Consider the following 166,215-nt stretch of genomic DNA (forward strand, 5'->3'; position numbering starts at 1 on the left):
CTCGGACAACGACGAAATCTGTGCGATTGCCGGGATCGAGGCGGCAGGACTGAAGGCCGATCCCGGCGGCAGCAAGAAATAGCCTTCCCTTCACCCCCCGGAAAGGGGGGAGGTCGACGCGCGCAGCGCGTCGGGTGGTCCACTCCCACCACGACATGACTCCCCGGACCGCTGCGCGGTCCGACCCTTCCCTTGCAGGGAAGGTGACAGCAGCGGAGACGGTCAATATGCAATTCTTCTCCTGGTGGCGTTCGCTCGCATCGTTTCGCGTTCGCATTGCGCTGAACATCAAGGGGCTCTCGCCGGAGGTCGTCAACGTCGACCTGATGAAGGGCGAGCAGCGCAACGACGCCTATCGCAAGGTCAACCCGCAGATGCTGCTGCCGGCGCTGGTCACCGACGACGGCGCGGTGCTGTTCCAGTCGATGGCGATCATGGAATATCTGGACGACGTGCATCCGCACCCGAGTCTGCTTCCGTCGGAAGCGCTCGCGCGCGCGCGGGTGCGCGCCCTGTCGGGAATCGTGGCCTCGGATGCGCATCCGCTGATCGTTCCGCGGGTGCGCGACTATCTGGAACACGAGCTGAAGCTCGATGAGCCGGCGCGGATGAAATGGATTCATCATTGGCTCGGCGAGGGCATGAAGGCATTCGAGACCAATCTCGCGACCGGCAAGGACACCGGAATCTATTGCCAGGGCGACAGCGTGACGATGGCCGACATCTGCCTCGTCAGCCACGCCACCGGCTGCAATTTCTTCAAATACGATCTCGCGCCCTATCCCACGGTGCGGCGCATCGTCGAGACCTGCCTGAAGCAGGAGGCGTTCGCGAAGGCGCATCCGCTGAAGCAGCCCGGCGCGCCGGCCGCGACGTGACGCTTCCGCCGGATCAGAGCGCGCCCTGGATGCGGGTGCGGACGGCCTCGATATCGGGCAGCAGCTTGAGAAGATAGCGGCGATCGGTAATCGTGCTCGGCGCCGCCGCGCTGATCGAGGCGATGATCGTGCCCTGCCGGTTGCGAAGCGGAATCGCGATGCTGCGAACGCCGCGTTCGACCTCCTGATCGTTGATGGCGTAGCCCTGGGCGCGCACGACCCGAAGCTCGCGCAGGATTTCGGTCACCGTCACGCGGGTATGCGGCGTCCTTCTGCGCAGGTCCGAGCGCTGCAGGATGTCGCGCACCGCCGCTTCCGGCAATTCCGAAAGCAGGACGTGTCCATTCGCGGAGCAATAGGCCGGCAAGCGCGTGCCGAGCGCCATGCCGCCGAGGAGAACCCGCTGAACCAGCGTCCTGGCGATCACCACGGCTTCCGTGCCGTCGAGCACGGTAACAGTCATGGAATGGCGCCCGCGCTGGCTGATTGTCTCGATGATCGGCTGAACCAGACGTGGCAGCGGATTGGACGCGACATAGGCCTGTCCGAGCCGCAGCGCGCGCGCTGTCAGATGATAGTGATCGTCCTCGAACTGCACGAATCCGCATTTCTGCAATGTTCTCAGGCAGCGTCTTGCCGCGGCACGCGACAAGCCCGCAATTTCGGCGGCGCGGCTGATCGAAAGCGGTGCACGCTGGTGCTCGAACGCCTCGATTATCGCCAGCCCCTTCGCCAGACCTGCGATCTGTTCACCGTCGGATTTTCGATCGCGGGACAAGTCGGTTCGCATACCGAACAATTTGGTCATTTTTGTTGACCCACGCAAGTGGCGCCACCTAGCCTGATCTCCAGGTTGGTGCCAGTGGATGAGTGACATGAGTTTCGGTTCGCTTCCGTCGAACACGGCCGTGCTGATCGCGGGCGGTGGTCCCGTCGGCCTCGCCCTTGCCTGCGAACTGGGCCGGCGCGGAATTGAGGTCCTGCTGGTCGAGAAGCGCGGCGAAAAGCTCGGCTCGGCGCGCATGATCGAAGTCGGCGTCCGCACCATGGAGATCTGCAGGCAGATCGGAATAACCGACGAGATCTGGCGCTGGGGCTTCCCACACGATCATTCGCTCGACAGTGTATTCGTCACGCATCTCGACGGTCACGAGCTTGGCCGCGTCAAGGTCCCCACGCTGCGACAGCACCGGTCGTCGGAATTCAGCCCCGAACGCCCCGTTCCATGTCCGCAGACCTGGTTCGATCCGATTCTCAAGCGCCGCGCCCAGGGCTTCGAAAAGGTCCGGCTGGCTTACGAGACGAGGATCGAAAGCTTCGAGCAGGATTCCGAAGGCGCCACCGCCTGCCTCGTCGACTCGGTCACCGGTGCCGCGCGCTATGTTCGCGCGCAATACCTTGTCGGGTGCGACGGGTCGGACAGCCTCGTGCGCGACCGTCTCGGAATCCAGGTGCGCGGCCAGCGGCATCTGGACTGGTCGCTGAATATCTACCTGACCATTCCGAACTTCCGTTACTCGCATCGGACCCCGCCGGCCTTCCGCTACGTGTTCGTCGGACCCGAAGGCACCTGGTCGTTCCTGACCATGATCGACGGCAAGGATTTGTTCCGGCTGCAATTGCTCGGCGTGGACAGGGAAGCGCTCGAGCGTACGGATGTCGCGGCGATCATGCGCCGCTGCTTCGGTCGCGACGTGCCGTTCACCGTCGAGGACAAGATTCTCTGGGTGCGCAAGATGACGACCGCCGACCGGTTCATGGACGGGCGGGTGTTCCTTGCGGGAGACTCCGCGCACGCGCATCCGCCGAATGGCGGGCTTGGCATGAATATCGGCATCCAGGATGCGTTCGATCTCGGCTGGAAGCTTGCGGCGACGCTGCAGGGCTGGGGTGGGAGCGTTCTGCTGGACAGCTACGATTTCGAGCGGAGACCGGCGGCAAGTCGCGCCAATGAAGTCTCGCTGATGAACTACCGCCGGCTGACGGACGGCTCCGATGACGCAAACATCGCGGCCGAGACCGACGAAGGCAGGGCGGCGCGCGAGCGCATCGGCGCGCGGCTGGTCGAACAGAACACCAGGTCCTGGCTTCCGCCCGGCGTTCATCTCGGACACATCTATCACGCGTCCCCGATCGTGGTCCCGGACGGGACGCCGCCGCCGGCCGACGATACCTTCGGATATGCGCCGACCAGTTATCCGGGCGGGCGGGCGCCGCATGCATGGCTTGGTCCGCAGACATCGACGATCGATCTGTTCGGCGCGGGCTTCACGCTTCTCAGCTTCGCGGAGGGGTCGCCGGAGCCGCTGAAGCGCGCCGCGGAATCGCGCAACGTCCCGCTCGCGGTGCATCGGATCCGCAATCCGCAGGCGGCGGCGCTCTATCGGACCGCTCACGTGCTGGTGCGTCCCGACGGCCACGTCGCGTGGCGGGGCGACACCCTGCCCGAGGATTGCGCCGCGCTGATCGACATCGTCAGAGGCGCGGGATTGCGGGTCGGCGCGTGCCGCGCCGGAGACAGATGGATGACCGCCGAGCATATGCGGCAATACGAACGGCGTTCACCGAATGTGGTTGCCTATCCAGGCTCTGCGCGCGCGGCTGGCTGAGCTGCGCGGGCTGCCGTCAACGAAGAAGAGCGGTCTTATGAACATCGTCGCAATCTGCGGAAGCCTTCGGTCCGGATCGTACAATGCGATGCTGGTGCGCACGCTTCCGCTGCTCGCTCCCGAGGGAATGACGATCAGCGCCGCTCCCTCGCTTGCGGACATCCCGCCCTATGACGCGGACGTTCAGGCGGAAGGCTTTCCCCCGAGCGTCGTCGCGCTGGGCGATCTCATCGCGCGGGCAGACGGCGTGATCATCGTCACGCCCGAATACAATTACTCGATGCCCGGCGTCCTGAAGAACGCCATCGACTGGCTGTCGCGGCTTCCGGAGCAGCCGTTCAGGAACAAGCCTGTCGCGCTGCAATCGGCCTCGCAAGGCGCGCTCGGCGGCGCCCGCGCGCAATATCACCTGCGGCAGGTGCTCGTCTTCGTCGAAGCGCTCGTCTTCAACCGTCCGGAAGTGATCATTGCGGGCGTTCAGGGAAAGGTCGCGCCGAACCATGGCGAGATCGCCGACGAGGCCACGCGCGCGATGATCACGCAGCAACTGGCAGCGTTCAACACTTTCGTTCGCGCCGCGAAGCGCAACGCGATCGCATGACGGAAATTCCGGCATGCGTGTGCAGCGCATGCCGGCCACCCGGCCGGGTATGTCGTTGATGACGAGCACAGGAGAGTCGGCATGCTTTGGTTGAGAACCCGTACGAACCCGTTGGCCGGAATGTTCCGGCGGTGGATGGCTCCGGCGTTGCTGGTCGGAACGGTCATCCTTGCGACCGGACTGACTGCGCCGGCTGTGGCGGAAGGCCTGCCATCGCCAATCCGGCTTCTTATTCCGTTCGCGCCCGGCGGCGTCGTGGACCTTGCCGCGCGGCTTCTGGCCGAAGAAATCCAGAAGAAGGAAGGCATCTCGATCATCATCGAGAACAAGCCCGGCGCCAATGGCGCGCTTGCGGCGCGGGCGGTCAAGGCGGCCGAACCGGACGGCAAGACCCTGCTGTTCACCAGTTCGAGCGTCATCACCATCAACCCCGTTCTCTCCAAGGATGCGGGCTACGACCCTGTGACAGATTTCACGCCGGTCGCGATCGCCGCCTATAGCGACATGATCCTGGTCGCCGGCCCGAAGATGAAGGCGACGACGCTCAAGGAATTCATCGCCGAGGCGAAGGCGAGCAACAGCCCGCTGACCATCGGCTCGGCCGGACAGGGCAACACCACGCACGGCTATCTTGAATTGTTCCGCAAGGCCGCAGGCGTCGATATCACTCATGTCCCCTACAAGGGCGGTGCGCCGGCGATCACCGATGTGCTCGGCGGCAATATCGCCGGCGCGGTGGTCGCGCTCAATGTGGCGGTGTCCCATATCAAGGCCGGGACGATGCGAGGGCTTGCAGTGGTCGGCGACAAGCGAAGCGCTGCCGTCCCCGATGTGCCGACCTTCAAGGAATCCGGCTTTGAAGGGCTCACGATCCTCACCTGGCTCGGGTTGATGGCACCGAAGGGCACACCCGATGCGATCGTGCAGAGCCTGTCGAAGGCGGTGGCACACGCGCTGACGACGGAAAGCGTGAAGAGCAAGTTCGCCGCAAACGGTATCGTGCCCTATTCACTTGGCGGAGCGGATTTTGCCAAGGCGATCGGCGAGGAAGGCAGCGCCTGGAAGAAGGCGTTCTGATCACGACCGAACGCCCTGTACGGGTTTGCGCCGGGACCGCGATGACGGTCCCGGCGGCAAGCCGGTGCCCGCCGGCCGATGCAGCACGGCGTCGAGCGATGTGACGATCTTGCGGATGTCCGTCTCGAACCGCTCCAGGAAAAGCCGCGCCGGAGTCGACAGCGTGCGCCGTGCCGGCGTGATGACGATGAATTCCGAATCGAGCGGCGGGTCGACAATCGGATTGATCGTGAACTGGTTTCCTCCGATGTCGTTGACGCAGATCAGACCGGGCAGGATGGTGACGAAATCGCTGCGCGCGACGAAATCGAATGTCGCCATCATCGCATCCATTTCGATCATGCGCTCGATCGCGACATTGTTGCTTTCGAAATAGACCTCGAGGTTGCGCCGCCGGATATTGTCCGGTCCCGGCACCACGATCTTGAGCGGCGCGCAATCGGCAAGCCGCACCGGCTGCAAGGGCTTCCGTCCGGTGGCCCGCCCGCAGATCAGCACCTCGCGGTCGCGCAGGATCAGCCGCGATTTCAGTCCGATGCGACCCTCGAAGGCCGGTACGATCGCGAAGTCCAGTTGATCGCCCAGCACCTGTTCGGTGAGCGTCCCGCTATAGGCCTCCACGATATGCAGCCGCACGTCCGGATGCGCCGGAACGAAGTGCTGCAGGGTCGAAGCGAGAGCGGCGCGGGTGAAGGTCGGCATCAGCCCGATTCGCAGGACGCCGGTGACGGCACCGGTCAGCGCCTTCATCTCCTCGGCGCCCTGGTCGAGGAGGCCGACCGCGTCGACGCAGCGCCGGTAATAGCGAAGGCCCGCCGGCGTCGGTGTCACGCCGGTCGGGGTGCGCTCGAACAGCCGCACGCCGAGCGCCTTTTCCACCGCGGCGACATGCTGTGAAATGCCCGATTGCGTGGCATGCTCGCGCGCGGCCGCACGTGTGAAGGAGCCTTCTTCGCACACCGCGATGATGGCCTGGATCTGTCGGAACGTCGCGGGGCTCGGCATCCGGCTCGGGTTGACCAGCTATCAGGAAAGCTAATGATCTAGGTCAGTTCATATTATTTCATTCGAAGGGGTTGCGCAGCTAGATTCCGCGCGGTGGAGGGACGACCGATGAAGCTTGGCTTTTTCACGATGCCGATCCATGCGCTCGGCAAGGACTGGCGAACATCGCTGAGGGAGGACCGGGAAGCCTTCATTCTGGCCGACGAACTGGGCTTCTGTGAGGGTTACGTCGGCGAACATGCCACCGACCAGGCCGAGAACATCACCTCCTGCACGATCTTCATCGCCTCGCTCATTCATGCGACGAAGCAGATGAAGCTCGGCACCGGCACCGTCAACATGCCGAACAGCCATCCCGCCGCGATCGCTGCGGAAATCGCGATGCTCGACCACATGCTGGACGGCCGCTTCATCTTCGGCATATCGCCGGGCGGTCTTCTCTCCGACGCCGAGGTGTTCGGCAATCTCGACGCCAACCGCAACGAGATGTTTCTCGAATGCATCAATCAGGTGCTGGCGATCTGGGCCGGCGAGCCGCCCTATGATCTGCGCGGCAAATACTGGAATGTGGTGAGCGAGCGCCACTATCTTCCGAAGATCGGTCAGGGCTTCATCCCCAAGCCGCTGCAGCGCCCCCACCCTCCGATCGTGGTGACTGCGGTCGCGCCGTTCTCCAAAGGTGTGACCGAAGCCGCGGCGCGGGGCTGGGAGCCGATCTCGGCGAACTTCCTGATGCCGCAATGGGTCAAGAGCCACTGGCCGAAATATGCCGAGGGCTGCGCACGCGCCGGCCGCCCTGCCGACCCCGCCAACTGGCGCGTGGCCAAGAGCATCCTCGTTGCCGATGACGACAAGACCGCGCGCGACTACGCGACCGCGCCAAACTCGCCCTATCGCTTTTACTACCAGCAGCTCTTCACCAAACTGAAGGCGAATGGCCGCATCGAATTGTTCAAGACGTATCGCGATCAGCCCGACGACGAGGTGACGCTCGATTCGATCTGCGACGAGCTTGTGATCCATGGCTCGCCCGACAAGGTCGCCGACGAAATTCTCGCCTTCCGAGACAAGGTCGGCGATTTCGGAACCCTGCTTTATGCCGGCAAGGACTGGGCGGATCCCGCGCTCGGCAAGCGCTCGATGGTGCTGCTCGCCGAAAAGGTCATGCCGAAGGTGAATGCGGCAATCGGTCCCGATGCGCGTGATGCGGCAGAGTGACCGCATCGTTCGGTGGCCACGCCGATAGGCGTTGCTGTACCGCGATGCGGTCCGGCTTGACCTGATATCCGGATCGGCTTTCTATGGCGCGACAGGTTTGCGCGACGGCATCGCTGCCGTCACAAGACAAGCCGCTCAAAATAGGGAGGAAGGAATGCGATTCGCAAAATGGATTCTTGCTGCGCTGTTCGCGGGCGCTGTAACGACCCAGGCTTTGGCGCAGCAGCCGGTGAAAATCAGGGTATCCTGGACCGCGCCGGTGTCGAACTGGGCCTCGATCCTGATGGAGAAGAAGGATCTCGCGAAGCATCTCGGCAAGTCCTACACCCTCGATCCGGTTCGCTATGCCGGCACGCCGCTGATGATCACCGCGCTCGCCAATGGTGAACTTGACGTTGCAAATCTTGCCTATTCCACGCTCGGCATCGCCATCAAGAATGCCGGCCTCGAAGACTTGCGGGTGATCGGCGACGAGTTTCGCGACGGCGTCGACGGGCGCTACACCAACGAATTTTACGTGCTCAAGGACAGCCCGATCAAGACCGTCGCCGATCTGAAGGGCAAGGTGGTCGCGACCAACGTGTCCGGCAGCGCCGTGGATGTCGCGATGCGGGCAATGCTCCGCAAGGGCGGGCTCGAGAACAAGCGCGACTACACCGTGCTCGAGACGCCGTTCCCGACCATGCGCGCAATGCTCGCGGAAAAGAAGGTCGATCTGATCCCGGCGGTGCTGCCATTTTCGCTCGATCCGGAGCTTAAAAAGATCGCGCGACCACTGTTCAGCCAGCGCGACGCAATCGGCGTGACCGACATGATCATCTGGACGGCGCGCAAGCCGTTCCTCGACAAGAATCGCGCGGCGATGGTCGACTTCATGGAAGACACGATCCGGATCGTGCGCTGGTATCTCGATCCGAAGAACCAGAAGGAAGCGGCCGAAATCGCGGCGCGCATCACCAAGCGCCCGGCCGCCCAGTTCGGATGGCTGTTCACCGAAGCGGACTATTATCGCAATCCGGACATGCTTCCCGATCTGAAAGCGCTGCAGAGCAATGTCAACATCACGAAGGAACTGGGCTTCGTGAAGGACCAGATCGATGTCGAAAAATATTCCGATCTGAGCATCGCCCAGGAAGCGCTGAAGCGGCTGAAGTAAGATTGGGCATTCCGGGGCCGGCCGTAAGGCCGGAACCCGGAATCCAGCAGCAGGGACAGGGCATGTGCGTGGATTCCGGGTTCGCGACTTCGTCGCGCCCCGGAATGACTACACCGTGCTCGGCGCCATCGCCTCCTGATGCCAGATCAGGAGGCGGCGGCGGATCCACGCCATCCCTTTCACCAGCACATAGCCGATGACGGCGATCTCGAGGATGCCGGCGAATACCCCACGCGAGTCCGCGAAACGCGATGCGCCCATCATGGCGCCGCCCAGCCCGTAGCCGCCCATCACCATCTCGGTGAAGACCGCCAGGATCAGCGCGATCGGCAACGCCACCTGCAACCCCGTCAGGATTTGCGGCAGCGCGGCCGGCAGCATGATCTGCCAGAGCAGGGCGCGGTTGCTGGCGCCCATATTGCGGGCGGACCAGAGCAGATATTTGTCGACGCTGCGGATGCCGACGATGGTTGCGGTGATCACGGGGAAGGCCGCGTCCACCACGATCATGGTGATCTTGGAGGCGTCGTAGACGCCGAGCCACAGGATGATGACCGGCAGGAACGCAACCTTCGGCATCGGGAAGCCCACCGACACGATCGGATCGAAGAACCAGCGCACGATCGCGATCCGCGACATCGCCATGCCAAGCGCGACTCCGATGACGGAGGCGATGGCAAAGCCGGCGAGCGCGCGGTAGAGCGTGACGCTGCTGTTGAGCCAGAGGCTGCCGTTCAACGCATCGTCCCATATTCGAACCAGCACCGAGCTCAGCGTCGGGAGCTGGAACGGCGTCACAGCGCCCGAGCGCGCGAACAATTCCCAGGCGATGCCGAGCGCGATGATGGAGCCGGTATGCGCCAGCACCCAGCCGATACGGCCAAGGAGCGTCGGGCGCGCGCCTTCCTGCGGCTGCGATACGGTCACTGTTGCCATCGCAGCATCCGGTTCTGGAACACCTGGTAGGCGCGATCGGCGGCGAAGCCGATGAATGCGACGGTCAGCACCACGGCATACATCGCGCTGTAGGAGCCGTCGGCGCCGAGTGCGCCGATCAGATAGCCAAGCCCCGAGCGCGCAACGATGAGTTCCGAACTCACCAGCAGGATGAACGAAAGCGCCAGCGCCGTCCGAATCCCGTTGAGCAATTCCGGTGTGGCGCTCGGCACCACCACGTCCCAGAGCATGCGCAAGCGGCTCGCGCCCATGCTGCGCGCCGTCCAGACGAGCGCCTGATCGCTGCCGCGCGCGCCGTTATAGGCGCCGATCGCGATCGGCAGCATGCAGCCCAGCAGGATCAGCAGGATCTTGGAGCCGTCGCCGAAGCCGAGCCAGATCACGGTGACGGGAATCAGCGCCGATTTGGGCAGCGGATAGAGCGCCTCGACCAGCGGTCCGAGAACGATCTGCGCCGGCCGCCACCAGGCCATGGCGATCCCCAGCGCCGAACCGATGATGACCGACAGGAACAGTCCGGCGCCGGCACGCCAGAGCGAAGACGCGCCGTTGGTGATCAGTTCGCCGCTTTTCAGCAAATCCCACCAGGACAAGGCGACATCGGACAAAGGCGGCAGCGCCAGCGTGGAAACCAGCTGCAGGCGAGACGCGGTCTCCCACGCGATCGCGATCAGGACCAGCGGCAGATAGCGAAGCGCTGCATTCATGCGGTGCGGGCGCCCTGCATTTTCATGGCCTCTTCACGCACCAGGTTCCAGATGTCGTCCACCTTCTCCGCGAAGGCCTGCGACTTGAACAGGTTCGGGTCCTTGCGGTCGAGCCTGTTATCCACGATGGTCTTGATGCGGCCCGGCCGCGCCGACATCACGGCGATGCGGTCGGCGAGATAGACCGCTTCCTGCACGTCATGCGTAACGAAGATCACGGTCTTCGGCCGGCTTTGCCAGATGTTGAGAAGCTCCATCTGCATGAGATGGCGGGTCTGCGCATCGAGCGCGCCGAACGGTTCGTCCATCAGCAGAATGTCGGGATCGATGGCGAGCGTGCGCGCCAGCGCGGTACGCTGTTTCATCCCGCCGGAGAGCTGCGAGGGGTAGCTGTCCTCGAATCCAGTGAGCCCGACGAGATCGATGAAGTATTTCGCCTTCGTCTCGCGCTCGGCGCGCGGCAGCCTTGCCTTTTCGAGCCCGTAGAGAACGTTGTCGCGCACGGTCTTCCAGGGAAACAGCGCGAAGTGCTGGAACACGATGCCGCGGTCGGGTCCCGGCCGGGATACCGGCTTTCCGTCGACCGACACGGTGCCGGTCTCGATCGGGATGAAGCCGCCGATCAGATACAGAAGCGTCGACTTGCCGCAGCCGGATGGACCGAGCAGAGCCAGAAACTCCTGCGGCCGCACCTCAAGCGAAATCTCCTCCAGTGCGAGCACCGGACGGCCACTTGGCGGCCGGTAGAGATGGCTGACCTTGTCGACGATGATTTGCGGGCGGTCGTTCATGTGCCTTCCATGTTCCTTCCCCGCCGGGCGCTGGAGAATGGGATCAAGCCGCCACCGGTGTCCTCAGCGGGCGCTTTTCGAGGCCGGCCGCAAGATTGTCGATCATCAGCTGACCCATCTCGAGGCGCGTCTCGATCGCCGCAGTGCCGTGATGCGGCTGCAGGATGACGTTCGGGAGATCGAGCAGGCGCTTGTCGAAGTTCGGCGAATTCTCGAACACGTCGAGCGCCGCCCAGCCGAGCCGCTTGCTGGCGAGCGCCTCGATTAGCGCTTCCTCGTCGACGACAGAGCCGCGCGCCACATTGATCAGCGTGCCTTTCGGTCCGAGCGCGTCGATCACGGCGCGCGAAACAAGATGCCGCGTCTCCGGTCCGCCCTTGCACGCGACCATCAGGTAATCGCTCTGGCGCGCCAGCTCCACGACATCGCTGACGTAGGCGTATGGCACGTCCTTCTTCTCGCGCGTCCCGGTGTACAGGACGCGCATGCGGAAGGCCACGGCACGGTCGGCGATGGCGCGGCCGATGCCGCCGAGCCCGATCACGCCGCAGGTCTTGTTGGCGACGCTGCGCCCCAGAGGGATCGGGCCCTTGCTTGCCCATTGCCCGGTCCGCGCATAATGATCGGCAAAAATGATCTGCCGCGCCGAGGCGAGCATCATGCCAATGGCGAGATCCGCCACTTCCGGCCCGATGATGTCCGGCGTGTTGCCGAGCGCGATGCCGCGTTCCTGGATCGCCTTCACGTCCACAAGATCGAGCCCGACGCCGAATACCGACACCGCCTCGAGCTTCGGCAGCCGGTCGAGCATCGCAAGACTGATGCCGCGATTGGCCTCGGTCGCGACGCCGCGTATGCGTGCTGCAATGTCGGCCGGGATATCGTCAGGCTGCGGCATCTTGAAATAATGATGGACATTGTAGCGCCGGTTCAGTTCGGCGACGGTCGCGTCCGGGAAATGCCCGAAGTACAGTATGTCCGGTTTCATCCCGCGTTCCGCTCCCTCTTGCCGCAGTTCATTCTGCGGTCGACCTTGTCTTGCGATGACGGCTAAAGCTCGAACACCTGCTTCGGTGTCTCGTGCAGGCATTCGCCGGGGCCGTCCGGGCCTACGAGATAATTGTCGCAGATCACCGCAAACAGCGACGGCGACTCGTAGCCCGGATGCACGGCCAGGTTCATGCCGGCTTGTATCGTCATGGTTTCGTCGGCACGGATCAGCGGCCGCTCGACCAGGTCGTAACCTTGGCCGTGCGCATACAGCCGCTTCTCGGCATCAAAGCCGCGCGCAGCCATGAACGCGTCATGCGCGGCGGCGATGTCGCGCGCCGGGACGCCGGGCCTGATCTTGGACAGGGTGTGGATCTGCGCCTCTTTCACGGTCTCGAAACCGTCCATTACTTCGTTCGAGGCCTTGCCGAACACCATGGTGCGCGCGATCTCGGTATACATGCCGCCGGGTCCGGCATTCTCGATCAGGAGCGAGAAATGTTCGCCCTCCTTGAGCACGCGGCCCTGCATGTAGCGGTCGACGAAGTTCGAGGCCTCGCCAAGCGGCGCCGATGAACCAAGAAACAGCCCCTGTTCGGAGCCGAGCATCCGCCCCTCATATTGCGCAAGCGCGGTGACATCATTGTCCCGCATGCCGGGTTTGATCTTCCTGCAGACGCGCGCGAAGATCTCGTCCTGCATCTGCGCGCAGCGCCGCACCAGGACCATCTCCTCCTCGCTCTTGATCGCCTTGATCGCGTCGATCTCCTCGGTCGCATCCACGATCTCGGTCTTGCCGGCGAGACCCTGCTCGATCTGCGTGACGAAGCGATAAGGCATGGCGCCCTGCCCCAGCAGGCCGATCCGCTTGTAGCCGCGGCGCTTCAACTCCCCGAGCGCAAGCTCGCCCTGATAGCCGTCGGTATAGGCAATCGAGGTGAAGGCCGGCGTCGTGAGCAGGTCGCCGACACCCCGGTGAATGCCGTGCTGTCCGCCGAAGGAGCGGATGCCGCCGGACGGCCCCATATCGACGACCGTCATCGCATCGCCGGCGTGGAAGATCACGGTGCGCGGATAGCCGTTATAGGCAGGGTAGTCGGTGAACCATTTCACATAGCCGCCGAGCCAGTCGTTGTTGTTCTGCATGACCAGCGCGTCGATCCCGCGCTCGGACATCATGGTGCGCGCAGCCGTCCAGCGGCGATGGAGTTCGTCGGTGGAAATCGGGTTCAGCCTGCGGTCGCTCATGATCGTTTCCTCGGTCGCTCGCATGGGCTGCGGCTGTTTCTACCGCATTGTTGTACAATGCAGTAATGATAACGGACGTAGCCGTCCAGCGGTTCAGATGAACCACGATGCGGTACACGCAATGCGGTGCACGGCATACGGTGCAATGCGATGCACCGAAAATGCGGTGCGCATGCAAGCCGCAGCAAGCGGCGATGCCGAAGGCGCCTTGCGATAATAAGGGCGCGGCAAGCGAGAGAAAAACGGTTTGCCGCTTTGGGCAAAAACCACGCAGACGCTTGGTATCGACGCCCAATAACCGGGCTGCGCAGCAATCCGTCGGTGGTGCCGGCGGCTCGGGCGCGGCGGGGGGCCATCCCGGCCGCCGGCCCATGCTGTTTTTTGCATAATTGACTTCCGGTTCAGCGCCGTGTTGCGATGGCCTCAAAGCCGGGTTGTCGGCTCTGTTTTCCAAATCGGAGGGTTCTATGAAGTTGAAGCTCGTTTTGGCTGCGGCCGGCCTTGCCATGCTGGCCGCGCCTGCATCCGCCCAGACCAAGGTCAATATCGGCATTTCCGGCTGGACCGGCTTCGCGCCGCTGACGCTGGCCAAGGAGGCCGGCATTTTCGCGAAGAACGGCCTTGACGTGACCATCAAGAAAATCCCGCAGGCGAGCCGCCATCTGGCGATCGCCTCGGGCGACATCCAGTGCGCGGCGACGACGGTCGAGACCTGGATTGTCTGGAACGCGAATGGTGTGCCGACAACGCAGCTGTTCCAGCTCGACAAGTCCTACGGTGCCGACGGCATGGTCGTGCGCAACGACGTCAAGGAGATCAAGGACATCAAGGGCAAGACGGTGGCGGCCTCGGCGCCCGGCACCGCGCCCTATTTCACGCTGGCCTGGTTCCTCAAGAAGAACGGTCTCTCGGTGAAGGACGTCAAGGTCGTCAACATGGAACCGGGACCGGCCGCGCAGGCGTTCATCGCCGGCCAGAATGACGTGGCGATGACCTACGAGCCCTATCTATCGGCGGTGCGCGACAAGCCCGAAGCCGGCAAGATCATCAAGACCACGCTCGACTATCCGATGGTGATGGACACCTTCGGCTGCACCCCGGACTTCATCGCCAAGAACGAAGCTGCGGTGAAGGCGCTGGTGAAGAGCTATTTCGAGGCGCTTGAGATGATCAAGAAGGATGAGCAGAAGGCCTACGAGATCATGGGCGCCGACGTGAAGCAGGATGCCAAGAAGTTCGGCGAATCGGCCAAGTATCTGCGCTGGCAGGACCAGGCCGCCAACAAGGCCTTCTTCGCCGGCGAGTTCAACACCTTCTCGAAGGAAGCCGCCGAATTGCTGCTCGAGATCGGCGTGATCAAGAAAATCCCGGATCTGACCAAGCTCGCCGATCCGCGTTTCGTGCAGTGATTTTCTTCCCTCTCCTCGCGGTTGCGGGGAGAGGGTGACTGCCTGCGAGCCGGGTGAGGGGGATTGAAAATCATGCATCCGCTCGTCCCCGCGAAGGCGGGGACCCAGCCCTTGTCTCTGGATTCCCGCATTCGCGGGAATGAGCGGAGATACGTTCCGATCCGTCTGCGGAAACGTTGACCCCATGCGTCCCCTCGCACCCGTATCCAATGCCGCACGCGCTCTGCTGGGCATCGCGTTCTTCGTTCTGTTCGTCGCGGCCTGGGCGATCGCGACGCACGGCGGATATGTGTCGCCGACCTTCCTTGCGAGCCCCCTCACCATGCTGCAGGAGGGCTACGACCTCCTGACCAAGTATGATTTCCATTTCGACATCGGCATCACCATCTGGCGGGTGGTCGGCGGCTTCACGCTGGCTGCACTGGTCGCGGTGCCGCTCGGCATCCTGATGGGTGCCTACAAGCCGATCGAAGCGTTTCTCGAGCCGTTCGTCTCGTTCGCGCGCTACCTGCCGGCATCCGCCTTTATTCCGCTGCTGATCCTGTGGGCCGGCATCGGCGAGTTGCAGAAGCTGCTGGTCATCTTCATCGGCTCGGTGTTCCAGATCATTCTGATGGTGGCGGTCACGGTAGCCAGCACGCGCCGCGATCTGGTCGAGGCGGCGCTGACGCTCGGCGCGCGCGACCGCGGTATTCTCGGCCGTGTGCTGATCCCGTCATCGGCGCCCGACATCGCGGAAATCCTGCGTCTCGTTTTGGGCTGGGCCTGGACCTATGTGATCGTGGCCGAGCTGATCGGGTCGTCGTCGGGTATCGGCCACATGATCATCGACAGCCAGGCGCTGCTGGCGACCGGGCAGATGATCTTCGGCATCATCGTGATCGGCATCATCGGGCTGATTTCGGACTATCTGTTCAAGGCGGCGAACCGCAGGCTCTTCCCGTGGAGCCAGATTTGACCAAGCTCCGCATCGAGAATGTCTCGCGCACCTTTCCGGGCCTGCATGGCGGGCCGCCGACCCGGGCGCTGGAGCCGACCAATCTCGACATCGCCGACAACGATTTCGTCACCATCCTCGGGCCATCCGGCTGCGGCAAATCCACGCTGCTGCGCCTGGTCGCCGGACTCGATACGCCGACGACCGGAAAGATATTGCTTGACGGCAAGCCGGTCACCCGGCCGGGACCAGATCGCGGCATGGTGTTCCAGTCCTACACGCTGTTTCCATGGCTAACGATCTCCGAGAATGTCGCGTTCGGTCTGCGCGAAAAGGGCGTCCCGGTCGGCGAGCGCAACGCCATCGTCGGCCAGTGGCTGGAGCGCGTCGGCCTGCAGAGCTTCGCCCGGCATTATCCGAAACAGCTCTCCGGCGGCATGCAGCAGCGCACCGCGATCGCGCGTGCGCTCGCCAACGGGCCGGAAATCCTGCTGCTCGACGAACCATTCGGCGCGCTCGACAACCAGACTCGTGCGCTGATGCAGGAATTGCTGCTCGGCATCTGGGAGCGCGAGCGCAAGACCGTGCTGTTCGTCACCCATGACATCGAGGAATCGATCTTCCTTGCATCGCGCGTGCTGGTGATGAGCGCGCGCCCCGGCCGCATCAAGGCTGACCTCTCGGTGACGCTGCCGCATCCGCGGCATTACACGATCAAGACCTCGCCGGAATTTTCCGAACTGAAGGCGCGGCTGACCGAGGAAATCCGCGCCGAGGCCGTGCTGGCCGCGGAAGCGCATTGATTCCGCTTGTCGCCCCCGCGAAGGCGGGGGCCCATATTCCAGAGTAGTGGCTATGGGTCCCCGCGTTCGCGGGGACGACCGTCAAAGCTGACCGTTCTGCGGGGATCGCGACGGCGCGCCACTACCGCATCCACTTGCGCACCACGTGCTGTCCGATCAGCACCGCCACGATCAGCAGCATTCCCAGCACGATCACCAGCGCCATGTATTCCTGCGCGACCGCGACCACGATGGCTGTCGCCAGCAGCAGGATGCCGACCAGCGCGAAGCTCCATTCCAGGTGAATGCCGGCCAGCAGGCAGCCCAGCGCGAGCAGCAGCATCGAAGACAGGCTCGTCGTGATCGACGTCTGTTCGCCGCTCCTGCGGAAGAAGCTGAAATCGATTGCGATCGTGACACCGACGGCGAGCCAGTGCAGGACCTGCCGGATCACCGTGCGGTCGAGCGTGCCGGTGCGCATCCACGCGGCCGCCGTGCAGATCAGGCCGAACACCGGCACCAGCCACAGCCAGTATTTCTCCGCCCATGACACGTTGGCCAGAGTCGCGCCGGCGCCGATCAGGGCGAGCACGATCATTGCGACGGCGAACATGGCGGCGATGGTGACCGGTACGCCGGCGATGGTGGCGATGCGCTCGGGCGGGATGTCCGGAGAGCGGGAGGGGAGGTCGTCGGTCACTTGTCGCCTCTCTGCTGCACGCTTCTATCGACTCGCGCTTTCTGTCCCTGGTCGTCCCCGCGAAGGCGGGGACCCATATCCCAGAGCGGTGGCTATGGGCCCCCGCTTTCGCGGGGGCGACCGCTCAGAGGCTTGGCAAATTCAGCCCCTGCTGCTTCGCCCAGTCGATCGCCTCGTCATAGCCGGCATCGGCGTGGCGCATAACGCCGGTCCCCGGATCGTTCCAGAGCACGCGCTCCACGCGCTTGCCGGCTTCCGGCGTGCCGTCGCACACGATCACCATGCCGGCATGCTGCGAATAACCGATACCGACGCCGCCGCCGTGATGGATCGACACCCAGGTCGCGCCGCTCGCGCAATTCAGAAGCGCGTTGAGCAGCGGCCAGTCCGACACCGCGTCCGAGCCGTCCTTCATCGCCTCGGTCTCGCGGTTGGGCGAGGCGACCGAGCCGGAATCGAGATGATCGCGGCCGATCACGACCGGGGCCTTCAGTTCGCCCTTGGCCACCATCTCGTTGAACGCCATGCCGATGCGGTGGCGGTCACCGAGACCGACCCAGCAGATGCGTGCCGGCAGCCCCTGGAAGTGAATGCGCTGCCGGGCCATGTCGAGCCAGTGATGCAGATGCCTGTCGTGCGGCATCAGCTCCTTCACCTTGGCGTCGGTCCTGTAGATGTCCTCCGGATCGCCCGACAGCGCCGCCCAGCGGAACGGGCCGACGCCGCGGCAGAATAGCGGGCGGATGTAAGCCGGCACGAAGCCCGGAAAATCGAACGCATCCGTCACGCCCATGTCGAGTGCGCGCTGGCGGATGTTGTTGCCGTAATCGAGCGTCGGGATGCCCTGCTTGTGGAAATCCAGCATCGCGCGCACATGCACGGCCATGCTTTCCTTCGCGGCCTTTTCCACGGCCTTCGGATCGCGCTCACGCTTCTCCTGCCATTCGGCGAGCGTCCATCCGGCCGGCAGATAGCCGTTGATCGGATCGTGCGCCGAGGTCTGGTCGGTGACCACGTCGGGCTTGACGCCGCGCCGAACCAGTTCGGGATACATCTCTGCCGCATTGCCGAGCAGCGCGACCGACACTGCCTTCTTGTCCTTGCCGGCGCGCTCGAGAATGGTCAGCGCCTCGTCGAGGTCCTTCGCCTGCATGTCGACATAGCCGGTGCGCAGTCGCATCTCGATCCGCGACGGCTGGCATTCGATCGCCAGCATCGACGCGCCGGCCATGGTCGCGGCCAGCGGCTGCGCGCCGCCCATGCCTCCGAGGCCGGCGGTCAGTATCCATTTGCCGGCGAGGTTGCCGCCGAAATGCTGGCGGCCGACCTCGACGAAGGTCTCGTAGGTGCCCTGCACGATGCCCTGCGAGCCGATATAGATCCACGAGCCCGCGGTCATCTGGCCGTACATCATCAGGCCCTTGCGATCGAGCTCGTTGAAATAATCGAGCGTCGCCCAGTGCGGCACGATGTTGGAATTGGCGATCAGCACGCGCGGCGCATCGGCATGGGTCCGGAACACGCCGACCGGCTTGCCGGATTGCACCAGCAGCGTCTCGTCACCCTCGAGCGCCTTCAGCGAGGAGACGATGCGATCGTAACTCTCCCAGTCGCGCGCGGCACGGCCGATGCCGCCATAGACCACAAGTTCGTGCGGTTTCTCGGCGACATCCGGATCGAGATTGTTCATCAGCATGCGAAGCGGCGCCTCGGTCTGCCAGCTTTTGCAGGACATCACCGGACCGCGCGGGGCGCGAATGATGCGGTCGTTGTCGAGGCGCTTGGACATGGATGGGAGCTCTTCAGTTCTATTGATCGAGCAGGCAATTCCGCAGTCGTCCCCGCGAAAGCGGGGACCCATAACCACTGCTCTGGAATATGGGTCCCCGCTTTCGCGGGGACGACCAGTATAACTTAGCTGTCCAGCGCCGGAAGCAAGTCATTTCCGACTACATCGATCAATGCGCCGGTTGTCACGAGTTCGGTGGCAGTCTCGATGTCGGGCGCCATCTTGCGGTCGGCTTCGAGTTTCGGGACATGACGCCGCAGCAGCGTACGCGCGCGCTCCAGCGCCGGGCTCGAGACCAGCGGCACGTGGAAGTCGCAGCCCTGCGCCGCCGCCAGCAATTCGATCCCCGCGACATGCGCGGCATTTCGCGCCATGCCAATCAGACGACGGGCGCCATGCGCGGCCATCGACACATGGTCCTCCTGATTGGCGGAGGTCGGGATCGAGTCCACGCTGGCCGGCATCGCCTTCTGCTTGTTTTCAGAGACGAGCGCCGCCGCCGTCACTTGCGCGATCATGAATCCGGAATTCAGCCCCGGCTGCGGTGTCAGGAACGCCGGCAGGCCGGACAGCGCCGGATCGGTCAGCATCGCGACGCGGCGCTCGGCCAGCGAACCGATCTCGCAAATGGCAAGCGCCAGCATGTCGGCGGCGAAGGCGACCGGCTCGGCGTGGAAATTGCCGCCGGAAATCACCTCGCCATTATCCGTCATCACCAGCGGATTGTCCGAAACGCCGTTCGCTTCAATGGCCAGAGTTTCGGCAGCCTGCCGCATGACGTCGAGGGCCGCGCCCATCACCTGCGGCTGGCAGCGCAGGCAGTACGGGTCCTGGATGCGATCGTCGATATTGCGGTGCGAGGCGCGGATGCCGCTGCCATCCATCAGTTCGCGCAAGGCGGCGGCCACGTCGATCTGCCCGCGATGGCCGCGCAAGGATTGTATGCGCGCATCGAAGGGCGTGTCCGAGCCGCGCGCCGCATCGGTCGCCAATGCGCCGGTGATCAGCGCCGACTGGAACACGCGCTCGATCTCGAACAAGGCGGTGAGAGCCTGGGCGGTGGAGAATTGCGTGCCGTTGAGCAGCGCGAGCCCTTCCTTCGGCCCGAGCACGACAGGTTCGAGCCCGGCGCGGCCGAGCGCATAGACCGCGGGCATGCGCTCGCCGCCATAGAACGCGTCGCCTTCCCCGATCATGGCCGCGGCAAGATGAGCCAGCGGCGCCAGATCGCCCGACGCCCCGACCGAGCCTTGCGCCGGGATCGCCGGGATCACGTTTCCGGCGAGCATGCCGCTCAAAAGCTGCAGGGTCTGGTGCCGCACGCCCGACGCGCCTCTTCCGAGGCTGACGATTTTCAGCGCCATCATCAGCCGCGCGACGCGGGCGGGGACCAGATCGCCGACGCCTGCCGCATGCGACAGTACCAGATTGCGCTGCAGCGTTTCCAGATCGCGGTCGGCGATCCGCACATTGGCGAGCTTGCCGAAACCGGTATTGATGCCGTAGACCGCCTCGCCCTTTTTCACGATGGCCGCGACAACTGCCGCGCCTTCGTCGACGCGCGTCAATACAGCGGGCGACAGCGAAAGCCCTGCGCCACGTGCCAGTGCGCGCCAGGCGGACAACGGCAGCGCGTCGCCTGCAAAAGTGATGTCTGTCATTTACTTTCCGTTCCGCACCCGCGCATGCAGGGGATTGAGCCCGAGCCGGTAGACCAGTTCGGCCGGTCGTTCGACATCCCAGATCGCAAGATCGCAGGCCTTGCCAGCTTCAAGCGTGCCGATCTCGTCGAGCTTGCCGAGCGCACGCGCGGCTTCGCGCGTTACACCGGCGATGGCTTCTTCCACGGTGAGACGGAACAGGGTCGATGCCATGTTCATGGTCAGAAGCAGCGACGTGATCGGCGAGGTGCCGGGATTGCAGTCGCTCGCAATGGCAATGGGAACCTTGTGACGGCGCAGCGCATCGACCGGGGGCAATTGCTTCTCGCGCAGCACGTAGAACGCGCCCGGCAGCAGTACCGCGACGGTGCCGGCTTGCGCCATCGCCGCAATCCCGGTCTCGTCCGTGTATTCCAGATGGTCGGCGGACAGCGCGTCGTAGCGGGCGGCCAATGCCGCGCCGTGCAGGTTCGACAATTGGTCGGCATGCAGCTTGACCGGCAGGCCGCTCGCCTTTGCCGCGTCGAACACGCGGGCGGTCTGTTCGGGCGAGAACGCGATGCCCTCGCAGAAGGCATCGACCGCATCGGCCAGTCCCGCCTGCTTGATCTGCGGGATCATGGCGCAGACCTTGGCGATGAACGCATCCTTGTCGTGTGCCTCCGGCGGCATGGCATGCGCGCCGAGAAATGTTGTGGCCACGCCGATGTCGCGCTCGCGGCCGAGCCTTCGCGCCGCGCGCAGCATCTTGGTCTCGGTCACGAGATCGAGGCCATAGCCGGACTTGATCTCGACGGTGGTGACGCCTTCCGCCAGCAAGGCATCCAGTCGCTTCAGCGACTGCGCAACCAGCGCGTCCTCGCTCGCCGCGCGCGTGGCCTTCACGGTCGAGACGATGCCGCCGCCGGCGCGGGCGATCTCCTCGTAGCTCGCGCCTTTCAAGCGCAGCTCGAATTCGTGTGCGCGGTCGCCGCCATAGACGATATGCGTGTGACAATCGATCAGTCCGGGTGTGATCCAGCGGCCATCGAGCTTGACGGTCGTTGCCGCGTCCCAGCCGGTCGGCAGGCCGGATTCCGGACCGACAAAGGCGATCCTGCCGTCCTTCGCTGCAACCGCACCGGTCACTTCACCGAGCGCGGCGGCTTGCGGGGCAAGGGTGGCAATCCGGGCATCGCGCCAGATGGTGTCGAAACGCATAGGTTATGCCTCTGCCGTCATTCCGGGGCGCTTGCGGAACCGGACTTCGTCCGCGCCCCGGAATGACTGCTATAGAGATATAAGGGTGGCAGCAGCCGCATGTCGAGCGAGGCTGAATTGCGCGCATATCTGCTTGAAAAGGCGCTGCTTCCGTCAGGTTGGGCGGAGCATGCGCTGGTCGAGGTCGGCGATGACGGCCTGATCGCGCGGGTGACGACGGGTGACGCGCCGGCCGACGCCGAGCGGGTGGCCGGCATTGCCCTTCCGGGCATGCCGAACCTGCATTGCCACGCGTTCCAGAAAGGCATGGCGGGCCTCGGCGAGCGGCGCGGACCCTCTGGCGACAGCTTCTGGACCTGGCGCGAAGTGATGTACCGGTTTCTGGGGCAACTGACGCCGGACGATGTCGAGGCGATCGCGGCCTATGCCTATATGGAGATGCTGGAGGCCGGATTCACAACCGTCGGTGAATTCCACTATCTGCATCACGACCCGGCCGGGCGGCCTTATGCCGATATCGGCGAAATGGCCGCACGCATCGCTGCGGCGAGCGTCGCATCCGGGATCGGTCTGACCCTGCTGCCGTCACTCTATACCTACGGCGGCTTCGGCGGCGCCGCGCCCAATCCCGGACAGATTCGATTCATCAATCCGACCGATCGCTTTGTCCGCCTGATGGAGCGCTCACGCGCTATCGTGGCGGCGCTGCCCGGTGCGGCGATCGGGATCGCGCCACATTCGCTGCGCGCGGTATCGACCGGCCAGTTGCGGGAAGTCGCGGCGATCTTCGCCGACGGGCCGGTGCATATCCATGCGGCCGAGCAGACGAAAGAGGTGGACGATTGCGAGGCCAGCCTCGGCGCGCGGCCGGTGCAATGGCTGCTGGACGAGATGGGGATCGACCAGCGCTGGTGTCTGATCCACGCGACCCACATGACCGACGACGAGACCAGGCGTCTTGCCCGGTCCGGCGCGGTCGCGGGCCTGTGTCCGCTGACCGAAGGCAGTCTGGGCGACGGGATCTTCAATGGCGAGACATTTCTCGCAGCGCAAGGCCGCTTCGGGATCGGCACCGATTCCAACATCCAGATCGATGCGCCGGCAGAATTGCGCCAGCTCGAATATTCGCAGCGCCTGAAGGCGCGCGCCCGCAACGTGATGACCACCACAGAGGGCGAGTCGACCGGGCGCTCGCTCTATACGCGGGCGCTTGCGGGCGGCGCGCAGGCGCTGGCGCGGCCGATCGGCGCGCTGGCGGCCGGATATCGCGCGGACATCGTGGTGCTGGATGCGGATCATCCCGATCTCGCCGGCGCATCGAGCAACGATATGGTGCTGGATATCCTGATTTTTTCCGCGGGCCGCGGCCTGATCCGGACGGTGCTGGCAGGCGGCAAGATCGCGGTCCGGGAGGGTCGCCACCATGCGCGGGACGCGATTGCCCAAGAATACCGCAGCATAGTGTCGCGTCTGGCGAAAGGCTGACGCAGGCCGGTGGATCGCGTCACATGACTGTCATGCCGCGACCCTAGCTCAGTGGTCGAATCTCATCTTTCGCCCGTCGGAGGGGCTTCGTCCATGCGCTCCACGTTCCTCGCCACCATCACCGTCGCCGCGGGCCTTGCGGCGTTCGCAGCTTTTCCCGCGCAGGCGCTCGATCAGCGTTTCACCGACGCCGACGGCGATCTGGTCGCCGACGCGCCGAAGGATCCCAAGCAATTCATCGATCCGCCGGTGCTGGTCTTCTCCTACACGCCGGTGGAGGACCCCGCGGTCTACGCCAAGGTCTGGGACGGCTTCGTCAGGCATCTGGAAAAGGTCACCGGCAAGAAGGTGCAGTTTTTCCCGGTCCAGTCCAACGCCGCGCAGCTCGAGGCAATGCGGGCCGGACGCCTGCACGTGTCCGGCTTCAATACCGGTTCCAATCCGCTGGCGGTCAATTGCGCGGGCTTCGTGCCGTTCGCGATGATGGCGTCGCGTGAAAACGCCTACGGTTACGAGATGGAGATCATCACCTTTCCGGGCAGCGGCGTCGGCAAAGTCGAGGACATCAAGGGCAGGAAGATGGCCTTCACCTCGCAGACCTCGAATTCCGGCTTCAAGGCGCCGTCCGCGCTGCTGAAGCAGAAATTCGGGCTCGAAGCGGGCAAGGATTTCGAGCCGGTGTTTTCCGGCAAGCACGACAATTCGATCGTCGGCGTTGCCAACAAGGATTACCCCGCCGCGGCGGTCGCGAACTCCGTCATGCAGCGCATGATGGCGCGCGGCGTGGTCAGGAAGGAGCAGATCGACACCATCTACAAGTCGCAGACCTTCCCGACCACGGGTTATGGCTATGTGTACAATCTCAAGCCGGAACTGGCGGCCAAGGTGAAAGAGGCGTTCTTCAGCTTCGACTGGGACGGTTCGGACCTGCTGAAGGAATTCGGAACTTCGCAGCCGCCGCAGCAGAAATTCCTGCCGATCACCTACAAGGAACACTGGCAGGTGGTGCGCGACATCGATGGTGCGATGGGCGTCAAATACGATTGCAAGGGCTGACAGAGACGACGCGGCTGACACGGACGGGTGTGCGGTTCAAGCCGGTTCGAGGCCCTTGCGGCGGGTCGTAAATCTGTAATGATTGGTTCCAGCCTGAGCACGTTCATCATGGCCGGCGAGGATCGCTTTTCGCGCAACCTCGGTTCCGCCGAGCGGCTCGGCGATGGGAGGTCACACATGCGTTTCCGTCTTCTGCGCGGCATCCTCGCCGCCTTGATGCTGGCGGCGATGCCGGCATCGGTTTCCGCACTGGACCAGCGCTTCACCGACGCCGACGGCGACATGGTCGCCGATGCGCCGAAGGACCCGAAGCTTTTCGTCGATCCGCCCGTGCTGATCTTCTCCTATACCCCGGTTGAAGACCCGGCGGTCTATGCCAAGGTCTGGGACGGCTTCATCAGGCATATGGAGAAGGTCACCGGAAAGCGGGTGCAGTTCTTCCCGGTGCAATCGAATGCCGCGCAGCTTGAGGCGATGCGCGCCGGACGCCTGCATGTCGCCGGCTTCAATACCGGCTCGAATCCCCTGGCCGTGAATTGCGCCGGTTTCGTGCCGTTCGCGCTGATGTCGTCGAAGGACGGGCAGTTCGGCTACGAGATGGAGATCATCACCTATCCGGGCAGCGGCGTCAGCAAGATCGAGGACATCAAGGGCAAGAAGATGGCCTTCACCTCGCAAACGTCGAATTCCGGATTCCGGGCGCCATCGGCACTGCTGAAGCAGAATTACGGGCTTGAGGCCGGCAAGAATTTCGAGCCGGTGTTTTCCGGCAAGCATGACAATTCGGTGCTGGGCGTCGCCAACAAGGACTATCCGGCCGCGGCGATCGCCAACGAAGTGATGCATCGCATGTTCGAGCGCGGCGTGGTGAAGAAGGATCAGATCGTCACGATCTTCAAGTCCAAGACCTTCCCGACCACCGGCTACGGCTATGTCTACAACCTGAAGCCGGAACTCGCCGCCAAGGTGAAGGAAGCCTTCTTCACCTTCCCCTGGGAGGGTTCCGAACTGGCGAAGGAGTTCGGCAAGACCACGCCGCCGATGCAGAAATTCCTGCCGATCAATTACAAGGATCACTGGCAGGCGGTGCGCGAAATCGATCAGGCCATGGGCGTGAAATACGACTGCAAGGGCTGACTTCACGCATGCTTCGCATCGAGGGGCTGGTCAAGCGCTACAAGACCGGCGACATGGCGCTGAAGGGCGTCGATCTGGTCGTGCCGGCCGGTCAGGTGATCGGCCTGATCGGTCCGTCCGGCGCCGGCAAGTCGACGCTCATTCGCTGCATCAACCGGCTGGTCGAACCGACGGCGGGCCGGATCTTTCTCGGCGAACGGCAGATCACCGGTCTGGGCCGTGCCGAACTGCGCAGAATGCGCCGGCGCATGGGCATGATCTTCCAGGAATTCGCGCTGGTTGAACGCCTCACCGTGATGGAAAACGTCCTCTCCGGCCGGCTCGGCTATGTGCCGTTCTGGCGGAGCTTCCTGCGCCGCTATCCGCCGCAGGATGTGCGCAACGCGTTTGCGACGCTGGATCGCGTCGGTCTGCTCGACCATGTCGACAAGCGTGCGGACGCGCTGTCCGGGGGCCAGCGCCAGCGCGTCGGGATCGCGCGCGCGCTCCAGCAGGAACCGGAGCTGCTGCTGATCGACGAGCCGACCGCGAGTCTCGATCCGAAGACCTCGCGCCAGATCATGCGGCTGATCGGCGAAATCTGCGCCGAGCGCAATCTCGCCGCGGTGGTGAACATCCATGACGTGGCGCTGGCGCAGATGTTCCTGCCCCGGATCGTCGGTCTTCGCGCCGGTTCGATCGTCTATGATGGACCCGCTGACGGACTCACGCCGGAAGTTCTCACCACGATTTACGGCGAAGAGGACTGGACCGCGGCTGCGGCGCAAGATGACGAAGACGCCGCGGATGCGACCATCGTCAAGCTGCCGGTTGCGGTCTGACATCCGATGACGGACGCCGCAAGCCCGACGCCCTATCCATCGGTCTGGCGCAAGCCGCCTTTCATCAGGAGTGGCGCGCTGCGCCTTGCCATCTATGGCGGCGCAATCCTGTACGTGATCGTCGCCGTCGGCGCCATCGACGTGAACTGGGCCCGCCTCTCCGAGGGCATCGCCCGCGGCGCCCGCCTGCTCGGTGGCTTCCTGCAGCCGAATTTCGTGAGCCGCTGGGGCGATATCGCGCAGGGCATGCAGGAAAGCCTGACCATGACGGTGACTTCCACCGTGGTCGGCATCCTGATTTCGATTCCGATCGGGATCGGCGCCGCGCGCAACCTGTCGCCATTGCCGGTCTATCTGTTTTGCCGCGCCATCATCGCGGTCTCGCGCACCTTCCAGGAAGTGATCATCGCGATCCTGTTCGTTGCGATGGTGGGATTCGGCCCGTTCGCCGGATTTCTGACGCTGTCGTTTGCGACCGTCGGCTTTCTGGCGAAGCTTCTCGCCGAGGACATCGAGGATATCGATCCCTCCCAGGCTGAAGCCGTTCGCGCTACCGGCGCGTCCTGGGCGCAACTGGTCAATTATGCGGTGCAGCCGCAAGTCATGCCGCGGCTGATCGGACTGTCGCTGTACCGCATCGACATCAATTTTCGCGAATCCGCCGTGGTCGGCATCGTCGGTGCCGGTGGTATCGGCGCGACGCTCGAGACCTCGCTCAGCCGCTACGAATACGACACCGCCGCCGCCATCCTGATCATCATCATCGCGATCGTGATGGTATGCGAATATTCCTCCGGCTTCATCCGGAAGTGGATTCAGTGATGCCGGTCACCCGCGACAGCGCAGGCCTTCCCGAATGGCGACGGACCACGCCGCGGCAGGACATCGTGCGCTGGTTTCTCTGGCTGCTGCTCGTGGCGTTGTTCGTGTTCTGCTGGCAGGTCATGACCAGGGATACGATCTGGGCCTTCGTCTGGGACGCACCGAAGCAGGCAGCCGATATCGGTTCGCGCATGGTGCCGCCGCGCTGGTCCTACATGAACGAACTGTGGCGTCCGCTCTGGGATACGCTCGCGATCGCGACCCTCGGCACGCTGCTGGCGATCATTCTCGCGATTCCCGTTGCGTTTCTCGCCGCGCGCAACACCACGCCGAGCGTGCTGCTGGTGCGGCCGGTCGCGCTCTTGATCATCGTGTCGTCGCGGTCGATCAATTCGCTGATCTGGGCGCTGCTTCTCGTCACCATCCTCGGCCCCGGGGTGCTGGCCGGGATCGTCGCGATCGGGCTGCGCTCGATCGGCTTCATCGGCAAGCTGCTGTACGAGGCGATCGAGGAGATCGACGTGACGCAGGTCGAGGCGATCGAGGCGACCGGCGCCTCGCCCGCGCAGGTGATGGATTACGGCATCGTGCCGCAGATCATGCCGGCCTTCGCCGGGATCAGCGTGTTTCGCTGGGACATCAACATCCGCGAGTCGTCGGTGGTCGGTCTGGTCGGGGCCGGCGGCATCGGGCTCAACCTCGAGGCGTCACTGTCGACGCTGGCCTGGACGCAGGTCAGCCTGCTACTGCTGGTGATCCTTGCCACCGTACTGGTCAGCGAATGGGTGTCGGCGAAGGTCCGGCACGCGATCATTTGATTTTCACCGCCTGGTCAGGAAATCACGCGTCAATGTAACGTCTGCCTGCGACAGGCCATGACCTGCGGGCAAGGTCCGGTGCTGCACGTCGGCTCCCGCATTGTGCAATTGAGCGGCGAGCCGCGCCGCATTGTCCGCGGACACCATCGGATCCATCGCGCCCGACAGGATCAGCACCGGCTTGCCGGCGAGATCGGCCGCAGGCGGTTGTGACAGCGGCACCATGGCGCGGATCAGCACGGCGCCGGCGAGCGCTTCCGGATGCAGCAGCAACGTCGCGGCCGCGATGTTGGCGCCGTTGGAAAAGCCAAGTGCAATCGGTGCGGGAAGACCATAGGCGTCGCGCGCTTCCGCGACGAAGTCGGCAAGCTCGCTGGCGCGCCTGCGCACATCCTCCTCGTCGAACAAGCCCTCGGCGAGCCTGCGGAAGAAGCGCGGCATGCCGCCCTCCAGCACCTTGCCACGAGGCGAAAGCAGCGCGGCGTCCGGTGCAACCATCCGGCCGAGATCGATCAGGTCGTTCTCGTCGCCGCCGGTGCCGTGCAGCAGCAGAAGCGGCGGCTTGTCGCGATCCGCGCCGGGTTCGAAGCGGTGGATGAAGGAAAGCCTGGTGGTGGTGGTCATCGCAGACCTCATACATTGCGGGTTCTCCTCCCGCCCGAGCGGCGGGAGGAGCAACGCGTTGGTCAGACCAGTTCGGGCAGCACCTGCTCGATCTCGCTTCGCCTCTTCTCGTAGACGCCCGGCAGTTTCAACGCCTGCCCGAGCGCTGCGACCGGCTCGTCGATCGCAAAGCCCGGCACGTCGGTCGCGATTTCGAACAGCACGTGCCCGGGTTCGCGGAAATAGACAGACCGGAAATAGTTGCGGTCCTTCTGCTCCGTCGTCTGGATGCCGTGGTTCTCGGCGAGCTTCTTCGCCATCGCGAGTTCTTCGGTGTCGTCGGCGGCGCGGAACGCGATGTGATGCACCGAACCACCGCCCATGCGGCCCGGCAGGAACGCGCCGGCCTCATGGATGTCGACGATGCCGCCGATCGCAGTGTCGCTGGCCTTGTAGCGCACGAGCTGGCCTTCGCGTCCGATTTCGCTGAAGCCGAGCACGTCGGTCAGGATTGCGCCCGTCGGCGCCGCTTCCTTGAGCAGCAGGTTGACGCTGTGGAAGCCGCGGATCGCGACCTCCGCCGGAACGTCGCTGCCGGACCAGGCCGGCTCGTTCTCGATGCCCGGCACCCCGATCAGAGCCAGCCGCATGCCGTCCGGGTCGCGGAACGACAGAACGGTCTCGCCGAAGCGGCGCACGATGGCGTCATGCGGAACGCCCTTCTCCACGAAGCGGTGCGTCCAGTAGCCGATCGCACCCTCCGGTACCCGGAACACCGTCTCCTGCGTCTCGCCGACACCCAGCCGGCCGGATGCCGCATGCTCCCACGGGAAGAACGTGAGGATGGTGCCGGGCGATCCGGTCTCGTCCCCGAAATAGAAGTGATAGGTGCCGGGGTCGTCGAAATTGACGGTCTTCTTCACGAAGCGAAGGCCGAGCGTGCGCGTATAGAAGTCGTGATTGCGCTGCGCAGGTCCGGCGATTGCGGTGACGTGATGGATTCCGTGTGCGCTGGTGGCGGTCATGGCCAGCCCTCCTGGTACTGGAAGCGCCGGGATGGCGCGTTATCCACGCCTCAAGATATTGGAGAGCTTGGGGAAACAAACAGATGATCTGGAAACGGATTGTTTCCAATACAGAGCAATCAAAAGCAGCATCCTGAAAGTCTTATACCAATGATTGTAGTTAACCGCTTTCTAAAGGTTTTGATGCATTTTCCACATCGAAATCAGCGGTTTTCGTCCTTCTGAGCCTGTTCGGTTGTTCCGTCTCTCCCTCGTCTTCCCGTCGGACGTCGTCGATTTGGCCTCAGAACGAGGACCATGAGCAGCGGAATTCGTGCGATGACTCCGAGTGCGACCCGGCCGGAAACCGTGACCGAGGCTCCGAATATTCCCGTCTGGCAGGATCCGGCAGCCATGCGCGCCGGGCCGGCGCCCAGCCAGATCATCAGCTTCGCGATCGACGACGACCAGTACGGCGTCGACATCATGGCGGTGCGCGAAATCAAGGGATGGTCCGAGATCACCCACCTTCCGCGCCAGCCCCGATCGGTGCGCGGCGTTCTCAACCTGCGCGGCGCCATCGTGCCGATCATCGATCTGCGCTGCCGGTTCGGTCAGGGCCTCACCGAGGCCACGCCACTTCACGTCGTCATCATCGTGCAGGTCGGTAGCCGACAGGTCGGGCTTCTTGCCGATCGTGTGCTCGATATCGTGTCCTTCGAGGCCGCCGAGATCCAGCCGGTGCCGCGCATCGCGCAGGCCTCCCGGATCGACTTTCTGTCGGGACTGGTCACGGTCGAAGACGCAATGATCGCGCTCATCGATCTCCGCAATCTCCTGACGATGCCGGTCGGCGACGCCGAGTTGGTATCGGCCAACTAGGCTGTGCCGTCCATGATCAAGCCGCCGGGACTATCGACCGAGGCTGTACGGCGCGTGTGCAGCATCGGGCCCGGTCGCCACGGCGATGCCGCGCTGGCGCAGAACGCCGGAAACAATCGGGAAGAATTCTAGAGTGTCAATGACCCGACATGCCCAGCGCGCGGCCGCGGTCGCAACCGCAGTTCCGGCGGTTTCCGACGTGCCGCGGGAATTCGCATTCTCGGACGCGGATTTTCGCAGTCTGGTGCATCTCGCGCGCGAACATGCGGGCATCGCGCTGTCCGACAGCAAGCGCAACCTCGTCTATACGCGGGTGGCGCGCCGGCTGCGGGCGCTCGGCTTTACCAGCTTCAAGCAATACCGCAGCTATCTCGCGGAGAATTCGGACGAACTCGAAAGCTTCATCAACGCGATCTCCACCAACCTCACCAAGTTTTTCCGCGAGGCGCATCATTTCGAACACTTTCGCAGTCACGTGGTCGCGCCGGTTCTGCACGCGATACCGCGCGGCGGCGGACGTTTCCGGGTCTGGTCCGCAGGCTGTTCCACCGGTGAGGAGCCGTACACCATCGCCGCGGTTCTGAGACGGGAAATCCCGGGCGGATGCCGTCATGATATCCGTATCCTCGCGACCGACATCGATACTGACGTGCTCGGCAAGGCGGCGCGCGGCATTTATCCGGCCAGCGCCTTCGACTCGGTCCCGACAATCTACCGGGAATATTTCACGCCGGCCGGAGACGGACTCAACGACAGCAATCTGATGGCGGACGAAAGGCTCCGCTCGCTGATCGCGTTCCGGCGTCTCAACCTGATCGAGCCCTGGCCCTTTCGTGGAAAGTTTGACGCGATCTTTTGCCGGAACGTGATGATCTATTTCGACAATGCCACAAAGGCCGAGCTGATCGAGCGTTTCATCCAGAGCATCAAGCCGGGCGGGGTTCTCTATATCGGGCATTCCGAATCGTTTCATGGCTCGCATCCCGGACTGAAGCTGGTTGGCCGCACGACCTACCGGAGAGGCGCATGAGCGCCGCTGCGGTTCGAGCGATCGAGGCGGTCAGGTCAGACTCCGGCGCGGGGAACCGCCGGTTCTACGATACGTTGGCTGGAACCTGGATGGTGAAGGTCTTCCCGGGCGAGTTCTACGTCACCGACAAGGCGGACGAGACGCTGGTCACCGTGCTCGGCTCCTGCGTCGCCGCCTGCATCCGCGATCCCCGGCTCGGGATCGGCGGGATGAATCATTTCATGCTGCCGCAGGGCCGGTCCGGCGGGTGGGGACGGGATACGGAATCGACGCGCTTCGGAAATTTCGCGATGGAGAAGCTCATCAACGAATTGATGAAGATGGGCTGCGCGCGCGACGCGCTTGAAGTCAAGGTGTTCGGCGGCGGCAATGTCACCGAGAGCAATATCGCGGTCGGGACCGACAACGCGCGTTTCGCACTTCGCTATCTGGAAGCCGAAAGACTGCGCTGCGTCGCGCAGGATCTCGGCGGGCGCTTTCCCCGCCGCATTCAATATTCGCCCGCGACCGGGCGGGTCGTGCGCCGCCTTCTCGGGCGCGATGCATCGGGTGCGGTGGCGCGCGATGAGAACGAGCACGCCACACGCATGTCGACACGCTCGACCGCCGGCGAAATCGAGTTGTTTGACAACAGGGGTTGATCATGGGGAAACCGGTACGGGTTTTGATCGTCGACGACTCGGCGCTGATCCGTCAGCTGCTGACGATGCTGCTTTCAGCCGACCCCGAGATCGAGGTCGTCGGAACCGCCGGCGATCCGTATGCCGCGCGCGACCGCATCAAGGCGCTCAATCCGGATGTCGTCACGCTCGATGTCGAGATGCCGCATATGGACGGCATCACCTTTCTTCGCAAGATCATGACGCTGCGGCCGATGCCGGTGATCATGGTCTCCACGCTGACGCAGGCCGGCACGGATACCACGCTTGAAGCACTGGAGGTCGGCGCCGTCGACTTCATCGCCAAGCCCTCGAAGGATGTGGCCCATGGCCTGCCGGCGCTCGCGAGCGAGCTGCAGGCGAAGGTCAAGGCCGCAGCCCGGAGCCGCATCGCCACGCGCGCCGCCATGGCGCCCGCCGTCAGGAAGATCGCGCGGTCGGTCCGTGCGGACGGCAAGGTCGTGGCGATCGGCGCTTCCACGGGCGGGGTCGAGGCCCTGAAGACCGTACTAATGAATCTGCCGGCGGATTGTCCGCCGATTGTCATCACCCAGCACATGCCGCCGCGATTCACCGCGGCTTTCGCACAGCGGCTGAACCGCGAATGCCCGATGGCCGTGTCGGAGGCCGTGGACGGTGAACCGGTGGAACAGGGTCATGTCTATATCGCGCCGGGTTCGCATCACTTGCAACTCGCGAAGCACGGCGCGGGATATCGCTGCACGCTCGATGACGGTCCGGCCGTTACCGGCCACCGGCCTTCGGTCGACGTGCTGTTCCGGTCGGTTGCGCGTACCGCCGGCAAGTCGGCGATCGGCGTCATCCTGACCGGCATGGGCAAGGATGGAGCGGACGGCCTGCTCGAACTGCGCAAGGCAGGCGGGCAGACCATCGGTCAGGACGAGGCGTCATCGCTGATCTACGGCATGCCGCATGTCGCGTTCGATCGCGGTGCGGTGATGCGCCAGTGCTCGCTGAACCAGGTGGCCGACGCGATTCTGGACGCATGTGAAGGCAAGACGGCGATCCAGCAGATGCACCGCCTGGCGCAGGCGGTGTGAGGCCGAAGGCGGGGAGATTTCCGATGAATCATTTCAGAATGCAATTGCGAGGCCGATCATGAAACTGCCCCGGGTTCTCGATCTTGCCGCCGCGGTCAACCTGCACGAAGCGGTGTTGCGGGAGGTGCAGGCGGCGGGCGGCGTGCGGATGAACGCCTCCGAGGTCGAGGTGCTGACGCTTCCGTGTCTTCAGATTCTGCTTGCTGCGAAGCGTGATGCCCAAATCTGGATCGACCAGCCTTCGGACGCCCTGATCGGAGCCTTCGCGGATATCGGCCTCGACTGGGCCGAAGGGATGAGCGAGCCGAACGAGGTCGGCGCCGCAGCCAGCGTTCCGTCCGGGCCGGAACCTGCAATTCCGCACCTCATCGGGCAATCCGCGCCGGCAACGGCGAATCTTCGCATTCTCACCATCGACGATTCCAAGACCATGCGCGACATGCTGATGCTCACGCTCGCGGATGCGGGCTTCGACGTGATCCAGGCGGCCGACGGCAAGGAGGGCGTCGATCTGCTTGAGCGCGAAAATGTCGACGTCGTGATCACCGACATCAACATGCCGCGCATGGATGGCTACGAGGTGGTGCGTCAACTCCGCGCCCGCCCCGAACACAGGACGACGCCGATCCTCGTCCTCACCACGGAAAGCGAAGCCGCCAAGAAGAATATCGCACGCGAGGCCGGCGCCACCGGATGGCTGGTAAAGCCGTTCGATCCGGAACGTCTCGTGGAGACCGTCCGCAAGGTGGTCTGCTAGGAAAAAGGACGATGTCGATGGCGAGCCTGGAGCAACTCAAGCAAACCTTCTTCGATGAATGCGCCGAGGGCCTGCAGCAGATCGAGCAGGGCCTCGGCGAAATGCGCGAAGGCCTCGGATCCGACGATATCATCAACGCGGTGTTCCGCGCGGTGCATTCGGTCAAGGGCGGGGCCGGCATTTTCGGCTTCGAGGCGCTGGTCGGTTTCGCGCATGTATTCGAGACCACGCTGGATGCGATGCGGCGCGGCGCTCTCGCGGCGACGACCGACGTGATCGACGTGCTGCTCGCGTCGAGCGACGTATTGTCCGATCTCGTGCAGATTTCACGGGCGGGCGAGCCGATTCCCGGCGGCTTCGGCGACGATTGCCGCAACGCGCTCGAGCGCCTGCTGGGCACGGAACCTGCGGACGAAGAAGCGGCTCCGGCCGATTTCGAGGGTCTGGACTTCGTTCCGGTTCGGGCGGACACAGCCGAACCGGATGAGATGACGGATTTCGAGGGTATCGATTTCACGCCAGTGAAGGCGGACGCCTATACCGACGGCGCCGGACCCCGCTGGTTCGAGATTGCGTTCCGGCCCACCGCCGACATGCTTCGCAACGGCAGCGATCCCCTGCTGCTGCTGCGGCAGTTGCGGCAGCTGGGCACGCTCGAACTCACCGTGGCCTCGGATCGGCTCCCCGATCTCACGACGATGCGGCCGGAAATCCCGTATCTGAGCTGGGCCGCGACCTTGCGCACCGAGGCAACGCGCGAGCAGCTTCAGGACCTGTTCGATTTCGTCGGCGATTGCGAAATCACGATCACCGAGCGCGGCGCCGATGCCATCGCATCGGCGCCCTGCGAGAGCGTCACCGTCCCGCTCCCGACTGCCGAGGCACCGCCGATCGCGCCGGCCGGCGCTGTCGCCGCGACCCCCCGCCCTGGCGAGAGCACGGCGCCGCCGGCCAGAGCGGTGCCGGCGCAGCGCGACGGGACTTCGCCAGAAGGGCCGGGCGAAAAGCCTGCCGTTTCCCGGCCGGGCAAGCCGGCCGCCACCACCACGCGCATCGAACTCGAAAAGATCGACCGTGTGGTCAACATGGTCGGAGAACTGGTCATCGCCCAGGCGATGCTTGGCCAGATCGTCCACGAACTGCCGGAAGGCGTCAGCGACCGGCTTTCGCAAATTCTCGACGAAGTGGTTCATCACACCCGCGAGCTGAAGGACGGGCTGATGTCCATGCGCGCGCAGGCGGTAGGCACCGTGTTCCAGCGCATGCCGCGGCTGGTGCGCGAAACCGCCACGAAGGTCGGCAAGAAGATACGGCTTGAACTGTCGGGCGAGACCACCGAGGTCGACCGTTCGATCATCGAGCGGCTGACCGATCCGCTGACCCACATCATCCGCAACTCCATCGATCATGGCATCGAGCCGCCGGCCGCGCGGCTTGCGGCCGGCAAGAACGAGGAGGGGGTCATCCGCCTGTCCTCCGAGCATCGCGGCGGCCGCATCATGATCGAGGTGAGCGACGACGGCGGCGGCGTCAACACCGAGAAGGTGCTGCACAAGGCGCGCGAGAAGGGCCTCGTCGGTGCGGACGCCGTTCTCACCGAGGACGAGATCAACAACCTGATCATGCTGCCCGGCTTCTCGACCGCCGACGTCATCTCCGACATTTCCGGCCGCGGCGTCGGCATGGATGTGGTGAAGACCAACATCCAGGAAATCGGCGGACGGCTGTCGCTGCATTCGGTGCGCGGCCGCGGGACCACGATCCAGTTCTCGCTGCCGCTTACGCTTGCGGTGATGGATGGCATGGTCATCAGGGTCGGCCGCGAGACCTATGTGATGCCGATGTCCATGATCGTGGAATGCCTGCGGCCGCCACCCTCCAGCATCAACAATCTCGTCGGCACGCGGGGGGTCATGCAGCTGCGGGGCGACCTCGTGCCGCTGGTCTATCTCGGCGATCTTCTGGATGTCGGCTCGTCGGCCGATCTGTCGGGCGAGTGCGTTGTGATCATCACCGATGCAGGCGACGGAACGCGGCTGGGGCTGGTCGCCGACGAATTGTGCGGACACCAGCAGGTGGTGGTGAAGAGCATCGAGGAGAGCTACGGCCCGGTGCCGGGGGTCGCGGCCGCGACCATTCTCGGCAATGGAAGTGTCGCGCTGATCCTTGACGTGGAGAAGCTGTCCGATCTTGCGGGCGAATCTCCCGCGCCGGTGACGGTGCGCAAGGCGGATGCGATGGCGAAGGTGGCCTGACTCAAGGCCTTCGGACGGGCCGACCCTCGTGTCGTCCGGTGATGAGGAGAAACGACAATGCCGAATGCGGTGGCGCTCAAGGTCCTGGTGGTCGACGACCAGGAAAGCGTACGGAAAATGACGGCGATGACGCTGGAGCAGATGGGCATCCGTCACATTCATGAGGCGGAGAACGGCGTAAGGGCGATGGAGATCGCGTCATTGCAGCCGATCGACCTGATCATTTCCGACTATTACATGGATCAGATGGACGGTCTCGATCTGCTGCGCGCGGTGCGTGGGCATCCGGTGGTGCGGCGGGTACCGTTCATTCTGCTGACCGGCCGCGGCGATCGCGAACTCGTGGTGAAGGCGGCCCAGGCCGGCGTCAACAACTACCTGATCAAGCCATTCACGGTTCAGGTGTTGCGCCAGAAGATCGAGCAGGTGATGGGAAAGCTGTCGTAGATGCGCCCCGTCGCCGCAAACAGTGCCGAACCGGAATCCGTGGCGGCGCTTCCCGCGCCGGATGGCGCGGTGTCGGAAGTCGCAGCGCTGCTCGGCGTGCTGGCGACGCTGTTTCTCGACAATGTCCGCCATCTGGAAAGCACCGTCGCGCGCGTGACCGATCTCGTGACGCGGGACGGCCGGCCGGACCGCGAACTGATCATGACCTTGCAGAGTTTCGACCGGCTCAAGCAGGAATTCGAAGCCCTGAGCGGCGCGCTGGCGCGCTACGCCGATTCAACCAATATCCCGCTGCCGGCGGGTGCAGGACCGGGGCGGCCATTCGGTCGTGACGTGATCGACGACATCGCGATTGCCGACCTGAAGGAGCGGTTTCTCGGCCGGCTGGAAAACGGACTCGGCACGGTGTTTCAGCCCGCGCCGGAGCCGTCGGAAGACGAACTGGACGTGGACGTGGTGTTCTGAGGGGCGCGACCCCGGTCGTCGCTATCGGTAGCCCGGATGAGCGAAGCGCAATCCGGGCTGATCCCGCAGGCCGCCGCGCTCATGCGAGCAGCGCGTTTCCTCGAAGCGTTGAGTGCGCGAAACGCTTCGCTCGTCCCCGCGAAGGCGGGGACCCAGCGCCGGTGCGGCCAGGATATTCGCCTTTGCGTGAGGCCACGACTGCACGGCCCTCAAAGCGCCGTGTCTCGAAGGCGCGCTTTTCCATAACAACCGCGATCGTCCGCGGCGACAGCGTTGCTGGGTCCCCGCCTTCGCGGGGACGAGCGGAGCGGGTGAGATTCGGGCGCAAAACCGGCTCTTGACATTTCTCGCAATATAGGAATATAGTCATTCCATCCCGTCCCGTCCAAGGGACGTTTCATGAGCGTCGTGAGACGCGGGGCGGGATGCGGTGGCCGTTGTCGTGCTTGAGACGCAAGCGCGGCAGCGGAGGCCCAAGCTGCGATGATCCGGCTCACCGGCCGTGGGTCACCAGCGGAGGATAGCAAGACGAGCCGCCCGGCGATGCCGGTCAACGGTGTATGTCCTCCGGGGTTGTCGCAGAGCAAGCCTCACACACCGCGCGCGGAACGCCGACGTTTTCGGCGGTCCGTGGTGACTGCTATCTCATGCGCTTCTCACACACAGCGCATGGGGCCATGGGCTTGGCTGAAAGCCCGGCGTTCCGCGCGCCCTTGGGATTTTCCCGGGCTGGAATGCGAGATGGAATACGGGCGCGCCCGCGCCGGCTAAAAAATCAGGGACGGCGGAGCCTTGCCGTTTCGCCGTCGCGCAGCGACCGCTCAGCCCGCGCTGCCGGCCGGCAGGCTGCGGTTCACACGCTCCAGCATGCGGTGAAGTCCGCTGGTCATCTCCGGCACCTGCTCGGGCCGGATGTTGCGGTAGGCGTCCTGCCTGGCAAGCAGCAGCGCGTCGATGTGGCAGTTGATCACTTCCGCATCGTAGGGCGCGCCGCTCCTGACGGCTTCGAGCACCTTGCAGAGGTTTTCCGAGATGAAGGTGATCAGGAAAAGGCCCATCGTGGTCCCGGTGTCGCGCAACTGGCAGCAACGCCGCTCGATCCCGGCCATCTGCGATTCGCCGGCCCGATCGCCCTGAATGCGGCGGAAAGCCTGCACCAGTTCCTGCAATTCGCGATCGACCCAGTCCACGAACTCGGCCCGAAATCCGTCGATCTGGGTTTCGGCTTGCCGGATCGCGACGTCCCGCGGCACGCCGCCCGGGCGCTGCGCCAGTTCCTGGAATCGGGTCCTGACGGAGAAGATGCGCACATTCGGCGGGGTCTTGTCGGTCATTCGCTTTGCCCCGCGCGCGCCGCCTGGAACAGGCTGTCGATGTCGTCCTGCTCGAGATTGGGTTCGATCGCGTCCGAAATCTGGATCACCTTGTCGCTGGCCCGCCGACCAACGCCGGTCGGATAACCTTCGATCTTGAACCGGCGGTCGGGCCCGAAATAGGTCGGGCAGTCGATGAATTGCCGGCGGTCGAACGCGATCCAGGCCAGGCGGTCATACAGCGTCGTCGGCGACATCGGCTTTGCCACCACCATGCTCGCGCCGGCGTCGCGGGCCTCCCTGACCGTCGATTGCTGCGCGTCGCTCGTCATGATCAGGATCGGGAGCGTGCGGTTTTCGTTGTCGGGATTGCGGCGGATCGCCTGCGTGACCGCGAGTCCGTCCTGCGGCGGCAGCCTGGCATCGAGAATCAGGATATCGACCTTCTGTTGCATCAGGGCAGACAGGATGCCTCCGGCATCGGCCGCCTCGACAATGCGGTTGGCGCCAAAGCCGCGCAGGATTCCGTAGACCACCCGGCGCATATAGGTCCCGGGATCGGCGATCAGGATTGTCAGGTCGCGCAGATTGACGGTGGCGGATTTGAGCGATCGCGATTTCTGTTCGGCAGCTTGCACGAGTATCACCCGAGGCGGCCGGCGCGACGCACTCTGATCGGCGCCGGGACGCGACATCCGCGATGGTCCAGACATCTTCATGACTGATTGAGGATAATGCCCGGTTAACGGCGTGGTGAGGGCGCCTAAAGTCCCGATTTTGCGATGTTTTTCCGGTCCGGCCCGGTATCGTCCTGCGATGGGCCGAAGGGCTCAGTTTTTTCGCCGGCACAGTTTGAGGGCGGCGGTGGTGAACTGCTAAGAAGTCATGGGCTCGGCTTCATGAATCGTGAAATAATCGGCTCCAGGACAATGAAAGCCTGAAACCTGCCGGCTTGATGCGTCATTTGCCGGGTCCTTGAGGTGCCCGCGCGCGGGCCAACCCGGAAGCGAGAATCGGTCCGAATGGTCGCAATCTATCGCCCGAACGATCCGCTGCTCAGCAGCCAATGGCATCTCGCCATGATCGGGCGGCCTGGCTTCGGTTCGACGAACAGCACCGCAGGCCTCGAACGGGTCTGGGCGCAATATTCCGGCGATGGTGTGCATGTCGGCATCTGGGACGACGGCGTCCAGTCGACACATTGGGACCTCGCCGGCAATTACGATTCCAGCCGCCATGTCACGGTCGGTGGATCCCTGAACAACGGCCAGCCGCTGAGCAATGACGACGGGCACGGAACCGCGGTTGCGGGTCTGATCGCCGCGCAGAATAACGGACAGGGTGGAACAGGCGTCGCGTTCGACACGAGCATCACAGCCATCCGGATTTTCGGCGGCGCGGACGACATCAACAACGCATGGTCGCGCTACCTGACCACGCTCGACAGCCTGCGCAATTTCGACGTCACCAACCACAGCTATGGCGGAACGCCCGACTTCCAGGTTTACGGCGACGTAGCGAAGTTCCAGGCGGCCTCGGCACTGGGCCGCGGCGGGCTCGGCACCGTCAACGTGAAATCGGCGGGCAATTCCAACATCGACGGCAATGGAGAATCGACCGACGGTTCGCGCTTCACCGTCACGGTGGCGGCGCTCGGCAGCAATGGAAACGTCGCGTCCTATTCCACCTATGGATCGCACGTGCTGGTGTCGGCCCCCGCCGGCTCCGTAACCTCGGACCGGCTGGGTCTTTCCGCGGGCTATAACGGGCTCCTCAACGGCGACTATACCAACGTGTTTGGTGGAACATCGGCGGCAGGGCCGATCACAGCGGGCGTCATAGCGCTGATGATCGATGCCAATCCGGAACTCGGGTGGCGCGATGTGCAGAATATCCTCGCCTATTCCGCGATCGGCGTCGGCAGTCTGTATGGCGGGTTGACGTTGAATGAGGACTTCGCGTGGAAGTGGAACGGCGCCGGCAACTGGAACGGTGGCGGGCTGCATTACAGCGAGGACTACGGTTATGGCATGGTCAATGCCTTCAATGCGGTGCGGATGGCCGAAGTGTGGAGCGTCCTGCATCCGGTGGCTGCGACCTCGGCGAATGAGATGTCGGTCACAAGCGGTGTGCTTGCCGTCAACCGGTCGATCGCCGATCTGACGACGCTGAGCTACACGTTCAACATCGACCAGCTGATCAGTCTGGAACATGTTTCAATGACGGTGACGCTGTCGCACAGCTATTTCACCGATTTGCGCATTCGTCTGATCTCGCCGGATCAGACCGTGATGTCGCTCTACAATGGTTCGAGCGGCACCGGTTCCACCTCGGACAACGGCTTCAGCTATTCCTTCGGTGTGGACGGGCTGCGGGGTGAGCTGAGCGCGGGCAACTGGACCCTGCAGGTTCAGGATGCCGCGCAGGCTGACACCGGAATTCTCCAGTCCCTGCGCTTCACCGGCTATGGTTCGGCACCCACCGGCGATGATGTCTATCATTACACCGAAGAGGTGCTGACCGTCCTGTCGCAGAGCGGCCAGTCCGCCCGTGCCACGATCGCGGATGCCGACGGCGGTTTCGACTGGATCGATGCGGCGTCGATGGTGCGCGATCTCGTGCTCGATCTTGGCGAAGGGATGAGCTCGACGCTCGCCGGTCTGAGCTTTCTGACGATCGCGGCCGGTTCGCTGATCGAGAATGCGATCGCGGGCGATGGCAACGATCAGATCTACGGGAATGCGCTCGACAATGTCCTCTATGGCATGCGCGGCAACGACATCCTGGATGGCGGAGGCGGCATCGATACGGCGGCTTTCTTCGGCCTCTACACCGACTACACCGTGACCAGCACCGGCGGCGTAACGACCGTGGCAAGCGCCATCTACGGTACCGACACGCTGACCAACTTCGAGTATCTGCAATTTTCCGATCGGAGGCTCGAATTGTCATCCGGAGACGGCAGCCTGGCCGATACGGCTGCGCCGTCGCTGCTGATGCTGTCACCCGCCGACAACAGAGCGGATGTCGCGGTCGATGCCAATATCGTGCTGACCTTCAATGAAGTCGTCCGGGCCGGGTCTGGAAATATTGCCGTCTACAACGAGAATGGCAGTCTGTGGGGCGCCTTCAGCATCACCGGTCCTCGGGTCACGTTTGCCGGTACGTCGGTCACACTCGATCCGGTGGCGGCCCTTGTTGCCGGCGGCAGCTATTATGTGACGGTCGCTGCCGGCGCGATTGTCGATCTGGTCGGAAATGCATTTGCTGGAATCTCGGGGAATTCGGCGTTCAATTTTTCGACCGAGCTCGATGTCAACGGAATCACGGGTACGGCCGGAAATGACAAGCTGGCGGGAACCGACGGTGCCGATCGCATTTTCGGAATGGCGGGAAAGGACAAGCTGGCCGGCGGCGGCGACGACGACTGGATCGACGGCGGTGCAGGCGTGGACTCGATGCAGGGCGGCCTCGGCGACGACACCTATGTCGTGGACAACAAGAGCGACAAGGTTACCGAGAAATCCGGTGCGGGGATCGACACCGTGATCACGTCGCTTGCATCCTATTCGCTGCGCGGCGCCGTGGAGAACCTGACTTTCCAGGGAAGTTCCGCGTTTACCGGCGTTGGCAACGCACTGAACAATGCCATCTCGGGCGGTGACGGGAACGACATCCTGAATGGCGGAGCAGGCAGCGATATTCTCGCCGGCGGTGCAGGTGCCGACCGGTTTGTCTTCGCGTCCGCCGCGGAGACAGGCCTGGGGGCGATGCGCGACGTGATCGTGGATTTCGTTTCGGGCATCGACACGATCGACCTCGCTGCCATCGACGCCAACACGACGATGAAGGGCAATCAGGCCTTCAGCAGCATTCTCGTCGACAACTTCAGCGGCGCCGCCGGACAATTGCGGCTCGCGGATTCCGGCAGCGATATCGTGGTTTCCGGCGACATCAACGGTGACGCGATCGCAGACTTCGACATTCTGCTGAAAGACATTGCAAGTGTGACGCACAACGATTTCGTGTTGTGACAGCCCGCGTCGTTCTGAAGTAAGGCGCGGTTCTGGAGCATCCAATGGCCAACCGCGACTTCTCCCCTGCAACCCGTGTCGTGCGCCGTGGTGCCGCAAGCGGCCGGCAAGCCGTCTCGGCTGACATCTGCGTTCTTGGCGCCGGGATTGCGGGGGTGTCGGCGGCGCTGGAAGCCGCTCAGCTCGGCCACAGAGTGGTGCTGGCCGACAGCCTCCCGGCGCTCGGCGGGCAGGCCGTCAACTCCATCATCGGTACGTTCTGCGGTCTGTTCGCCAACGGCTACGACGGCAGGCAGATCACTCATGGCATTGCCGACGGCATTCTGCGCGACCTCGGCGCGCAGGGCGCGCTCCACATGCTGCGCGGCGGTCCCTCGAACACCAAGGTGGTGATGTATGACGAGATCGCTCTCTCGCGCTGGATTGAGGAGGCGGTCCGCACGGCGAATGTTACGGTTCTGCTCGGTGCGGTGATGCGTGGCGTCACGCGCGATGGGGGTCGTGTCCGTGCGATCGAGTTCGCGACGCGCTATGGCGACGTATCGGTATCGGCGGCGGGATTCGTCGATGCGAGCGGGGATGCGGCGCTCACATGGGAGGCGGGATTCGAGTGCCGCGAGAATGCCGAAGGCCCGCTTTTCGGGACACAGATGGTGGTTCTGGAAGGCGTCGACGAGGCCAGCCACCCGGCTCGTCCGGAAATGCTTGCGCGGCTCAAGGTGAAGGGCGGCGATTACGGCTTGGTCCGGCGCGACGGGTTCTCGTTCGTGTTTCCCGGGCGCGGCATTTCGCTGATCAACATGACGCATGTCGAGACGCCGCTGGAGCCGATTGCAGCCTCGCGTCATGCGCTCATCGGCAAGGCGATGGCGGACGACGTGATCCGTTTTCTCAAGGCCGAGTATCCCCATGCCTTCGCGAATGCCAGGGTCCGCGCCTACGGCTTTCCGGGGATCCGGCAGACCCGCTGGATCAAGGGCCGTCAACAGCTCACCGTTGAAGACGTGCGGGCCGGCACCAGATTTCCGGACGCGATCGCGCGCACCGGCTGGCCGATCGAGCTGCATGATCGCCCCGACGGCACGGTCTGGGAGCCGTTCGACGACAATCACCTCCATTATGTGCCGTTCGGATCGCTGGTGCCGGACGAAGCCGATAATGTGATCGCTGTTGGCCGCTGCATCGACGGTGATAGTGCGGCGCTGTCGAGCGTGCGGGTCATGGGCCCCTGCATCGCGATGGGCGCCGCCGCCGCGCATGCGCTCGATCTGGCCGGCAGCGGCAGCGTGCGGCAGATAGATGTAACCGCTCTGCGGTTGCGTCTCTACGATAATGTCGATCGGGTAGACTGAACCAGACGCGCCAAGGCGTCCCGGGATGGCCGGGACACCTCGCGTGCAACAATCCGAACGGGCCGCTTTATGCCGCAATTTGATTCAGCGAGCTCTCCGCGAGCCGGGTGAGGGCTGCGTCGGTCTTCTTCTCCTCATCAAGGTTTTGCTTGAGGAGCTTCGCCGCGTCGGTCATGCCGAGTTGTTCTGCCCAGGCGATCAGCGTGCCATAGCGCGAAATCTCGTAATGCTCGACCGCCTGAGCGCCGGAGAGCAGACCGGCATCGTGCGCATCCGAAGCCTTGAAGTCCTTCATCACTTCCTGGCCTTCTTCGACCAGACCGAGAATCGCCGGACAGGTCTTGCCGCGCGCAGGCTTGTCGATCAGCTCGAATACCTGTTCGAGCCGTTCGACCTGGCCTTCGGTCTCGGCATGATGCTTTTCGAACGCCGCCTTCAGCTGGTCCGAGTGCGCCGCTTTTGCCATTTTCGGCAACGCCGTGAGGATCTTCTTCTCGGCGAAATAAATATCCTTCAGGGTATCATGGAAGAGGTCTTCCAGCGTCTTTTCCTTTGCAGCCATGCGCGCCTCCAGGGGAACGGGAACGCCGCCCCAACTTGGCGCACCCCGCAAAGGTTCCAGCTCTCCAGGCCAAATGAAGAAGTCGGCGCCCCCAGCGACAGCGTGTGGAGTCGCTCTGCCCGCGGCTTGAACCCACGGCCCCAATTGCTCGACCAATGCAGAACGGGAACCGCAACGCAAATTCCGGGTTGAAGGGCTATGTCAAACATCATCTCCCTCGCAGAAAAGCGGGCCGACCGGCTGAAGCGGGCGCTTTGCGTCCATGCCCGCAACGGCGAGCCGGCGCTCATCGAAACCCGGACGGGAGTGATTGCGGCCCGCAGGATCGTGTGCCGCGAGAGTTTCGCGGAAGTTCTTGACAGCGCAGGTGACTATTTCATCCTGGACTATGCCGACATCCGTGCGCTGCGGTGCGCGACCGTCACACAGACCAGCTTCGTGAATGCCAGCGGTGATTTTCCGGCAGTTCAGTGCGTACCGTCTGCGCCGCCGTCGGTTGCGATCCTCCCCTTCGCGCGGATCGCCCGCCGGCGATAGTCCGGACCGGCAGCGATCATGGGTGCCGAAACAGCGGCTGTCCAACCCGGATGGTCGTGCCCTCGCGAATGCCATGCTGAAGTTCAAAACAGCCTGGTGCGAAGACGATGATGGTGGAGCCATGCTCGAACCATCCCATTTCCTGACCCTTGTCTAGCCGTACGGCGCAGGGCATCGTTCGCGCTCCGCGATAATGCATGCCCAGCGTCAGATCGAGGAAATGCAACCGGATGCTGGCGACCAGAATCGCGGCAACCGGCACCAGCGTAATGAGATCGCCGGATGGAAGTCGGGTGCGAATCACTGCGCGCTCATTCCGGCAGAACAGCCGCTCGACCCGCTTCAGCGCGATCGGATTGACATTCCAGGTGTCGCCGGAAATCGCGGTCACCTGCTCGACCGTGCAGTCATAGGGCGCATGAAACCGGTGATACATGCTGGCGGTAAGCCGCAGCGTGACATAGCGGCCGTTGCGATAGGTTCGTTCGAACTGCGGATCGGAGACAAGGTCTGCCAGCCGGTATGGCAAACCCTTGACCTGCAAGACCTGGTCGCCGTCGACTCGCCCGCAGGCTCCGACAATGGCGTCGCAGGGGCTGACCAGGATGGAGGGATCGCGATCGATCGGACGCGCGCCCTCTTTCAACTCGCGCGTGAAACAATCGTGCATGCTGCTGAATCTGGCTTTCTTCGCTTCGCCAAGGTTCAGATCGGAAAACAACCGCCAGATCCCGATCGACATGTCGCGCACGATCGGCTGTTCGACCTTGCTCAGCCAGCCGATGAACTGCGTCGCCCACCTCCGGGGAATCCGGTTGGTCAGGAGAAAATTGATATCCTCTCCGATCGGATCGAGCAGCCTGCGCAGTGTCATCATCCTGTATTCTTCCTTCCTTAACCGATGCGGTCATGGATTCGTCACACGCCGCCATCGCCCTGTACGCCGCCGGTGCGACGGCGCTGGTCGCATTGCTTCCAAGAGTCAGGGCGCGCCTCAACCTGTCCCGTGCCAAGCACAGGTCGCTCGAGGGTCATGCCCGCATCTCGCGCCGGCTGGCCTCGTTCATTCCCTTCTATGAATACAACGAGCGGGACTTCTTTCAGGCCGACGAGGCGCCGGAAGACGTGGTGACGCGCCGCCGCGCGGGGTTCGGCCGGCTGGCGGATTATTATCGCTCGCATTTCGGCAAGACCGCGCAGTTGACCGCGGAAGCCTCGGCGGGGCTTTCCGATCTGCAATTCACGGCGCGTTATCGGGTGCCGTTCCAGTTCAGCCGGATCGTGCGCGACAATCTGAAGGCAGGTTCGTTCCTGCAGTCTTCGAACGGGGTGACGGTGACCGACCTCGACGGCAACGTTTTCTACGACCTCACCGGATCGTACGGCGTCAATGTCTTCGGATATGATTTCTATAAGGACTGTATCGACAGGGGCGCCGACAGGGTGCGCGATCTCGGGCCTGTGCTCGGCGGATACCATCCCGTCGTCGTCGACAATGTGAGACGCCTGAAGGAGATTTCCGGTCTCGACGAAATATCGTTCCACATGTCCGGTACCGAGGCGGTCATGCAGGCGGTGCGGCTTGCACGTTATCACACCAGACGCAGCCATCTTGTTCGCCTGTGCGGCGCCTATCACGGATGGTGGGGCGACGTGCAGCCGGGAATCGGCAATCCGGTCCCCGCCGAAACCACCTATACGCTGAGCGACATGTCCGAGAAGACGCTGCAGGTGCTGCGTTCGCGAAAAAACATCGCCTGCGTGCTCGTCAATCCGGTCCAGTCGCTGCATCCGAACGCGAATGCCCCGGGGGACTCTTCCCTGATCGACGGATCGCGGCGCTCGCATTTCGATCGCGCTGCATATGGGGAGTGGCTGAAGGAGCTTCGCAAAGTTTGCAGCGAGCGCGGTATCGTGTTGATTTTCGACGAGGTATTTGTCGGCTTTCGGATCGCCCGCGGCGGCGCGCAGGAATATTTCGGCGTGAAGGCGGATATGGTCACCTATGGCAAGACGCTGGGGGGCGGGCTCCCGGTCGGAGTCGTGTGCGGGCGCGCCGAATTGATGAAGCGGTTCCGTGAGGAGCGCCCGGCCGATATCTGCTTTGCGCGCGGCACATTCAACTCGCATCCCTATGTGATGGCCGCGATGAACGAGTTCCTGACGCGTCTCGACGGAGCGGACCTGAGGGCACTCTATGACGGACTCGACGATACCTGGAACCGGCGCGCCGAAGCGCTGAACGCAAGGCTCATCGAAGCGCATCTGCCGGTGCGTGCCGCAAATCTGTCGTCGATCTGGACGGTGCTGTATACGCACCCGTCGCGCTACAACTGGATGCTGCAATTCTATCTGCGTAGGCACGGACTGGCGCTGAGCTGGATCGGAAGCGGCCGGCTGATCTTCAGCCTGAACTATTCCGAAGCCGATTTCGTCGCGGTGGCCGACCGTTTCGTCGCGGCTGCCACCGAGATGGAGAGGGATGGATGGTGGTGGACGCCGCCGGCCGCCACCAACAAGTCGGTCAAGCGGGCGCTGCTGAGGGAAATGATTGCGCACCGGTTCGGCGGGCATTAGCCGGGCGCATCCAGCCAAGGAAAGCGTCATGCCCGCGCTGGTCGCGGGCACCCACGTCCTCATGATCCATGCAGACGCAAAGCGTGGATGGCCGGGACAAGCCCGGCCATGACCGCAAGCAATCACAGCGGCCGCAAAGCGACTTCTTCCTCGTCCCCTTCGTCGCCCTCATCCGGCCGATGCTTGCCGTGATTCGGATCGATCAGTTCGCCGCGCAGAAGATAGAGCGGCGCCTTGTAATACAATTTGATGTCGTGGAACGGGTCGGTCAGGATCTTGGTCGCCCATACCAGGCCGGTCTGCACGTCGCGAATGAAGAAGAGCTGGATAGTGCGGGCGAGCAGGCCGCCGAGACCAAGTGCGAGCCAGATTTTCGCAGTCTGGCGGATGAAGTCGGCTACGCCGTGAGCCGGCTCGAACAGGCCGAACAGGGTCGGATCGAGCAGCAGGACCAGCGGCGACAGCGCCCAGATCGTCAGCAGCACCACCTTGCGCTGCAGGTTGTATCCGACCTTGATGTCTTCCTTGTGCTCATGGGTGGCCTGATTGATGTGGTCATATCCCTTCGGTTCGAAAAAGAAGTGCCCGGCCTGCCGGGATGTCATCGCTACCAGCCAGCCGATCAGCGCTGCCATGGCCGGGTCGAAGAACACCAGTACATAGGCGGTCAGGAAGCTCAGCGCGCTGACAAGATGCAGCGACTGATTGATGCGGCTGTGATGGTAGTAACGATGATCGTCCCAGCGCTGTTCGCGCAGCGCCTCGATGAATCCCATGACAATCCCCTGTGTGACACGTTCGGTTGAGATTTCGGCCGGGCAGGCTGTGGCCGTTTCAGCTACACGACTTGGGCTGCTGCGATCAGGCTTGAGCGGCGTTGTGGATGCGTTGGCCGTCCATTGCGATCTCCGCGGCGAGCGGCAATGCCCGCTTGCGAAAGCGGATCAGCGCGAAATGGCCGAGCGGCGGCATCTTGCGGCGCTCCACCAGTTCGATGCTGGGAGTCCGCGCCTCCCATGCGAGATATCGGTCCCAGCCGAATTCGGTGCGCCATCCGAGCTTGCGCGCGGCGGGCGCAACGAAGTGCTCGATCGAACGTCGGAGCCCGGTTTCCTCACTGAGCCGGCTCGCCAGAATGACCTCACCGCCGGGCTTCAGCACGCGCGCGAATTCGTCGAGCGTGGCCTCCGGGCGCGGCACCGTGGAGACCACGTATTGTGCCATCACCACGTCGAACGAATTGTCCGGAAAGTCGAGATTGCTCGCGTCCATAACGGAGAGTTGCTCGACATGGGTCAGGCCCATTTCGCTGACGCGCATGCGCGCCCTTTCCAGCATCTGTGCGGAGATGTCGATGCCGACGATCTTGTTTCTTGGCGAATAGTCGCGCAGCGCGATACCGGTGCCGATCCCGACTTCGAGAATGCGGCCGCCGATCCGCTCAGCGGCTTCGATTGCGGCCTGGCGGCCGCGCTGGAAGATGGGGCCGAACACGATATCATACACGGGCGCCCATCGGTCGTAAGCGCCGATTATCGCCTCGTTGTTGGCTTTGTGGACTTTCTGTTGAGCATTCATGTGTCGCGCCAATCGAAAAACCTGGTTGGGAGTTAAGGAGGATTACGCCTTTCGCACAGAAGTTCGCGTCCTGGGATTGTCGCGTGGCTTTCGTTGAGCGGCGCAAGAGCCCATGCAGTCGGCAAGCGCACGCCGCCGTCCGGACACCGGCTCTCGGGTTGTTCGTAGAATCAATCCTGTGAAACTATTGCGAAATCAGATGTCAGCAATATTACAGCGCGCCGGTGTGACTGGGCGTCATCGCACGGCCGTTTGGCTGCGTCGCGATGCCGAGATGACGGTCCGAGCCGGCCTCCTGCGCATTGCAATCGGTCGTTGCGATGACAGCCTTTGGTCCGAATGGAGGGAGCGAGGGCTTGGGGCCGGGAATTCCGCTTATCGGGACACCGGGTGCAACAGGAGCGTGCCCGTCACAGGGAAGGTTCATTGCCGCGAGGGTATGCCGCCACTTGCGATGATTTGGAAAGCGGAAAGGCATCGGGCGACTTCGCAGCCTTCGCGATCGAAATCGGGAGCCCGGCGACCGATTTATCCGGCCACGCGACCGGAACCATTCGCGAAGCCGGGGTGGCGGCTCAATCCTTCATTGTCGCAGGTGAGGGGCCGGAGCGATCAAAAACCCATCAAAAGTATGCTATCGGCCCTCAGGGTCTCCTTATTTTCCCCGCCTTCAGGTAGAATCATGCATGCACGAAGCCGGGGCGGCATTCGGGTACGCGGCGATAGATGAACATCATACTCGTCAAGGTTCTGGCTACGGCGCTCGCTTTCAGCCAGGCCACGACCCGGCCGGACGCCATCAAGGCTGAATTCGATCCCGGCAAGGACACCGCCGAGGTGGAGCAACTGCTGCGTGCGGGCTGTCTGCACATGCGGAAGTCCTTCGACATCGAGCAGATCAACCTCGACGATCTGATCGCGACTGCGATGGACGACAAGGACGCGCTCGGCGACGAGATCAAGGCTCTCAAGGGGCTTTCGTTTTCCGATCTTCACATGGTCTATCGGCAATTCTGCAAGGGCGAAGCGGTTGAAGGCTCACCCGTCGACTTGTCGCAGGTCATCGCTTTCTACAACGACGCGCTCAGGGACCTGCCCGATGTCGGACGCCTGAAGGGCATGCAACTGCCCGGCATGAGCCTTATTCTCGATGGCAAGGGCGAGCGCTTTGCTGAAGTCTTCACGGCGGAAAACCGCCGGGTCTGGGTATCGTTTTCCGAGATTCCCGAAACGGTCCGCAATGCCTTCATTGCCGCAGAGGACAAGCGGTTCATGCAGCATCAGGGCGTCGACGAGCGTGGTCTGGTCCGTGCGTTTGTCGGCAATCTCGCGCAACCCGGCCGGCCGCAGGGCGGCTCGACCATCACCCAGCAACTGGCCAAGACGGTGCTGGTCGGCAATGACGTCACCTATGAGCGAAAGCTGCGCGAGATCATCGTCGCTTCGCAGATCGAACGCACGCTCAGCAAGACGGAGATTCTAGAACTCTATCTGAATTCGATCTATCTCGGCCGCGGTGCCTGGGGCGTGGAGATGGCGGCGCGCGGCTATTTCGATAAATCGGTCGGCGCGCTGACGCCTGTTGAGGCCGCGTTCATTGCCGGACTAGCCAAGGGGCCGAGCTATTTCAGCCCCGACCGCAATGCCGGTCGCGCACGCGACCGTCTCGCTTATGTGCTCGGGAGGATGCAGGACGACGGGATGATCAATGCGTCCGAAGCGAAGGCTCAATTGCCGCATATCGTGCCCTATCAACGACTGCGGCCGGACACCGGGTACCACTTCATCGATCACGTTGCGCGAGAGGCGCGATCCATTCCGGGCGTTGGCGCGCTCAACACGTCATCCTATGTGGTGCGTTCTACGATCAACCCGGAGCTCCAGCGGGCGACCGAGGCGGTCTTGCAGGAGGGGCTGGCGCGCTACGAGCTCAATACCGGCCGCTACAAGTTCCAGGGCGCCGAGGCGAATATTTCCGATGCGCTCAAGACCATGACTGACGAGCGCAGGGGTGACGCGCCAGCCTGGCTCGCGGCGCTCAAGGCGGTCCGCCTGCCTCTGTACGACGTGCATTGGGAGGCCGCGGTCGTTCTGGAGAACGGACGCGGAAAGCGTGGTGACGTCCTGAATGTCGGCCTCTCCGACGGCCGGATCGTGCCGCTCAACCCATGGAATGCGTCGATCCGCAGAAGCCTGCAGGTCAATGATGTGGTCCATGTCCACGTCCGCGAAGCCGCGGGCAAGCGTGCCGCGCGCGCGGAGTTGCGCATACGCCCGTCCGTACAGGGGGCTGCGCTGGTGCTCGAAAACAGGACGGGCCGCATTTTGGCGATGACCGGCGGCTTTTCCTATCCGGAAAGCCAGCTCAATCGTGCCGTCCAGAGTGTGCGCCAGCCCGGTTCGACCCTCAAGCCCGTGACTTACCTCGCGGCGCTCCGCAACGGCCTGCAGCCCAACACCCTCGTCATGGATTCGCCGATTGTGCTCCCGCCGATCGGACAGACGGGCCGAGCCCGCGCCAAGGATTATTGGGCGCCCAGGAATGCCGGTGGCGGCTCCGGCGGCGCGGTTACACTGCGCCGCGCGCTCGAAGACTCCCGCAATCTGGCGACCGCCCAGTTGATGGCGAACGGCATTGAGAACACCGCCGAGCAGGGACTCGATCGAGTCTGCGAACTTGCGGTCGAGGCGCAGCTCTACAAGGAATGCAACCGCTTCTACCCGTTCATACTCGGCGCGCAGCCGTTGCGGCTGATCGATCTCGCCGCCTTCTACGCGGCGATCGCGAACGAGGGTGCGCGACCGGTTCCCCATGTCATCGATACGATCGAACAGGGCGGACGTCAGATATTCAAGGCCGACAATAATGCGGCGAACTGGATCGGCTCGGTCGACCGCGCCGCCTTTTTCCAGCTCAAATCGATCCTTCAGGGCGTGCTGGCGCGCGGCACGGCGCGTTCGGCGAAACACCTTGCAACCTATGCCGCGGGCAAGACCGGCACGACCGACAACGAGCTCGATGCATGGTTTGTCGGCTTCACCAACGATGTCACGGTCGCCATATGGGTCGGCTACGACAATGCGGAAGGGCGTCGCACGCTTGGCCGCGGCCAGACCGGCGGGCGGGTTGCGCTGCCGATGTTCGAACCCATTCTGCAAGCCGCATGGCGTGTTCATGCGCCGAAGGTCGCGCTGAGCGGTCCGTCTCAGGATGCGCTGCGCCAGCTCGTGGCCGTGCAGATCGATCCCTATACGGGTGGAATGGATCAGTATTCGGGCCAGAGGAGCGGCGGCAGCGTCGAGTATTTGCGGCGTGACCCGGTTGGCGGAATCACCGATACGCGATACCGGATCGTCTCGCGCGACGGTGGCTACCAGTATGATCGCGGCGATGGCTACAATGAGGATGGGAGGCGCGTGCAGTCCTGGCCCTATGACAGCCGCTACGGGATGCGTGATTACTATCCGCCTCAATCGGGTTATTCCGGTTATTACTACAATCCGCGCGTCTATCCGCGGTCGCCCGAATTCCCCGACGAAGACAGCTATTACCGGCGCGCACCGCGCCGCATCGATCCGGACTATTTCTTTGGGCGCAGACCATTCTGAGCGGCATTTCATGAGAATCCCGATTGCCGTCCTGCTGGCGGCGTTCGCTCTCGGAACGGGCTCGGCGTTCGCCGCCGATGAGTTCAAGCTCGAACCGGTGACTTCGCTCGCCACCGTTCCGGTCGACAAGCTGAAGCCGCGAATCATCGTCTTCGCTGAGCAGCGATCGGACAATCCGACAGATGCGGCGAACGAACTGATCGCGTTCGACGACTGGGCAAGCAAGCAGCCGCTGCAGAAGCGATTTCTGTCGCTGTCTCCGGAATTCAAGGAACCTGCCGGCGTCAAGCTGTCCATGTATGTGGCGGAAGCACGGTTCGTCATGTCGAAGCCGGCGCAGGCCATCGATCTGTCCCGCTACGCGAGCATCGGGTTTCTCGAAAAGCTCGATCCGGCGATCAAGCACCAGGCGCTCGCCGGAGCCGACGCGGTTCCGAACAAGCAGTCGTCGCTTGCCCATCGCAAGCCGCCGGGGCGCGACTGGTGCGAGGATGCGGCCGGCTGCTTCCAGTCCCGCTACAAGTTCGAAGGGAGAATCCCGGCCGGCATTCTCCTGGTCAACAAGCTGCGCGACGAAGCCAAAAGGCCGATTCCCGACTTCATCGAGTTCCAGAGCGAGGTCCGGTTGCGTTCGCGGGACGACCCGCAATTCTCAGACGTCACGACCCTGACCGGGATCGACACGCCGGTCGCCGGTGCGTTCGAGCAGAGCATTTTCTGGGTCAATCAGGTGATCCATTCCGGCAAGATACTGGCAGTGATCCAGCCCCATCCCGCGGACCCGAATGCATCGGTGGCGACCCTCTATCTCGCGCTCGCGATCCGCAGCGATATTCTGACCAAGCAGCGCGATTTTCTTAAGGCGCCGATCCTGCGCAACCTCGTGCCGTCGCAGCTCCTGATGGGGCGAAGCTCCTTCAACAACGGCCAGTCCATCAGCGCCGGGCTGCCGCAATTCGCTCGCGGCCGCATCAAGGCGATTGCTGCCATCATCGAGCAGGAAAAATGAGCTGCGCCAGCGCCGTCACGGCATTCGCAATCCATTTCCGGATGTGCTGGGAGGCTTGATATCGCCTCGCTGGTTCAAGGCTGCGGAAAAATCCGCGCCTCGACGGGACTCCGTCAGGGCACCTGATCCTCCGCTCCGAGACCTTTGAGGGCCGCGCGGGCGACCTCGACATCCTGCGCGCCAGTGCCGGATCCGACCCCGACCGCGCCGATGCAGACGCCGTCAATAACGATCGGCAAGCCGCCTTCGAGATTGGTCAGCCGCCCGCCCGCCGCGACGGCCAGTTTCACCTCCAGCGCAGGATCGAGCCGCGAAGTCGGCTGCCGGTGCGAGGCCGCCGTGATCGCCTTGCTCTTGGAGGTCTCGGCCGAAAGCAGCTTGGCGCCGTCCATGCGGATATACGCGAGCATGTTGCCGCCGTCGTCCACGATCGTGATGTTCTGCGGCACGCCCAGCTCCTCGGCCTTCGCAACGGCCGCCTGCAGCGCGATCATCGCGCCGTGGTGGGTGAGCTTGAGGAAAGGTCGCGTTGTATTCTTTTCTTGTTGTGTCATCTGATCCATTCCTCCGCTGGCCGGCCGAGCTGGGCCGCCAGCCGCTGCATCATCCGGTCGGTTCTGGCGAGTTCGTCGATGCCGATCCATTCGTCGGCCTTGTGCGCGCGGACGATATCGCCGGGCCCGCAGACCACGGTCGGGATCCCGGCCGCTGAATAGATGCCCGCCTCGGTGCCGAAGCTGACGGTCCTTGCCGGCTCTGTGCCGCCGGCGAGGCGTTGCGCAGTGGCAATTGCGGGATCGGTCGATGCCGTCACCAACGCGGGGTAGGACGCCAGATCCTCGACCAAGATGCCGGCTTCCGGGGCCTGTGCCTTCAGCCGCTCGCGCGCACCGGCGATGCAGGCGCCGATCTCGCCGAGGAGCGCTTCGACATCCGTGCCCGGTGTATGGCGAATCTCGAATTCCAGCGTGGCGCGATCCGGCACGAAATTGAGCGCAGTTCCGCCATGCAGGGAGCCGACATGGATCGTGGTGTAGGGTGGGTCGAACGCCGCATCGCGCGCGCTGTCACGCGCCATGCGCTGCGCAAGATCTTCCAGTCCCGCGGCGATCCGCGCCGCCGCAAGCACCGCGTTGGCGGCCCGATGCGGCAATGCCGAATGGCCGCCGCGGCCGGTGACGATCACCCTGCGCGCGACCTTGCCTTTGTGTGCGTAGCCGACCGCATGTCCGGTCGGCTCGCCGACAATGCAGAGCGCCGGCTTGACGTCTGCCTTCGCAACTTCCGCCACCAGATCAGGCGCGCCGAGACAACCCACCTCCTCGTCATAGGACAGTGCGATATGGATCGGCGCCGCAGCGGCGGAGGCCACGAAAAGCGGGACATGCGCCAGCACCGAGGCGATGAATCCCTTCATGTCGGTGGTGCCGCGCCCGATAACGCGGTCGCCGTTCTGGGTGGCGGTGAATGGCGGACTCGACCAGTCCTGACCTGCCACCGGCACCACATCGGTATGTGCGGACAGCACCACGCCCGCGCGGCCGGCGGGTCCGATGGTCGCGAGGATCGAAGCCTTGCGCCCGGTCCGGTCTGGGATGCGGCGCGAGGTCACGCCATGCTGCGACAGATAGTCCTCGATCCACTGTACGATATCGAGATTGGATTCGCTGCTCACGCTCGCAAAGCCGATCAGCGAGTGCAGAATCGACAGCGTGGTTTGAGGCGTGGTCATCGCGTGCTATCACTGACCCTGTTGGGAAGGTGACACATCATGACCTATTCGATCGCGGCTCGCTGCGACAGGACCGGAGCCTTCGGCATAGCCATCACCTCCTCTTCGATCTGCGTCGCAAGCCGCTGCGCCTGGGTGGGGCCGCTCGGCTGCGTGTCGACGCAGAACATCACCGATCCGGCGCTCGGTCCGGCCGGCCTGAATCTCCTGCGGCAGGGTCTCGGCGCGGGAGCCATCATGCGTCTTCTGCTTGAGGGGACGCCACAGGCAGAATACCGGCAAGTCGGCGTCATCGATCGTTACGGACAGATCGCGATCCATTCGGGCTCTGGCGCGCTGCCGATTGCCGCGGTCGCGGAAGGACCATCCTGCATTGCGCTCGGCAATCTGCTGGCGTCGCCCGCCGTCCCTGCTCGCATGGTCGCCGGCTATGCCGCCGCTGCGGGCGAACCACTGGCCGAACGCCTGATGCGCGCGCTGGAAGCCGGCCTCGACGCCGGCGGCGAGACCGGGGACGAGCGCGCCGCCGGACTCCACGTTGCCGATACCCATGACTGGCCGGTGGTCGATCTGCGGGTCGATTGGCACGATGACCCAATAGGTGAATTGCGCAATATCTGGGATATCTATTCGCCGCAGCGCGCGGCCTATGAATCGCGGGCACGGGCGCCCGGCACCGCGCCGGGTTTCTAGCGCGACCATCCTACGCCTCAGCCGGAAATGCGACCGCATCGTCGCTGCTGATCCCAATTGCGACCGCCAATCCGACGTCCGGAATGCGGCTCGCATCGCGTGCTGCAAGCCGCATCATCAGGCGCCCGCTGGCGGCGTCCGGAGCATCGACATAAAGATCGACATGGTCGCCCTGATAGATGGTCGCAGCGACCTTGCCCACGAAAGCCGTATCCGCTCCAGCCGCGAGGTGTAGATGCTGCGGCCTTACGAACAGGTCAACCGACGATCCGGCTGCCGTACCCGCCAGTGGCCCGGCCGGCACGCCGATTTTCGTGGGTCCGATGGAGACGATGGCACCATCTGCGTGCGTCTGGTCGAGCGTGGCGCGCAACAGCGATCCGTCACCGATGAACGAAGCCACGAAGCGATCGGCCGGACGGCGGTAGAGCGCCTCCGGCGTGTCGATCTGGCAGATCCGACCGGACGACATCACCGCGATGCGGTCTGACAGCGACAGCGCCTCGCTCTGGTCGTGGGTGACGAAAATCGTGGTTACGCCGAGCCGGCGCTGAATTTCCTTCACCTCGACCTGCATGGACCCACGCAGATTCTTGTCCAGCGCGGAGAACGGCTCGTCGAGCAGCAGCACCTTGGGCTCGATCACAAGCGCACGCGCCAACGCGACGCGCTGCTGCTGTCCGCCGGACAATTGCCGGGGCTTCCGATCCTCGAATCCGGTCAGCTTCATCATCGCCAGGATTTCGGCGACGCGCCTCCTGATCTCATCCTTGCCAACCCCGCGCGCCTTCAGGCCATAGGCCACATTATTGGTGACCGACATGTGCGGGAACAGCGCGTAATTCTGGAACACGATGCCGGTCTGCCGCGCGAAGGCGGGAACGTCAGTTACCACCGCGCCGTCGATGAAAATCTCGCCTTCGTCCGGCGCAAGAAATCCGGCCACGAGATTGAGCAGCGTGGTCTTGCCGCAGCCCGAGGGGCCGAGCAATGTCATGAATTCGCCGCGCGCGATTTTCAGCCAGGCGCGGTCGAGCGCAATGGCCGGACCGAAACGCTTGGTCACGCCGTCGAGGCGGACCGCGATCTCCGCCCCTGGCGCTGCAGCCGGTGTCCCCTGCGTATCACCGGGCCTGCTCGACATTCAGCACCTTTCCGAGACCGAGAAACGCATTGGCGAGAGCGAGCAGTGTCGCCGTCACAACGATGAAAATGACCGACAGCGCCGCCATGGTGGGATCGGCATATTCGCGGACGTAGTTATACATCGCCACCGGCAGGGTTTGCGTGCGCTGCGCCGTCACGAACAGCGCGGCGGTGAATTCGTTGAAGGACAGGATCGCCGCAAACAGCCAGCCGCTGACCAGGCCCGGCGTCAGCAGCGGCAGCGTCACCGTCAGCAGCACGCGCCATGGCTTCGCGCCGAGGCTCGCCGCGGCGAGTTCAAGCCGCGGATCGAGATTGCGCAGCGAGATATACACGCTGCGAAGCACGAACGGCAGGACCAGAATCACTTGGCAGACAATGACCACGGTGAACGTACGCGTCATGCCGATCTGGGCGGCAAATATCAGCATTCCGAGTCCAACCGTGAAATGCGGCACGACCAGCGGTGCCAGCAGCAGTCCCTCGATCACGCCCCTGCCACGAAACCGGTAGCGGTCGATAACGAACGCGAATGCGGAACCGACCACAAGGGCAATGACCGATGTGGCGAGCATCACGATCATGCCGTTCTCGAATCCCAGCCGAAAGTCGCGATAGCTGATCGCGTTGTGAAACCAGCGCAGCGAGAGTTCCTGCGGCGGAAACGACAGAATCGCCTTTTCGTTGAACGACGCGACCGTGACCACGAAGGCCGGCAGGATGATGAAGCCCAGGACCGCCACTACAAGCACCTTGCCGGCAAAGCCGAGCATGCGGTGTGACACCGGCCGCGCCATCAATGGACCCCCACTTTCTCGAGCGGGCGCAAGGTGAGGCGCATCACGGCGATCGCGACATAGGTGAGCGCGAGCCCCGCAACGCAGAGGGCCGCCGCAAACGGGAAATTGAAATTGGCGAAACCGAGCGTATAGACGAGGTTCGACACCATGTTCACCTTGCCGCCGCCAACCAGTTGCGGTGTGGCGAAGGCGCTGAAGGTCCAGGCGAAGGCGGTGGTCAGACCGGCGACGATTCCGGGACCGGAAAGCGGCAGCGTCACGGTCAGAAACACCCGCACCGGACCGGCGCCGAGGCTTTCCGCCGCCTTCTCGTAATCGGGATCGATATGCGCGATGGCCGCCGCGAGCATCACCACCACGACCGGCAGCGAGACATGGACAAGCGCGATGGTCACGCCTGTAACCGTGAAAAGGAGCTGGATCGGCTGTTCGATGATGCCGGTCTGCCGCAGCACCGAGTTGATGAACCCGTTATTGCCGAGCACCACGATCCAGGAATAGGTGCGCACCACCTCGCCGAGGAACAGCGGAGTGACGGTGACGATCAGGATGAAGGATTTGACGAACAGGCTCTTCGAGCGGACCAGCGCATAGGCGAGCGGATAGCCGAAAATCAGGCTCAGGACCGCAGTGAGCAGGCATAGCCACACCGTGTCGATGAACACCCACGCATACAGGGGGCGCAGCATCCCGGCGAAATTCGCAAGGGTCAAACCGCCGACATCGAGCGAGCCCGGAATATGCGCGCGGACGCTGTATTGCAGGATAGCGAACATCGACACGGCGAAGATCGCCGCCGTGATCACGGCCGGAGCCGTGAACAGCTTCAGAAAGGGCCGGGGCTGAGCCGCCCCTGCCGCTGGTCCTGTCTGATTCAAGGGAGTTCGCCCGGCCCCGCACCAGAGCCGGGCCCGCCGTGTCAGCGAGCCCGGCTGCTGCCATCAATTGATGACGTTCTCGGTGAACCACTTGCGCCATTCGCCGGTCTTCTCGGCGCGGAGCTTGTGGTCGATGATGAGCGCTTCCTTGTTCCACTGTTCCGGTGTCGTGAATACACCGGGCAGCTTCGCGACGTCGTCGGCAAGCTTTGCGTTGGTGACGACGGGGCTACCCTTTTTCAGGGTCGCGACTTCGGTCTGAACGGCCGGGTCCAGCATGATGTTCACGAACTTGTAGGCTAGGTCCGCGTTTTTCGTGCCCTTCATGATGCCGATGGTATCGATGCCGAGAACGGCGCCTTCCTTCGGCATCGCCACCTTCACCGGCACCCCCTGACTCGCGATGTGATAGGCGTTCATCGACAGCATGACCTGGACCGGCGCTTCGCCGTTCTGCAGGAGTTGCTGCGAGGCCGCGTCGTTGGCGTAATAGGCCTTGAAGTTCGGCTTCAGCGCCTTCAGCTTGTCGCTGCCCTTTTCCCAGCTTGCGGCGTCGCCGCCCATGAGCTTCGCCGACACGACGACGAGGTGGCTCGCGTCGAAGTCAGGCGCCGAAATCTTGCCTTTCAGCGCCGGATTCCAGAGATCGTTCCAGGATGTGAACGTCATGCCGGCCGGCACCATGTCGGGGCGATAGCCGATGGTGTAGACATACGCCCATGAGCCGATGTGGTAGGGGCTGATCTTGGCCTGATCGACCAGAGATTTTGCGTTCGGAATTTTGCTCATGTCGAGCTGTTCGTACAGCCCGTCATTGGCATAAAGCCAGCCGACATGCGACGTTGTGAAGGTGATGTCGCTCTCGGGGTTGCCCTTGGCGAGCTTCGCCTTGTTCAGCCGGTCGATGGTGCCGCCCGTGATGAACTCGACATCAGCGCCGGTCTGCTCCTTGAATTTCTTGGCGACCGTCTTTTCCAGCAGATCCTTCCAGCTTCCGCCCCACGTCGAGACGACAAGCTTTTCGGCGGCATGGACCGGCAGCGCCCAGAGCGCGACCGCGATTGCGGCAGATGCGAAAAATATTCGTTTCATGCTCATACTCCCTCTGTTGATCGACCCGAGAGCAAGCAAGTTGCGCGCCATCGGGAGACGCAAGTCGAGGACGGCAGTCACCTGCCATCCCTTGCCCGTCCAAGTTTCCTCACCCGTGTCGCCCTGATCTCAATCATAGGGCACGGACGTTGTCGTTTCGAGTTCCGCCGTCGACGCGCCCGACACGCGCGCGGCGGTTTGATAGACCTCAGACCTAAGCAGGTTCCGCAGGAATTTCAGCGATAACGTCGATCTCCATCAGATATTCGGGTTTGGCGAGGCCTTCGACGATGAGTCCGGTCGAGACCGGGTAGACACCCTTCAGCCATTTTCCGATCACCTGATAGACCGGCTCCCTGTAAGCGCGGTCGGTAATGTAGATCGTGACCTTGACGATGTCTTCGAGCTTCGCACCCGCTTCTTCGAGCAGGATCTTCACGCATTTCATGGCGTTCTCGGTCTGCGCGGCAGCATCGCCGATGCCGACGACCTGGCCTTCCAGGCTCATCGCGGTCTGGCCGCGAAGATAGACCGTATTGCCGGCGCGCACTGCCATGCACAGGTCATTGTCGAGCTTTTGTTCGGGATAGGCGTCGCGGGTGTTGAACTTGCGGACACGGGTATGGGACGTCATTTCGTCATTTCTTTCCATCGACGCGATCGGAGAGGTCGGCAGCGCGCTTCACGAAGTCGAGCGGGCCGTCAAAGTCGAACGAGTTGTACACCGCCGCGAGATGATTGAAGTGCGGCGCCTGCGCGAACTGGATGAAAGTGAGCCGGTGGCCGGCATAGTCCGAGTTCAGCAGGTCCCGGGCGAAGGCCAAGAGCTTGCGGCGATCCTCGGCCTGCCAGTTGTCGTTCAGCGAGTAGAATTTTTCCAGCCAGCTTCCGGAGCCCTGCGCCCTGAAAGCAGCCTCGTTGGGCGTGACGCAGATCTGTCCGCCGCACAATTCGCGCGCGATATGCATCATCTGCGGCAGGTTTGAGCACGCAAAAACCCGGCCAGCATAGAGCATAGGCTGGTTCGGCATCAGGAGGTCGCCCGGGCTTGTCTGCGCCGCCGCGATCGAAGCGGTGAGATGCGCGTTGATGCCCTCGCGATAGCAGACGAGGTCGGCCAGCTTCTCGCGCACCGCCTGCATCTTGTCGAGACCGGTCTGCCTCGCGTTCCACATCGCGGCCCCGATCATCATGTCGGCGAAATAGAGAACGCGCAGGGTGTAGGGGAAGGCGGAATATCGGTGCAGCGTTCCGCGGATATATTGCGCCGCCTTGGTGTGTCGATAGAAGAACACGTCCTCCCAGGGAATCAGGACATCGTCCAGAACCATCAGAAAGTCGACCTCGTCGAACTTGTTGGCGAGCGGATAATCCGCGGCGCTGGCGCGCCCGGCAAAACCCGAACGCGCGATGTGCTTCACACCCTTCGCGCCCATCCGCACGATGCCGCCGACCGCGTAGTCGGAGAGCTGCTCGTTGGTCCAGGCGCCCACCGTCGGCTTCAGAAAGGCCTGGTCGGCATACCCCGACGCGGTTTCGTATTTTGCGCCGCGGACAACGATGCCGGCGTCAGTCTCTTTCACGACATGCACCATCATGTCGGGATCCTGCTCCTGCGGGGGCTTGGATCGGTCGCCCTTGGGATCGGTGTTGGCGGAGACATGGAACGGGTCGTTCTCGATCACCGCCTGGATGTGATTGGCGATGTTGTCGCCGAAGCGGGGGTCGATCTCGTTGAGCACGTCGCGTCCGTCATAGAGCGACCACATCTCGCCGACAGTTTCGTCGCCGACCCGGGTAACCACGCCCTTGATGTCGTTCATCACCGTGTCGCAGGCGGCCCACTTGTCGTGCCAGTCCTTCTGCTCGCGCGGAAGCCGGTTGAAGACCGAATGGCGGTTGTTGTCTTCGACATAGGTCAGCGCCCCGGCATGTTCGTCCTCATGCTGCATGTCGTACATGCGGGCGCGGATATCGATGATCGGCATCAACGCGGCGTGCTTGGTCGGGTCCTTGACCCGTTCGCCGTCGATCCAGATTTCACGGCCGTCCCGAAGGCCTTCCCGGTATTGCTCGCCTGTCCGGATCATTGCTTCGTCTCCGCGCCTTGATCTGAAGCAAAGATTGCGCGTTGCAGCTAAATCGGTAAAATACTTTATTCTAACGATCTTGATCGGATTTTCGGATGCAGGCAATAGTCTATTGAAACTGTCCCTGCGCCAGTTGCGTTATGTGGTGGCTGCCGCCGATACCGGCCATGTCACGCTTGCGGCGAAGCGCCTCAATGTGTCGCAGCCCTCGATTTCCAGCGCGATTGCCGAATTGGAGGCGGAAATTGGGGTGCCGCTGTTCATCCGGCTTCATGCCCGCGGGGTGACGCTGACCCCGGTCGGCGAGCGGGTGGTCAATGAGGCGCGCCTTCTCCTGAAGCACGCGCAGGATTTTGCGCAGAACGCGGTCGAACTGGGTGATGCCCTGAAAGGCGAAATTACGGTCGGCTGCTTCCTCACGCTGGCGATCCGGTTCATGCCGGGCCTGCTGGCTGGCTTCACGCAGAAGTTTCCCGGTATCACCGTCGCGCTGCGCGAAGGCGATCAGGAGGAGATGATTTCGGCAATGCTGGCCGGGCGGACCGAGCTAGCGCTTGCCTACAGCCTCGCTGTGCCGGACGAGATCGAGGCCGAGCCGCTGATCGACCTGCCGCCCTACGCAATCGTTGCCGCCAACCATCCGCTCGCGAGCCGCAAGGCGGTGAGCCTGCACGCCCTTGCCGACGAGCCCTTCATCCTGCTCGACCTGCCGCATTCACGCGACTATTTCTTCGGACTCTTCCGGTCCGCCGGTATCGAGCCACGCATCGTATTCAAGTCGCGCTCGCAAGAACTGATCCGCGGGCTCGTCGCGCATGGGCACGGCTTCGCGATCCAGAATGCCATTCCCGCGACGACCATCGCCTATGACGGCAACAGTATCGCAGTGCTCGCATTGGATGAGACGCTGCTGCCGACCCGGATTATGACGCTGCGGCTGAAGCATTACCCGCCGCGCCCGGCGGTGCAGGCGTTCCAGACCTATATGCGCGAGGCCTTTTCGCCGCGCGGGATCTTTGCGCCGGGGTCAATAACCCCGCCGGGGGTCGATTCCGTGAAGCGGCGGAAGGCCTGACCGCACACGCCGGATGCTTTCGGCGACCTCCCGTGCAGCCGCTTCCGGCACGGTTATGCTGGCAAGGTGCGGCGTGATCAGCACGTTCTTCATGCTCCAAAAAGCGTGATTCCTCGGCAGCGGCTCGACCGTGAACACGTCGAGCGTTGCTTCCTCGATGGTTCCGGATTGCAGTGCATCAATCAGGGCCGGCTCGTCGACGACGGCGCCGCGCGAGGCGTTGATGAGCTTGGCGCCGGCCGGCAGCAGCGCCAGGCGCCGCGCGTCCAGCAGGCCGCGGGTCTCCGGCGTCAGAGGCAGAAGGATCACAAGGATTTCGATGTCGCGCAGGAAGTCGTCGAGCGTGTCGCTTCCAGCCGAGCAGCGAACGCCCGGGATGTCCTTCAGGCTGCGACTCCAGCCGCGAACGTCGAAACCCGTTCGCACCAGCGCCTGCGCTGCAGGTCCTCCGAGTTCGCCAAGTCCCAGCACGCCGACGCGGATGTCGGACAGTGCGCGCGGATGAATATATTTCCACTCGCCGCGACGCTGGGCGCGCTCGAAGATGTGGATGTCGCGCGCGTATCGGATGACCGAGAACAGGACGTAGGAGGACATCAGCGACACCATCCCGGTGTCGGACAGCCGCGAGATCGGAACGTCCGGCAAATCGTCGCGGCCGACCAGCGAGTCGACTCCGGCGCCAAGATTGGTGACCAGCTTCAGATTGGGAAAGCGCCCAAAGAAGCCGGCAGGCGGCTTCCAGGTCAAAGCGTAATGCACAATCGCAGGGTCGACGGCGTCAGGATCGGTGTGGAAGTCGATATCCGGAAGTTCGGCGGTCAGCGTCTTCTTCCAGGCCTCCGGATCATCGAATTCACTATAGAAGATCAGCGCATCGCGGCTCATGCTTTCGCCGCCTTTTCGATCAGCTTCACCATTGCGCTGATCGCCATCTCGTAGCCGAGCGGCCCGAGCCCGGCGACAATGCCGGTCGCCGCTTTCGAGATGAAGGAATGGTGCCGGAACGGCTCGCGTTTGTAGATATTGCTCATATGCACCTCGATGATCGGCTTCTCATAGGCCAGCAGCGCGTCGAGGATGGCGATTGAGGTGTAGGTCAATCCGGCACCGTTGATGATCAGCCCGTCGGTCTCCTGCCGCGCGGCCTGAATCCAGTCGATCAGTTCTCCCTCATGGTTGGACTGGCGGAAATCGAGCGAGGCGCCGAGGTTGTTCGCATGCATGCGGCAGCGCGCCTCGATCTGCGGAAAGCTTTCAGTGCCGTAGGTGCCTTTGGCATCCAGCCCGTAAAGGTTGGCATTGGGGCCGTTGAGAAAGAGAATGCGTGGCTGTGTCACACCATGGGCTCTGCTGCGATCGCGGGGAGAACGGCGATCACGATACTCAGACCAGGGGCCGCGTCAAAGCTCAAAATCAATACTGTCCTTTCGGTTCGAGGCCGAATACGTGCTGACCATACATGGCACCCACCGCATCCCAGTTCAGGCTGATATGCGAACTCGCGGCGTGGATGTCGCGCCAGAACCGCTGCACCGGATGCTGCATGCCGAGCGCGGACCCGCCCATTGCTACGAACACCGCGTCCACAGCCTGCACGCAGAGCCTGGTCGCGAAGGTGTGGGTCAGCCGGTTGCGCAGGCGCATGTCGAGGTCCACGGCCCTACCGGCATGGACCGCATCGCTGGTTTCTCGCAGATCGCGGTGGATCATCAGTTGAGCGGCATCGATGGAAGCGGTCGCCTCAGCGACGCGAAGCTGCACCGTGGCGAATTCGGACATGCGATTGTTGCCGCCGGCGACCGCGCCGCGCGTGGTGCGGTTGCCAACCTGCTCGATGAAGGCTTTCAGCGCCCCGCGCGCCATGCCGAGTGCGGGCGATACCAGGCAATGCGGCACGACGGCGAGCATCGGCTGTCGATAGATCGGGTTCAGATTAACCGCGATGCCGGGCCCCTGGCCGGTCAGCATTTCCGCGAAGGTGACCAGCCGATGTGCCGGAACGAATGCGTTGTCGACCACGATGGTCTTGCTGCCGGTGGCGGCGAGACCCATCGTGTTCCAGTCGTCGTGGATGGTGTAGTCCGACTTCGGAACCAGGAAAAAGCCCGGCTTCGGTCCGTCCGCCAGCGGTATAATTCCGCCGACGATCCCCCAAGTCGCGTTGTCGACTCCGCTCGCGAAGCTCCAGCGCCCGCTGAGCCTGTATCCGCCGCGCTCGGCCGTCGCCTTGCCGGCGGGCGCATAGGAGACGGCCGCGACCGCATCGAGACTGTCGCGCCAGAAATCGTGCTGCGCCTCGTCGGGATAGCAGCCGATCATCCAGGGGTGCACGGCGCCGAGGCTGTAGACCCAGCCGGTCGATCCATCGCCGCTCGCCACCGCGCAGACCGCTTCCACGAAGACGTCGTAGCCGAGTTCAAAGCCACCGAACCGCTTCGGCTGCATGATGCGGAAAAGCTGCTGCTCGCGCATCTGCTCCACGAGATCGGCCGAAACTTGTCGTGCCTTCTCGAACTCGGTCGCGCGCTCGCGCGCGATTGCGCCGATCCGGCCCGCGCGCGCGAGCAGATCGGGAACGTCCGGGGTGGTCTCAGTCGGGGCCGTTGCTGCAGCGAGCGCCACGTCTACCTCCCATTGCACATTGCTTTTTTTGGATATTACGCCCGACATGTGCCAACGGCAAGCCGAAACTTGCATTTGCAAGTATTGTATTGCGGGGGGTGGGGCGTATGTCGCGTAAAAAACCTTGAATACGCGGACTTTCGCGCCTATCGAGGGTACAAATCGCCGCAGCCGTTCCGGAAGAAATGCCACGAAAGCTGATCCTGCAGGAGTTCCTGCCCTATCTCCTGAACCGCGCCGGTTTGCGCGTCGGATTGATGTTCTCGCGCGATATCGAGCCGTTCGACGTCACGCTGCCGATGTGGCGCGTCCTGGTTGAGCTCTGGCACAACGGCGAACACCGACTGGGTGAGTTGTCGGAGCGGACCTCCATCGACATGTCCACGCTGTCGCGGCTGGTCGTTACGATGCAGCGCAGGAACCTGGTCATGCGCCAGCGGTCCGGACTCGACGGCCGCGCTCTCAGCCTGACACTGACCGCGCGCGGTGTCGCCCTGACCGAGAAGATCGTCCCGCACGCGCTGCATTACGAGGACGTCGCGATGGAGGGCATGAGCGCGCGCCAGGTCGCGATGCTCAAGGATCTGCTGAAGCGCGTCTACAGCAATCTCGAAACCATCGACAATGCGGCTGCGCGGCGGCCGGCCGCGAAAACGCGGCCGGCAAAGGCAGCAAGAACGGCCCGCAGGACGCGGGCCAAGCGCCGGGTCAGATCTTCAGTTTGAAAAGGTCGACGCAGTTGGTCCGACCGATTTTGATCCGGTCGTTCTCGCTGATCGATGCCGCGTCGAACCAGATCGCGGCGTGATCGATATTCTCGAACGGCCAGTCGGTCGAGAAGAGAATGTGGTCCGCGCCGATCTCAAGGATCGCGTCGATCAGCGTCTGGGTGCGGAAGTTGCCGGAGGTGGTCAGCCAGAAATTGGTACGGAAATAGTCTCCGAGCTTTTTCTTGGCCGGATATTTGTGCGGCAAATGCAGAGTCCAGCCGTTGCGGTTGTCGACGCGCCACATCGAATAGGGCAGTCCCTCGCCCATATGGCCGAGCACGATCTTCAGGTTCGGATGGGTGTCGAACAGGCCGGACGCCATCAGCCGCAGCGCATGCACCGCGGTCTCCTGACCGAACGCCCAGGTCGGGCCGAGCAGCCACGGGTGGCCGTCATAAATGCGCGAATCCTGCGGCAGCGGGTTGCGCGGATGCAGGTAGAACGGCACGCCGAGCTTCTCGTTCTCCGCCCAGAACGGCCAGTATTGCTTGAGGTCGTAATAGATCGGCACGGTCGGGTCGCCGGCCTGCGAGAAGCCGTTCACCAAAGAGCCGACGAAGCCCAGTTCCTTCACGCAGCGCTGCAATTCGCGCGCGGCCAGATCCGGGTCCTGCATCGGGAGCGCGGCGAGGCCCTGGAATCGGTCGGGGCGCTTGGCAACCTGTTCGGCGAGGAAGTCGTTCGCCTTTTTCGCGAGTTCGTTGGCTTTCTTGACATCCGGGATCGCCTGGATCGCCGGCGCGTTGAGCGACAGCAGCATCATCTCGATGCCAAACTCGTCCATCTGCTGCAGCCGCTTGCCGTGGATGTCGAGCAGGCGCGCACTCAACTCCGTCCATATCGCGTCCGGCAGGAAGCCGTTCGAGTCCTGCAGCGTGTCGTCTATTGCAAAATGCTCTTCGAGCGCGATCTTGCCCTTCATCCCGTCCTCCCGGCCGTTCGGTTTCAATGCTTGAAGGATGTCCTATGGCAATTTATTTTCAGGTGCAAATAATTTGTCCGGCTGCGCTTCAGTACTGCACCACCGGCAGGAGGATATGCGAGGGATGCTCGGCGCTGTGATGAATGGTGTCGCGGCCGACCTTGTCGGGCGTATAGTCGTGCTGGAACACGAATTCGGTGAGCTGTGAATCGCCGTTCGCTATTTCGAGCCGGATCCGGCTGCCTTTCTTGAAGCGGTACGCGGTCGGCATGACCGCAATTTCAAAGACATAGACCTTGCCCGGCTCGATCGGCTCGGGCGCGACATGGTGGTACCACGGCGCGCAGGGCAGCGATTTGTCCGTGTCTATCGCCCGGTGAGAAGCCCGCAGCCAGCCCTTGGTCACCACACGCGATCGCGGCTGGGCGCCATCCGACGCGGCGCCGTCCGGCGGAAATTGCTCGGACAGCTTGACGATGAAATCGGTATCGCGATTGCTCGACGACGCATGGAGATTGAGCTGGATCGGACCGGCGATCTCGACATCTTTCTCGATTGGTGCGGAGGTGAAAGTCAGTACGTTGCGCACCGGATCCGGACGTCCGTTCTTGTCGAACCCGACCACGCCGGCGCGCCATTGCGGGTTGGGATAGTCGTAGCCCGTTGACCCATCGGTCTCGTCCGCGCCGAGACTGCCGTCGTTCAGCGACAGCACCGAACCGGTCGGGCCCGCGCCGAGATAATAGGTGCGATACGAAATGTTCTGCGGCGGCCATGTTTGCGCCGAGCGGAACTCTTCGGCGCCCGGCACGAAATAGCGGACATCCGGCTCGTCCGGATAGGACGTCTTCTCGCCCTTGAGATAGCAATCGTAAAACGGACGCAGATAGGTCTCGTGAAAGGCGATGCTCGAAAAGTCGGCGACCGCAGCGAACAGCGAAGACGAACCGAAGACCAGCAGCTTTTTCGGCGATTGCGTCCGCTGGAAACCAACGATGTTGCCGTTGAGATGCAGGTCGACTTTGGTCCAGACTCCGATCGAGAACACCGGCACCTTGATCTTGTCGATTTTTTCCGCTGCGGCGCGCTGCTTCCAGAACTCATCATAGGTGTTGTGGCGCTTGACCGCGCCGACATAGTCCCACTCGATGAACCGCGAAGGGCCGCTGGCCGGATACTGATTCACGTTCCGTGTCGTCGAATTGTACCAGATCGACGGAAACGCACCCGGTATGCCGCCGGTATAGGCCGAGGAGCGATAGGTATCGATATTGCCGTCATAGGGCGCGATGCAGGCGAGACCGGGCGGGTTCTGGATGCCCATGAACCACTGCATGCGGGCGTAGTAGGACTGACCGATGCCGCCGACCTTGCCGTTCGACCAGCTCTGTTGCGTGATCCAGACGATGACATCATGAAGATCGCGCTGCTCGGCCTCGCACATGTAGCGGTATTCTCCGCCGGAGCGGCCGGTGCCGCGCACGTCCAGATGGACGAAGGCGTAACCATGCTTCAGGTAATAGTCGATCGGCCCGGTCTCCCGCCACAGGAAGATCGGGGTCGCAGGTGCGATGTTGTTGTCGAACCTGTATGGCGAGGCTGCAAACAGTGTCGGAAATTGCCCGGTGCCTTCCGGCAGATACACCGCAGCGGCGAGCGCAACGCCGTCATTGGCACGAATTGTGGCGACAAAGCTCGGCTGCAGGGATTCCATAAGAGCTGCACTTGGCGATCTGGGCGACCTGTTGCAGGCGGCGTGCATGATCTCACGCCGCCTGCCCTGTCGATCGGCTGGTAAAGGATGCGGTTAGTCCTTGGCGTAGGGATAGATCATCTTTCCGTTCTTGTACTTGTCCGGCCAGAGAACCGGCTGCTTCGATCCATCACGGAATTGTGCGACGTCATTGGGCTGCACATCCTGAAACTGCGAAAACACGGTCCGCGGCTCCGCCCATTCGCCGTCCTTTCCGAATTTCAGCTGGCCTGCGACGGTGTCGAAGGTGTTGGCGTGGATGTATTTCGCAATCTTGTCGTGGTCGAGGCTTTTGGTTTCCGTCACGGCCTTCGCCAGAATCTGGCCGGCCGCATATCCGAACGGAACGAAGCCGTATCCGAACGGATCAATCTTCTGGCCTTTTGCCTTCTCGCGGTATTTCGCCAGCACGTCCTGCAGCCCTGGAAACTTGAAGATCGGAGTGAAACTTTCCATGATCACCAGGTTGTTGGTGAGCGGTCCGAGCTGAACTTTCAGCGGCGTCGCCAGCAGGCCGATCATGGTGCCGCCGAACATCTTGGGCTTCAGGCCGATTTCATGGGCGGACCGGATGATACCGACCGTATCGGGGGGATAGGCGGCAACGAACACGATGTCGGGATTGGCGGCCTGGACTGCGCGCATGATCGGCGCGAAATCCGTGTTGCCGGGCGGATAGCTACGGTCATACACAATCTTGAATCCGAGCTTCTTGGCGTTTTCCTTCGCGCCGTCAGCGGCGGTGCGGGCGAATTCAGCATCGGCGGCGACCATGGCAACAGTGACGGGCTTCGGATTTTGCTCCGACGCCAGTTCGAAGAATCCCTTCGAGAAGGCGGCGACACCCTCGCTTGAAACCGGGACCATCGAAAAGTAGCGATCGTAGTTGAAATGCCGGTTCACGCCGATCGCCAGCATCGTGATGGTTGTCTTGCCAGCCTGCATGATGACAGGAATGGCGGGCGCTGCCATGTTGGTGCTGTAGGGTCCGAGAAGCAGGTCGACCTTGTCCACCGAGAGGAGCTTCTGGTAGATGCCCGGCACATTTGCCGGGCTGCTCTGGTCGTCGTAATGCACGAGTTCGACGGGGCGACCGAGCAGACCGCCGGCAGTGTTCACGTCATCGCGCCAGATTTCCAGCGCCCGCAGCAATTGCTGACCGTTCGGCGCCACTGCGCCGGTCAGCGACATGCTGAATCCGACCTTGATCGGGTCGCCCTTCGGCGCCTGTGCTGAAGCGCCGGAGACGGAAAGGACGACAATCGCCAGTAACGCGGTGACACGCCCCCATAGCGTCCGCAATGTCACGCTCATAAAAACCTCCCTGTTTGCGTATCGATGAGTTCAGCCCGGCTTCTGCGTCCGGTTCGTTTGAAGTGTGGTTATTCCATCATCTCGTCGGGCGGCATCGGTCCCCAAAGGTTGGCCGCCTCCGGAGTCTTCGGCCAGGTCTTCGGACGCTGCGGATTGTCCCGGTGCCATGGGCGCGGCTCGAAATAGCCGAGCGCCTCGTCCTTCATCAGATCGAGTTCGGCGAACAATTCGGTGATCAGACCGTTCGGGCTCCGGTGATAGGAAAACAGGTTGTGACCGATGCCGTGACGGCCCGGGCCCCACAGCGTCTTGTATCCATGCCGGCTGATGTAATCGAGCGCGGTCTGCATGTGCGCCCAGTCGCGCAGCTCGAACGCGGTGTGGAAGTGCTTGTTCTTCCCGGTCTCCACCAGATTGATGGTGTGGTGGTCGGGACCGCAGCGCAGGAACGAGAAGAAGTCGCCCATCCAGTCCGAAACGCGAAAACCCAGCACGTCGCAATAGAAGCGCGTCGCTCGTTGTGCGTCAGTGACGTGGAAGGCGATGTGACCAAGCTTGTGCGGGACCACGCCGCCCTTGCTCGTGAAAGGCTGCTTCTGCAACTCCGGCTGCCTGAAGACCTCCATCACCGTGCCCTTGATGTCTTCGAACGACACCATGTCGGAGATCGTGGGCTCGGAATCCTTCTTGCGCTCGGTACGGATGCCGTGCGCTGCGGTCTGCTTTTCGAAGGCGTCGAGATCGTCATCCGGTCCGATCTGGAAACCGATGCGGGTGCAGCGCGGATGCGATCCGCTGCGCAGGATGACAGAGTGATGCTCGTTCGTGCTGGCCAGATAGGCGGCGTCCCGCTCCCGCCCGATCAGGGTGAGGCCGAGAATGTCGGTGTAGTATTCAAGCTGGTGCTCAAGATCGGGAGTTTCGTAGCACGCATGAGAGATTTTCCGCACGCCGATCATGGAGATCGCTCCTTCAGTTTTGTCGGGTTGTTGTTTCGAAATGTTCGAGAATCGCGGCCACGTCGCGGTCGCCAATCTTCGGGACGGCGCGCGCGTAGATGTCGATCAGGCTGTCGAGCAGTTCGGTTTCAAGTCCTGCTTCAACGGCCATTTCCTTCGCGTTGTCGAGATAGCGCGCGAGACCGGCGGCCGAGCCATGGGGCGGCATGAACCGTCGCTCCGCCATCCACGGCGCGCGGATCGCGAATGCGGACGAGCCGCCGCTGCCGGACGCGACCGCCTTGATCAGCAGGTCGATGTCGACGCCGGTCCTCATGGCGAGCGCCATCGCCTGCGCGGTGCCGGCGATATGCAGCGCGACCAGGAAATTGCTGACCAGCTTGACCTTGGTGGCGGCGCCGAAATCGCCGAGATGGACGCAAAGGTCGGCGAAGTCCGCGATAATCGGTTCGATTCCTTTTACTGCATCAGCAGGCCCGCCGAGATAGATCACGCCCTTGCGGGCCGCGATCATGCCCGGCGTGCCCGCGACCTCGCCGTCGAGGAACACTGCGCCCTTGTCGGCGAGCGGCTTTACATACTGCTCCTTGAACCGGACCGGATGTGAGCCGAACTCCACGATGATCTGGCCCGGACGCGCGGATTTCATCAACCCGTCGACGCCGTTGATCACCTCCTCCAGCGCTGCGTCGGTCGGCAGGCAGGTGAACACGATATCGCTCTGTGCGCCGACATCGGCGGGCGATTTGGCCCTGATGCCGCCGAGCTTCTCGAACTCGGCGAGCGACGAGCGCCGGTAGCCGATGACGGTGTGGCCCTTCTTGAGAAGGTGCTCGCAAATCGGCAGGCCGATCAATCCAACCCCGACGAACCCGATCGTCTGCATGCGCGCACTTCCCATTCAGGCGCTCTTCCGTGTCTGTGCGGTATTACGAAATCTTGGTGGTCTGGTCGGAGAAGTTGACCGTGACGCTGAGCGAACCTTCCATCACGGTCCAGGGCAAGATCTTGAATGTGCGGATACCGTGAATGACAAACGGATCCTTCAACGCGATCCGGCGCGCCTCTTCTTCATCTGCGGCCCGCACGATCGTCATGCCATCGGCCTTGGATGGATCGCCGAGGGGGCCCGACGCGAACAGCTTTCCCTCACGTTCAAGCTCGATCATGTATTGCAGGTGATCGGCGAGATAGGGCGTCACATCCAGACCCTTGCCCTGCGAGAAGATGACGAACAGTTTGAGCCGCAGCATCCCCTTGAGGAGTTCTGCGATTTTCAGTTGGACGGCGGACGGCATCACGCACTCCTACAAACGCACGAGACTTCTGAACGCTCGGCTTACGCGGTATCGGCGACCATCCGGTTGGTCAGGGTGCCGAGTTCGGCGATCTCGATCTTCACCTCGTCGCCGGCCTTCAGGAACTCGCCTTTCGGAAGACCGACGCCGGCCGGCGTTCCGGTCGCAATGACATCGCCCGGCTGCAGTGTGATGTGACGGCTGAGATAGGCGATCTGCTCGGCGGTGTTGTGCACCATCTTGGATGTGTTGGAATCCTGCTTGAGGACGCCGTTGACCCAGAGCTTGATGGAGAGATTGTTCGGGTCGGACACATAGGCCGCAGGGGTCAGCCATGGTCCCATGGGGGCTGCGTCCTCGAAGCACTTCTGTCCGATCCAGTCATAGACGAAGATCGAACCTTCGCGCTTCATCAGATCGCGGGCGGAAAGGTCGTTGACAATGGTGTAGCCCGCGACCGCGCTGAGCGCGTCGTCCTCGGAGATGTTGCGGGTTGGCTTCCCGATCACCGCTGCGATCTCGGCCTCCCAGTCGACCTGTTTGGAGAAGCCCGGCAGCCGTGCCGGCGCGCCGTCCCCGATGATCGAGCCTGCTGCGGTCTTCAGGAAGAACCAGGGCTCCGCCGGCTTGGCAAGGTGCACGTCGCGCCCGGTGGTCTTCTTCGCGATCGCAGCCATCTCATTGAGATGGTCCCAGTAATTCGCGCCTGCGCAGTACAGAGCGCCCGGATAGAGCACCGGTGCAAGCAGTTTGACCGAGGCGAGCTTTGTGCCGCTCTCGGCCAGCGGCTTGTCGTCCGCAGCCTTGGCGAGGCGCGGATGGGTCTCGTCCCATGCGCGAAGGATATCGAGCACGGTTGCGAACCTGTCGCCGAGAATGCGTGTCGCCGGCACCACGCGGTCCGCGATCAGCACGCCCGCAACCGGCGCTCCGCCATCCCCGACATAGCTGATCAGCCGATATCCGGCTTGCATGCACGTCCTCCCGCAGCGAATTTTTCTTGCTTCTTGCCTAGTACTGTACCGTACGTTACAGTCAAGTGCACTGGACGTGCAACAGAAAACTTCTTGCGTTGGATGACTGAAGCTCCATTGTTGGTAAACCGCATGTCAGTTCAGGATGCCAAGGTGCCCGGCCCGAAACAGCACGCGGGCCGGAAAGCGGTGCGGCCGCAATCGTCCGATGCGGGTGCCAGTGCTTCCGACGCGCGCCGCGACCGCATCGCGCATCTTGCCGCGCCGCTTTTTCTAAAAAAGGGTTACGACAACGTCTCCATTGACGATGTAATAGCGGTTGCCGGCGGCTCGAAGGCCACGATCTATGTATGGTTCGGCGGCAAGCAGGGTCTGTTCGAAGCGGTGGTCCGTCAGAAATGCGACGACGTGACGCTCGCCATCGACATCGACGCGGGCGGCACGCTCGAAGAGCAACTGACCAAGATCGGACATTCCTTCGTTGCAATGGTGCTGACGCCTCCGATCCTGGAATTCCATCGCCTGATGGTGTCGATCGGACGCACCTTTCCGGAAGCTGGGCGCCTGTTTTTCCGGAGCGGTCCGGTTTCCGCCTATGCGATCGTTGCGCAATGGATCGAGCGGCATCAGAAGGACGGACGCCTGATCGAAGAGGATCCGTATCGCCTCGCGGTACTGTTTCTCGACATGCTGATCGGCGAGCATCAGCTCGGCTGGCTGACCAGCATGCCGCGTGCCGCGCAGCGGGCAAAGGTCGACGAGACCGTGCGCGTCGCGGTTCGCGTTTTTCTCGGTGGCTGCGTGAAGCCTTGAGATACCGCAGGTGACGCAAGCCTCGCTTGCAGTTTTCTGCTGGCATCAATGGCCATTCATGTCATAGCTTGGAGCATGGACTCGCTCCGAAAATCTGCGGCGCAGGCAGCCACGGAGAGCAATGGCCCCGCCTCCGGTATCCGCAAGAGTACCGCAAAGAAGCGCGAGGCGATCGTGCGTTCGGCCGCGAAGCTGTTCCTGGAGCGCGGCTACGATTCGGTGTCGATCAACGAAATCATCGCGGTCGTGGGCGGCTCGAAGGAGACGATCTATTCCAATTTCGGAAGCAAGGCGAAGCTGTTCGAGGCGGTGGTCCAGCAATTATGCTCGGACGTGACGATCCGCATTGACACCCGGCCGGTCGGCACCCTGGAGGAACAGGCCACGCGCATGGCGCGTTCCTTCGTTTCGATGGTGCTGTCGCCGCAGATCATGTCCTTCCATCGTCTGGTAACGTCGATCGGCCGCGAATTTCCGGAGGCCGGACGTCTGTTCTACCGGACCGGCCCGGAGACGGTGTACCGGATTTTCTCGGAATGGATCGCGCTGCAGCAGAAGAATGGCCATGTCCGGGCGGACAAGGACCCGCGCCAGCTCGGCATATTGCTGCACGATATGCTGATCGGCGAGCAGATCCTGAGCTGGCTGACGTCGGCGGCGGGTGAGAAGGATCGGGCGCGGCGCATCAATCAGACGGTTGAACTCGCCGTCTCGGTGTTCCTGAACGGCTGTGCGGTCAATGCAGATTCGATGCGCGCGGCGAGCAGTATCACGCATGCCCGGCCGCCGCGCCGGGTCAGATCGCGCCGTCCGAAGACGTCGAAAAAATAAAAATTTCGCTGCGACGTTGTGTCGAGCCTTCCGCCGACGCGCGCGCTTTCCCTTTGAAATACATCGCTCGATGCCGATCCGTTGCGTCTGCAACGAATGAACGCGCGCGCTCTTCGCAATGCAGCGAGTGAATTGTCATTGCCAAAGATCAAAAGCTGTGCAGTATTCCGTACCGTAACGAACGTTACGCTTTCAGGGAGGAAGCGGATATGCAGCAGGAAGCGAAACGCTCCGCCGCGGTTCACACGCTGGCAGCGCGGCCCGAATTCAACGACATCATTACGAGAATCCGCAAACTGGCGCCGGACATCAGCGCGCGGGCGCTCAGCGCGGAAAAGGCCAAGCGCGTGCCGCAGGAGACCATGGATGCGCTGCGCGATGCGAACGTCTTTCGCATGATGCAGCCGAAGCGATTTGGCGGCTATGAATACGGCCCGGCGGAGCTAGCGCAGGTCGGATTCGAGCTTGGCCGGGCCTGCGGCTCGACCGGCTGGTGCGGGACGCTCGCTGTCTGCTTCGGCTGGATGACCACGTTCTTTCCACTCGAGGCGCAGCAGGAGGTGTGGGACGACACCGACAATCTGCTTGCCGTTTCCTATATCCCGACACCGAAGGTCGAAGTCGTCGACGGCGGAAGCCGGATCACCGGAAGCTGGCCCTGGGCCAGCGGCGTCGACAGCGCCACCTGGCTCATCCTGTCGGCCGCGATCCCGAACAAGGAAGGTCCGCCCACGGTGGCGTGGTGCCTGGTCCCGGTGAAGGATGTCGTGGTCGATCACAACAGCTGGAACGTCGCCGGATTGCAGGGAACCGGCTCGAAGACCGTTCACATCACCGAGCCGGTTTTCGTTCCCAAGCATCGCATTCTGCCGCTCGGCGCCATTTTCACCGGCAAGATGCCCGGACTGGATGTGCCCGATAACGGTCAGGCGCGCTTCGGATATCCGACCTTCGGTCCGACCGCACTGGTCGCGCCAATCGTCGGCATGGCGCAGGGCGCACTCGATGCCTTCACCGAGACCGCGCGCGACGCCAAGCGCATGGCGCGTCCGGGGGTGTTCGAGAAGGTGGCCGAGCAGCCGCTGATCCAGAGCCTGATCGGTCGCTCGGCCGCGCATATCGATGCGGCCCGCACGCTGATGGTGACCAGCCTGCGCGAGGGGCAGGACATCGTGCTCGCCGGCGGAACGCCCGACATCGAGTTGCGGGTGCGCATCCGGCGCAACCATGGCTTTGCCGGACGGACCTCGGCCGACGTGGTGAACGAGATTTTCAACAAGTCCGGCGCCGCGGCGGCCGACGAGAAGAACAGAGTTCAGCGGTTCTGGCGCGATGCCAACACCGCCGCCACGCATGCCAGCATCGATTGGGACACGCTGTCGGCGCTGTACGGAACGCAGCAACTCGGCTTGCAGCCCCAGGGCATTTTCTAGCCGCTGACCGGACTGCGGACTTTTCGGTCGCACTGCCACGGCGGTGCGACAACGCGAGGTCGCAACCGCATCACCTGATGGGAGGAGAAAACGAAGATGTTCACCAAACACCCGTTTGATCTCGGAAAAAATCTTGTGAGAAGCGCGGCTTTAGGCGCCGCTATGATGTCGGGCGGGTGGCTGTTGTCTGCCACCGCCGCCGCCGAAGAGCTTTCAGTCGCCAGCTTTCTCCCACCGCAACATCACACCAATGCCGTCGTGTTCAAGTGGTTCGGCGAAGAACTGGCAAAGCGCTCCAACGGAACGCTCACCCTGAAACTGTATCCCGGCGGGCAGCTCGGCGCCGGTCCCGTCCAGCAATACAAGCGCGCGGTCGAGGGCGTGGCCGACATTGTCATCGGTGTCGCCAGCTACACGCCGGAGCTCTTCCCCAACACCATGCTCACCATTCCGCCCGGGAAGGCGGCCAATTCCAAAGAACTGGCGCAACGCTTTCTCGCGAATTACGACAAGTATTTCGCGTCCGAGTTCGCCAAGGTGAAATTCCTCGGCATCGGCTTTCCCGCCGGCACGAGCATCTCGGCGACGAAGGATCTGTCGACACTCGCAAGCCTGAAGGGCGCGAAGCTCGTGCCTTATGCCACCACCATGGCGCCGCTGCTCGAAACCATGGGCGCGGTCCCCGTGCAGATGCCGGTGACCGATGTCTATACCGGGCTTTCAACCGGCACGATCGACGGAGCCATTGCGGCCCACAACAACATGCTCGCGCCCTGGAACTGGAAGGACGTCACCAAATACTACATCGATAACTTCCCGCCGCAGTTCCAGACCGTCTATTTCATCATGAACCGCGACCGGTATCGCTCGCTGAAGCCTGAGCACCGGGCGATCATCGACGCGCTCGCGGGGGCGGAATTCACCAAGGTCGCTTCTGCCAGCTTCCACGAAGCCGACGCCAAGGCGCTTGCCGAAATGAAAAAGGCGGCCAGCTCCTCCTACCGGCTGGTGGTCGTCTCCGACGAGGAGCGCGCCAAGATGGACGCCGCAATCGCGCAGGGCATGAAGACGATCTTCGCCGGCTATGCGGCGCGCGGACGGACCAATGCCCAGGAGGTCTACGAAGCGATCAACAAGTAGGCGGGGAGCGCGGCCGAGGCATTCCCTCTGCCGCGCCATTCGCGTTCTTGAGCCGGTCATACAAATGCACCCGACACCGAACACATCCAACCACGAGGGCGCGCGCACTCCGGCGCCCTCCCGGCTTCTCGATCGTGTGGACCGGGTGCTCACGCTGGTCGCGTTATATGGCGGCGGTCTCACACTGATTTGTCTCACGCTTCTCAGCGTCTTCAACGTGCTGATCATGCGCAAGGCGCTGAACGCGCCGATCAAGGGCGCCGAAGACATTCTGGTGCTGGCGCTGGTGGTACTGGTCGCTCTTGCGATTCCGTTCGGAGCCCGGACCGGCGCTCATATCGAAATCGAGGTGCTGCAATCGGCGATGTCGAAGGGATTTGCGCGCATATCGCTGATGGCGATGAAGGCGCTCGGCATTGTGATTCTCGCCATCATGAGCTGGCGACTGATGGATGCCGGCGCCAATGCCGCTCAATTCGGCGAGTCGTCCCAGACATTGCTGATCTCGTTTGCTCCGTTCTACTACGTGCTGTCGGTGGCGACCGGAATTTACTGCCTCGTCCTGATGCTGGAAATCTGGCAGATCGCCCGCACCGGCGCGGTCCAAAGCCTGAGCATTCCGGGAGACGTGGAGTGATGCCGGGCCTCACATTCATCGGGGTCGCCGGCCTCGTTCTCATGCTCCTGCTGATGATGCTGCGCTTGCCGGTTGCGCTTGCCATGCTGCTGATCGGATTCTTCGGCACGGCGATGGCCAATGCCAGCAAGTTCCTGCATCTCGGCATGGCGTCCGACCAGGCATGGAGCAAGGCCTGGACGATTGCGTTCTCGAATATCTCGGGCGAGGCGTTCGAGGCCGCCTCGAACTACAATCTCCTCGTCATTCCGATGTTCGTGCTGATGGGCAGCATCGCCGGCGTGTCGGGCATGTCGAACGATCTGTTCAAGGCCGCCTATCGGTGGATGGGACATTTCAGGGGCGGACTGGCTTCGGCAACCATCGCGGCCTGCGCCGGATTTGCAGCGCTATCCGGCTCCTCGCTTGCGTCCGCCGTCACGATGGGGCGGGTCGCGCTGCCGGCGATGAAGACCTACAAATACGACGACGCGCTCGCGACCGGCACGGTTGCAGCGGGAGGAACGCTCGGATTTCTGATCCCGCCGTCCGGCGGCATGATCATCTACGCGATCCTGACCGATCAGAGCATCGGCAGGCTGTTCATGGCCGGGATCATCCCGGGCATCATGCTGACCTTGCTGTTCATCGCGACCATCGCGATCGTGGTTGTCAGAAACCCCGTCGCCGGACCGCGTGGCGAGCGCTCGTCCACCCGCGCAAAATTCGAATCGCTGGTTGATGCGCTTCCCATCCTGACGGTCATCGCGATCACGATCGGCGGGATGTATACGGGCTATTTCACGCCGGTCGAAGCCTCGTCCGCAGGCGCCTTCTTCACCTTCGTGGTCGCCGCGCTGAAACGCAAGCTTACGCTGGAAAAGCTGAGGATCGTCGTCCTCCAGTCGATGAGCGCGACCGCTACAATCTTCATGATCCTGATCGGCGCGTTCGTTTTTATCCCCTTCATGTCGCTCACCGAATTGCCGACACGGCTGATCACCCTGCTCACCAGCCTGCCAATTGGCGAACTCGGCGTCCTTGCCGCAATCGTCGCCGCCTATCTGGTGCTCGGGATGTTTCTCGAAAGCATGGCGATGCTGGTGCTGACGCTTCCGGTCGTGATTCCGATCGCGATTGCGCTCAACTGGGATCTGGTCTGGTTCGGCATCATCGTGGTGATCCTGCTGGAGATGGGCATGATATCGCCGCCGGTAGGGATCAACGTCTTCGTCGTGAAGTCGATCGTGCCGGATGTGCCGATGCGCCGGATTTTCAGCGGCATCTGGCCGTTCTGGTTCGCCATGCTTGCAATGGTCTGTCTCCTCGTCCTGTTTCCGCAAATCGCGCTCTATTTGCCACGAACGCTCGTCGGGATCTGAGCCTTGAGCATGAACGAGATACGAGTCGACATCTATTCTCCGGCGCCGGTCACGACGCCGCTGCACCGCGCCAATGCGCAAATGGCGGATGCTCTCTGCGCGAATGGCAGTCCGCTCCGCGCCGGGATCGTCGCGATGCCTCTCCCGGACTCGATCAATGCAATCAATGCACTCGCCCCGGAGGCAAAGCCGCTTCATCTGCCGATCGTGACCACCGTGGATTTCCTGCCCGCGATCCACCAGAGCGGACCCGACTGGCATGCTTACGATCGCGCCAATGCCGACCTGAAAATGGCGGCCGCACTCTACGATGTCGCTTTCGGCGTGCTCGTGATTTCCGGACAGATACGGTCTCCGGAACACCTGCGCGGCAAGCGAATTGGTGTGCCCGCGCGTCCGAGTTCGGTTCGCCTGCTGACTGAAGCGCTGCTGCGCGACGGCTGGGGCATCCTCGACGCGGTGGAATTGGTCGACATCGCGCCGCCGGCCGTTGCGGACGCCCTGGCTTCCGGCCGGATCGATGCGACCACCTGGAATCTTCTGACCTTCGGTCCCGGCACGATCGCTCCCGCGGTCCCGGGACTGCTCGAGATGGCAGGCGCACACTGGATCGAGATCGGCGATCAGACCATTGCCCGGATCAATGCAGCGAACCCTTTCAGGGTATCCGCTTCGCGCGTTCAGGCCAGCCGGGTCGCGGAACCGGGATCGAAGCGTGCGCCGGACGTGACCTTGCTGTCATTCAAGCAGGGACTGGCAGTGTGGAGCGCTACTCCGCATGAGGTCGTAACCAAAATCCTCGAACGCCTCTCCATGCGAGGCATCCGATACCCCTCGCTCGGCGACATGGCTGACTGGCCGTCCGCCACGGCGGAGCTTTTTCATCCCGCCGCATGCGCATTCTTTCGCCGCAACGGAATCGCGATCGACCCGGAGATATCGAATTCGGCGTGAAGAAAAGCGCACAGACGCGAACACGCCGGCCTGAAAGTGGCCGTGACCCGCTTTCCCAACTGGAGCAACCGACAGGAGTCAACATGATCTATGTTTCGAAAGAGGTGGCCGCGAACGATGTTGCCGGGCAGCCAAAGTTGAGCCGGAGCGAAATCTGGCGCGGTCTGGTGATGAAGGCCGAGAACGCGCTCCCATTCGTCCCCGGCATGGCGAAATGCGATGTGGTCTCGCGCTCGGAGAACGGACTGGTGCGCGACATCGTGTTCCGGGGCGAGGATGCGCGCGAGCGCATCACGCTCTATCCCGAGGACAAGGTCGTCTTCGTGCGCGAATCCGGCAATGTCGACGGTTTCATCGTCAACGAGATCCTCGGCGACGACAGCGACTTGCGTTTGCGCTTTTCTTTCGCGCTGCAGCTTGTCGATGCGCCGTCCGACAGCGCGGAAGAGCGCGAGTTCCGCGCCATCATGGAGCGCGATTACGTCAAGGCCGTCGACGCCACCCTCGGCGCCATCCGGAAAATGGTGGCCGACCCGGCCTATGCAGCCTGAGGAGGGGCGAATGCAGCAGCACTGGTTCTCCAATCTCTACACGCATATCGACGCAATGCGTCTGGACGACTTCGTGGCGGGCCTGACGCCGGATGTCGAGGTCGTCGTCGGCAACAACCCGGCGATGAAGGGCCGCGAGCAGGTGAAGCAGGGCATTGGCCAGCTTTTCTCCGCGATCGACGGCATCAAGCACAACGTCATCAACGTCGCCGACACGGCGGATCGCACCTTCCTGGAGACCAATGTCGACTATCTTCGCAAGGATGGCCGGCAGGTGACGATCCCCGTCGTCACCGTGCTTGAGCGAAATGGCGATCTCGTGAAGTCGCTGCGCATCTATTTCGATATCGCGCCGGTGTTCGCATGATCCAGGCATGCAGAATCGCCACCATCGTCACGATCGCGTGGATGGCGATTCCTCTCCCGGCGGCGCAGGCTCAGAGCGACGCCGCCCCAGACATCACCGTCACCTTGCTCGGCACCGGCTCGCCCATCGTTGAGCCGGGGAGTTTCGGCGGGAAAATGCCTCAAGGCCGCGCCGGCGCGATGACGCTGGTGCGCGCCGGGGAGGAAACGCTGCTGTTCGACGCCGGACGTGGCGTAGTCGAGCGGCTCTACCAGGCCAACACCAAGGCGAGCGATCTCACCGCGGTTTTCCTCACCCATTTTCACTCCGATCACATCGTAGGCCTGCCCGATCTCTGGCTGACCGGCCGGCTTCGCCTCGCCTGGGGGAGCCGCACCAAGGTGCTGGACGTCTACGGCCCCGCCGGCAACGCGCAGTTCATTTTCGAACTGGCGAAGGCCTATGACGCCGACGTGAAGGCGCGTTCCACCGAGCCGCACGCCGGAATTGCAGGACATGAGTTCAAACAGGACGGCGTTGTATATGATCGCAACGGTGTCAGGGTGACCGCCTTCACCGTCGATCACGGGCCGACCAAGCCCTCGGTGGGATATCGCGTCGACTACAACGGGCGGTCGGTCCTGATCTCGGGCGATACCCGCTATGACGAAAACGTCATCAAGCACGGCACGGGTGTCGATCTGCTGCTGCACGAGGTTCTGGTGGCAAGCCCGAAGCTTCTGCAGGCACGACCGGCGCTTAAATCGATCTTCGACCTGCATACCTCACCAGAGCAATGCGGCGAGGTCTTCGCCAGGACCAGGCCAAAGCTCGCGGCCTACACGCATCTGGTGTTCTTCGGCGGCCCTGCCTTCGGCGCGCCGGTGCCTGCGCCCACGGTCGACGACATGATGGCCGAGACGAGGAAGACCTATCAGGGTCCACTTGTTTCCGGGGAGGATCTGATGGTCTTCGAGATCGGTGACACCGTCAAAGTCATCCCGCCGAAGCACGCGTCGAACTGAGTGTGGCACTGATGATCCATACCCGCATCTCGAATTTCGTCGATGGCGCGTATCTCCCGGGCGGCGCCCGTCAAATCATGGACGACGTGAACCCTGCGACCGGCGCGGTGCATGCGCTGGTCGAGGAGGCGACCCCGGCCGATGTCGACCACGCGGTGGCGGCGGCGCGGCGCGCGCTGAAGGGACCATGGGGCAAGCTCTCGCCTGCCGAACGTGCGGCCGCGCTGCATCGCATCGCCGATGGCATCGAGGCGCGTTTTGCAGATTTCCTTGCTGCCGAGATCGCCGATACCGGTAAGCCCGTGACGATGGCAAGCCATCTCGACATCCCGCGCGGCGCGGCGAATTTCCGCGCCTTCGCCAATGTGATGCAAAGCCACGGTACCGAGTTCTTCACGATGAAGACGCCGGATGGCGGCGACGCGATCAACTACACCCTGCGCGAGCCGAAGGGCGTCATCGCGGTGGTCTGTCCGTGGAATCTTCCACTGCTGCTGATGACCTGGAAGGTCGCGCCGGCGCTCGCCTGCGGCAACACCGTGGTGGTGAAGCCCTCGGAGGAGACGCCCGCAACCGCGGCGCTGCTCGGCGAGGTCATGGCCAAAGCGGGCATTCCGGACGGCGTCTATAACGTCGTGCATGGCCGCGGACCGGGATCGGCCGGCGAAGCGCTGACGCGCCATCCCGGCGTTGACGCCATCACGTTCACCGGCGAGACCCGCACGGGTGCTGCGATCATGAAGGCGGCGGCCGACGGCGTCCGACCGGTATCGTTCGAGCTTGGCGGCAAGAATGCCGGCATCGTTTTCGCCGACAGCAATCTCGATGTCGCCGCCGAACAGACCGCGCGGGCAGTGTTCCTGAACGCGGGACAAATCTGCCTCCAGACCGAGCGGCTCTATGTCGAGCGGCCGGTGTTCGAGCGTTTCGTCGCCGCACTGAAGGCGAAGGCCGAGGCGCTCCGCCCCGGCGATCCGAACGACAAGACGACGAGTTTCGGTCCGCTCATCAGTCTGGAGCACCGCCAGAAGGTCGCGGGCTATTACGAGGCCGCCAGGCGTGCCGGCGCGCAGGTGCAGACAGGTGGCGGTGTTCTGGAGATGCCGACAGCATTCTCCGGCGGCGCATGGATCGAGCCCACGATCTGGACCGGCTTGCCGGAAGACTCAAGCGTGGTCCGCGAGGAGATTTTTGGGCCCTGCGTCCATATCCGTCCATTCGACAGTGAGGACGAGGCTCTCGCATTTGCGAACGATACCGCCTATGGGCTGTGCGCGATGGTGTGGACCACGAATCTCGCTCGTGCCCACCGCGTTTCGCGGCTGCTGGAAGCCGGCACCGTGTGGGTGAATAGCTGGTTCCTGCGCGACCTCCGGGTGGCTTTCGGCGGCTCCAAGCAGTCCGGCATCGGGCGGGAAGGAGGGCTGCACAGCCTTGAATTCTACACCGAGTTGAAGAATGTATGCGTCCGCGTGGATTGAGGGCGTCCGATGCTTGAGCAATTGCGCTATGTGAGGCTACCGGTGGACGACCTGGCTGTCGCGGCGCGTTATGCGATGGACGTGCTCGGCCTCGAACCGATCGACCGAACCGAAACGATCGCAACCTTCCGCTCGGACTTCCGAGACCACACTCTGGTCCTTGTCAAGGAGGCCCGGGCCGAGCAGGCGATCGGTCTTGAAGTGCGCTACCCGACCGATCTCGACGCCGCGCGCTTCAGCCTGCGCAAACTCGGCGTGGTTGCAGAGAGCGGAACGCCGGAGGAATGCGCGCAGCGCAAATGCCGCACCATGCTGTGGTTCCGCGATTTCAGCGGCAACCGGATCGAGCTGGTGGTGCGTCCGCTGAATTCCGGCTGGCGCTATTTCCCGAGCCGCGACGCGGGCGTGACCGGACTACAGGATGTGATGCTCCGCTCGACCGACGTGGAGCGCGACCTGTCGATCTGGCGCGGCGCGCTGGGAACGACCGTCACGGATTATGCCGGCGACGCCGCGTATCTCGCTTTCGATGGCGCGCATCATCGCGTGGCGTTGTTTCCGGCGACGCGCGCAGGCATACTCGCGGTCGAATACGGCGTCGAGAATGTGAACCTTCTGATGCGCAATCACTATGTCGCGCAAAATCTTCAGATCGGAATTCTGCATGGTCCCGGACGCCGTCCCGCATCCGACCAGCTTTTCCTGACGCTCGCCGGCCCGACCGACGTGATGTTCGGATTCGTCGCCGAGGGTGCGTCCCGCGATCCCGAGCGCAGGCCGCGGCAATATCCGGCCGGAGCCGAGGGCCTGTGTTCCTGGGGCAGCGAATGCCGTATCCCTGAATTCGGCGGGTCCGCGGACGGCCGCGATGCGCGCCGCGCTGCATCCGCCTGAGGAGACTGCGATGATCAATCTGCAGGACATTTCCTACGTGCGTCTTGGCACCGCCGATCTCGACGGAGCCACGACATTTGCCCGCGACATTCTCGGTCTGGAAATCACCTATCAGTCGAAGGACAGTGTCTATCTCAAATCCGACCAGCGTGAGCACACCCTGTGCTATGTTGCGGGCTCACCGGCCGATCAGACGGTCGCGTTCGAGGTGGCGGAAAGTGCGGATCTGGAACTGGCAGCCGCCGAACTCGACAAGCTCGGTCACCCGGTTCATGTCGGCACGGACAAGGAAGCGGACCTGCGGCGAGTGCGGCGCTTCATTGCCTTCAACGATCCGACCGGCAACCGGATCGAGCTGGTCTGGCGCCCGGCCTTCAGCAACCGCCGCTATCACGGCGAGCGCGACGCCGGCATCACCGGCTTCAGCCATGTCGGGCTGTGCACCACCGACGCGGCGCGCGACGAAGCGTTCTGGACCAGCGTCTGCAACGCCCGCGTCTCCGACCGGATCGGTGACGCCGCGCTGCTGCGCATCGACGAAATCCACCACACCATCGCGCTGTTTCCGACCAACCGCGCCGGCATCCAGCATATCAACCATCAGGTCGAAAGCGGCGACGACGTGATGCGCTCGTACAACTTCCTGTCTGATCGTCAGGTCCCGATGGTGTTCGGTCCCGGACGGCATCCGACCTCCTCGGCGCGCTTCCTGTATTTCGAAGGCCCGGATGGCATGGTGTTCGAATATTCGTCCGGCGTGCGCGAGATCGCCGACGAATTGCTGTATCGCGAGCGCCAGTTCCCGTTCGATCCGAAAGGGTTTTGCGAATGGGGCGCGAAGCCGCAGATCAAAGAGTTTCGCAACTGAGCCCCGCCGGCCCCGACCTCGTCCGGCTGGTACGTGTCGCCGCCCGTGCGGTGGCGCGCGGCGGCCTTGCGCATGCCTATGGCCATTGCAGCGCGCGCATCGATGCCGAGCGTTTCCTCGTCTGTCCGCCTGTCCCGATGGGGCTGGTGAAGCCGGGCGATGCCTGTGCCGTCGTGCCGCTCGACGGGGCTCTGCCGGATGGCGTGCTCGGCGAGGTCCGTATCCACCGTGAGATTTACCGGCGGCGTCCCGATGTCGGTGGCATCGTCCGCTCGATGCCGCCGAAGGCGATGAGCCTTGCGGCGATGGGCCGCGTGCCGCAGCCGCGTCACGGCTTCGGCAGCTATTTCCATCCCGCGCCCGCGCTCTGGAACGATCCGCAGCTGCTGCGCACCGACCAGCAGGCGGAAGCGCTCGCCGCGATGCTCGGAGAGGGGCGAGGCATCCTGATGCGCGGCAACGGCGTGGTGACCGCCGGCTCTTCCCTCGAAGAAGCGGTGGTGCTGACCTGGTATCTGGAAGACGCGGCCCGTATCGAACTTGACGCGCTCGCATCCGGATGCGCAGAGTCCGCCCCCGTTTTCACGGAAGCCGAGGCGAGAGCCCGCGCGACCTGGGACGGCCGCATCCGCGAGCGGATGTGGGACTATCTGACGGCCGGCGACATCGAACTGCAGCCCGCGCCATAACCGCAATCCGAATCTCCGCAATCCAGCGTACGGACTTCAATCATGCTTTCAGATCAGGACCGCGCCAAGGCGGTCGACATCCTGCTCGCCGCCGAGGCGACCAAGAAACAGGCAACGCAGCTCTCGGTCACCTGGCCAAATATCACCATCGAGGATGCCTACGCGATTTCCAGCGGCGTCACCCAGCGAAAGATCGAGAAGGGCGCCAAGCTGATCGGCCACAAGATCGGCCTGACCTCCAAGGCGATGCAGCAATCCTCGCAGATCGATGAGCCGGATTACGGTCATCTGCTGGATTCCATGCTGGTCGCCGACGGTGCCAAGGTGAAGCATTCAGACTATTGCGTGCCGCGCGTCGAGCCGGAGTTGACCTTCATTCTGAAGGAGCCGCTGAAGGGCCCCGGTGTCGGGCTTGTCGACGTGCTTCGTGCGACCGAATATGTCGTTCCCTCGATCGAGATCATCGACGCACGGGTGCAGAATCCGCGCAAGATTTTCGACACCGTGTCCGACAACGGCGCCGCCGCCGGCATTGTGCTTGGCGGCCGTCCGGTACGTCCGAATGACGTCGACCTGCGCTGGGTCGGCGCTGTGTTCTATCGCAACTCGGAGATCGAAGAGACCGGCATTGCCGCAGGCGTGCTCGGCCACCCGGCAATGGCGATCGCCTGGCTTGCCAACAAGGTCGGCGTTTTCGGTACCGTGCTGGAACCCGGTCACCTGATGCTGTCCGGCTCGTTCACGCGACCGGTCTGGGCCAATCCCGGCGACACGCTGCATGCCGATTTCGGCCCGCTCGGCAGCGTGGCCGTGCAGTTCGTCTGACCCCCCGATGGATTTTCCGGTCAACCGTTTCAAGCAGGGTCTTCTGCGTCGTGATGTGCAGATCGGCCTGTGGTGCACGTTGGCGAACCACGTCGCCGCCGAGATCGTGTCGGACAGCGGCTTCGACTGGCTGCTGCTCGACACCGAGCATTCGCCGAACGAGGTGCCTGATATCCTGCGGCACCTTCAGGCCGTCCAGGGCGGTTCGGCGTCGCCGGTCGTGCGCGTCGCCTGGAACGATTCGGTGCTGATCAAGCGCGTGCTCGATGTCGGCGCGCAGACGATTCTCGTGCCCTATGTGCAGAATGCCGAGGAAGCCAGGAAGGCGGTCGCTGCCGCGCGCTATGCGCCCGCTGGTATCCGCGGCGTCACCGGATCGGGGCGCGCAAGCCGCTACGGCCGGGTGAAGGATTACCTGAAGAAGGCCGATGCCGAGGTCGCGGTGCTGGTGCAGGTCGAGACCCGCGAGGCGCTGGCGGAGATCGATGCAATCGCGGCGGTGGACGGCGTGGATGGCGTATTCATCGGTCCCTCCGACCTGTCTGCCTCGTTCGGCCTGATTGGCCAGCCGCTGTCGCCGGTGATCCAGGCCGAAATCGAGAAGGCCGGCAACAAGCTGCGCAAGGCCGGCAAGGCCGCCGGAATTCTTGCCGGCAGCGTCGAGGACTCGAAGCGCTATATCGACTGGGGCTACACCTTCGTCGCAGCCGGAGTCGATACCGTACTGCTGGCCCGCGCCGCGGATGAACTTGCGGCACGGATGAAGCAGAAGGGCTGATTTAGGCCCCGCCAAGCTTCGTTAATCCACGCAGTGGAGATCCAGTGCTTGGCTCAGGAATCCGCTTTTCGCGGTGCGAGCGAATGTTGAAACGCCTTCAAGGCGGTTGCACCCAGCGCTATTTCCGTTGAAATCGACGCATGGAGCTTCCGTCTTTTTGTGCAGCGATCGTCGATGCTCACGACGACATATCGCTTGAGTTACAGGCCGCGTCCGAAATGCCCGATTCAAACGATACCGGGAATGTATACTCGCTTCATCGGAAGCAATGATTGATAGCGGGGATCGAAATTCTCGTAGTGATTAAATATCAGTTCGACGAGTTCTTCCCCTGTAACGAGCCTTAGATTGTGTTTGCTCCGCTCAAATTGGCGCGCCTGAGGCGTATAGCCCCCCAGACTAACGAATAATCCATGTTCGCGACTTTCAACATGGCCGTAGAGTTGCGCTACTTCGGGCTGACCAATATTGCTGAGAACTTGCTTGCACTGAACTTTGATGATGGGCGGCTCAAATCCAAGTTCGTCCTTGTGAGCGATGATGTCGACTCCGCCATCTCCCGACGCAGGAGTGACGCGAGCATGATATCCCATACATTCAATCAAATGGGCAACGAATTGCTCAAATTGATAGCTGTTAATCTTCGTCTTTAGTTGCTTGAGAACAAAATCGACAGTTGAGTCTTCAATATTCTCAGAGGCAGAAGTTTTCTGCTCCTCGTCAACATCAGCCGCGGCGATAGGTGTTCCTTCCAATGCAGCTGTGAATTCCTCAGGGTGGTTTTTGATCTGAAAAAGGGTGACTGCCGATCCGATCTCGTGTAACGCGTCTTGAGAAAATGTGGTTCTTGGCATACTTTTTAGCCAAGTTACGCGACGCTGATTTGGCCCACCGCCACCGTCGTCATTATAGAAGTAATCACTTTCAATTCGCCCTATGTTGACCATCCGATCCGGCTTGGATGGATAGACAACCAGGTCGCCCACCTTCATCTCGACGGCAAATTTAAATAGCATTCCCGCATTCACTGGGACTGCGCCAGCTTTGGTGTCAGGATAAGCAGAAACGAGGGCCGTTTTGAACGCATCTCTCGTTTTCGGAAGCCGAGCCAGGTCGCCAACAGCTTTCCATCCGATAGCTATATAGCCCTCCTTTATAGGACGGTCTTCATGTAGGAGACCCATGTGAATGCCCCAAATGGATCGATCGTCGGCCATTAAGTATCTCCCGGTCGAGCAGCGCGCGATCCATGCGAGTTAGAAAATGCGGCTTTAGCCGCAATGTTGAGGACTGGATTGTTCCAAGAATGCAACTGCCAGCCGCATTGCACAAGGCCGTGGACGATGCCGTCGACGGCATCCCGCTTGCCGATCTGCAGGCCGCTTCCGAGCGCCTCTCCCGGCGCTATCGCAGCGAAACCCGCGACGGCCGCGCGCATTTGTCCGACGACCTGTCCGCGCGCGCCTATCTCGCCGTGCGCATGCCGGCGACCTATGCGGCGATCCACGCCAGTCTGGACGCGGTCGCGCAATTGCGGCCGGATTTCTCACCAACGAGCGTGCTGGATGTCGGCGCCGGCCCGGGCACGGCGACATTCGCCGCCTGCGATCTCTGGCCGGATCTGTCGAGCGCGACGCTGATCGAACAAAGTCCCGCAATCCGGCGATGGGGTGAGACGTTGCTGCCGCGCCTCGCTCTCGAACGCACGGACTGGCTGGCGCAGGACATTGCGACCGCAGCATTGCCGCAGGCTCGCCACGATCTCGTCATTCTGGCCTATGTGCTGGATGAATTGGCGCCGCTGGTGCAGGCGGCGCTGGTGGACCGGCTGTGGGCCGGCACGGGCGACATGCTGGTGGTGGTCGAACCCGGCACGCCGGCGGGATGGACACGCATCCTGTCGGTCCGTGACCGGCTGATCGCGAGCGGCGCGCATCTCGTGGCGCCCTGTCCGCATGCCTTTGCCTGCCCGCTTGGCGCGCCCGACTGGTGCCACTTCTCACGCCGGGTGGCGCGCTCGCGGATGCACCGGCGGATCAAGGCCGCCGATGTGCCCTGGGAGGACGAAAAGTTTATCTATCTGGCGGCCTCGCGCCGCGAACCGCTTCCGGTCGCAGCGCGGGTGATCGCGCCCGTGCAGGTCCGGGGCGGCACGGTAGCCCTCACATTGTGCGAGCAATCCGGGACGGCGCGCCAGCATCTGCTGTCGAAACGCGACGGCGACCGCTTCCGGCAGGCCCGGCGGCTTGCATGGGGGGATTGCGTGGGCGAGCATGCCACAATGCCCTCCGATTCCGCTGTTTGAACCTGTCCCCATGCCTATTCGCTGTCTGACGCGCGGCTTTTTCGCTGCATCGCTCATCCTTGCCGTGGCGGCGGGCGTCCCGTCTCCGGCTGGTGCGCAAGGTCCCGAGCCCAAAGCCGAGCCGTCGAAGGATGCCGCGCCGGCAGCAAAGTCCGCCGCTCCCGCCAAACCGACTGCTCCCGCATCGACACAAGAAACTCCGTCCGCTCCGTCCGCAACCCCGGCGGCGCAGCCGGCCGCATCGGCCGATGCACCGAAGCGGCCGAGGCTCGCCCGCACCATGGCTGCGATCGAGCCGCTGCGGGAGGCAATCGAGCAGATCGAGACATCGCTGCGCAGCCCCGACATCGGCGACTCGACGCTGGTTCAGCACCGTGGCCGGCTGGAGCCGCTGCGCGATGAATTGCGCGAGATCGTGACGTCGCTGGAAAGCCGAATCGCCGATGTCGAAACCCGGCTGAAGCAGCTCGGCGAAGCTCCGGACGATGGCGAGCCGCAAGAAGATCCAAAGCTTGCGGCGGAGCGCACGCGGCTCGAGGAGCGACGCGCGGCGCTCGATGGTGCGCTCAAGCAGGCGCGTCTGCTGGCATTGCGGGCTGACAATCTGTCGGCGCGGATCACGGATCGGCGCCGGGCATTGTTCACGCAGCAATTGCTCGGCCGGTCTTCGAGTGCGCTCGACCCCGCCCTCTGGGCGCGGGCGGCGAAGGCTGCTCCCGACGCCTGGCACGGCGTCGTATTGGTGGCACAGGGCTGGATGGATCATCTGCGCGCCACCGCGACCGGCTGGAAGATCGCGGCGGCGGGTGCTGCCCTGCTGGTATTCTTCGCCTGCGCGGCTGTTTTCCTGCGCTGGTTCGTGCGCCGCGATTTCCGCCCCAAAGAGCTCGGCACGCGGTTCGCGAAGTCCTTCTTTGCGCTGCTGTCGCTGCTCCGCGTCACCATCACGGCGCCCGCTGTCGTGCTGGGCGCCCTTTTGATCCTGAGCGCGTTCGACCTCCTGACCGAGCGGGTCGGCAATATCGGCCTGTCACTTGCAATCGCGGTCACGATTGCGGCGTTTGGCCGTGGCGTTGCCGTGGGCCTGTTCGCACCCGGCGATCCGGATCGCCGGCTGCTCTCCGTGCAGGAAGAGACATCACGTCTGATCTCGTCGAAGCTGGTCTGGGGCGCGCGCATTCTCGCCGCCGTGCTTCTGATCAACGCGGTGCTGCAAACCATCGTCGCGCCTCTCGCGCTCACGATTGCGGCCAATGCGATCTTCGCAACGTCCATCGTCACGCTTCTTGGGCGCTTCCTGTTCCTGATGGGCCACCGCGCATCGCTCGAGGATGACGTTGCCGGCGCCGGCTGGCTGCGCAGTGCCGGCTGGCTGCTTGCGATCGGCATCGTCGCCGCGCTGGTGACCGGCTATATCGGGCTCGCTGCCTTCCTCGCCGGGCGCTTTCTGTCCGCACTCGGGCTGATCGGCGCGCTCTACATCCTGTTGACGTTTATCGACGCGCTTTTCACCGAAGTGCTGGCGGCTTCCTCGCCGCGCGGTCGCTCGGTCGCTCATTTCTTCGGGATGAAGCCCCGATCGATCGAGCTTCTCGGCACGCTCTTGTCTGCGGTCATCCGCGTGCTGCTGGTGCTGGTCGTGCTGATGCCACTGCTTGGTCCCTGGGGCATCTTCGCCGCCGATTTCGTCGGTGTGGTGAAGGACGCGACCTTCGGTTTCCGTATCGGCGAGATATCGATCTCGCTCACCACGATCCTGATCGCTTTCGCGATCCTATCGATCGGCGTTCTCGCGACCCGCGCAGTTCAGTCCTGGCTCAATACCCGCTTCCTGCCGCGCACCACGCTCGACCCCAGCCTGCAGAATTCCGTCTCCACGATCTTCGGCTATCTCGGGGTGATCGTCGCCGTCGCGTTTGCGCTTGCGCAGCTCGGCGTCGATTTTCAGAGGATCACGCTGGTCGCCGGCGCGCTTTCCATCGGCATCGGTTTCGGCCTGCAATCGGTGGTGTCGAACTTTGTCTCCGGACTGATCCTGCTCGCCGAGCGGCCGATCCGGGTCGGCGACATCATCAATGTGAAGGGTGAGGAGGGCAAGGTGCGCCGCATTCATGTGCGCGCGACCGAGATCGAGACCGGCGACCGCGCCAGCGTGATCATCCCGAATTCCGAGCTGATTACCCAGGTGGTGAAGAACCGCACCCATTCCGACACCTTCGCACGAGTCGCGGTGACGCTTGGCGTCGGCTATGACAGCGATGTCGGCAAGGTAAGAGACATCCTGCTTGAGATCGCGAAAGCGCATCCGCATGTCATGGACCATCCGCCGCCCACCGTGTTCCTGACCGGATTCGGCGACAGCGCGATTAATTTCGAGCTTGGCTGGGTGGTCCGCAACCTGGTGGACGGGGCCGGAATCAAGAGCGATATCTGCTTCTCGATCCTGGAACGGTTCCGGGCCGAAGGCATCGTGATGCCCTATCCGCACCGGTATATTCAGATCGAGGGCATGGCCGATGCCGTTGCGGAGCCGGAATCCGAGGCTCCGAAGCCGCCGGCCCCAAAAAAGCCGAAAGCCCGGTGATTTTGGGATCTCCGGCCGATATTTACGGTCCGGTTACCATTTTGCGGCCAAGTCGGTGGATCGGGGAATTTCAGAGACATGGCGGGCGGCTGGCCGATGAGTATTGCATTTCTCTGCGCGCTCGGGCTCGCATTGAGCGGCTGCGCGACCGAGCCCTTGCCGTCGCAGCCCACCTTCTACCAGAGCATGGCCCGGGACGGCGCCAGGCTCGATCCGCAGGCGGCGGCGTCGATGATCTCCGGCTACCGGCGCAACAACATGCTGGGTGAGGTCACGCTCGATCCGCAGCTGATGCGGATGGCCGAAGAGCAGGCCCGCGCGATGGCGACCAAGGACAAGCTCGACCATAACGTCGCCGGCAATTTCCAGCAGCGCCTGCGCAAATCCGGCTATCGCGCGCAGACCGGCGCGGAGAATATCGGCGCCGGCTATCACACGCTGGCCGAGGCTTTCTCGGGCTGGCGCGACTCGCCGTCACATAAGGCGAATATGCTGCTGAAGGGCGCGACCCAGATGGGCATCGCTGCGGTGTATGTGCCGAATACGAAATACAAGGTATTCTGGGCGCTGGTATTGGCGGCGCCCGATCAGCGCGTTTCTCAACTGGCGCAATAGTCTTTCTGGGGCCATTCGCGGCGCCTTTCGGCGGGTTCCGACTGGCAGTGACGTCACCAGACCTCACGATCCATCTGCACCGCGTGCCTGCCATATTTTTCGCGGGCCGCAGCCTGCAGCATCTGGTCCGCCGTTCTGCGAAATCCCATTCGTGTCCAGAATGGCTCACTGCCGCTCACTGCGACCAGCATCATCCGGTCGACCGGAATGCTGCGCGCAATTTCGATCAGCCGCGTAACCAGAAGCGAGGCGAGGTTCCTGCGGCGCAGCGAGGCTTCGATCGTCAGGTCGTGAATGAAATATGCGCTTGGTTGCTGCGGAAGCGCCCCGAGCCGGGTGTCGAGGGCGGGTGGCGGACCGAAGGTCCAGCAATGCGAGAAGCAATAGCCCTGAATCCGCGCCTCTGCTTCGCCGATCACGAAACAGCCGCCCGGAAACAGGCTGAATTTTTCTGCCAGAATCTCGGGCCGTTCCGGAAAATCAGGGTGGATGCGCGCCGACAAATCGTCGATTTCGGGCAGATCGGCCATCATCATCGGGCGCCATTGCAGAGTCGCGGGGCTGCTTTCGCTCATTGCATGCACCAATCGCTGGACGCGGCAGCCTTGCCCGACTAGCTTCCTGCCCGCAAGGCCGCCGGGATGCTTCCTCCGATCCACGACTACGACAGGCTCTACCGCGAATTCCGCTGGACGATTCCTGATCGATACAATATCGGCGTCGATGTCTGCGATCGCTGGGCGATGCGCGAGCCCGATCGTGCTGCCGTCATCCATGTGTACGACGATGGCCGCACTGAGACCGTGACTTTCGGCGCGCTGATGCAGATGTCGAACCGGCTTGCCAACGCGCTGCGCGCTCACGGGATCGACCGTGGCGACCGGGTGGCGATCCTGTTGCCGCAAGGGCCGGAGGCCGTGATCGCTCATGTCGCGATCTACAAGCTCGCCGCGGTGGCGCTGCCGCTGGCACTCCTCTTTGGTACCGAGGCGTTAAGCTACCGGTTGCGGAATTCCGGCGCGAAGGCGCTGATTACCAACGGCTTCGGCGTGCTCAAGGTCAAGACGCTGCCCGAGGCGCTGCCCGATTTGGCGCTCGTCGTATCGACCGAAGGCGAGGCTGATGGCGCATACGGTTTCGGTTCTCTGATCGAGGCGGCATCGGACGCATTCGCGCCGGTGGACACCTCCGCCGACGATCCGGCGATGATGATCTATACGTCCGGCACCACCGGCCCTCCGAAGGGTGCGCTGCACGCCCATCGCGTGCTGCCGGGACACATGCCGGGCATCGAGTTGCCGCACGATTTCTTCCCCCAGCCGGGTGACCGGTTCTGGACGCCCGCCGACTGGGCCTGGGCGGGCGGGCTGCTCGATGCGCTGTTGCCTTCCCTGCATCATGGGGTTGCAGTGGTGGCGCATCGCTTCGACAAGTTCGATCCGGAAGAGGCCTATGCGCTGATGGTGCGTACCGGCGTTCGCAACGCGTTCATTCCGCCGACGGCGCTGCGCATGCTGCGTGCCGCGCCGAATCCGCGGGGCCGATACGACCTGCGTCTGCGCACCATCGGTTCCGGCGGCGAGGCGCTTGGATCGGAAACACTCGCATGGGGCCGCGAAGCATTCGGTCTGACCATCAACGAATTCTACGGTCAGACCGAATGCAATCTGGTTCTGTCGTCCTGTGCCATGCTCGGCGTGTCGCGGCCGGGTGCGATCGGCAAGCCGGTGCCGGGGCATGAGGTGGCGGTCGTCGATATCGAAGGCATCCCCGTCAGACATGGTGAGATTGGGCAGATTGCCGTGCGCCGGCCGGACCCGGTGATGTTTCTCGAATATTGGGGCCGGGCCGACGCGACGCGCGACAAATTCATCGGTGACTGGATGACCACGGGCGATCAGGGGGTTGTGGACGACGATGGATATTTTCATTTCGTCGGCCGCGACGATGATGTCATCACGTCGTCCGGCTATCGCATTGGACCGGGCGAGATCGAGGATTGCCTGATCCGGCATCCGGCGGTGGCGCTCGCGGCCGCCATCGGCAAGCCCGATCCGCTGCGTACCGAGATCGTCAAGGCTTTCGTGGTGTTGAAGGCGGGCGTGAATACGCCGCACGAGACGCTGGTCTCCGAACTCCAGGATTTTGTGCGCACGCGGCTGTCGGCGCACGAATATCCCCGCGAGATCGATTTCATCGAAGACATGCCGATGACCACGACCGGCAAGATCATCCGCCGTCTGCTGCGTGAGCGGCGATGAATGCGAAGCAGACCCTGGGCGCGCGGCGCAGTGTGCAACGGCGCGCCGCAAAACCGGGACCCGTGTGACGCGAACACGAGAGGATTTGCTCTGGACTATCCGGCGAATCCGCCGCTTTCGAGAAACGCCTGTTCCTCCGGCGTGGTGTCGCGGTTCAGCACCGGATTGCGATGCGGGAAGCGACCGAAGCGCCGGATGATGTCGGCATGCAGTTCGGCATATTTCAGATTGTTCTCGTCGCCGAGCGCCCGGCACAGTTCGACGCACCGCTCCTGATCCTCGATGTCTTCCGAATGCATCAGCGGGAGATAGAAGAATGCCCGCAGCTCCTTGCCGACGGACTCGTCGAAACCTTGCGAGATCGCGGCGCCGGCAACGTTTCTAGCGCGCTCATCGGCCGCGAAGGCGCGTGGGCTGCCACGGAACATGTTGCGCGGAAACTGGTCGAGCACGATGACAAGGGCGAGTGCGCTGTCGGGGGCGCTTTCCCACGAGCTCAGGCGGCCCGCGGCGGCCGCTTCATAGGTTGCGAGAAAATCGTCGCGGATCGCGCGGTCGAAGGTTTCATCCTTCTTGTACCATTTGTCCGGTCCGGCATCTTTCCAGAACGCGAGCACGTCGCTTGCGGATTTGATTTCGGTCATGGGTTTCCGATTTCGATGGGTAGCTGTCGGACCAGTCTATACGCGCGTCTGGCCGGACTGGATGCTCGCATGCAGTGCAGGGTCCAGCGGCACAAAAGCCCGGATCGACGCATCGTTGAAATAGATCGGGTCGGCGATCGCGTGAGGGTCGAAGCCCTGCTTCACCAGATCGATCTTCTTCTGCTTGAAGGTGGCGGTCACGTCGATGTCCCTGCGGATGCGCAGGAAGACCGGGCGGGCATAGTCGGGCAGCGATTTTTCAAGATGCTGGTAGAACGCGGCGAGGTCGCAGTCGTCGCACACGACCGCGGCCATGCCGGCGCGGCCCTCGCGTCCCGGAATGCCGACGCCATAGACATTGGTGTCCCTGATGCCGGGAAACCGGTTGATCGCCTCGGCGACCTCGGAGGTCGAGACATTCTCGCCCTTCCAGCGGAAGGTGTCACCGATGCGGTCGACGAAATAGAAATATCCGTTCTCGTCCTTGCGCATCAGATCGCCGGTGCGGAACCAGATGTCGTTCGGTATGAACACATGCCGCAGGATTTTCTTTTCGGTCTCTTCCCGCCGCGCATATCCCTCGAACCGGTTTCCGGGCTTGTTGGCGTCATTCACGATCTTGCCGATCGCTTCGCCGACCTCGTTTGCGCGGCAGGGCACGCAGAAGCCCAGCGCGTTGCGCACCGGCTGTTCGGTTTCGACATCGAATTTGACCAGCGCGGTCGGGAATCGATGTTCGAGAAACCAGGGCAGGCGGCCGACCGCGCCGGTCTTGCCCTCGAAATTGAACATCATCACATTGCCTTCGGTCGCGGCATAGAACTCGAGGATCAGCGGAATACGGAACCGTGTCTTGAATTCCTCCCAGATATCCGGACGCAGGCCGTTGCCGCAGGCGAGTCTGAGCCTGTGCTTCGTCTCGTTCGGATTTGGCGGAGCGTTCACGAGATAGCGGCAGAGTTCGCCAATATACTGCATCATGGTGCAGTCATGCTTGACGATGTCGTCCCAGAACTCGCGCACCGAGAAGCGCTCGCGGATATAGACCGAGCCGCCGTTCACCAGCAGCGAGCCGATGGCACAGAGCCCGCCCGCGGTGTGATACATCGGCAGGCACACATAGTTGCGGTCGGACTTTTTGGTCCCCATCACTCCGGCAAAGCCGAAGCAGGCGAGCATCACCCGGTAATGATTGATGTTGGCCGCCTTGGGCATGCCGGTCGTGCCGGATGTGTAGATGTAGAGCGCGGGATCCTCGATGGTGAGTGCCGGCCGCTCGGATGCTTCGAGCGGCTCGCCGGACAGGCCGTCGGCGGCGCTGTCGATGCGGTTCTTGCCGGCCGTGCCATGCACCCAGACCGTCGGGGCGGTTTTCAGCTGCGTCCGGATTTCATCGAATTGAGCAGCCAGTTCGGCCGCAACGATCACATGCTTCGGCGAGACGATGTCGATGCAATGTGCCAGTGACTGCCCGATCAGGTTGGTGTTGACCAGCGCGGTGACGCCGCCGATGCGGGTGATTCCGAGCCAGATCGCCATGAATTCCGGCCGGTTTGGCATCAGCAGGCAGACGGTGTCACCCTTTTCGATGTTCTCGCCCAGCGCCCAACGCGAATAGCGGTTGGAGCGCTCGAACAGCTGCCGGAAACTGAAGGTCTCGCGCGCCGACAACAGTGCCGGTGCGTCGGCGTGCCGCGCGGCGAGTTCCTCGATCACATTGGGGAAAATGCGCGCCGGGTTCTTTGCAATATGGGTGGTCATGCGCAGCGCGCGCAGCACGCCCCGCAGAAAGACCATATCGCCCATTAGCTGGCTGAAGAACCCCATTCCCGGCTCCGAAGGGCGATGACCCTACCATCGAAGAGTCGCCAGCCGGTTTCAAGAGGTGGTTAACGATTGCGCCGGCAAGGGCGATGGGCCGGCCCTCTGATCTAGCGGTCGAGGCCCCCGAACGGGACCAGCGGATTGTCGACCAGGGCCGTCGCGTCCGGCCTGTCCGGCGTGGTGTAGCCGAGGAAGGCATCGAACAATTCGCGGATAACCCGCGGCTCAATATCGCGGACGATGAACACCATGCGGGTTCGCCGGTCGGCGTCCGGCCAGGCATCGAGTTGCGATGTGGGATGGAGGACGTGCTGGACGGCGTGCAGCACCATCGGCCGGTCCGGTGTTTCCTCGATTTTCACGATGGCTTTCATGCGCAGAAGGTTTGGCCCATGCTGGGAGCGCAGCAGTTCCAGGAACAGGTCGAGCATCGCCGCGGGGATCGCGCGCTCAGTCGACAGCGTGAAGGCCTGAACCCGCTCGTCATGCCGGTTCACGTCGTGGTGATGGTGATCGTGTGTGTGCGCTGCGGCAATTGCTTCGTCGGCAAGCCAGCGCGACACATCCGGAATCTTGCGAGCCGGATCGTAGAGCCCGCAACCGGTGAGAGCGGCAGCGGTCGCTTCGCCAGCGGCCGCGTCGAGGATCGGAGCCGCGGGGTTGAGCCTGCGCAGCCGGGCGAGCAATGCGTCGCGTTTCGCGGTGCCGTCCGACGAATCCAGCAGGTCGGCCTTGGTGAGCACGATTCGGTCCGCCACTGCAGCCTGTTTCACGGCTTCCGGATGATGGTCGAGGGTATCGGAACCGCTGACGGCGTCGACCAGCGTCACAACGCCGTCGAGCCGGAAGCGCATTACCAGATAGGGGTGCTGCATCAGCGTCTGCAGCAATGGCGCAGGATCGGCGAGCCCGGTGGTCTCCACGATCACCCGCGCAAAGGAAGCCCGGCCGTTATCGAGATTGCGCAGCAGCTTTTCCAGCGCGGTGATGAGGTCGCCGCGCAGATTGCAGCACAGACAGCCGCTCGACAGCACCATCATGTCGCCGTCGATCTTCTCGACCAGCAGGTGGTCGAGCGCGATCTCGCCGAATTCGTTGATGAGGACGGCGGTGTCCCGCAGATCGGGATCCCGCAAGAGCCGGTTCAGCAGCGTCGTCTTGCCGGCACCGAGAAAGCCGGTGAGCAGCGTCAGCGGGATCGGCGGCGGCGGGCGACGGGACTGGTCGGACGCGGTCACCGGGTGGCGGGCTGAGCCGGTCTTCGCGCCCTCGGCTGCGCGGTCGCCTCTGCCGTCGGATCGGGCCTCTTCCGCGTTGTCTTCTTCGCCGGCTGCTTGGGCGCGATTGGCGTCGGGAAGGCATGGGGCGCAGGCGCGGCGGTCCTTTGGGCGGGTCTCACCGCCGGCGCGGAAGCAGCCGGCGCTGCGGACCGTTGCACAGGCTGCGCCGGCGTCCCGCCGACAGCCGGCGCGGGTGTTGCCGCGACGGACTTCTTCTTCGACTTTCTGGTGGCGATTGCCGGCTCCGGTACCGAGCCCTTGCTGGCTCCCAGGAAAACTTCGACCGTCGGCCCCGGGGGCGTGTAGTCGCCGAGCAGCGCCGACGGCTTGTTGTTGGCGGTGCGCAGGCTCGACAGCATGATCGCCTGCGGCGAATTCGGATCCATACCCGGCGGCAACGAAGCCTCCGCCTCGTCCTCCAGGTCTTCCGATTCCCGCGCTGGCCGCTTGCGCTTCTTGCCGCAGATTTCGTCGCGCAGATTCGGCGGAGCGGCGTCGACCGGCCTCATATTCTCGACCGTACCCATCGACGGAGTGAGCCAGGTAAAGCCCCCGGTCGAAAAGCCGCGCTCCAGCATCTGCGCCACCTTGACAGCGCGAACGCCGCCCGACGGAGCGCCCAGCATCACCGCGATCAGACGTCGCCCGTTGCGTTTTGCCGATACCACGACGTTGAAGCCGGAGGCGCAGATAAAGCCGGTCTTCAGCCCATCGGTGCCGGGATAGCGGCCGAGCAGCGAATTGTAGTTACGCATGATGCGCTTGCCAAACTTGATCGCCGGAATGCGCCAGTACATCTCGTATTCAGGCAATTCGTTGTAGACCGCGCGCGCGAGAATGGCCTGATCCCGAGCGGACGTGATCTGCGCGTCCGCTGGCAGTCCGTTCGGATTGACATAGGTCGTCTGGGTCATGCCCAGTCGCGCAGCGGCCTGGTTCATTTCCTCCGCGAATGCGGCAATCGACCCGGCGACACCTTCGGCCAGAGTGACCGACATGTCGTTTGCCGACTTCACCATGATCGTCTTCAGCGCGTTGTCGACGGTGATCTTCGAACCGCTTCGGAAACCCATCTTGGTTGGAGCCTGTGCCGCCGCGTTTGGCGAGACCGTCAGCAGCGTATCGAGGGACAGTCGACCAGACTTCACAGCCTTTAGCGTCACGTAAGCCGTCATCACCTTCGTTACCGAGGCCGGGTACCAGGGGTGAGTGGCATTTTCTGCATGCAGCACGCGTCCGGTATCGGCCTCGATCAGCAGCATGGCCTGGGCGGCCGCGCGGTCGGGTGCGACCGCGGCGAGAGTGCCAAACGTGAAGGCCAGAGCGAGCGAAGCGGCGCGAAATGCGGCCGAATTTCCAAAATTCACGAGCTACGGTCCGGTTGCTGGTATCGGCCCGTCGTAACGAACCAGTTTCGGTGATTGGCTGCGCAACTTATCCCGAACGCACCCCGGAACGCAAAACGGAACACCCGGAACAGCTCGGTTTTTTTGTTACCGTCCCCTTGCTAATCCGACAAGAAAGCGACCAAAGTTCGACCGATCCACGCAGAGGCCGGATATGACCGCCTGTATCGTAGGTTTCGCTCACAGCCCGTTCGGAAAGCTCGACGCGGAGACGGTCGAAAGCCTGATCGTGCGCGTTGCGGCCGGCGCGCTGGTCGATGCCGGAGTCGAGCCGAAAGAGGTCGACGAGATCGTGCTCGGGCACTTCAATGCGGGATTTTCGGCGCAGGATTTTACCGCTTCGCTTGTCCTGCAGGCCTCTCCAGACCTCCGCTTCAAGCGCGCCACGCGCGTGGAAAATGCCTGCGCGACGGGCTCGGCGGCCGTGCATCAGGGGTTGAAAAGCATCGCAGCGCGCTCGGCCCGGATCGTGCTGGTGGTCGGCGTCGAGCAGATGACGAAAACGCCCGGACCCGAGATTGGGAAAAATCTCCTAAAGGCGTCCTATGTGCGCGACGAAGCCGATATCGAGGGCGGCTTTGCCGGCATTTTCGGCAAGATCGCGGGACTCTATTTCCAGAAATATGGCGATCAGTCCGACGCGCTTGCGATGATCGCGGCCAAGAATCACAAGAACGGCGTCGGCAACCGCTACGCGCAATTGCGCAAGGATCTCGGCTTCGAATTCTGCCGGACGGAGAGCGAGAAAAATCCGTTTGTCGCAGGTCCGCTCAAACGCACCGATTGCTCGCTCGTCTCCGACGGCGCGGCAGCGCTCGTGCTGGCGGATGTCGAGACCGCGCTGCGTCTCGACAAGGCGATCGCATTTCGCGCCGCCCAGCATGTGCAGGATTTCCTGCCGATGGCGAAGCGTGACATCCTGAGGTTCGAGGGCTGTTCGCTCGCCTGGAAGCGGGCGCTGGCGCAGGCCGGCATCGCGCTCACCGACCTTTCGTTCGTCGAGACGCATGACTGCTTCACCATCGCGGAGCTGATCGAATACGAGGCAATGGGCCTGGTGCCGGAGGGGCAGGGCGCACGTGCGATCGCGGAAGGGATGACGCAGAAGGATGGCAAGCTGCCGGTTAATCCATCGGGCGGGCTGAAGGCAAAGGGCCATCCGATCGGCGCCACCGGCGTGTCGATGCATGCTCTCACCGCGATGCAACTGATGGGCAGTGCAGGCGATATTCAGGTGAAAGATGCCGAGATCGGCGGCATCTTCAACATGGGCGGCGCCGCGGTCGCGAATTACGTGAGCATTCTGGAGCGGATCAGGTAGCGGGTCGGCCAGCGTATTTGCCTGGGTCACTCCGCGGCGTCTTCAGCAGCCTTCTCTTTGATCTCTGCGATGAGGAATTGCGAGCGCGCCAGTTCTGCAAACGCACCGTCCTGCGTGACCAGCTGACCGAAGCTGCCGGACTCGATCACGCGGCCGTCACGGAAGACCAGGATCCGCGTGGCATTGCGGATGGTGGCCAGACGATGCGCGATGACGAAGGTGGTGCGGTCCTTCATCACCTCGTCGAGTGCAGCCTGCACCTTGAGTTCGGTAGTGGCATCGAGCGCCGAGGTGGCTTCGTCGAGGATCAGGATCGGCGGATTCTTCAGAAGCGCCCGCGCGATCGACAGCCGCTGGCGTTCGCCGCCCGAGAGGAAGCGGCCGCGCTCGCCGACGACCGCGTTCAGCCCGTCGGGGTTGCGTTCGACAAAGTCGAACGCCTGTGCGCGCTTCAGTGCATCGATCATCTCGTCGTCGGTGGCGTCCGGCTTGCCCGCGGTGAGATTCTCGCGGATCGAGCGGTTGAACAGCAGCACTTCCTGGAACACAACTCCGATATTGCGGCGGAGAGCGGAGAGCTTCATCTCGCGCAGATCGACTCCATCGATGGTGATACGGCCCGACTGCGGATCGAAAACGCGGTGCAGCAGCGCAAGCGCAGTCGTCTTGCCCGCGCCGGTCGGACCGACGAGTGCGATCACCTCGCCGGGCTCCGCCGCAAAGGTGAGATCGGCGATGGCGGCGCGCTTGCCGTCATACGAAAACGATACGTCCTCGAACGTGACCCGTCCCGTCAGACGACCGGGATCGATCGCATGCGGAGCGTCGTGCACCGCGGGCACGGTGTCGAGCACGTCGAAGAATTCCTGCAGCCGCGGCGCTACCATGAACACGCTGTTGATGAATCCGGCGACCTGCTCGAGCCGGCCGACAAGCATGGTCGCGAAGCTCATGAACATCACGATCTCGCCGATCGTGCTGAGCCCCTGAAAGAACAGCCATGTTCCGACCAGGAAGATTGCAAGCAGCGTGATCGTGGTCGCTGCGCGCGTCAGCACTGTCATCACCGCCCACCAGGAGAGGACGGGCATCTGTGCTCGCAACAGTCGCTCGACCACCATGCGAAGGCCCATGACCTCGGCCTCGACCCGCGCAAAGCTCTGCACCAGTGCGACATTGCCGAGCGCATCGGATGCCCGCTCGGCCAGGTCGGAGTAATACCGCTCCACCGACGTTTGCATCTCGCCGGTCTTGCGCAACACATACGTGGTCAGCAGCGCGAACAGACCGCACAGCACGATCAGCAGGATCGCGAGCCGCCAGTTGAGATACAGCGACAACGGCACGAGTATGATCAACGAAGCGATGGCGGCGAAGTTTTCGCGAAAGAACGAGAGCCACAAGCCCCAGAGCGCATCGGTGCCGGTGAGCATGACTTTCATCAGTCGGCCCGAGTGTGCGCCGCCATGATAGGCGAGTGGCAATTGCAGGACATGTTCGAAATATTCCGCGAGCACCGCCTGGCGGCGCCGGTGCGACAGTCGGTCGGCATGCAATGCGATGAACACGCCGCAGACGATCGTGAACAGTCCAAAGCCAGCCCATGCAGCGAGCAGCGGCAGCAGCGTGCCAAAGGTGAGCGTTCCTGCGTCGGGTTTCTGCGAGCCGACCAGCGTGTCAATGATCCGGCCGAACAGCACAGGCTCGGCGAACATCGCAGCCGACAGTGCGATGTTGGAAAAGGCCAGGAGCCAGCCGAGTTTTGCCTCCGGTCCGAGCAAGCCGAGGACACGGCCATAAAGATGCAGCAGGTTCATCTTGCGTCGCGTTTAGCTGAAGCGGGATTCGATAACGCGACCGTGTGTGGGCTCGTCATTACCGACATACCTTTTCGTCCAGCAAGCTCCCCGTTCGCCCATTGCGGGACAAGTTTAGACAGGCAATAAACTACAAATGATGTCGGTACTACCGGGGCGCAGGCACACAAAAATAGCGCCTGAGACCTCACTCTTACAAGACGATCAACAATAACAATCTCACGACTGGACGAATGATCAATATCCCGACTGAATTGCTGCGAACGCTGGTCGCAGTGGTGGACCTGCGTTCATTTACAAAGGCGGCCCACTCGCTCGGCGTGACGCAGCCTGCCGTCAGCGCCCAGATCAAGCGGCTGCAAGCGCTGCTCGACTGCGAGCTGTTCGACAAGAGCGCTCCGGGCGTCAGCCTCACCACCTCCGGCGATCTCGTCGTCAATTACGCGCGGCGCATGCTCAGCATCAACGATCAGATCGTCGATTTGTCGGTGCCGCGGCTCGGCCCTCAATCATTGCGGCTCGGTTTGCCGGGCGATTATGCGACCCCGCACCTGCCAAGGATATTCACCGAATTGCGGACCCACTATCCTGACCTCCGGCTGTCGATGCGCATGGATCATTTCGACACCCTGGCGCGCGATCTGCGGCAGGGCGACCTCAACCTGATGGTGGGCCTGTCCGAAAGCGGCATCACCCTTGACGCGCGGCATCAGTGGCTGGAGCCTACGGTCTGGGTACGAAGCCCTAACTTCAACCTCGACCCTGACGCGCCTGTGCCACTGGTCACGCTGGGCGAGGGCTGGGCGATCCATCGGGCCGCGGTCTCCGCGCTGAACCGGGCGCAGCGCAGCTTCGAGGTGGTCTTCATCGGCCTCAGCAAGACCAGCGTTGTCGAAGCCGTCCGGCATGGCCTCGGCGTCTTTGCGGTCGCGCGCCGCCGATCGGATATCGCCGGAATTGCGGTATGGGAAGATGCCCCCCTGCCGCCTGTGGCGCCGATCCATTGCGGCATCTTTCTCGGAGAGAGTGGTCCGCGCCCTCAGCTCGAGAGACTCGCGGATACGCTTTTTGACATTCTCGGACCCGAACGGGATTGCCCGGAAAGTATCCCGCTCGGACCGGAGGTCGTGGTCGGCCAGGATTAGGCGATCTCAGTTCTGCGCGAAGCCCGAGCGCTGCGCCCAGCCGGTCATGCGCTGCTCCAGCACCGCCATCACCCAGTACATCACGATGCCCAGCACCGCGAGCGCGAGCAGCCCGGCGAAGATCAGCGGCACGTTGAACTGCGCCTGCGCCTGCAGCATCAGGTTGCCGATGCCGTTATTCGACGCGACGCTTTCCGACACTACAGTGCCGACAAAGGCGAGCGTGATCGCGACTTTCAGCGAGCCGAAGAAATAGGGCAGCGAGCGCGGAATGCCGACCTTGCGCATGATGTCAAGCTTGGAGGCGCCGAGCGCTTTGAGCACGTCTTCAAGTTCCGGCTCGATGGTGGCAAGGCCGGTCGCGACATTGACTACAATCGGGAAGAACGAGATCAGGAAGGCGGTCAGAACGGCGGGGATGAAGCCGATGCCGAACCACAGAACGAGGATCGGTACCACCGCGACTTTCGGAATCGCGTTGAAGCCGATCATGAGCGGATAGATGCCGGCATAAATGGTGCGCGACCAGCCGATCACCAGCCCAAGCAACAGGCCGAATCCGACCGCCATCAGGAAGCCGACCATGGTGGCCTCCAGCGTGATCCACGAATTGCGCAGGATCGCCGGCCAGTAATCGTAGGTGGCCTTGAAGACCGCGGTCGGGGGCGGCAGGAAGAATTCCGGAATCTGGAATGCGAGGCATATGACTTCCCAGAACACGAACAGCCCGATGGTGAAAACCCAGGGCGCCAGCCGGACAAAGGTCTTGGAGCTGTTCATTGGCGCGCCTGATGGATGTGACCGCGCAAGTCGTGCACGATGTCGGCGAATTCCTTGGTATAGGTGATGTCCAGATCGCGGGGGCGCGGGAACTCGACCTTGCGCTCGACCAGGATGCGGCCCGGCCGTTGCGACATCACGAAGATACGGTCGGCGAGGAACACCGCCTCCCGCAGGTCGTGGGTGACCAGCACCACGGTGATCCCGCGCGCCGCATGCAGGTCGCGGATCACGCACCAGAGCTCCTCGCGGGTGAAGGCGTCGAGCGCGCCGAACGGCTCGTCCAGCATCAGCAGGTCCGGCTCGTGAATGAGTGCGCGGCAGAGCGAGGTGCGCTGCTGCATGCCGCCTGACAATTGCCAGGGAAACTTGCTGCCGAAGCCGCCGAGGCCGACCGAGGCCAGGAGCTTCTCGGCGCGTTCGACATATTGCGCCTTGTTGCGGCGGATTTCGCGGCGATGCGGCTGCACGATTTCCAGCGGCAGCAGCAGGTTGTCGAGCGTTGTGCGCCAGGGCAGCAGCGTCGGCGCCTGAAATGCCATTCCGGCGATCTTGAGCGGCTTGGTGACCTGTTCGCCGGCGACCCGCACATGGCCCGCGAAAGGGAATTGCAGCCCGGTCGCAAGCTTCATCAGGGTGGATTTGCCGCAACCGGACGGACCGACGACCGCGGCGAATTCGCCGCGGTTGATGTTGATGGTGAGATCCTGGACCGCGAGAACGCCTTCAGGCCCGGCCTGAATCCCGCCATAGCGGTGACTCACGCCATCGAGAGATACAAAGCCGGGCTCCATTCGCTCTCCTCTGGGCTCCCCCAAGCCGAAAGGGAAGCTTTACAGCTTGCGGTCCGCCGCCGGCGGCAGGAAGGACGGATCGAAGATCGCGTCGCCCTTCGGCTTCGGATTCTTGAAGTCGTAGGTGATCGCGATCTGGTCGATCGACTTGTCGAGACGGCCCATATCGACGCCACCGACACCATTCGCCTTCACTTCCGGGGTCACGATATTGTCCTTCAGCGCCATCTGAAGACGCTCGAGCTCGACCGGCTTCTTGGCCACGTCATTGCGTTTGATGACGGAATCGACCGCCGTTTCCGGCGACTTCACCGTGTCCTTCAGACCCTTCAGGAACGCGTTCAGGAATTTCTTGACGACCTCCGGCTTCTCGGCGGCGAATTTCGGATTCACGATGATCGCGTTGCCGTAGAGGTTGACGCCATGGTCGGCCATTAGGATGACGGAAATATCGTCGGCCGGAACGCCGCGGTCCTTCAGGTTGATGTAGGACGAGAACGAGAAGCCGGTAATGGCATCGACCTGTCCGGCTGCCAGCATCGGCTCGCGAACCGGAAAGCCGACATTCTCGATCGTCACCTTTTTCGGATCGATGTCATTGGCCTGGGTGAATATCTTCCACTGCGCATAGGCTCCGTCCGGAGCCGGTGCGCCGAGCTTCTTGCCCTCGAGATCCTTCGGCTTCACGACGCCGCGGCTCTTGCGCCCGACGATCGAGAAGGGCGGCTTGTTGTAGACCATGAAGATGGCCTTGATCGGCACGTTCGGATTGGCGTCGCGGAACTTGATCAGCGAGTTGATGTCGCCAAAGCCGATATCGTAGGTGCCCGAGGCGATACGATTCAGCGGTTCGAGCGATCCGCCGGCGGTGTCGATGGTCACGTCGAGGCCTTCGGCCTTGTAATAACCCTTGTCGGCAGCGACCAGGAATGGCGCTGCGGGGCCCTCGAATTTCCAGTCCAGCGTAAATTTCACTGGCGTTTGGGCGGACGCCGAACCGCAGGCCAACATTGTCGCGACCGCCGCGGCCATGCCGCACGCCCGGATCTTGAACTCAACCTTACTCATCTCTTTGTTCCTTTCCCGTCTTCGCCCTGCCCGGCTTTCCGCTGGGCGGACGTTGTCTCACCTCTGGGGGACGCCCTCGGCCCTATCCACAGCAAAGAATATGCCGCCGGAAAGAGCAAGGTAGGAAGGTGCGGCACACTCTCCCTGCACAGGGGTTCTGCACATCGTGCCGAATTGGCAGGCAGCTCGCAAATGCTGATGCTGTTGAATGCTTAAATCTCCTACATGAAGGCTGGCAGAGGACCAAGACGATGGCGGGCCTTGACGATAACGCGGCACCCGTGACGCCAGCGCTGCCCGCCTTCCGGGCGCCCTATGCGCCCCCGGACGAGGATTTCGCGCGCCGTTTCCTGTCGCACCAGGCCTCGCCCGAGGCCGAGCGCCGTATCGACGCGCTGGCGACCCGGCTGATCGAGGCGATCCGGTCGCATGACGGCGGGCTCGGCGGGATCGAGGACTTTCTGCATGCTTATTCATTGTCGACCCAGGAGGGGCTCGCACTGATGGTGCTGGCCGAGGCGCTGTTGCGGGTGCCGGATGCCGAGACCACCGACCAACTGATCGAGGACAAGCTCGCCGGCCGCGACTGGTCGCATCCGGACCAGAAGGGCGACACCCTGCTGGTGGCGGCCTCGGCCTGGACCCTCGGCATTTCCGCCCGGCTGATCACCCCCGGCCAGACCCCCGAAAACATCATCGAAAGCCTCACCCGCCGCCTCGGCCTGCCGGCGCTGCGGCTCGCGACCCGGCAGGCGATGCGGCTCCTGGGCTCGCATTTCGTGCATGGCCAAACCATCGGGGAGGCGCTGCATCGCGCCGTCTCCGAGCCGGAGCACCGCTATTCCTTCGACATGCTGGGCGAGGGCGCGCGTTCCGCCAAGGATGCCGAGCGCTATTTCCAGTCCTACGCCCATGCGATCGAAGCCATCGGCAAATCCTCAAACGCGACAAGCCTTTACGAGCGGCCCGGAATTTCGGTGAAGCTGTCGGCGCTGCATCCGCGCTACGAGGCGGTGTCGCAGGCTCGCGTGATCCGCGAGCTTGGACCGCGGCTGCTGCAGCTGGCGCGCAAGGCGAAGCACTACGATCTGCCGTTCACCGTGGACGCAGAAGAGGCGGATCGTCTGGAATTGTCGCTGCAGATGATCGGCGAGGTTCTGCGATCTTCCGACCTGAAGGGCTGGGACGGTTTCGGCCTCGCGGTGCAGGCCTATCAGAAGCGGGCGCCGGCGGTGATCACCTGGCTGAGCGACACCGCCGAAGCGCTATCGCGCCGGCTGATGGTGCGGCTGGTCAAGGGCGCCTATTGGGACACCGAGGTCAAGCGCGCGCAGGAGCGCGGCCTTGCCGACTACCCAGTCTTCACCCGCAAGGCGATGACCGACCTCTGCTACATGGATTGCGTGTCGCTGCTCCTGCAGGCGCGGCCACGGCTCTATCCGCAATTCGCCACCCATAACGCGCTGACGGTCGCCAGCGTGATCGAGATGGCCGGCGGCGTTGCGGACTACGAATTCCAGCGCCTGCACGGCATGGGGGTCGAACTCTACGACGCGCTGCGCGCCGATTACCCGGATGTCGAATGCCGGGTCTATGCACCGGTCGGCGGCCATCGCGATCTGCTCGCCTATCTGGTGCGGCGGCTGCTGGAGAACGGCGCCAACACCTCGTTCGTGTCAGTCTCGGCCGATCCCGATATCCCGATCGAAACCATCCTGATGCGGCCGCGGCAATGGATCGCATCCGTTGCGCATGCGCGGCATCCGAAAATCCCGCTGCCGCGCGATCTCTACGCACCAGAGCGGAAGAATTCACCGGGGGTGGAATTCGGCGACAGCGCGGCGGTGCGCGACCTGCTTGCCGGGATCGCGGACGCGAAGCCGGTCCGCGTCGCACGGTCGATCGTCGGCGGCAGGGAGCAGGACGGTGCAAAGCGTCCCGTGCTCTCGCCTGCGACCGGGGAGCTTGTCGGCGAGGTGTCGGAGGCGGACGATACCATTGCGCGCGCAGCGATGGCGGCGGCGCAGCAGGGGTTCGCGCATTGGTCCGCAAAAGCCGTCGAAGAACGCGCCCGCATTCTCGACCATGCCGGCGATCTGCTCGAACAGCGCCGTGGGCAATTCATCGCGCTGCTGCAGGCCGAGGGCGGCAAGACGCTGGACGATTGCGTCGCCGAATGGCGCGAAGCCATCGACTATTGCCGCTATTACGCCGCGCAGGCACGCCAGACGCTGATGCCGCAGATGATGCCGGGTCCGACCGGCGAAACCAACGAGTTGCGCTATCGCGGCCGCGGGGTGTTCGTGTGCATTGCCCCGTGGAATTTTCCGCTCGCGATCTTTCTCGGACAGGTGTCGGCGGCGCTCGCCGCCGGCAACGCGGTGGTGGCGAAACCTGCCGAGCAGACGCCGCTGGTCGCATACCAGGCGGTGCGGCTGCTCCATGAGGCCGGCATTCCGCAGGCGGCGCTGCAACTCGTGATGGGCGACGGGAAAGTCGGTGCGGCGCTGGTGGGTGATGAACGGGTCGCGGGCGTTGCCTTCACCGGCAGCACGGAGGTTGGCCGCATCATCAACCGCGCGCTGGCGGCGAAGGATGGTCCGATCGTGCCGTTCATCGCCGAGACCGGCGGCATCAATGCGATGATCGTGGATGCAACGGCGCTGCCGGAACAGGTCACCGACGATGTGGTGGCGTCGGTCTTCCGCTCGGCGGGACAGCGCTGCTCGGCGCTGCGTCTGCTCTGCGTGCAGGAGCATGTCGCCGACCACGTCTTCGACATGGTCGCGGGTGCGGCGGCGACGCTGACACTCGGTGACCCCTGCGATCCCGCAACCCATGTCGGCCCGGTGATCGATGCCGAATCGAAAGAGCGGCTGGACGGCTGGATCGCAAACCATGAGACCCGCATCCGCTATCGATGGGACAGCGATCATGCGCTGCCGGTGCGCGGCCTGTTCGTGCCGCCAGCCATCATCGAACTCCCGCGTGCTTCTGATCTGCGGGAGGAGGTGTTCGGCCCGATTCTGCATGTCGTGCGTTTCCGCGCGCACGAACTGCACAAGCTGCTGGACGAGATCGAGAGCAACGGCACCGGCCTGACGCTCGGCATTCATTCGCGGATCGACGCGCGGGTGAGCGAGATCGCGAACCGGCTCGCCAACGGCAATGTCTATGTGAACCGCAACATTATCGGCGCGGTGGTCGGCACCCAGCCGTTCGGCGGGACGCGGCTCTCCGGTACGGGACCGAAAGCGGGCGGGCCGAACTACCTGCTGCGGTTCGCGACCGAGCAGGTGATCGCGATCAACACCGCTGCGTCGGGCGGCAATGCGAGCCTGCTGGCCGTGGAAGAATGAAGTCGATACCCCTGTAGCTGATCCTGCTGTCCGCATGAGCGCAGCAACATGCGGTCAGACCGCAAGCGCCCATGCGGCGCTGTTTTTCGAGGTTGCGCGACGATTTGGTGAAAATATGTTTCTGCGGAATGCGTGCGCGCTTCTCCTCAGAACCAAGGGTACGTCGTCCGGCGCATCTCGCATTTTTCTCCGGATGCGGCGCGAGCAGACATTACGGAAGCATGACGGCTCCGTTACGAAAACATAATCCGCCGTTCCCTCCCATCGCCGCATCGCCAGTGCCAGATCTCGTTTCGACATCGTTTGGATGATCGCGTTCAGGCGAAGAGGCCATATCGGAAAGCAGGCGCGCGCAACCCGCGCCGCCGCCGGGACGCCAACCGCATCATCCCCGAAACATCGCTGCATGGTCCGGTTTCGGCCGGCCGCGGTGCGACTGGTAAACCGGCGGGACAAAGCCGGAGGTCTGGACTGCACGGCCCGGTGGGTAACGCTACCGGGCCTTTTTTTGCTTTCCGCCCAAATCGTTAACGATTATTGAATGCGATTGAAGGTATTGTTGCGTCATGAGTGATTCGATCGAGCGGCTTCACAAATCGGTGGTTGCCTTGCAAAAGGGCGACCCGCAGGTGTCGCGCACCGCGCGACTGATCCGCTCGGGCCGTGCCAAGATCGCCAAGAAGATGGCCGAAGAGGCGGTCGAGGTGGTGGTCGATGTGATGCGCGGCAACCGGGAAGCCGCCGTGCGCGAGAGTGCAGACCTTCTCTATCACCTCGTGGTGCTCTGGGCCGAAGCCGGCATTCGTCCGCAGGACGTCTGGGCTGAAATGGACCGGCGCGAACGGCTGCTTGGGCTTGCCGAGAAGCCGCCGAAGGACCTGCCGCTGGAGCCTGTCCCCACGGCCGTACCGGTGCGGCGAAAAGTCGTGGCGCTGGAAGCCCGCCGCATTCCCAAGCGGCGCCGTTCCGGCTATTGATCCGGCCCGTTTGCCCCGCCCAACCCGGGTCCTTCCCGCGTTGCGTCGCGATGATGGCCGAGACCGGAAACATCCGGCTTCGGCGGCCGTTTCACCGACAGGACGCGCATGCTCCGCCGGATGTATGATTGGTGCGTCGCGGCGGCCTACCGCCCGGCTGCGAAATGGATCCTCGGAACGGTTTCGTTCGCCGAGAGCTCGTTTTTCCCGATCCCTCCCGACGCCATGCTGATTCCGATGTCGCTGGCGCGACCGGATCGGGCCTATTCGTATGCATTCCTGTGCACCTGGACGTCGGTCGCCGGCGGCGTACTGGGCTACGCCATCGGCGCGCTGCTGTACGATTCGGTCGGGCAATGGCTGATCTCGGCCTATGGCCTTGGCGCCGAGGCCGATGCCTTCAAGGAATATTACGCGAAATGGGGCGCGCTGATTATCTTGCTGAAGGGCCTGACCCCGATCCCCTACAAGCTCGTGACGATCACATCGGGCTTCGCCGGATATAATCTGCTGCTTTTCGTCCTGTTCTCCGTGATCACGCGCGGGGCGCGCTTCTACGTCCTGGCGTTCCTGCTGCACCGCTACGGCGACCGCGCCCGGTCGATCATTGAAGAGCGGCTCGGCATGTGGGCCACAATTGCGGCGGTGCTGCTCGTGGTCGGCATCGTCGGTGCATTGTACCTGCTCTGATCGTCATGATCGGAATTCGGTGGTCTGCAAGAACCTCAATTCCGCCATTCCGGACGCGCAAGAGACGATACGGCGGCGGTGCGGTGTGGTAGAATTTTTCAGATTACCGGGATCGCGCGATGGCCAGACCGGCAGCCAGGGACTTGCGTATTTCCGCATCGCGGTGGGCGGCAATCTGCGCGGCAGGTTGGCTGGCTGCCGATGCGGCGCTGGCGCAGTCCCCGCAGCCGCAACCCGCGCCCGCCCCGTTTGCAAAGCCACAAGAGCCACCTCAAGGTCCGCCTTTTGCGGTGCCTCCGGGCCAGCCTCAGATGCAGCCGCCGCCTCAGATGCAGCCGCCTCAGGCCGAAGCGCCGCGCAAGCGGGAAGGCGTGCTGGAAGCGCTCGGGCGCTGGTGGGAGGAGTCGACCCGCGACTTCAAGGCGAGCATCGAGCAGAGCAACGCGAAGTGGCGGCGGAGCGTCGAGGATACCAACGCGAAGCTGAAGGCCGGCATCGATGAGTCGAATGCCAAATGGCGAGAGCTCGGCCGCAAGACCGAACAGGCGGCGCGGGATGCCGCCGCCGCCCGGAAAGAGGCCGCCGACGACTTCCAGAAGGCACAGAAGGACGCTGCAGACGCGTTCAAGAATTTGGCCAACACGCGAATGGTCGAGGGCCGTCAGGTCTGCGAGCCTGCTCCCAACGGCTCACCGGATTGCCAGGCGGCGGCCGAGATCATCTGCAAGGCCAAAGGTTTCGAGATCGGCAAGAGTGCCGACATCACGACAACGCAAAAGTGCTCGGCCCGCGCCCTGCTGAGGCGCGACGAGAGCGAGTGCCGGACCGAAACGGTGGTGATCAAGGCGGCGTGCCAGTAAGGTTCTGCCGCGTTGCCCGGGTGTTGCATCCGGGCTTGTCCGGACAGCCACGTCTTGCATCGCAACGGAAACGACGTAGTTGCCGCGGCTGCGCAGGCATGACAATGGGCGCGTGCATGACAAAAGAGGCAACGCCGTGAATCTGTTCGCCAGGCTTACCGAACGTGAGAGCGCCGGACGCCCGATCCGCATCGGCCTGATCGGAGCCGGCAAGTTCGGCACCATGTTTCTCACCCAGGTGCGGCGCACCACCGGGATGCAACTGGTTGGGCTCGCGGATCTCGATGTCGCGCGCGCAAGGAGCAAGCTCATGTCCGCGGGCTGGGATGCGGCGCAATTTTCTGCCGGATCGCTCGGCGATGCCCTGAAAGCGCGCACGACCTTTGTCACCGACGATGCGGACGCACTGGTTGGGTGTCCGGATATCGACGTGATCGTGGAGGCGACCGGCGATCCGAAGACTGGCATCCACTTCGCACTCAAGGCCATCGAGTGCGGCAAGCATATCGTCATGGTCAATGTCGAGGCCGACGCGCTGGCGGGGCCGCTGCTGGCGCGCAAGGCGCGCGCGGCCGGCGTCATCTACAGTCTGGCGTGGGGCGATCAGCCGGCACTGATCTGCGAGCAGGTGGACTGGGCACGGGCCTGCGGCTTCAAGGTGATTTCGGCCGGCAAGGGCACGCGCTATCACCCGACCTATCACCGCTCCAATCCGGATACGGTCTGGGACATTCTCGACAAATATCTCAAGATCGACGACCGCCAGTCGATCAATCCGAAAATGTTCAATTCCTTCATCGACGGCACCAAATCCGGCATCGAGATGACGGCGGTGTGCAACGCCACCGGCCTTGTGCCGCAGACGAATGGCCTGGGCTTCCCGCCGGCAAGCCGGTTCGAGCTTGCCGATGTGTGCAAGCCTGCGGCGGAGGGTGGCGCGCTGGAAATGGCGGGCGTCACCGAAGTCGTATCCTCGGTCGACCGCGAAGAGCGCGACGTTGCGCATCATCTGGCGATGGGCACTTTCGTCGTGTTCGAGGGCGAGAGTGACTATGCGCGGCGATGCTTCCGGGAATATCACCTGATGCCGGACCGCAGCGGGCGCTACGCGGCGCTATACCGGCCAACCCACATGATCGGGCTCGAGCTTGGCATTTCGGTGGCCTCGGTGGCGCTGCGCGGCGAGCCGACCGGAGCGCCGACGGGATTTCATTCCGACGTGGTGGCGACCGCCAAGCGCGATCTGAAAGCCGGCGAAATGCTGGACGGAGAGGGCGGATTCTGCGTGTGGGGCAAGCAGGCTCCGGCGCAATCGTCGCTGGATGCGGGCCATTTGCCGCTGGGTCTCGCCCATCAGGTGCGCCTCAGGTCCGACGTCGCGGAAGGCGCGATGCTGCGATGGAGCGATGTCGATTATGATCCCAACGACCTTGCAGTGAGAGTGCGGCGCGAGATGGAGGCCGCGTTCGGCCGCCGCAATGCGGCGGCCGAAGCGTCATGATAGGAGAGGGCTAGGCGCAGCGCCGCACGGTCCGCACCACCACGCGACCGTTGGGGCGGACGATGCGCTGCTTGAACATGCGGCAGCGCGGTCCGATCGACGGGCGGCAGACGCGACGGGTGCGGAACACGACCCGGCCACCCGGCCGAACCACTCTGGTGCGCACCACGCGGCAGGCCACGGCCTCGACCTGGTTCGGTACGGCTATGGTCTTGTCGAAGCGCGCATGCGCCGGTGGCGTCGCAACGGCTGCAGCCGCGATTGCGGCGGCAGCGCCAAGGGCGGCCAGAAAGAGTCGCATTCCGGAATTCTCCATTTCACATTTGTCCGCCCGACAATGCCGGGACACGACAAACCGTTCCTGTGGAACCCGATTTGCGGCTACTCGATCTTGAGCGCGCCATCGATCTCGTGCGTCAGGCCGAGCGGCTCGACGGTAAGGACCATGCGTGCGGCGAGCGGCGTGTTGCCCTTGAGCTTTCCGCTGGCTACCGCGTCCCGCACCGCCTTCTCGATCTCGCGCTGGGACGTCACGCCGACTTCCTTGAGGAATTTGCGAATCGAGGTATTGAGGACATCTTCGTCCATGGCGTGCTCCATCTGTGATTTTCGGCAAGCTTAGACTTGCGCGGTGCAATCCGCTATGGAGCGATGCGCCGCGCCGGCTGGAAGGGCGAGTTTCCGCATGACGACCGTAGACGAGGCAACGATCACCGGCGCAAGGCGTTCCTGGCGGCGGACCATTGCCGCCAAGCTTCTGGTGGCCTTCATCGTGATCGCGGCGCTCACGGCGATCGCAGCGCTCGTCGCGGTGCTGCAATTCGGCCGCATCGAAGCCGCGATGGGACGGCTCACGGAAGAAAGCCTGCCGGAGGTCAAGTTCGCGCTGGCGGTGGAAACCAATTCGCGGGCCATCGCGGCGGACGGCGCGCGGCTCGCGGGCGCGACCTCGGAGGAGCAGCGCTTCTCGCGCATGAACGATGCGACGGAGCGGATCGGTCAGCTCTGGTCGGCATTGTCGCGCCTGCGCGACGCAACGAACGATACCGCCGCGATCGAGAAGCTGCAGTCGCTGATCGCGCAGATCGACGGTCAGATCGGCCAGCTCGAGCGCAATGTGCGGGAGCGGATTTCCGTCGCCTCCGCGCTCGACAACGCCATCGAGCGGCTGTCCCGGGACAGCGCCGAACTTGCCGAACGCCTGTTGCTGCTGACGCGGCAGCCCGACAATATGCAACTGGTGATCAACGGGCTGCGGGGCGACACATACCGGTCGGTCGGCGTTCTGTATCGGGCGGCGACCGCCAGCAATGCCAATGCGGTGGCAACGGGCCAGAAGCAGTTCGACGAGATCGCCGAACGCTTCGACGGCGGCCTCAACTACATGATGGACGAAAAGTCCTTCGACCGGACCGAAGCCGAAGCGATCAACAAGGTCGCACGCTCGGTGCTGGCGCTGGGGTCTGGCGCCGGCGGCGTTTTTGCGCTGCGAAAATCGGATCTCGAAGAGCAGGCCGCTGCCGAAACCTTGCAGGCAGGTCTGGAAAAATCGGCGGCGGACATGCAGTCCCAGGTCTCGGCCTTGGTGTCGCATGTCGAAGCCGTGGCCGCGGAAACCACCGCGGCCACCAAGCGCGCGCTCGACAATACCCGGTTCTGGCTGATCGGAATTTCGCTGCTGAGTCTCGTGGTCGCAGTATTCGTGGCATGGCTGTTCGTGCAACGTTACGTGGTCGCGCGGCTGCGGCAGGTCACAAACGCCATGCTCGCGGTGGCGAGCGGACGGCTCGATGCCCCGCTGCCGCCAACCGGCAAGGATGAACTCGGCGACATGAGCCGCGCGCTGATCGTGTTCCGGGACAATGCACGCGAAATCCGCGATGCGCGCGAGGAGGCCGAAACCGCGCGCCATCAGGCGGAGGCCGCGTCGCGCACCAAGTCGGCTTTTCTCGCGAACATGAGCCACGAGCTGCGTACGCCGCTCAACGCCATCATCGGCTACAGCGAGATCCTGCGGGAGGATGCGCAGGATCGCGGCGACAGTTCGAGCGAGGGCGATCTGATCAAGATCGAGACGGCCGGAAAGCACCTGCTCGGCCTCATCAACGACATCCTCGATCTGTCGAAGATCGAAGCCGGACGCATGGACCTTCATCTGGAAGACGTGGATATCAGCCGGTTGCTGGCGGAAGTGCGGGTGCTGGTGACGCCGGCCATCGACAAGAACGGCAATCGTCTTGAAATCGACGCACCGTCCGATATCGGCGTCATGCATGTCGACCTGGTGAAGCTGAAGCAGAGCCTGATCAATCTTCTCAGTAATGCCGCGAAATTCACCAAGGGCGGGCTGGTCAAGCTGACGGTGAAAAAGCAGGTGCCGGACCGCGGGCGCCCGGTCTTCACTTTCGCGGTCTCCGATTCCGGCATCGGCATGAATGATGAGCAGGTCGGCCGCCTGTTCCAGGCCTTCACCCAGGCCGACGCCTCCACCACCCGCAATTATGGCGGCACCGGGCTCGGGCTCACCATCACCAAGCATTTCTGCACCATGCTGGGCGGAGACATCGCCGTTACCAGCACCCCCGGCCAGGGTTCGACCTTCACCATCACGCTGCCCGACGGTGGCATGGAAGCGGCGAAGCCGCGGGCCGAGGCTCGCGCCGCGATGCCGGGCGATCTGACCGGCAAGAGCGTGCTGGTCGTTGACGACGATCCGACCGTGCACGATGTGCTGCGGGCAACCATCGCAAAGGAGGGCTACCGTCTGCTGCATGCCTATGACGGTGCGCAGGCGCTCGAACTCGCACACAGCGAGCGGCCCGACGTGATCACCCTCGACGTGATGATGCCGAAGCTCGACGGCTGGAGCGTGCTCGGAAAGCTGAAATCGGACCCGGCGCTGGCGCAGATACCGGTGATCATGCTGACCATCGTCGACGAGCGGACCATGGGCTATTCGCTTGGTGCCGCCGAATACATGACGAAGCCTGTGGACCGCAACCGGCTCATCGAGCTGTTGCGGCGCTTTGCGGCGACCTCGCAGGAGGCGGTAGTGCTCGTAGTGGACGATTCCGAAGACGTGCGCGCGGTGGTCCGCGCGACGGTCGAAAAAGCGGGGCTCAAAACCGTGGAAGCGGAAAACGGCAGGGCGGCGCTCGACTGGCTCGCGACAAATCCGGCGCCGGCCCTGGTTCTGCTCGATCTGATGATGCCGGTGATGGACGGGTTTACGTTTCTGGAGGAGGTCAAGCGGGTGCCGGCGCTTTCGCGCGTGCCGATCGTGGTTCTGACCGCCAAGGACCTGACCGAGGCCGAGCGCCGCATGGTCAACGAGCGTACCCTGCTGGTACTCACCAAGGGTGCCCAGCCGCTATCCTCGCTCGGTTCGGCGCTGGCCGCAATCGCGCGGCAACCGGCGGAAAAGGTGGCGGGATGACCGGCGCGATATCTTGCGACGGGACATCTTTTCTTCCCCTCCCCGTGAAAAGGGGAGGGTGCCTGCCAATGCGCAACCAGGACACGCGGGGTGGAGGTCATCGCACCGACACTCCGATTTGACCCTCCCAAATCCTCCCTTTGGGGGGCAGACCGACCACCGCCCACGCGGCTGATGACCGAAGAGCGCCAGAAATGCCCAAAATCCTGCTTGTCGAAGACAATGAAATGAACCGGGACATGCTGTCACGGCGGTTGCTGCGCAACAATTTCGAGGTGGTGATGGCCGTGAATGGGCAGGAAGGGGTGGACCTGGCCAGGAGCGAACGGCCCGACATCATCCTCATGGACATGAGTCTGCCGGTGATGGATGGCTGGGAGGCGACGCGCACGATCAAGTCCGATGACGCGACAAAGTCAATTCCGGTGATCGCACTCACCGCACATGCGATGGAATCCGACCGAGAGCAGGCATTGCAGGCGGGATGCGACGATTTCGACACCAAGCCGATCGAATTGCCGCGACTGCTCGGAAAGATCAACGCACTCCTTCCCAAATGAGCGAGCGCAGCGACAGCGAGACCGCCCGCCTGCATCACGCGCTGCGCGCGCATCTTCGTCAGGAATTCGTCGCGCCGGCGGCGGCGATCGTCGGCTTCGCCGACATCGTGATCGAGGATGCCGAGCAGGCCGGACTGACCGATTATCGCGCCGATCTCGACCGCATCCGGAGCGCCGGGCTGAGCCTGCAGGCGCTGCTCGACGAGGTGCTGAAGCAGAACGGCGAGGTCGAGGATATCCACGTCTATCGAACCAAGTTGCGTCACGATCTGCGAACGCCAATCAACGCCGTCAAGGGCTATGGCGAGATGATGGTGGAGGATGCGCGCGACGGCGGTCACGATTCGCTGCTCCCCGACCTCGAGAAGCTGCTGGCCGCGGCCGACGGCATGCTGGAGCGCATCGACGCGCTGGTGGCGTTCTCGGGCGACGCCTCGCTCGATCGCGCCCAGCCGTCTTTCGCCGATGCTTCCCGCGTACTCGACGCGCTGCGCCTCTCGCAGCCTGCCGCCTCTCATCAGTCCATCGCCGGCCAGATTCTCGTGATCGACGATAACGACTCGAATCGAGACCTGCTGGCACGGCAGCTTGCCCGCGACGGGCATGCGGTGGAAACGGTTGCTTCCGGCAAGGAAGGGCTCGCGCTTGTCGGCGAACGTGCCTTTGATCTGATCCTGCTCGACGTCATGATGCCGGAGATGAGCGGCTACGAGGTCCTGAGCAAGCTGAAGCACGATCAGCACACCGCCGAAATCCCGGTGATCATGATCTCGGCGCTGGACGAGATCGATTCCATCGTGCGCTGCATCGAGGCAGGTGCGGTCGATTATCTTCCCAAGCCGTTCGCGCCCGCGCTGCTGCGCGCGCGCATCCGCGCATCGCTCGAAAACAAGCTGCTGCGCGACCGCGAGCGCACGATGATGCAGGAGATCCGGCTTGCCAAGGAGCGCAACGAAGCACTGCTGCTGTCGATTCTGCCGCGTGCGGTGGTCGAACGCATCAATGACGGCGCCGGCATGGTGGCGGACCACATCCCGGAGGCGACCATCGTGTTCGCGGATATCGTGAACTTTACGCCGTTTTCCGGGACGCTATCGCCATCCGACGTGGTCGGCGTGCTGAACCGCATTTTTTCCACGTTCGATCGTCTGGTGGATCAGTATGGCGCGGAGAAGATCAAGACCATCGGCGACGGCTACATGGTGGCGGTGGGCATTCCCGAGCCGCGCGACGACCATGCCGAGGTCGCTGCCCGCCTGTCGCTGGCCATGCTCGACGCGTTCCGCGGCATTCGCAGCGAGATGGATGCGCCGATCCAGCTTCGCGTCGGGATGCATACCGGGCCCGCGGTTGCGGGCGTCATCGGCGAACGCAAGTTCGCCTATGACATCTGGGGCACGACGGTGAATATCGCGAGCCGCATGGAGTCGCACGGGCAGCCGGATCGCGTGCATGTATCGAAGACCGTGGCGGACCGCCTGATCGGCCAGTTTACTTTTACCCCGCGCGGTGCGGTCGATGTGAAGGGCGCGGGTCTTATGGAAACATTCTGGCTGGAGACGTAGCGGCAATCCGAAAGACCACGTGCGGCGTCGCTATTTTTTCTGCCGCATCAGCCGCGCGCAGGTTGTCCGCGCCGACCTGCCGGCTTCCGAATAACAATAGTCGAGCGTGTCGGTGTTCACGAGCGTGAACCAGTAGAAGCCCTCCTCGTCCGAGCCGACCATCAGATGACCGTTCGGCGTGAAGGCGCCCCACAGGTCTTCCCTGACGTCGCCATCCTTGTTGGATCGGCTCAGATAGCCCTTGAACGCGCGACCGGTCTGTTCGGTGATGACCATGGTCGCGGGACCGTCACGGTAGCCCTCGACCTTGGCCATTCGTTCGCGCTGCCCGGTCCAGGTGCCGACCAGCGACAGTTGCTGAGCGAGGGCGGGTGTCGTCAGCACGATGAGAAGGGCGGCAGCACAGATGCGCATGGTCATGCCGGTTTCCTGCGTTCGGGGCAGCAACGGACCAGGCGCAGTCGAACGCAGTGGCGCGCGTCTGTCCAGCAGCTTCGCGCGCCACGGTATAGAAAGCGTCAAACCGACGGTGGAGAACTTTTCGCTCCGTGCTTCAGAACATCCCGTTCTTGTTCATTGCCTTTTCCGGGTCCGGAATGGGCTGCACCGCATCCCAGTGCTCGACCACCTTGCCGTTATCGTCGAGCCGGAACAGATCGAAGATCGCGTTGCCGCGCTGGCCGGGTTCGCGCACCGCATGGACATGCACGATCACGTAATTTCCGTCGGCGAACACCCGCTTGATCTCGCTCTTGTTGTTCGGGAATTTGCCTTTCAGGAAATTGATGAAGCCCTTGATGCCTTCCAGACCGTCGGCGCCGATCGGGTTGTGCTGGATGTAGGTTGCGCCGACATAGGTTGCGGCCTTGTCGAAATTCTTCTCGTTCAGCACGGCGTTGTAGAATTCGACCACGTTCTTCTTGTTGCGCTCCATCTTCTGGGCGTCGGTCATCTGCGCCTGCGCCGGCACCGCAAGACTTGCGAAGGCTGCAAAGAGCGCGAATGCAATAATCCTCATGAACATGTTTTCCTCCCCTTGCAGGCGCGTTGCTGCGCCAATCGTTGTGGGGCAAAGGCTAGCGTTGCGCAATTGACGCGTCAATTTGCGGTCGCTGTGCGACCCGCTTGTTGCGGCATCAGGCGCGGCCCGGATGGGCCAGGACCCACCGCGATGCAAGCATCGCACTGATGGCCGCGGCCATCACGATCGAGGCCGGGACTTGCGCGCCGTCAGGGCTGGATGGTCCCGCGCGCCCACGACTCCGCCAGCGCGGCCTTCTCGCGGTCGTCGAGGCCGCGCTGCTGCAGGTCATGCCAGGTCGGAAAAATGATCGCATGACCGATTGTCGTCTCCAGCCGGCGGCGTGCCGGCCTGTCGCTCGACTTGAACGCGCCGGCCAGGTCCGCTGCCGCCATGCCGACGAAGCGCTGGAATTCGGACATCGGACCTTGCAGGGCCGGAACGTCGGCGACGTCCCGGAATGAGGCGACCCACATGCGCTGCGTTGAAGAATAGTAACGGTAGAAGGCGGGCAGAGCGGTCCGCAGTCGCTCCCACGGCTCGCCGACCGATTGCCACAATGCGGGATCCGGCGGCGGATTGCGGCTCAGCCAGTGCGAAGTGCACGCCTGGAAGACGGCGGTTTCGTCGGGAAAATGCCGGTACACGGTCAGCCGTTGCACGCCGGCCCGTTCTGCAATGGCGCTGATCGTGGTGGCCCGGGGCCCGATCTCCTCGTGCAGGTGCATGGTCGCCTCGACGATCCGCTGCCGCGTCTCGTCCTGAGACTTTGCACGCTCCGACATCCGGTACGGGCGCTTCTTTTTCATTCGCAATACATAGATGTTCACTGAAGTCTTGACAAGCCGGGACCGGGCGCGAGCCCGTGCGCGCGCTGCTCAGCGACCTCGTCTCAGAAAATGCGCTGCCGGCTGCGGGACAAAAAGAAGCCGCGGCCCGCGCGGTTGCTGCATTCCAGCCCCTGTTCCGACGACGTGCAGTTCATCGAACCGATCTGCAGCGAAGAGCCGTAACGCAGGACGGGGCTCGAATCGCTTCCCACCCAGTCGGAATAGCAGCCCATGTCGGCGCCGCCCCGCGCGTCCAGCACGAAACGCTGTCCCCAGTCGAACTCGCAATCGGCCGGTTTCGGCCGGAGCGGCCGCGACGCGATCTTGCTGATGTCGCAGACCAGGTCGTCGGGCTGCGTCTTGCCCTGATCGATGATCGCCATGCAGTGGATATTGTTCGATGGCGTGCGGAAGGTCACCGTCTGCTGCGCATGCGCCGGCGTGAAAGCGGCAATCACGGTTGCGAGCGAGACGAGGGCCAAGACTTGTCGTGTCATGGAGCGTTGAGGCTCTTGTCCGGAGAAGAGCAAACACAACATCGCGAAACGCAAAGGTCAAGCATCCTGTCGGGGCCGCGGTCGCAATCCCGTCGCAGAAGAGAGAGCGGCACGGAACAGCGCGATATTCAGAAAGCCGGCTCCGCGGAAGCGGGCGGCGGCATGCGAACCCGGTCTTGCCGTTTCACAGGTAGATGGCATAGACCTCGCCGATGCGGGATGTCTCTTACATGTGCAACGCACTGATCGAGGGCCGCGGTGGTCCCCGCGCGCTGCGCCCCGTGACCAATCTGGTTGGAAACTGGATTCGCGGGACCGTCGCTCTCCGCAGCGATCACGTTCACTTCTCCACGAACCGGCTGAACGCGATCCTGCAGGACGGTACACCCTTGGTGCTCCCCTACAGCGATATCACCTCGTGCAAACTCGGCCGTCTCGCGGTCTTTCTGAAAACAGTCGATATCGGAACATCCCGCTTCGGCATGGTCCGCTTTCGCTGCCTCATCGCGTGGAATGAAACGCTGCTCCGCGAATTGCAGAAGCGCGTGCCGAGCGCCGTTTGATCGGGGCAACACCGCAACCGAACGCATCGGCGGTGGTCTGCCGTTCCGCATTAGCCTGCGGGTTCCGGGTGCCGGTCAGGCATGGACCATGGCGGCCGGAAAAGGGGGCTCAACGGCGGAAGTCGAGAAACCCCTGATTTTATTGGTGCCCCTGGCCGGAATCGAACCAGCACGACCTTGCGGCCACCTGATTTTGAGGAAGATCAAGGCCCGAATATTAACGTGCAACGCCGTGCATCTCGGGAACGTTAACCATGCAATATCAACACGTTAAGGGGGTTTGCATTACCTTGCCCCGATTTGCATAATACCGGCCCTCACATTGCAGACAGCATTGCAGACGGAAAGAGGGCATGGCGAGGGTACAGAAGCGCGAACGCGACCCGACATTCGAGAAGAACGGGAGCAAGTTCACCGACCCTTGGGTCAAGGCGACGAAGCCGTATGAGAAGGAGGTCCAGTACCTAGAGCGGCTTGAACATGAACAAGCTCGCTCACTGATCCTGTACGTCAGCCCGGCCCCATTTGGCACCAAGACGTGGAGGGCTCTGTTCTATGACCCCGTCACGAAGCGTCCCAAGACGCAGAAGCTCGGTCGCTACCCCAAGATGGGTGTCAAGGAGGCGAGGAACAAAGCGAAGGCGATCGATCCTCGGCGGGCGATTGCGGCGGATAAGGCGGGCACGTTTGCCGCGGTTGCAGAGAAATGGTTCAAGCAGCGCGTCGTCGCTCGGCAGTTGACCTCGTTCAAGGAGATCCAGCGTCACCTCGACTCTTACATCCTCCCGGCGCTGGGAGCCAAGAAGCTCTTCGAGATCACGCCATCCGATATCATCGATCTGCGTGACGATATCAAAGAGCGGAAGGGCACGCGCAAGCGCGCCGTGAAGAAGCCGCGAAAGACGAAGGTCGCCAAGGCTGCGCCAGATGTCGAGCGCAAACCGTGGGATGGCGCGCCTCAGGCTGACGCCGTCCTCGCGACGCTGCGCTCGATCTTCAAATGGGCTGCGGTGCCCTACGGTTTTCCGTCGCCGATGGCAGGCGGCGACTTCCGGCTCGATACGAGGGAGGGCGACGAGAAGGCGCGATCCCGGTGGCTGAAGCCGCACGAAGTGCGGGCGCTGTGGCAGGCGTCCGATGACTTCGGCGTGTTCGGTGACATGGTGAAAGTGCTCTTGCTGACGGGTCAGCGGCTTCGTGCCGTCACGACGATGCGCCGCGACGCGATTATTGAGCGTCTCGAATACGAACAGCGGCGGGACGGCAAGTCCGTCCAGTTCGCATTCAACAACGTCTGGGTGTTGCCCGAGAAGAAGCGCAAGGCCGACAAGGGCACGATAGGTGCGGTCGCGCTTCCAGACATGGTCGTTGAGATTATCAATCGGCAGCCTGTGATCGAGGACAATCCCTACGTCTTCCCCGCGATGCGTGGTACCGGCCCCATCGGCTCGTTCTCGAAAAGCAAACGCGACCTTGAAGCGCGAGTGAAAGAGCTTCTGCCGGATATCGAGCCGTGGGTATTGCACGACTTGCGCCGGACGGCGCGGACGATCCTCGCTGAAGAGGGCGTCGCCGATCACATTGCCGAACGCACGCTCGGTCACAAGATCAAGGGCGTTGAAGGCGTCTACAACCGGTACCCCTATCTGCCGGAAAAGAGCGAGGCCTTGCGCATCCTTGCTGGCGCGGTAGCTGCGACCCTGTCACCTGCGAACGTCGCCAACCTCGCCGATCATGCGAAGAAGCGGGCGCGCTGATCACCCGATTGATCGCCTCCTGCGCCCGCCCGTATGCGCGGAGACTCGCTGAACGGCGACGACGGCCCCGAATGATCGGCGCGTGACGTGCCACCCTGTACGGCGTCGAGGGAGCTCCTGAGGCCGTTACCCCTAAATATGTGACATTTTTGCAACATACTCCCAGTGCATCTGCGCCGCGGGTACCCGAGTTTCGGGCCGTTTCGGCGTCAATGACACGCCGCGACGCCGTTTAAGTGGCCACCGACCGGGTCAGAGGCGAACTCGACATGCCGTTTCGCCGTCGCCACCCCTGATCCGACGCCGCACGTCGCCGACCCCTCGTATCGGCGTCGTCAGAACCTGCAGGAATTAACACCCTGCATACGGTCGGGCCGTTCGCTACACGGCACCCGTCGAGGTGCCCTTTACTTTTTGATCTCGCTCATGATGCATGCGACTTTCTTCACCGCCTTCGTGTCGTCGTGATCCGGGCAGCTTCTCTGTGGTCTGCGGCCCCTCTGTGGGAGGACACCTAGTCCCTGAAGTTGACACTCTTGTAAAGAGTACCCCATTCGAGTTCACGCGGATCGGCAACCGTCTCCGTGAGTTCAGGCACCGCCCAACAATTACCGAACCCTTCGGTCGGCTTGATTATCTTGTCATCTGAATAAGAGTGATAGCGAACAAGGTTCGAACTACGGTCGGGTCGATTTGCCTTGAGAGTGAACGATACGCTTTCAATCGTTCGGCCGGAATTGTTCACGATCCCGACAAAGATCGGATGCTTGTCGTCTTTGCAGATCGACGACTTACTCGCAAATATCGAAAATGCGACCTTAGCTTCGTGTCGGTCGTGACTGTACCACTGGTAGCAGTAGGTCAGCCCGATGATGGCGAAGAAGATCGCAACAATTGCTGCTACGACGTAAAATAGCCACTTTGAGATCAGCCAAGCGATGCGGCGGAACGTGTCAACGGCGTCTACCATCCTTCCCCTCGCTGCAAAGCCCAAGGAAGACTATCGCCCGACAGCGCGTGCGGCCTGATCGATCCAACTTCCAAGGTCATTCTTGGGATCGTAATAATACTCCACTGTCCCCTGCGAGAGCGGGACGACCTCGTTCGTTGCCATTTCCGGAAGATAGCGGGGGCGAGTAATCGGCGCCGTGTACTCACCGTACTGCTGCCACTGCCACTCCGCTTGGCCTGTCAGGTAATTGACGACGACGTTTCGCTTCTCGGCGATATAGTGTGAGCCGTTCGGAGCCTTGTAAACGCCCATCAGATGCAACGGATTAAAGCCGAACGGGTCGGGAGCTTTACGGTGATGATGGTTCAGGCCGTTAATATGCACAGCGAACAGCCCCTTACTCTCAACGAGTGAGCGAGCAATCTCGTATTTGACAAACGGCCGATCCCACGTCTCCGAACCGATCAAGACGCATACCGTGGACGAGCCCTTCATTCCGTTCCGGATAAGCGACTTCAACGCTTCGCGTCCCTTCGTCTCCGCACTTTCCCAGAGGCTCTTGTCATAAAAGTTGCGTTTAATGTCGCGATCTGGGTGATCGATATTCCAGGCCATCCTAATATTGTTGACTCTAATGATATCTTTGTAATGGAAGCTGAAAAATACCTTGCGCTTGACCGGCACGACGGGTAGCGCCGGCTTCGGCGTTGTGGGCACAAGGTTCGTCAATCCGAACAGACCCTGCGGCTTCGGCTGCGGGTCGAGAAGGCTAGCCAGCGTGCTTCGCGGCTTCGGCAGTTCGGCCTGCGACCCAAAAATGGATCCGAGCCCCGTTGTGGGAAGTGCGGGTGGCGGCGTAAAGTCGAGTGCTCCACCGATTATCGTGTTCTTCGCCTGAGGTATCGTGGTCGCCTTCTGCAATGCGCGAACGGCCATCGCACGTTTAAATGCGTCGTCGTCGAAAATGCCTGCCATCAAAGTTTCCCCGCAATGTAAACCACGGCGCATGCAATGAGCGCGAGTGGCACGTAAAACAAAACAATCGACCAGTTGGTCAACGCGCAAAGGTAGGGCTTCCAAAACGGACCCTTCCCATTGATCGCGAAGTCCGGCCTGGTCCCCCAGTCCTGCTTCCGCACGGTATCGAACTCTTCTCGGAAGCGACGTTCGAGACGCAAATATTGCGCGTCGAGCAACCCAAAGATGGTGACGGCGAAAAGCGCAATCAAGGCCGCCTTCGGTTGCTTCCATGTCACGGCAATACCGCAGACCGCCGTTGTCAGGGTGATGCAGTAGTTCTTCAGCGTTGCACTGTGGTTCGACATCCTGCCGATGACGGTCTGCAGCATGTCGAGGTGCTTGACCCTGAGGTCAGCAAATTTTGTCGACTCTTCCATAGTTCCAATGTAGAACAAATCGCGAACTCGGGCAACCCTGCCACTCCCGGTTATCCCCGCAATGCGCAAGTCTATGCGCGCCCGCGACCCGGCGAGTAATGGGGCGAGGGCAGCGCGTCGCCGTCGAGATGGTCGGTCAGCCTCTCGACGGACAGGACGGTCATGCGGGTCATCAGTTGCGACACCTGCATGATCTGGGCTTCCTTGAACTGCACGACGATGCTCTTGGTCTGACCCGGGTCGAACGAGATGAAGTGCTTCCGCCGAACATGGTAGACGGCGCGCGGGACGTTGCCGTCGTTGCGGACCTCTACTCGCGCATGTGGTACGTCGTCTGCGGTCTTCGGCTTCAACCGCGCCATCGCGTCGTCATAACCGCGGCTCATTACCGCCTCCCGTCCCCTTCCCTCAGTTTGTCGTGAGCGATCTCGTAGTCTAGGTATGCGAGCAGCACGCGCTTCTCTTCCCTTGAAAGGCTATGGCAGTCGCGCTTCAGCTCCGCCAGCAACTCCGGGTCATTGACCTTGTCGCGATATCGGTACCGATCTCTGGTCATTGCACCACATCAAAGTAGAATGCTGCCGCGAACGCCGTACCGATGATGATTGCGAGCAGCAGTGTTCAGTGTTTCAGTCATGCGCGTTCACCGATAAAAATGACCGGCGAGAGCATGCGCTACCCTCGCCGGTCGTTCGTCGCCGGTGACAACCCGGCTCCATCTCGTCGCGAGGCGGAAGCACCCCCACGAGCATTCCGGGTTGTTTCATGTGCACCGACACTCCGGACTTGTCGGCGCCCAATGGCAGGTGTTGACCATCGGGGACGCCCCCGGCCCGCGGATCGCGAAATACGCACGGCCGGAGATCGCTGAATGAGGTGATCGGCGGAGGGCATGTCACCATCCGCGTGGGGCGACGCGCGCCTCCGCCGACCTTCTTCCTGACGCACGCGGAAGATCGTCACGCCGCTGCCCTCATCTTCCGCCCGATATCCAAGCCGAGCACGGCCTCGGGCGATGCATCGGGGCGGCGTAGGATGTGGATGCCGTCTTCGGCGTAGCGACTGATGGCCGCTTCCTCGTCCCGTTCGAGTTGCAAGATGCGGGCACGGCTTTCGACGATCTGCGCTTCGCGCTCGTCACGCGAGAGCGTGTCGCCCTTCGGCTCGGGCAGCATGTCGGTCAACCGCTGCACCAGTTCATCGCGATCAACGCCCGCCATCCACATGCCGATGGCAATCAGCCTGACATGGGACATCTGATCGAGGTTGACCGTGCCGTCATAGGTCAACCTGGCTTCGCCGTTTGTGACGGCGACGCGCGGCTGCCCCTTCGTAAGCATCTGATCGACCCACGCGGCAATGATCGCTTCCTGCTCGTCACGCGGCGACGCGGCCCGCTCGATTGCGAACAGTTGAGTTCGCGTGTTGATGATATCGAGCCGGATGGCTTCAACCGCAGCCTGCGGTGGTTTCGCGTCGTCCGTCAGCCGAACGCGGGACGATCTCACATACGCCGCGATCTCCGTGTTGTATGGCAGCTTGCCGATGAAGGAGCGCAGGTTGTGGAGCAACTGCGTCGTTGCTTCATACCGTTCGCGGTGACGCGCCTGCGCCCCTTCGAGTTCGGCGAGTTCGTCACGGTCGATCTTGTGCCCCTGTGCCATCTGCCCATGAACCTTCGCCAACCGATCTTTCGTCGAGTTGGCGAGGGTCCGCGAGTCCTCGGCGATGATCTCAAGCGCCCGGAGCTTCTTGCCGACATGGTCGGGCAGCTTCGCGGGTTTCGGCGCGCCGACGGGCCGCATGGTTTCGATTGAGGTTGTACTGACCTGCTGGTTCATTAGTTGCCCTCCTGCCATGCGGTTTCGAGACGCTGGTGGTAACGCTGCCGTGCCTGATCGAGCGTCGGCGGATCGCCGGCTGCGGTCGCGGCCTTAAATGCGCTTTCGGTTGTCATCGCGCCGAGTACGTTCATGGTCGCCGTCAGCTTCGATGCATCGGCGACGACGGCGGGCGGCTCCTGCTTCCATGCATCGGACAGACGCTTGTCATACGCGGCCTGCCGTTCTGCGGCAGCCTGCTTCTGCGCGTCCGTGAGGACGGCGGAGCGAGGACACTGGAACGCCGCATCGATCACAGGTGTGCCGTCGCGAACGGCCTTGGCCGCGGCGATGACTTCGGCGTCGGTCGGCTTCGGCTTACTGTCCATCATCATCATGGGCACGCGGATGGTGGCGCCGTCAGGAATGACATTGCCGTGCTCGTCCTTCCATCTGCGGCGGCGGATGACGTTGCCGTGCGGGTCGATTGTGACGGCTTCGCCGTCGTTTAAGTGAAGAGACATGGTTTCAACCTCCTAGGGGGGTAAGACGGGATCGACTGAATTGCTGGAGCGCCCGCCATTCCGACATGATCGCGTCGGCGCGTGCGGGTTCGAGAGCGGGGTCGGACAGATAACCGTTGTTGCGCGGCCCACCGAGGCAGGCGACGGCGACTCCCGCGCATGCGTTGGCCAAGTCATCGTGGCCTCCGGGTGCATGGTCGATCGAGTCGCGGCCACCCCGTGCCGTGCGGCGTTCAAGACCGACCAGCTGGTTCAGCAGACGGTCGTTGTCGATCAGATCGAGAAGCTTCGAATTGATGGCGGGCAGCAGATCGCGGTACAGATCGGACTTCGGTTTGGCTGACGGTTCGTAGATAATCCCGAACTTGCGGAACGGCTCGCGCGCCCATTCCCCCGCATATCGGTCGCCAATGATGCGGTTGACGCCATAACTCTTGAGCAGGGTCGCGAATTCCTCAACCACCGCCTCGGGACTGAACGGCGGCTTCCGTTCGCGGAGCGCGTCGATAATCACGCCTTCGCCCTCGCGGTGGCCGATTGCGAGGGTCATCGAGTCGGCTGAGCCACCCGAGGGATCGACGAAAGCGTGGTAGCGTTGACCGGCGACACGCGGTCGCTCCCGCACACCGTGCGCAATGCAGGCTTCGACCGCTTCCCGCGTCAGAAGCTGCTCAACGTCGGTTCTGAACTGTGCGCCGTATTCGGCGGCAGCGGAGGCGGGGTCGCGTTCGGTGGCTTCCTCAATGACACGGCGAGGAACGGTCGGGTTCATCGTCAGCGTGGGAGCCTGCCAGACGAGGATCGGACCGGGCTTACTGTAGTAGCGCCGGTGCGCGTCCCACAATGCACCGCGGCGTGCATATGGAGACGAGGCGCACAGGAGCATGGCGTTCGGGATGGTCGCCATGCCCGGTCGCAACGCGGCGATGATCTCACGGTCGGGGTCGGCCGCATCGTCATCAACCGACCAAAACGCGATCTCGTCGCACAATGCGGCGACGAGCGTATAACCGCGGGTGCTCCTGAATGACGCCGTACCAACTTCGATTGAAATTCGATTCTTAAGGTCGAAGGCATCTGCCGTTTCGCGTTCAACCATGCGAGACAGCAACGGCACTTCGGTCAACAGCGCGCGCAAATACCGAAATATCGTCCTGGCCTGCTTACGGTCGGCAGCGAGGATCAGGATCGTGCCGCGTTCACCCGGTGCAAGGAAGCGGCGATAGTCAAAGAAGCATGCGAGGTAAATGGCGATCAGTGCAAGAATGAAGCTCTTGCCACCACGGCGACCGATAACCAACCAAACCTCGGCGGCAACCGATTGCGGGGGTTCATCACGTCCCGTGCATTGCCGGTACAACTTCAACTGTTGCGGCGTCATGGGCAGCGTAAACAGTGCAGCGAGGAAGGCCAGCCATGCGTCCCAACTATCGCTGCGATTGAACCAACGCGCGAACAGGGCATGGTCGGCAATGGCGTCTAGGATTGAGATCGCTGGCCTGACTGACTTGTCGATCAACCTGACGCGCTTCATTCCGCAGCCTCCATGTCGAGGATGCGGACTCTGCCATTGCGTTTTGACCGCAGGTATTCGTTCAGGTCGGTCGCCTCGTTGACCAACTTGGCCTTGCGGCCCTTCGTCGTACCAAGCGTCTCAAGGAGCCTGCGCAGCGTATTGCTGCCGCGTTGGTACAGTTCGAAGTCGCGATCCTTCACGCCATCCTCAATCGCGAACTCGCTGTCCATCTGTTCGAGGACAACGGTCAGGGTGGCGACGCGGCGGATGAGTGTGAGCTGAGCCTCTGACAGATGATCGGCGCCACCCAGGTCGCTGACATGCGCGGCGATGATGTCTTTGTACCGTCGCGCAATCGCTGACCGACCGTCGATATCCATCAGCACGGATCGACCGTTGGTCAATGCTGACCGTAGTTTCGACCGTTCGACCCTGACCCTTGGCTGACTGCGCATGTATCGCAACCCACGAAACAACCTCTAGTTGTTGTCATAGGAATGCAGACAGGAATGCAGATGGCCAGCGATTTCAGCTATGTACGAGTATTTTTGTCTTTCGACATCTGATATTTTGTTAGATGCGTCGTTATTTCCGAAGGTTCTGCAACTATTTAGTGTGAATGTGACGTGTTTGTGGTAGCGCCCCTATCGGGGGTATTTCGGGCCTGTCAGACCACCCCTTGCGTGTTGTCGAGGGGTTCGATCCCGCTCCTTTTGTTCGTTTCGATGTCCCGGTGATTTGTACTTATTGCCGATCTCGTACCCCCTGTTCCGACACCCAATGATCGCGCGAGGTGATCGCGAACGCATGACGTGTCACCTTGCCTATCCCGTGTCCCTGCACCCCTTGTTCTAGCTTCTCTATGTTCGGGTTCGCGTATCGATGCGACGGCATCTTGGTGTCCCGGGCTCTTGTCTTACTCCGGCTCGCGCTCCGAACGGTTATGCCTCTTGCTGGGCTTTAACCGCACGCGCGGGGTCTTGTTCAGCCTGACGCGCGGCACTTTCGGTTCGGTATTGTCGACCACGACTTTCAGGTGGCGGCCCGGAGCCTGTTTTGACTTTAGCCCGCCATGCGCATCCAGCCATGCGGCGAACTCAGCGCCTGTGCGACCCGCCTTCGCACCGATGAAAGCGCGGTAGGCTGCGTACAGCGTCGGATAATGGTTCAGGTGCGAGAGCATACCGCGCCGTTCGTCTTCGACCGTGGCGTTGATCTCGGCGATCATGGCGCTGGCTTCGTCGATCCTGTCCAGGTATTCGCAGACCTTGCGCGCGGCATAGCTCCATCGCTCATCCCGATCCGGGATCGGCGGCAGCATATCGGCCGAGGGCTTCTTTGTCTGATAGACGAGGATATCGTCGTCGGTCAGGTTGCTAGGCCGCATATCATCCTTTCTCATAACTCAGCCTCCAATCACCTCGTTACCAACAGCGAAGCGAAATCTCGCGGCAGCGATATTCTTCATATCTTCTGTTTGGTAAGAGATATCTGTAGTAACTATTGTAATAGGGGATGCAGAAACGCCGATGAAATCGGCACAACCGCCGCTTTTTCTTGACACCTGCGCGCATATTGCTTGACACCTGCGCGCATTCTTTCGCCGGATCTTGACACCTGCGCGCACGGTTATCGTCATTTCTTGACACCTGCGCGCATTTTCAGTTGAAGCGATTGCGTGCATTTGCCTGATCCTGCTGCCTTTCCTCGCGTTCACGGCGAGCGTTGCCTTTCATCATGTAAACAAGCCGCTTGATAGCCTCATCCGGCGCGTTCATGAGCAACGAAACTTTCGCCGGGTCCGCGTCGAGCAGTTTCTCGAACAATTTGATCTGCTTCCGCGATAGTCCGGCCTTACTAAGTGCCGTCAGCCGGTCGGCGGTGGCATAGTCGCCGTCGTGTTCGGCGACAGTGACGCGGTGTTCAACCGGGTCTTCCTTTTCCTTTGATACGAACCGGACCATTCGGTCGCGCACTCCGACCGTCATGTCATATCGCTCGGCCGCGTCGATTTTGCGGTGCCAGAGCGCGCCGGTATCGATCTTGTCGAGCGCAGCGTTGACCGCGTCGAGCGCACGAATGACGGCCCGGTACTTGACCGAATAGGACTGGCGCGGGTCAACACCGACGCGCTCGCATAACTTGTCGAAAGGCATGGCCTTGCGGTTGCGCTCTTTCGTATCGATGCAACGCAAGAGCATCCACAGCCTGACCGCGGCAATAGAGCGAATAGGAAGGGGAAGCAGGATCGGCACGAACGGCGGTTCCAGCCATGCGCCGGAAACAGCGACCTCGAAATTCTTACGATCTAGCTGACGGACATGCAGGATGCAGGGAGGCAGGCCGAGCCCAGCGGGCTCCTGCTGCAAGCGATCGAGAATCGATTTGACCGCGCGCCTGTTCTTGTCGCATCGCGACAGCCCGGCAAGTTCAAGCACCTTATTGGTGGTCAGAACAAGCCGGATGGATTCTGGCGGAGGCTCTTTGCGCAGCCGCTTCTTCGCCTGGCTGTATCCGTGCGCACCGGCCTTCTTAAGTCTGGTTCGCGTCGTCAGGGTATCGGAGTGCCCGACCTTCGTGTCGTAGACGTGATATCGCTCCGGTGGCTCAAGGTGCTCACCCCTTCGCCGCGCCTTTTTGACTTCGGTCCATTGATCGCGAAAGAGCCTGTCCTCGCCTCTCTGCGAGTCGATAGAGTTGGCGCCGGCGGCCAGAGCCCTTTCGTGGATGTCGTCACCGTGACGCCTCCGCGCCTCCGCGAGAAGGCCGAGGGCGACGGCGAAGTCCATCGCTTGCCAACCGAGTGTCGCGCAATTTGCCGCTACCGTCTGCGGCAGAAATGCAAAGGGTGTCTCGACAACTACCGGGGCAGGCCGGTTCAGCCGAACGCGCTCCATCTTATCGGCCTCCCGCGACTCGCCGGAGAGGGTTGTATGTGACCACGATATCGCGTCCGACAAACCCCCAGTGCAGCTCGAATCCACGCTGCACAAAATGCTGCTTAGCCTTGTCGAGGCATCCGCAGAGCGTTGCCGAATGCCGCGCGTCACGGACGAGACCAATACGGCGCTCCAATTCGGCTGTTCCGATCAGCAGTTCGCCGCGCGCAAGCACGATCTCTCCGCAGAGCCTTCGCACGATTAGGTCGGAGCGCGGCATCATCGGCCCCCTTTCTTTGCGGGGCGACGACGTTCGACCTTTGCTTCGCGTTCGGCTTTGGCCGCAGCGAACAACTTTGCCTTGAGCGCCGTGACTTCCTCGGCGTCGTGGTAGACGTCTGCCTTCGGGCTCTTGAAGAGCCGAATAGGGGTCAGGAGGCCTTCGCGTTCGAGCCGCTTGATCGAGTCCACACTGGTGTCGAACTCGTGCGCCGTCGTCTGACGCTTCTGAAGCAGTCTGCGCTTTTTGGGATCAGTTTCGGCGATTGCTGCCTGTGGCATCCAACGCACTCCAGTCAGGGGAGCGGGGCTCCCGGTGACTGGCGTTGGCTATCCGTGATCGAGGACAACCCCGTATTGGCGACACAGCGGTAGGCCAGTGTTGAAACATCTGTGCGGCACGTCGGGACAGCGGCATGTCAGAGCGCCGCGTCGAAACGCATGACCCGTTTCGATGATTTGAGAACGCCCGTCAATCCCCTGCATTGCGTGGCGTCGCATCGTAACCCTGTGGGGAAGCGCACCCCACGGTATGACAATGCAGAAACAATGCAGACGGAGAATGGCACCTCGACGGAGAATGTCAAGAAGTGCCTGATTTTATTGGTGCCCCTGGCCGGAATCGAACCAGCACGACCTTGCGGCCACCTGATTTTGAGTCAGGCGCGTCTACCAGTTCCGCCACAGGGGCTACGCCGCGACAAGACGCTTTCGGGCGCGGGGAGGGCAAGAGCCCGCCCGGCGGCAGACATAAGGGGATCGATCCGGCCGATCAAGCGGATTTGCGGCCGGGTCCGGCGCAGCGTCTGAGTCTGCGCGACTTGATCGCGGCCCTGTGTCTTGACGGACGGACCGCTTTCCCGTGAATGCGGGACCGATCCGAGGTGTCGCCGGGACCCTTCATGAACGACATTGCCGCTACCTTCGACCACATGAAGCGCAACGAGCCGGTCCAGCTCGCCGCGGGCGCGGTGGCGATCCTGGGCCTGGCCACCATTCTCGGTGCCTGGTTCTTCCAGGTGGTGATCGGCCTGCCGCCCTGCCCGCTCTGCCTCGAACAGCGCTACGCCTATTATTTCGCGATCCCGCTTGCGGTGATGGTGCTGCTCGGCGTGTCGGTCGGCGCCTCGCGCAAGGTTCTGTTCGCGGCGCTCGCGGTGATCGCGCTCGGCATGCTGTGGAATGCCGGGCTCGGCGCCTATCACGCCGGCGTGGAATGGAAATTCTGGGAAGGACCGAAGGACTGCTCGGGTACGCTGTCCGATCTCGGCACCGCCGGCGGCCTGCTGGACAAGCTCAAGGACATCCGCGTGGTGCGCTGCGACGAAATCCCATGGAGCTTCCTCGGCATCTCGCTTGCGGGTTACAACGCCGTGATCTCGCTGGTGCTGGCGCTGATCGCGGGCTGGGGCGCATGGCGTGCGTGGCTGACGCTGCCGCCGCGCGAGAAGCTGAGCTGACGTACACGAGCCTCACGGTTCCAGTTCGGTGTCCCAGTAAAGATAGTCCATCCAGCTGTCGTGCAGATAGTTCGGCGGAAACATCCGCCCGTTGCGGTGCAGGTGCTGCACGCTCGGCTGGAACGGCATCTGCGACGGAAACATGTGCGCTTCGGCCATCGTCAGGCTGCCCTTGCGCAGATTGCAGGGCGAGCAGGCGGCGACCACGTTGTTCCAGGTGGTCATGCCGCCGCGCGAACGCGGCACCAGATGGTCGAAGGTCAGGTCGTCGGCGGCGCCGCAATACTGGCAGACGAAGCGGTCGCGAAGGAATACGTTGAAGCGCGTGAAGGCCGGATGGGTCGAGGGTCTGACGAAGGTCTTGAGCGAGACCACGCTGGGGAGCTTCATCTCGAAGCTCGGCGACCGCACCGCGCGGTCGTAATTGGCGACGATGTTCACACGCTCCAGAAACACCGCCTTGATCGCGTCCTGCCAGGACCACAGCGACAGCGGATAATAGCTCAACGGTCGGAAATCGGCGTTCAGGACCAGAGCCGGAAAACCAGCGGGCGAGACGTGGACGTTCAAGCGATGGCGCTCCTTTCAAGCACCGCGACCAGTCCCTTATGTATAGGGGAGCGTGACGGGAATGTGAAGGCGCCACCAAGGGCTTACCGCGAGTGCGTTATGGCTTCTCCCGCGCGCGGCACTTTCCCCCTAAAGGCCGAATCGGCGCGCCAGGAACTCGCCGCCGTGTCGCAGCCCCTCCTGGTCGATGCCGTGGCCGATCCCGTGCGAAATGTGCCACTCCACCGGCACATCCAGCTCGGACAGCGACGAGGACGCGTGGAACAGCGCCTGGACCGGGATCAGTTCGTCGCGATCTCCGTGGACCAGCAGGATCGGCGGGCGCGACACGATCTCGCCCGCAACCGCCTCGGGTGGCCCGTCATTGGGCATGACGAACATGCCGGAATAGCCGACGATGGCAGCCGGCGCGACCGGCCGGCGCAGCCCGGCATGCAGTGACATCATGGTGCCCTGGCTGAAGCCCACCAGCGCCAGTGCCGACGGCGGCAATTGCCGGCGCCGCAATTCCTGATCGAGAAACGCCTGCAAAGCCGGGGCCGCCTGATTTACCCCGACCCAGCGCTCGTTTGGATCGCGGAAGGTCAGGCCGAACCATTGCCGGCCGACCGGTGCCTGACCACACGGCTCGGGCGCATGCGGGGATACGAAGGCCGTGTCCGGCAGGATCGGTTGCCAGGCGCGCCCGATATCGATCAGATCGTTGCCGTCGGCGCCGTAGCCATGCAGGAACACGACGAGACGTTTGGCTGCGCCGGATTTCGGCTCAAGGCTTGGTCCGGACAGCACCGGGACGTTGGGTCCGGCCATTGCGTTTTGCTTTCTCGGTTGCTTTTCGTGCGGCCGATTGCGCGGTCGCGGATTTCGGTCTGGCTTCGACGGCGATACCTTCGCGTCGTTTGATCACATGATAATAGCCCCAGAGCAGATGCGCCGCCACGCCGCGCCAGGGCCGCCATGCGTCGCCGATGGCGGCCAGCTCCTTGGTCGTGGGACGCGCTTTCAGACCGAGCGCGATGCGTGCCGATTCCTGCAAGGCGAGGTCGCCGGCCGGCCAGGCATCGGCGTGGCCGAGACAGAACAGGAGATAGATGTCGGCGGTCCATGGGCCGATGCCGTGCATTTCAATCAGGGCGGCATGCGCGGCATCAGCGTCACTTTGTCCAATGTGGTCGAGGTCCAGTTCGTCCCTGGCGATCGCGGCCGCGATCGCCTTGATCGATTTGATCTTGGCGGCGGACAGGCCGAGCCGCCCGAGCCGGTCGGCGCGGGCACGACGCAGTGTGTCGGGATGGAACGGGTCGAAGGCCGCCTGCAGCCGGCCCCAGATGGCGCTGGCGCTTGCGGTCGAGAGCTGCTGTCCGCAGATGATGCGCGCGAGGCCGGGAAATCCGGGTTCGCCGCGGCGAAGCGCGGGTTCCCCCGCTTTCTCCAGAACCGGGATGAGACGCGAATCAGCCTGCACCAGTTGCGCGAGAGCCGCGGCGAGGTCGGACTGGGTGTGGAGGAATTGGGTCATGACGTTGCGGCATACTCTGTTTCCCGCTCCCCTTGCGGGAGAGGGTGGTTCCGAGCAGAGCGAGGAACCGGGTGAGGGGTTCTGAGCCCGTGTTTGTCGAACGATACCCCTCACCCGGCTCGCATCTTCGATGCTCGCCATCCTCTCCCGCAAGGGGAGAGGGTAGACCGAATTCGCCGCTAGGCCTTACCGATAGATGACGCCACCCGTTTTCCGCTTTGCGCCGTCGCCCAACGGCTATCTGCATCTCGGCCACGCGCTGTCGGCGCTTTTCAACGCCGATCTCGCGGCCGAGGCGGGCGGACGTCTGCTGCTGCGGATCGAGGATATCGACCGCACGCGCTGCAGGCCGGAATACGAGCAAGGGATCACCGACGACCTCGCCTGGCTGGGGATCGGGTGGGAACAGCCGGTGCGGCGGCAGTCGGAGCATTTCGACGCCTATCGCGATGCGCTGGCGCAGTTGCAGGCGCAGGGCCTCGTCTATGCGAGTTTCGAAAGCCGGGGCGACATCGCGGCCCTGGTCACGGCGCGCGGTGACGGATGGCCTCGGGATCCGGACGGCGCGCCGCTTTATCCCGGCAGCCGCGACGCCATGAGCGAGGCGGAACGGACGGCGCGGATGCGGTCCGGCGAACCCCATGCGTTGCGGCTCGATATGACAGCGGCGCTCGCGCGTGCCGGTCCCCTGCGATGGCGCGAGCAGGGAACCGGCCCGGGCGGTGAGAGCGGGATCGTCGATTCACGGCCGCATGTTTGGGGCGACGTGATTCTCGCGCGCAAGGAGATGCCGACCAGCTATCACCTGTCGGTGGTGGTCGACGACGCGCTGCAGGGCGTGACGCATGTCGTGCGCGGACAGGATCTGTTCTGGTCGACCAGCGTGCACCGTTTGCTGCAAAACCTGCTGGGTCTCCCGCAGCCGGTTTACCGGCACCATCGGCTGATCCGCGATTCTGCCGGCCGCAAGCTTTCGAAATCGACGCAGGCGACCGCGCTTCGTTCCTTGCGGGCGGGCGGTGCGACGCCGGCGGATATCCGGCGCATCGTGGACGTGCCAGAACCGTGAGTGGATGGCCCCAGGCGGCCATGCCATGCTTTTTTTCGGCCGAATCATGGGGCGGGGCACACCAAAACACAAAGCCACGACGCAGGCGCGCAAAGCCGCGCGCAAGCGCAAACCTGCCTCGCCGTCACACCGCCGGGCTGTGGAAACTGCGCTCGCATCTCTTGCGCACGATATCCGCACGCCGCTGACGGGCATCCTCGCGCTCTCGGAACTGCTCGCCACCTCCGACCTGTCGGAGCGCGAACGTGGCTGGGCGCAGGCGATTCACGATGCCGCAGATCATCTTGCCCAGCAGACTTCGATTGTACTCGATGCGGTGAAGGCCGGTCGCGCGGGGCTGATCGTCCGCAAGGATGTGTTCGCGCCGCGCAAACTCGCCGAGGCGATTGCAGCCTCGCTCTCGGCGCGTGCCGGCACGAACGGCCTGGCGGCGGAGGTTGCCATTGCCGCCGATTTTCCCGCGCAAGCGGTCGGCGATCCGGTGCGGTTGCGCGCGGCACTGGAAAATCTGATCGACAATGCGGTGAAGTTTACCGCACGCGGCCGCGTCGGCTTCACGGTCGGGGCGGAGACCCGTGCCCGCGGCCGCACCATGCTCCGATTTTCCGTCAGCGACAGCGGCATCGGTCTGACGAAAGCGGAAATCGCAAGACTGTTTCGTCCGTTTGCGCAGGCAAGCAGAGATGTGTCTTTGCATTTTGGAGGCACCGGCCTCGGGCTTGTCCTGGTCAAGCGGCTGGCACAGGCGATGGGCGGCGATCTCACGGTTGCAAGCAGGAAAGGCGAGGGCTCGACCTTTACGCTGACGGTGATGGTGCATGCCGCACCCGGCCCGCGAAGCCCGACGTCGGCGGACGAAGCCGCGGCCGCACATCCCGCGCGGTCGCTTCGCATCCTCTGCGCCGAGGACAATCCGTATGGCCGTGCGGTCCTGAATGCGATTCTGACCAGGCTTGGGCATTCCGTGGATTATGCAGGCACCGGTGAGGCGGCCGTGAGTGCAATCGCACGGGGTGGCTACGATCTCGTCCTGATGGATGTGACGCTGCCCGGCGTGGACGGGCTGGAGGCCACGCGTCGGATTCGCGCGCTTCCGGGACGCGCGGCGCAGGTCCCGATCATCGGCTTGTCCGGCCGAACCTCGGACGATGATGCAAGCAATGCCCGCGTGGCCGGGATGACGGATTATCTGCCGAAGCCGGTGAGTCCGGCGGCGTTGGTCGAGGCGCTGGGGCGCGTAGCCACCCAGCAGCAAGAAACGGCCGCGTGAGGGCGCGCAGGTTGCGCTTCAGACGGTGGCCTTCGCGCTCGCCTGTTCCACGATCCGCACTACATCGGACATGATCTGGTTGATCTGGAAATTCTTCGGCGTATAGACCGCCGCGATCCCGGACTTTTTCAGCGTCACCTCGTCCTCCGGCGGTACGATGCCGCCGACCACGACCGGGACATGATTCAGTCCTTCGGCGCGCATGCGCTCGACGACGTCGCGCACCAGCGGCACGTGGCTGCCCGACAGGATCGACAGCCCGATCACATCGACGCCTTCGTCCTTCGCGGTCTTGACCAGTTCCGCCGGTGTGAAGCGGATGCCGCCATAGATCACATCCATGCCCACATCGCGCGCGCGCACCGCAATCTGCTCGGCGCCGTTGGAATGGCCGTCGAGGCCCGGCTTGCCGACCAGGAATTTCATCCGACGCCCGATCTTCTGCGACACTCGCTCGACTTCGGCGCGCACCGGCTCGAGCTCCTCGCCGCCGACCTGACGCGCGGCCTTCGGCACGCCGGTCGGTGCGCGATATTCGCCGAACACCTCGCGGAACACCGCGCCCCATTCGCCGGTGGTGACACCCGCTTTGGCGCAGGCGATCGAGGCCGGCATGACGTTGACGCCGTCTTTCGCCGCGCGGCGCAGTTCAGTCAGCGCCGTGTCGACCGCCTTCGCGTCGCGCGAACTGCGCCATGCATTGAGCCGCGCGATCTGCTCGGCCTCCACCTCGTGCGAGACCGTCATGATGGCGTCGATGCCGCCGGTCAGCGGCGAAGGCTCGCTTTCGGTGAACTTGTTCACCCCGACCACGACAGAGTTGCCGCTCTCGATCGACTCCAGCCGCTTCGTATTGCTCTCGACCAGCTGCTGCTTCATGTAGCCCATCTCGACTGCGGCGACCGCGCCGCCGAGCCGCTCGATGGTGGCGAGTTCTTCCTTCGCCGCGCGGATCAGCGCATCGACCTTGTTCTGGATCTCGGTCGAGCCGTCAAAAATGTCGCCGTATTCGAGCAGGTCCGATTCGTAGGCGAGAATCTGCTGCGCGCGCAGCGACCATTGCTGGTCGAACGGCCGCGGCAGGCCGAGCGCCTCGTTCCAGGCGGGAAGCTGCACCGCGCGGGCCCGCGCCTTCTTCGACAGCGTGACCGCCAGCATCTCAAGGAAGATGCGGTAGACGTTGTTTTCCGGCTGCGGTTCGGTCAGCCCGAGCGAATTGACCTGCACGCCATAGCGGAACAGCCGCTGTTTCGGATCGGTGACGCCGTAGCGCTGAGCGGTGATCTCGTCCCACATCTCGACGAAGGCGCGCATCTTGCAGATTTCGGTGATGAAGCGCATGCCGGCATTGACGAAGAACGAGATGCGGCCGACCACCTCGCCCATCTGTCCGTCGGCGACTTCGCCGGACGCCTTCACCATGTCGAGCACCGAGATCGCGGTGGCGAGCGCATAAGCCAGTTCCTGAACGGGCGTCGCGCCTGCTTCCTGCAGATGATACGAGCAGACATTCATCGGATTCCATTTCGGCATTTCCTTCGTCGTGAACAGGATCGTGTCCTTGATCAGACGCATGGAGGGGCCGGGCGGAAACACATAGGTGCCGCGCGACAGATATTCCTTGATGATGTCGTTCTGGGTCGTGCCGGTGAGCTTGTCTCGCGGTGCGCCGGTCTCGTCGGCGACGGCGACATAGAGCGACAGCAGCCACGCCGCCGGCGCGTTGATCGTCATCGAGGTATTCATCTCGGCGAGCGGAATGCCGTTCAGCAGCGTCCGCATGTCGCCGAGATGGGAAACCGGCACGCCGACCTTGCCGACCTCACCTGCGGCGAGGACGTGATCGGAATCGTATCCGGTCTGGGTCGGGAGATCGAAGGCGATGGACAGACCCGTCTGGCCCTTGCCGAGATTCTGCCGGTAGAGCGTATTCGACTTTTCGGCGGTCGAATGCCCGGCATAGGTCCGGAAAATCCAGGGTCTGTCCCGTTTCGGTTTGTCGTCCGCGCTTTCGCCCATTCAATCTCCGCGCCGCATTGCTCCTAGCGTCTGAAGAAGCCGATGATCACGAGCAGGATCACCGCGCCGATCATCGCGTTGATAATGGCCGCGATGATGCCGCCGCCGATCACAATGCCGAGCCGCGGAAGCAGCCAGCCGGCGATGAAGGCGCCGACGATGCCGACAACGATGTTGCCGATCAGTCCGAATCCGTAGCCCTTCACGATCAGACCGGCGAGCCAGCCTGCGACGCCACCGACGATCAGCCAAACGATAAGGCTTTCGATACCCATATCTGTCTCCCCGACATGCGCAGGGACCGCTGCTCAGCCTCGCCCCCGCGGCTTCGAATTGCAGCGGGAACATCGTAGTCCGGCCGTACCGCCAAGTCAGCGGGTATGGCCGAGTAATCCCGGGCTATCAGGCGTTGACGCGCGCCTGTTGCATCGCAGCATATCCGGTTGTGCGATGCGCGCAACCGTCCATTTGGACCGGGGTAGCGATCAACCGATGGACGCGACGCGGCCGTCGTCGATCAGTACCTCGACCGGTCGCGGATGGCTGAGAAATCCGGCCGGACTGGCCGACAATCCATAGGCGCCGGATTGCATCACGGCAATCAGGTCGCCGGCCTGAAGCGGCGGCAGTTCCGCGGCGCGTGCCAGCGTGTCCAGCGGCGTGCAAAGTGGCCCGGTCACGGTGCAGCGTTGCAACCGTGCTTCATCCATGCGTGCCGGCGCGAGCACCGGATAATCGCGCTTGATGACCTGACCGAGATTTCCGGATGCAGCGAGATGATGATGCATGCCGCCATCGGTCACGATGAACCGGGTCCCGCGCGAGACCTTGTTCGCAACCACGCGCGCAACATACAGCCCACCCGGGCCGGCAAGATAGCGGCCGGGCTCGACGATGACGCGCGCGCCGCGAAGCAGCGGCTCGGCATCCTTCGCCGCGGCCAGCGAATCGATGCCGCGCCGCACGGCGGCGAGATCGAGAGAACCGTCTCCGGAATAGTAGGGGATTCCGAGGCCTCCGCCGAGATCGATGCTGCGCAAGGGCGCACCAACGGCACGCGCGACGCGGGCGGCAACATCGAGCCCGTGCCGCCATTGCGCCAGGAGCACGCCGGCGTCCAGAATCTGCGTGCCGGCGAACAGATGCACACCGCACAGGTCGAGTTGCCCGGCTTCGGCGATTGCGTCCAGCGCATCGCCGATCTGCTCCTCGTCGAAGCCGAATGGAGACGCCTTGCCGCCCATCCGCATTGCGCCGCCCTGCGCCTGGGCAACCGGATTGATGCGCACCGACACAGCGACCCGTTTGCCGGCACGTGCAGCGATGCGGTTGGCGCGGGCGATTTCCTCGAAGCATTCGACATGCAGTTCGCCGATGCCGTCGCGGATGACCCGGTCGAGTTCGTCGTCCCGCTTTGCCGGACCTGCAAACAGGATGTCCCTCGCAGGGGCGCCCGCCTCCCGTGCGCGCTCATATTCCCCGCCGGAGGCGATTTCGATTCCGGCGCCGAGCGCCACGAAGATGTTGGCGATGGCCGGGTTGGGATTGGCCTTGATCGAGAAAAAGATATCGGCAAAGCCGCCCAGTGCTTCCTTCAGCCCGGCAAAGCAATGCCGAAACACCGCGGCATCGTAGACATAAAGCGGAGTGCCGAACCGCTCGGCGAGCGACTCGACGGAAATGCCGCCGGCCAGCAGATCGTGACCGCGAACCGTGTAATGCCGACCGACCAGCAGGTCCGCGAGCGTCCCGGCGCTCTCAGTGGCCAGCATGACCGGACCGCTGCGCCACCAGCGCCTTGTAGTCGACCTTTCCGTTGGGTGTCGTCGGCAATTCGGGAACCAGTTCGATGTCGCGCGGCAGCATGAATGATGCGAGCTTCTCCGACGCCGCCGTCAGCGCAGCACCCACGTCGATCGCGTTGCCGCGCCCGATCGCGACCGCATGCACGCGTTCCCCGATCAGCGCGTCCGGAATTCCGATCACGGCGATCTGCCGGAACTGCCCGGTCGCCATCAGCACTTCCTCGACCTCGGTCGGGCTGATGCGATAGCCGGACGACTTGATCATGGCGTCGTCGCGGCCCACGAAAAAGAAGTACCCTTCCTCGTCCTGAACGACGAGATCGCCGGAATAGCAGACGATATCGGCGCCGCAGGACGCGTCGACCAAAGGGTTCGTTCGCAGCACGCGCGCGGTTTCGTCCGGACGTTTCCAGTAGCCCTGCGACACGGTCGGGCCGCGATGCACCAGAATGCCGGGCTCGCCGGGCTGCGCCCGGCGGCCGTCCGCGGTCACGGCAAACACCTCGCATTCGGGAATCGCCCGGCCGATCGACGTGGGGCGGCGGTCGACCTCGTCGGGTGGCAGAAAGGTGGAACGAAAGGCCTCGGTCAGCCCGTACATGAGGTAGATGCTGGTGTTGGGCAGGAGTTCGCGCAGACGCGCGGTCGTCGCCGAAGGCACCGCGCCGCCGGAATTGGTGATGTAGCGGAGCCGGGGCAGCGGCGTCTTCGGCAGCAGCGGCGCGGCACGCGTCAGGATCGACCATACCGTCGGCACGCCGGCCAGACCGGTGCAATCGTGGTCGCGCAATGCGCGCACCACCTCGTCACCGAAGCGGAATGTCAGCAGGACCATGGAAGCGCGCTGCTCGACCGCGGTCAGAAGCTGATTCAGGCCGTAATCGAAACTGAGCGGCAGGATCGACAGAATGCGATCGTTCGCATCAATGCCGAGATAGCTGCGCACGATACGGGTGCCGGCAATCAGGTTGCGGTGACTGAGCATCACGCCCTTCGGCCGGCCGGTCGATCCCGAGGTGTAGAGAATTGCGGCAAGGTCCTCCCCGATCGCAGCCGACGGCGGCAGGTCGTGTGCGGCCGTGGGCGACATCGCCCCGATATCGAGGACGGTCAGCCCGTTCAGCCCCGCCATGGCTTCGCCATGCGTCTTGCGGTGGCCGGCATCGGTGATCAGGATGCGGGCTTCGCAATCCTCGACGATGTGGCGTGCCTGTGCCGGCCGCAACAGCGGGTTGACCGGAACGCAGACGCCTCCGGCGCGGCTTACCGCGAAGATTGCGGCGCATTCCTCGACCGTTTTCGGCAGCAGGATCGCAACCCGGTCGCCACGCCGCAGTCCGGCCGCCTGCAAGGCGCAGGCATAGCGGCGTGCCATGGCGCGCAACGCGGCATAGGTCAGGCTTTGGCGGCCATGGATGAGGGCGACACGGTCGCCGCTGCCGCGGTCGTCTTCGCCGAGCAGATCATGGACCAGGAGCGGCGTGCGCATCACGATCGCTTGCGCTCCACAAAGGCGACCAGGTTGCCGAATGTCTCGAAGTTGCCTGGCTCAAAATCCGAATCCGATATTTCCAGTCCCAGCCGCTCGCCCAGAAACGTCGCGAGATCGAGTATCCCGAGCGAGTCAATGATGCCGCCGGCAAGCAGCGGGGTCGCATCCTCCAGCGGCCGTCCAGCCAAAGCCGGAAAGCGCTGGCAAAGATAATCGGCAACCACGGTCCGGTTGTGGATCTTTTCCGGTGACAGCACGTTCGCTCCCATCTTTGCCTGGTCAAACCTGAAGAAAGACAAATTCCGAATAGGTGAAGTCGCAGGGCGCCGGCGGCGTCGGGCCCTTGTAGAAGGTCGGTGCGGCGCGTTTCGTGAAGATGCTTCCGGCGATCCGCTCGCGGCGATTGCCGTTGATGGCAAGCAGCGCAAACCTCTCGCGCAATAGGAAACGTGAGATCGCCGGAATATGCGCGAACACGGCGGCGCGGTCGTCGGCAAAGATCAGGCGCGCAACCGGAACGCCGCGGTGGACCTTGCGCGAGAAGATCAGGGGGCGCAGAGCCGCGCCGTCCCACAGGCCTCCGACGACGCAGTCCAGCGCGGCGTGGTCGTCCATGATCCGGCGGACCGGATCTGCAAACGCATCCGGAGACAGCGCATGAAGCGGTACCACGCGCGACGCCCCGGCGGTCCGGATCGCGAATGCAGGAAGCGGGAAGATCAACGTCCCTTCGGTCCAGTTCTGAAAGCCGAGGCGGCTGATCATGGTGCGGACCGACGGGCTCGGGGTCAAATCGGTGTAGAGTGTTGCCGCGCAGGCGGCGATCGATTGCAGCATGCGCGGGGCGCGCCATCGCTGCTCGGGGTCGACGTACCAGCTCGACAGGTTCACGATCCGCGGCGCGGCGTCGCCGTCGGATCGCGGGCTTGGAATGGCCAGCATGACGCCAACATGCCGGCCTTTCTCCTCGAGCAGATAGGCGGCGCAGGCAGCGGTGCTGCTCGCCGCGGACCGGCGCAACCGGGCAAGCGCCGCGGTCCACTGCGCCGCGCGCATGGCGGGAAACCCGCGCGAGAGGATCGGCAGGGTCTCGTCGAGGCCTTCGAAACTGATCGGACGCAACATGCTCCTCGCCCCGGGAAAACCGGACAGAGCCGCGTTTTTCGCCCGTAAAAATTGAGAAACCGCCTATGACGGCGGGTGCGCGACAGTCTGCCGCAACACTGATGGCCGTGGTTCAGGCAGTACCGTAGTTTTGCGGATGCAACTTTTTGGTGTTTCGAACTCTGTTGCGGCGCAATATGGACTGCGTCACAATTCGCTAAGCATAGAGCCGGAGCCCCATCGCCATGACAGCCGCGCCGAAGCTTCAGATGGTCAAGGATTTGTATGCGGTCGGAGAAATCCCTCCGCTGGGCCAGGTCCCCGAGAAGATGAATGCCTGGGCCATCCGGCAGGAGCGGCATGGCCCGCCCGAACAGTCGATGCAGATCGAAGTGGTGCCGACCTGGCCGATCGGCGAGAACGACGTGCTGGTGCTCGTGATGGCGGCAGGCGTCAATTACAACGGCATCTGGGCCGGCCTCGGTCAGCCGATCTCGCCCTTCAACGTCCACAAGCATCCCTATCATATCGCAGGTTCGGATGCGTCCGGGGTGATCTGGGCGGTCGGCTCCAAGGTGAAGCGCTGGAAGGTGGGCGACGAAGTCATCGTCCACTGCAATCAGGACGATGGCGACGACGAGGAATGCAACGGCGGCGACCCGATGTTCTCGACCTCGCAGCGGATCTGGGGTTACGAGACGCCCGACGGTTCGTTCGCGCAGTTCTGCCGGGTGCAGTCGCGCCAGTTGATGGCGAAGCCCTCGCATCTCACCTGGGAAGAGGCGGCCTGCTACACGCTCACGCTTGCGACCGCCTATCGCATGCTGTTCGGTCATCCGCCGCATACGCTGAAGCCGGGCGACAACGTCCTGGTCTGGGGGGGCTCCGGCGGTCTCGGCGTGTTCGGCGTGCAGCTTTGCGCGGCGTCGGGCGCCAACGCAATCGGCGTGATTTCCGACGAGACCAAACGCGATTATGTACTGGGCCTCGGCGCCAAGGGCGTGATCAACCGCAAGGATTTCAATTGCTGGGGGCAGATGCCGACCGTCAACACGCCCGAATACAACGAGTGGGTGAAGGAGGCGCGCAAGTTCGGCAAGGCGATCTGGGACATCACCGGAAAGCGCGACGTCGACATCGTGTTCGAGCATCCCGGCGAGGCGACCTTCCCGGTATCCTGCCTCGTCGTGAAGCGCGGCGGCATGGTGGTGTTCTGCGCCGGCACTTCGGGGTTCAACATCACCTTCGACGCGCGTTACGTGTGGATGCGGCAGAAGCGCATTCAGGGCTCTCACTTCGCTCATTTGAAGCAGGCCAGTTCGGCCAACCAATTCGTGATCGACCGCCGGATCGATCCCTGCATGGGCGAAGTGTTTCCCTGGGACAAGATCCCGGCCGCGCACCAGCTCATGTGGAAGAACCAGCACAAGCCCGGCAACATGGCGGTGCTGGTCTCGGCGCCGCGCACCGGCTTGCGCAATCTCGAGGATACGATCGAGGCCGTGGGGGCGTAGACGCGCTACGCCGCCGCGCTGGCTGACAGGTCTCCTTCGGCTCGCATTTTCGAAATCATCGCGTTCAGTTCGCCGCCATAGATGAAGATCGAGGCGGTGAAATAGAGAAACACCAGCGCGATCATCGGCGAGGCGAGGCCGGCATAATAGACCGAATAGGTGAATGCAAAATCCGCGAGATAGCGGCCGAAGACGACCCCGGTGATCAGCCAGAGAAGCAGCGTTGCGACGATTCCGGGCATGATCTCGCGCCAGCGCCGCTGGCCCGCCGGCAGCCATTTGTGGACCACGAATAGCGGGACGATCAGAAGCACCGTCGCGGTAGCCAGCCGCACAAAGGTCACCATGTCGGCGAACGGTTCGAGCGGCGGGAAACGCCGGATCAGCGCGGTCCAGATCAGCGGCGCCAGCAGCACGAGGAAAGACAGCGCAAGCAGTCCGATCGCAGCCAGGATGACGTATCCGATCGATTCCAGCCGCAGCAGCCACACCGAGCGGGTCTCCACCACCGTGTAGGCGCGGTTCAGCCCGATCCGCAGGCTCTCGATCCCGCTCGACGCGAAATAGAGCGCGAGCACGGCACCCACCGTCAGCACCTGCCCGTGCGCGCCGACCAGCACATTGTGGATTTCGCGCGAGATCGGACCGGCCACTTCCTCGGGCCAGGCTTCGAGGACGAGACTGGCCGCCTCGTCCGCGAGATATTGCGATCCGAACACGCCGGCAAGCGCGGTCAGCACGAGAAAGAACGGGAACATCGCCATCAGGGTCGACAGTGCAATATGGCTGGCGATCGCCCAGCCATCGTCGGCATTGAACTGCCAGAAGGCATCCATGGTGACGCGGTATGATCGCTTCAGGAAGATCAACGGTGACCCCGGTGCAGTCGCTCCCTGCGACATAGGCAAAGGTTGCGGCCGGCTCAAGGGCGGCGCGCTCAGGCGGCCTGAACCGTGATCAGGAATTGCCGAACCTGCGAATCGAGCCCTTCCGCCTCGAGCGCCAGCGTATCTGCGAGCGCCTTGACGTCGGCCGCGGTCGCGCGCGCCGCGATGGTGGCGGTGGAAACGCGGCTCATTGCGGCGGCGCCGTTCCGCGCCTCGCCGGAGGCGTTGCTCACCCCCTCGGCGATGATCGCGACCGCGGAATTCTGCTGCTCCACCGTGGCCGCGACATTGGCCGCGATCGCCGACATGTCCTCGATGATGCGATTGACCTGGGTGATCGCCTGTGCCGCATCGGCCGCCGCCGACTGAATGGAACCGATCTGACCTGCGATTTCCTCGGTCGCGCGCGCCGTCTGACCGGCGAGCGATTTCACTTCGGATGCCACCACCGCGAAGCCGCGGCCGGCCTCGCCCGCGCGCGCCGCCTCGATGGTGGCGTTCAGAGCGAGCAGGTTGGTCTGCGCGGCGATCGACGAAATCACGCTGATCACCTCGCCGATGCGCGTGGCCGCGCTGGCAAGCTCCGTCATGGTTGCGCTGGTACGTCTTGCTTCCGAAACCGCGCGCCCGGCAACCTGGGTGGATTGTTGCGCCTGTCCCGCGATCGCGCCGATCGAGGCGGCGAGTTCCTCGATCGAGCCGGCGGCCGCAGTCACGTTTCCGGATGCGGCCAGGACACGCTCTTCCGCCGTGCCCGCTTCAGCGGACATGTCGTCGGCCGACGCGTTCAGCCGGCTTGACGCCGATTCGAGCCGATGCGCGGCACCGCGAACGCGGCCAAGAGCGTCGTCCACCGAACGCTCAAAGCCTGCGATCGTTGCCGCGATGGTCTGGCCGCGTATCTCGCGCGTCTTGGCGGTCTCGCTTTGGGCCGCCGCCAGGCGTTCGCGTTCCAGCGTGGTGTCGCGAAATACGATCACGGTCCGCGCCATGTTGCCGATCTCATCGCGTGCGCCGGTACCGGGAATGACGGCCGCGGTGTCTCCGTTGGCCAGTCTGGCCATCGCATCGCGGAGGCCCTGCAGGGGCCGCGTGATGCTCCAGCCGATCAGCAGGCTGAGCGCAAGGCCAAGCCCGACGGCCGCGCATCCGACCGACAGGATGATCGTCCAGGTACGACTCTGCGAGGCAGCGAGTTGCTCCGCCGCGCGGGCCGCACCCTCGCTGGCAGCCGCTATGATTTCGTCCGCCGCCGGGGCCAGCTGCTGGGTATCCAGGTCGATCACCTTCAGATTGGGCCGCACCTTGTCGGCAGTCGCCGACCAGGCCGAGAAGGTATCGGCGAAGGCCTTGACGCGGCTCTCGATATCGGCGCGCTGCTCGGCGGTTGCCTGCACGCTTTCCATCGTCTTCTTGAAATGCTCGTACTCGAAAAAGAACAGGGAATGCGACATGCTGTTCGACTGCAGCCGCTGTTCGGCCTCGAATCGCCGCATCAGGAGCAGCGAAACCAGAAGCTTCTTGGCATCCGCGTCACCCAGCCAGTCAATTCCCTGATTGATGACGCGCTCGACTGACGTTCCGGTATCATGAAGTTGCCGCCGCAGGCCGTCGGCTTCCGAAAATCCGAGCTGCCGCTGGTCCCTGACGACGTCGGCGAAACGAGAGGCGGTTTCCTTCAGGCGATCGGCGATCGGCGCGATTCTGGCGCGCTGGCTTTTGTCGATCTCGCGCTCGATGGAGGCAAATTTTTCAAGGGCGACGGCATTCGCGCTTTCGAAGGCGGCGATCAATTCGTCGTTCGGGCCGACGGCAAAATCGCGCGCCGCGATCCGCATCTGCCCGATCGCTTCCTTGAGCCGGTGACTGGCGTCGGCCATGGCATCAGCGTGCCGGTAGCGGTCGAAGGCATCGGCGACCTGACGTTCGCCCGACATGAAAGCGATGCCGTTGGCCAAGAATCCCAGAACGGGGATCAGCGCAATCAGCAGGATCCGGGTGCGCACCGACATGCGACGGATCAACCGCGAGGGGGCAACGCTCGGCAGAGCGCTCCGTCGGGGGGAACTTGGATTCGGCGCGGCCTGAATCATCGCTTGCCTGCGAATTGGGCAAACGCAAGGAAAGCCGTAAATGGTTAATTATCCAGTAACCAAATCCGGTGCAGGGCACGGTTGCTTTTGTGCGCTGCACCATTACTCTGGCGTGAACGTCAATCCCTAACAGGGGCTTACCGATGGTAGCCGCGCCGCAACGGTCCGAAACGTCCGACCCTTTCATCCCGCGGGCACAGGAAGCGGTCGGGGTTGCCGAAGCGCTGCTGCAGGATGCGCAGATTGCGGTGCGCAAGCGGGTGGCGATCGAGGGCGGCGACACCATGGGCCGGGTGTTCGACCGCGAGCAGCGCGCAACCCATGGACTGGCCTGGCTTGCAACCTATGTCGAGGCGTTGCGCCAGCTCGTGGCCTATGCCGAACGCATGCGGGCCGAAGGCAAGTATGGCGAGATCGAGGACCTGCAGGTCCGGATCGGAGTCGGTGAATATCTGGCGCAGATCCTGGGCGGCATCCCGATGAGCCAGGGCGAGATGGTGCGGCTGTCCGATCTTGGGCTGGCGCATGCCGATGTCGCAGCGCGCCTGACGCCGGCGATCCAGCACCTGATCGAAACCGGCAATACCGCGGCAAGACGGGCGCGTCTGGTGGAGATCATCAACCATCACACCGAGCCCACCTATGGCAATGCCGGTCTGGACGAAACGCTGGAAGCGATCCGCGAGGAGATGCGCAAGTTCTCGACCAGCGAGGTCGTTCCCTACGCGCAGTCATGGCATCTCAAGAACGAATATATCCCGCTCGATGTGATCGGGCAGATGTCGGAACTCGGGGTATTCGGACTGACCCTGCCCGAGGATTATGGTGGAATGGGTCTCGGCAAGGAATCCATGTGCGTCGTGTCCGAGGAATTGTCGCGCGGCTATATCGGCGTCGGCTCGCTCGGCACGCGTTCGGAAATCGCCGCCGAACTCATACTTGGCAGCGGCACCGAGGAGCAGAAGCGCAAATGGCTGCCGCTCATCGCGTCCGGCGAGATCCTTCCCACTGCGGTTTTTACCGAGCCCAATACCGGCTCCGACCTTGCCTCGCTGAAGACGCGCGCGGTTCGCGAGGGCAACGTCTACAAGGTCTACGGCAACAAGACCTGGATCACGCATCCGGTTCGCGCCGACCTGATGACGCTGCTGGTCCGGACCGATCCGAAGCAGAGCGGCTATCGCGGCCTGTCCATGCTGCTTGCGGAAAAGCCGCGCGGCGACGACGGCAACCCGTTTCCCGCGCCCGGCATGTCAGGCACCGAGATCGAGGTGCTCGGCTATCGCGGCATGAAGGAATACGAGATCGCGTTTGACGGGTTCGAGGTGAAGACGGAAAATCTGCTGGGCGGGATCGAGGGCGCGGGCTTCAAGCAGTTGATGCAGACCTTCGAGGCCGCGCGCATCCAGACTGCGGCGCGCGCCATCGGGGTCGCGCAGGCGGCGATGGATCAGGGGCTGGTCTATGCCCAGCAGCGCACCCAGTTCGCGCGGCCGATCATCGAGTTTCCCCGGGTTGCCGACAAGCTTGCGATGATGGCGGTGGAAATCCTGATCGCGCGCCAGCTTACCTATTTTGCCGCGCGGCAGAAGGATTCCGGACGCCGCTGCGACCTCGAGGCCGGCATGGCCAAGCTGCTCGCCGCCCGCGTCGCCTGGGCCGCCGCCGACAATGCCGTGCAGATCCACGGCGGAAACGGATTCGCGCTGGAATTCCCGGCCTCGCGCATTCTGTGCGATGCCCGCATTCTCAATATTTTCGAGGGCGCGGCCGAAATCCAGGCGCAGGTGATCGCCAAGCGGCTGCTGGACGGGAGCAACTAAGTCGCTTGTTGCCGCGCAAGTCCGTCGCGGCAACCGAAAACGTCCTCCGGCGTTGATCCGCCGCAAGGCGGGGCCATATCTCATGTACCATGGTGGTGGCCCACAAGGAGGACGTTGATGTCAGCGAAGCCAGTCAAGATCGAGCAAGATGAATGGGTCATCGTCTGCGACGGCGCCAAGGCGCTGTTTCTTCAGAATGCGGGCGACTCGAAATTTCCGAACCTGCAAACCCGCGAAGTGATGGAGCAGGAGGTGCCGCCGACCAGCGAACTTGGCACCGACAAGCCCGGCCGCTCGCACTCGTCGGTGGGGCCTGGCCGGTCTTCCGTGCAGCAGACCGATTTCCATACCCAGCAGGAAGAAGAATTCCTGCGCTCGATCATGGCGAAGCTCGATGCCGCCGCGCAGGCTGGACAGATGAAGGCGATCATTCTGGTGGCGCCGCCCCGCGCCCTCGGGGTGCTGCGCCAGCATTACACGCATGCGCTCAAGCAGGCGATTCGCGAGGAAATCCAGAAGGACTACGTGAAGATGCCGGTCTATGAGATCGAGAAGCATCTCGCGGCATAGGCCGCGGGCGATGAGCCGGCCGGTGGTTTTGCCGGCGGGCCGGTGGTAGAAGCGGAAGATGTCCAATCCGTTCTACAGTCTCGTTCCATTTGCCATTGGCGCGGTCGCCATCGTTCTCGTGCTCGGTCTCGTCAACATGCTGCGCGGCGGCTCGCCGCATGTCTCGCAGAAGCTGATGCGGCTGCGCGTGCTGTTGCAGGCGATCGCGCTGGTGATCATCATGCTGGCCATATGGATGATGGGGCGCTGACAACATGGTCGTGCTCAACCGCATCTATACCCGCACCGGCGACGACGGAACGACCTCGCTCGGCTCCGGCGAGCGGCGCAAGAAATACGACCTGCGCGTCGACGCCTATGGCACGCTGGACGAGGTCAATGCCGTGGTCGGAATCGTGCGACTGCATACCAAGGAAGACGCGCAGCTCGATGGCATGCTCGCGCGAATCCAGAACGACATCTTCGATGTCGAAGCAGACCTGTGCATCCTGGACGGCAGCAAGGGCAAGGGACCGGGCGGCGCCAAGCTCAATGTGACGGGCAAGCAGGTCCAGTGGATCGAGCGGCAGATCGACATCCTGAACGATGACCTGCCGCCGCTGCGGTCCTTCATCCTGCCGGGCGGGACGCCTGCCGCCGCCTATCTGCACCTCGCCCGCACCATGTGCCGCCGCGCCGAACGGCTCATGGTCGAATTGCGCGACCAGCCGGGCGAAGAGGTGACGCCGGAGGCCATTCAGTACGTGAACCGGCTCTCGGATTTCCTGTTCGTCGCCGGCCGGCACGCCAATGATCGTGGTGAAAAGGACGTGCTGTGGCAGCCAGGACAGCACCGCTGAGCGGATTTCTCATGCATTCACTTGGTTTTGTCGTCGGTTGCCGTGCCTGCCCCGGGATTGCCGATGGCGGTGAATCCGGCCTGCCATCCATGCCGTTGACACCCGCGCCCTACCACTCTTAGTTAGCCGCTCGATTTCGCATCTGCGAAGGCTTTACGTCATGAAAATTCTCGTGCCCGTCAAACGGGTTATCGACTACAACGTGAAAGTGCGGGTCAAGTCGGACGGTTCCGGCGTCGAACTTGCCAATGTCAAAATGTCGATGAACCCGTTCGACGAGATCGCGGTGGAAGAGGCGATCCGCCTGAAGGAAGCCGGCAAGGCGACCGAGATTGTCGCGGTTTCGATCGGTCCGGCGCAGGCTTCGGAAACCATCCGTACCGCTCTCGCGATGGGCGCCGACCGCGGTATTCTGGTGAAGGTGGACGCGATGCCTGAGCCGCTCGCGATCGCCAAAATCCTCAAGGGCATCGTGGAAGCCGAGCAGCCGGGTCTGGTGATCATGGGCAAGCAGGCGATCGACGACGATTCAAACCAGACCGGCCAGATGCTTGCAGCGCTGCTCGGCTGGCCGCAGGGCACTTTCGCCTCCAAGGTGGTGATTGATGGCGACGGTGCGTCGGTCACGCGCGAAGTGGATGGCGGGCTGCAGACGGTGAAATTGAAGGGCCCTGCGATCGTGACCACCGACCTGCGGCTGAATGAGCCGCGCTATGCGAGCCTGCCCAACATCATGAAGGCCAAGAAGAAGCCGATCGACGAGAAGTCGCCGGCCGATTACAGCGTCGATGTGAAGCCGCGGCTCGAAGTGTTGAAGACGGTTGAGCCTGGTGGCCGCAAGTCCGGTGTAAAGGTGGGTTCGGTGGCCGAACTGGTTGAGAAGCTCAAGAACGAAGCGGGCGTGCTCGGATGACGACACTTCTCATTGCGGAGCACGACAACGCGCATCTGAAGGATGCCACCGCCAAGGCGATGACGGCTGCCAGGGCGATCGGCGGCGACGTTCATGTTCTGGTGGCCGGCAAGGGTGCGAAGGCTGCGGCGGATGCCGCCGCAAAGCTCGACGGCGCGAAGAAGGTGCTGCTTGCGGACGGCGATGCCTATGAGCATCAGCTTGCCGAGCCTCTGGCTGCGCTGGTCGTTTCGCTCGCCGGGGACTACGACGCCATCGTCGCGCCGGCGACCACCACCGGCAAGAATTTCATGCCGCGGGTCGCGGCACTGCTCGACGTGATGCAGATTTCCGACATCGTGAAGGTGGAATCGCCCGACACATTCGTGCGGCCGATCTATGCCGGCAACGCCATGCAGACGGTGAAGTCGACCGATCCGAAGAAGGTCATCACGGTGCGGACCTCGACCTTCCCGGCCACCGGCGAGGGCGGCGCGGCGCCGGTCGAGACCGTGGCGGCCGTGGCCGACCCGGGCGTATCGAGCTTCGTGGGCGAGGAACTCTCGAAATCCGACCGGCCCGAACTGACCTCCGCCAAGATCATCATCTCGGGCGGGCGGGCGATGCAGAACCGCGAGAACTTTGCCAAATATATCGAGCCGGTCGCCGACAAGCTCGGCGCCGCGATGGGCGCCTCGCGCGCCGCGGTCGATGCCGGCTACGCGCCGAATGACTGGCAGGTCGGACAGACCGGCAAGGTGGTGGCGCCGGAGCTTTATATCGCGGTCGGAATTTCGGGAGCGATCCAGCATCTCGCCGGGATGAAGGATTCCAAGGTGATCGTCGCGATCAACAAGGACGAAGAGGCTCCGATCTTCCAGGTCGCCGATTATGGACTCGTGGCCGATCTCTATCAGGCGCTGCCGGAACTCGACGCAGAACTGGACAAGATCAAGCGCTGACAACAGCTCCCCTGCCGGGGAGGAGTGAAGGACAAAATGGCGCAGGACATTCGCAAGGTCGGCGTGATCGGTGCAGGACAGATGGGCTCGGGCATAGCCCATGTCTGCGCGCTCGCGGGCTTCGACGTGAAGCTGCACGACATCTCTGCCGATCGCATCAAGCAGGCGCTCGCCACCATCAATGGCAACATGGCGCGTCAGGTGGCCAAGAAGATCATCACCGAAGACCAGCGGCAGACAGCGATCACGAAAATCGAATCCGCACCGTCAATGGACGATTTCGCCGATTCCGACCTTGTGATCGAATCGGCAGTCGAGCAGGAGGACATCAAGAAGAAAATCTATGGCGCACTGTGCCCATCACTGAAGCCGGAAGCGATTCTGGCCACCAACACCTCTTCGCTGTCGATCACGCGCCTCGCATCGGCAACCGACCGCCCGGAGAAATTCATCGGCATCCATTTCATGAATCCGGTGCCGTTGATGGAACTCGTGGAGATCATCCGCGGGATTGCGACCGGCGACCAGACCTTCGAGGCTTCGAAGGAATTCGTCACCAGGTTGCACAAGACCATCGCGGTGGCGGAGGATTTCCCGGCCTTCATCGTCAATCGTATCCTGCTGCCGATGATCAACGAGGCGATCTACACGCTCTATGAAGGCGTCGGCACGGTGGATGCGATCGACACCGCGATGAAGCTCGGCGCGCATCATCCGATGGGGCCGCTTGAACTTGCCGATTTTATCGGGCTCGATACCTGCCTCTCGGTGATGCAGGTGCTGCATGACGGGCTTGCGGATACAAAATACCGGCCGTGCCCGCTGCTGGTGAAATATGTCGAGGCTGGATGGCTTGGCCGCAAGACCAAGCGCGGCTTCTATGATTATCGCGGCGAGAAGCCGGTCCCGACGCGGTAGCCGCTGTCTCACGCGGTTGGCCGGTGCGATCTGCGAGCCCGCGGTCAAGTCCTGTTGATCGAGACCCCGCCGTCGCTCAGCATCGCGCTGCCGGTCACGAAGCTCGCGGCGTCGGATGCCAGGAACAACGCGGCGCGCGCCTGTTCTTCCGGCATCGAAATGCGTTTGAGCGCATGCATGCCACGCACGAACGCCCTCATGTCTTCCGTCTTTGTCATCTCGTCGGCCATCTGCGTCTGGGTGCCGCCGGGCAGGAGCGCGTTGACGCGGATGCCGAGCGGGCCGTACTCGACCGCGAGCGATTTCATCAGGCCAATCACGCCCGCTTTGCCGGCGGAATAGGCCGCGACGCCCGGCATCGCGGCGGTATAGCCGACGAAGGAACTCACGAAGATCATCGAGCCTGCGCCGCGATCGAGCATCGCCGGTATCTGATATTTCGCGGCGAAGAAGGCGCCGGTCAGATTGACTGCCAGCGTCGCGGCCCAGTCAGCAGACGCTATCTCGTGCGTCGCGCCCACCGGCCCGAGCGTGCCCGCATTGTTGACGGCGATATCGAGGCTGCCGAATTGCAGGCGCGCGGTTTCGACCAGTTGCCGGGCGTGACGCTCGTCGGAGATGTCACCGGCCACGGCGAAAGCGCTGCCGCCACCTCGAGCGATATCGTTGACCAGGACGTCCAGCAGATCGCGACGTCGCGCGCCGACAACGACACACGCCCCGTTTGCCGCAAACAGCGACGCGATTGCCCGCCCGATACCGGAACTCGCGCCCGTGACAATGGCGACCTTGCCGCTGAGGGCGGTTTGCGCGACGTCCATTCCAATCCTCCATCTTGTAACGACGAGATGCGAGAATTGGCGGGCGGCGGCCACCCGAAAGCTGACAGCGGTCCGAGACTAAGCCGCGTCATCCTTCGGAAACATGTCGAGATACGGCTTCGCCTCTTTCAGCACGCGCAGGAAAGACGCGCGCCGCATCAGACGCCCCAGATAGGCGGCGACATGCGGGTGGCCGTCGTTGAGCGGCATGACCTTGTCCGCGTAGAACAGCGCCGGCGCGGCGGCGCAGTCCGCCATGGTGAAATTCTCGCCCATGATCCAGGCCACCGAAGGCCGGCCGGCAATGTCGCGTTCGATCATGTCGAGCGTTGTGCGAAGATGAGCCTTCGCGTGCTCCACGCCGTAGGGATCGCGCTTGTCCGCCGGCCGCCGGCGATCGAACACCACGCGCTGCATGTTCTGGTTCACGTAATTGTCGAACACGCGATCGTAGACATGCATCTGCGAGGCGATGTCGGCATCGTCCGGGACAAGCCGCGTGCGTCCGGGATAATGCCGGTCGAGATGAACGATGATCACGCTGGTTTCCGGGATGATCCGGTCCCGCGCGGCGTCGCGAAGGACCGGAAATTTCCCGACCGGCCAGATGGCTTTGAATTCGTCGCCCTGCGCTTCGTCGAACAGGTCGACGATCTGCGGCGTGAACGGCGTGTCGTTCTCGTAAAGCGCTGTCAGCACCTTCATGCAGAACGACGACAGCGGATGGAAATAGAGCGTGAGCGACATGCAGAACTCTCCGGCTGTTTGCGCGGGCGGCTAATCTAGCATTTCGACAACACCACGTGCATGGCGTTCGGTATCGTGGCGTACTCGCTGCGCTTGTAGCCGAGCTTCAGCAGGTCGATCCCGGCGAGAAGAGGCTCGCCGGATCCAAGCAGGACCGGCGAGACGACAAGATGCATCTCGTCGACGAGTCCTTCCTGCAGATATTGCCGGATCGTGGCGGCGCCGCCGCCGACGCGGATATCCTTGCCGCTCGCGGCTTCGACTGCGCGTTCCAGCGCCGCGTGAATGCCGTCGGTTACGAAGTGGAACGTTGTGCCGCCGTCCATGGTGATGGAAGCGCGCGGGTGGTGCGTGAGCACGAAGACCGGGCAATGGTACGGGGGATTTTCACCCCACCATCCTTTCCAGCCATCGTCCGGCCAGTCTCCGCGAGATGGCGCGAACATGTTGCGGCCCATGATCCAGGCTCCGATATTCTCAAAGCCGCGCCCGGCAAATTTGTCATCGACGCCCGTCGAGCCGCCCTCCTGCCCGAACATCGCCCGGAAGGTGCGAGTGGCCAAGACCCATTCGTGCAGTCCCATCCCGCCAATGCCGAGGGGGTTTTCCAGGCTCTGATCAGGACCGGCGCCATAGCCGTCGAGGGAAATGGCAAAGCCGTGCACCCGCAGCTTCGACATTCCACGACTCCTTACTGATATCATTATACAACCAGTTGCAGAATAAGATTACAGTGACAGAATGCAAGCGGCTTTTTGAGGGGCCTGAATGGACGACCTCCACCGGTCCGGCTGTCCGATCAATCTCACGCTGGAGGTGGTGGGCGACAAATGGAGCCTGCTGATCATCCGCGACATCATCTTCGGCAACCGGCGGCATTTCCGCGAGCTGCTGACGCAGTCGGAGGAAGGCATCTCGTCGAACATTCTCGCAGATCGCCTCAAGACGCTGGTCGGGCAGGGCATCCTGACGCGCAGCGATGACCCGACCCACAAGCAGAAAGGCATCTACAGCCTGACCGAGATGGGCATCGCGCTTTTGCCTGTGCTCGGGCAGATGGCCGTTTTCGGACGCAACTATCTGCCGGTGACGCCGGAGCTGTCGATCCGCGCGCAAATACTGGAGGAGGGTGGCCCGAAATTGTGGGCCGACTTCGCGCAGGAACTGCGCGAGATGCATCTCGGCGTGCCGGCAGCAAAGCGCAGGCCGGGCGAGTCAGTACGCGAGCGGCTGCAGCGGGCCTACGAAGAGGTTGTTGCGCGCAACCGATGATGATGCGCTAGGCTGCCGTCGTGCACGGAGAAACAGGCATGGCGGCGGAGAATGCAAAGGTTGTCCTGGTGACGGGTGCCGCGCGCGGCATCGGACTTGCGACCGCGCAGAAGTTTCTGGCCGAGGGCTGGAACGTCGCGCTGCTCGACATCGACGACGAGAATCTGCATCGCACAATGGTCGCGCTGGCTCTGCCGGAGCGGACGCTTGCGCTGAGCTGCGACGTCGCCGAGGCGGACGGCGTCAGCCAGGCGGTGACGCGATCAGCCGCGCATTTCGGCCGGCTGGATGCGCTGGTCAACAATGCCGGCATTGCGATCTTCAAACCGCTGCTCGAAACCACGCCGGAAGACTGGGCGCGGACGCTCGCGGTCAATCTGACCGGTCCGTTTCTCTGCACGCAGGCCGCGGCACCGCTGATCCGCGACAGCGGCGGCGGCTCTATCGTCAACATCACCTCGATCTCGTCACTGCGCGCCTCCACCCTGCGGGTCGCCTACGGCACCAGCAAGGCCGGTCTTGCGCATCTGACCAGGCAGCAGGCGGTCGAACTCGCCGCGCTCGGCATCCGGGTCAATGCGGTTGCCCCGGGCCCGGTCGAGACGGCGATGGCGAAAGCGGTGCATACGCCGGAAATTCGGGCCGATTATCACGACACCATCCCGCTCAACCGCTACGGGCTCGAGGAGGAACTGGCGGAGACGATCTTCTTTCTGTGCAGCGACCGCGCCAGCTACATCACCGGCCAGATGATCTCGGTCGACGGCGGTTTCGAAGCCACCGGCATCGGCCTGCCGACGATGCGCGGTGCGCGCAGGAACGGTTAAGGTTCTTGGTGTTGAACGGATGTCATCCGGCCAGTCTCATTCTGGATATCCGGCATTCTTCATCAGACCGCTGACCAAGGATCGGTCGACACCATGACATCGCCATCACATCCGCGGCTCTGCGAATTGCAGTTGATGCTTGACCCCGGGCGCAGCGAACTGGTGCGCGCTTTTGTGCGCGAGGCGGCGCTCTCGGAAGGCGTGCCGACAGCCTGTGTGAGCCGGATCGCGGATGACAGCGCCGCGGCCTGGCTGGCACTTGCCACCGCAACGCCCGGGGATGAACGCGTCCATGTCGCGGTGTCGGTCTCTCGCGGCGAGGTCATGGCGAAGATTCTGCTGCCCGGTCACTCACGCTTTGCAAACGCGGTGGCGTCGCTCGGCGGCCGCTTGCGGCCAGACGCCGGCATCTCCTGCCGCGAATGCGGAATTGACAGCTGGGAGGTGAGCCTTCACCGCAGCTTGACCGACCTCACGGAGGCGCACCACGCGCTTTCCGAGCCCCCTGCCGAACCGGCCGCGCCGCCGATCACCGGCGACATTCGTATCGACCTGCCCGAGAAAGGCGACGCGCCGGCAATCGCCCGATGCTTCCTCGCGGTCTACGGCCACCACTATGTCCATGCGGAGGTTTTTGCGCCCCACCGGTACTGGGCACGCGTTGAGAATGGTGAATTGATCCCGGTAGTGGCGCGCGGCGGCAACGGCGAAGTCATCGGCCATCTCGCGCTGGAACGAGAATCCGGCGCGGTGGTCGCCGAACGGGGCGAGGCCGTGGTCCTGCCGGCGTACCGGGGCCAGCACTTGCTGGAGCGCATGACAGAGCGCCTCTCTGCGGAAGCGCCGAAGCGAGGCCTTCAGGGCATTTATGCCGAGCCGCTGACGATCCACACCTTCTCGCAACGCAACGACGAGCGTGCCGGCATGCCGGTCTGTGCGGTCTTGCTCGGCGCGAATCCGGAGGACTTCCGCCCCAAGGATATCGCCTGCCCCACCGCCGGACAGCGCCAAAGCTATCTTCGGACTTTTCGGTTCGTGCAGCCGCCGGCGGCGCGCGCCATTCAGGCCCCTGCGCCCTACCGGGAGATGCTGCTCAAGATCTACGAAAGCCTCGGTGTGACCGTGACGGTTGCCGCAGCATCAGGGGCGGCTGTCCCGGAATCGCGCACCGGGATTAGGGTCAATGATCGCGGCTATGGCGTCATTCAATTCGAGCGGATCGGTCCGAATGCCGCCATCGAGCTCGACCAGGCGTTGCGCGACGTGTGCGCGCTGCGGGCTCAGTCGGTACAGCTTTCGGCCCCGATCGCCGATCCGGGTCTCGTGGCCCTGACGGAGGCGGCCCGCGGCCTCGGCTTCTTCTTTTGCGGCGTCGGGCCCGCATTCGCGGACGGCGCGGACCTGTTCCTGCTCCAGCGGCTCAGCGAGCCGCTGGACACCGGCAAGCTTCAGCTCTTCACCGAAAAGACGAAGGAACTGGTTGCCTTTATCGATCGCGATCGAAGCGCATCGATGCAGGCCTCGAATTCGCGTTCGGGCGCAGCGTCATAGTCGCATCCGATCGCGCCGTGATCGAGGAAAGGTCGGCTCACTTCAAGATCGGCACAGGCGCCGGCCTCGGGCCGGCGCCGGATGGCTCCGTCACTTGCGCCGGTAATGAGCGGTCATGAATTTCATCCAATGGCCGTCCGGTCCCTGCATCTGCGACGACAGGATCCAGTGGTCGTCGTTCTCGACCGTAACGATGTCCTGATATTTTGACATCGTTCCGTCGCCCGCCATGCTCGGCCCTTCGGCGTCGAGCGTCAGCACCTTGCCCGATGCATCGAGCGTGCCCTCGTAGAGCCACAGATGCGTCATCATCGACGCGATGAAGGTGCCGACGAACTTGCGCTTGGCCGGGTCGTAGCCGAGCGTGATGATGCTTTTCATCTCGCCGCCGCCGGGCATCTCGCCCGAGCCCTCATTGAGAAGCCACAGCCCGCCAAGCGAACGGATGGCGCTTTGCCCTCCCGATTTCATCGGCGGCTGGTCCGGCCCCATCATGCATTCGCCCTCGAAGCTCCATTCGCCTACGAGCCGCGTCAGCCAGCGATGCTCCCTGGTCGGCTCCGCCATCATTGCGCAGTCCTGCGTGGCGGTTTCGGTCTTCTCTGCGACGGACATTCTGTCTCCTCCTTCTCTCTGGCTTGAACGAGCAGTCGTCAGCGCTCGGCGAGCGCCTTCAAATCCTTGAGGCCACGCTCCATGTCGCCGCCGACCATCTTGTCGAGGCTCATAAATGTGCACATGACTTTCGACATGATGTTCATCGGCCCGTGCAGCGCCCAGGTCATATCGGTGGCGTTACCTTTCGGCGCGAGCGTATATTCGACGACGTTGCTCGCCGTCATCGGGCGGGTCATGTCGAGCTTGAGCGTGACCTTGGATGGCGTGACATCGGCGACCGTGAGAGCGCCGGCGCCGACATCGCCGTTGCCGTCCCATTCAAGTTTCGCCCCAGGGCCGGTCGCGGGACCGCTGAAAGTCTTCTTCATGGCGGGATCCTTCTTCTCGTAGGGCGACCATTCGGCGCCGCGGCGCAGGTCGGAAAGAATTCCGACCAGCTTCTCGGGCGGGGCCTCGATCGTCATCGCCCGCTGCACGCGGAAGGTGTCGGGCTGGGTCACGGCGGCATAGGCAACAAGTCCGGCAACGCCCACGGCAAGCACCGCCACGATGATGAGGATCGTCTTCAGCATGGAAATCTCCGTTATCGGCAAAGCAGCGCGTCGAGCTTGTCGAAAATGCTGGTGAAGCTGACGTGTATCGAATCGAACATGCCGACGAACGCACTGATCTCGGCAGGCGAGGCGTTGATCGGCGTTGATCGGGCGGTCACGATGGTTGTGCCATCCTTCTCCGCAAAGGTCACCACGTTGTGGAATTCGAGCGGAAAGGAATCGCGCAATTGCGGGAACGGTGCGCGGGTGAGGCCACCATTTTCGTCGGAAAATGCGTTGACATATTCCAGCCGCTCCGGCGCACGGATCAAACCATACACAAAGCGGCCATAGATCGGGTGGCCGGGCTGGAACTCCATCGCGTAGTGGAACATGCCGCCGGGCCGGAAATCGAGTGATAGCACGCGGATAGCCGCGCCCTTCGGTCCCCACCATCGGGTGAGCTGGTCTGCTTCGCTGTAGGCGCGCCAGACGCGCGCACGGGGCGCCTGAACGATGCGGCTGATGACGAAATCCCGCTCGATATCGGTCATCGTCATGCGAGCGATCCTTTGCGGGAGTTGGAGCCTCAGTTCTTCTTGAGCGGATGCGCGAAGCTCCAGGCGTGGCCATATGGGTCCAGCACCTGGCCATAGCGATCGCCCCAGAAGGCGTCCCACGGCTCCATCATCACCGTGCAGCCGGCGTCGGTTGCGCGTTTCACCGCCGCGTCGCAATCGGGCACGAAGAGATGCAGCACGAAGGTGGTCGCGCCGTTTGTCTTCGGGCCCAGCAGCTTGTTGCCGCCGTGCTGCTCGCGAAACTCGGGAAAATCATCCATCAGATATATATGACAGCCATTGACGATCATCGCGGCATGCATCAGGCGTTTGCCGTCCTCGGCCGGCATGCGCATCAGTTCGGTCGCGCCGAACGCGGTCTTGTAGAAATCCAGCGCATCGGCGGCGCCTTCGACGACGAGATGCGGGACGACGCCTTGCGGTTGTTGGTCCATGTTCGATTTCCTTGATGTCATTTGTGGACGAGTCGGCTCATCCGGCCGCAATGGCCGTGTGAATGTTCGGCCCCACCGTGCCCGTCAGAGATCGACGAAGCTCTTGAAGCCGCCCCAGAACATGCGCTTGGTGTCGAACGGCATTTTTTTCGGGTCGCTCATCATCTCGGCAAGCCGCTTGTCCTTCATGACTTTCTTCATGATGGAGTCGCGCTGCTTGCGCGATTTGTAGGTGATCCAGGAGAACACAACGACCTCGCCCTTCTTGAGCTTCACGGCTTGCGGAAATGACGTCCACTTGCCGGGCTTCACATCATCGGCCACGCATTCGTGGTAATCGATTGCGCCGTATTCCTTCCAGACCTTGCCGGCAAGGGTCGCAAGACGCGCATAGTCCTTCAGTTTCCTCCTCGGCACCGGCAAGATGAATCCGTCGACGTAAGCCATCTCAATCTCCTCGAAACCTTGGCTGTTATCTTTTCGCTCAGTTTGAGCGGCAGCAATCGGCACCTTGGGCAGCAACCCATCGTCCGGTTGCGGCCACGTGGCCGTCACTGCCGTAGCGGTCGCGGTGACGCACCCAGTCGGTCAGGTTGAAATGCGGGCCGTTCTCGTTGCGTCCCTTCGGGGTGAGGTCGAGCAGCATGTAGGAACCCAGCACCTCTTCGGCGCCACGGCCGAAGGTAGAATAGGTGTGGAAAATCTCGCCGTCATCGTTCTTGTAAAAGACGCTGAATCCCGAAAGGTCCTCCAGCGGAACCCCGGTCTCCTGATAATTGTAACAGGCTTTGCCTTCCTTCACTTGCTCGGGCGTGAAGGAGACATTGAAGTCGTAATTGAAGTCCGATCCGAACGACGAGACC

At 63.2% G+C, this 166,215-nt stretch carries 165 protein-coding genes and 1 tRNA gene (1 of these 166 only partly in view); 80 read left to right on the forward strand and 86 right to left on the reverse strand.

Annotated elements, in window-relative coordinates:
* Together AB7F49_RS01475 and maiA are read left to right on the forward strand one after the other, a co-directional pair.
* On the forward strand, positions 1-82 hold the end of the coding sequence (locus AB7F49_RS01475; RefSeq protein WP_428519573.1) for a GlcG/HbpS family heme-binding protein. The gene continues 362 nt to the left of window position 1, outside the view; 82 of the gene's 444 nt are visible here — the last part of the coding sequence; its start codon lies beyond the left edge, outside the window; its stop codon occupies positions 80-82.
* Positions 83-227: 145 nt separating this feature from the next.
* Positions 228-878, forward strand: coding sequence for a maleylacetoacetate isomerase (gene maiA / locus AB7F49_RS01480; RefSeq protein WP_428519575.1), 651 nt, complete (start codon positions 228-230; stop codon positions 876-878).
* A gap of 13 nt (positions 879-891) precedes the next feature.
* Here the strand turns inward: maiA and AB7F49_RS01485 are convergent, their stop codons facing one another.
* On the reverse strand, positions 892-1,686 hold the full coding sequence (locus AB7F49_RS01485) for an IclR family transcriptional regulator domain-containing protein (protein WP_428519577.1): 795 nt from the start codon (positions 1,684-1,686) through the stop codon (positions 892-894).
* Between the two features lie 67 nt (positions 1,687-1,753).
* On the opposite strand from AB7F49_RS01485, the gene AB7F49_RS01490 reads away from it, so the two are divergent.
* The 3 genes from AB7F49_RS01490 to AB7F49_RS01500 all read left to right on the forward strand — a co-directional run bounded on the left by AB7F49_RS01490 (position 1,754) and on the right by AB7F49_RS01500 (position 5,165).
* Complete coding sequence (locus AB7F49_RS01490) at positions 1,754-3,487, forward strand: FAD-dependent monooxygenase (RefSeq protein WP_428519579.1); 1,734 nt, start codon at positions 1,754-1,756, stop codon at positions 3,485-3,487.
* A 37-nt stretch (positions 3,488-3,524) separates the two neighbouring features.
* Positions 3,525-4,088, forward strand: coding sequence for an NADPH-dependent FMN reductase (locus AB7F49_RS01495; protein ID WP_428519581.1), 564 nt, complete (start codon positions 3,525-3,527; stop codon positions 4,086-4,088).
* An 81-nt stretch (positions 4,089-4,169) separates the two neighbouring features.
* Positions 4,170-5,165, forward strand: a complete 996-nt coding sequence (locus tag AB7F49_RS01500; protein ID WP_428519583.1) for a Bug family tripartite tricarboxylate transporter substrate binding protein — start codon at positions 4,170-4,172, stop codon at positions 5,163-5,165.
* Here the strand turns inward: AB7F49_RS01500 and AB7F49_RS01505 are convergent, their stop codons facing one another.
* Positions 5,166-6,170, reverse strand: a complete 1,005-nt coding sequence (locus tag AB7F49_RS01505) for a LysR family transcriptional regulator (RefSeq protein WP_428519585.1) — start codon at positions 6,168-6,170, stop codon at positions 5,166-5,168.
* A 108-nt stretch (positions 6,171-6,278) separates the two neighbouring features.
* Between AB7F49_RS01505 and AB7F49_RS01510 the strand changes: the two genes are divergently transcribed.
* Both AB7F49_RS01510 and AB7F49_RS01515 read left to right on the forward strand, forming a co-directional pair.
* Complete coding sequence (locus AB7F49_RS01510) at positions 6,279-7,388, forward strand: LLM class flavin-dependent oxidoreductase (protein ID WP_428519587.1); 1,110 nt, start codon at positions 6,279-6,281, stop codon at positions 7,386-7,388.
* Positions 7,389-7,542: 154 nt separating this feature from the next.
* The gene (locus AB7F49_RS01515) at positions 7,543-8,544 is read left to right on the forward strand and encodes an ABC transporter substrate-binding protein (RefSeq protein ID WP_428519589.1); all 1,002 of its coding nucleotides are present in this window, start codon (positions 7,543-7,545) and stop codon (positions 8,542-8,544) included.
* A gap of 108 nt (positions 8,545-8,652) precedes the next feature.
* On the opposite strand, the gene AB7F49_RS01520 is transcribed toward AB7F49_RS01515, so the two are convergent.
* The 5 genes from AB7F49_RS01520 to AB7F49_RS01540 form a co-directional block, all read right to left on the reverse strand.
* A complete protein-coding gene (locus AB7F49_RS01520; protein WP_428519591.1) occupies positions 8,653-9,480 on the reverse strand; it encodes an ABC transporter permease in 828 nt (275 codons plus the stop codon).
* Positions 9,468-10,208 (reverse strand): ABC transporter permease, encoded by a 741-nt coding sequence (locus AB7F49_RS01525; protein WP_428519593.1) that lies wholly within the window; start codon positions 10,206-10,208, stop codon positions 9,468-9,470. Before AB7F49_RS01525 ends, AB7F49_RS01520 begins: the two co-directional genes overlap by 13 nt.
* A complete protein-coding gene (locus AB7F49_RS01530; RefSeq protein ID WP_428519595.1) occupies positions 10,205-10,999 on the reverse strand; it encodes an ABC transporter ATP-binding protein in 795 nt (264 codons plus the stop codon). The genes AB7F49_RS01525 and AB7F49_RS01530 overlap by 4 nt, the downstream gene beginning before the upstream one ends.
* Positions 11,000-11,042: 43 nt before the next feature.
* Positions 11,043-11,987 (reverse strand): 2-hydroxyacid dehydrogenase, encoded by a 945-nt coding sequence (locus AB7F49_RS01535; RefSeq protein ID WP_428519596.1) that lies wholly within the window; start codon positions 11,985-11,987, stop codon positions 11,043-11,045.
* Between the two features lie 62 nt (positions 11,988-12,049).
* Positions 12,050-13,237, reverse strand: coding sequence for a M24 family metallopeptidase (locus tag AB7F49_RS01540; RefSeq protein WP_428519598.1), 1,188 nt, complete (start codon positions 13,235-13,237; stop codon positions 12,050-12,052).
* A 467-nt stretch (positions 13,238-13,704) separates the two neighbouring features.
* On the opposite strand from AB7F49_RS01540, the gene AB7F49_RS01545 reads away from it, so the two are divergent.
* The 3 genes from AB7F49_RS01545 (at position 13,705) to AB7F49_RS01555 (ending at position 16,386) form a co-directional block, all read left to right on the forward strand.
* A complete protein-coding gene (locus tag AB7F49_RS01545) occupies positions 13,705-14,646 on the forward strand; it encodes an ABC transporter substrate-binding protein (protein WP_428519600.1) in 942 nt (313 codons plus the stop codon).
* Positions 14,647-14,830: 184 nt separating this feature from the next.
* Complete coding sequence (locus tag AB7F49_RS01550; RefSeq protein ID WP_428519602.1) at positions 14,831-15,604, forward strand: ABC transporter permease; 774 nt, start codon at positions 14,831-14,833, stop codon at positions 15,602-15,604.
* Positions 15,601-16,386 (forward strand): ABC transporter ATP-binding protein, encoded by a 786-nt coding sequence (locus tag AB7F49_RS01555; RefSeq protein WP_428519604.1) that lies wholly within the window; start codon positions 15,601-15,603, stop codon positions 16,384-16,386. Before AB7F49_RS01550 ends, AB7F49_RS01555 begins: the two co-directional genes overlap by 4 nt.
* 121 nt (positions 16,387-16,507) lie before the next feature.
* On the opposite strand, the gene AB7F49_RS01560 is transcribed toward AB7F49_RS01555, so the two are convergent.
* The 4 genes from AB7F49_RS01560 to hutI all read right to left on the reverse strand — a co-directional run bounded on the left by AB7F49_RS01560 (position 16,508) and on the right by hutI (position 21,715).
* Positions 16,508-17,065, reverse strand: a complete 558-nt coding sequence (locus AB7F49_RS01560; RefSeq protein ID WP_428519606.1) for a hypothetical protein — start codon at positions 17,063-17,065, stop codon at positions 16,508-16,510.
* Positions 17,066-17,189: 124 nt separating this feature from the next.
* Complete coding sequence (gene hutU, locus AB7F49_RS01565; protein ID WP_428519608.1) at positions 17,190-18,854, reverse strand: urocanate hydratase; 1,665 nt, start codon at positions 18,852-18,854, stop codon at positions 17,190-17,192.
* 125 nt (positions 18,855-18,979) lie between these two features.
* The gene (gene hutH / locus AB7F49_RS01570; protein ID WP_428519610.1) at positions 18,980-20,515 is read right to left on the reverse strand and encodes a histidine ammonia-lyase; all 1,536 of its coding nucleotides are present in this window, start codon (positions 20,513-20,515) and stop codon (positions 18,980-18,982) included.
* Positions 20,516-21,715, reverse strand: coding sequence for an imidazolonepropionase (hutI, locus tag AB7F49_RS01575; protein WP_428519612.1), 1,200 nt, complete (start codon positions 21,713-21,715; stop codon positions 20,516-20,518).
* Between the two features lie 99 nt (positions 21,716-21,814).
* Here hutI and AB7F49_RS01580 point away from each other — a divergent pair, with 99 nt between their 5' ends.
* The 6 genes from AB7F49_RS01580 to phnE (AB7F49_RS01605) all read left to right on the forward strand — a co-directional run bounded on the left by AB7F49_RS01580 (position 21,815) and on the right by phnE (AB7F49_RS01605) (position 27,854).
* Entirely contained in the window at positions 21,815-23,200 is a 1,386-nt protein-coding gene (locus tag AB7F49_RS01580) for a formimidoylglutamate deiminase (RefSeq protein ID WP_428519614.1), read from the forward strand.
* A 93-nt stretch (positions 23,201-23,293) separates the two neighbouring features.
* Positions 23,294-24,256, forward strand: coding sequence for a phosphate/phosphite/phosphonate ABC transporter substrate-binding protein (phnD, locus tag AB7F49_RS01585; protein WP_428519616.1), 963 nt, complete (start codon positions 23,294-23,296; stop codon positions 24,254-24,256).
* 216 nt (positions 24,257-24,472) lie between these two features.
* Entirely contained in the window at positions 24,473-25,393 is a 921-nt protein-coding gene (gene phnD / locus AB7F49_RS01590) for a phosphate/phosphite/phosphonate ABC transporter substrate-binding protein (RefSeq protein ID WP_428519887.1), read from the forward strand.
* Between the two features lie 8 nt (positions 25,394-25,401).
* The gene (gene phnC / locus AB7F49_RS01595) at positions 25,402-26,214 is read left to right on the forward strand and encodes a phosphonate ABC transporter ATP-binding protein (protein ID WP_428519618.1); all 813 of its coding nucleotides are present in this window, start codon (positions 25,402-25,404) and stop codon (positions 26,212-26,214) included.
* Positions 26,215-26,220: 6 nt separating this feature from the next.
* Entirely contained in the window at positions 26,221-27,036 is an 816-nt protein-coding gene (gene phnE / locus AB7F49_RS01600) for a phosphonate ABC transporter, permease protein PhnE (RefSeq protein ID WP_428519620.1), read from the forward strand.
* Positions 27,036-27,854 (forward strand): phosphonate ABC transporter, permease protein PhnE, encoded by an 819-nt coding sequence (gene phnE / locus AB7F49_RS01605; protein WP_428519622.1) that lies wholly within the window; start codon positions 27,036-27,038, stop codon positions 27,852-27,854. Before phnE (AB7F49_RS01600) ends, phnE (AB7F49_RS01605) begins: the two co-directional genes overlap by 1 nt.
* A gap of 3 nt (positions 27,855-27,857) precedes the next feature.
* Here the strand turns inward: phnE (AB7F49_RS01605) and AB7F49_RS01610 are convergent, their stop codons facing one another.
* Complete coding sequence (locus AB7F49_RS01610; RefSeq protein WP_428519624.1) at positions 27,858-28,478, reverse strand: alpha/beta hydrolase; 621 nt, start codon at positions 28,476-28,478, stop codon at positions 27,858-27,860.
* Positions 28,479-28,540: 62 nt separating this feature from the next.
* Entirely contained in the window at positions 28,541-29,482 is a 942-nt protein-coding gene (locus AB7F49_RS01615; protein ID WP_428519626.1) for a ring-cleaving dioxygenase, read from the reverse strand.
* Positions 29,483-29,779: 297 nt separating this feature from the next.
* On the opposite strand from AB7F49_RS01615, the gene AB7F49_RS01620 reads away from it, so the two are divergent.
* From AB7F49_RS01620 to AB7F49_RS01655, 8 genes are all read left to right on the forward strand, one after another.
* Positions 29,780-30,343: a chemotaxis protein CheW gene (locus AB7F49_RS01620; protein WP_428519628.1), complete on the forward strand. Its 564-nt coding sequence runs from the start codon at positions 29,780-29,782 to the stop codon at positions 30,341-30,343.
* 139 nt (positions 30,344-30,482) lie between these two features.
* Entirely contained in the window at positions 30,483-31,373 is an 891-nt protein-coding gene (locus AB7F49_RS01625) for a CheR family methyltransferase (RefSeq protein WP_428519630.1), read from the forward strand.
* A complete protein-coding gene (locus AB7F49_RS01630; protein WP_428519632.1) occupies positions 31,370-32,014 on the forward strand; it encodes a chemoreceptor glutamine deamidase CheD in 645 nt (214 codons plus the stop codon). Before AB7F49_RS01625 ends, AB7F49_RS01630 begins: the two co-directional genes overlap by 4 nt.
* A 2-nt stretch (positions 32,015-32,016) precedes the next feature.
* Complete coding sequence (locus tag AB7F49_RS01635; protein ID WP_428519634.1) at positions 32,017-33,093, forward strand: protein-glutamate methylesterase/protein-glutamine glutaminase; 1,077 nt, start codon at positions 32,017-32,019, stop codon at positions 33,091-33,093.
* A gap of 367 nt (positions 33,094-33,460) precedes the next feature.
* Complete coding sequence (locus AB7F49_RS01640; RefSeq protein WP_428519889.1) at positions 33,461-33,850, forward strand: response regulator; 390 nt, start codon at positions 33,461-33,463, stop codon at positions 33,848-33,850.
* Positions 33,851-33,861: 11 nt separating this feature from the next.
* Positions 33,862-36,105: a chemotaxis protein CheA gene (locus AB7F49_RS01645; protein WP_428519636.1), complete on the forward strand. Its 2,244-nt coding sequence runs from the start codon at positions 33,862-33,864 to the stop codon at positions 36,103-36,105.
* A 57-nt stretch (positions 36,106-36,162) separates the two neighbouring features.
* A complete protein-coding gene (locus AB7F49_RS01650) occupies positions 36,163-36,552 on the forward strand; it encodes a response regulator (RefSeq protein ID WP_428519638.1) in 390 nt (129 codons plus the stop codon).
* On the forward strand, positions 36,553-37,017 hold the full coding sequence (locus tag AB7F49_RS01655; RefSeq protein WP_428519640.1) for a hypothetical protein: 465 nt from the start codon (positions 36,553-36,555) through the stop codon (positions 37,015-37,017).
* A gap of 821 nt (positions 37,018-37,838) precedes the next feature.
* Here AB7F49_RS01655 and AB7F49_RS01660 read toward each other — a convergent pair.
* Complete coding sequence (locus AB7F49_RS01660; RefSeq protein ID WP_428519642.1) at positions 37,839-38,351, reverse strand: hypothetical protein; 513 nt, start codon at positions 38,349-38,351, stop codon at positions 37,839-37,841.
* Positions 38,348-39,025: a response regulator gene (locus AB7F49_RS01665; protein ID WP_428519644.1), complete on the reverse strand. Its 678-nt coding sequence runs from the start codon at positions 39,023-39,025 to the stop codon at positions 38,348-38,350. The genes AB7F49_RS01660 and AB7F49_RS01665 overlap by 4 nt, the downstream gene beginning before the upstream one ends.
* Positions 39,026-39,352: 327 nt before the next feature.
* Between AB7F49_RS01665 and AB7F49_RS01670 the strand changes: the two genes are divergently transcribed.
* Together AB7F49_RS01670 and AB7F49_RS01675 are read left to right on the forward strand one after the other, a co-directional pair.
* On the forward strand, positions 39,353-42,364 hold the full coding sequence (locus AB7F49_RS01670) for a S8 family serine peptidase (RefSeq protein WP_428519646.1): 3,012 nt from the start codon (positions 39,353-39,355) through the stop codon (positions 42,362-42,364).
* A 44-nt stretch (positions 42,365-42,408) separates the two neighbouring features.
* Complete coding sequence (locus AB7F49_RS01675; RefSeq protein ID WP_428519648.1) at positions 42,409-43,716, forward strand: FAD-dependent oxidoreductase; 1,308 nt, start codon at positions 42,409-42,411, stop codon at positions 43,714-43,716.
* 67 nt (positions 43,717-43,783) lie between these two features.
* On the opposite strand, the gene AB7F49_RS01680 is transcribed toward AB7F49_RS01675, so the two are convergent.
* Positions 43,784-44,278, reverse strand: a complete 495-nt coding sequence (locus AB7F49_RS01680) for a ferritin-like domain-containing protein (RefSeq protein WP_428519891.1) — start codon at positions 44,276-44,278, stop codon at positions 43,784-43,786.
* 198 nt (positions 44,279-44,476) lie between these two features.
* Here AB7F49_RS01680 and AB7F49_RS01685 point away from each other — a divergent pair, with 198 nt between their 5' ends.
* Entirely contained in the window at positions 44,477-44,815 is a 339-nt protein-coding gene (locus tag AB7F49_RS01685; protein WP_428519650.1) for a hypothetical protein, read from the forward strand.
* Between the two features lie 16 nt (positions 44,816-44,831).
* On the opposite strand, the gene asd is transcribed toward AB7F49_RS01685, so the two are convergent.
* Positions 44,832-45,689 (reverse strand): archaetidylserine decarboxylase, encoded by an 858-nt coding sequence (gene asd / locus AB7F49_RS01690; protein ID WP_428519893.1) that lies wholly within the window; start codon positions 45,687-45,689, stop codon positions 44,832-44,834.
* 35 nt (positions 45,690-45,724) lie between these two features.
* Between asd and AB7F49_RS01695 the strand changes: the two genes are divergently transcribed.
* A complete protein-coding gene (locus AB7F49_RS01695; RefSeq protein ID WP_428519652.1) occupies positions 45,725-47,392 on the forward strand; it encodes an aminotransferase class III-fold pyridoxal phosphate-dependent enzyme in 1,668 nt (555 codons plus the stop codon).
* Between the two features lie 122 nt (positions 47,393-47,514).
* Here AB7F49_RS01695 and AB7F49_RS01700 read toward each other — a convergent pair whose 3' ends face one another.
* Entirely contained in the window at positions 47,515-48,168 is a 654-nt protein-coding gene (locus AB7F49_RS01700) for a hypothetical protein (protein ID WP_428519654.1), read from the reverse strand.
* Positions 48,169-48,253: 85 nt separating this feature from the next.
* Complete coding sequence (locus AB7F49_RS01705; protein WP_428519656.1) at positions 48,254-48,970, reverse strand: methyltransferase domain-containing protein; 717 nt, start codon at positions 48,968-48,970, stop codon at positions 48,254-48,256.
* Positions 48,971-49,696: 726 nt separating this feature from the next.
* Here AB7F49_RS01705 and AB7F49_RS01710 point away from each other — a divergent pair.
* Together AB7F49_RS01710 and AB7F49_RS01715 are read left to right on the forward strand one after the other, a co-directional pair.
* Entirely contained in the window at positions 49,697-52,579 is a 2,883-nt protein-coding gene (locus AB7F49_RS01710) for a penicillin-binding protein 1A (protein WP_428519658.1), read from the forward strand.
* A 10-nt stretch (positions 52,580-52,589) separates the two neighbouring features.
* The gene (locus tag AB7F49_RS01715) at positions 52,590-53,588 is read left to right on the forward strand and encodes a hypothetical protein (RefSeq protein ID WP_428519660.1); all 999 of its coding nucleotides are present in this window, start codon (positions 52,590-52,592) and stop codon (positions 53,586-53,588) included.
* 113 nt (positions 53,589-53,701) lie between these two features.
* Here AB7F49_RS01715 and AB7F49_RS01720 read toward each other — a convergent pair whose 3' ends face one another.
* Positions 53,702-54,142 carry a GlcG/HbpS family heme-binding protein gene (locus AB7F49_RS01720; RefSeq protein ID WP_428519662.1) on the reverse strand — a complete coding sequence of 147 codons (441 nt, stop codon included), beginning with the start codon at positions 54,140-54,142 and terminating at the stop codon, positions 53,702-53,704.
* Complete coding sequence (gene argE, locus AB7F49_RS01725) at positions 54,139-55,320, reverse strand: acetylornithine deacetylase (protein ID WP_428519664.1); 1,182 nt, start codon at positions 55,318-55,320, stop codon at positions 54,139-54,141. The genes AB7F49_RS01720 and argE overlap by 4 nt, the downstream gene beginning before the upstream one ends.
* 39 nt (positions 55,321-55,359) lie before the next feature.
* On the opposite strand from argE, the gene AB7F49_RS01730 reads away from it, so the two are divergent.
* Positions 55,360-56,013: a DUF1028 domain-containing protein gene (locus tag AB7F49_RS01730; RefSeq protein ID WP_428519666.1), complete on the forward strand. Its 654-nt coding sequence runs from the start codon at positions 55,360-55,362 to the stop codon at positions 56,011-56,013.
* A gap of 10 nt (positions 56,014-56,023) precedes the next feature.
* Here AB7F49_RS01730 and AB7F49_RS01735 read toward each other — a convergent pair whose 3' ends face one another.
* The 6 genes from AB7F49_RS01735 to AB7F49_RS01760 all read right to left on the reverse strand — a co-directional run bounded on the left by AB7F49_RS01735 (position 56,024) and on the right by AB7F49_RS01760 (position 62,019).
* A complete protein-coding gene (locus AB7F49_RS01735; RefSeq protein WP_428519668.1) occupies positions 56,024-57,157 on the reverse strand; it encodes an ABC transporter ATP-binding protein in 1,134 nt (377 codons plus the stop codon).
* Positions 57,138-57,956 (reverse strand): ABC transporter permease, encoded by an 819-nt coding sequence (locus tag AB7F49_RS01740; protein ID WP_428519670.1) that lies wholly within the window; start codon positions 57,954-57,956, stop codon positions 57,138-57,140. The genes AB7F49_RS01735 and AB7F49_RS01740 overlap by 20 nt, the downstream gene beginning before the upstream one ends.
* Positions 57,956-58,837, reverse strand: coding sequence for an ABC transporter permease (locus AB7F49_RS01745; protein WP_428519672.1), 882 nt, complete (start codon positions 58,835-58,837; stop codon positions 57,956-57,958). Before AB7F49_RS01745 ends, AB7F49_RS01740 begins: the two co-directional genes overlap by 1 nt.
* 63 nt (positions 58,838-58,900) lie before the next feature.
* On the reverse strand, positions 58,901-59,929 hold the full coding sequence (locus AB7F49_RS01750) for an ABC transporter substrate-binding protein (protein ID WP_428519674.1): 1,029 nt from the start codon (positions 59,927-59,929) through the stop codon (positions 58,901-58,903).
* Between the two features lie 214 nt (positions 59,930-60,143).
* Positions 60,144-60,563 (reverse strand): RidA family protein, encoded by a 420-nt coding sequence (locus AB7F49_RS01755; protein ID WP_428519676.1) that lies wholly within the window; start codon positions 60,561-60,563, stop codon positions 60,144-60,146.
* A 4-nt stretch (positions 60,564-60,567) separates the two neighbouring features.
* Positions 60,568-62,019: a 4-hydroxyphenylacetate 3-hydroxylase family protein gene (locus tag AB7F49_RS01760; RefSeq protein ID WP_428519678.1), complete on the reverse strand. Its 1,452-nt coding sequence runs from the start codon at positions 62,017-62,019 to the stop codon at positions 60,568-60,570.
* A gap of 112 nt (positions 62,020-62,131) precedes the next feature.
* Here AB7F49_RS01760 and AB7F49_RS01765 point away from each other — a divergent pair, with 112 nt between their 5' ends.
* A complete protein-coding gene (locus AB7F49_RS01765; RefSeq protein WP_428519680.1) occupies positions 62,132-63,094 on the forward strand; it encodes a LysR family transcriptional regulator in 963 nt (320 codons plus the stop codon).
* Here the strand turns inward: AB7F49_RS01765 and AB7F49_RS01770 are convergent.
* The 3 genes from AB7F49_RS01770 to AB7F49_RS01780 form a co-directional block, all read right to left on the reverse strand.
* Positions 63,047-63,982: a 2-hydroxyacid dehydrogenase gene (locus tag AB7F49_RS01770; RefSeq protein ID WP_428519682.1), complete on the reverse strand. Its 936-nt coding sequence runs from the start codon at positions 63,980-63,982 to the stop codon at positions 63,047-63,049. The two genes, AB7F49_RS01765 and AB7F49_RS01770, sit on opposite strands and share 48 nt — an antisense overlap.
* Complete coding sequence (locus tag AB7F49_RS01775; protein ID WP_428519684.1) at positions 63,979-64,434, reverse strand: type II 3-dehydroquinate dehydratase; 456 nt, start codon at positions 64,432-64,434, stop codon at positions 63,979-63,981. Before AB7F49_RS01775 ends, AB7F49_RS01770 begins: the two co-directional genes overlap by 4 nt.
* 76 nt (positions 64,435-64,510) lie before the next feature.
* A complete protein-coding gene (locus tag AB7F49_RS01780; protein ID WP_428519686.1) occupies positions 64,511-65,719 on the reverse strand; it encodes an acyl-CoA dehydrogenase family protein in 1,209 nt (402 codons plus the stop codon).
* A 185-nt stretch (positions 65,720-65,904) separates the two neighbouring features.
* On the opposite strand from AB7F49_RS01780, the gene AB7F49_RS01785 reads away from it, so the two are divergent.
* Positions 65,905-66,444, forward strand: a complete 540-nt coding sequence (locus tag AB7F49_RS01785; protein ID WP_428519688.1) for a MarR family winged helix-turn-helix transcriptional regulator — start codon at positions 65,905-65,907, stop codon at positions 66,442-66,444.
* On the opposite strand, the gene AB7F49_RS01790 is transcribed toward AB7F49_RS01785, so the two are convergent.
* From AB7F49_RS01790 to AB7F49_RS01820, 7 genes are all read right to left on the reverse strand, one after another.
* Positions 66,428-67,411, reverse strand: coding sequence for an amidohydrolase family protein (locus AB7F49_RS01790; protein ID WP_428519690.1), 984 nt, complete (start codon positions 67,409-67,411; stop codon positions 66,428-66,430). The genes AB7F49_RS01785 and AB7F49_RS01790 overlap by 17 nt on opposite strands.
* An 88-nt stretch (positions 67,412-67,499) precedes the next feature.
* Positions 67,500-69,125, reverse strand: coding sequence for a CocE/NonD family hydrolase (locus tag AB7F49_RS01795; protein WP_428519692.1), 1,626 nt, complete (start codon positions 69,123-69,125; stop codon positions 67,500-67,502).
* 93 nt (positions 69,126-69,218) lie between these two features.
* On the reverse strand, positions 69,219-70,478 hold the full coding sequence (locus tag AB7F49_RS01800; RefSeq protein WP_428519694.1) for an amino acid ABC transporter substrate-binding protein: 1,260 nt from the start codon (positions 70,476-70,478) through the stop codon (positions 69,219-69,221).
* A gap of 68 nt (positions 70,479-70,546) precedes the next feature.
* Positions 70,547-71,437: a VOC family protein gene (locus AB7F49_RS01805; RefSeq protein WP_428519696.1), complete on the reverse strand. Its 891-nt coding sequence runs from the start codon at positions 71,435-71,437 to the stop codon at positions 70,547-70,549.
* Between the two features lie 13 nt (positions 71,438-71,450).
* A complete protein-coding gene (locus tag AB7F49_RS01810) occupies positions 71,451-72,323 on the reverse strand; it encodes an NAD(P)-dependent oxidoreductase (RefSeq protein ID WP_428519698.1) in 873 nt (290 codons plus the stop codon).
* A 43-nt stretch (positions 72,324-72,366) separates the two neighbouring features.
* Positions 72,367-72,735 (reverse strand): YciI family protein, encoded by a 369-nt coding sequence (locus AB7F49_RS01815; RefSeq protein ID WP_428519700.1) that lies wholly within the window; start codon positions 72,733-72,735, stop codon positions 72,367-72,369.
* 41 nt (positions 72,736-72,776) lie between these two features.
* Positions 72,777-73,709: a fumarylacetoacetate hydrolase family protein gene (locus tag AB7F49_RS01820; RefSeq protein WP_428519702.1), complete on the reverse strand. Its 933-nt coding sequence runs from the start codon at positions 73,707-73,709 to the stop codon at positions 72,777-72,779.
* A 132-nt stretch (positions 73,710-73,841) separates the two neighbouring features.
* On the opposite strand from AB7F49_RS01820, the gene AB7F49_RS01825 reads away from it, so the two are divergent.
* The 16 genes from AB7F49_RS01825 (at position 73,842) to AB7F49_RS01900 (ending at position 88,335) form a co-directional block, all read left to right on the forward strand.
* On the forward strand, positions 73,842-74,522 hold the full coding sequence (locus AB7F49_RS01825) for a TetR/AcrR family transcriptional regulator (RefSeq protein WP_428519704.1): 681 nt from the start codon (positions 73,842-73,844) through the stop codon (positions 74,520-74,522).
* Between the two features lie 75 nt (positions 74,523-74,597).
* Positions 74,598-75,353 (forward strand): TetR/AcrR family transcriptional regulator, encoded by a 756-nt coding sequence (locus tag AB7F49_RS01830; protein ID WP_428519706.1) that lies wholly within the window; start codon positions 74,598-74,600, stop codon positions 75,351-75,353.
* 209 nt (positions 75,354-75,562) lie between these two features.
* Positions 75,563-76,786 carry an acyl-CoA dehydrogenase family protein gene (locus tag AB7F49_RS01835; protein WP_428519708.1) on the forward strand — a complete coding sequence of 408 codons (1,224 nt, stop codon included), beginning with the start codon at positions 75,563-75,565 and terminating at the stop codon, positions 76,784-76,786.
* Between the two features lie 96 nt (positions 76,787-76,882).
* Positions 76,883-77,926: a TRAP transporter substrate-binding protein DctP gene (gene dctP / locus AB7F49_RS01840; RefSeq protein WP_428519710.1), complete on the forward strand. Its 1,044-nt coding sequence runs from the start codon at positions 76,883-76,885 to the stop codon at positions 77,924-77,926.
* 64 nt (positions 77,927-77,990) lie between these two features.
* The gene (locus tag AB7F49_RS01845) at positions 77,991-78,563 is read left to right on the forward strand and encodes a TRAP transporter small permease (protein ID WP_428519712.1); all 573 of its coding nucleotides are present in this window, start codon (positions 77,991-77,993) and stop codon (positions 78,561-78,563) included.
* Complete coding sequence (locus tag AB7F49_RS01850; RefSeq protein WP_428519714.1) at positions 78,563-79,924, forward strand: TRAP transporter large permease; 1,362 nt, start codon at positions 78,563-78,565, stop codon at positions 79,922-79,924. The genes AB7F49_RS01845 and AB7F49_RS01850 overlap by 1 nt, the downstream gene beginning before the upstream one ends.
* Before the next feature lie 9 nt (positions 79,925-79,933).
* On the forward strand, positions 79,934-80,878 hold the full coding sequence (locus tag AB7F49_RS01855) for an ABC transporter substrate-binding protein (RefSeq protein ID WP_428519716.1): 945 nt from the start codon (positions 79,934-79,936) through the stop codon (positions 80,876-80,878).
* An 83-nt stretch (positions 80,879-80,961) separates the two neighbouring features.
* Complete coding sequence (locus tag AB7F49_RS01860) at positions 80,962-81,429, forward strand: SRPBCC family protein (RefSeq protein WP_428519718.1); 468 nt, start codon at positions 80,962-80,964, stop codon at positions 81,427-81,429.
* A 10-nt stretch (positions 81,430-81,439) separates the two neighbouring features.
* On the forward strand, positions 81,440-81,796 hold the full coding sequence (locus AB7F49_RS01865) for a nuclear transport factor 2 family protein (protein WP_428519720.1): 357 nt from the start codon (positions 81,440-81,442) through the stop codon (positions 81,794-81,796).
* A 41-nt stretch (positions 81,797-81,837) separates the two neighbouring features.
* Positions 81,838-82,800, forward strand: coding sequence for an MBL fold metallo-hydrolase (locus tag AB7F49_RS01870; RefSeq protein WP_428519722.1), 963 nt, complete (start codon positions 81,838-81,840; stop codon positions 82,798-82,800).
* 11 nt (positions 82,801-82,811) lie between these two features.
* The gene (locus AB7F49_RS01875) at positions 82,812-84,281 is read left to right on the forward strand and encodes a 2-hydroxymuconic semialdehyde dehydrogenase (protein ID WP_428519895.1); all 1,470 of its coding nucleotides are present in this window, start codon (positions 82,812-82,814) and stop codon (positions 84,279-84,281) included.
* Between the two features lie 9 nt (positions 84,282-84,290).
* Positions 84,291-85,175: a VOC family protein gene (locus AB7F49_RS01880; protein WP_428519724.1), complete on the forward strand. Its 885-nt coding sequence runs from the start codon at positions 84,291-84,293 to the stop codon at positions 85,173-85,175.
* A 10-nt stretch (positions 85,176-85,185) separates the two neighbouring features.
* Entirely contained in the window at positions 85,186-86,043 is an 858-nt protein-coding gene (locus AB7F49_RS01885) for a VOC family protein (protein WP_428519726.1), read from the forward strand.
* On the forward strand, positions 86,004-86,732 hold the full coding sequence (locus tag AB7F49_RS01890) for a class II aldolase/adducin family protein (RefSeq protein ID WP_428519728.1): 729 nt from the start codon (positions 86,004-86,006) through the stop codon (positions 86,730-86,732). The genes AB7F49_RS01885 and AB7F49_RS01890 overlap by 40 nt, the downstream gene beginning before the upstream one ends.
* A gap of 42 nt (positions 86,733-86,774) precedes the next feature.
* Complete coding sequence (gene hpaH / locus AB7F49_RS01895) at positions 86,775-87,557, forward strand: 2-oxo-hept-4-ene-1,7-dioate hydratase (protein ID WP_428519730.1); 783 nt, start codon at positions 86,775-86,777, stop codon at positions 87,555-87,557.
* Between the two features lie 7 nt (positions 87,558-87,564).
* Positions 87,565-88,335, forward strand: a complete 771-nt coding sequence (locus AB7F49_RS01900) for an HpcH/HpaI aldolase family protein (protein WP_428519732.1) — start codon at positions 87,565-87,567, stop codon at positions 88,333-88,335.
* 227 nt (positions 88,336-88,562) lie between these two features.
* Here AB7F49_RS01900 and AB7F49_RS01905 read toward each other — a convergent pair whose 3' ends face one another.
* On the reverse strand, positions 88,563-89,552 hold the full coding sequence (locus AB7F49_RS01905) for a restriction endonuclease (protein WP_428519734.1): 990 nt from the start codon (positions 89,550-89,552) through the stop codon (positions 88,563-88,565).
* An 89-nt stretch (positions 89,553-89,641) separates the two neighbouring features.
* Here AB7F49_RS01905 and AB7F49_RS01910 point away from each other — a divergent pair, with 89 nt between their 5' ends.
* The 3 genes from AB7F49_RS01910 (at position 89,642) to AB7F49_RS01920 (ending at position 93,839) form a co-directional block, all read left to right on the forward strand.
* Complete coding sequence (locus AB7F49_RS01910) at positions 89,642-90,640, forward strand: small ribosomal subunit Rsm22 family protein (RefSeq protein ID WP_428519736.1); 999 nt, start codon at positions 89,642-89,644, stop codon at positions 90,638-90,640.
* A gap of 10 nt (positions 90,641-90,650) precedes the next feature.
* Positions 90,651-93,224 carry a DUF3772 domain-containing protein gene (locus AB7F49_RS01915; RefSeq protein ID WP_428519738.1) on the forward strand — a complete coding sequence of 858 codons (2,574 nt, stop codon included), beginning with the start codon at positions 90,651-90,653 and terminating at the stop codon, positions 93,222-93,224.
* Between the two features lie 96 nt (positions 93,225-93,320).
* Positions 93,321-93,839, forward strand: coding sequence for a CAP domain-containing protein (locus tag AB7F49_RS01920; RefSeq protein ID WP_428519740.1), 519 nt, complete (start codon positions 93,321-93,323; stop codon positions 93,837-93,839).
* Between the two features lie 53 nt (positions 93,840-93,892).
* Here AB7F49_RS01920 and AB7F49_RS01925 read toward each other — a convergent pair whose 3' ends face one another.
* The gene (locus AB7F49_RS01925) at positions 93,893-94,414 is read right to left on the reverse strand and encodes a GNAT family N-acetyltransferase (RefSeq protein WP_428519742.1); all 522 of its coding nucleotides are present in this window, start codon (positions 94,412-94,414) and stop codon (positions 93,893-93,895) included.
* A 66-nt stretch (positions 94,415-94,480) separates the two neighbouring features.
* On the opposite strand from AB7F49_RS01925, the gene AB7F49_RS01930 reads away from it, so the two are divergent.
* Positions 94,481-96,100 (forward strand): acyl-CoA synthetase, encoded by a 1,620-nt coding sequence (locus tag AB7F49_RS01930; protein ID WP_428519744.1) that lies wholly within the window; start codon positions 94,481-94,483, stop codon positions 96,098-96,100.
* Positions 96,101-96,195: 95 nt separating this feature from the next.
* Here AB7F49_RS01930 and AB7F49_RS01935 read toward each other — a convergent pair whose 3' ends face one another.
* The 4 genes from AB7F49_RS01935 to AB7F49_RS01950 all read right to left on the reverse strand — a co-directional run bounded on the left by AB7F49_RS01935 (position 96,196) and on the right by AB7F49_RS01950 (position 101,215).
* Positions 96,196-96,744 carry a DUF924 family protein gene (locus tag AB7F49_RS01935; RefSeq protein ID WP_428519746.1) on the reverse strand — a complete coding sequence of 183 codons (549 nt, stop codon included), beginning with the start codon at positions 96,742-96,744 and terminating at the stop codon, positions 96,196-96,198.
* A 36-nt stretch (positions 96,745-96,780) separates the two neighbouring features.
* Positions 96,781-98,571, reverse strand: coding sequence for a long-chain-acyl-CoA synthetase (locus AB7F49_RS01940; RefSeq protein WP_428519748.1), 1,791 nt, complete (start codon positions 98,569-98,571; stop codon positions 96,781-96,783).
* 104 nt (positions 98,572-98,675) lie between these two features.
* The gene (locus AB7F49_RS01945; RefSeq protein WP_428519750.1) at positions 98,676-99,806 is read right to left on the reverse strand and encodes a CobW family GTP-binding protein; all 1,131 of its coding nucleotides are present in this window, start codon (positions 99,804-99,806) and stop codon (positions 98,676-98,678) included.
* Entirely contained in the window at positions 99,803-101,215 is a 1,413-nt protein-coding gene (locus AB7F49_RS01950; RefSeq protein ID WP_428519752.1) for a serine hydrolase, read from the reverse strand. Before AB7F49_RS01950 ends, AB7F49_RS01945 begins: the two co-directional genes overlap by 4 nt.
* 193 nt (positions 101,216-101,408) lie before the next feature.
* Between AB7F49_RS01950 and AB7F49_RS01955 the strand changes: the two genes are divergently transcribed.
* Entirely contained in the window at positions 101,409-102,575 is a 1,167-nt protein-coding gene (locus AB7F49_RS01955; protein WP_428519754.1) for an acetyl-CoA acetyltransferase, read from the forward strand.
* 26 nt (positions 102,576-102,601) lie between these two features.
* On the opposite strand, the gene AB7F49_RS01960 is transcribed toward AB7F49_RS01955, so the two are convergent.
* Positions 102,602-104,392 (reverse strand): glucan ABC transporter ATP-binding protein/ permease, encoded by a 1,791-nt coding sequence (locus AB7F49_RS01960; protein ID WP_428519756.1) that lies wholly within the window; start codon positions 104,390-104,392, stop codon positions 102,602-102,604.
* Positions 104,393-104,625: 233 nt separating this feature from the next.
* Between AB7F49_RS01960 and AB7F49_RS01965 the strand changes: the two genes are divergently transcribed.
* The gene (locus AB7F49_RS01965; RefSeq protein WP_428519758.1) at positions 104,626-105,537 is read left to right on the forward strand and encodes a LysR family transcriptional regulator; all 912 of its coding nucleotides are present in this window, start codon (positions 104,626-104,628) and stop codon (positions 105,535-105,537) included.
* 6 nt (positions 105,538-105,543) lie between these two features.
* On the opposite strand, the gene AB7F49_RS01970 is transcribed toward AB7F49_RS01965, so the two are convergent.
* Genes AB7F49_RS01970 through AB7F49_RS01980 form a run of 3 tightly spaced genes read right to left on the reverse strand, consistent with a single transcriptional unit; the run spans position 105,544 to position 108,179 of the window.
* Positions 105,544-106,317 carry an ABC transporter permease gene (locus AB7F49_RS01970; RefSeq protein ID WP_428519760.1) on the reverse strand — a complete coding sequence of 258 codons (774 nt, stop codon included), beginning with the start codon at positions 106,315-106,317 and terminating at the stop codon, positions 105,544-105,546.
* Entirely contained in the window at positions 106,314-107,111 is a 798-nt protein-coding gene (locus AB7F49_RS01975; RefSeq protein ID WP_428519762.1) for an ABC transporter ATP-binding protein, read from the reverse strand. Before AB7F49_RS01975 ends, AB7F49_RS01970 begins: the two co-directional genes overlap by 4 nt.
* A 39-nt stretch (positions 107,112-107,150) precedes the next feature.
* Positions 107,151-108,179: an ABC transporter substrate-binding protein gene (locus tag AB7F49_RS01980; RefSeq protein ID WP_428519764.1), complete on the reverse strand. Its 1,029-nt coding sequence runs from the start codon at positions 108,177-108,179 to the stop codon at positions 107,151-107,153.
* A gap of 251 nt (positions 108,180-108,430) precedes the next feature.
* Here AB7F49_RS01980 and putA point away from each other — a divergent pair, with 251 nt between their 5' ends.
* The 5 genes from putA to AB7F49_RS02005 all read left to right on the forward strand — a co-directional run bounded on the left by putA (position 108,431) and on the right by AB7F49_RS02005 (position 115,566).
* Positions 108,431-111,538 carry a bifunctional proline dehydrogenase/L-glutamate gamma-semialdehyde dehydrogenase PutA gene (gene putA / locus AB7F49_RS01985; protein WP_428519766.1) on the forward strand — a complete coding sequence of 1,036 codons (3,108 nt, stop codon included), beginning with the start codon at positions 108,431-108,433 and terminating at the stop codon, positions 111,536-111,538.
* Positions 111,539-112,104: 566 nt separating this feature from the next.
* A complete protein-coding gene (gene hisE / locus AB7F49_RS01990; protein ID WP_428519768.1) occupies positions 112,105-112,515 on the forward strand; it encodes a phosphoribosyl-ATP diphosphatase in 411 nt (136 codons plus the stop codon).
* 108 nt (positions 112,516-112,623) lie between these two features.
* The gene (locus tag AB7F49_RS01995) at positions 112,624-113,205 is read left to right on the forward strand and encodes a YqaA family protein (RefSeq protein ID WP_428519770.1); all 582 of its coding nucleotides are present in this window, start codon (positions 112,624-112,626) and stop codon (positions 113,203-113,205) included.
* Between the two features lie 311 nt (positions 113,206-113,516).
* Positions 113,517-114,065, forward strand: a complete 549-nt coding sequence (locus tag AB7F49_RS02000) for a hypothetical protein (protein WP_428519772.1) — start codon at positions 113,517-113,519, stop codon at positions 114,063-114,065.
* Positions 114,066-114,201: 136 nt separating this feature from the next.
* Positions 114,202-115,566, forward strand: coding sequence for an NAD(P)H-dependent oxidoreductase (locus AB7F49_RS02005; RefSeq protein ID WP_428519897.1), 1,365 nt, complete (start codon positions 114,202-114,204; stop codon positions 115,564-115,566).
* A gap of 10 nt (positions 115,567-115,576) precedes the next feature.
* Here the strand turns inward: AB7F49_RS02005 and AB7F49_RS02010 are convergent, their stop codons facing one another.
* Positions 115,577-115,867, reverse strand: coding sequence for a hypothetical protein (locus AB7F49_RS02010; RefSeq protein WP_428519774.1), 291 nt, complete (start codon positions 115,865-115,867; stop codon positions 115,577-115,579).
* Between the two features lie 80 nt (positions 115,868-115,947).
* A complete protein-coding gene (locus tag AB7F49_RS02015; RefSeq protein ID WP_428519776.1) occupies positions 115,948-116,154 on the reverse strand; it encodes a DUF6494 family protein in 207 nt (68 codons plus the stop codon).
* A gap of 97 nt (positions 116,155-116,251) precedes the next feature.
* Here AB7F49_RS02015 and AB7F49_RS02020 point away from each other — a divergent pair, with 97 nt between their 5' ends.
* The 3 genes from AB7F49_RS02020 (at position 116,252) to AB7F49_RS02030 (ending at position 121,127) form a co-directional block, all read left to right on the forward strand.
* Positions 116,252-119,002, forward strand: coding sequence for a response regulator (locus tag AB7F49_RS02020; protein WP_428519778.1), 2,751 nt, complete (start codon positions 116,252-116,254; stop codon positions 119,000-119,002).
* A gap of 194 nt (positions 119,003-119,196) precedes the next feature.
* A complete protein-coding gene (locus AB7F49_RS02025; protein WP_428519780.1) occupies positions 119,197-119,562 on the forward strand; it encodes a response regulator in 366 nt (121 codons plus the stop codon).
* Positions 119,559-121,127 (forward strand): adenylate/guanylate cyclase domain-containing protein, encoded by a 1,569-nt coding sequence (locus AB7F49_RS02030; protein WP_428519782.1) that lies wholly within the window; start codon positions 119,559-119,561, stop codon positions 121,125-121,127. The genes AB7F49_RS02025 and AB7F49_RS02030 overlap by 4 nt, the downstream gene beginning before the upstream one ends.
* Before the next feature lie 30 nt (positions 121,128-121,157).
* On the opposite strand, the gene AB7F49_RS02035 is transcribed toward AB7F49_RS02030, so the two are convergent.
* The 4 genes from AB7F49_RS02035 to AB7F49_RS02050 form a co-directional block, all read right to left on the reverse strand.
* A complete protein-coding gene (locus AB7F49_RS02035; protein WP_428519784.1) occupies positions 121,158-121,547 on the reverse strand; it encodes a hypothetical protein in 390 nt (129 codons plus the stop codon).
* Positions 121,548-121,680: 133 nt separating this feature from the next.
* Positions 121,681-122,145 (reverse strand): nuclear transport factor 2 family protein, encoded by a 465-nt coding sequence (locus AB7F49_RS02040; RefSeq protein WP_428519899.1) that lies wholly within the window; start codon positions 122,143-122,145, stop codon positions 121,681-121,683.
* Positions 122,146-122,357: 212 nt separating this feature from the next.
* Positions 122,358-122,957: a TetR/AcrR family transcriptional regulator gene (locus AB7F49_RS02045; RefSeq protein ID WP_428519786.1), complete on the reverse strand. Its 600-nt coding sequence runs from the start codon at positions 122,955-122,957 to the stop codon at positions 122,358-122,360.
* A gap of 83 nt (positions 122,958-123,040) precedes the next feature.
* Complete coding sequence (locus AB7F49_RS02050; RefSeq protein ID WP_428519788.1) at positions 123,041-123,475, reverse strand: DUF6636 domain-containing protein; 435 nt, start codon at positions 123,473-123,475, stop codon at positions 123,041-123,043.
* Positions 123,476-123,705: 230 nt separating this feature from the next.
* On the opposite strand from AB7F49_RS02050, the gene AB7F49_RS02055 reads away from it, so the two are divergent.
* Both AB7F49_RS02055 and AB7F49_RS02060 read left to right on the forward strand, forming a co-directional pair.
* Positions 123,706-124,038, forward strand: coding sequence for a hypothetical protein (locus tag AB7F49_RS02055; RefSeq protein WP_428519790.1), 333 nt, complete (start codon positions 123,706-123,708; stop codon positions 124,036-124,038).
* A 353-nt stretch (positions 124,039-124,391) separates the two neighbouring features.
* Positions 124,392-125,795: a tyrosine-type recombinase/integrase gene (locus tag AB7F49_RS02060; protein WP_428519792.1), complete on the forward strand. Its 1,404-nt coding sequence runs from the start codon at positions 124,392-124,394 to the stop codon at positions 125,793-125,795.
* 514 nt (positions 125,796-126,309) lie between these two features.
* Here the strand turns inward: AB7F49_RS02060 and AB7F49_RS02065 are convergent.
* From AB7F49_RS02065 to AB7F49_RS02115, 11 genes are all read right to left on the reverse strand, one after another.
* Entirely contained in the window at positions 126,310-126,765 is a 456-nt protein-coding gene (locus AB7F49_RS02065; protein ID WP_428519794.1) for a hypothetical protein, read from the reverse strand.
* 30 nt (positions 126,766-126,795) lie between these two features.
* Positions 126,796-127,722: a TIR domain-containing protein gene (locus AB7F49_RS02070; protein ID WP_428519796.1), complete on the reverse strand. Its 927-nt coding sequence runs from the start codon at positions 127,720-127,722 to the stop codon at positions 126,796-126,798.
* The gene (locus tag AB7F49_RS02075) at positions 127,722-128,096 is read right to left on the reverse strand and encodes a hypothetical protein (protein WP_428519798.1); all 375 of its coding nucleotides are present in this window, start codon (positions 128,094-128,096) and stop codon (positions 127,722-127,724) included. The genes AB7F49_RS02070 and AB7F49_RS02075 overlap by 1 nt, the downstream gene beginning before the upstream one ends.
* 119 nt (positions 128,097-128,215) lie before the next feature.
* A complete protein-coding gene (locus tag AB7F49_RS02080; protein WP_428519800.1) occupies positions 128,216-128,530 on the reverse strand; it encodes a hypothetical protein in 315 nt (104 codons plus the stop codon).
* On the reverse strand, positions 128,530-128,700 hold the full coding sequence (locus tag AB7F49_RS02085) for a hypothetical protein (RefSeq protein ID WP_428519802.1): 171 nt from the start codon (positions 128,698-128,700) through the stop codon (positions 128,530-128,532). Before AB7F49_RS02085 ends, AB7F49_RS02080 begins: the two co-directional genes overlap by 1 nt.
* 403 nt (positions 128,701-129,103) lie before the next feature.
* A complete protein-coding gene (locus AB7F49_RS02090; RefSeq protein WP_428519804.1) occupies positions 129,104-129,985 on the reverse strand; it encodes a hypothetical protein in 882 nt (293 codons plus the stop codon).
* A complete protein-coding gene (locus AB7F49_RS02095; RefSeq protein ID WP_428519806.1) occupies positions 129,985-130,488 on the reverse strand; it encodes a hypothetical protein in 504 nt (167 codons plus the stop codon). The genes AB7F49_RS02090 and AB7F49_RS02095 overlap by 1 nt, the downstream gene beginning before the upstream one ends.
* A 4-nt stretch (positions 130,489-130,492) precedes the next feature.
* Positions 130,493-132,022: a hypothetical protein gene (locus tag AB7F49_RS02100; protein ID WP_428519808.1), complete on the reverse strand. Its 1,530-nt coding sequence runs from the start codon at positions 132,020-132,022 to the stop codon at positions 130,493-130,495.
* Positions 132,019-132,384 carry a hypothetical protein gene (locus AB7F49_RS02105; RefSeq protein ID WP_428519810.1) on the reverse strand — a complete coding sequence of 122 codons (366 nt, stop codon included), beginning with the start codon at positions 132,382-132,384 and terminating at the stop codon, positions 132,019-132,021. Before AB7F49_RS02105 ends, AB7F49_RS02100 begins: the two co-directional genes overlap by 4 nt.
* 536 nt (positions 132,385-132,920) lie before the next feature.
* Positions 132,921-133,406: a hypothetical protein gene (locus AB7F49_RS02110; RefSeq protein ID WP_428519812.1), complete on the reverse strand. Its 486-nt coding sequence runs from the start codon at positions 133,404-133,406 to the stop codon at positions 132,921-132,923.
* A gap of 259 nt (positions 133,407-133,665) precedes the next feature.
* On the reverse strand, positions 133,666-134,259 hold the full coding sequence (locus AB7F49_RS02115) for a hypothetical protein (RefSeq protein WP_428519814.1): 594 nt from the start codon (positions 134,257-134,259) through the stop codon (positions 133,666-133,668).
* Positions 134,260-134,325: 66 nt separating this feature from the next.
* On the opposite strand from AB7F49_RS02115, the gene AB7F49_RS02120 reads away from it, so the two are divergent.
* On the forward strand, positions 134,326-134,943 hold the full coding sequence (locus AB7F49_RS02120) for a hypothetical protein (protein ID WP_428519816.1): 618 nt from the start codon (positions 134,326-134,328) through the stop codon (positions 134,941-134,943).
* A gap of 219 nt (positions 134,944-135,162) precedes the next feature.
* Here AB7F49_RS02120 and AB7F49_RS02125 read toward each other — a convergent pair whose 3' ends face one another.
* Together AB7F49_RS02125 and AB7F49_RS02130 are read right to left on the reverse strand one after the other, a co-directional pair.
* Positions 135,163-135,444, reverse strand: coding sequence for a hypothetical protein (locus tag AB7F49_RS02125; protein WP_428519818.1), 282 nt, complete (start codon positions 135,442-135,444; stop codon positions 135,163-135,165).
* Positions 135,445-135,766: 322 nt separating this feature from the next.
* Positions 135,767-135,853 (reverse strand) — tRNA-Leu (locus tag AB7F49_RS02130).
* 211 nt (positions 135,854-136,064) lie between these two features.
* Here AB7F49_RS02130 and AB7F49_RS02135 point away from each other — a divergent pair.
* Positions 136,065-136,622 (forward strand): disulfide bond formation protein B, encoded by a 558-nt coding sequence (locus AB7F49_RS02135; protein ID WP_428519820.1) that lies wholly within the window; start codon positions 136,065-136,067, stop codon positions 136,620-136,622.
* Between the two features lie 12 nt (positions 136,623-136,634).
* Here the strand turns inward: AB7F49_RS02135 and AB7F49_RS02140 are convergent, their stop codons facing one another.
* From AB7F49_RS02140 to AB7F49_RS02150, 3 genes are all read right to left on the reverse strand, one after another.
* The gene (locus AB7F49_RS02140) at positions 136,635-137,192 is read right to left on the reverse strand and encodes an HNH endonuclease (RefSeq protein ID WP_428519822.1); all 558 of its coding nucleotides are present in this window, start codon (positions 137,190-137,192) and stop codon (positions 136,635-136,637) included.
* A gap of 129 nt (positions 137,193-137,321) precedes the next feature.
* A complete protein-coding gene (locus AB7F49_RS02145; RefSeq protein ID WP_428519824.1) occupies positions 137,322-138,002 on the reverse strand; it encodes an alpha/beta hydrolase in 681 nt (226 codons plus the stop codon).
* Positions 137,959-138,711 carry a DNA-3-methyladenine glycosylase family protein gene (locus AB7F49_RS02150; RefSeq protein WP_428519826.1) on the reverse strand — a complete coding sequence of 251 codons (753 nt, stop codon included), beginning with the start codon at positions 138,709-138,711 and terminating at the stop codon, positions 137,959-137,961. Before AB7F49_RS02150 ends, AB7F49_RS02145 begins: the two co-directional genes overlap by 44 nt.
* Before the next feature lie 196 nt (positions 138,712-138,907).
* Here AB7F49_RS02150 and gluQRS point away from each other — a divergent pair, with 196 nt between their 5' ends.
* Together gluQRS and AB7F49_RS02160 are read left to right on the forward strand one after the other, a co-directional pair.
* Positions 138,908-139,780 (forward strand): tRNA glutamyl-Q(34) synthetase GluQRS, encoded by an 873-nt coding sequence (gene gluQRS, locus AB7F49_RS02155; RefSeq protein WP_428519828.1) that lies wholly within the window; start codon positions 138,908-138,910, stop codon positions 139,778-139,780.
* 25 nt (positions 139,781-139,805) lie between these two features.
* Positions 139,806-141,050 carry an ATP-binding protein gene (locus AB7F49_RS02160; protein WP_428519830.1) on the forward strand — a complete coding sequence of 415 codons (1,245 nt, stop codon included), beginning with the start codon at positions 139,806-139,808 and terminating at the stop codon, positions 141,048-141,050.
* Between the two features lie 18 nt (positions 141,051-141,068).
* Here AB7F49_RS02160 and AB7F49_RS02165 read toward each other — a convergent pair whose 3' ends face one another.
* The 6 genes from AB7F49_RS02165 to AB7F49_RS02190 form a co-directional block, all read right to left on the reverse strand.
* Positions 141,069-143,069 (reverse strand): methylmalonyl-CoA mutase family protein, encoded by a 2,001-nt coding sequence (locus AB7F49_RS02165; RefSeq protein WP_428519832.1) that lies wholly within the window; start codon positions 143,067-143,069, stop codon positions 141,069-141,071.
* Positions 143,070-143,092: 23 nt separating this feature from the next.
* Positions 143,093-143,344, reverse strand: coding sequence for a GlsB/YeaQ/YmgE family stress response membrane protein (locus tag AB7F49_RS02170; RefSeq protein ID WP_428519834.1), 252 nt, complete (start codon positions 143,342-143,344; stop codon positions 143,093-143,095).
* A gap of 210 nt (positions 143,345-143,554) precedes the next feature.
* Complete coding sequence (locus AB7F49_RS02175) at positions 143,555-144,841, reverse strand: type III PLP-dependent enzyme (protein ID WP_428519836.1); 1,287 nt, start codon at positions 144,839-144,841, stop codon at positions 143,555-143,557.
* On the reverse strand, positions 144,828-146,363 hold the full coding sequence (locus AB7F49_RS02180; protein WP_428519838.1) for an AMP-binding protein: 1,536 nt from the start codon (positions 146,361-146,363) through the stop codon (positions 144,828-144,830). Before AB7F49_RS02180 ends, AB7F49_RS02175 begins: the two co-directional genes overlap by 14 nt.
* Positions 146,363-146,623 (reverse strand): acyl carrier protein, encoded by a 261-nt coding sequence (locus AB7F49_RS02185; protein ID WP_428519840.1) that lies wholly within the window; start codon positions 146,621-146,623, stop codon positions 146,363-146,365. The genes AB7F49_RS02180 and AB7F49_RS02185 overlap by 1 nt, the downstream gene beginning before the upstream one ends.
* Positions 146,624-146,645: 22 nt before the next feature.
* Positions 146,646-147,491: a hypothetical protein gene (locus AB7F49_RS02190; RefSeq protein WP_428519842.1), complete on the reverse strand. Its 846-nt coding sequence runs from the start codon at positions 147,489-147,491 to the stop codon at positions 146,646-146,648.
* A 218-nt stretch (positions 147,492-147,709) separates the two neighbouring features.
* Here AB7F49_RS02190 and ccrA point away from each other — a divergent pair, with 218 nt between their 5' ends.
* Entirely contained in the window at positions 147,710-148,984 is a 1,275-nt protein-coding gene (gene ccrA, locus AB7F49_RS02195; RefSeq protein WP_428519901.1) for a crotonyl-CoA carboxylase/reductase, read from the forward strand.
* 5 nt (positions 148,985-148,989) lie between these two features.
* Here ccrA and AB7F49_RS02200 read toward each other — a convergent pair whose 3' ends face one another.
* Positions 148,990-149,853, reverse strand: a complete 864-nt coding sequence (locus tag AB7F49_RS02200; protein ID WP_428519844.1) for a YihY/virulence factor BrkB family protein — start codon at positions 149,851-149,853, stop codon at positions 148,990-148,992.
* Between the two features lie 68 nt (positions 149,854-149,921).
* The gene (locus tag AB7F49_RS02205) at positions 149,922-151,883 is read right to left on the reverse strand and encodes a methyl-accepting chemotaxis protein (protein ID WP_428519846.1); all 1,962 of its coding nucleotides are present in this window, start codon (positions 151,881-151,883) and stop codon (positions 149,922-149,924) included.
* Positions 151,884-152,107: 224 nt separating this feature from the next.
* On the opposite strand from AB7F49_RS02205, the gene AB7F49_RS02210 reads away from it, so the two are divergent.
* From AB7F49_RS02210 to AB7F49_RS02240, 7 genes are all read left to right on the forward strand, one after another.
* On the forward strand, positions 152,108-153,787 hold the full coding sequence (locus tag AB7F49_RS02210) for an acyl-CoA dehydrogenase family protein (protein ID WP_428519848.1): 1,680 nt from the start codon (positions 152,108-152,110) through the stop codon (positions 153,785-153,787).
* Between the two features lie 117 nt (positions 153,788-153,904).
* Positions 153,905-154,357 carry a host attachment protein gene (locus AB7F49_RS02215; RefSeq protein WP_428519850.1) on the forward strand — a complete coding sequence of 151 codons (453 nt, stop codon included), beginning with the start codon at positions 153,905-153,907 and terminating at the stop codon, positions 154,355-154,357.
* 58 nt (positions 154,358-154,415) lie between these two features.
* Positions 154,416-154,607 carry a twin transmembrane helix small protein gene (locus AB7F49_RS02220; protein ID WP_428519852.1) on the forward strand — a complete coding sequence of 64 codons (192 nt, stop codon included), beginning with the start codon at positions 154,416-154,418 and terminating at the stop codon, positions 154,605-154,607.
* 4 nt (positions 154,608-154,611) lie between these two features.
* Positions 154,612-155,196, forward strand: a complete 585-nt coding sequence (locus tag AB7F49_RS02225) for a cob(I)yrinic acid a,c-diamide adenosyltransferase (RefSeq protein ID WP_428519853.1) — start codon at positions 154,612-154,614, stop codon at positions 155,194-155,196.
* A 160-nt stretch (positions 155,197-155,356) separates the two neighbouring features.
* Entirely contained in the window at positions 155,357-156,109 is a 753-nt protein-coding gene (locus AB7F49_RS02230) for an electron transfer flavoprotein subunit beta/FixA family protein (RefSeq protein WP_428519855.1), read from the forward strand.
* Positions 156,106-157,050: an electron transfer flavoprotein subunit alpha/FixB family protein gene (locus tag AB7F49_RS02235; protein ID WP_428519857.1), complete on the forward strand. Its 945-nt coding sequence runs from the start codon at positions 156,106-156,108 to the stop codon at positions 157,048-157,050. Before AB7F49_RS02230 ends, AB7F49_RS02235 begins: the two co-directional genes overlap by 4 nt.
* Positions 157,051-157,086: 36 nt before the next feature.
* A complete protein-coding gene (locus AB7F49_RS02240; protein WP_428519859.1) occupies positions 157,087-157,968 on the forward strand; it encodes a 3-hydroxybutyryl-CoA dehydrogenase in 882 nt (293 codons plus the stop codon).
* A gap of 44 nt (positions 157,969-158,012) precedes the next feature.
* On the opposite strand, the gene AB7F49_RS02245 is transcribed toward AB7F49_RS02240, so the two are convergent.
* The 3 genes from AB7F49_RS02245 to AB7F49_RS02255 form a co-directional block, all read right to left on the reverse strand.
* Positions 158,013-158,789, reverse strand: a complete 777-nt coding sequence (locus tag AB7F49_RS02245) for an SDR family oxidoreductase (protein ID WP_428519861.1) — start codon at positions 158,787-158,789, stop codon at positions 158,013-158,015.
* Positions 158,790-158,867: 78 nt separating this feature from the next.
* Complete coding sequence (locus AB7F49_RS02250; RefSeq protein ID WP_428519863.1) at positions 158,868-159,536, reverse strand: glutathione S-transferase family protein; 669 nt, start codon at positions 159,534-159,536, stop codon at positions 158,868-158,870.
* Positions 159,537-159,571: 35 nt separating this feature from the next.
* Positions 159,572-160,216, reverse strand: a complete 645-nt coding sequence (locus tag AB7F49_RS02255; RefSeq protein WP_428519865.1) for a dihydrofolate reductase family protein — start codon at positions 160,214-160,216, stop codon at positions 159,572-159,574.
* An 88-nt stretch (positions 160,217-160,304) separates the two neighbouring features.
* Here AB7F49_RS02255 and AB7F49_RS02260 point away from each other — a divergent pair, with 88 nt between their 5' ends.
* From AB7F49_RS02260 to AB7F49_RS02270, 3 genes are all read left to right on the forward strand, one after another.
* Positions 160,305-160,808 carry a winged helix-turn-helix transcriptional regulator gene (locus AB7F49_RS02260; protein WP_428519867.1) on the forward strand — a complete coding sequence of 168 codons (504 nt, stop codon included), beginning with the start codon at positions 160,305-160,307 and terminating at the stop codon, positions 160,806-160,808.
* Positions 160,809-160,846: 38 nt separating this feature from the next.
* Positions 160,847-161,635, forward strand: a complete 789-nt coding sequence (locus tag AB7F49_RS02265) for an SDR family NAD(P)-dependent oxidoreductase (protein WP_428519869.1) — start codon at positions 160,847-160,849, stop codon at positions 161,633-161,635.
* A 93-nt stretch (positions 161,636-161,728) separates the two neighbouring features.
* Positions 161,729-163,186: an N-acetyltransferase family protein gene (locus AB7F49_RS02270; protein ID WP_428519871.1), complete on the forward strand. Its 1,458-nt coding sequence runs from the start codon at positions 161,729-161,731 to the stop codon at positions 163,184-163,186.
* A gap of 90 nt (positions 163,187-163,276) precedes the next feature.
* Here the strand turns inward: AB7F49_RS02270 and AB7F49_RS02275 are convergent, their stop codons facing one another.
* The 6 genes from AB7F49_RS02275 to AB7F49_RS02300 form a co-directional block, all read right to left on the reverse strand.
* A complete protein-coding gene (locus tag AB7F49_RS02275) occupies positions 163,277-163,801 on the reverse strand; it encodes a DUF1579 domain-containing protein (RefSeq protein ID WP_428519873.1) in 525 nt (174 codons plus the stop codon).
* A gap of 38 nt (positions 163,802-163,839) precedes the next feature.
* On the reverse strand, positions 163,840-164,376 hold the full coding sequence (locus AB7F49_RS02280; RefSeq protein ID WP_428519875.1) for an SRPBCC family protein: 537 nt from the start codon (positions 164,374-164,376) through the stop codon (positions 163,840-163,842).
* An 11-nt stretch (positions 164,377-164,387) separates the two neighbouring features.
* Positions 164,388-164,897: an SRPBCC family protein gene (locus AB7F49_RS02285; protein WP_428519877.1), complete on the reverse strand. Its 510-nt coding sequence runs from the start codon at positions 164,895-164,897 to the stop codon at positions 164,388-164,390.
* 29 nt (positions 164,898-164,926) lie between these two features.
* Positions 164,927-165,352, reverse strand: coding sequence for a VOC family protein (locus AB7F49_RS02290; protein ID WP_428519879.1), 426 nt, complete (start codon positions 165,350-165,352; stop codon positions 164,927-164,929).
* An 84-nt stretch (positions 165,353-165,436) separates the two neighbouring features.
* Entirely contained in the window at positions 165,437-165,799 is a 363-nt protein-coding gene (locus AB7F49_RS02295) for a DUF1428 domain-containing protein (protein WP_428519881.1), read from the reverse strand.
* 37 nt (positions 165,800-165,836) lie between these two features.
* Positions 165,837-166,215: DUF899 family protein (locus AB7F49_RS02300; RefSeq protein WP_428519883.1), on the reverse strand; the 379-nt coding region annotated here is incomplete at its 5' end.

Origin of the sequence: Pseudorhodoplanes sp., assembly GCF_050250235.1 — a bacterium.
GTDB lineage: Bacteria > Pseudomonadota > Alphaproteobacteria > Rhizobiales > Xanthobacteraceae > Pseudorhodoplanes.

Coding starts and splice junctions, on each gene's coding strand:
- maiA (WP_428519575.1), top strand. CDS start 228: ATGCAATTCTTCTCCTGGTGGCGTTCGCTCGCATCGTTTCGCGTTCGC.
- AB7F49_RS01485 (WP_428519577.1), bottom strand. CDS start 1,686: ATGACCAAATTGTTCGGTATGCGAACCGACTTGTCCCGCGATCGAAAA.
- AB7F49_RS01490 (WP_428519579.1), top strand. CDS start 1,754: ATGAGTTTCGGTTCGCTTCCGTCGAACACGGCCGTGCTGATCGCGGGC.
- AB7F49_RS01495 (WP_428519581.1), top strand. CDS start 3,525: ATGAACATCGTCGCAATCTGCGGAAGCCTTCGGTCCGGATCGTACAAT.
- AB7F49_RS01500 (WP_428519583.1), top strand. CDS start 4,170: ATGCTTTGGTTGAGAACCCGTACGAACCCGTTGGCCGGAATGTTCCGG.
- AB7F49_RS01505 (WP_428519585.1), bottom strand. CDS start 6,170: ATGCCGAGCCCCGCGACGTTCCGACAGATCCAGGCCATCATCGCGGTG.
- AB7F49_RS01510 (WP_428519587.1), top strand. CDS start 6,279: ATGAAGCTTGGCTTTTTCACGATGCCGATCCATGCGCTCGGCAAGGAC.
- AB7F49_RS01515 (WP_428519589.1), top strand. CDS start 7,543: ATGCGATTCGCAAAATGGATTCTTGCTGCGCTGTTCGCGGGCGCTGTA.
- AB7F49_RS01520 (WP_428519591.1), bottom strand. CDS start 9,480: ATGGCAACAGTGACCGTATCGCAGCCGCAGGAAGGCGCGCGCCCGACG.
- AB7F49_RS01525 (WP_428519593.1), bottom strand. CDS start 10,208: ATGAATGCAGCGCTTCGCTATCTGCCGCTGGTCCTGATCGCGATCGCG.
- AB7F49_RS01530 (WP_428519595.1), bottom strand. CDS start 10,999: ATGAACGACCGCCCGCAAATCATCGTCGACAAGGTCAGCCATCTCTAC.
- AB7F49_RS01535 (WP_428519596.1), bottom strand. CDS start 11,987: ATGAAACCGGACATACTGTACTTCGGGCATTTCCCGGACGCGACCGTC.
- AB7F49_RS01540 (WP_428519598.1), bottom strand. CDS start 13,237: ATGAGCGACCGCAGGCTGAACCCGATTTCCACCGACGAACTCCATCGC.
- AB7F49_RS01545 (WP_428519600.1), top strand. CDS start 13,705: ATGAAGTTGAAGCTCGTTTTGGCTGCGGCCGGCCTTGCCATGCTGGCC.
- AB7F49_RS01550 (WP_428519602.1), top strand. CDS start 14,831: ATGCGTCCCCTCGCACCCGTATCCAATGCCGCACGCGCTCTGCTGGGC.
- hutU (WP_428519608.1), bottom strand. CDS start 18,854: ATGTCCAAGCGCCTCGACAACGACCGCATCATTCGCGCCCCGCGCGGT.
- hutH (WP_428519610.1), bottom strand. CDS start 20,515: ATGACAGACATCACTTTTGCAGGCGACGCGCTGCCGTTGTCCGCCTGG.
- hutI (WP_428519612.1), bottom strand. CDS start 21,715: ATGCGTTTCGACACCATCTGGCGCGATGCCCGGATTGCCACCCTTGCC.
- AB7F49_RS01580 (WP_428519614.1), top strand. CDS start 21,815: ATGTCGAGCGAGGCTGAATTGCGCGCATATCTGCTTGAAAAGGCGCTG.
- phnD (WP_428519616.1), top strand. CDS start 23,294: ATGCGCTCCACGTTCCTCGCCACCATCACCGTCGCCGCGGGCCTTGCG.
- phnD (WP_428519887.1), top strand. CDS start 24,473: ATGCTGGCGGCGATGCCGGCATCGGTTTCCGCACTGGACCAGCGCTTC.
- phnC (WP_428519618.1), top strand. CDS start 25,402: ATGCTTCGCATCGAGGGGCTGGTCAAGCGCTACAAGACCGGCGACATG.
- phnE (WP_428519620.1), top strand. CDS start 26,221: ATGACGGACGCCGCAAGCCCGACGCCCTATCCATCGGTCTGGCGCAAG.
- phnE (WP_428519622.1), top strand. CDS start 27,036: ATGCCGGTCACCCGCGACAGCGCAGGCCTTCCCGAATGGCGACGGACC.
- AB7F49_RS01610 (WP_428519624.1), bottom strand. CDS start 28,478: ATGACCACCACCACCAGGCTTTCCTTCATCCACCGCTTCGAACCCGGC.
- AB7F49_RS01615 (WP_428519626.1), bottom strand. CDS start 29,482: ATGACCGCCACCAGCGCACACGGAATCCATCACGTCACCGCAATCGCC.
- AB7F49_RS01620 (WP_428519628.1), top strand. CDS start 29,780: ATGAGCAGCGGAATTCGTGCGATGACTCCGAGTGCGACCCGGCCGGAA.
- AB7F49_RS01625 (WP_428519630.1), top strand. CDS start 30,483: ATGACCCGACATGCCCAGCGCGCGGCCGCGGTCGCAACCGCAGTTCCG.
- AB7F49_RS01630 (WP_428519632.1), top strand. CDS start 31,370: ATGAGCGCCGCTGCGGTTCGAGCGATCGAGGCGGTCAGGTCAGACTCC.
- AB7F49_RS01635 (WP_428519634.1), top strand. CDS start 32,017: ATGGGGAAACCGGTACGGGTTTTGATCGTCGACGACTCGGCGCTGATC.
- AB7F49_RS01645 (WP_428519636.1), top strand. CDS start 33,862: ATGTCGATGGCGAGCCTGGAGCAACTCAAGCAAACCTTCTTCGATGAA.
- AB7F49_RS01650 (WP_428519638.1), top strand. CDS start 36,163: ATGCCGAATGCGGTGGCGCTCAAGGTCCTGGTGGTCGACGACCAGGAA.
- AB7F49_RS01655 (WP_428519640.1), top strand. CDS start 36,553: ATGCGCCCCGTCGCCGCAAACAGTGCCGAACCGGAATCCGTGGCGGCG.
- AB7F49_RS01660 (WP_428519642.1), bottom strand. CDS start 38,351: ATGACCGACAAGACCCCGCCGAATGTGCGCATCTTCTCCGTCAGGACC.
- AB7F49_RS01665 (WP_428519644.1), bottom strand. CDS start 39,025: ATGTCGCGTCCCGGCGCCGATCAGAGTGCGTCGCGCCGGCCGCCTCGG.
- AB7F49_RS01670 (WP_428519646.1), top strand. CDS start 39,353: ATGGTCGCAATCTATCGCCCGAACGATCCGCTGCTCAGCAGCCAATGG.
- AB7F49_RS01675 (WP_428519648.1), top strand. CDS start 42,409: ATGGCCAACCGCGACTTCTCCCCTGCAACCCGTGTCGTGCGCCGTGGT.
- AB7F49_RS01680 (WP_428519891.1), bottom strand. CDS start 44,278: ATGGCTGCAAAGGAAAAGACGCTGGAAGACCTCTTCCATGATACCCTG.
- AB7F49_RS01685 (WP_428519650.1), top strand. CDS start 44,477: ATGTCAAACATCATCTCCCTCGCAGAAAAGCGGGCCGACCGGCTGAAG.
- asd (WP_428519893.1), bottom strand. CDS start 45,689: ATGACACTGCGCAGGCTGCTCGATCCGATCGGAGAGGATATCAATTTT.
- AB7F49_RS01695 (WP_428519652.1), top strand. CDS start 45,725: ATGGATTCGTCACACGCCGCCATCGCCCTGTACGCCGCCGGTGCGACG.
- AB7F49_RS01700 (WP_428519654.1), bottom strand. CDS start 48,168: ATGGGATTCATCGAGGCGCTGCGCGAACAGCGCTGGGACGATCATCGT.
- AB7F49_RS01705 (WP_428519656.1), bottom strand. CDS start 48,970: ATGAATGCTCAACAGAAAGTCCACAAAGCCAACAACGAGGCGATAATC.
- AB7F49_RS01710 (WP_428519658.1), top strand. CDS start 49,697: ATGAACATCATACTCGTCAAGGTTCTGGCTACGGCGCTCGCTTTCAGC.
- AB7F49_RS01715 (WP_428519660.1), top strand. CDS start 52,590: ATGAGAATCCCGATTGCCGTCCTGCTGGCGGCGTTCGCTCTCGGAACG.
- AB7F49_RS01720 (WP_428519662.1), bottom strand. CDS start 54,142: ATGACACAACAAGAAAAGAATACAACGCGACCTTTCCTCAAGCTCACC.
- argE (WP_428519664.1), bottom strand. CDS start 55,320: ATGACCACGCCTCAAACCACGCTGTCGATTCTGCACTCGCTGATCGGC.
- AB7F49_RS01730 (WP_428519666.1), top strand. CDS start 55,360: ATGACCTATTCGATCGCGGCTCGCTGCGACAGGACCGGAGCCTTCGGC.
- AB7F49_RS01735 (WP_428519668.1), bottom strand. CDS start 57,157: ATGTCGAGCAGGCCCGGTGATACGCAGGGGACACCGGCTGCAGCGCCA.
- AB7F49_RS01740 (WP_428519670.1), bottom strand. CDS start 57,956: ATGGCGCGGCCGGTGTCACACCGCATGCTCGGCTTTGCCGGCAAGGTG.
- AB7F49_RS01750 (WP_428519674.1), bottom strand. CDS start 59,929: ATGAAACGAATATTTTTCGCATCTGCCGCAATCGCGGTCGCGCTCTGG.
- AB7F49_RS01755 (WP_428519676.1), bottom strand. CDS start 60,563: ATGACGTCCCATACCCGTGTCCGCAAGTTCAACACCCGCGACGCCTAT.
- AB7F49_RS01760 (WP_428519678.1), bottom strand. CDS start 62,019: ATGATCCGGACAGGCGAGCAATACCGGGAAGGCCTTCGGGACGGCCGT.
- AB7F49_RS01770 (WP_428519682.1), bottom strand. CDS start 63,982: ATGAGCCGCGATGCGCTGATCTTCTATAGTGAATTCGATGATCCGGAG.
- AB7F49_RS01785 (WP_428519688.1), top strand. CDS start 65,905: ATGCCACGAAAGCTGATCCTGCAGGAGTTCCTGCCCTATCTCCTGAAC.
- AB7F49_RS01790 (WP_428519690.1), bottom strand. CDS start 67,411: ATGAAGGGCAAGATCGCGCTCGAAGAGCATTTTGCAATAGACGACACG.
- AB7F49_RS01795 (WP_428519692.1), bottom strand. CDS start 69,125: ATGGAATCCCTGCAGCCGAGCTTTGTCGCCACAATTCGTGCCAATGAC.
- AB7F49_RS01800 (WP_428519694.1), bottom strand. CDS start 70,478: ATGAGCGTGACATTGCGGACGCTATGGGGGCGTGTCACCGCGTTACTG.
- AB7F49_RS01805 (WP_428519696.1), bottom strand. CDS start 71,437: ATGATCGGCGTGCGGAAAATCTCTCATGCGTGCTACGAAACTCCCGAT.
- AB7F49_RS01810 (WP_428519698.1), bottom strand. CDS start 72,323: ATGCAGACGATCGGGTTCGTCGGGGTTGGATTGATCGGCCTGCCGATT.
- AB7F49_RS01815 (WP_428519700.1), bottom strand. CDS start 72,735: ATGCCGTCCGCCGTCCAACTGAAAATCGCAGAACTCCTCAAGGGGATG.
- AB7F49_RS01820 (WP_428519702.1), bottom strand. CDS start 73,709: ATGCAAGCCGGATATCGGCTGATCAGCTATGTCGGGGATGGCGGAGCG.
- AB7F49_RS01825 (WP_428519704.1), top strand. CDS start 73,842: ATGTCAGTTCAGGATGCCAAGGTGCCCGGCCCGAAACAGCACGCGGGC.
- AB7F49_RS01830 (WP_428519706.1), top strand. CDS start 74,598: ATGGACTCGCTCCGAAAATCTGCGGCGCAGGCAGCCACGGAGAGCAAT.
- AB7F49_RS01835 (WP_428519708.1), top strand. CDS start 75,563: ATGCAGCAGGAAGCGAAACGCTCCGCCGCGGTTCACACGCTGGCAGCG.
- dctP (WP_428519710.1), top strand. CDS start 76,883: ATGTTCACCAAACACCCGTTTGATCTCGGAAAAAATCTTGTGAGAAGC.
- AB7F49_RS01845 (WP_428519712.1), top strand. CDS start 77,991: ATGCACCCGACACCGAACACATCCAACCACGAGGGCGCGCGCACTCCG.
- AB7F49_RS01850 (WP_428519714.1), top strand. CDS start 78,563: ATGCCGGGCCTCACATTCATCGGGGTCGCCGGCCTCGTTCTCATGCTC.
- AB7F49_RS01855 (WP_428519716.1), top strand. CDS start 79,934: ATGAACGAGATACGAGTCGACATCTATTCTCCGGCGCCGGTCACGACG.
- AB7F49_RS01860 (WP_428519718.1), top strand. CDS start 80,962: ATGATCTATGTTTCGAAAGAGGTGGCCGCGAACGATGTTGCCGGGCAG.
- AB7F49_RS01865 (WP_428519720.1), top strand. CDS start 81,440: ATGCAGCAGCACTGGTTCTCCAATCTCTACACGCATATCGACGCAATG.
- AB7F49_RS01870 (WP_428519722.1), top strand. CDS start 81,838: ATGGCGATTCCTCTCCCGGCGGCGCAGGCTCAGAGCGACGCCGCCCCA.
- AB7F49_RS01875 (WP_428519895.1), top strand. CDS start 82,812: ATGATCCATACCCGCATCTCGAATTTCGTCGATGGCGCGTATCTCCCG.
- AB7F49_RS01880 (WP_428519724.1), top strand. CDS start 84,291: ATGCTTGAGCAATTGCGCTATGTGAGGCTACCGGTGGACGACCTGGCT.
- AB7F49_RS01885 (WP_428519726.1), top strand. CDS start 85,186: ATGATCAATCTGCAGGACATTTCCTACGTGCGTCTTGGCACCGCCGAT.
- AB7F49_RS01890 (WP_428519728.1), top strand. CDS start 86,004: ATGGGGCGCGAAGCCGCAGATCAAAGAGTTTCGCAACTGAGCCCCGCC.
- hpaH (WP_428519730.1), top strand. CDS start 86,775: ATGCTTTCAGATCAGGACCGCGCCAAGGCGGTCGACATCCTGCTCGCC.
- AB7F49_RS01900 (WP_428519732.1), top strand. CDS start 87,565: ATGGATTTTCCGGTCAACCGTTTCAAGCAGGGTCTTCTGCGTCGTGAT.
- AB7F49_RS01905 (WP_428519734.1), bottom strand. CDS start 89,552: ATGGCCGACGATCGATCCATTTGGGGCATTCACATGGGTCTCCTACAT.
- AB7F49_RS01910 (WP_428519736.1), top strand. CDS start 89,642: ATGCAACTGCCAGCCGCATTGCACAAGGCCGTGGACGATGCCGTCGAC.
- AB7F49_RS01915 (WP_428519738.1), top strand. CDS start 90,651: ATGCCTATTCGCTGTCTGACGCGCGGCTTTTTCGCTGCATCGCTCATC.
- AB7F49_RS01920 (WP_428519740.1), top strand. CDS start 93,321: ATGAGTATTGCATTTCTCTGCGCGCTCGGGCTCGCATTGAGCGGCTGC.
- AB7F49_RS01925 (WP_428519742.1), bottom strand. CDS start 94,414: ATGAGCGAAAGCAGCCCCGCGACTCTGCAATGGCGCCCGATGATGATG.
- AB7F49_RS01930 (WP_428519744.1), top strand. CDS start 94,481: ATGCTTCCTCCGATCCACGACTACGACAGGCTCTACCGCGAATTCCGC.
- AB7F49_RS01935 (WP_428519746.1), bottom strand. CDS start 96,744: ATGACCGAAATCAAATCCGCAAGCGACGTGCTCGCGTTCTGGAAAGAT.
- AB7F49_RS01940 (WP_428519748.1), bottom strand. CDS start 98,571: ATGGGGTTCTTCAGCCAGCTAATGGGCGATATGGTCTTTCTGCGGGGC.
- AB7F49_RS01955 (WP_428519754.1), top strand. CDS start 101,409: ATGACCGCCTGTATCGTAGGTTTCGCTCACAGCCCGTTCGGAAAGCTC.
- AB7F49_RS01960 (WP_428519756.1), bottom strand. CDS start 104,392: ATGAACCTGCTGCATCTTTATGGCCGTGTCCTCGGCTTGCTCGGACCG.
- AB7F49_RS01965 (WP_428519758.1), top strand. CDS start 104,626: ATGATCAATATCCCGACTGAATTGCTGCGAACGCTGGTCGCAGTGGTG.
- AB7F49_RS01970 (WP_428519760.1), bottom strand. CDS start 106,317: ATGAACAGCTCCAAGACCTTTGTCCGGCTGGCGCCCTGGGTTTTCACC.
- AB7F49_RS01975 (WP_428519762.1), bottom strand. CDS start 107,111: ATGGAGCCCGGCTTTGTATCTCTCGATGGCGTGAGTCACCGCTATGGC.
- AB7F49_RS01980 (WP_428519764.1), bottom strand. CDS start 108,179: ATGAGTAAGGTTGAGTTCAAGATCCGGGCGTGCGGCATGGCCGCGGCG.
- putA (WP_428519766.1), top strand. CDS start 108,431: ATGGCGGGCCTTGACGATAACGCGGCACCCGTGACGCCAGCGCTGCCC.
- hisE (WP_428519768.1), top strand. CDS start 112,105: ATGAGTGATTCGATCGAGCGGCTTCACAAATCGGTGGTTGCCTTGCAA.
- AB7F49_RS01995 (WP_428519770.1), top strand. CDS start 112,624: ATGCTCCGCCGGATGTATGATTGGTGCGTCGCGGCGGCCTACCGCCCG.
- AB7F49_RS02000 (WP_428519772.1), top strand. CDS start 113,517: ATGCAGCCGCCGCCTCAGATGCAGCCGCCTCAGGCCGAAGCGCCGCGC.
- AB7F49_RS02010 (WP_428519774.1), bottom strand. CDS start 115,867: ATGCGACTCTTTCTGGCCGCCCTTGGCGCTGCCGCCGCAATCGCGGCT.
- AB7F49_RS02015 (WP_428519776.1), bottom strand. CDS start 116,154: ATGGACGAAGATGTCCTCAATACCTCGATTCGCAAATTCCTCAAGGAA.
- AB7F49_RS02020 (WP_428519778.1), top strand. CDS start 116,252: ATGACGACCGTAGACGAGGCAACGATCACCGGCGCAAGGCGTTCCTGG.
- AB7F49_RS02025 (WP_428519780.1), top strand. CDS start 119,197: ATGCCCAAAATCCTGCTTGTCGAAGACAATGAAATGAACCGGGACATG.
- AB7F49_RS02030 (WP_428519782.1), top strand. CDS start 119,559: ATGAGCGAGCGCAGCGACAGCGAGACCGCCCGCCTGCATCACGCGCTG.
- AB7F49_RS02035 (WP_428519784.1), bottom strand. CDS start 121,547: ATGACCATGCGCATCTGTGCTGCCGCCCTTCTCATCGTGCTGACGACA.
- AB7F49_RS02040 (WP_428519899.1), bottom strand. CDS start 122,145: ATGAGGATTATTGCATTCGCGCTCTTTGCAGCCTTCGCAAGTCTTGCG.
- AB7F49_RS02045 (WP_428519786.1), bottom strand. CDS start 122,957: ATGAAAAAGAAGCGCCCGTACCGGATGTCGGAGCGTGCAAAGTCTCAG.
- AB7F49_RS02050 (WP_428519788.1), bottom strand. CDS start 123,475: ATGACACGACAAGTCTTGGCCCTCGTCTCGCTCGCAACCGTGATTGCC.
- AB7F49_RS02055 (WP_428519790.1), top strand. CDS start 123,706: ATGTGCAACGCACTGATCGAGGGCCGCGGTGGTCCCCGCGCGCTGCGC.
- AB7F49_RS02060 (WP_428519792.1), top strand. CDS start 124,392: ATGGCGAGGGTACAGAAGCGCGAACGCGACCCGACATTCGAGAAGAAC.
- AB7F49_RS02065 (WP_428519794.1), bottom strand. CDS start 126,765: ATGGTAGACGCCGTTGACACGTTCCGCCGCATCGCTTGGCTGATCTCA.
- AB7F49_RS02070 (WP_428519796.1), bottom strand. CDS start 127,722: ATGGCAGGCATTTTCGACGACGACGCATTTAAACGTGCGATGGCCGTT.
- AB7F49_RS02075 (WP_428519798.1), bottom strand. CDS start 128,096: ATGCTGCAGACCGTCATCGGCAGGATGTCGAACCACAGTGCAACGCTG.
- AB7F49_RS02080 (WP_428519800.1), bottom strand. CDS start 128,530: ATGAGCCGCGGTTATGACGACGCGATGGCGCGGTTGAAGCCGAAGACC.
- AB7F49_RS02085 (WP_428519802.1), bottom strand. CDS start 128,700: ATGACCAGAGATCGGTACCGATATCGCGACAAGGTCAATGACCCGGAG.
- AB7F49_RS02090 (WP_428519804.1), bottom strand. CDS start 129,985: ATGAACCAGCAGGTCAGTACAACCTCAATCGAAACCATGCGGCCCGTC.
- AB7F49_RS02095 (WP_428519806.1), bottom strand. CDS start 130,488: ATGTCTCTTCACTTAAACGACGGCGAAGCCGTCACAATCGACCCGCAC.
- AB7F49_RS02100 (WP_428519808.1), bottom strand. CDS start 132,022: ATGAAGCGCGTCAGGTTGATCGACAAGTCAGTCAGGCCAGCGATCTCA.
- AB7F49_RS02105 (WP_428519810.1), bottom strand. CDS start 132,384: ATGGATATCGACGGTCGGTCAGCGATTGCGCGACGGTACAAAGACATC.
- AB7F49_RS02110 (WP_428519812.1), bottom strand. CDS start 133,406: ATGAGAAAGGATGATATGCGGCCTAGCAACCTGACCGACGACGATATC.
- AB7F49_RS02120 (WP_428519816.1), top strand. CDS start 134,326: ATGCAGGATGCAGGGAGGCAGGCCGAGCCCAGCGGGCTCCTGCTGCAA.
- AB7F49_RS02125 (WP_428519818.1), bottom strand. CDS start 135,444: ATGCCACAGGCAGCAATCGCCGAAACTGATCCCAAAAAGCGCAGACTG.
- AB7F49_RS02135 (WP_428519820.1), top strand. CDS start 136,065: ATGAACGACATTGCCGCTACCTTCGACCACATGAAGCGCAACGAGCCG.
- AB7F49_RS02145 (WP_428519824.1), bottom strand. CDS start 138,002: ATGGCCGGACCCAACGTCCCGGTGCTGTCCGGACCAAGCCTTGAGCCG.
- AB7F49_RS02150 (WP_428519826.1), bottom strand. CDS start 138,711: ATGACCCAATTCCTCCACACCCAGTCCGACCTCGCCGCGGCTCTCGCG.
- gluQRS (WP_428519828.1), top strand. CDS start 138,908: ATGACGCCACCCGTTTTCCGCTTTGCGCCGTCGCCCAACGGCTATCTG.
- AB7F49_RS02160 (WP_428519830.1), top strand. CDS start 139,806: ATGCTTTTTTTCGGCCGAATCATGGGGCGGGGCACACCAAAACACAAA.
- AB7F49_RS02165 (WP_428519832.1), bottom strand. CDS start 143,069: ATGGGCGAAAGCGCGGACGACAAACCGAAACGGGACAGACCCTGGATT.
- AB7F49_RS02170 (WP_428519834.1), bottom strand. CDS start 143,344: ATGGGTATCGAAAGCCTTATCGTTTGGCTGATCGTCGGTGGCGTCGCA.
- AB7F49_RS02175 (WP_428519836.1), bottom strand. CDS start 144,841: ATGCTGGCCACTGAGAGCGCCGGGACGCTCGCGGACCTGCTGGTCGGT.
- AB7F49_RS02180 (WP_428519838.1), bottom strand. CDS start 146,363: ATGCGCACGCCGCTCCTGGTCCATGATCTGCTCGGCGAAGACGACCGC.
- AB7F49_RS02190 (WP_428519842.1), bottom strand. CDS start 147,491: ATGTTGCGTCCGATCAGTTTCGAAGGCCTCGACGAGACCCTGCCGATC.
- AB7F49_RS02205 (WP_428519846.1), bottom strand. CDS start 151,883: ATGTCGGTGCGCACCCGGATCCTGCTGATTGCGCTGATCCCCGTTCTG.
- AB7F49_RS02210 (WP_428519848.1), top strand. CDS start 152,108: ATGGTAGCCGCGCCGCAACGGTCCGAAACGTCCGACCCTTTCATCCCG.
- AB7F49_RS02215 (WP_428519850.1), top strand. CDS start 153,905: ATGTCAGCGAAGCCAGTCAAGATCGAGCAAGATGAATGGGTCATCGTC.
- AB7F49_RS02220 (WP_428519852.1), top strand. CDS start 154,416: ATGTCCAATCCGTTCTACAGTCTCGTTCCATTTGCCATTGGCGCGGTC.
- AB7F49_RS02225 (WP_428519853.1), top strand. CDS start 154,612: ATGGTCGTGCTCAACCGCATCTATACCCGCACCGGCGACGACGGAACG.
- AB7F49_RS02230 (WP_428519855.1), top strand. CDS start 155,357: ATGAAAATTCTCGTGCCCGTCAAACGGGTTATCGACTACAACGTGAAA.
- AB7F49_RS02235 (WP_428519857.1), top strand. CDS start 156,106: ATGACGACACTTCTCATTGCGGAGCACGACAACGCGCATCTGAAGGAT.
- AB7F49_RS02240 (WP_428519859.1), top strand. CDS start 157,087: ATGGCGCAGGACATTCGCAAGGTCGGCGTGATCGGTGCAGGACAGATG.
- AB7F49_RS02245 (WP_428519861.1), bottom strand. CDS start 158,789: ATGGACGTCGCGCAAACCGCCCTCAGCGGCAAGGTCGCCATTGTCACG.
- AB7F49_RS02250 (WP_428519863.1), bottom strand. CDS start 159,536: ATGTCGCTCACGCTCTATTTCCATCCGCTGTCGTCGTTCTGCATGAAG.
- AB7F49_RS02255 (WP_428519865.1), bottom strand. CDS start 160,216: ATGTCGAAGCTGCGGGTGCACGGCTTTGCCATTTCCCTCGACGGCTAT.
- AB7F49_RS02260 (WP_428519867.1), top strand. CDS start 160,305: ATGGACGACCTCCACCGGTCCGGCTGTCCGATCAATCTCACGCTGGAG.
- AB7F49_RS02265 (WP_428519869.1), top strand. CDS start 160,847: ATGGCGGCGGAGAATGCAAAGGTTGTCCTGGTGACGGGTGCCGCGCGC.
- AB7F49_RS02270 (WP_428519871.1), top strand. CDS start 161,729: ATGACATCGCCATCACATCCGCGGCTCTGCGAATTGCAGTTGATGCTT.
- AB7F49_RS02275 (WP_428519873.1), bottom strand. CDS start 163,801: ATGTCCGTCGCAGAGAAGACCGAAACCGCCACGCAGGACTGCGCAATG.
- AB7F49_RS02280 (WP_428519875.1), bottom strand. CDS start 164,376: ATGCTGAAGACGATCCTCATCATCGTGGCGGTGCTTGCCGTGGGCGTT.
- AB7F49_RS02285 (WP_428519877.1), bottom strand. CDS start 164,897: ATGACGATGACCGATATCGAGCGGGATTTCGTCATCAGCCGCATCGTT.
- AB7F49_RS02290 (WP_428519879.1), bottom strand. CDS start 165,352: ATGGACCAACAACCGCAAGGCGTCGTCCCGCATCTCGTCGTCGAAGGC.
- AB7F49_RS02295 (WP_428519881.1), bottom strand. CDS start 165,799: ATGGCTTACGTCGACGGATTCATCTTGCCGGTGCCGAGGAGGAAACTG.